This is a genomic window from Desulfomicrobium aestuarii (assembly GCF_055385525.1).
Genome location: NZ_AP042427.1, coordinates 2,999,581 through 3,224,005 on the forward strand (window position 1 = coordinate 2,999,581; position 224,425 = coordinate 3,224,005).

Here is a 224,425-nt window from a genome sequence, read left to right on the forward strand (position 1 = left end):
ATTCCTGCAGCAAGTACCCCAAATGCGACTACGCCGTGTGGGACTACCCCGTGGCCAAACCGTGCCCCCTCTGCGCGTCCAAGATTCTGGTGCGCAAGGAGTCCAAGGCCAAGGGCCCCCACCTGGCCTGCCCGAAGAAGGATTGCGGCTACTGGGAGAAGATTGAGCAGCCGGCCTAGCCGCGCAGGCAGACCGAGTACTTCTGCAAAAAGCCCGACGGGTTGTAGCTCATCTTGGCCTTGCGCAGGCCCTCGTCTCCCAGGTCCTGCTCCCTGTTGACGACCTGAAACCCCTGACAGCACCGCTCCAGAAACATCTGGTTGATGGCCTGGTACACTCCCTTGAAATTGGGACACCCCTTTTCGAAATGGATGACGACGCTCGTCTCGTCCAGGGCCTCGGCGATGGTGTAGGCGATCATCTTGTCATCGACCATCAGACCGGCGCCGATGAGGCCGTGCAGGCGCGACCAGTCGTGCATGACCTTGACGATGGCCAGGTTTTCGGCTTCCAGGGTCCGGTCGTTCTCCGTGTTGCGCCACAGAAACCAGTCCGTCTGCAGGGCCAGGGCGCACTCCACGGTCTTCTCGTCCAGCAGCACGAAGCGCGCGTCGTAGTCGCGCAGGAACTGGTTCAGCAGGTTCTTCTTCTTGTGGAACTTGCGTCCCTTGAGCTCGACGAGTTCGGTCACGTCGTAGAGATAGTCCCAATGGTCGCGGCATTCCTCGACCCGGATGCCGGGGATCGTCGTCTCCCAGATGATCTTGAGCTGTTCGGGGATGCGGATGAAGCACGCGTCTCCCGGAAGGGCGTCGCGCAATTTCTCCCAGTCCGCGTTCTTCCAGTCGCCCACCGGAGCCCAGTACAGGGTCTGGGGGAAGGTCTGTCTGATGAGCACATACCCGTCGAGGAAAGCCCACTCCAGGCCGTATTCCCGGCCCCAACCCCACAGGTTGACGAAACTGTAGTCCGACGGCTTCTGGCCGCACAGCGCCAGATGCCGGTTGTATTCTGTCTGCCCCTCCAGGGAGATGGGGCTGAATGTGATGTCCATGAAACCTCGCTGACCAAGATAGGCAACAATTACGGCCGGTTTGACCGGATCAAAAATTCAAGAAATCAAAGCTCTTGCAGTCGAGCCAAAAACAATTATACTTCTGACCCTTGACTGTCAAAGCGTCATCCACCGTTTTTCCGGATAGGCCCATGTCGGATAGCCAGCCCACCTGGAGGCTCAAGACCCCACCGCCCGAGGCGGCCCTCACCCGGGCCGAGCAGGAGCGGCTTGCCCGGCGCCTCGAGGTCAGCCCGTTGCTGATCCACCTGCTCTCGCTGCGCGGCCTGACATCCGAAGGGGAAATGGACAAATTCCTGAGCCCCGGCCTGCGCTACCTGCACCCCCTGGACCGGTGGCCCGGCATCGAGGCGGGAGCGGAGCTCTTGCGCCAAGCCGTCGAATCGGGGCGGAGGATCGCCGTCTGGGGCGACTACGACGTGGACGGCATCACGGCCACGGCTCTGGTCAAGGACTTCATGGCCGCCCGGGGCATCGACATACTGCACTTCATCCCCGACAGGCTCGATTTCGGCTACGGCCTGCACCTGGAAGGCATTCGGGATCTGGCCGAAAAGGGCGTCGGGCTGCTGCTGACCGTGGACTGCGGCATCGCCAACACCGAAGAGATCCGCGCGGCCCGGGAACTGGGCATGCAGGTCATCGTCACCGACCATCACCTGCCCGGACAGGAACTTCCCGACGCCGACATCATCATCAATCCCAAGCTCGAAGGCTGGCCCTCGCCCAACCTCTCGGGAGTAGGCGTGAGCTTTCTGCTCATGGGCGCCCTGAACCGCATCCTGCCGGGTCCTCCGGCCGACATCCGGGATTTCCTGGATCTTGTCGCTCTCGGCACCGTGGCCGACGTGGTCCCGCTGGACGACCAGAACAGGATCCTGGTCAAGAACGGCCTGCTCCTCATCAAGGAAGGCCGCCGCTTCGGCATCCAGGCCCTCAAGGAAATAAGCGGCATGACGCCGGAGGAGAGCGTCGGCACAGGGGCCATCGGCTTCGCCCTGGCCCCGCGCATCAATGCCGCCGGCCGCATCGGCGACCCGGACCTGGCCGTGCGCCTGCTTCTGGAGAAAAACCGCGACGAGGCCCGCATCATGGCCGAGCAACTCGACCGGCTCAACACCAAGCGCAAGGTCGAGGAGCAGCGCATCCTTGAAGAGGCCATCGCCCAGGCCGAATCCCAGCTCCACCTCCCGGGGCTGGTCCTGCACTCCGAGCACTGGCACTCGGGCATCATCGGCATCGTCGCCTCGCGCATCGTGGAACGCTTCCACCGCCCCTGCCTCATCCTGACCAAGGAAAACGGCATCTTCAAGGGCTCCGGGCGCTCCACCCCCACCTTCGACCTCTATCAGGCCCTGCTGTCCTGCAAACAGTGCCTCTACAAGTTCGGGGGGCATCGTCAGGCCGCGGGACTCAAGCTCGAACCGTTCCAACTGTCCAACCTCAAGGACCTCTTTGCCTGGGCCGTAGAGGAACAGCTCGGGGCGAATCCGGCGCCGCCCGTCCTGGAACTGGACGCCGAACTGCCCTTCTCCGTCATCGACCACACACTGCTCAAGGAGCTGGAACTGCTGCAGCCCTACGGGCAGGGCAACCCGAGACCCATCTTTCTCTCGCCGCCCCTGAACATCCTGCGGCACCGCTTTTTCAGCCAGAAGAAGCACCTGGAGCTCCACCTCTCCGACACCACCGACGGAACGAGCCTCCGCGCCGTCGCCTGGCGCCAGGGCGAACGCTGGCAGGACACGCCGCTTGAGGGCAGGCAGGCCAAGATCGCCTACACCCCCCGCCTGTCAAAGTTCAACGGCCTGATGCAGATCGAACTGGCCGTCCAGGAGATCCTGGCCGTCGAGTGAACTCCCTTTTCTTCGATCCGGAAAAAACGTAGGACATGGAAAAACGGAGGAACGACCTATGAGAGCCATACGGAACCTGGCCATACTCCTCGTGCTGCTCTGCACGGGATGCGCGGCCGTCGTGGTCGGCGGCGCGGCTGCGGTGGGAACATACACCTATGTCGCAGGCCAGTTGAAAAAGACCTACAATGTGAATCTCGACGGCGCATACCAGGCGAGCATCGCCGGCTGCGAATCCCTCGGGCTGCCCGTACTCGAACGCGAAAAACAGCTGAGCCAGGCCACAATCAAGACCCGCGACGCAGACCGCGAGGCATGGATCATCCTCAAGGCTCAGAGCTCGACAACCACGGAGATATCCATCCGGGTGGGGTACCTGGGCGACGAGCAGGCCTCGCGGCGCATTCACGACGCCATCGGCGCCAAGCTGTAACCTGACGGTCCACAGCCTCCCGCTACGCCCATGCGAAACGCATGGCCTTCATGAACGCGGGGCCGAAATCATCCCTCTCCACCAGCGATTCCACCCTGACCAACGGGGGCAACCCGGCGAGCCAACGCCGGGTCCCCTCATCACGCAGGGCCAGCAACGTGCCCGCCAGTGACGTGTTGCCGGCCATGCGGACCCGATCCGCCCAGACCTCGGGCAGGAAGCCCAGGGCAACGAGGTCCTCGGTCTGCGAATGCTCCCCGAGAGCGCCGGCCAGGTAGACCGTCTCCACGTCCCCTTCGGCCAGACCGGCCAGCCCGACCAATGTCCTGAGGCCCACGTTGACGCCGGCCTTGGCCTTGAGAAACTCCTCGATATCCCGCTCCGCCAGGAAAACGTCTCCCTCCAGTCCGAAAACTCTACCCAACGGGTGTTCGCGCACTCGCGTCCCGACCTTGCGCGCAAGGGGCATCGTCCCCTCCCGGAAATGGCCGTCCGTACCGACAAGCCCCAATCGGAGCAGCAGCGCCAGGACGGACATGTAGCCCGTCCCGGAGATGGCCGTCATGTTCGGCGTGTCCCATCGCAACCCGCCGGGAGTGAGTTCCGCCCTGCTCAGGACGCCATCTCCGGCGGGGGCCCCGCAGCACAGCCCCACACCCTCGATGGCCGGCCCCATGGGCACGCTGCAGGCGTAATACCGGTGTTCATCCAGTGCGAGGACGAACTCCCCGTTGGTCCCGAGATCGGCGAGGATATAGGGGTAGCGAGGGCGTTGCGCGGCAATGCAGGCCAGACCGGCGCTTATGTCGGCCCCGATGAACGGCCCCAGCAGCGGCGGGACGTAGGCCGGAGGCAAGCCGGGGTCGAGGCGGACAACTTCCCCTCCCGGCCACGGCAGGCTGTACGGAGCGTAGGCCAGGCCGGCCAGGGGAACGTCAAGCAGGATGGAGACCATGGCGCTGTTCGCGGAAAGGGCCATGGCCGTGGCGCCGCTTGCGCCGACCACGTCCCGCAGCACCCGCAGCACGGATTCCCGGAGGTGGCTACGCCCTTCCGGAGACGACAGGGCGTAGCGCAACCGGGACATGATTTCACTGCCAACTGCCATCTGCGGGTTGAACACGGCGTATTCGGCGCCACGTTCCCCGCCCCGCTGCAGGGCCCATTTGATGCGCGTTGTCCCGACATCCACCGCAAGTCCGTCGGCGCGCTCGGACTTCGGCATGGCCGGCGGCGGGCCCGGGTCCTCTATCCGGCACGGAGATGCCACCGCATGCCGACAGGCCAGGCGCCACCCGGCCGCCACGTCTTCCGCGCCGAGGCGCTGGAAATCTTCCGCGCACGGCATGGGCGGCGAGGCCAGGAAGCGAATCCTGCATTTCCCGCACAACCCGCTACCGCCGCACACAAGTCGACCGCGGCCGACGCCGGCCTCGAACAGCGCGCTCAGAAAGGAGCGGCCCGTCTCGACGTGGACCGATTCGAACTCGCCGGAATTCCGGCTGATTTCAATCGTCAGCACAGGACAAGGCGCCTGCCGTCGCCGCGCAGCCGCTCAACGTCGCCAACGATCGCGGCCAGGTCGCCGTGAGCCTCAAGCCACGCCCGGACCTCCTCGACCAGTTTTGGCGGAACGGCCAGCACCATCCCCCCCGAAGTCTGCGCGTCGAACATGAGATCCACCTTGACCGGGTCAAGGCCCCGGAGCTGCAAAACGGTCCTGTCGCAGTAATGCCTGTTGGCATGGCTGCCGGCCGGCAAAAGCCCGACTGCCCCCAGTTCCGCCGCGCGACCCATGATTGGCACGGCAGCCGTATGGAGACGGACGGTGCAGTCCGAGGCCGTGGCCATCTCCAGCAGGTGCCCTCCCAGCCCGAACCCCGTGACGTCAGTGGCCGCGCGCAGGCCGAAAGAGGCTATGGCTGCGCCCGCGTTCTTGTTCAACCGCGACGCCCACCTGAAGAGCTCGTCCTCGTCGGCTTCGGCGCCGTCCCAACCGGCCTTTACAGCCGTCGCCAGGACTCCGGAACCGATGGGCTTGGTCAGAATCAGGTTGTCGCCGGGCCGAAGCCCGGCATTGGTCGCATAGCGGTCAGGATCGATGATGCCGGACACCGAGAGTCCGTACTTGAGTTCCTTGTCCTGGACGCTGTGACCTCCAACGAGCATTGCGCCGGCCTCCCGTATCTTCGTCAGGCCGCCGCGGAGTATCTCGCGCAACACCGAGATATCCATCGTCGAGGACGGGAAGCAGACGATATTCATGACAGCGTATGCTTCGCCGCCCATGGCATAGACATCCGACAGGGAATTGGCGGCGGCGATCTGTCCGAATCGGAAGGGGTCGTTGACGATGGGCGTGAAGAAATCGAGGGTCTGCACCAAAGCCTTCCCGGGAGGGAATCGGACGACGGCGGCGTCCTCGCTGTTGCCCATCCCCGTCAGAATGCGGTCGTCAAGGCCGACATCCAGCCCACAAAGCGCCTTCTCCAGGTCCCCTGGAGAGAGCTTGGAGGCTCAACCGGCGGCGGAGACCGTCTGTACCAGAGGCGTCTTGTTCACGATTGTGTCCTCACCTGGTTTTCTGCGTTGTTTTTGAGATATTCGATCAATTTCAGGGCAGCCGGAAAGAGCGATCGCCTCGTATTGAACACGACGTAAAACGAGCGATTCATCTGCAGGCCCGGCAAGTCAACGGAGACCAACTGCCCCGATCGAAGTTCAGGAGCGACGGTAATCGCAGAAGTTATGGCTGCGCCCATGCCCGCCGAAAGGCAGCGTGCCATGGCGCCTGCATTGCGGACCATCATGACGGTGCGCAGCGAATTCACGTCGATGGAGAAGCCGGCCAGGCTCGCCGCCATGGCCATTCTCGTGCCGGAACCCTCCTCGCGCATGACCCACGGCAGGCTGCGGAGCAACTCCTCGGCCCCGAGATGCGCATACCGCTCTTTGAGGGCCGGCGTCATGACAAGCATGAGAGAGTCCGTCGCGATGGGCTCGAAATGCAGATCCGGGGCCTCGAAATGCCCGCCGACAACCCCGAGCATGAGCGCGTTGTCTCGCACCCGGCTGACGATGTCCTCGGTGTCGCCGATGTGCAGATCCATGATGACTTCGGGATAGGTCTGCCAGAATCTGGCCAGAAGAGGCGGCAGGATGTAATTGGCCGGAATGGTACTCCCGCCGAGGTTGAGTTTGCCGGTGATGCGGTCCTGAAGCTTCCGGATTTCTGAAATCGCCAGCTCCGAGGCCTCGAAGATGCGCTTGGCGTGCTGATAGAGCACGTCCCCCGCCTTGGTCGGAACGACAGTCCTGCCGATGCGGTCGAACAGCTGGACCTCGAGTTCCTGCTCCAGCGCGGCGACATGCGCGCTGATGGTCGGCTGGGAAAGATAGAGTTCCTTTCCGGCCCGTGAGAAACTGCGGTTTTCATAGACCTTTGAAAACGCTTCGATCTTCCGAATGTCCATAAAGAGCAATCCTTGGCATAGATAAAAGCAATAGATGCAGGCAAAAAATAAGGCAGCGGTGCTGCCTTATTTTTTATCAACTATTCTTCGCTCTTGCCGGCTTCTTCAGCGGTCGCCGATTCGGCCAGACGCGTGAATTCGATCATGGCCATGGGCGCGCTGTCTCCGACACGCGGGATGCCGAACTTGACCACGCGGGTGTAGCCGCCGGGGACATCCTTGAAGCGAGGGCCGATCTCATTGAAGAGCTTCTGCACGCTGTGGTGGCTGCCCAATATCGAGTAAGCCTGACGACGGGCGTGCAGGCTGTCCACGAGGGCCATGGTGACCAACTTGTCGGCCAGGATGCGCAGTTCCTTGGCCTTGGCTTCCGTGGTCCGGATGCGCTCGTGCTCGACCAGGGAACGGGCCATATTCTTCATCAGGGCCTTGCGGTGCTCCCACGTGCGCCCCAGTTTTCGACCAGAGTTTCTATGCCTCATCTTCTTCGTTCCTCTTTAACCAATCCTGGTACAATTCATCGAAATTATCGACTCTGATGCCAAAATCCAGTCCCATGCTCTCCAGCACCCGGCGGATGTCCTCAAGGGACTTCCGGCCGAAGTTCTTGGTCTTGAGCAGGTCAGCCTCGGTCTTCTGAACCAGTTCGCCGACAATGTGGATACCGGCGCTCTTGAGGCAGTTGCTGGCCCGTACGGGCAGCTCCAGGTCCTCGATGTTCTTGAAGAGATTCTCGTTGATCTTGTCCTGAGGCTTGGTCTTGGCCTTCTCGATGTCGGCCGACCCTTCGTCGAAATTGATGAAGACGGTCAGCTGTTCCTTCAGAATCTTGGCGCTGTAGGCGAGTGCGTCGTCAGGCGTGATGGAGCCGTCCGTCCACACTTCCATGATCAGCTTGTCGTAGTTGGTCATCTGACCGACACGCGCCTGCTCCACTGCATACGCAACCTTGCGGATGGGGGAGAAGCTCGAGTCAAGAGTGATCACGCCGATTTCGTTGTCCAGATCCTCGTGCATTTCGGCGGGCACGTAGCCCTTGCCCATGCGAATCTCCAGGTCCATGACGAGGTCGATATCCTCGGACAGGGTGGCGATGTGCAGTTCCGGGTTGAGGATTCTGATATGCTGGTTCTCTACAATGGCCGAAGCCTTGACCTCGCCCTTGGCGTTGGCGATGAGCTGAACCCGCTGAGGTTCAGGCGTGTTCATGGCCACGCGCAGCTGCTTGAGGTTGAGGACGATGTCCGTGACATCTTCGTTGACGCCCGGGATGGTCGTGAATTCATGCTGAATGCCCTGAATCTTGACCGACACGGGCGCAGCGCCCTGCAACGAGGACAGCAGGACCCGACGCAACGCATTACCGATGGTGGTCCCGAACCCCCGTTCAAGGGGTTCGCAGACGAACCGCCCATACATGGCGTCGCTCTTCGAATCCTTTTCCAGCTGTTCGGGCCTGACAAGCTCTGCCCAATTCCGGACGTAAACCTTTTTGTCTCCGCTATACGTAGAACTCATGTTTACCGCCTGCTATTTGGAGTAGAGTTCAACAATCAACTGCTCCGTCATCGGGAAGGTGATATCTTCTCTGGTCGGGAAAGCCTTGACGGAACCCTTCAGGGCAGGAGCATCGATCTCGAGCCAAGCAGGCACGCCACGACGGGCGACGACTTCCAAAGCTTCGTTGATGACGAGATTCTTCTTGGTGCGGTCACGCACTTCAAGAACGTCGCCCGGCTTCATCTGAATCGAGGGCACGCTGACGCGACGGCCGTTCAGGAGGAAAATCCCGTGGCGGACCATCTGGCGTGCCTGGCTGCGCGAATTGGCGAAGCCGAGCTTGTACGCAACGTTGTCGATACGCGTCTCAAGCAGGGCCAGCAGGTTCGTGCCGGTGACGCCCTTGCGGCGCTCGGCCTCCTCGAAGTAGCGGCGGAACTGCCCTTCGAGAATGCCGTACATCTTTCTCACCTTCTGCTTTTCGCGCAACTGGAGAGCGTAATCACTGGGTTTCTTGCGTGCCTTGCCGTGATCGCCGGGCGCATAGGCGCGACGCTCGAAAGCACACTTATCCGTATAACATCTGTCGCCTTTCAGAAAAAGCTTTCCGCCTTCTCTGCGGCAAATCCTGCATTTTGGGCCTGTATATCTAGCCAAGGTAAATTCCCCCTATACTCTACGACGTTTGGGCGGACGACAGCCATTGTGCGGAATCGGCGTGACGTCGCGGATGAAGGCGACACGCAGGCCGACGGCGTTGATGGCGCGCATGGCGGACTCGCGTCCGGAACCGGGTCCCTTCACCAGGATGCCGACGGTGCGCATGCCGCAGTCCATGGCCTTACGGGCAGCGGTCTCCGCAGCCTTCTGAGCCGCGAAGGGAGTGTTCTTGCGGGAACCCTTGAACCCGGAGGCGCCGGAGCTCGCCCAGCTGATCACGTTCCCGGTAGGATCGGTGAACGTGATGATCGTATTATTGAACGTACTGTTCACATGAGCGATACCCGTGGGGATATTTCTCTTTTCCTTTTTCTTGATGACTCTCTGAGGTCTTGCCATTTGTCTGTCTCCACCCAGTTACTTTTTCTTCTTACCAACGATGGCTCTGCGTGGACCCTTGCGTGTGCGCGCGTTGGTGTGCGTGCGCTGTCCGCGACAAGGCAAGCCGCGACGATGTCTCAGGCCTCTGTAGCAACCGATGTCCATGAGGCGCTTGATATTGGCAACGACTTCACGACGCAGATCACCCTCGACCTTGTAATTGGCTTCGAGCTCTTTGCGCAGGTTGTTGACGTCGTCGGCAGTGAGGTCATCACTGTTCTTAGTCCAATCAATGCCCGTAGAATCAAGGATTTTGAGAGCTGTAGCCCGGCCGATCCCGTAAATATATGTCAATGCAATATCGAGCCTTTTATTTCTCGGCAAATCTACACCAACTAATCTTGCCACAATATCCCCCTATCCTTAACCCTGTCTCTGTTTATGCCGCGTATTGTCGCAGATCACACGAAGCACGCCTTTGCGCTTGATGATCTTGCATTTTGGACAAATCTTGCGAACTGAAGGTCTAACTTTCATTGAATCCCCCGAAGCTTTTCAATTGGATCCCAGCCGGTTCACAACTGGCTGAGAATGATCGGTCCGTCCTTGGTAATCGCCACAGAATGTTCAAAATGAGCTGACAGGCTTCTATCTTTGGTTACAGCAGTCCATCCGTCGGAGAGGATTTCGACCTGATCGGACCCCATGGCAACCATTGGCTCAATGGCGAGAACCATACCCGGCTTCAAAGGCAGTCTCGAGCTGTCCCGCGGCACGAAATTGGGGATTTCCGGCTTCTCATGAAGCATCCGGCCAATTCCATGCCCGACGAACCGCTTGACAACGGAGTACCCTTGAGCTTCGACACATTCCTGTACAGCCCGTGAAATATCGTAAAGGTCGTTTCCTGGCTTGGCCTGGTCGATCCCCCTATTCAGGGACTCCCGGGTGACTTCCAGCAAACGGGCCGCGCCCTCACTGATATTTCCTACAGGAAAGGTCCTTGCGGTATCACCGTAAAAACCCTGATACTTAACACCAAAATCTATGGACAGAATGTCTCCGTCCCGTAAAGGCGTCTTGGTGGGAAACCCGTGCACGACCACTTCGTTGAGCGAGCAGCAAAGCGCGTACGGAAAACCAAGATACCCCTTGAACGCCGGAACAACCCCGTACTGAGCGCAGAGGTCGTTCGCCTTTTCCTCAAGGTCCCAGGATGAAACTCCGGGGGCCACCATCTTCCCGAGTTCGTCGAGAATCAGAGCGCCTATGCGGTTGGCCTCCCGGAGTAGAGCAATCTCCTGATCGTTTTTCAGGAAGATGCCTCTGTGCTTTTTCAACCCTGTCTGCCCTTGATCTTTGCCTTGGCCAGAAGGCCGTCATACCGCCCCGAAATGAGGTGGGACTGGACCTGGGCCATGGTGTCCATGGCGACGCCGACGACGATGAGCAGGGATGTGCCGCCGTAGTAGAAGGGCACATTGAACTGCTTCATGAGCACCATGGGCAAAACGCAGACGGTGGAGATATACAAAGCGCCCCACAAAGTCAAACGCGTCAGAACCTTGTCAATATACTCGTTCGTCTTGAAACCGGGCCGGATACCGGGAACGAAAGCCCCTTGTTTCTTGAGGTTTTCGGAGATTTCCTTGGGGTCGAAGACGATGGCGGTATAGAAGAAGCAAAAAAAGACTATGAAGCCGACAAAACAAACGTTGTAGAGCAGCGAATCGGGCCTGAAATAATCAGACATGCGGTTCAGGAACTCGACGTTGGAAAAGTTGGCGATCGTCGCAGGGAACATCAGAATCGAAGAGGCGAAGATCGGCGGAATGACACCGGCCGTGTTGATGCGCAAAGGAAGATGACTCGTCTGGCCGCCGTACATTTTACGCCCGACCATCCGCTTGGCGTAATGGATGGGGATTCTGCGCTGCGCACGTTCCATGAACGTGATGCCGACGAGCACCCCAGCCATGACGATCAGAACGAGCAGTACGGTGAACAGCGACACGTCGCCCGCCGTGAAAAGACGGAACGACTTGCCAATGCCGCTGGGAAGGCCAGCGATGATGCCAGCGCAGATGATCAGGCTGATGCCGTTGCCGATCCCCTTCTCCGTGATCTTCTCTCCAAGCCACATGATGAATATCGTCCCGGCCGTGAGGGTCAGAACCGTGATGAGACGGAATCCCCAGCCCGGCATGTACACAATGGCCGCCCCGGTGGGGCTGGTCATGCTTTCCACGCCGATGGCGATTCCGAGCCCTTGAATGACGGAAATGAGAACAGTGCCGTATCTGGTGTACTGGGTGATCTTCTTCCGTCCGGCAGCTCCTTCCTCCTTGCTCAGTCTCTTCAGGTCGGGACTGACGACGGTCAGGAGCTGCAGGATGATGGAAGCGGAGATGTACGGCATGATGCCCAAGGCGAAAATCGACAGATTCATAAGGCCGCCGCCCGAGAACATGTCAAAGAGGCCGAAGAGCGTGTTCTGGGCGTTGGCAAAGAAATCCGCCAGGGCATTACCGTCAACACCGGGTATCGGCAGATGCACACCAACACGGTAAACGGCCAGAAGAAGAAAAGTCCAGATGAACTTGCTTTTCAACTCCGACGTGCCAGTGTTTGCGCCTTTGGATATACTCACAATAGTTATCCTTCGATGGAGATTGCTTCACCACCAGCGGCAGTGATCTTCTCGACGGCCTGCTTGCTGAACTTGTGTGCAGTGATCTTCAGCGCCTTGCCGGCCTCACCGTCGCCGAGAATCTTGACGGGCATGTTGCGGTCGACCAGACCGGCAGCATACAAATCCTCAATGGTCACCTCGCTCTTGTCGGCGAAGGCGGCATAGACGGTGGACAGGTTCAGGCCCTGGTACACGACACGGAAGGGGTTCTTGAACCCGCGCTTGGGCAGGCGACGGTAAAGACGCATCTGGCCGCCTTCAAACCACGGAGCCACGCCGCCTCCAGCGCGGGCGTTCTGACCCTTGTGGCCCTTGCCGGAGGTGCCGCCCTGACCGGACGCAGTGCCGCGGCCAATTCTCTTCACCTTGGCGCGTTCCTCGGGAAACGGATAGAGTTCGTGCAGGTTCATTATTGAATAACCTCGACAAGATGCTTGACTTTATTGATCATCCCGCGAACGCACTCGTTGTCGGGAAGCGTACGGACCTGGTTGAGCTTGGTGAAACCGAGAGCCTTCACGGTCCGCTTCTGGGCGGGATTCTGCGTGATCAGACTCTTTGTCAGTTTAATCGTGATCATAACTCCACCTATTTTCTCTTGATGGAGAGGGACTTGCCCCTCATCCGTCCGACGTGTTCGGCGCTGCGAAGGGAGCGCAATCCGGCGAAAGTGGCGCGAAGAACATTGTGCGGATTGTTCGTGCCAATGGCCTTGGTCAGGATGTCATGGACGCCGACGGCCTCCATGACGGCACGGACCGGTCCGCCGGCGATGATGCCGGTACCGGCGGAAGCGGGCTTGAGCAGAACCTGTCCTGCGCCGAAATTCCCGACGATCTCGTAAGGAATGGTGCCATCGAGGAGTTCGACCTTCTGCATGCTCTTGCGGGCCCGGTCGGTAGCTTTCTTGATGGCGTCCGGCACCTGGTTGGCCTTGCCCAGGCCGAACCCAACGGTACCCTTGCCATCGCCGACGACGACCAGAGCGCTGAAGCTGAATCGGCGGCCACCCTTCACAACTTTGGCGACGCGATTGAGATAGACTATTTTCTCAATGAGTTCAAATTCGTTCTGTTGCATGGATGTCCTCTATTAAAAATTTAAGCCGCCTTCTCTGGCTCCATCGGCAACGGCCTTGATCCGGCCATGGTACACGAAGCCGTTGCGATCAAAGACCACGGAAGTGATGCTCTTCTTGATCGCCTCCTCGGCAACTTTCTTTCCCACCAACTTCGCGTTCTCGACAGTCAGGCGAGTGTTGTCGCCTTCCAGGCTCAGCGTGGAAGCCGAAGCCAGGGTCGCGCCGGCAAGATCGTCGATGATCTGGGCGTAAATGTGCTTGTTTGACCGGTAAACAACCAGACGCGGACGTTCGGGAGATCCATTGACCTTTTTGCGAATCCGAGTCTTGCGGTTCTTACGGGCTTCTTCACGTGATAATTTCATGGCGTATCCTATTTCTTGCCGCCGGATTTGCCGGCCTTGCGACGGATAGTCTCATCAGAGTACTTAATGCCCTTGCCCTTGTACGGTTCCGGCGGACGCACGCGGCGGATCTGGGCCGCCACTTCGCCGACGACCTGCTTGTCGCATCCGGAAATGGTGATCTTGGTGTTCTCCACCTTGGCCTGTACGCCGGCGGGAAGCACGAAGTTGACCGGATGCGAGTAGCCGACATTAAGAACGACCGTGTTGCCCTGCACGTTGACCTTGTAGCCGACGCCAATGACTTCAAGAGTCTTCTCGAAGCCTTTGGTCACGCCGGTGACGGCGTTGGCAAGCAGGGTTCTGCGCAGCCCGTGCTGTTGACGGGCGATGCGGGTGTCTTCCGCAGGGGTCACGAAAATCGTGTTGTCTTCGACCTTAACTTCAATGGCGGGGTGCGTGGCCAGTGAAAGAGCGCCCTTGGGCCCCTTCACTTCAATCACGCCCTCCGCGATTTTGAAATCAACACCGCTGGGGATGCTGATGGGCTGTTTACCTACACGAGACATAGCGATCTCCTACCAAATCTCACAAAGAAGTTCGCCGCCAACGCCGATTTCGGCAGCCTTTTTGCCTTCAAGGATGCCCTTGGAGGTCGACAAGATGCAGATGCCGAGGCCGTTCTGTACAGAAGGAATCGACTTCGCACCGACATAAATTCGGCGGCCGGGCTTGCTGATTCTCTTCAGACCAGCGACGACGGGCTTGTTCTCGTGGTATTTCAGATCGACCAGGAGAGCTTCGTTCTCCTTGGCATACCCGTTGATATAGCCTTCTTCGTTCAATATTTTAAGCAGCGCCTCGCGAGTGCGACTGGGCGGAACGGAGACACTGGAATGCATCGCCTTGTATGCATTACGAATTCGAGTCAACAAATCTGCAATAGGATCTATGACAGACATGAGCGTACCTCATTTACCAACTAGATTTTCTTACGCCTGGCAATTCACCGGCAAGGGCCATATTCCTGAAGCAGATTCTGCAAATGCCAAACTTGCGCATAAAGGCCCTGGGACGGCCGCAAATAGGACACCTGTTGTACTGGCGTGTGGAAAATTTGGGCTTCCGCTGCGCCTTGACCATGAGTGATGTGCGAGTCAAGTTACACTCCTCCTTACTTCTTGAAGGGCATTCCAAGAAGCTTCAACAGCGTCTTGCCTTCTTTGTCAGTCTGGGCAGTAGTTACGACAGTAATATTCATACCCACAGGCTTCTCGATCTTGTCCATTTCGATTTCAGGGAAGATCGTATGTTCCTTGATGCCAAGGGTATAATTTCCACGTCCATCAAAGCCTCTGTCCGGAACACCACGGAAGTCGCGGACTCTGGGAAGGGCGATGACAATGAGCTTTTCCAGGAAAGCCCACATTGCGTCTCCGCGAAGCGATACACGGCAGCCTACAGGCATTCCTTCGCGCAGCTTGAAGGCGGCGATGGATTTCTTTGCCCGCGTTACAACAGCCCGCTGACCAGCAATCAGAGACAAATCGCGTACAGAATCCTGAATGATTTTGTTATTCTGGCTACCCTCGCCCAGTCCCATGTTCAATGAGACACACTTGATCGAAGGAATCTGCATCACAGACTTGTAATTGAATTCCTTCGCGAGTTCGGGAGCGACTTTATCTTTGTAGATCTTTTCGAAACTACTCATTGCTGCACCTTAGCTGATCGTTTCATTGCATTTTTTGCAATAACGAACTTTCTTGTTATCGTCGGTAATCTTATAGCCGAGACGAGTCGGCTTGGAGCAGGCGTTGCAAATCACCTGAACATTGGAAATATCCAGGGGCATTTCCTTCTCGACAATCCCACCGGGCTGGTTGTTGTAGGGATTGGGCTTGGTGTGTTTCTTCACCATGTTAGCCTTCTCGACAATAACCTGCTTCTTGCTGCGCAGAATTTTGACAACCTTGCCGATCTTGCCCTTGTCTTTGCCGGCAAGGATCATGACGTTGTCGTCTTTGTGAATTTTCCAGACCTTGGTAGACATAACTTACAACACCTCGGGGGCTAAAGATACGATCTTCATAAAGTTCTTTGCCCGCAATTCACGCGCAACAGGTCCAAAAATACGAGTGCCCATGGGCTCAAGGTTCTTATTCAGCAGTACTGCCGAATTGTTGTCGAAGCGGATGAAGGTTCCATCGGGACGGCCGATCTCCTTTGTTGTTCTGACAACTACTGCCTGGAGAACATCGCCCTTCTTGACCTTGCCATGAGGGATGGCTTCTTTGACGGAGACCATGATAATGTCGCCGACACGAGCGTACCGCCTCTTGCTACCGCCTAGCACCTTGATGCAGGCAACCTTTTTGGCTCCGGAATTGTCTGCGACATCCAAAGTCGTCTGCATTTGAATCATTTTACAATCCCCTACAAAGCTCTTTCAATGATTTTGACCAGATGCCAATTCTTCCGCGCGCTCAGGGGGCGGTGCTCGACGATCTGAACCTTATCCCCAATGTGACATTCATTGTTGGGGTCATGAGCCATGAATTTCTTTCTGCGGCGGATATATTTTTTAAGAACAGGATGTTTGACCAGAGTCTCGACACGGACGACTATAGTCTTGTCGTTCTTATCGCTCACTACGAAGCCAACAAGAGTTCTCTTGTTTGATGTCTTTCCGCTGTTACTCATCACCTGTCTCCATGTCCTTCGCTTTCATAATCGTCAAAATCCGAGCAATGGATTTCTTAACAAGCGGTATTCTCTGACTATTTTCAAGCTGCGCCGTTGCGTGCTGAAAACGAAGATTCATCAATTCCTTGCGAAATTCACCAAGCTTTTCCTGGAGTTTCACAGAATCCAATTCACGTAACTGTTGAGCATTCATCCTGTCTTACTCCTTTTCGACTATGAGAGTCTTGATAGGCAGCTTGTAGGCAGCTCTCTGCAATGCTTCTTTAGCCAGCTCAACATCCACGCCTTTGATTTCGTATATAATGCGACCTCTCTGGACAGGAGCGCACCAGCCAACGGGAGAACCCTTACCTTTACCCTGACGTACTTCCAGGGGCTTGGCAGTGATCGTCTTGTCGGGGAAGATTCGAATGAAGACCTTTCCGCCTCTTTTGATATGTCGCATCATCGCGATACGGGCGGCTTCGATCTGCTGGCTCGTGATCTTTCCACACTCCATGGCCTTCAAACCGATATCACCAAAAGCAACCGTGGTCGCACGCTGCGCCAAGCCGCGTATACGACCCTTCTGCTGCTTCCTAAATTTTACTTTCTTGGGACTCAGCATCAGTTATCCACCTCGCTCAGGATCTCTCCCTTGAACACCCACACCTTGATGCCAATGACGCCGTACGTGGTCTTGGCCAGCGCAACGCCGTAATCGATGTCGGCACGAAGGGTATGCAAAGGCACCCTGCCTTCTCTCGCCCACTCGGTGCGGGCAATTTCCGCACCACCCAGACGACCGCCGCACTGCACCTTGATGCCCTGGGCGCCGAACTTCTGGGCCATGCCCAGAGTCTTCTTGATGGCGCGGCGGAAAGCCACGCGACGCTCAAGCTGCTGGGCAATGGACTCGGCGACGAGTTGGGCGTCGGTTTCGGGGCGGCGGATTTCATTGACTTCGATCACGAACTCGCGACCGAACTTGCCCTTTAGCTCAGCCCGCAGCTTTTCAATTTCAACGCCTTTCCGTCCGATAACAATACCGGGGCGCGCAGTGAAAAGAATCAAACGAACCTTATCGGCAGCTCTCTCGATTTCGATCTTCGAAATGCCGGCGTGAAAAAGTTTTTCCTTCACATATTTCCGAAGCTTGCTGTCCTCGAAAACATACTCGGCATACTTCTTGTCGCTGAACCAACGGGACTTCCAGTTTTTGTTGTACCCTAAACGGAATCCGTAAGGATGAACTTTATGACCCAAAGCACTGCCCTCCTAGAGTTCATCGACAACCACAGTGATGTGGCTGGTGCGCTTGATAATTCTGTAAGCCCGGCCCATCGCTCTCGACTGAATGCGTTTCCAGCTCGGGCCGCCGTCGATGCGAACTTCCTTGACATAGAGGTTGTCGACGTTCAGCTTGTAGTTGTGCTCGGCATCGGCAATCGCAGTCGTCAGGACCTTCTCGATCAGACGGGCAGCTTTCTTCGGGGTGAATTTCAGGACATTCAACGCATCCTCGACAGGCTTGCCGGTCACGTTACGTGCGACCAACCTGGCTTTCTGCGGAGAAACGCGTATAAACTTGGCAACCGATCTTGCTTCCATGTGAAACTTCCTGCCTATTTCTTCTTCTTATCAGCAGCGTGGCCAAAATATGTCCGGGTGGGTGCGAATTCACCAAGTTTGTGGCCGACCATGTTTTCGGACACAAACACCGGGATAAACTTCTTACCGTTATGCACAGCAAAGGTAAGACCGACCATCTCGGGAATAATCGTGGACCGGCGGGACCAGGTCTTGATCACCTGACGGCTTCTTTCAGCGTTGGACTTCTCCACCTTTGCGAGCAGGTGGCCGTCCACAAAGGGGCCTTTTTTCAGAGACCTTGGCATATCAACTCCTACTTAGTTCCGCGGCGTTTGACGATAAGCTTGGAAGAACTCTTCTTGGGCGAACGGGTCTTGTAACCCTTCGTGGGCTTGCCCCAAGGAGTCACGGGGTGACGTCCGCCGGAGCTTCTGCCTTCGCCGCCGCCAAGCGGATGGTCGACGGGGTTCATGGCCACGCCACGAACCTTCGGCCGCTTGCCAAGCCATCTGTTGCGGCCGGCCTTGCCGATGGACACGTTCTCGTGCTCGATATTGCCGACCTGACCGACAGTCGCCGTATTCACGGCCAGGACCTTGCGGACTTCACCGGAAGGCAGTCTCAACAAGACATACTTGTCTTCCTTGGCGATGACCTGCGCGTAGGAACCGGCGGAACGGACGAGCTGACCGCCGCGGCCCGGGTAAAGCTCCACGTTGTGCACGAGGGTGCCCAGGGGGATTCTGGCCAAAGGCAGGGCGTTGCCGGGCTTGATATCGGCCTTTTCACCGGCCAGGACCTGGTCGCCGACATTGATGCCAACGGGACAGATGATGTAGCGCTTGTCGCCATCGGCGTAATGCAGCAGGGCGATGCGGGCGCTTCTGTTCGGATCGTATTCGATGGTGGCAACCTTGGCGGGAATGTCCAGCTTGTTCCGCTTGAAATCGATCAGACGGTACAGGGACTTGTTTCCACCGCCGCGACGACGCATGGTCACGCGGCCAAAATGGTTGCGACCGCTCTTCTTGGTCAAACCCTTGGTCAGGGACTTCTCGGGGGTCGAACGGGTGATCTCATCATAGGTGAGCACCGTCATCGACCGGCGTCCGGCAGATGTGGGTTTAAGCTTGCGAATTGCCATGGTTATACCCCTTCAAAGAAATCGATCTTTTCGCCGGCAGCGAGAGAGACGTAAGCTTTCTTGTAACCGCTCATTTTGCCGACCGCGCGACCGAACTTCTTCCTGGTCCGCGGACGGTAATTGACGATGTTCACCGCAGTGACCTTCACGTTGAAGACATCTTCAACGGCCCGCTGAACGTCGATCTTGTTCGCGGCAGTATGCACATAAAAAGCAACCTGATTGCCAAGCTCCTTGAGGCCAGTCGATTTCTCGGAAATCAGCGGCCTGAGTAATACTTGCGTGCTTTCCATTATTTCAACCTCTCCTGCAACACGGCGACTGCGCCCTGGTCCAGGACCATCTGAGGATACTTGAGGATTTCGTAGACGTTGACCGATTGCGGATCCAACACGAGAAAACCAGGAACGTTCCTGGCCGAAAGAGCAAGGTTGGTATCTTTTTCAGCAACAACAATCAAGGCTTTTTTCAGACCCAAGGTGTTCTTGCAGGCCACGAAGTTCTTGGTCTTGATTTCGTCGAACCTGAGCTGGTCCACAACAAGCAGGTTGTCCGTCGTGAACCTGGAGGACAGAGCCATCTTCAGGGCCAGCTTGCGGACCTGCTTGTTGATCTTGAAGCCGTAGCTCCGGGCCTGCGGTCCATGCACGACGGCACCGCTGCGCCACAGAGGCGAACGGCTGGAGCCGGCGCGGGCGCGGCCGGTGCCCTTCTGGCGCCAGGGCTTCTTGCCGCCGCCGCTGACCAGGCCGCGGGTCTTCACGCCGACGGTGCCGGCGCGGAGCTTGGCCAGGTGGGAGCGCACGGCGAGGTGCAGCAATTCAGGCTTGACCTCGACCTGGAAGACATCGTCAGCCAGGGAAATCTCGCCGACTTCCTTCCTGTTCTGATCATATACTTTCGCGTTTGCCATTATCTTCACCCCTATTTCATCTTGCTGAGGACGACGATCCCCTGCTTGGGTCCCGGGACCTGGCCGCGAACCAACACGACATTGTCCTCCGGGCGGACGTCGACGATCTCGATGTTGAGCATGGTCGCCGTCTTGTTTCCGAGCTGGCCCGGAAGCTTCTTGCCCTTGAAAACCTTGCTCGGCCAGGCGCACTGGCCGATGGAACCGGGCTTTCTGTGAACCTGTTCATGTCCGTGCGTGGCCGGAGCGCCGCCGAAGTTCCAGCGACGAATGACGCCCGCGAATCCACGGCCCTTGGAGGTGCCGGTCACGCGAACCTTTTCGCCGGGGGTGAACATTTCGACAGTCAGTTTCTGTCCAATTTCATATTCATCGACGTTACCGAGACGGATTTCCTTCAGCATTTTGTAAAAGCCACAATTTGCCTTCTGCTGATGGCCCTGCTCAGGTTTGTTCAGACGATGCGCTGCAACTTCTTCGAAACCAACCTGCAATGCAGTATAGCCGTCTTTCTCACTGACCTTTTTGTCAATAACAGGACAAGGACCGGCTTGGATAACCGTGACAGGAATGACGTTGCCGTCAGATCCGTAAATTCTGGTCATGCCGATCTTGCGCCCAACAAGTCCCATAGTCTGTTTCATGATAGCCTCTCGTTATCCCTACAGCTTGATTTCTACATCAACGCCAGCGGGAAGATTCAGCTTGCCCAGCGCATCAACTGTCTGTTGGGTGGGTTCAAGAATGTCTAAAAGGCGCTTGTGTACACGCATTTCAAACTGTTCACGAGATTTCTTGTCCACGTGCACAGACTTCTGAATGGTCTGCTTGTGGATGCGAGTCGGCAACGGAATCGGGCCGGCAATGGATGCGCCGGTGTTACGTGCGGAGTCAACGATCTCGGCTACAGCCTTGTCCAAAATGCGGTAGTCGTACGCTCTCAATTTAATGCGAATTTTATCACTGTTCATGATGGCTTAGCCCCATTACTCCTGAATTTCGGAAACAACGCCGGCGCCGACGGTACGGCCGCCTTCACGGATGGCGAAGCGCAGGCCCTTTTCCATGGCGATCGGGTTGATCAGATGCACATGGAACGTCGTGTTGTCGCCGGGCATGATCATTTCGATACCTTCGTTCAGCGTCACGACGCCCGTGATGTCCGTCGTGCGGAAGTAGAACTGCGGACGGTAGCCAGAGAAGAACGGGGTGTGACGACCGCCTTCTTCCTTGCTCAGGACGTACACTTCGGCGGAGAACTTCGTGTGCGGGGTGATGCTGCCCGGCTTGGCCAGAACCTGGCCGCGCTCGACTTCGTCACGCTTCACGCCGCGCAGCAGAGCGCCGATGTTGTCGCCGGCCTGGCCTTCGTCCAACAGCTTGCGGAACATTTCAACGCCCGTGCAGGTCGTCTTGCGGGTGTCGTTGATGCCGACGATTTCCACTTCCTCGCCGACGCGCACGATGCCGCGCTCGACACGACCGGTCACGACGGTGCCGCGGCCGGAGATGGAGAACACGTCTTCGATGGGCATCAGGAAGGGCTTGTCCGTCTCGCGCACCGGCTCGGGGATGTAGGCGTCACAGGCGTCCAGCAGCTCGAGGATGCACTTGGCGTCTTCGGCGTCGGCGCTGTCGCTCTCCAGAGCCTTCAGGGCGGAGCCGCGGATGACCGGAACGTCGTCGCCCGGGAATTCGTACTTGGACAGCAACTCGCGCACTTCCATCTCGACCAGCTCGATCAGCTCCTCGTCGTCGACCAAGTCGACCTTGTTCAGGAACACGACCAGGTAGGGCACGCCGACCTGACGGGCGAGCAGGATGTGCTCACGGGTCTGGGGCATGGGGCCGTCGGTGGCCGCGACAACGATGATCGCGCCGTCCATCTGGGCCGCGCCGGTGATCATGTTCTTGATGTAGTCGGCGTGACCGGGGCAGTCCACGTGGGCGTAGTGACGCTTGGCGGTTTCGTATTCGACGTGCGCGGTGGCGATGGTGATGCCGCGCTCCTTTTCTTCAGGAGCCTTGTCGATCTCGTCGAAGGCGACGAAGGAACCGCCGCCCTTGAGGCTCGCGATCTTGGTGATCGCCGCGGTCAGGGTCGTCTTGCCGTGGTCAATGTGACCAATGGTGCCAATATTGACGTGCGGCTTCTTTCTTTCAAATTTCTGCTTGGCCATGATTCATCTCCATTCTCATTTCTTGGTCAATTCTTCGGCAAGACTCGCGGGCACGCGGTCATAGTGGTCGAACAACATGGTGTACGTCGCCCGCCCCTGGGTCTTGGAACGCAGATCCGTCGCATAGCCGAACATGCTGCTCAGCGGCACGTTTGCGCGGATGATCTGCATCCCGTGCCGCATTTCGAGGCTCACGATCCGGCCGCGACGGCCGTTCAGATCACCCATGACGTCGCCCATGTAATCGTCGGGAGTCAGCACCTCGACGAACATGATGGGCTCCAGAAGAACAGGGGCCGCCTTGTGGCAGGCTTCCTTAACGGCCATGGATCCGGCGATGTAGAACGCCTGCTCCGAAGAATCGACTTCGTGGTAGGAGCCGTGGACCAGCTCGACCTTGATGTCGACCATGGGGAAACCGGCCATGACGCCGTTCAGCAGGGCATCCTTGATGCCCTTGTCGATGGCGGGGATGTATTCCTTGGGAATGACGCCGCCGACGATACCGTTCACAAATTCATAACCTGCGCCGGGTTCCTGCGGGTAGACCTTGATGACCACGTGGCCGTACTGGCCGCGACCGCCGGACTGCTTGGCGTACTTGAGATCCTTCTCGCTGGGCTTGGAGATGGTCTCACGGTAGGCTACCTGAGGCTGACCGACGTTGGCGTCGACCTTGAACTCGCGGGTCAGACGGTCGACGATGATCTCGAGATGCAGTTCGCCCATGCCGGCGATCAGGGTCTGGCCGGTCTCCTCGTTGGTCTTGACCCTGAAGGACGGGTCTTCCTTGACCAGCTTCCCGAGGGCCTGACCAAGGGCATCACGGTCAGTCTTGGTCTTGGGCTCGATGGCGACTTCGATGACCGGCTCCGGAAAGTCCATGGACTCCAGGAGCACCGGGCGCTTCAGGTCGCACAGGGTCTCGCCCGTGGCGGTCTGCTTCAGGCCGACGGCGGCGACGATGTCACCGGCGTGGGCTTCCTTGATGTCCTCACGCTTGTTGGCGTGCATCTTCAGCAGGCGGCCGACGCGCTCCTTCTTGCCGGATGCGGCGTTCAGGACCGTGACGCCGGTTTCCAGCACGCCGGAATAGATGCGCAGGAAGGTCAGGTGCCCGATGAACGGATCGGCCATCAGCTTGAAGGCCAGTGCGCTCAAGGGCAGGTCGTCGGAGCATTCGCAGACGATCTCGTTTCCGTTGTCGGGATCGGTGCCCGTCATGGGCGGAATGTCCACCGGAGAAGGCAGATAGTCCACAACGCAGTCGAGCAGAGCCTGAACGCCCTTGTTCTTGAAGGCGGACCCGCAGATGACCGGGCAGATCTTCATGCCGATGGTCGCGGAACGGATTCCGGCCATGATTTCTTCCGGCTGGAGTTCCTCGCCGCCGAGGTACTTCTCGAGCAGGCTCTCGTCCTCTTCGGCAATGGCCTCGACGAGGTTCATGCGCCACTCGTCGACAAGATCGATCATGTCTTCGGGAATGTCGCGCACATCGATGGACTCGCCCTTGGAGGCCTCGTCATAGAAAAGGGCCACCTTGCGCACGAGGTCGATCTGTCCCTGGAAGTTCTCCTCGGAACCGATCGGCAGGTGCAGCGGCACGGGCTTGGCCTTGAGACGATCCTTGATCATGTCGACGACTCGGTAGAAATCAGCGCCCGAGCGGTCCATCTTGTTGACAAAGGCGATGCGGGGGACACGATATCTGTCCGCCTGGCGCCACACGGTCTCGGACTGGGGCTCGACACCGCCGACGGCGCAGAAAACGGCGACGGCTCCGTCGAGGACGCGCAGCGAGCGCTCCACTTCAACGGTGAAGTCGACGTGGCCGGGAGTATCGATGATGTTGACCCGGCAATCGCGCCAGAAACAGGTCGTCGCAGCGGAAGTGATCGTGATGCCACGCTCCTGCTCCTGCTCCATCCAGTCCATGGTCGCCTGACCGTCATGCACCTCGCCAAGCTTGTGGGAGACACCGGTATAATAAAGAATACGCTCGGTAGTCGTGGTCTTGCCCGCATCGATGTGGGCCATGATACCGATATTGCGCTGATTTTCTATTGGGACTCGTTTAGACACGAAAAGAACCTCTTTTACCAGCGGTAATGCGCGAAAGCCTTGTTGGCTTCGGCCATTCTGTGGGTGTCCTCACGCTTCTTGATGGCACCACCGCGATCGTTGAAAGCGTCAAGGAATTCAGCAGCCAGGCGCAGGACCATGCCCTTTTCACCGCGAGTGCGGGAGTAGTTGACCAGCCAGCGGATGGCCAGGGCTTCCTGGCGGGCCGGACGAACTTCCATGGGAACCTGGTACGTGGCGCCGCCGACACGACGGGATTTGACTTCCATCTGCGGCTTAACCTTCTCGATAACCTGCTCGAAGGCCTTCAGAGGCTCGCTGTCCGTGCGCTTCCCCAGCTCTTCAATGGCATCATAGAATATCTTCTCGGCAACGCTTTTCTTGCCGTCATACATCATCTGGTTCACAAACTTTGTGACCACCCGGCTTCCGTACTTCGGATCCGGCAGCACTTCACGCTTCGGCGTGGCTCCCTTGCGAGGCATACGTCAATCTCCTTGTACCTATTTAGGACGTTTGGCTCCGTACTTGGAGCGGCTCTTCCGGCGATCCTGAACACCGGCCGCGTCCAGCGTACCTCTGATAATCTTGTAGCGGACACCGGGCAAATCCTTGACACGGCCGCCGAGGATCATGACCACGGAGTGCTCCTGCAGGTTGTGCCCTTCGCCGGGGATGTACGAAGTCACTTCGATTCCGTTGGTCAGTCGCACTCTCGCGACCTTACGAAGAGCTGAGTTCGGCTTCTTGGGCGTCGTGGTGTACACGCGCACACAAACTCCCCGACGCTGCGGGCATCCCTGCAGCGCGGCTCTTTTTGTGCCTTTCACCTGGAGGACCCGCGCCTTGCGGACCAACTGATTGATAGTGGGCATTTCAAACTCCATGAATAAACTTTTTGAGAAGGGGGTTCATAATTGAACTCCCCTGCCCTTGTCAACTCGCCACTCTGGCCAGATCAAACTTACTGTTCCATGAAAAACGGATCTTTCTCCAGGTCCTCCAGGAACTTGTCGGGACTTTCCGGCTGGTCCGGAACAATGATGTCATTTTCGATGTAGGCCCTGAAGCCCGTGCCGGCATTGACCAGCCTGCCGACAATGACGTTTTCCTTGAGACCGTAGAGGTAATCCTTCTTGCCGATCAGGGCGGACTCGGTCAGGACCTTGGTCGTCTCCTGGAACGATGCCGCGGAGATGAAGGATTCCGTGGACAACGACGCCTGGGTGATGCCCAGAACCAGGGGTTCGGCCACTGCGGGCTGCAGGCCCGTGGCCAAGCACTTGGCGTTGGTGTTCGTGAACCGCATCTTGTCCACCTGCTCGCCCATGAGGAAACCGGTGTCGCCGGGATCCAAAATAGAGAGCTTCTTGAGCATCTGGCGGACGATGATCTCGATGTGCTTGTCGTTGATGTACACGCCCTGGAACCTGTACACGTCCTGCACCCCGTCGACCAAGTAGAAGGCCAGGTACTTCTCGCCCTTGATCTTCAGCAGGTCGTGCAAGTCCGGCGTACCTTCGGTCAGCAGTTCGCCGCTCTCGACGAAGTCGCCCTCGCCGACGCTGATGTGCTTGCCCTTAGGAATCAGGTACACGCGCGCCTCGCCGACTTCGGGTTCGACGATGAGCTTGCGCTTGCCCTTGGAATCCGGGCCGAAGCTCACGATGCCGTCGATCTCGGACAGGATGGCCTGATCCTTGGGCTTGCGGACTTCGAAGAGTTCGGCAACGCGCGGCAGACCGCCGACGATGTCCTTGGTCTTCATGGTTTCGCGCGGCTTACGGGCGATGATGTCGCCGGGCTGGACCGAGTCTCCGTCATTGACCATGACGATGGCGCCGACAGGCAGGGTGTAGGATGCCTGGGTCCCGGTGTCCGGCTTGGTCTTGCACACGCCGTTCTCGTCGCAGATGGAGATGCCGGGACGGAAGCTCGACGAACGGAACTCGATGACCGTCAGCGTCGACTTGCCCGTGGCCTCGTCGATGCGTTCCTGCACAGTGCGGCCTTCGATGATGTCCGTAAAGTGGACGACACCCTCGACGTCCGTGACGAACGGCTCGTTGAAGGGGTCCCACTCGGCCAGGCGGTCGCCCTTCTTCACCTCGGCCCCGTTCTCGAAGTACAGCTTGGCGCCCGAGGGCAGCGCGTACTTCTCGCGCTCGACACCCTGATCGTCCACGATGCGCAGCTGGCCGCTCTTGCCGAGGACCATGCGCTCGCCGCGGTTGTTGGTGACGGTACGCACGCGGGACAGCACGATGCGGCCCTTGTTCATGGCCTCGTAACGGCTCTGCTCAATCTCCTTGGAGGCCGTGCCGCCGATGTGGAACGTTCTCATGGTCAGCTGGGTGCCCGGCTCGCCGATGGACTGGGCGGCGATGATGCCGACGGCCTCGCCCACGTTCACCAGGTGTCCGCGGGCCAGATCGCGGCCGTAACACAGCGCGCACACCCCGTGCTTGGCCTTGCAGGTCAGGGCCGAGCGGATGGTGATGGTGGCGATGCCGCGACGCTCGATTTCCTGCACCAACTCCTCATTGATCATGGTGTTGGACGGGATGAAGACCTCGCCCGTATCGGGGTCGAGGACGTCGTACATGGCCACGCGGCCGAGCACGCGTTCGCTCAGGCGCACAGTGATCTCGCCGCTCTTGGTGACATGGGACAGCTCGATGCCGTCCACGGTCTTGCAGTCGTGCTCGCTGACGATGACATCCTGCACGACGTCGACCAGACGACGGGTCAGATAACCCGAGTTGGCCGTCTTCAGCGCGGTGTCGGCCAGACCCTTGCGTGCGCCGTGCGTGGAGGTGAAGTACTGCAGAATGGTCAGGCCTTCGCGGAAGGACGACGTGATGGGCGTCTCGATGATCTCGCCCGAAGGCTTGGCCATCAGGCCGCGCATGCCGGCCAGCTGGCGCATCTGGTCCTGGTTGCCTCGTGCGCCGGAGTTGGCCATCATGAAGACCGAGTTGAAGCTGTTGCAGCGCTCCTCCGGTGCCGAAGACACATGCCAGCGAAGCGCATGCTTCCGCTCGACCGCCGCGTCCTGATTCGGATTCGGCACGGTATCGTACTTCAGTTCGCGCATCATGGCGTCGGCCACTTCGTTGGTCGCCTTGGTCCAGACGTCGACCACCTTGTTGTATTTTTCCGTGCGGGTGATGATCCCCTCGCGGTACTGCTGCTCGATGTCGGCCACCTCTGTGTGCGAACGGTCGAGAATGCCCGACTTGGCGGGCGGGATGGTCAGGTCCTTCACGCCGACGGTGATGCCGGCCTGGGTCGAATATTCGAAACCGAGATCCTTCAGCTTGTCGCAGAGGATGACCGTGGCCTTGGTCCCGGCCAGGCGGTAGGCCTCGCCCACCAGACGGCCGATGACCTTCTTGCTCATCTCACGGTTGTAGACGTCGAAGGGGACCTCGACAGGCACGATCTCGCGGATGATGATGCGGCCGGGCGTTGTGTTGACGAGTTGGCCGTCGATACGGACCTTGACGCGGGCGTGCAGTTCCACGTGTCCGGAGTCATAGGCGCAGATGACCTCCTCCGGGTCGGCGAAGATCATGCCCTCGCCGCGCTCGAAGGGACGCTCCACGGTCAGGAAGTACAGGCCGAGGACGATGTCCTGGGACGGCACGATGATCGGGGAGCCGTTGGCCGGCGACAGGATGTTGTTCGTGGACATCATGAGCACGCGGCACTCGATCTGAGCCTCCACCGACAGGGGCACGTGCACGGCCATCTGGTCACCGTCGAAGTCGGCGTTGAACGCAGTACAGACCAGCGGGTGCAGGCGGATGGCCTTGCCTTCCACCAGGATGGGCTCGAAGGCCTGGATGCCGAGACGGTGCAGCGTGGGCGCGCGGTTCAGCAGAATGGGGTACTCGCGCACGACCTCTTCGAGGATATCCCAGACCGCCACTTCCTCGCGCTCGACCATCTTCTTGGCGCTCTTGATGGTGCTGGCGTAGCCGCGTTCCTCGAGCTTGGAGTAGATGAACGGCTTGAACAGCTCCAGGGCCATCTTCTTGGGCAGACCGCACTGGTGCAGCTTGAGATACGGGCCGACCACGATGACGGAACGGCCTGAGTAGTCGACGCGCTTGCCCAGCAGGTTCTGGCGGAAGCGGCCCTGCTTGCCCTTGATCATATCCGACAGGGACTTCAGGGGCCGGCCGTTGGTTCCGGTGATGGCCCGGCCGCGGCGGCCGTTGTCGAACAGCGCGTCCACGGACTCCTGCAGCATGCGCTTTTCGTTGCGGATGATGATGTCCGGGGCGCCCAGTTCGAGGAGACGCTTCAGGCGGTTGTTGCGGTTGATGACGCGGCGGTACAGATCGTTGAGATCCGACGTGGCGAAACGGCCGCCGTCCAGGGGAACCAGCGGGCGCAGCTCGGGCGGGATGATCGGGATCACGTCCATGATCATCCACTCGGGCTTGTTGCCGGACTCCAGGAACGCCTCGACGATCTTCAGCCGCTTGGCGAGCTTCTTCTTCTTGGTCTGGGACCGGGTGGACTGGGATTCCTCGCGCAGTTCCACGCGCAGGCTGGCCAGGTCGATCTCCTGCAGCAGGATCTTGATGGACTCGGCGCCCATGCCCACGGTGATGGCGTTGTCGTTGTAGTGGTCGAGGATCTGGAAGTACTGCTCCTCGGAGATGACCTGCTTCTTCTGCAGGGTCGTCTCACCCGGATCGAGGATGATGTAGGAATCGAAGTACAGCACCTTCTCCAGATCGGCCATGGTCATGTCCAGCAAGGTGCCGATCTTGGAAGGCAGGGACTTCAGGAACCAGATGTGCGCCACGGGCGCGGCGAGCTCGATGTGGCCCATGCGCTCGCGGCGGACCTTGGAGGCAATGACCTCGACGCCGCACTTTTCGCAGACGATGCCGCGGTGCTTCATGCGCTTGTATTTGCCGCAGTTGCACTCGTAGTCCTTCACGGGACCGAATATCTTGGCGCAGAACAGGCCGTCCCGCTCCGGCTTGAATGTGCGGTAGTTGATCGTTTCGGGCTTCTTGACCTCGCCGAAGGACCATTCGCGGATCTTTTCCGGAGAAGCGACGCTGATGCCGATCGCCTTCAGGTTCTGGCTGTTGAAAGAGCTGGTCGCACTGCCCCTTTGTGTAAAAAGATCATCAAGACTCATCGTATATTCCTCATTCTGTGGTCGAAGTGAAAATCCGTTGCCGCAGGCAGGGTCTATCTCTTGCGCGGACGCTTGCGGTCATCCTCGACGAGGGTGACCTCCAGACCCAGGGCCATCATTTCCTTGACCAAGACGTTGAATGATTCGGGCATGCCGCTTTCGAGGAAATTGGATCCCTTCACAATCTTTTCGTACATCTTCACGCGCCCGTTCACGTCGTCGGACTTCACCGTCAGGAATTCCTGCAGCAGATAGGCCGCGCCGTAGGCCTCCAGGGCCCAGACTTCCATTTCACCCAGACGCTGTCCGCCGAACTGGGCCTTGCCGCCCAGGGGCTGCTGCGTGACCAGGGAGTAGGGACCCGTCGAGCGGGCGTGGATCTTTTCGTCGACCAGGTGATGGAGCTTAAGGTAGTACATGTAGCCCACGGTGACGCGGTTATGGAACGGGACGCCGGTGCGGCCGTCGAAGAGACGGGCCTTGCCGTCCTCAGGCAGGCCGGCCCGCTTGAGCAGCCCCCAGATCTCGCTCTCCTCGGCGCCGTCGAAGACCGGGGTCTTCATGACGATGCCCTTGTTCAGGGCCCGGGCCGCCTCGATGACTTCGTCGTCGCTCATGGAGTCGATCAGGGCCGATGTCTCGGAAGAATCGAAGATATCCTTGATTTCCCTGCGCACGATGGCGGCGCCCTCGGCGACCATGGCAGCGATCTGCTGCCCCAAGGTCTTGGCGGCCCAACCAAGGTGCGTTTCCATGATCTGGCCGATGTTCATGCGCGAAGGCACGCCCAGGGGGTTCAGGACGACGTCCATGGGTGTGCCGTCGGCGAAGAACGGCATGTCCTCTTCGGGCAGGATGTTGGACACGACGCCCTTGTTGCCGTGACGGCCAGCCATCTTGTCGCCGACGTTGAGCTTGCGCTTCACGGCCACGTACACCTTGGCCATCTTGATCACGCCGGGGGGCAGATCGTCACCCTCGGTGACCTTGCCGCGCTTGTTCTCGTAGACGTCCTTGATGAACTTGAGCTGCAGGTCGAAGTAATCGAGCTGGTTCTTGACCGCCTCGTTGACCTCCTTGGCGGCGAAGGCGCCGGCGAGCTTCTTCAGCGGGATCTCGGCGAACACGTCTTCCCTGATGGGCTGGTTCGCTTCGAGAAGAACCTCGCCCTTGCGCTTGCCCATGATGGTCTTGGCCACGCTCTTGCCCTTGCAGGCCTCCCAGATCTTGCGACGGGTGGCTTCGGTCAGGGCCGCGGCATGCTGACGCTCACGGACGTCGATGCCCTCGAGCTCGTAATTCTCGATCTGACGGGTGCGCTCGTCCTTGTCGCCGGAGCGGCGGTTGAAGACTTTCACGTCGATGACCGTGCCCTCGATTCCCGGCGGGACCTTGAGGGAGGTGTTCTTCACGTCGCGCGCCTTGTCGCCGAAAATGGCCCGCAGCAGGCGCTCCTCGGGAGTGAGCTGCGTCTCGCCCTTGGGTGTGATCTTGCCGACGAGGATGTCGTCGGGTTTGACCTTGGCGCCGATGCGGATGATGCCGCTCTCGTCGAGGTTGCGGAGCATCTCCTCGCCGACGTTGGGGATGTCGCGGGTCACTTCCTCGGGCCCGAGCTTGGTGTCGCGGGCGAAGACGTCGAACTCCTCTATGTGGATGGAGGTATAGATGTCCTCCTTCACCACGCGCTCGGAGATGAGAATGGAGTCTTCGTAGTTGTAGCCGCACCAGGGCATGAAGGCCACCAGCAGATTCTTGCCCAGGGCCAGCTCGCCGTCACTGATGGCGGGGCCGTCGGCCAGGACCACGCCCTTACGGACCTTGTCGCCGACCTGAACGCGCGGCTTCTGGCCGAAGCAACTGTTCTGGTTCGACTTGTGATATTTCTGCAGCTCGTAGAAACGCACGCCGCCTGCCTCTGGATAGAGGTCGCCCGTGTAGGCGACGATGACCCGGTCGGCGTCGACGTACATGATCTCTCCGTCTCCTTCGGCCATGAGACAGCTGCCGGAATCCTGGGCCACCTTGCCCTCGATGCCGGTGCCGACCAGCGGCTCCTCGGTCACGAGCAGGGGCACGGACTGGCGCTGCATGTTCGAGCCCATGAGGGCGCGGTTGGCGTCGTCGTGCTCCAGGAACGGGATGAGCGCCGAGGAGATGGACACGATCTGTCCCGGGGAGATGTCCATGAGGGTCACTTCCTCGCGAGGCACGATGGCGAATTCACCTTCCACGCGGGCCTCGACGAGGGGGTTCACGAACCGCCTGTCGTCGCCGAAGATGGCGTTGGCCTGGGCGATGATGTGCCCGGACTCGGTGGAGGCCTCCATGTACTGGATGTCGTCGGTGACGTACCCGTCCTTGACCACGCGGTACGGGGTCTCGATGAAACCGTAGTCGTTCACCAGGCCATGGGTGGTCAGGGACACGATGAGGCCGATGTTCGGACCTTCGGGGGTCTCGATGGGGCAGATGCGGCCGTAATGGCTCAGGTGGACGTCGCGGACCTCGAACCCGGCCCGTTCGCGCGTCAGACCGCCGGGCCCGAGGGCGGACAGACGGCGCTTGTGCGTGACCTCGGACAGGGGGTTGGTCTGATCCATGAACTGGGACAGCTGCGATGTGCCGAAGAACTCCTTGAGCACGGCCGTAACAGGTTTGGGGTTGACCAGGTCGTGGGGCATGAGCGTGGCGACTTCCTGCAGGCTCATGCGCTCCTTGATGGCGCGCTCCATGCGCACGAGGCCGATGCGGTACTGGTTCTCAACCAGTTCGCCGACCGGACGGACGCGACGGTTCCCGAGGTGATCGATGTCGTCGGCCGGACCGTGGGAGTCCTTGAGCTGGACGAGCTTCTTGACCGACCGGAAGATGTCTTCGTTGGACAGGGTCCGGTGGTCGATGGGCAGATTCAGGCCAAGCCGCGAATTGAGCTTGTACCGCCCCACCGGGGACAGGTCGTAGTAGTCGGGGTTGCGGAACAGGTTGTCGAAAAAGCTGGCCGAAATCTCGGCGGTCGGCGGGGAACTGGGGCGCAGGCGCTTGTAGATGTCGATCTGGGCGCTTTCCAGGTCCTCGCACTTGTCCATGGCCAGGGTGTCGCGCATGCACGAGGACACCTCTGCGCCGGAGGAGAAAATGGAACTCAGCTCGGTAATCCCGCCTGCCTGACACTTCTCGACGGCAGTTGCGGTCAGGGGATCGCCGGCGCGCAGGATGACCTCGCCGGTCTGCGGGTCAACGATGTCCACGGCAGCGAATTCCGTCTCCAGGGACTCCGGACGGACCTCGTAGAATTCGACCCCTGCCTTGATCATGCGCCGCCACATGGCCTTGGTCATGGCCTTGCCGGCGGCCACGACCACCGTGCCGTCGGGGGCGACGATATCTGCGTGGGCCACTTCCTTGCGGAAATTGTATTCTTCAACCTTGCGCAGAACCCTGGTCCCGTCCAGGCGGAAGGTGTCCTTGTCGTAGTAGTAGGCCAGGATGTCCTCGCTGGTCATGCCCATGGCCTTGAGCAGAATCGTGGCGGGCATCTTCCGTCGACGGTCGATGCGGACGTAGAGGATATCCTTGTGGTCGAAGTCGAAATCGAGCCAGGAGCCGCGCATGGGGATGATGCGGCAGCTGTAGAGGATCTTGCGGCTGGAATGGGTCTTGCCCGAGTCGTGTTCGAAAATGATGCCGGGAGAGCGCTGGAGCTGATTGACGATGACCCGTTCCGTGCCGTTGATCAGGAACGTCCCCTTCTGGGTGATGAGGGGAATGGTTCCGAAATATATGTCCTGTTCCTTGATGTCGTGGATGGTGCGGCTGCCGGACGCTTCGTCCACATCGTAGACGGCGAGGCGGACCTTGATGCGCAGGGGGGCTTCAAAGGTCAGGCCCTTGGAGATGCATTCGTCCACGTCGTACTTGGGCTTGCCGATCTCGTAGCTGACGTATTCCAGGGTGGCAGTCTTGTTGAAATCATGAATGGGAAAGACAGAACGAAACACGCCTTCAAGCCCGATGTCCGTGCGCATGCTGGGGGGGACGTCGGTCTGGAGAAATTTGTTGTAGGAATCAAGCTGAAGGCTTAAAAGATGAGGGATCTCAATGGAATCTTTGATTCGTCCGAATTTCTTGATCAGTTTGTTCATCGTTTCCCCTCAGGAAATGGGAGGTTGCTGGGCAGGCAAAGCGTTTCAGCCAGGATAGGCTGCTATATATGAAAGCCTCATGCGGGGGCAGGAGCGACCCGTGAAGCGAGGTATTACATAAAAAGGCGTAAAGAGTGTAAGAGGTTTTCTCCCCTTACACTCTTTACGGAAAGTCAGGCAAGAAGCAAAAAACTACTTGATTTCAACCTTCGCGCCGGCTTCTTCAAGCTGCTTTTTGGCGTCGTTGGCGGCGTCCTTGGCAGCGGCTTCGAGGATCACGGAAGGAGTCTCGTCGACCTTGGCCTTGGCTTCCTTCAGCCCGAGGCTGGTCAGAGCGCGGACGACCTTGATAACGCCGATCTTGTTGGCGCCGGCTTCCTTCAGGATGACGTCGAATTCGGTCTTTTCCTCTTCGGCGGCTTCAGCGGCGGCCACAGGGGCGGCGGCGAAAGCGGCGACAGGGGCGGCGGCGGAAACGCCAAACTTCTCTTCCAGTTCCTTGATGAAACCAGCCAGCTCCAGCACGGTCATGTTGGAGATGAATTCGACAACCTGTTCTTTGGTGATATCAGCCATTTTGTCCTCCTAAATATGTAGCAATTGGCTCATTCTTCTTTTTTGTCTTTGAGGGCGTTCAACACGTTGAGCATCCCCCGAATCACATTGGCAAAGAGAGACACGAAATTCTGCGGCACGGCGTTCATGGTGCCCAGAACAGTCGCGAGCAACTGTTCGCGGCCGGGCAGTTCGGAAAGGGCCTTGATGGACGCCTCTTCCAGGAACTTGCCTTCCAGGCTTGCGTAACGCACAGAAAACTTGTCGTTCTTCTTTGCAAACTCAACCAGGACCTTCGCAGCGACGACAGGGTCGTCATAGCCAAAAGCCACGGCGCAGTTGTACTTCAAGTGGTCGTTGAGTACGACGTGCGGTCCTTCCTCGAAGGCTTTGCGTGCCAGAGTGTTCTTCACGACCTGATAGTCGCACCCCGCCTCGTGCAGCTTTGCACGCAGGGGAGTCAGCTCTGCCACCTTGAGCCCATGGAAGTCCGTGACAATGGCGATGCTCGCCTTGTCAGCCTTCTCCTTCAGGCCATCGATGATTTTTGCTTTTTCTGCCCTATTCACCACGTACCTCTCTATAGCTAGGCAGAATGAGCCAAAGCCGTCTGTGCAGGATATTAAGGAATGTCCACCTGCATTCTCTGACTCATCTACTTGTTATGAAACTTATTCTCCCGTTTTACGCAGGGAAGCGGCGTCGACCTTGACGCCAGGGCCCATGGTGGAAGACAGAGAGACGGCCTTCACATAGGTGCCCTTGGCGGTGGAGGGTTTGAGCTTGATCAGCGCATCGACCACGGTCCGCAGGTTGCCGAGCAGCTTCTCGGAACCGAAGGAGACCTTGCCGATGGGGGCGTGGATCACGCCGGCCTTGTCAACGCGGAACTCGACCTTGCCGGCCAGCAGTTCGCGGATGGCGTTCTCCAGGTCGGGGGTGACGGTGCCGGTCTTGGCGTTGGGCATCAGGCCGCGGGGGCCCAGGATCTTGCCGATCTTGCCCACATGACCCATCATGTCGGGCGTGGCGACGGCCTTGTCGAAGTCGAGCCAGCCGCCCTTGATCTTCTCGACCAGTTCGTCGCCGCCGGCATCGATGGCGCCGGCATTGCGGGCCTTCTCCTCGTTCTCGCCCTTACAGAAGGCGACAACGCGAACCGTCTTGCCCAGGCCGTGAGGCAGGGACACGGCGCCGCGGACCATCTGGTCGGAGTACTTGGGGTTGACACCCAAGTTCACCGCCACATCGACGGTCTCGTCAAATTTGGCGAAGGAGCTCTTGAGAACCAACTCGACAGCTTCAGCCACATCGTACATCTTGAGGCCGTCAATGGCCTCGCATGCTTTCGTGAATTTCTTTCCGTGCTTGGGCATGGCTAGTTCTCTCCCCTTATTCCACTTCAATTCCCATACTGCGAGCGGTACCCATGATGGTCTTGCACGCAGTCGGCAGATCATAGGCAGACAGATCAGGCATCTTGATTTTCGCGATTTCCTCGACCTGAGCCATGGTCACCTTGCCCACCTTCTTCTTGTTCGGCTCTCCGGATCCCTTCTGCAGCTTGGCAGCTTTGACCAGGAGGACGGCGGCCGGAGGAGTCTTGGTGACGAAGGTGAAGGAGCGGTCCTGGAAGACCGTGATCTCGACAGGAATGATCATCCCCTTGTCGTTCATGGTCTTGGCATTGTACGCCTTGCAGAACTCCATGATGTTCACGCCGTGCTGACCCAGGGCGGGACCGACCGGCGGAGAGGGATTCGCAGCTCCTGCGGGAAGTTGCAGCTTGATTATTGCAGTTACTTTTTTGGCCATAACACTACCTCATCTCTAAAAATTATCAGCCTTTCGTCACCTGAACAAAGTCCAGTTCAACCGGCGTTTGTCTTCCGAAGATAGATACCGAGACGCGCAATTTTCCTTTATCGTAGTTCACATCTTCAACCGTGGCATTGAAGTTTGCGAACGGGCCGTCGATCACGCGTACATCATCGCCACGTTCAAAATGAAATTTTGGTCTGGGCTGTTCCTTTCTGCTCTCGATGGTCGCCAGGATGCGCTGAGCTTCCTTGTCGGTCAGGGGCACCGGACGGCTCTTGCCGCCGATGAAGCCGGTGACCTTTGGAATGGACTGAATCATGTGCCATGAGTCGTCCGTAAAGATCATCTTGACCATTGCGTACCCGGGGTAAAACTTGCGGGTGGACGTACGCTTCTGTCCCTTGATGAGCTCGACGACCTTTTCCGTGGGGACGATGACATCCTCGACCAGGCCCTTGGCCTGACCGGTGCGGATCATTTCTTTGATCGTCTGCTCTACGCGCTGCTCAAACCCCGAATACGTGTGAATGATATACCAGCGAGCCTTTGGATCGTCGTTCATGAGGCCCCCAAACCTAGGACAGAATGGCAGCAATGATTTTGGTCAGGACCAAATCGACGATGCCGAGAAAAAATGCCATGACGACGACCAACAACAAAACAGCCGAACTGGTACTGATGGTTTCCTGCTTGTCAGGCCAGACGACCTTTTTCAGTTCCACTTTTGCCTGCTCAAAGAAAACGCGAAGTTCCTGAAACTTCTGCGCTACTCCCTGTTTGGGCATTTCGGTTTCGGCATTTTTTTTCATTTTTTCCATCGCTAGGAGATAAAGTGGCAGGCCAGGAGGGATTCGAACCCCCAGCCCTCGGATTTGGAGTCCGATGCTCTACCGTTAGAGCTACTGGCCTGCGTGTCGGAAATTTTCACTACGGATGCCGCTTGCGCGGCACCCGCGTGAGACTATTTGGATTCGCGATGCTTGGTGTGCTTTCCGCAAAAAGGGCAGAACTTGCTGAGCTCGAGCTTGGCAGTCGTGTTCTTTTTGTTCTTCTGGCTCGCGTAGTTTCTACGCTTGCACTCGCCACACGCAAGAAGGATATTGATGCGCATTGATTACTCCTGAATTTCGGAAACAACGCCGGCGCCGACGGTACGGCCGCCTTCACGGATGGCGAAGCGCAGGCCCTTTTCCATGGCGATCGGGTTGATCAGATGCACATGGAACGTCGTGTTGTCGCCGGGCATGATCATCTCGATACCTTCGTTCAGCGTCACGACGCCCGTGATGTCCGTCGTGCGGAAGTAGAACTGCGGACGGTAGCCAGAGAAGAACGGGGTGTGACGACCGCCTTCTTCCTTGCTCAGGACGTACACTTCGGCGGAGAACTTCGTGTGCGGGGTGATGCTGCCCGGCTTGGCCAGAACCTGGCCGCGCTCGACTTCGTCACGCTTCACGCCGCGCAGCAGAGCGCCGATGTTGTCGCCGGCCTGACCTTCGTCCAGCAGCTTGCGGAACATTTCAACGCCCGTGCAGGTCGTCTTGCGGGTGTCGTTGATGCCGACGATTTCCACTTCCTCGCCGACGCGCACGATGCCGCGCTCGACACGACCGGTCACGACGGTGCCGCGGCCGGAGATGGAGAACACGTCTTCGATGGGCATCAGGAAGGGCTTGTCCGTCTCGCGCACCGGCTCGGGGATGTAGGCGTCACAGGCGTCCAGCAGCTCGAGGATGCACTTGGCGTCTTCGGCGTCGGCGCTGTCGCTCTCCAGAGCCTTCAGGGCGGAGCCGCGGATGACCGGAACGTCGTCGCCCGGGAATTCGTACTTGGACAGCAACTCGCGCACTTCCATCTCGACCAGCTCGATCAGCTCCTCGTCGTCGACCAAGTCGACCTTGTTCAGGAACACGACCAGGTAGGGCACGCCGACCTGACGGGCGAGCAGGATGTGCTCACGGGTCTGGGGCATGGGGCCGTCGGTGGCCGCGACAACGATGATCGCGCCGTCCATCTGGGCCGCGCCGGTGATCATGTTCTTGATGTAGTCGGCGTGACCGGGGCAGTCCACGTGGGCGTAGTGACGCTTGGCGGTTTCGTATTCGACGTGCGCGGTGGCGATGGTGATACCACGCTCCTTCTCTTCGGGAGCCTTGTCGATCTCGTCGAAGGCGACGAAGGAACCGCCGCCCTTGAGGCTCGCGATCTTGGTGATCGCCGCGGTCAGGGTCGTCTTGCCGTGGTCAATATGACCAATTGTACCGATATTGACGTGCGGCTTCTTTCTTTCAAATTTCTGCTTGGCCATAATTACCCCCTAATGAAATTACGTGTACTATATATAGTTATGATCGATTGCGGATATATGCAGGCGGGACAAATCGAAGGCGCTGGGACTTATGAGACGAGGTAATGGAGCGGGAAACGGGACTCGAACCCGCAACCCTCAGCTTGGAAGGCTGATGCTCTAGCCATTGAGCTACTCCCGCATTTCATCTCAGTAGTCGAGCGACAGTCTTAACTGCCTCCTACTGCTTCTCACGGTTCTATATGGTGGAGGGGGGAGGATTCGAACCTCCGAAGTCGTTCGACGACAGATTTACAGTCTGTTCCCTTTGGCCACTCGGGAACCCCTCCGCTCACCCTGGAGCTGGCGATGGGACTTGAACCCGCAACCTGCTGATTACAAGTCAGCTGCTCTACCATTGAGCTACGCCAGCCCGTGAGAACGCATCCAATATGAGCATTCATTTCCGATGGCAAGCATTTTTTTGCCCAACGGCAAAAAAAAAGCGCCTTGCGGCGCTTTCAGCGGCTAAGCCCAGGCGGGCACACCCACAGGAACAATTTCGGGGTCATGCTTGCGCGCAGCGCCCAAAGCCCCTTCCAAATTGGCGAATTCAAGATATTCCGAACTGTTGTCGAAAAGATAGCGCATAAACCGGTTGTTGAAGTCGTGACCGGAACACGAAACCTCGAAATGACCCCACAAGCGGCGCTTGCCGACGGCGATGTCGCCCATGAAGTCGAGAATCTTGTGCCGGACCATTTCATCCTCGAAACGCAGCCCCTCCGGGTTGACCACGCCGTAGTCGTCGAAAACCACGGCGTTCTCGAGGGTGCCCCCAAGGGCCAGACCGTTCTTCTGCAGCCACTCCACATCCTTCATGAATCCGAAAGTCCGGGCCCGCGCGATGCGATAGGAGAAAGAGAGCGGCGAAGACTCGAAACTATATGTCTGATTGCCGATCATCGGATGGGCGAAGGAAATGGCGTAGTCGATGCGCAGGCCGTTATAGGGCTTGACGCTGACGCGCTTGCCGTCCTGCTCGAACACCAGGGGGCGCACGACCTTCGCGATCCTGCGGGGACGGTCGAGCAACCGGATACCGGCGGAATTGATGAGATAGACGTAGACCGAGGCGCTGCCGTCCAGGATCGGGATTTCCTCTCCATCCACCTCGACGATGACGTTGTCTATCTCGAGGCCGACAAGGGCCGCCAAAAGATGCTCCACCGTGGAGACCTTGGCCTGCTCGGTGCCAAGCGTCGTGGCCAGCCCCGTCCCGACGACGCGGCCGGGCTCGGGAACGACCATGTGCCGGCCCGACTTGTTACGGAGGGAGAACACAACACACGTATCGGCCGGGGCAGGCTTGAGCACCATCTCAACCTTCTGACCGCTGTGCAGCCCGACTCCGGAGCACCGAATTTCTTTTTTGAGGGTCGTCTGTTTCATGTCCAAGCTTAATCAAATTCCATGCCAATCATATCAGCAATGCAACATGCCGAAATAGCACGACAAAGCTGACAAATCCATGCTCCAGGCAACCAATCGTTTCTTTTGCGCAACACGATTGGTGCTAAAAAACAACAACCACGAGACGATTCAGGCCTGCAAGGTCCTTCTTCACGCTGACATCCCTGGCCAACGGGGCAAACAACTCCATCATCGCTGCCCCTTGGGAGTGGTCGATCTCGCAGAGCAACATCGAACCCTCGCGCACTCGCCCCCGAAGTCCGAAAGCAAGGCGGCGGTAGACGTCCAAGCCGTCATTCCCGGCGAAAAGGGCCAACCAGGGTTCGTGGTGAAGAACTTCACGGCTCATCGCCTGGCGTGAGTCTTCCGGCACGTACGGGAGATTGGCCAAGATGATGTCGATTTCCCCGACATCAATGCCCTGAACGAGGTCCGCGCGAACAAAGGCGACGCGATCAGAGACGCCATGCTTTCGCGCGTTGCGTCGCGCCGTGGCCAGAGCCTTTTCCGAGATGTCGGCGGCCGTCACCCTGCAGTGCGGAAACATGCCCGCACAGGTAACGGCCAGAGCGCCGCTCCCGGTTCCAAGATCCAGGACCCTGAAGGCAGCGCCCCGTTCGACCGTGTCGAGGAGGTGGTCCACCATGAGTTCCGTCTCGGGCCGGGGAATGAGCACGTCGGGGTTCACCTCGAAATCGAGCCCGTAGAACTCCTTGCGCCCGATCAGGTAAGCGACCGGCTCGCCTTGAAGCCTCCGCAACGCAAGAGATTCGAAAGGGGCAATGGCGCCCTCAGGCACGAGGGAGCTCGACTCCAGGAGCATGTTCAGACGTGAAAGATTCAGGACGTGGGCAAGAAGAACCTGGGCGGAGAGGCGCGGCGAATCGACCCCGGCCGCTTCGAATCGGGTTTCCCAGAAAGCGATGATTTCGCGGCGGGAGTTCATGGAGCACGAAAAAAGCCGAGTTTCCTCAGCTTTGTTTCATGGCTTCGGCCTGGTAATGTTGAACGAGGCCATCTATGATTTCATCGATGTGCCCGTCCATGGCCTGGTCGAGATTGTAGAGCGTCAGGTTGATGCGGTGGTCCGTGATCCGCCCCTGGGGGTAATTGTAGGTCCGGATCCGTTCAGAGCGGTCGCCAGTGCCGACCTGGGCCTTGCGGTTGTCGTCGTAGGCCTTCTTCGTTTCATCTTGGGCGGCCTGCAACAACCGGGAACGCAGCACCTTGAGGGCCTTGGCCTTGTTCTTGTGTTGAGATTTTTCATCCTGGCACGTGACGACGAGACCCGTTGCCAAGTGCGTGATGCGTATGGCCGAATCCGTGGTGTTGACCGACTGCCCGCCCGGACCGGATGACCGGAAAACGTCGACCCGGATGTCGCTCGGGTCGATCTTCACGTCGACTTCCTCGGCTTCGGGCAGGATCGCCACGGTGATGGCGGACGTATGGATGCGCCCCTGGCTTTCCGTGGCCGGAACCCGCTGCACGCGGTGAGCCCCGGACTCATACTTGAGCTTGCTGTAGACGCTGTTGCCCGAAACCGAAGCGACGATTTCCTTGAAACCGCCGGTACCGGTATCGCTGCTGCTCATCACCTCGACGCGCCAACCGTGCAATTCCGCATAACGAGAATACATCCTGAAAACGTCGGCGACGAAGAGCGCCGCTTCCTCGCCTCCAGTGCCCGCCCGTATCTCCAGGATGATGTTCTTCTCGTCTAGCGGGTCCTTGGGCGTAAGCAGCTGCTTGAGCAGACGCTCCTGTTCCTCGATCCTGCTTTTGAGCCCCGGGATTTCGGCCTGGGCCAGTTCGCACAGCTCCGGGTCAGGGTCCTTCGCCAGCTCCTGATTCTCGGCAAGTTCGCTCAGAAGCGTCTTGTAGCGCTCGAACGCCTTTACGACCTCGTCAAGCTCGGCGTGCTTCTTGGCGATCTTGATATAGCGATCCTGATCCTGAAAAATTTCAGGAGTGCTCAGTTCGCGCTCAAGTTCGCGATATTTTGCCGCCAGGCTTTCCAGCTTCGTGATCATGAAGGGTTACGCTACCTGCTGAAAACTTACTTGTTCAGCCCGGCGTACTTCTTGCGGAAACGGTCGATACGGCCAGCCGAGTCGATGAAGCGCTGCTCGCCGGTGAAAAACGGATGGCAGTGGGAACAAATTTCAATCCCGAGCTCAGGGCCGATGGCCGTACGGGTGACAAACTCATAACCGCAGGCGCAACGGACCTGGGTTTCGTAAACTTTGGGATGCAGATCTTTTTTCATGAGAACCTCCAGTTTCAAAAGAGAGAGGACAACTATACCACTCGAAGACGATTGGCAAGTCGAATTTGCGGGATTTCACATCCCGACAGCCCAGGGCTCTATGAGATCCCTTTGGCCTGATTGAGGGAAATATTGAAGGCCACGGAGAAGATGTGGTGCATGAAGTCCACATATTCCACGGCCACGTTTTCCGGCGCCGTGATGCGGGCGGGAGCGAAGTTGACGATGCCGCGTACACCGGCCTCGATCAGATAGTTCGCCGCGCGCTGGGCACGCTCGGGGGGAGTCGTGATGATGCCGATTTCAATGTTGAGCTCGTGGACTTTTTCCTTGAGCCGCCTGGAGCAGACGACCTCGAGGCCGGCCACTTCCTCGCCGATCTTGAAGGGATCGCAATCGAACGCGCCGACGAGGATGAAACCGCGGCGCCTGAAAATCCCGTGCCGCAGCAGCGCCCGGCCCAGGTTGCCGACGCCAACGAGGGCGACGTTCCAGGTTCGGTCTATGCCCAACGACTGTTTGATGGCCGTGAGGAGGTCCTGCACATAATACCCCACCCCACGCACGCCGAACTCTCCGAAGTAAGCCAAATCCTTGCGGATTTGAGAGGGATTCACACCACAAGCGCGAGCCAGGCCGTCCGAGGAGATGACGGAGTCCCCCTCCTGCAAAAGCGTCTCAAGGACCTGGACGTAGACGGCCAGTCTTTGGATGGTGGCGCGTGGGATGTGAGCGCTTTTCAAAATAACTCCGATAACTCTCTTCGCGTTCTGCTTGATGATGCTAAAAAAAGGGGAGGCGATACCTCCCCTTTATCACGCAAGCAGTTAGCCGACGAAGGGGTTGGCGAACAGCAGGATCAGGTTGACGACCAGGGCGTAAATGGCCAGAGATTCGATCATGGCCAGACCGATCAGCATGGTCACGGTGATCTTGCCGGAAGCTTCGGGGTTGCGGGCGGTGCCTTCGCAAGCAGCCTTCAGGCCCAGGCCCTGAGCGATACCGCAACCGGCGGCGGCGATGGCCATGCCGAGGGCGGCGGCCCAGGAGATGGTGGAGATGACTTCAGGAGCGGCTTCGGCAGCGAAAGCGCAGGAAGCGACGGCGACCAGAGCGACAGTGGCCAGAACGGAAACGAACTTCTTACCCATGATGAAAAATCCTCCAAATAAAGTATAATGTTTTGGTCGAATGACCATTTCCCCCGAATTAGTGAGCCTCTTCGAATGCGCCCTTCAGATAGAGCATGGACAGCATGAAGAAGACGAAGGCCTGGATGACGTCGGCCAGCATGAACAGGAAGTACATCGGAACCGTGGAGACGATGGGCGCCAACATGAACAGCAGGGCCAGAACGATGTCCTCACCGCGGATGTTTCCGAAAAGACGCAGCGACAGCGACAGCATGCGCGCGAAGTGGCCGATGACCTCGATGGGGAACATCAAGGGAGCCATCCAGATCATGGGGCCGGTAAAATGGTGGATGTAGTGGGTGCCATGGATCTTGAAGCCCCAGTACTGGTAGTAGACGAAGACGAACACGGCCATGGAGGCGGTCGTGTTGATGTTCGCCGTGGGAGCGTCGTTACCGGGGAACAGGCCACCCAGGTTGCAGGTCAGGATGTAGATGAAAAGCGTCGCCAGAACGGGAAACACCTTCCGGCCGTCCTCGCCCATGTTCGCGACCACGAAATCCTCCAGACCGCCGATCACCATCTCGAAAAAGTTCTGCAGCCCTCTCGGGACCAGCGAAATCTTCTTGGTGGCCATGGTCGAAACGAGAATCAGGATGATCATGAATGTCCAGGAGTAGAGGACATTGCCCGGTATCAGGCTGTGGCCGTGCGCATCGACGAGTCCAATGGCCTTGACCGCTTCCTCGACTAGAAAAATAGGATGTAAACCCCCTGCCATCTTTACGCCTCCTTAGAAGTTTTCCCCAAAATTTGTGACATTCCCCAAAGCATAATATTTATGAGAACGGTTGAAAAACCGATCAGCAACCAAACTACCGAGGAACCGTTCATGACGACCAAGGCGTAGATGGCCAGGGCCGTCAAGGCGAGGCGTCCGTAGAAACTGAACATCTGGACCGCGACGGCGCCCTTCTGCACGTACACCAGTTCCTGGATCAATCGGGCCAGGGCCAGAAAGTTGACCGTCCCGAGCACCACCCCGGCGGCGAAGTCCACCCCGCGGGAACCGAGCGCCAAGGCCGGCACCGCGGCGAAAAGGAAGTATACCTGCTGGGCCGCCATCCTGCGCACCTCGGGCACATGATACCCTCGTGCGTACAGAGCGCGTTCAATCCTTTTCGTCAGCGCTCGGAGCATCGGCTTCCGCTTCCTTTCTCTGGATCCGCCCCATTTCCCGGAACATGTTCCTGTAGCCGGCGATAATGCCGAAAATCAGGAAAAGGAGCGTCAGCCAAGGCTTTGTGTCAAAAAACTTGTCCAGATAGTAGCCCATCGCCATGCCCACGATCACACCGGACACGAGATGTATCCCCATCATGGAAGCTAGACCCAATGACTGGAAATGCTTATTTTTTTTCTTACCGAAAAACATTGGGTCATCTCAAAGGGCAACCAGGGCCCAATCATTCGTGCAATAAATCACAAACCGAAAAAGGGGCTAACACAGCCCCCAACTTCGCGTCAATCAAAGTTTTCAGCAAAAACGAATTCTCCGCCCTGTTGTCCGCGGCCCCATGCTCCCCGACGCCCCGCGGGGCGCGCGACTCACCCGGGCCGGCTTGCAAGCCGCCTTCATTCGCACTATGCCCACACAAAATCAATAACCGGGGCCTCCCCCGCACCGAGCACCGATGAAAAACACTTCCGAACTCAAAGCCCGCCAGCTCACCATAGAGCCCAACCCCAGAAGAATCCTGCGCGGCGCGGACATCCGCAACGACGTCAACCCCGTCTGCCTCTTCCAGAACAGGGCCCGCAAGGCCCTTGAGATGTCCCTGTCCATCCCGGGCCTGGAATACAACATATATGTCGCCGGCGAACCCGGGCTTGGCCGGACCTACCTCGTCGAGAACTTTCTCCTGCCCCAGGCCCGCACCGCCCCCACCCCGCCGGACCTGGTCTATCTGAACAATTTCGAGAATCCGGACAAACCGGTTCTGGTCAGTCTGCCCGCCGGGCAGGGCAAGGTGTTCAGGGAAAACATGCAGCGCATGGTCAAACGCCTGCGCCGCGATCTCCCCCGCCACTTCGAGCAGGCCACCTATCTGCGCCTGCAGAACAAGCTGTTCACCAAGCTCGCCGTCGTCCGCGACGACCTGATGGACAAGATGGAGGAGGCGGCCCAACGGAAAGGGTTCAGCCTGAACATCGACGAGGCGGGCGCCGTCTCCCTGACCCCGCTCATGGACGGCAAGGTCCTCAGCTCCGAAGACTTCGAACGCCTTGACTCCTCGCGCAAGAAAGTCATCAAGGACCAGAGCAGCTCCGTACTGAACACCATTGCCGATCTCTCGCGCCAGGTGAACCGCAGCGAGCAGGAATTCCGGGCCAAGGAACTGCAGCTGGCCCAGGAACATGCGGCGGGCCTGGTGGATCGTCTGCTCGGCCCCATCCGCAAGAAATTCGCAGACAGCAAGGCTCTGAAAGCCTACTTCGACGCGTTCAAGGAAGATGTGCTTGAGAACCTGTCGCACTATCAGGGACGCCAGGAACGCGAACAGCGCTCGCCGTCGGACCAGCAGGGCGAAAACATTTCAGAGTCCTATTTCCAGCGCTACGACGTCAACCTCTTCGTGGACAACTCCGCCCTGACCGGCGCGCCCGTGGTCAAGGAGATCAACCCGGGCTTCTTCAACCTTCTCGGCTGCATCGAACGCGAGACCGAATGGGGCACGTACTACACGGACTTCTCCCTCATCCGGGCCGGCGCCGTGCACCGCGCCAACGGGGGGTTTCTCATCCTGCGCGTGGAGGACCTCCTGGCCCATCCCGTCGCCTGGGAGGGACTGCTCCGCTGCCTGCGCAACCGGCATTCGAACCTGGACGACCCCACGGACCATTACGACATCCTGCGGACCAGGACCATCAGCCCGGACCCCATCCCGCTCTCCCTCAAGGTCATCCTCATCGGCGACGACGAGACCTACGAACTGCTGTACATGCACGACGAGCGGTTCCGAAAGATATTCAAGATCAAGGCCCATATCCAGGACACCGTGGAGCGCACGGCCGAGTCCATCACGGGCTACGCCCAGACCCTGGACCGAGCCGCCCGCGAAAGCGGCCTGCGCGGCTTCACCAAGGACGCCTACGCGGAACTGGTCGACTACTCCACGCGCATGGCCGAAGACCGTGAACGCCTCTCGCTGCACTTCTCGCACCTGCGGGAGATCATGATCGAGGCCAACGCCATCGCCGCGGGTCAGGACAGGAAGACCATCGACGCCCACATCGTCAAACAGGCCCTGGACGAACGCGAGTACCGCACCAACCTGTATCAGGAGGAATTTCTGCGCGAGTACGACCGCAAGTCCATCAAGGTCCGGACCCAAGGCGAAGGAATCGGCGTGGCCAACGGCCTTTCCGTAACCCAGGTCGGCGACTACGTCATGGGCCTGCCACACCAGATTTCCTGCACCGTGGGCGTCGGCCACGGCGGCATCATGGACCTCGAACGCGAGGCCGAGCTCGGGGGCCCCATCCACACCAAGGGCATGATGATCCTCAAGAGCTACTTCGTGAACCTCTTCGCCCGCAACAAGCCCATCGTGCTCACGGGGAGCCTGTGCTTCGAGCAGAGCTACGCCCACGTGGACGGAGACTCGGCCTCGGGCGCCGAGCTGGCCGCACTGCTCTCGGCCCTCTCGAACGTGCCCATCCGCCTGGACCTCGCCTTCACCGGGGCCGTGTCCCAGTCCGGGGCCATCATGGCCGTGGGCGGGGTGACCCACAAGGTGGAAGGGTTTTTCGAGGTCTGCCGTCGGCGCGGGCTGACGGGAAGGCAGGGCGTCCTGCTGCCCCGGGACAACATCGTGCATCTGGTCCTGCGGGAAAACGTCCTGCAGGCCGTCAGGGACGGACAGTTCCATATCCACCCGGTGAGCACCATCGAGGAGGCCATGGAGATCCTGACGGGCATGCGCGCCGGTTCGCGCCTCGCGGACGGCCGTTTCTCTCCGAAGTCCCTGTACGCCGCCGTGGACGACAGACTTTCCGAGTTGGCTGTCCTGGCCGACAAGAAGTGCTCCATGCCCCGGCGCAAGGGCGCAAAAAAGCCCGGGGCCTGATGGCGCCCGGGCTCTGACGTTTCGCCGCAGCGTATGGCCCGCTAGCGGGGCAGCAGTTCGGGATTCTTCTCGCCCATGGCGCCGTAGAGACCGGCCACCGCCCGCTCGTAGGCGGACAAGGCCCCGTTCAGGCTCGCTTCCGCCTGGGTCTGGGCCGCCTGGGCGTCGAGCACGTCCGTGTTGGTGCCGACCTGGGCCTCGTACCGGGCCACGGCCATGCGATAGCTCTCCTTGGCGGCGACGAGGCCTTCCTTGGCGGCGGCGATGCGCTTCTCCGTCTCCTCTATCTGCAGGAAGCTCTCCTTGACCGCGAACGTCGCCTCGTTCTCCAGGTTCTGATATTCCTGCATGACCCGGGACACGTTCTTCTGCGCGCTCTTTTCCGCGTAGTAGGTCTTGCCCCACTCGAAAAACGTCCACTTCATGCCGACCTGAGCGTTCCATTCGCTGGGGGTGTGATAGTCCCCGCCGTTGACCGCCGGGTCATCGCCGGCCCGGGCATAGTTGAAATCGGCCCCGACCTGCGGGTAATACGGCACCGCGGCCAGTTTGGCGTCCTTCTCGGCCACCATGACGGTCTGACGGGCGATGATCAGATCCGGCCTGTTCTTCAGCGCCCTCTCCAGACAGTCCTCAAGGCTCAGATTCACGGGAAAATACTCCAGCGCGCCGACATACTCCACGTCCGCGTTGGCGTTCCGGCCGATCAGGGTGTTGAGCTGCGCCGAGAGTGTATCGACGCTGTTCTGGGCAGCCAGCAGAAGCTGTTCGGCCGTGGCCACGTCCACCTGGGCCTGCAGCATGTCGAGCTTCGGGCGCAATCCCACCTCGTAGAAGGCGGTATTGACCTTCAACTGCGAACGCAGCCTCACCAGGGCGTCCTCGGCGGAACGCACGTTCTCGCGCGCCTGGAGGAGCCTCAAAAACGCATCCTGGATGGCGACGGTCAGCTGCAGTTCGGCGTTGTCGATCTGCGAGGCCGCCTGCTCCTTTTGCAGCAGGGACTTCTCGTAGGTCGTCAGCAGGTTGAAGCCGGTGAAGAGGGGCTGGTGCACGTTGAAGGCCAGCTCCCAGTTGTCCAGGGAGCCCACGGTCCGACCGAAGGACATCGGTCGTTCGTCAAGGCGCGTGTACCCGTACTGCGTGCTGAGCGCAGGCCCGAAGGCCGCCTTGGAGGACTTCACGGCGTAATCGGCCGCCATGAGCGCCTCGCGCGCGGCGAGGATGGACGGGTTGCCCTTGAGGCCGGCCTCAACCGCGTCCTTCATGGTCATGGTTTCTGCCGCAGCACCCTGAACGGTCAGGACGAACGCGAGGACGGCGAAAACGCAGATCTGCGTCATTCTCATAGTGATTACTCCAACATCGGTTGACTGCGAAAACGGACGGCGCATGGCTGAACCTCTACCTCTCTCGCGGGAAAAAGGCCACCGCAACGGGCACGCCAAGACTTGTGAAGAAAAGAACTTGAAGTCAAGCAAGTTTTGCCATATATTTTCGGATCAGATCAATATCAAGAGGAGGCATCCCATGTTTTCAGGACTCATTCTCGGCCTGGGTCTCGGCATCGTCGGACTGATCGTCTACTTCCTGCACAAGGAACACGGCCCCACGAAGCATCACTAAAATCACGCCAACCGCGATTTCCGCCCCGGTTCACAAGCCTGAAGGATTTCCGAATCCACCAGACGCTCGTTCACGTCCCGCAAGGCATCTTTCGGCGTCTGCACGAGACACGGGACAGGGTTTGAAGGCTTTTTGGCCGGAAATGCCGGTGGAACGAAAATTCTTGCTTGCCTTCGCCCTAAGCTTTGCATAAAAGCGCTTCTCACCCAACGCGCCGGGGTAGCTCAGTCGGTAGAGCAGGGGACTGAAAATCCCCGTGTCGGCAGTTCAACTCTGTCCCCCGGCACCACGAGATCAAGGCCGCTCAACGAGCGGCCTTTTTCCTTTGCGGGAAGCGACGGCACGGCTCCGCTTGCCCCGGACCCGCATCCTGGTGAGTGGATGCGCAAGTCAAGAAAAGTGCTTTTTTCGACTTGCCAAAGGCCGACGTTTTCCATAGTAACGGACTTCCGTTGCGCCGGGGTAGCTCAGTCGGTAGAGCAGGGGACTGAAAATCCCCGTGTCGGCAGTTCAACTCTGTCCCCCGGCACCATGTACGCAAGGCCGCTTTACGCGGCCTTTTTTCATTTTCGGGCCTTGATCAAGCCACGCCGCCGCGCGCCACGGTCTTGACGAACCCGCCGCATCGACCTACCGCCTCTCCATGCGCAGCTTGCGATTCAGGAGACTTTGGCCATGAACATCACTCAACGCAGCTACTCCACCACCATCACCTTCGACTTCGAACAGGACGCCCTGACCTACACCAGGGCCGACGCCTACGGTTCCCATTCCTTTCAGCTGCCTTACGGCTCCATCGGCATGGACCCGCGCATGACGTCGGAACGAAACGGCACGCTCTTCAGCGGCGCGATCCTGCTTTCGGCATGGGGCCTGGCCCAGGCCGCCTACACCATGATCCGCGGCGATCTCCTCGGCGCCATCTTCATGTTGCCGGGAGGACTGTGCTTTCTGCTGCACGCCGCACTCAAGACGAACATCACCTCCCTGAGCTCCGATGAAGGCGAAATCGCCATCATGCATGACGGAAACTTCGAACGCATCATTTCGGAAATCCGAGAGCGCAGGAAAAAGCAGCTGCTGGACTGGTACGGCAACATCGACTTCGCCAACGATCCCGAAGAGGAAATCCAGAAATTCGAATGGCTGCATTCCCAGCGGCTCATCACCTCGGACCAGTTGCAGCGCATCGTGAACACCATCCGCAACGCCGACACCGGCGACCAGGACCGGTTCGAGGATCCCGCGCCGCCGCACCAGTAAGCCCGCGCGCATCCCTCGACAACCGCAAGGCCGGACACCTAGCGGGACGCTTGGACGGCTCGCCGCCGCGGGCTTGTCCACCAGCGGCCCCTCGTCCGTCGGAAACAGCATGACCAGAACCGCCATCCCCATCGCCCGGGAAATCCGCATTCCGGACCCGGCACGCGTCGCCAGGGCATTACGCGCCCCGGACCTGGGCCCCCGCATCCTCTTCTTCACCGGCGGCACGGCGCTGACGGAAACGAGCCGCGCGTTGGCCGGGTACACCCACAATTCCATCCACCTTGTCACGCCGTTCGACTCCGGCGGCAGTTCGGCGGTGCTGCGCCGACACTTCGACATGCCGGCCGTGGGCGATCTTCGCAACCGGCTCATGGCCCTGGCCGACCGCACCCGGCACGGGTTCCCGGAAATCTACGACCTCTTCGCCCACCGGCTGCCCAAGAGCGCACCCCCGGCACAGCTCAGGAACGAACTGGTAACCCTGGCGCACGGCAGCCATCCGCTCATCGCCAAGGTTTCGGTCCCGTTGCGAGATACCGTGCGGCACCACCTGCAGATCTTCCAGCAGGCGGCCGGCCCGCAATTCGACCTTCGCGGCGCCTGCATCGGCAACCTTTTCCTTACTGCCGGCTACCTGGAGAGCGGGCGGAATCTCGATCCCATCGTCGGCATCTTCTCCAATCTCGTGCAGGCGCGTGGCCAGGCAAGGCTGCTGCTCGACTCGAACCTGCAGCTGCGAGCACTGCTGGAAGACGGCAGGGACGTCATCGGACAGCACCTCATCACCGGCAAGGAAACAACGCCGTTGAGCAGCGCCATCGCCGAACTGAGCCTCGTGGACCAGGCCTTGGGCAACGCACCCGTTCGCCCGCCGATCCGCGAGGAAATCCGGGACTGCATCGGCGGCGCGGACCTCATCTGCTACCCCATCGGCAGCTTCTACAGCTCCCTCGTCGCCAACCTGCTCCCTGCCGGAGTGGGCACGGCCATAAGCCGGACGCCCTGCCCCAAGGTCTTCGTCCCCAACACCCTGCCCGACCCGGAAGCGACCGGCCTGACCCTGGCGGACCAGGTACGCACGCTGCTTCGCCATCTGCGTGCAGACGCCCCGAACGCCATCGCCATCGAAGACGTGCTTGACGTCGTTCTGCTCGACCCGTGCGCCGCCTATCCCGACTCCGAGAACCCGGAACGCGAGCTCGCATCCCTGGGCCTGCGGATCATCAAGACGCCCCTGACGGTCCCCGAAACCGGCTCCATCGACCCCCTGCTGCTCAGCCAGGCCCTTATCTCCCTGGCGTAAGAAAGAAGGCCGACACGCTCCGGGAACGCATCGGCCTTGCAGCACACGGAAAGGCGGCGCAACACCCGCCACCCGTCAAATCATCATGTCCGAGCGCAACGCACGCCACCCGCCGCCTGCGCGCAGATAGTCGAGGAAGCCGGCCACGCCGTCGGCTTCGCAGCGGCCGATGGTCCAGTCCGCGCCGAGCCTTGCGCCTTCGGTCGCCCCGCCCACGGCAGCGCAGGCGCCGCACATGGCGAACATGGGCTCGTCGTTTTCCGTGTCGCCGATGGCGATGGAGTGCAGGACCGGCCAGCCCCGCCCCTCCATGACCGTACGCACGGCCAGGCCCTTGTTCCCGGATTTGGGGAGAAACTCGAGGAAATGCCTGTCGCTGCGGCAGCAGTCCACACCCAGTTCGGCCGCCAGCCGCCGCAGCTCCGCCTCCCGCCGAAGGTCGTCGCCGTCCGTGATGCACAGAATCTTGAAGACCCGGCCGGACAAGGGCGTACGCACGGGCCTGATTTCCGCGTAGCGGTCGAAGACCTCGTCCAGGGCGCTGTCCCACATGCGGCCGGGTTCGATGCCGTCCTCGCGGTAGATGGCGATGATCAGGCCCATGCCTTCGAGGGCGGCGCGCAGTCCTTCGGCCGCCTCCCCGAGATGGGCCAGGACCGTCACCCCGTCAGCGCCCAGCAGGCAAGCCCCGTTGGCCGCGACCTGCACGGATGAAAGCCCGAGTTCCCGGACCAGCGGCCGGATGCTCAGGGGGTGCTTGCCCGTGGCCAGGGAGAACTCCCCTCCGGCCTGCCGGTACGCGCCGACAGAGGCCTTGGCTGCATCCGACAGACGGTCGCCCGGCCGGATGAGCGTGTTGTCCACGTCGCAGAAGACCCAGGGCAACGGGCGCTCCAGCCCCATTTCCCCGGCCTGCTCCAGGAACCAGTCGCGCACTTCCCCGACCATGATCCCGGCCCGGCGGACCTTGTCCGTGTTGTGCGGGTTGCGCACGGCGATGTCCTGGAACCGCCTGGCAAAGGACACCCTGCCGCCGACCCCGGCCGCGCGCCAGTCGGCCACGGTCACGGCCCGCACCAGCCAGTCGGCCTCCGAAAGCGGGGGCCGGAGGACGTATTCCTCGGTCACGCCGGGAAACCTCTCGGTTTTTCTGTCCGCCTGGGAGTGGCGCAGCACGCCCTCCACGACCCAGGGGTGTTCTCCCTGGCCGTCCAGAAAGAGGGCTCCGTCCAGGGGGTGGTAGCCGAAACGGCGCAAGGCCGGCGCGTAGCCGATATCGTGCAGCAAGGCGGAGCGTTCGAGCAGGGCGCCGCGCCCGGCCTCAAGGCCGAAGACGGGCCGCAGGTCGCGGGCAAAGGCCGCCGCGTCCCGCATGTGCGCCAGCCGAGGCTCGTGGCCTTCGAAAAGGCTGTCCAGGGCGCATATGTCAAAACCCGGAGTCGTCCGGGTGAATGTCTGTGGCATGTGATTTCTTGGTGATGAAGGTTGGTGGTGTTCCCGGAGTGTCGCAGGACGCGGCAGGGAAAGGCATTTTGCGTTTACTTTCAGATGGATTCGACGTATTGTTATTAGGTTGTGCAAAGGGTTCGCGTCATGAGCCACTGTTCAAAATTCCGCGCCGGACGTGAGCCGCATCAGCGCGCGGGGCATTCGCACCCTGCGGACGCTAGGCCTTTCCTTCCAACACGAGGATCACCATGGCTTCAACACCGAGTCTTTTCATACGCGTCCTCCAGGCCATCATCCACCGGGTCTGGGCCGTCCTTTTCTTCCTGACCGCCTTTTCCCTGGCCACCCTGGCCAACCACTGGTGGGACGCCATCGCGAACGCCAGCCGTCTGGCCATGTCCGCCATCGAACTGCTCCGCCAATAGCGGGGTCAGCCCTCTTCGTCCACCAACCGTTCCGCAGAGTGGATTTCGTTCCACGCGGCAGAGCCGGGGGTCGTCTCCCTCATGCGGGGGCGGACCCGGCCGACGGGCCTGGACTCGGTCGCCTCTTCCTCGATCCGGCGTCTGGCCTCGAAGTTCCCAAGGATTCCCTCGGCTTCAACGATCTTCCCGCTCATGTCAGATATCCAGGGCTTCGGGGACGCGCTCGGCGTGGGTGATGGACAAGGCGTCGGGGCCGGTGTGCGGTGCCGCGGCGGGGACTACTCGCGGCTGTTCGGCAAAGGGGTGCGGCTCATCTGCCGTGAGCGGCGCGGAAGGCGCCCTCGGCGCAGCGCAGATATCCCCGAGACCGGGGAGGGGCCGTACCTGCTGCGAAATTAAGGGCTGCTGACAGACGGCAAACGCTTCGGCATTCCGATACGGATGCGCCGGGCATGCGGGCTGGCCGCCCATGGGCCTGTCGGCGCTGCATTCATTCACCGCTTCGTCGTCCCCCGCGCAAACCAGACAGAAATTCCGGATGCATTCCTGCAACTCCGCGTCGTTCCCGCACTCCTCCAGACGACAGGCATGCAGGGGACAGGAAACCTGGGCGCATTCCCTGACACGCATCCAGCTCTTCCCCTGACACCACAGACAAATCCTTCGGACGACTCCGGACATTCCTTTCCTGGCGGCCATGCGCACCACTCCTTGGTCCTGGCGGAACGAACCGCTACGACATTACGCATGAAAGCCACGCGCAGCAACGCCTAAATGCATGCGGATTCCGTCCGGGGCGCAGGCGCACGAAGATCGGCAAAAGAAAAATGACCGGCGGTCATAAAAAGCCCTTGACAGCACGTCGCCAACCTGAGTAGTCACGCAATCGTTATGACAAACTTCTCCCTCAATCACAGCCTGTACTTTTTTTGGTACTTTTATTTTAGCAGAGCCTGTGGTCTGAGGGGACTGCTTTAGCCATATTGACGAAAGCACGACAACCAAAGGGCCGCAGGCGACAAGCCGGCGGCCCTTTTTGATTACGGACCGCCGAAAGCCCGGCCGCAACCGGAGGACATCATGAACATCGGCAAAAGCGTACGACTGGAACGCATCTTCAACCGCAACACCGGGCGCAGCATCATCGTGCCCCTGGACCACGGGACCACCGTCGGCCCCATCGCCGGTCTGGTGGACCTGCGCGAAACGGTCAACAAGGTCGCCGAGGGCGGCGCCAACGCGGTCCTGATGCACAAGGGCTTGCCCCGCTGCGCCCACCGCGGCCACGGCCGCGACGTGGGCCTCATCATCCACCTCTCGGCCAGCACGACCCTCTCCCCCTTCCCCAACGCCAAGATCCTGGTCAGCTCCGTGGAGGACGGCATCAAGCTCGGTGCCGACGCCGTGTCCGTGCACCTGAACCTGGGCGACGAGTCCGAACGGGACATGCTGCGCGACATGGGCGAGGTGGCCTCCAAATGCAACGAGTGGGGCATGCCGCTTCTGGCCATGATCTACGCCCGCGGCCCCAAGGTGAAGTCCGAATGGGACCCGGCCACGGTGGCCCACTGCGCCCGCCTCGGCGAGGAACTCGGCGCCGACGTGATCAAGGTCGTGTACACCGGCGACGTGGATTCCTTCTCCAGGGTGACCGAAGGCTGCTGCGTGCCCGTGGTCATCGCCGGCGGCCCGCGCATGGACTCCCCGCGCGACATCCTGCAGATGGCCCACGACTCCATCGTCGCCGGCGGCGCGGGACTGTCCATGGGCCGCAACATCTTCCAGGCCGACGACCCGACCCGGCTGGTGCAGGCCCTGCACGCCGTGGTGCACATGGACTACAGCGTCGACCAGGCCCTGGCCCTGCTCGAAGAACCCAAAATCTAAGGCCGGGACATGAAAAACGTACTCTTCTGCGCCGTGCCCTTCGACAAGGGCGAGGTCACCCTGGCCCTGGAGTCCGGAGTCGACGCCGTCATCACGGAGCGCGAGCACGTCGCCGCCGTGCAGGCCCTGAGCAAGACCCCGGTCCTGGCCGTCGAGGACCAGCCCTACGTCCTGCTCGACGGCAAGGCCGACGAGGAGGAGGCCGTGCGCCTTCTCGCCCAGGGCAGGGACGTCATCCTGCGCGAAGGATGGGAGATCATCCCCGTTGAGAACATCCTGGCCCAGTCCGACCGCCTGGCCGTCGAGGCATCGAGCCTGGAGCGGGCGCGCCTGGCCGCTGGCATCCTCGAGCGCGGCGTCAAAACCGTGGTCGTCCTGCCCTCGGCCGCGGCCGATCTGAAGGCCATCGTGCGCGAACTCAAACTGAGCCAGGGAACCATGGAACTGGAAACCGCCACCGTCACCGCCGTGACCTCCGCCGGCCTCGGCCACCGCGTCTGCGTCGACACCATGAGCCTTTTGAAATCCGGCCAGGGCATGCTGGTCGGCAACTCCAGCGCCTTCACCTTCCTGGTCAACGCCGAGACCGAGTCCAACCCCTACGTGGCCCCGCGCCCCTTCCGCATCAACGCCGGCGCCGTGCACGCCTACGCCGTCATGCCCGGGGACCGCACCACCTATCTCGACGAGCTGAAAACCGGCTCCGAAGTCCTCGTCGTCGGCGCCGACGGCTCCACCACCCTGGCCACCGTGGGTCGCTGCAAGGTCGAAATCCGGCCGATGCTGCTCATCGAGGCCGAGTGCGGCGGCAAAAAGGGCACCGTCTTCCTGCAGAACGCCGAAACCATCCGCATGGTCCGCGCCGACGGCCGCCCGGTGAGCGTGGTCGACCTCCAGGTCGGCGACAAGGTGCTCTGCCGCACGGACCAGGCCGGGCGGCACTTCGGCATGCGCATCACCGAGGAGATCAGCGAATGACCTCCGCCACGCAGCGCCTGACCGAGATCCGCGAGCAGATCGACGCCCTGGACGAGAAGCTTCTCGACCTGCTGAACAAGCGCGCGGCCCTGAGCCGCGAGGTGGGCCAGATCAAGTCCGACTCCCTGGACATCGTGTTCAAGCCCTTCCGGGAGAAGGAAGTGCTGAACCGCCTTCTGGCCATGAGCCCCGGCGTCCTGCCCGAAGACCACCTGCGCGCCATCTACCGCGAGATCCTGTCCTCGTCGCGCCGCCTGCAGCAGCCCCAGACCGTGGCCTACCTCGGGCCCGAGGGCACCTTCACGCACCTGGCGGGCCTGGAGTACCTGGGACGCTCCATGGACTTCACCCCCTGCCCGACCCTGCACGACGTGTTCCTGACCGTGGCCTCGCGCAAGGCCGACCTGGGCGTCATCCCGCTGGAGAACTCCCTGCAGGGCAGCGTCGGCCAGAGCCTGGACCTCTTCCTGCAGTACAACGTCTACATCCACGCCGAGCTCTTCAGCCGCATCAGCCACGCCCTGCTGGCCACGCGCACGGACCTGGCCGCCATCCGCACGGTCTACTCCCACCCCCAGGCCCTGGCCCAGTGCTCGGGGTGGCTCAGGACCAACGTGCCCCAGGCCGCCGTGGTCCCGGTGGAGAGCACCGCCGCCGCGGCCGCCCGCGCCGAGCGCGAGGGCGAAGGCGCGGCCGCCATCGGCCACCCGCGCCTGGTGGAGCGCTACGGCCTCAAGGCCGTGGCCCTGGACATCCAGGACCTGCCCGACAACTGGACGCGCTTCCTGGTCATCGGCCCCACGCCTACGGTCGGCAGCAGCCGCGACAAGACGTCGCTGCTCTTCACCACGCCCGACCGTCCCGGCGCCCTGGCCGCGATTTTGAACCTGCTGGCCGACCAGGGGCTCAACCTGACCAAGCTGGAGTCACGGCCGCTCAAGGGCGAAAAGTGGAAGTACGTCTTCTTCATGGACGTGGAATGCGACCTGTCCCAGGAACAGTACGAAAACACCATGAAGCACCTGACCAGCCTCTGTCACACCATGCGCGTGCTGGGCAGCTACCCCACGGGCCCGCACCTTTACGGCGCAGGCATGCCCCAGGAACAGTCATGAACGCCGTCATCGACATCACCGCGCCGTCGTCCAAGTCCCTGTCGCACCGGGCGCTCATCTGCGCGTCCCTGGCCGAGGGCGAGTCCCTGCTCGAAGGCGTCCTCGACAGCCAGGACCTGACCCGCACGGCCCAGTGCCTGCGGCAGCTCGGCGCGCTCATCGAACCGCGCGAGGACTTGCTTTTCGTGCGCGGGACCGGCGGCAGGGCCTTGCCTGACGCTTCGGGCATCATCTCCATGAACGTGGGCGAATCGGGCACGACCTGCCGCCTCATGGCCGGCGTGGTCACGGCCATTCCCGGCGCCTACCGCGTCCACGGCGAGGGACGCATGCACGACCGGCCCGTCCGGCACCTGACGGACGCGCTCATCCAGCAGGGCGTGGACGTGGCCTTCGAGGAGAAGGACGGGTTCCCGCCCGTGGTCCTGACCAGCCGGGGCCTTGCGGGCGGCGAGGTGACCATCAACCTGGAGCAGAGCAGCCAGTACCTCTCGGGCCTGCTTCTGGCCGCCCCCCTGGCCGGGGGGCCGACCGTCATCCGGCTCATGGGCCGGACCATCGCCTCCTGGCCCTACGTGGCCCTGACGCTCGATTCCATGGCCCGCTTCGGCGTGCCCGTGGGCCTTGAGCGCCGCACCACAGGCGGCTGGACGCCCTGCGCCCACGCCGACGCTGCAAACCTTCCGCCCGTGGACATCCGGCTCGTCGTCCACCCGGCGCCGTACCGGTCCGGCGCCATGCGCGTCGAGGGCGACTGGTCCAACGCCTCCTATTTCCTGGCCGCCGGGGCCGCGGGCAAAAAGCCTGTGCGCATCGCCGGCCTGAACCCCGATTCGGCCCAGGGCGACCGGTTCATGCTCGACATCCTGGCCCGCATGGGCGCCCGCGTGGAGTGGGACGGCGACGCCGTGACGGTCTTCCCGTCCCCCCTGCGCGGCGCGAGGATCGACATGAACGCCTGCCCGGACATCGTGCCCACGGTGGCGGCCATGGCCGCCTTCGCGACCGGCGAGACGGTCATTTCCGGCGCGGCGCACCTGGCACTCAAGGAATGCGACCGCATTGCGGGACCCGTCGCGGAACTGTCCAAGGCCGGAGCGGACATCGAAGCCAGGCCCGACGGCATGGTCATCCGCGGCACCGGAACTCTCCCGCAGCGTAGCGTCGACCTGTGCACCTACGGCGACCACCGCATGGCCATGAGCCTGTCCCTGCTGGAACTGGCCGGTATCGCCGTGCGCCTGGACAACCCCGGCTGCGTGGCCAAGTCCTTCCCCGGATTCTGGGATGTGTGGGCCAAGGTCCGCCTCGGCAACGGCATCGGAGCGCATCATGCTGCGTGACGCATCCTCCCCCGTGGTCGTCATCGGCGCCAAGGGTCAGATGGGCGCGCGTTTCGTGCGCGCCTTCCGCGACGCCGGGCACCCGGTCACGGAATTCGACCACCCGCTGGACCAAGGCGCCTTGCCGCAGGCCGTGCGCCAAGCCGGGCTGGTGCTCCTGTGCGTGCCCATCACGGCCATGCGCGAGGTGGTCAAGGTCGTTGCCCCGCACCTGACGGAAGAGACGATCCTGGCCGACATCTGCTCCGTGAAGGTCCAGCCCCTGCACGAGATGCTCGACGCCACCACTACGCCCGTGGTCGGCACGCACCCGCTTTTCGGCCCCCAGACACTTGACGCGGAGCTGCGAATTGCCGTAACTCCAGGGCGTGGCCGGGAAGCGACCGATAATCTATCGAACTGCTTCCGCAACCTGGGGTTCGCCCCCTTCACCACGACGGCCGATGAGCATGACCGTGCCATGGCCTACATTCAAGGACTCAACTTCGTGACAACCGTCGCCTACCTTTGCGCCTCCCCCCTGGAAACCGGAATCGAGCGGTTCTTCACGCCCTCGTTCGGTCGGCGCGTCGAGGCGGCCACGAAGATGATCACCGAGGACGCATCCCTCTTCTCCACCATGTTCGAAGCGAACCCCCACAGCCTCGAGGCCGTACGCATGTTCCGTTCGTACCTGAACGTCGCCGCCGGCGGCGATCTGGAACTGCTGAGCCAGAAGGCGCTTTGGTGGTGGCGCAAGCAGCATGACGCAGGGGGACCCGCTTCCTGACGGCATGCAGTGCCGTCGGTAAAGGTACAAAAGGCTTGAAAGGCCGGATCCTCCTGCAGGATCCGGCCTTTTTTTTATCCGAAAAATGCAACGATCGACGATGGAGACACCATGATCACCCTACCGCAACAGGGAACCTGGCTCCCGGCGGACACCCAGACGCCCATCTCCCTGTACCTCACGCTGGTGCGGGACAAGCAGGGCTTCCTGCTGGAGAGCACCGAGGTCGACGGCCGCCTGGGCCGCTACAGCCTCATCGGCTGGGACTACCGGATGATCCTGTCCTGCGTGGACGGCAGGCTCGACGTGCAGAGCTACGACCCGCGCCTGCATCCATTGAAGGAATTCAGCGGCCGGGAATACGTGCAGGGCCTGCGCGACTGCCTGAACGCCCTGACCGTCACGGGCCCCGAGAACCTGGGCAAGCTCCCGGCCGTGACCAGGAGCGTGTGCGGCTACATGGCCTACAACATGGCCGGCATCTTCGAGCCGGCCCTGGCCGACCGGCTGCGTCCCGAGGAAGGTCGGTCCATCATGGTCCTGCCGGGCAAGGTCATCCTCTTCGACCACCTGCACCACCGCTGCTGCTACCTGACGCTCGATTCGACCACCAACCTGAACGGCTGCCAGCGCCCGAGCACCCCGGCTCCTCCGATGGTCGGCGCCATCTCGACCACGCCGGGACATGACGAATTCCTGTGCCGCGTGCGCAGGGCCAAGGAGCTCATCACCGAGGGCGAGGCCATCCAGATCGTGCTCTCGACGCGCTTCTCGGCCCCCTTCACGGGCTCGCCCTTCGAGCTGTACCGCAGGCTGCGCCAGATCAACCCCTCGCCCTACACCTTCTTCATGTCCTTCGGGGACCTGACGATCATGGGCTCCTCGCCGGAACTTCTCATCCGCTGCGAGGACGGTCTTCTCCAGCTGCGCCCGATAGCGGGAACCCGCGTGCGCGGCGCCACCGAGGCCGAGGACCAGGAGCTGGCCGAGGACCTGCTGGCCGACGAGAAGGAGCGGGCCGAGCACGTCATGCTCGTGGACTTGGGCCGAAACGATCTCGGCCGCATCGCCTCCCCCGGCACGGTACACGTCGACAGGTACATGCAGGTCGAACGCTTCTCCCACGTCATGCACCTGACCTCCTACCTCTCGGCCCGTCTGGCCGAAGGGCTCGACGCCATCGACGTGCTGAAGGCCGGCTTCCCGGCCGGCACGGTCTCGGGCGCGCCCAAGATCAGGGCCATGCAGATCATCGCCGACGAGGAGAAGCTCGACCGCGGCCCCTACGCCGGCGGCATCGGCTGGATCGGCCTGGACCAGGGGCAGGTCAACCTCGACACGGGCATCACCATCCGTTCCCTGTGGGTCGAGAACGGCCAGATCCACTGGCAGGCGGGCGCGGGGCTGGTCTTCGACTCGGACCCCGAAAAGGAATGGCAGGAGTGCCACAACAAGGCCAGGGCAATTTTAAAGGCCATCACCAGCACCGGAGGCGGCGATGATTTTACTGATAGACAACTTTGACTCGTTTACTTTCAACCTGGTTCAGGTTTTCCAGTCTTTGGGCGCAAACCCCTTGGTGCTGCGTAACAACGAGCCGGAAATCCTTGACCTGGCTTTGAACCCGGACCTGCGGGGCGCGATCATCTCCCCCGGCCCGAGCCACCCCCGCAACACCGGGCTGTGCCTGCGGTTTCTGGACCTAGTGCCCCGAACCACGCCAATACTTGGCGTGTGCCTCGGCCACCAGACCCTCTCGCACCACAGCGGCGTGACCGTGGGGCAGGCCCGGCGCATCATGCACGGCAAGACCTCGGACATCCGCCACGACGGGACCGGCCTCTTCGAAGGCCTGCCGAACCCCATGCAGGTCGGCCGCTACCATTCCCTGGCCGTGCACGAGGACGGCCGAACGGACCTCCCCTTCGACATCACCGCCCGCACGGAAAACGGCGAAGTCATGGCCCTGGCCTTCCGGGACCGGCCATGGGTCGGCGTGCAGTTCCACCCCGAATCCGTGCTCACGCCGGACGGCCCGAAGCTTCTCAAAAACTTCCTGAACATGTGCGACGCCAAGGAGTAAGCCATGAACACCATAAGCCACATCCTCGAACACCTGACCACGGGCGCCGATCTCTCGACCCCCCAGGCCAGGGAGGCCTTCGACCTCCTGCTGACCGGCGAAGTCTCCCCGGTTCAGGCCGGCGCCTTCCTCATGGGCCTGCGCGCCAAGGGCGAGACGGCCGCCGAGCTCTCGGCCGCCGTGGACGCGGCCCTCGGTCAGGCCAAGCTCATCCCCGGCCTGACCGGCAAGCGCATCGACACCTGCGGCACGGGCGGCGACGGCCAGCACAGCTTCAATTGCTCCACGGCCGTGTCCTTCTTCCTGGCCGACATGGGCTACCAGGTCGTCAAGCACGGCAACCGCGCCGTGTCGAGCAAATGCGGCAGCGCCGACGTGGTCGAGGACCTGGGCTACCCCCTGGTCACGGACCCCGAGGCCGCACGGGCCGAGCTTGCCAAGCGCAACTTCGTCTTCCTATTCGCCCCGCACTTCCACCCGGCCTTCCGCCACGTGGGTCCGGTGCGGCAGCAGCTCGGCGTGCGGACCATCTTCAACCTCATGGGGCCGCTCCTGAACCCGGCCATGCCCACGCACCAAATTCTGGGCGTCCCGGACTTCCGCTTCGCGCCCATGATCGCCCAGGTCCTGGCCGGCAGGAAAGGGCTCGAACGCGCCGCCATCGTCCACGGCGCGGGCGGCTTCGACGAGCTGACCCCCTGCGGTCCGGGACAGGTCATCTTTGTCGAGCGCGGCACGATCCGCGAGGCGGTCATCGACCCGGCCGACTTCGGTCTGGCGACCTGCGTGCCCAGGGACCTGGCCTGCGCGGGCAAGGAAGAGGCCCTGAAGCTCCAGCGGCAGGTCCTGGCCGGCCAGGGGCCTCGGTCACTCCAGGACATGGTCACCCTCAACCTCGGCGTGGCCCTGCACATCCTGGAGGACGACCTGCCTCTGGACCTGGCCATGGACATGGCGCAGGCGAAAGTCGAACAGGGACTGTCCAGCGGAGCGCTCCATGCTTGAGAAATTCAGACAGGCGAAACAGGCCGAGATCGAGCACTTGAAGCGCCTGCGTGACGCAGGGCATGTGCACGCGGCCTATGCAGGACACAGAGCCGGCTTCGGGGCGGCTCTGACCCGTCCCGGCTCCTCGGGCATCATCGCCGAGTACAAGCGCGCCTCCCCGTCCAAGGGCGACATCAACCTCGGCGTCCCGCCCCGCGAGACGTGCGAAGGCTACGCCCGGGCCGGGGCCTGCGCCCTCTCCATCCTGACCGAGAGCCGCTACTTCAAGGGCGACCTGTCATTCCTGGCCGAAGTGGCGCCCATCGGTCTGCCGCTCCTGCGCAAGGACTTCATCATCGACCCGCTGCAGGTCGAAGCCACGGCCGCCACGCCGGCCTCGGCCATCCTGCTCATCGTGCGCATGTTCGAGGACCAGGACGATCTGGCCTATCTGCACGGGCAGTGCATCTCCCTGCGGCTCGAACCAGTCGTGGAGGTCTTCGACGAGCTGGACCTGGACCGGGCCAAGGAACTCGGGGCGCGCATCATCCAGGTCAACAACCGCGACCTGGACACCCTGGCCACGGACCTGAGCCGCTGTCTGGACATGGTGCGGCGCAAGGAGGAAGGTGAAATCTGGATCGGGGCCAGCGGCATATCGACCCCCGAACAGGTCCGCGAGCTTCGGGCCGCCGGGCTGGACGCCCTGCTCATCGGCACGGCCCTCATGCAGCACGGCGACCCGGGCCGCGGGTTGGCACAACTGGCGGGAGGACAGCCATGATCGTCAAGGTCTGCGGCATGACGCGTCCCGAGGATGTGGAATTCTGCGACAATTTGGGCATCGATCTGCTGGGCTTCATCTTCCACGGCCCGAGCCCGCGGAACGTGGAACCCGGCTGGGTCGCGACGCAGAAACCGCGGCGCGCCCTCAAGACCGGCGTCTTCGTGCGGCAGGGAGTGGACGAGATCGGCGGCATCGTCCGCGAGGCGGAGCTCGACCTGCTACAGCTCCATGGCGGGCACACCCCGGAGCAGTGCCGGGCCCTGGGGCCCGAGCGGGTCATCAAGGCCCTGTGGCCCAAGCGCTACGCCACGATCGAACTGCTGCTCGCGGACATGGAGCTTTTCGCCCCGGTCTGCCGGGCCATTCTCCTGGACAGCGGCACCAGCGGCGGCGGCCACGGCACGAGCCTCGACCCCGCGGAACTGCGGCGACTGAAGTGCCCCCACCCCTGGTATCTGGCCGGGGGGCTTGGGCCGCACAACCTGGAAACCATGAAAACCACCGGCGCGGCCGGCTTCGACCTCAATTCCGGCGTGGAAAGCGCGCCCGGAATCAAGGACCACGAAAAGGTCCGCCGCTCCGTCAACATATTGCGAGGAAAACCATGAGCAGAATTTCCGACATGCTCCCGCGCCACTTCGGCCCCTACGGCGGCCGCTATGTGCCCGAGATGCTCATCCCGGCCCTGGAGGAACTGGAACAGGGCTACCTGCGGTACAAGGACGACCCCGAGTTCACGGCCGAACTGGCCGACCTCTACCAGAGCTACTGCGGCCGCCCCACGCCCCTGTACTTTGCCGAGAACCTGACGCGCGAACTGGGCGGCTGCAAGATCTACCTCAAGCTCGAAGGCCTGGCCCACACCGGCGCGCACAAGATCAACAACGCCCTGGGCCAGGCCCTGCTGGCCAAGCGCCTGGGCAAGACCAAGGTCATCGCCGAGACAGGCGCGGGCCAGCACGGCCTGGCCTCGGCCACGGTGGCCGCGCGCTTCGGCCTTGAGTGCAAGGTCTTCATGGGCGAGGTCGACGTCCGCCGCCAGTACCCCAACGTGTACGCCATGAAGCTTCTCGGCGCACAGGTCGTGCCCGTCACCGACGGCACGAAGACCCTCAAAGACGCGGTCAACGCGACACTGAAATACTGGATTCAGAACCTGAAGGACACGCACTACATCCTGGGATCGGCCCTGGGCCCCTTCCCCTATCCGGTCATGGTCCGCGACTTCCAGTCAGTCATCGGCCGCGAGGTGCGCGCCCAGATCATGGAACGCGAAGGCAGGCTGCCCGACCATCTGGTGGCCTGCGTGGGCGGAGGGTCCAACTCCATCGGCCTCTTCCACCCCTTTCTGGAGGAAAAGGGCATCCGCTTCCACGGCGCAGAAGCCGGCGGGCGCGGGCCGGCCGTGGGCGACAACGCGGCCCGCTTCGGATCCGCGCCCAAGGTCGGCATCGTGCAGGGCTACAAGAGCTATTTCCTGCAGAACGAGAGCGGCCAGCTGCAGGACACCCACTCGGTCTCGGCCGGCCTCGACTACGCCGGCGTGGGCCCGGAGCTGGCCTGGCTCTACGACCGCAAGGTCATCGAGTTCGCGCCCATCACGGACGTCAAGGCCCTGGACGCGTTCAAACGGCTGACCCGGCTGGAGGGCATCATCCCGGCTCTGGAATCGTCCCACGCCGTGGCCCGGGCCATGGAACTGGCCCCGACTCTGCCCAGGGAAGAGATCATGGTCGTCAACATCTCGGGGCGCGGCGACAAGGACATCTTCATCACGGCAATGGAACTCGACCGCGACAACTGGATCGCCTTTCTGGAGAACGAGGTGCGTCATGGAAAATAGAATCGACAAGGCGCTCGAAGGCGCGCACGGAATCCAGCTCATGACCCACGTGGTGGCGGGCTACCCGAGTCTGGAGGCCAACGAGGAACTGATCCGGCTCATGGCGCGGCGCGGCGTGCGACTCATCGAGATCCAGATCCCCTTCACGGACCCCCTGGCCGACGGCCCGACCATCATGCGCGCCAACCAGGCGGCCCTCGATGCCGGGATCACGCCCGAGCACTGTTTCGCGCTCTGCGAAAAGCTGTCCAGGGAACTTGACGTGGCCTTCATGTTCATGACCTACGCCAACATCCCCTTCGCCATGGGCCTGGAGCGCTTCCTGGACAGAGCGGCGGCCAGCGGGGCCAGCGGGGTCATTCTGCCGGACCTGCCCTGGGACGAGGCTGACGGGGATTATGCGGAGATGGCGCGGGCGCGCGGCCTGCACCCGGTCATGGTCATTTCGCCGGACACCGAAGGCCCGCGACTGGACGCCGTCCTCAAACGCGCCTCGGGCCTGGTCTACACGACGCTGAAGGTCGGCATCACCGGCGCCGGCGCGGCCATGGACCAGGCAGGGGTTGATTATGTGAGGGGCCTGAAAACAAAGGCCGGTCTTCCCATCGCCGCGGGCTTCGGCATCTCCAGGCCCGAACACGTGCGCATGCTGGACGGCCTGGCCGACGCGGCCGTCATCGGCAGCCACATCATCAACCTGATGGACGCCGGTGGGTTGGCGGCCGTGGATGAATTCCTGGCGGCGTGCGGGGGGTGATCACGTCGTGGTGGTGTGCGGGTTCCGTTCGTGGTGGTGTAGGGGCGAAAAATTTTTCGCCCCTACGCGCATCGCCCGGCAACCACACCACGCCCATGGCCCGGCAACGGTTGGTCGTCATAATCGTGCATCGCCAATTTCCCACGCATCAACCGTATCCGTAGGGGCGAAAAATTTTTCGCCCCCCACGACCATTTTCCAATTTTGCAAATCAGCCCCAAAAACAAGACAAGCCCTCCGCTCTTTGCTAGGTTCCGCCCAGCAAATCACCATGCCCGGAGGAGAACATGCCCGAATATCCCATCTTCAACTGCAAGAATTCCGACGACGTCATCAAGGCCGTGCGCGAGCACCGGGTCGAGCTGGTCCAGTTCTGGTTCGTGGACGTGCTCGGGACGCTGAAGAGTTTCCAGGTTCTGCCTGGAGAGCTGGAGGCCGCCTTCGAGGAGGGCATGGGTTTCGACGGCTCGTCCCTGGAGGGTTTTTGCAGAATTGAAGAAAGCGACATGATCGCCATTCCGGACCCGGCCACGTTCCAGCTGGTCACCTGGCGACAGACCTCCGCGCCCATCGCGCGCATGTTCTGCGACATCCTGGAGCCAAGCGGACAACCCTTTGCCGGGGACAGCCGCCACTGCCTGAAGCGCAACCTGCAGGCGGCCGCGAGCAAGGGCTACTCATTCTATGTCGGGCCGGAGCTGGAGTTCTTTCTCTTCGAGAGCGCCACATCGCCCAAGCCCCTGGACGCGGGCGGCTATTTCGACGCCCCGCCCCTGGACCTGGCCGGGGACATCCGCCGCGAAACCATCTCCTGCCTGCGCTCCATGGGCATCGGCGTCGAGTACGGCCACCACGAGGTCGCGCCCAGCCAGCACGAACTGGCCCTGCGCTACGCCGACGCCCTGAAGATGGCCGACACGGCCATCACCTACCGCGTGGTCGTCAAGGAGATCGCCCGCCAGAACGGCTGCTACGCGACCTTCATGCCCAAGCCCCTGTACGGCGAGAACGGCAGCGGCATGCACGTCCACCAGTCCCTGTTCAAGAACGGCCGCAACCTCTTCTACGACGCCGACGGCGACCACCACCTGAGCCGCGAGGCCCGGGCCTACATCGCCGGCCTCCTGCGCCACTGCAGGGAGTTCACGGCCATCACCAACCAGTGGGTCAATTCCTACAAGCGCCTCGTGCCCGGCTTCGAGGCCCCGACGAATATCGCCTGGGCCCGCCGCAACCGCTCGACCCTGGTCCGCGTGCCCATGTACAAGCCCGGGAAGGAGGCCGCCACCCGCGTGGAACTGCGTTCCCCGGACCCGGCCTGCAACCCCTACCTGGCCTTCGCCTGCATGCTGGCCGCGGGCCTGAAGGGCATCGAGGAGAACTACGCCCTGCCCGCCCCGGTGGAAGAGGACATCTACGTCATGTCCGCCGCCCAGCGCCGGGACCGCGGCATCGAAAGCCTGCCCGGGAGCCTGGAAACCGCCCTGGAAGCCATGGCCGGCAGCGCCCTCATCCGCGAGGCCCTGGGCGAGCACATCTTCACCAAATTCGTGGAAAACAAGCGCGTCGAGTGGGACCAGTATCGTTCGCAGGTCACCAACTACGAACTGGAGCGCTACCTGCCCAGACTGTAGGGAAAAGCCGGGTCAGGACCCGCCGCCCGGCGCAAGGAGCCGAGGCCCGGCACCATTCGAGGCAGGCTCCCCGCCCATCTGCCTGAGCATGTCTGCAACGAGCCGCCCCTCGGCGTTCGTCGCCTGCGGGTTGATCAGCACCAGCTCCTGCCAGGCCTTGATGGCGCCGGCCTTGTCGCCCATGTCGTGGAAGAGGACCACCCCGGTGTTCATCCGCGCCGTCTCATGGCCGGGATCGATGGCGATGGCCTTGGCGAAGCAATCCAGGGCCACCTGATACTCGCCCAGGGAACGGTGCATGACGCCCTTGTCCGTCAGAACATTGGGGTTGTTTGGATTGATTTCCAGAGCCCGGCCGTAGGCTTCGATGGATTTCTCGTGCTGATGCGTATCGAAGTAGAGGTTGCCGAGGGTGACCCAGGCCTTTTCGTCGCCGGGGTTCCGGGCCACCCGGTCGGCATGGACCGCTATCTGATCCTCCAGGCTGTTACCCCGCTGCGCCTGGACGGGCGCTTTCTCCGCGGTGGTGTGCACCGCCGTCGTCAGCACGCCTCCAATCAGGGCGCCGGCAAGCAGAAACACCACGCCGTAGACCAATGGGTTGCCCTTTGGCGCGGGCTGTGACGCATTCTTTTTTCGGCTTTTCGCCATATCTCCTCCTTCCTGGGTTGGATCGCGGCGCTGGCGCTTCGGCGCATCCGGCCGCGGCCTCGCGCACAGCACGATTCACGCCAACGGGAGAATCAAGGCTCCACACGCCCCGGATAAGGGTCGTACGCGCGGGAACGCGCAAGGGCCTGCACAAAACCGGCTCGTCCTGCCGAAAAATGCACATCGGGAATCAGCGCATGAGCAGCAGGCTCAGCGCCATGACCACCATGCCGCCGAGCAGCCCGAAGAGGCTGTCGTGCCCCTGGCCGTAGGCCCGGCTGGTGGGGAGGAGTTCGTCGAGACTGATGTAGACCATGATCCCTGCCACCCCGCCGAAGAGGATGCCCGTCAGCTGCGGCGGCAGCACGCCGCCGGGCCCGCCGGCGAAGAAGAGGATGGCCAGGTAGGCGATGCCTGCCCCGACGGGCTCGGCCAGGCCGCTCAGGAAGGAATAGAGGAAGGCCTTCCGGCGCTTTCCGGTGGCGTAGTAGATGGGCACCGAGACGCTCACGCCCTCGGGGATGTTGTGCAGGGCGATGGCCACGGCGATGGCCACGCCCAACTGCGGGTCCTCAAGGGCGGCCAGGAACGTGGCCAGGCCTTCGGGGAGGTTGTGGATGCCAATGGCCAGGGCCGTGAACAGGCCCATGCGCATGAGTTTCTTCTCGTAGCCGGGCTGGGGCTGGACAGGTGCCTTGGACGGGCAGCGGGTGTTCTTGGCGATATCCCACAGGGACGAGCTTTTGCCGTGCAGCTTGTCGGCCTCGGCCTCAGGGGGGATTTCGTGTGGGTTGGCCTCCTCGGGAATGAAATTGTCGATGAGGCCGATCACGAGCATCCCGCCGAAAAACGACGCCGCATTGACCCAGTGCCCGACCGGGTCGCCATAGTGGTCGACCAGCGCGGCCTGCCCCTTGAAGAAGATCTCCACGAAGGACACGTAAAGCATCACACCGGCCGAAAAGCCTGTGGCCACGGAAAGGAAGCGGTAGCTGGAAAGTTTTGCCGTGAAGGCGATGATGCTGCCGATCCCCGTGGCCAGACCGGCGAAAGCCGTCAGGCCCAGGGCGAACCAGACTTCGGACATGTGTCGCTCCTTGGTGCGTCGAGCCGCGTAGGGATCGAGTTCCGGATCATGATTCCGGTCGGAATCCTATGCCTGCGAGGGTACGGGAACAAGATGCCGCACCGGCTGAAACGATGTTGACGCACGAGAGGCTCATGCATCGTCCGGAACCGTAGCTCCGGCAGCCTGCTCGGGGTCCCTGGGCAAGGTCAGCAGGAAGACCGCGCCCTGTCCCGGGCTCGTCTCCAGCAGGATGGTGCCTTTCAGCGTCTGGGTGACGAGGTTGTAGACGATGTTCATGCCCAGGCCCGTTCCCCCCGAGCCGCGTTTCGTGGTGTAGAACGGGTCGTAGATTCGGTCCCTCTGCTCCTTGTCCATCCCCACGCCCGTGTCCCGGTAGGACAGCGCCACGGCTTCGCCCACCGGCTCGACCTTGATGAATATTTCCCCCGGCAGGCCGTCGGCGAAGCCGTGGATCAGGGAGTTCATGATCAGGTTCGTGACGATCTGCATGATGGCCCCGGGGTAGGAGTCCAGGGTCAGGCCCTCGGGGCAGTCCATGTGCACAGTGTGCGGAGTGCGCTTGAACTGCGGGCGCAGGCTGACCAGAATCTGCTCCAGGTAGCTCTTGAGTTCGAAGGACCGCTTTTCCTCCGAACTCTGGTCCGCGGCGACCTTCTTGAAGCTCTGCACCAGCTCGGCCGCCCTTTCCAGGTTGGTCAGCACCGAGGCCGACGACTCCTCGGCCAGCGTGAGGTATTTTTCCAGGTCGGAGCGCTTCATCTCCCCCTTCTCGTACAGATCCCGCAGTTGACGGGTCCGCTCGGCGAGGAACGACGAAGCCGTGACGCAGACCCCGATGGGGGTGTTGACCTCATGGGCGACACCGGCCACCAAGTCGCCCAGGGCCGCCATCTTGGCCGAATGGATCATCTCCTTCTGCGTGCGGTGCAGCTTGTCGAGGGATTCCTCCAGGCTCTGCTGGTATTCGCGGTTCTGGCGCAGCAGCCGCGCCCTGTCCAGGCAGGACTGCACCGAATGCAGCAGAATGTTCATGTCCTGGATGGGCTTGATCAGGTAGTCCCACGCCCCGCGGCGCAGGGCCTCGACCACGTCGCGGATGTCGCCCGCTCCGGACACGACCATGATGGGCGTCTCCGGGGCGATCTCCCTGACCCGGGCCAGGACCTGCAGACCGTCCATGCGCGGCATGCGCAGATCCACCAGGACCATGTCCGGACGGTTCGCGGCAAAGACCTCAAGGCCCTCCTCGCCATCCCTCGCCTGCAACACGACGAAACCGAAATCCTCGAGAAAATTGGCCAGGCTCTCGCGCACGAACTGGTCGTCGTCGATGCTCAGCACAACTGGTTGCGCTTTGGTCATCATGAACCAGCCTCCGCCAGTTTCCTCCGGATGGCCCGTTCGAATACGGACATGTCCAGGACCGGCTTGAAAATCACCTCGCGCTCCGTCAGACCGATGGCGCGCAGTTCCGGGTCCAGCTGAAAATCCGTGGAGCCCGTGTGGATCAGGAAGCGGACGCCGGGTCGGAGCGCATGGAACGCCTTGATGAACGCGAGCCCGTCCATGCCCCCGAGCCGGATGTCGACCACCGCCACGACAACGGCGTCCAGGCCGTCCATTGCAAGGGCCTCTTCGCCGCTCTCGGCCTGCAGGGTCGAAATGCCGCAATCCTCCAGGTACTCGCCCAGGCTTTCCCGAATGGTCGGCTCATCGTCCAGGAGCAGCACCCTGCGTTCTTCCCGCTCGCCCGCCGTCATCGAAGGGCTCCCTCGACAATCTTCACGCCGGGAGTCAGCGGCAGGATGACGGTGAACGTCGTGCCCTGCCCCGGGACGGACTCCACCTCCATCTGTCCGCCGTGATTCTCAACGACGATGAAATACGACACCGACAGCCCCAACCCCGTGCCCTCGCCCACTTTCTTGGTGGTGAAGAACGGCTCGAATATCCGCTTGCGCAACTCTTCGGGCATGCCCGGGCCGTTATCCGAGATATCGATACGCACGGCGTCGCCCCATGACCTGGCGCGCAGGACGAAACAGGCCTCGCCCTGCCTCGCGGCCATGGCCTGGGCCCCGTTGCGGATGAGGTTGAAAAATACCTGCTGGATCTTGCTCTCCTCGCACGGCACGAAAGGCAGACCGGCCTCGTACTCCCGGACGATCCGTATCCTGCGGAAATCATACTGCCTTTTCAGGTCGTAGTCGTTGGCCGCCAGCTCGACGGTCCGGTCCAGCAGTGCGCAGATGTCCACCTTGGCCATCTCGACGTTGCTCTTGCGGCTGAAGGACAGCATGTTCTCGACGATACGCGCTGCGCGCTGCCCGGACTCCATGATGGAGTCCATCATGCGCAGGCAGCCGCGACGGTCGAGGTAGGCGTGCAGGCTCTCCAGGTCGATCCCGACCTCGTCGGCCGCCGACCTGTTGGCCGGCAATTCCGGCGAGATGCGGTTGCGTATGACCTGGGCGTTCTGGAGGATGCCGGCCAGGGGGTTGTTGATCTCGTGGGCCATGCCCGCGGCCAGGCCGCCGATGGAAACCATCTTTTCGGACTGGATCATCATCTCCTCGAGGCGCACCCGCTCAGACACGTCGTCGATGCGCACCACGGCGCCCCGCACGCTGCCGCTCTCCAAGGGATAGACCGTGACGTCCACGTACCCGACCACGTCGCCGTCCTTGCGGGGCACCTTGGCCTCCTTGACAGGGACGCCGCCCTTCATGGCGGCCATGATCTGCTCCGTGGTCAGCGGAGCCTCGGGATACACGTCGGCGAACCGCCTCCCCAGCGCATCCTCGACCGGCACGCCCGTCATGCGCGCGGCCGGCTGGTTCCACTGCGTGACCCGTCCCGCCTCGTCCACGGCGATGAGGAGGGACGGCATGGAGTCGAGGATGTTGCGGATGTACCCTTCCGCCGCCTTGAGCTTCGCTTCCGCCTCCTCCTTCTGCCGGATGTCCCGTAGCAGGTTCTCGCGCATGGCGTTGAAGGCGTTGACCACGATGTCTATCTCGTCGGGCGTCCCGGAAGCCTTGTCGAGCACCAGGGGCTCCTGCAGCCTGTCGATGTTCAGCTCCGAGGTGTAGAGGGCCATCCTGCGCAGATGCCGGGTGACGAGCATGTGGACGATGGCCACGATGAGCACCGCCACGAGCATGAACTGCACGCCCTGGGTGACGACGATGACCAGAATCTTGTCCTTGATCCTGCCCAGGACAGCGCTCCTGTCTCCGGCCACTGTCAGGATTCCGATCTCCTCGGTGCGCTCGAAGGCCTGGTAGAGCAGGGGAAATTGCCGGATGACGAGGGTCTTCTCCTCGGCCTGCTCGCCGCGGAAGAACTCCAGCCCGTCAGGGGTGACCACGCGCGCGAACTTGACGTCGCGCAGGTCGAGAATGCCTTCGAGCTGGGATATGACCTGAGCCTCGTCGAGATGCCAGAGGGAACTTGTCAGGCTGGGCACGCGCGAGGAGCGGACCTGTTCGAGCTGCCCCTCCAGGACGTGGAGGTCCTTGCGGTAGTCGATGGTCAGCTGGACCATGGTCCCCAGGGCGGTGAAGAAGACGATACCCAGCAATATCCTGATCAGAAGCCTGCGGCCCAGCCGCCCGGCCCCCTGCGATCTCAGAAAGTGGGACAATAAAGTCATCCGCGCACCTGCCGTCCTCTCCGCAAAGATCGGCCGGGACATCCCGGCCATTTTCTTACAAAATCTAAACACAACGCGCGGGATTTGAAAAGCAAAACTCTATTCGTCCGCAAACAGCCGCATCAGCCCGAAAAGGCCGAGAGGAGCACGATGACCACAAGCGACGGCAGAAGACTCGAAAGCCGGATGACGGTCAGGCCCAGCAGGTTGATGCCGATGCCCAGGATCAGGGTGCCGCCCGTGGCCGTGAGCTGGGCGATGAGATAGTCCGAGAAGAGGCCCTGGAACGAGCCGGCGAAGATGGTCAAGAGCCCCTGATAGACGAGGACCGGCAGAGCGGAGAAGAGCACGCCGGACCCGTAGGTCGAGGCCAGGGCGATGGAGGCGAAGCCGTCCAGCAGGGCCTTGGTGAAGAGGATCGAATGGTCGCCGCGGATGCCCTCGTCGAAGGAACCCAGAATGGCCATGGCCCCGATACAGTAAATCAGCGAGGCGTTGACCATGCCGTCCACGAACCGGGTGTTGGAGGAGCGCACCAGCCCTTTGAGCTTGTCGGCCAGCCCGGCGAAGCGGTCCTCAAGGCTCAGGGCCTCGCCCACGACGCCTCCGATGAGGACGCTCAGCACCACGAGCAGCCCGTTCTTGCCCTGCAGGGCCATCTGCACGCCGATGACCAGCACGCAAAGGCCCAAACCCTGAAAAACGACCTGACGCATCCTTTCCGGAAGACGGCCGTGCAGCAGCATCCCGAGCGCGCCCCCGACCAGGATGGCCAGGGCGTTGATGACGGAACCGAGAGGGAAAACCATGACATGAACTCCATTATGCTCGCGATGAAAAAAGAACCGCCCCGTTCCGCAGGCAGGGAACGGAGCGGGAAAAGACACGCCGGACGACTTCAGGATTTGCCCGACCCGCTGAGGGCGAAGCGCTCCAATTTATTCTTGTAGGCCACCACTCCGGAGGCCAGGCCCTTGGCCATTGACGCAAGATAGGCATCGGAACCCAGCTTGGCCGCCTCTTCGGGATTGGTCAGATAGCCCATTTCCACGAGAATGGACGGCATCCGCGCCCCGGTCAGCACGTAAAAGAAAGCTCCCTTGGCGCCGTGGCTCGCCAGCGCGTATTTGGGGCGCACGGCGCGCAACGTCTCCCGCTCGACCAGGGAGGCCATCTGGCGGGACTCGTTGATCTTGGAATTGAGCATGAGATCCGACAGAATGAACTGCATGTCGCTGATCTTTTTGGCCGAGACCCCGTTCTCCCGCGCCGCCACGCGCACTGCCTGGGCGTCGGTCGCCAGGTTCAGGTAGTAGACCTCGAGGCCTTTGACCGAGGCTTCCTTGATGGCATTGCAGTGCAGGGAAATGAAGAGGTCGGCGTTCTTGGCGTTGGCCATGGCCGTGCGCTCCTCCAGGGGGATGAACTTGTCGCCGGTGCGCGTGTAATGCACTTCGAAGCCCTGCTGCTGCAGTTCACGGCCCAGGATCCTGGCCATGCGCAGGTTGATGTCCTTCTCCTCCAGCCCGTTGGCCACGGCGCCTGGATCCTTGCCGCCGTGCCCGGCGTCGAGCATGATCGTGCGGACCTTGAGGCCGAGCTGCTCGACCAGGGAGCCGGCGTATTTCTTCTGCTTTGGCGTGACATCGATCTGCGGGGCCTCTTCCTTTGCCGCCGCGCCCTGCGCCGGCGAACCGGACTGCTTTCCGCTTTTGGCCTGCTTCGGCGCCTTGGCCGGCTCGGGAACCGACTTCGCGGCCGGGACATCCTTCTTCGCCGCGCTTTTGGCCTCCAGTTCGGCCAGGGCCCGTTGCACGTGGTCGACCTCGGGCTCCTGTTTCCCGAGAGGCTCCTCCACCTGAGTCGCCGCGGAATCCTTTGTGCGCACCCCGTTTCCGCCGGTGGCATAGATGTCGAGCACAACCCGGTAGGGTTCCGGCAGGGTGAAAACCCGGTAATGATCCATCTGCATGAGGTCGAACGTGATCAACGCGCCGCCGCCCGTATCCGGGCCGACCAGAATCTGCGACAGGATGCCGTCGCCGATGGTCCGCGCGGGCATGACATCCGCGGCGATATCGGTCCGCTGCAGGGTGATCTGCAATTGCTTGTTGCCGTTCTTGGCCTTTTCGACCAGGGCGCGCTCGTACTTCACGTCGCCCGTCACGTCCATGACCACGCGCGTGTAGTCGCTGCTCGACCAGTGCCGGATCCCCAGAAGAGTCGACTCCCCCTTTGCTGGGGCGGCCTTGGCCGCCGGCTCGGGGGCGGACTTTGACGAGGGTGCGGGTGCGGAGGCGGGAGATCCGGCCCGTGACGCAGCCGGAGATTCGGTCTGTTTCGACCCGGCCTGAGCCTGCGCGGCGCCGGCCATCTGCGCAAGCATCTCGCGCGACTTGGGCACCATGTCGCCTTTGGGGTAGGCTGCCACGACGCCCTTGAAAAACCCTTCGGCCTGGACCGGATCCTTGGCAAGTTCCAGCCAGACCATGCCCTTGCGGAACATCGCGTCGTCGGCCCAGCCGTGCTTCGGGAAGACTTTGAGCAGGCGGTCGTAGGCCTCCAGGGCGCCCACGCGGTCGGCCTTGGCAAAAGAGCGTCGGGCCAGTTCCTCGAAGGAGCGCCCCAGGAAAAACATGCACTTCGGCGCATACTCCCCTTTGGGCTCCGCCGCCAAAGACCGCTCGAAATGCTTCATGACAGCCTGCCACTCCGCCCGCAGCCCCGCCCGCTTCTCGTTTCCCAGAAGCGAGTTGAAGGCGCTCACCCCGCGGGCGTAGTCATCCTTTGCCGCGGCCGATGCAGCCACGGCAAACCCGAGGACCAGTACGGCCATCAAAACTGCTTTCAACGCAAAACGCACGAAAATCACTACTCCACTGTCACGCTTTTGGCCAGGTTCCGGGGCTGATCCACATCCTTGCCCAGGTACACGGCCATTTCATAGGCGAAAAGCTGCACTGCCGGCAGCACCAGGAAACTCTTGAGCGGCCCCCAGACCTCGGGCAACACCCAGGGGTCTTCGACGGCCGGGGCAGCGCCCGGGTTGACCAGGGCGATGATGCGCCCGCCCCGGGCTTGCACTTCCTGCAGGTTCGAGGCCACCTTCTGCAGCAGCTCGTCGCCCAGGGCCATGGCGAAGGTTGGGAAGTGCGGGTCGATGAGGGCGATGGGCCCGTGCTTCATCTCGCCGGCGGCGTAGCCTTCGGCGTGGATGTAGGAGATTTCCTTGAGCTTGAGGGCACCCTCCAGGGCCATGGGAAAATTCTGGCCGCGGCCGAGGAAGAAGAAGCTCCTCGCGTCGGAATATTCCTGGCTCAGGCTCCTGGCCTTTTCGCGGATGGCCGGCAGTTCCATGCCGAGCCGCTCCGGCAGCTGCGGCAGGTCTGTCAGGCAGCGCTCCAGGACGCCCTCGGGGAGAGAGCCTTTCCGCACGCCCCAGGACAGGGTCATGAGCAGCAGCAGGACCATCTGGCTGCACATGGCCTTGGTCGAGGCCACGCTGATCTCGGGCCCGGCCTGGGTGTAGACCACCTGGTCGGACTCGCGGGCGATGGACGACCCGACTACGTTGCACAGGCCCAGGATCGGCACCCCCGCCTCGCGGGCGATGCGGATGGCGGCCAGGGTGTCGGCCGTCTCGCCCGACTGGCTGATGGTCAGAACCAGGTCGCCGGGCAGGAAGACGCTGTCGCGGTAGCGGAACTCCGAAGCGATCTCCACCTGCACGGGGATGCGCGCCCAGGATTCGAGGAGGTACTTGGCCCACAGGCCCGCATGGTAGGACGTGCCGCAGGCCACTATGGTCAGGCGGCCCGGGACCTCCAGGGCGTCGAGCTCCGGCAGGACCACCCGGCCCTTCTGGATGCGGCCGGCCAAGCAGTCACGGATGACCTTGGGCTGCTCGAAGATCTCCTTGAGCATGAAATGCTTGTACCCGTCCTTCTGGGCGGCCTGCACGTCCCAGGAGATGTGCTTGACCTCCTTGGCCTTGGGCGCAAGCGTCACGGCGTCGAAGACCTGCCACGAGCCGGCGTCGATCTCGACCAGCTCGCCGTTGTCCAGAAAGACCACCTCGCGGGTGTAAGGCAGGAAGGCCGGGATGTCCGAGGCCAGGAAATTCTCGCCCGTGCCGATGCCCATGAGCAGGGGGCTGGCCTTGCGGCTGGCCCAGATCTTTCCAGGGTGCTCGCGCGACAGCAGGGCGAAGGCGTAGGCCCCGTCGACCTGCGAAAGCGCCCAGGAAATGCCTTGGCGCACGTCTCCGGTCAGCCGCACGCCCTTGGCGATGACGTGGACCAGCACCTCGGTGTCCGTCTCGGAATGAAAGACGTGGCCTTCGGCCATGAGTTCGGCCTTGAGCTCGGCGTAATTCTCGATGATGCCGTTGTGGACCAGGGCGAAGCGCCTGTCGCCGTCCATGTGCGGATGGGCGTTGCGCTCCACGGGCAGGCCGTGGGTGGCCCAACGGGTGTGGCCGATGCCGCAGACCGAGGAGGCCGTGTCCAGGCCCGCGATCTTGCTGTCCAGGGCGCCGAGCTTGCCCTCGGCGCGGATGACGTGCAGGCCCTGCGGTTCCTCGTAGGCCACGCCGGCCGAGTCGTACCCGCGGTATTCAAGACGGCGAAGGCCCTCGACGATGGCCGGGATGGCCGGACGATGCCCCGTGTACCCGATGATTCCGCACATGCTATTTCTTCTCCATCTCGGCTTGCGCCCGTTTCCAGAATTCCGGCCAGCCCCCGAGCAGGTCTCGCAGGGCCAGTCCTCTGTGGCTGCGGGCGTTCTTGACCGGCGCGTCCATCTGCGCGGCCGTCAGGCCCAGTTCCTCGTCGAAAAACACCGGGTCGTAGCCGAACCCCTTGTCGCCGGCCGGGGCATGCGTCACCCGTCCCTGCCATTCCCCTCGGCCGACCAGCTCCTGCCCTTCGGGCGTCGCGGCCAGCATGACGCAGGCGAAGTGGCAGCCGCGCCACGGGTCCGGCACATCCTTCAGGGCAACCAGCAGTTTGGCCACGTTCTTTTCATCCGTGGCGTCCTCGCCGCTGTACCGCGCCGAGTAGACGCCGGGGGCCCCGTTCAGGGCATCCACGGCCAGGCCCGAGTCGTCGGCCACGGCCACCAGCCCCGTGGCCCGGGCCACGGCCAGGGCCTTGATGCGGGCGTTGTCCTCGAAGGTCTCGCCCGTCTCGGGGATGTCCCCGATGTCCGGAAAATCTTTGAGGCCCAGCACCGTCATGTCCGGCTGCAGTTCCTTCAGCATGGCCGACAGCTCGCGGATCTTGCCCGCGTTGCCCGTGGCCAGAACGATCGTGTTCATTGCATTGTCCCGTAACTTATTCAAGATCATACATTTCAAAAGAGAAGGAGGTGAGATCCGCGTGCAGCATGCGCCCGGCCAGGGCCAGTTCGCCGTGCAGCAGATAGCGCGACGCCTCGGCGGCCATGAGCGCCGCCGCCAGGGACACGGCCGGGGCCAGGCTGCCCAGGGCGTGCTCGGCGTCGGCGGCCGCCGCATCGCCCCACATGAGCGAGATGCCGCGCTTTTCGGCCGTTTCGCTGCCCACCACCGCGGTCCAGCCGGCCACGGCCCCGGCCACCACCGGGATGCCGCGCTCCAGAGCCGCGTCGTGCAGTGCCATGCGCGGGGCGATGCCGCCCAGGGCATCCACCACCACGTCCACACCCTGCAGGACCTGAGGCAGGTTGGTCCGATCCAGAAAAAATTCCAATGGGCGCACCTCGACCAGCGGCGCGATGCGCGCGGCCCGCTCGGCGCCCACGCGCGCCTTGTTGCGGCCCAGATCGTCCACGGACGAGAGCAGTTGCCGGTTGAGATTCGATTCCTCGAACACGTCGCCGTCGGCCACGTCGATGCGCCCCACGCCGAAACGAGCCAGGAGTTCGAGCACGTAGCCGCCGAGCCCGCCGGCGCCAACGAGCAGAACCGAGGCACCCAGAAGGCGCGCCTGCCCCTGCGGCTCCACGCCGTGCAGGCATTTGAGCAGGGGCAGGGGCTCGACTCCGTGCGCAACGCAGCGCAAAGCTCCCTCGCGCAGGGACAGTCCTTCCCTGGCGCACAGAGATTCCAGCTCGGACAAGGAAACCGTGCGCACCTTGCGCTGCTCGTCGCGCCCGCTCAACCGTTCCAAGTCCAGCTCAAAGGAAGAACTCATCCCCCGCCCACCGCCGGGAAGATGCCCAACTGATCGCCGTCGGCCAGGGGCGCGTCCATTTCGGCATGCTTGCTGTTCACGAAGACCAGCTTCACATCGGCCGGGGCAAGCCCGATGCCCGTCAGCGCGTTCTCCACGGTGCCGCCGGCGGGCAGGGTAAGGACCCCGCCTTCGGGGGTGTGGTCACTCAAGGTGGCGAAACATTTGATGCGTACCTGCATGGTCATCCCTGATGCCGGCATCGCCCCGGGGCTGCCGGCCGTTTTCCGGGTTGCGTTTCCGGAGGGCCACAAGCCTGGCGCGTCCTCCGGGAATATCGGAGCATCTTTGCGGACCGCGGGTTCCGAGTCAATAGGCCAGAACATGGCAAAGCGCCTTCCGGGAGCCACGCCGGAACGTTTCCCCGAACCCAATCGGACGCGTCTACTCCAGGACGATCTCCACTCGCTGTCCCGGCACGTTCCCCTTGAGCTCCGTCAGCAGCCCGCGGATGGTGTTCGTCACGAGCCGGTCCACGAAGGGATTGAGGGCCAGACGCTGCCCCCCTACCCGCACCACGAGCTTGGCGTTCATGGCCTCGCAGGCCATGGGCGCGGCCGTGCCGGCCACGATCTCGCGGGCCAGTTCGAGGCAGGAGTCGCGGCCGCAGGCCCCGCAGTCGAGGCCGGGCAGGGTGAAGGCGCGGCTTTCGGCCAGGGTGGCCAGTTCGGCGACGGACGAGGCACGCGGCACGCCGGGCAGGGAGCCGGAGCCCCAAGTGGCCAGGGCCAGGCCCTGTCCCAGGCCGGACTCGTCCTCGTCCGCGCCCAGGGTCACGAACCGGGGCAGCCAGGTCAGGGACTTGCCGCCCTCGACCAGCACGATATCGGCTCCCAGCAGCGGAAAGATGTCCTGCAGCTGCCGGGCGCTGTTCCAGAGCAGCGTCGTTGTTTTCGGCCCGATGCCCGCTACGCTGACGCATTCCTGCGCGAACCTGGCCGTATCGGTCCCGTCCAGATCCAATCCGTGATGCGTGAACTTCACGGCGGCGACCCTGCGCCCCCGCGCGGTCAACTCCCGGGCGAGTTCGAGGACAAGACTTGTTTTGCCCGTTTTCTTGAACCCCACCACAGATACGGCCTTGAACATCGCTCCTCCGTCTTTGACAATCGATCGTTCATAAACTAACCAGTGCTGTTTCGCAGCGTCGCGCCCGCCTTGTTCATTGCCGGCCGTTTCCGGGAAAGCGGCGCGCTCCTCCATCCCAAATTCGCCAAGGACACATATATTTCTATGTCTAAAATTCAGAAAATTAAAGGCTTTTCTGACCTCTTCAGCCCGGAGAGCGCCGTCCACACGCACATGGAGAACCTGGCCCGCGAGGTCTTCGCCACCTACGGCTGCCAGGAAGTTCGCGTGCCCATCCTGGAGAAGACCGAGCTTTTCGCCCGCTCCATCGGCGAGGAGACCGACGTGGTGCAGAAGGAGATGTACACCTTCGCCGACCGCAAGGGCCGCTCCCTGACCATGCGCCCCGAAGCCACGGCCGGGGTGCTGCGCGCCTTCATCGAATCCGGCATGTACGCGTCCGAAGGGTCCACCAAGCTCTTCGCCTGCGGCCCCATGTTCCGCTACGAGCGCCCCCAGAAGGGCCGGCTGCGCCAGTTCCACCAGCTCGACGTCGAGGTGCTCGGCACCGACGCGCCCCAGGCCGACGCCGAGGTCGTCCTCATGCTCTGGACCTTCCTGACCAAGCTGGGCCTGAAGAACCTGGCCCTGGAGCTCAACTCCCTGGGCTGCCCCGAGTGCCGCCCGGTCTTCCACCAGCGCCTGCGCGACTTCCTGGCCGGCGTGGACCAGTCGGCCCTGTGCGAGGACTGCCGCCGCCGCTCCGAAACCAACCCCCTGCGCGTGCTGGACTGCAAGGTCCCGGCCTGCAAGGAACTGGTCGCCGGCGCGCCGAGCATCGCCGACTCCCTCTGCCCGGGCTGCGCCGAGCATTTCGCCCAGGTCCGCGAGATCCTGGACAGCGCGAAGCTCCCCTACCGCCTGAACGACCGGCTGGTGCGCGGCCTGGACTACTACCAGCGCACGACCTTCGAGGTCGTCTCGGGCGAGATCGGCTCCCAGAGCGCCGTGGCCGGCGGCGGCCGCTACGACGGCCTCATCAAGCAGCTCGGCGGCCCGGACCTGCCGGGCATCGGCTTCGCCTGCGGCATGGAGCGCCTGGCCCTGCTCTACGGAGAGGCCCAGACCCCGGCCCCGGACTTCTACCTGGCCGTGCTGGATTCCCGCGCCCTGAACACCGCCCTGCTCCTGGCCCAGCGCCTGCGCGAGCGGGGCTTCGCCGGCGAGGTGTCCTTCGAGGCCAGGAGCATCAAGGCCCAGATGCGCCAGGCCAACAAGCTCGGCGTCAAGACCTGCCTGATCCTGGGCCAGGACGAGATGGACAAGGGACAGATCGTGGTCAAGGACATGGCCACGGGCGTGCAGAAGACCATCGGACAGGACGACCTTGAACAGGCCCTTGGGCTGCGCAAGCCCTAGGCTGACTGCTTAAAACTCGAAATGCGCAGGCCGTTCAAAAATGGTGAGATGCAAGGAAGCAAAAAAAGCCAGGGCGCGCAGTGTATTGCGCATACATAAGCGGTCTGGCTTTTTTTGCTGACGCAGCAGATCGCCGTTTTTCAACGGCCTGCTAGCCCTTTACACCCCGAATTTGCAGCTTATGGTACCCAAGCGAGGAACATATAATGGATGAACGGAACACGGAACGCGGCATGGACAGCCTGAACGGCTGGCGCAGATCCCACAACTGCGCGGCCCTGGGAACGGAAGCCCTCGGCCGGGAAGTCTGCCTCATGGGCTGGGTGCAGTACCGCCGCGACCACGGCGGCCTCATCTTCATCGACCTGCGCGACCGCCACGGCCTGACCCAGGTCGTGTTCTCGCCCGAGGTCGCCCCCGAGGCCCACGAGCGGGCCCACGTGCTGCGCACGGAGTTCGTGCTGGCCATCAAGGGCGTGGTCCGCGCCCGGCCGGCGGACATGGTCAACACCAAGCTGGCCACGGGCGCCATCGAGGTCTACGTGACGGAGTTCAAGCTCCTGAACACGGCCAAGACCCCGCCCTTCCCCATCGAGGACCGGGTGGACGTGTCCGAGAACCTGCGCCTCAAGTACCGCTTCCTGGACCTGCGCCGTAAGGCCATGGCCGACAACCTGATCCTCCGCAGCCGCGTGTCCCAGAGCGTGCGCCGCTACCTGGACGAACTGGGCTTCCTGGAGATCGAGACGCCCGTACTGACCAAGTCCACGCCCGAGGGCGCCCGCGACTTCCTGGTCCCCAGCCGCGTCAACCAGGGCCAGTTCTACGCCCTGCCGCAGTCGCCCCAGCTCTTCAAGCAGCTGCTGATGTGCGGCGGCCTGGACCGCTACTACCAGATCGTCAAGTGCTTCCGCGACGAGGACCTGCGCGCCGACCGCCAGCCCGAGTTCACCCAGATCGACATCGAGATGTCGTTTGTCGACGAGGAGCAGGTCATGGAGATGGCCGAGGGCATGATGGCCCGCGTCATGCGCGAGGCCCTGGGCCGCGAGATCGCCCTGCCCCTGCCGCGCATGACCTATGCCCGGGCCATGGCCGAGTACGGCGTGGACAAGCCCGACGTGCGCTTCGACCTCAAGCTTTCCGACGTGACCGACATCGTGCGCGGCTCCGACTTCAAGCTCTTCGCCGCGGCCGCCCTGGTCAAGGCCCTGCCCGTGCCCGGCGGCGCGGAACTGTCGCGCAAGGAGATCGACGACTACACCGAATTCGTCAAAATATACGGCGCCCAGGGCCTGGCCTGGATCAAGATCAAGGAAGACGGCTGGCAGTCCCCCATCGCCAAGTTCCTGAGCGACGCCGAACGCGCCGGTCTGACTGAGGCCCTGAACCTCAAGGTTGGCGACATCGTCTTCTTCCAGGCCGGCGCGCCCGAGATGGTCAACAGCGCGCTGGGCAACCTGCGCCTGAGGCTCGGCGAACGCTTCGGCCTCATCCCCGAAGGCGAGTTCGCCCCCCTGTGGGTCACGGACTTCCCGCTCCTGGAGTGGGACCCCGAGGCCAAGCGCTGGGTGGCCATGCACCACCCCTTCACCGCGCCCAAGGACATGGACGCCCTGGCCTCCGACCCGGCCGCGGCCGTGGCCCGGGCCTATGACCTGGTGCTGAACGGCACCGAGGTCGGCGGCGGCTCCATCCGCATCCACAACCCCGAGACCCAGCAGCACATGTTCAGCGCCCTTGGGATCGGCGAGGAAGAGGCGCGGGCCAAGTTCGGCTTCCTGCTGGACGCCCTGGTCTTCGGCGCCCCGCCCCACGGCGGCATCGCCTTCGGCCTGGACCGATTGATCATGCTCCTGACCGGAGCCAAGTCCATCCGCGACGTCATCGCCTTCCCCAAGACCCAGAAGGCCACCTGCCTCATGACCGAGGCCCCGTCGGCGGTGGAGAACGTGCAACTGCGCGATTTGGGCCTGCGCCTGCGGGAAAAGCCCAAAGAGTAGACATATGCTGAGAAAAGTACGTACATATCCTGATCCGGTGCTGGCCGCAAAGGCTGCGCCGGTGACGGAGATCACCGACGAAATCCGCACCCTGGCCGCCGACATGATCGAGACCATGTACGCGGACAAGGGCATCGGGCTGGCCGCTCCACAGGTGGGCGAGAGCATCCGCCTCATCACCGTGGACCTGAGCGGCCCGGACAAGCGGGAGGACCCGCACGTCTTCGTCAACCCGGTCCTGTCGAACCTCGAGGGAGAGGTGGAATCCGAGGAGGGCTGCCTGTCCGTGGTCGGCTACCGCACCACCGTGACCCGCGCCGAACGGCTGCACCTCTCGGCCACGGACCTGGACGGCAACCCCGTGGAGATGGACGCCGACGACCTCATGGCCATCTGCCTGCAGCATGAGGTGGACCATCTGAACGGCGTCCTGTTCATCGACAAGATCAGCAAACTCAAACGCACCCTGTACGAGAGAAAGCTCAAAAAATGGCTGAAAGAAAAGAAAGAGAAAGACTGAGAGTCGTCTTCATGGGCACGCCGGACTTCGCGGCGGCGTCCCTGAGGCACCTTCTCGACTGGGGCGGGTGCGATGTCGTCGGCGTGTACTCCCAGCCCGACCGCCCCTGCGGCCGAGGCCAGGTCTGCACGCCCCCGCCCGTCAAGCTCCTGGCCATGGAGCACCGCCTGCCCGTCTTCCAGCCCCTGAACTTCAAGAGCCAAGCCGACGTGGACCAGCTGGCGGCCCTGGCGCCGGACCTCCTCCTCGTGGCCGCCTACGGCCTCATCCTGCCCCAGTCGGTGCTCGACATCCCGCGTCTGGGGGCCATCAACGTCCACGCGTCGCTCCTGCCCGAATACCGCGGAGCGGCCCCCATCCACAGGGCCATCATCGACGGCCGCCACGTCACCGGAATCACCATCATGCAGATGGAGGCCGGCCTGGACACGGGCGACATCCTGCTCCAGCGAAGCCGGGCAATCGGCATCGACGACACGGCCCAGAGCCTGCACGACGAACTGGCCGACATGGGCGGCCGGCTCTTGGTGGAGGCCCTGGAGAAGATGCACCAGGGCCGTCTGGTGCGCATCCCCCAGGATCACGCCCGGGCCACGTACGCCTCCAAGCTCTCCAAGGAGGAGGGACGCATCGACTGGAACCAGCCGGCCCTGACCGTGCACAACCGCATCCGCGGCCTCTTCCCCTGGCCCGGATCCTGGTTCGATTGGAACGGCATGCCAGACAGGACCCTGCGCCTGACCGTGTACCCCGGCGTCATCGGCGAGCCTCTGCCCGATGGGGTCACCCCCGGCGAGGTTCACGGCGTGGCCGGCGACAACGTGCTCATCGCCTGCGCAGACCGGCTCTACGCGGTGCCGACCATCAAGCCGGCCGGAAGCAAGCCTCTGGGCGGACGCGAATTCTACTGCGGATACCTGAGCCGCTGCTCCGGCGAACACCTGCTCAAACCCGACCTGGCCTGCCCGGGCGACTAGGAGCCATGCCCAAACCAAGGAGCGGAAAACCCCTCAGAAGCCCCCTGGAACGGGAGATCCGCGACTCCTTCCAGACCCGCAAGCGCGTCTTCATCGGGCTCATCACCGGCTCGTCCGTCTTTCTCTGCGTTTTCATCGCCCTGCTGTGGGTCATCCCCTTCGTCGGTCTGACCACCATCCACCCGCTGGCCCCGTGGATTCTGGGCTTCATCACCGCCGCCCTCATCCTGGCCATCGGCTGGGCCGCACTGGCCCTGGTGCTGAACATCCTCCTGGGCCGGCCGGTGCTTTTCGCCAAGCGGCTGCGCGGCGTCACGGTCAAGCTCTTCCTGCCTCTCATGACCCTGCTGGGCCGGCTGGTGGGCATCCCTAAGCAGACGGTGCGGGCCTCGTTCATCAAGGTCAACAACGAACTGGTCCGGGGCGAAGGCCACCGCTACCCCGCCGACAGAATCCTGCTGCTCATGCCGCACTGCATCCAGAACAGCCGCTGCAAGTTCCGGCTGACCTACGACATCGACAACTGCAAACGCTGCGGCGAGTGCGCCCTGGCCGGCCTTTTGGATTTGCGGGACAAATACGGCGTCAAGCTGGCCGTGGCCACGGGCGGGACCATCGCACGGCGCATCGTGGTCCAGCACCGCCCCAAGATCATCATCGCCGTGGCCTGCGAACGCGACCTGGCCAGCGGCATCCAGGACACCCACCCCGTGCCGGTATACGGCATCCTGAACTCCCGGCCTTTCGGCCCGTGCCTCGACACGGACGTGGCCCTGGAACAGGTCGAATGGGCCATCAAGGAGTTCTCGGCATGAGCACGCCCCTGGCCCGACGACTGGCCATGGACATCCTGCGCCGCACCATGGACCACCACCAGGACCTGCAGGCCGCCGTGGACGACGTGCTGGCCGACGTGGCGCCGGGACCCGACAAGGGGCTGGCCACGGAGCTGGCCTACGGCTACCTGCGGCTGCGCGGCCGCATCGATTTCATTCTTTCCCAACTTCTGAAGAACCCGCACCAGACCTCGCCCGTCCTGAAGCGCATCCTCGGCGTGGCCGCCTACGAGCTCTTGTATCTGAGCCGCATTCCCGAATACGCCACCCTGGACTGGGCCGTGAGCCTCGTGCGCGAGCGACTGGGGGAACCTCTGAGCAAGGTGGCCAACGGCGTACTGCGCAATCTGGTCCGCCTGGGCCGCGCCGTGCATCTGCCGGACTATTACGAGGGCAAGACGGCCGGTCAGGCCAAATTCCTGTCGGCCTGGTGCTCCTGCCCGCTCTGGCTGGCCGAGATGTGGCTCAAGGCCTACGGCAAGGACAAGGCCCGGGCGTATCTCGAAGCGTCCCTGCAGGCCCCGCCCTTGGGGGTGCGGGTCAACAGGCTGCACCCGCAGGGCGAAAGGCTGCGGCAGGACCTCGCGCCCCTGGCCGAGTCCCGGACGGAGTGGGGCTTCGCCCTGAAGCAGTGGCCCGACTTCCTGGACGAGGCCGTGGCCGCAGGCGCCGCCACCAGGCAGAGCCTGGCCGCCCAGAAGATCATGGACGCCCTGGGAGCGGAGCATTGGCCGAGCCCCGTGCTGGACGCCTGCTGCGGACGGGGCGGCAAGACATTTCTCATGGCGGAACTGGGCAAGACGGTCTGGGCCTCGGACGTCAACGTCTTCCGGCTGCGCCAGCTCAAAGGGGAATCAAGACGGCTGGGGATGTCCGTGCCCGCGTTCAGGGCATCTGCGCAGGGTCCGCACCCCTTGCGGCAAGGCCCGCGCACCGTGTTTCTCGACGCGCCCTGCTCGGGCCTGGGCGTTATCTCGCGGCGGCCCGACATCAAGTGGAAGCGCACCCCGGCGGACTGCGCCGGGCTGGCCGGCCTGCAGGGCGACATGCTTCGGGCGGCGGCGGACCTGCTGCCTCCGGGCGGGTGCCTGGCCTACGTGACCTGCACCCTCAATCCAGAAGAAAACGAGGGACGAATCGACGGGTTTGTCCGCGACCACCCGGGCCTGCGTCTGCTGCGACAGGCCCAGAGCGACACGGCCGAAGGGCTGGGGGAATTCTTCTACGGCGCGGTGCTGAAGAAAGCCTGAACGCCGCTAGGTGTTCTGGGCCCGGCGGTGAAACTCCTTGACCAGGATCTTCTCCAGGCATTCGCGGCAGATGTCGGTGTTGTTGCAGTTCTGCAGCTTCATCTCGATGACCGGGTTCATCTTGCCCAGCTGCCCGCCGAGCCGCGTCAGATTGGACGGGTCCTCGATGACCAGGGTGTAGCGCTCCTCGTAGATCCCGTCCTTGAGACCCATGATCTCCTTCCCGCAGATGTCGCAGAATCTCTTGATCATCCTACCTCCGTGTGCTGCGATGGAATTTCCGAAAGGCATGGATTCCCGCCTTCGCGGGAATGACTTCCTGCACGCACGCAAGCTGTTGCTGAGTTCGACTGATGGAAGACCGCCGATCAGACGTACAGCGTCCGTGTCATCCCCGCGAAGGCGGGGATCCATGCCCTTCCCCGCCCCCATGTCCGCACCTCTGACTAAACCTTGAGCGTCCCGCGGTACTCGTCCCAGGACCCGATCCCCAGGGACTCGGCCAGGGTCTGCACCTCGTCCACCAGACGGAAGGCGTTGTCCGGGCGCATGAAGTTGTAGGTCCCGACCTGCACCGCGTGGGCGCCGACCAGGATGAACTCCAGCACGTCCTCGGCGCTGACGATGCCGCCCATGCCGATGACCGGCACGTTCACGGCCTGCACGACCTGATGCACCATGCGCAGGGCCACGGGCTTGATGGCCGGGCCCGACAGGCCGCCGACCACGTTGGCCAGGCGGCTCTTGCGCGTGCGGATATCCACGGCCATGCCCGAGATGGTGTTGATCAGCGACAGCATGTCCGCGCCCGCGTCCACGGCCGCCCGGGCGATGACGCGCACGTCGGTCACGTTGGGGCTCAGTTTCACGATGACGGGCTTGGCGCCCGCGCGCTTCTTCACGGCTGAAACGACCCCTGCGGCCATGTGCGGGTCCTGGCCGAACTGCACCCCGCCCTCGCGCACGTTGGGGCAGGAGATGTTGACCTCCAGGGCCGCGATCTTGTCCTCATGCGCAAAGATGGCCGCCAGTTCGCCGAAATCCTCCGGGGTCTGGGCGTACAGGTTGGCGATGAGGGTCGCGTCGGCCGGGATGTAGGGCAGCTTCTCGGTCAGGAACTTCTCCACGCCCACGTTCTGCAGGCCGATGGCGTTGAGCATGCCGCAGGGCGTCTCGGCGATGCGCGGCATGGGGTTGCCGGTCCGCGGGGCCAGGGAGATGCCCTTGAGGCACAGCCCCCCGAGCTTCGAAAGGTCGCCGTAACGCATGAACTCCAGGCCGTAGCCGAAAGTGCCCGAAGCGGTGATGATCGGATTAGCGAGGGTCAGGGACCCGAGTTTGACGGTCTGGTCCATGCTATGCCCCCAGCTCGATGTCGCGCACGTCGAAAACCGGTCCGTGCACGCAGCTTTGTACGTAATCGCCCTGGGTCGTCTTGGCCACGCAGCCCAGACACGCCCCCACCCCGCAGGCCATGCGGTTCTCCAGGGACACCTGGCCGTCGGTGCCGTGCTCCAGGCAGTACTTGCGCACGACCTTGAGCATGGGCTCCGGCCCGCAGGCCAGGACCTGGCCCTTGCCGGCCAGCGCCTTGATGCGGTCCGAGAGCACGGTCTCGAAGGTCGCGATGTCCGCGGGCGTCTTCTGCTGCATGGCCTCGCTCTGGATGGCTGCGGCGATCTCGTCGTACGGGTAGTGCTGCAGGTCCAGCCGATGGCCGAAGAGCATGGACAGGTTGTCCCTCCGCTCGCGGCGGGCGAGCATGACGAAGGGGGCGATGCCCACGCCTCCGGCCAGGATCAGGTTGGGCCGCGACTCGTCGATGCGGAACCATCTCCCCAGCGGCCCCCAGACCGTGACCTTCTGGCCCGGCGTGAGCTCGGCCAGCCGGCGCGTGCCGCGGCCCACGGTCTGGAACAGGATGCGCAGGCCGTCTTCGGACACGTCGCAGACCGAAAACGGCCGCGGCCAGATGAGTTCGGCGCCCCACTGCGCGGGGCGGAGCATGACGAACTGACCCGGCCGGCACGTCCAGCCCGGCGCGGAGAGAATGAGGTTGACCAGGCTCGGGTCGCTGCCGGGCCGGCAGGAGAGGACCTCCAAATCCCGGCATGGCGTCTGGCTGTCGATCATATGGTGTTCCCGGACGTATGTCCTATGCGTTGTCGGTTTTCGTGGTTTCCCCGGCCATGCGGGCGAGTTCCGCCTGGCGCTCGGCCGGGGTGAGGCTCGTGCAGAGCGTGTAGGTCGCGCCGTCGTGCACTTCCTTGCGGATGGCAAAATGTTCGTCGGCCAGACGGGCCAGCTGGGGCCAATGGGTGATGAGGATGACCTGCTGGCGCGAGGCCAGAAGGCGGATGCGCTCGGCGACCTTGATGAGCGTCCGGCCGCCGATGCCCGAGTCGACCTCGTCGAAGAGCAGGGCCGGCAAGCCTTCCCGGGAGCGCAGGCTGACCACGGCCAGCAGGAAGCGCGAAAGCTCGCCGCCCGAGGCGATGCGGTCCAGGGGCTGTGGGTCCAGGCCGGGGTTGGGCACCCACAGGAAGCGGGGCCGCAGCTCGTCGATGCCGGGGTGAACCGTCTGGGCGCGGAACTCCACCAGGACACGCAGGTGCTCGGAAAAACCCAGATTCTTCAGCTCGCTTTCGAGATCCCTGGTCAGATCCCCGGCCGCGGCTTCGCGGGCGGCATTGAGCGCTGCCGTGGCTTCGCGCAGGTCCGAGGCGGTCTGGGCCTCTTCCTTGTCCAGACGCTTCAGTTCGAGCCCGCTCTCGTCCAGAAAGGACAGATTCTCCTCGATTTCGGCGCCCAGGGCCACGATGGAATCGAGGGAGCGCTTCAGTTTGCGCTGCAACTGCTGCAGCTCCCACAGGCGTTTCTCGACCTGCTCGGCGTCGTAATCCTCGCCACGTGACGAACCCGAGGCGCGCAGGTCGCGCAGCATGTCGGCCAGTCCGTCACGAAAGCGCCCCACTTCCCGCGCGTGCTCGCGCAGCCCCTCGTCGTCCTCCCCCAGGCCGGCCAGGGCCCGCTCCAGGGACGAAAGCATGTCCTGCAGCCCGTTCTCGCCCAGAAGGAGCCCCTGGGCCTCGCCGGCCAGGGTGCGGGTCCGCTCGGCGCGCCGCGCGTCGTCGCGGCGCTGCAACAGCTCTTCCTCTTCGCCGGGCTGCGGGTCCACCTTGCGGATCTCGGCCAGCTGGAATTCCAGAAACTCGCGCCGCTCCATGAGCCCGGCCATGCGCCGCTCCACCTCGGTCCTGCGGGCCAGGACAGCCTGCAGCGCTTCACGGGCGGCCCGCTGCGAGGCCAGGACCTGCGGGTCTGCCAGGAATGCGTCGAGAACCTCCACGTGATGCTCGGACGAAAGCAGCCGTTGCTGGCCGTGCTGGCTGGTGTGCATGAGAAGGCGCGGCCTGAGCTCGGCCAGACGGTCCTGGGAGCCCAGGTCGTCGTTGATGAACAGGCGGCTGCGGCCCGTGCGGGCCAACTCGCGGCGCAGGAAGAGCTCCTCGCCGTCCAGGCGGAACACGGCCTCCACCAGGGCCTTTTCCCGGCCGGGCCGAACCAGGTCGGCCGAGATGCGCTCGCCGAGGATGAAGTCCAGGGCGCGCAGGATGAAGGACTTGCCTGCGCCGGATTCGCCCGTGAGCACGTTCAGGCCTGGGCAGAACTCCAGTTCCACGTCGTCGATGAGGGCCAGGTTGCGAATGCGCAGTGTCTCGAGCATATCCGCCTTGTCATGAAGGTGGGTTCATTGCCGAAAAATCGTCCGCCAGCAGGGCCCGGATCCGTCCGGATTCGTCGCGGGCCACAAGAAAGCGCTCGAACCGCCCGGCCTGCCCTTGGCGCAGGGCCTCGTCGCGGGCCGCCAGGATTTCCTCCAGGCCCTGCCGGACACGGAAGGCCCGACAGTCGGCCAGGCCCAACTCCAGGCCCAGCCGCCAATCCCTGCGGTCGTGCAGAGAGAGATGCGAAAGGGCCTTGATGCGCAGCCCGTCCCAGCCACTCTCGCAGGCCAGAATCCGGGCGATCTCCCTGTACACGCGCAGGTCGTCGGCGGCGAACGAACTGGCCAGCACCAGACACTCCAGTGCCGATTGGGGCAGATGCGCGCCGGGGTCGAACACGAAGCCCGGCCGGAATGACCGCCCGATGCGTTGTAGCTCCCTGGCCCAGGCAAGGCAAATGGAAAGCGGCGCGTGCCCCGGGTCCGGAGCCGCGGGCGCGGCGTGGCGGCGATGCCGCAGGAAGAAAAGGCGCGCCAGGGCCGGGTCGCCGGCCTTGAGCGCGCCCATGCTCCCCGCCAGATTTACCTCCGGGAAGGCCGCGTACTGCCCGGTCTCGGCCACGGGCACAGCCAGGCGCATGAACTCGTCCCGACAGGCCGCGGAGCGCAGCCGCAGCATGGCGGCCAGGACCTCGTCCGTCACGGGCAGGGCCCCCAGCCGCGCCGCCATGGCGTCCGCGCCCATCGCCAGGCGCCCGGCCTCCCGAAGCTGGGACAAGGTCAGCCACCAGGCCACGTCGGCCGACGGTCCGGTGGCGGCGCGCCGCGAAAGCCTGGCCGCAGCGCCCAGCAGCGCGGCGGCCCGGTGTTCCGGGAGGTGTTCTCGCTGCACCCGCTCCCAGGCGCGAAGCCCCATGCTCTTGGCCAACAGGTCGTCGCCCTGCAGGCGCCCCGCCCAGTCCGCGAGCTCGGCGCCGTCGCGGTACGCGGCCACTTCCTCGCCGGGTTCGAACAGATCCTCCAGACGCGGGATGGCCGGGTTGAGGACCGCGCACCCGCATGACGCCGCCTCGAACAATCGAAAATTCACTTCGCCGAAAATGGACTCGTTGGGGACCAGGCGGGTTTCGTCGTACATGTCGAGCATGGCCGCGAAGCCCAGCTCCTGACGCACGCGCACCTCGCCCAGCTCCTGGAGCAACTCCACGAACCACGTACGCACCGGCCGTTCGGCCGTAAGCCGTCCCACGAAGGCCATGCCGGGCCGCCGTCCTTCCCACGGCGCGCGCCGGCGCCTCTCGCCGTGCCAGGGCAGCCAGAGGGTGCCGGTCACGCCGCGCCGCGCGAACCAGGGCAGCCAGTGCTTCTGGGTCGAGCAGAAAAGGTCGAAGAGCCGGGCGTAATACTGGTGCCAAAAACTATTCAGATGGGTGTCGATGGACCAGTAGATCTTGGGGCAGCCGAGGGAGGACAGGTCAGCGATGAGGGTGCGGGGACCGAGGGTCTCCTGCTGGATGAACAGGTCGGGGACGAAATCCCCCATCAGCGGGGCGATATGGACCACCCCTGCGGGCGGGCGCAGTTCCAGCACCGTATGCCCCAGATCGGACAGGGACCAGCTGAGCCCCACATGGACACAGGCGATGTTCATGCCCGGCCTCGGCCCTCCCCGCTCTGCCCGAAAAGCGCGGCAAAGGCGTCGGTCGCGCGGAGCTTCGGCCACTCCATGGCCGCGGCGCAGCGCCCCTGATCGAGAATAAGACCGTGGGTCAGGAGATCGTCCATGAATTCCGGGGAATGGGTGGCCAGGATGAGAGTCCTGCCGCGGGAGGCCCAGTCGGACAGCAGTTCGACCATGCGGGCCTGCCAGGAAGCGTCGAGGCCCGAAAAGGGCTCGTCGAGGACCAGCAGCTCGGGCGCGTGGACCACGGCCCGGGCCAGCATGACCTGCCGGGCCTGCCCGAAGGACAGGGACGAAAGGGGACGGTCCAGCCAGTCTTCCATGCCCCAGGCGCCGGCCAAATCCTCGGCCATGGCGATCTGGGCCGGACCGAGACCGCGGTGCACGCCCAGGCCGTCGCACAGCCCCGAGAGGAGCACGTCCCGGCAGGTGGCGCCGGGCTCCATCCGTTCGCCCAGCCACGGAGCGAGGATACCGATGCGTGCGCGGATTTCGGACATGCGGATGAGGCCGGTTCGGCCGAACCACGAGGACTCGCCCCCGGGCCAGGCCCGGCGGTAGCCCGTGACGAGCTGCAGCAGCGTGGACTTGCCGCTGCCGTTGTGGCCGAGCACGCCCCAGCACTGGCCCGAACGCACGGTCCAGGTCAGGTTGTCGATCGCGGGCCGACCGTCCATGACAACGGAACACCCGCGCAGTTCGACGACGGTCTCCGGACGCGCACCGGTGCCCTGCCGCTCAGGCAGGTCCAGCACGCCCGGCCGCACCCGCGAGGGCCTGTCCACCAGGCGGCCGTGCTCGATGAAAATCCGCCCGCGCACGGCCTCGGGCACCGGCAGCAGACCGTGCCCGCTGACCAGCAAGCGAGTGCGCCCCGTGTCCGCAATGCGGTTCAGGGCGTCCAGCAGGCGTAGCTGGCCCTGGCGGTCCAGGCCCTGGGTCAACTCGTCCACGGCCAGAAGAAGCGGTTCGGCGATGAGGGCCCGCGCCAGCAGGGCGCGCTTGGCCTGTCCGGTGGACACGGCCCGCATGGGCCTGTCGAGGACAGGCCCCAGGCCCATCTCGAAGCCCAGGGTCCTGGCCTGCGCCTGCTCGGCCTCCGAAGCCTCATGGTAGAGAAAGGGGGTGTTGCGCAACCCGGCGCAGACGACTTCCCAGATGTGCACGCGCAGGTCGTGGCGCTGGTACCAGTCGGCCATGTCCGGCGTGACCAGGCGGACATGCGGGCGGACGGCGATGGGCGACTCCGAGCCCTCGCCGCAGAACCGGTAGACGCGCCGGCCGCCGCTGCGCTGCGACGGCCAGAGTTCGCCCGTCAGCAGGCGCAGGAGCGTGGTCTTGCCGGCCCCGTTGTCGCCGACCACGGCGAAGTGCTCCCGGCCGGCGATATGCAGGGTCAGGTCGTGCAGGATGCGGGCTGTGCCCAGGTCCACGTCGACCCGGTCGAGATGTATCTCAAGACTGTCCATGCGCCCTCGGAGTGCGGAAAACGCGGCCGGGATGAACCGCCCGGCCGGACAAGCCTAGCGTTGCAGCAACTCCATGTCGATAGTCAGGTCGATGGTCTCGCCCATGATGCCCATCTGAGTCCACTTGGCCTCTCCCACATGGAAATCGAGCCGGTTGATGGAAAACTCCGCATGCAGCCCCAGCACCTTGGTGTCCGGCATCTTGTCCTTGAAAGGATGTTCGGCGATGCCCAGGATCCTGACGGGCACCTGGATTTCCGCCGTGACGTCCTTGATGGTCAAGTCGCCGGTCACGTGCAGGATGTTTCCTTCCCCCCTGGTCACGCTCTTGCTGGCGAAAATGATGCGCGGGGCCTTCTCCACGCCCAGGAAGTCGGGACTGCGCAGATGTTCGTCGCGGGCCGGGACGCCGGTATGGACGCTGGCGCTGTCGACCAGGATGTAGAACTGCGCACGCGTCGGCGCGGCCGGGTCGTAATCCACCTCGCCGGAAAACCTGGCGAAGACGCCGGGCACATGGCCGACGATATGCCGGATGCGAAAACCCACGGTCGAATGCTCGCCGTCGATCTCCCACGCGCCGGACCGCGGTTCGGCGGCCAACGAGGGGCATGCGCCCAGGATGCCGACCATGAAAAGAAAGCCTATGCTCAAAATTGATCGCATTGATTCCTCCGCTGTTTTCTCGCGCCGCACCCGATGAACGAGCGCCAAGGGCCGCCCCGCAAGGGTTTTTGGCCACATGCCTCCCGGCAGGCTCGCCGGGAGGAGCGCGTCAGACAAGCCCCCCTTATCAGGGACCCGGCTGTTTCGCCATACTTGCGCGTATGACGATTTTTCCTGTTGACAGCCTGGGTGGTTTATATCAAAAGGCGGCTTCGCGTTGTGGGGCTGTAGCTCAGCTGGGAGAGCGCTTGAATGGCATTCAAGAGGTCGTCAGTTCGATCCTGATCAGCTCCACCACTTATAAACGCACATCAAATTCCACTTGAATGCCGCTTGAAAGCCGTCCGAAAGGGCGGCTTTCTTGTTTTCCGACCTCATCCGTCTCAATCCGAGGCCCATTCTCCCGCAGCCGCTTGCGCGTCTCAAAGAATCGCGACATGTGAAGAAACCGCGGGGGGTTCGGCCTCCCGCGATTCCCGCATTGCCCGCCAGAGGAAACAAGGAGCCGCTGATGAGCGCACAAGGCCGCGCACGAATCCTGATCGTCGACGACACCCCCTTCAACATCGAATTGCTGGCAGGTTTCCTCGCTCCGGCCTACGACGTGGACACGGCCACAAGCGGCGAAAAAGCCCTGGAAATAGTCGGCGCATCCACTCCCGACCTCGTCCTGCTGGACATCGTCATGCCCGGCATGGACGGCTTCGAAGTCTGCCGCAGAATCAAGGCCGATGAAAGAACCGCCGACATCCCGGTCATCTTCATCACCGCCCTCGACGACGTCGCGGCCGAGACCAGAGGCCTTGAACTCGGCGCCATCGACTTCATCGCCAAGCCCTTCAACCCCGCCGTGGTCCGGGCGCGGGTCGCCAACCACATTGCCCTGCGCGAGGCCGCCCGCCTTCGGGAGGACGTGGAACGCATCATGCGCCACGACCTCAAGTCGCCCCTGACCACTGTTCTGAGCCTGCCGCAGCTCATGCTCATGGACGCCAACCTGACCCAGCCCCAGCGGGACATGCTGCAGCGCATCGAAGACGCCGGCTACACGCTCCTGGCCATGACCAACCTGTCCACCACCCTCTTCCGGATGGAACGGGGTGTCTATGAGCTGCGGCCCGAAAAGATGGATCTGGCCGTCGTGGCGCGCAAGGTCATGACAGGCTTCGCGGAAACGGCCGAGATGCGTGGCATCGGGCTGCGGCTCCTCGTCGACGGCCGGGATGACTGCCCGTTCTTCCCCTGGATGGGCGAGGAACTGCTCTGCCACTCCATGCTCGCCAACCTCGTGGGCAACGCCCTGGACGCGTCCCCCCGGCGGGAGGACGTTCTGGTGTCCATCGGGGCTCGGCCGGAGGGCGGGGTGCGCATCGATATCATCAACAATGGCGACGTCGCGCCGGAACTGAAAGGGCGGTTCTTCGAGAAGTACGCCACCGCCGGCAAGACCCGCGGGACGGGTCTGGGCACCTACTCTGCCCGGCTCATAGCCCGGGCGCATGGCGGGGATATCGAGATGAAGTGCGGGGCCGGCACGGTCGAGGTCAGCGTTTTCCTGCCGGCATGAGGGAAGGCCTCAGGAACGCGCCTTGCTGCGGCGGGCGAAGACCTCGCGCAGCTTGCGTTCGAGGACCTCGGGGGTGAAGGGCTTGACGATGTAGTTGTCCACGCCGTTCTTGACAGCCTCGACGACGCACTCCTGCTCCGCCTCGCCGGTGGTGGCCAGCACTGCGACGTCGGTGAACCTGCCGCCGGGGCAGCGGATGAGATTGAGCAGTTCGAGCCCCGTCATCCGGGGCATGCTCCAGTCGAGGAGCAGGAGTTCGTAGCTGTTTTCCTGCATCATCTCCCAGGCCATCTGCCCGTCCTCGGCATAGGCGAGGTTGGTGAATCCGAACCTGCGCATGACGTCGCCGATGGTCCTGCGCATGGTGGAATAGTCGTCAACGATGAGAACCGGGATGTCGGTGTTCATGCTCTGCACTCCGCGGGTTGCGCCACGTCGGATTCCGGATGCCCGAGCCGCTGAAGGGGCGGGGACATGCTCATGCAATGGGCGCCATTCGTCATCATTTCCATGAGTTCTCGCAAAATGCAACGCCCGGTCACCCATGTATTCCCCGCCGCCGCCTCCTGCCGACACGCCCCTCACTCCGAACACAAACCCCGCAACAGCGCGATCTCGCGTGCATACCCCGGCAGTTCGTTGGGAGTCTCCAGATAGAACGGCAGCCCGCGCAGCCGTGGATGGTTGATGATGCGCCTGAAGGCATCCAGCCCGATGTGTCCCTCGCCGATGCAGGCGTGGCGGTCCTTGCGGGCGCCCCGGGGATTGAGGCTGTCGTTCAGGTGCACGGCCCGCAGCCGGTCGAGACCGACGATCTCGTCGAACTCCCTCAGCACGCCGTCCAGGTCGTGCACGATGTCATAGCCGGCGTCGTGGACATGGCAGGTGTCGAGGCAGACCCCGATCCTGTCCGACAGCGTCACCCGGTCGATGATCTCCCGCAGTTCCCCGAAGGCGCTCCCCACTTCGCTGCCCTTGCCGGCCATGGTTTCGAGCAGCACGGTCGTCTTCATGTCCGGCCGCATGACGGCGTCGATCTGGGCCGCGATGAGGCCGATGCCCGCCTCCATCCCCTGCCCCACGTGGCTCCCCGGATGAAAATTGTACATGTTGCCCGGAAGCAGCTCCATGCGGGCCAAGTCGTCGCGCATGGACTCCAGGGCGAAGTTCCTGGTCTTGGCGTCGGCGGAACAGGGGTTCAGGGTATAGGCGGCGTGGGCCAGAAACGGGCCGAGGCCGTTCTCCCCGGCCAGGGCGAGAAAAGCCGCCACGTCCTGCGGGTCCACGCCCTTGGCCGCCCCGCCACGCGGGTTGCGGGTGAAGAACTGGAACGTGCTCGCCCCGATCGAAAGGGCGGTCCTGCCCATGGCCAGAAAGCCCTTGGAGGAGGACAGGTGACAACCGATATTGAGCATTGCATCTCCACGTGCGCGCGACTGCGCATGGTTACGGCCGGCAGGCGGCCCCGGAACAATCAATGAGCACGATCGCCCCATCACTTCGCAACACGGGAACGCGACGTCATGATCCGCGCATTCCAGACCATCGGCAGAATCATCCACGGCAACGGGGCCTCACGTGACTTCGGCAACGAGGTCCGCGCCATCGGCGCCTCGCGCGTCCTCATCGTGACGAGCGAGGGCATCGCACGCGCGGAGATACGCGGCATCGCCGAACGGGCGGCCGCAGCCAAACGGCTCATGGACAACAACCCGCGACAGGGAACGACCGAAGACCTCCAGGCGCTGCTGGAAGAACACTTCTAGCGGCCTCCCCGGCCACGGCGCGTCATTTCTTCTGGATCTTGCGGAAGATGGTGCTGCGGTCGACCTGGAAGAGCTCCGAAACCTTCTGTACCGAACCGTGCAGGGCGATGGCCTGTTCCAGGAAGTCCCGCTCCATCTCGGCCATGATCTGCTTCAGCGGACGGCCGCCGGTCAGGAGGGCGTCACAGCAGGTGCGGTCCTGGGGGCCGTCCTCGCGGATGTGGGCCGGCAGGTCGCGGGGGGAGATGTGCGAACCCTTGTGGGTGATGACCAGGCCGTGGACCATGTTCTGCAGCTCGCGCACGTTGCCCGGCCACTGGTAGCGGGACAGGACGGTCAGGGCGATCTCCATGATCGCCATGCGCTTGCCGTACTTGGCCGAGTAGTGCTGCAGGAAGTGCTCCACCAGGGGCCGCACGTCCTCGGGCCGCTCGCGCAGCGGCGGGATGGTCACCGTGGCCACGTTCAGCCTGTAGTAGAGGTCGCGCCGGAAGGTGCCCTGCTCCACGCATTCGGCCAGGTTCTTGTTGGTGGCGGCGATGACCCGCACGTCGACCTTGCTGGAGCGCGTCCCGCCGACGCGCATGATCTCGCCGTCCTGAAGCACGCGCAGGAGCCGCGTCTGCATGGACAGGGGCAGTTCGCCGATCTCGTCGAGAAAGACGGTGCCGCCGTCGGCCAGCTCGAAGTACCCCGCCTTGCCCTTGCTCGACGCACCCGTGAAGGCGCCGGGCATGTAGCCGAACATCTCGGACTCGGTCAGGGTCTCGGAAATGCCGCCGCAGTCCACCTTGAGGAAAATCTTGTCGTGCCGGGCGCTTCGGGCGTGGGTCAGGCGGGCGAAGACGTCCTTGCCCACGCCCGTCTCGCCCAGGATGAGGACCGAGGCGTCCGTGGGGGCCACGGTCAGCAGCATGTTGACCACTTCCTGCATGGCAGGGCTGGCGTACACGGGCGTCAGGCCCTTGCTCTGCTCGTTGGAGATGAAGGCCATCTGCTTGTGGAAGTGGTCGATGAGCTGGCGCTGCTCCTCCATCTGCTCGTTGAGGCGCGTGATCATGGTGATGTCGCGGACAAAGGTCACCACGAGCCGCAGGGTCCCGCCCTCGTCGAAGACCGGGAAGCCCGAGAGGACGAGCTTCTTGCCGTTCTGCAGCTGCTGCACGTGGGTCGCCGGCTTGCCCGTGCGCACTATCTCGGGATTCAGGATCTTGTCGAAAATGCCGCTCTCCACCAGGGAGCGCACCTGCCTGCCCTGGATGTCCTCCTGCTTCAGACCCGTCAGCTGCTCGTACATGCGGTTGACGCGCAGGGTGATGCCCGAGACGTCGGAAATGAAAACCCCGTCGGGGAGGGCATCGAGGATGTATTCGAAATGCTTGGCGACAAAATCGGCGTGGCGGCTCGTCATACGAAAAAACTCTCACGGGCTGTAAAAAAAGGCAACCCGAGGGCTGCCCTTCCACGATTCGTCACGGTTGGCGCGGCGCGGCCCGTGCGGGCCGGTTCGGCCGTGAACCTCGTCATTTCGGGAAGTCGACCCTGTCCCCGAGAATCCGCACCGCTATCTCGATGAGCCTCGGCATGACCGACTTGTCCAGCGTCACGCCGTCCATGGGCGGCACCCTGTCCAGGAAGTGGTACTTCTGCGTGCCCAGCCGGTGGTAGGGCAGCATCTCGTAGCGCACGTTCGGATAGGGCCTCAGGAACTCGGCGATGGCCGCCACGGCTTCCTCGGAATCGTTGAACCCGGGGATGACGGGCGTGCGGGCCAGGATGGGCTTGTCCGGGTGCAGTTCCGCAAGCTTCCGGAAATTCTCCAGGATGACCTCGTTGGACCGCCCGGTCTGGGCTTCGTGGACGGCGCCGTCCATGTGCTTGATGTCGTAGAGCACGTAGTTGAGGTGCTCGGCCGCAGCCTCCATGGTCTTCCAGGGCACCATGCCGCAGGTTTCGACGGCCGTCCTGATCCTGCGCCGGCGGGCTTCCCTGAGCAGGGCCAGGGCGAAGTCGGCCTGCATGAGCGGTTCGCCGCCCGAAAGGGTCACCCCCCCCTTGGAGCGGGTGTAGAAGGCCGCGTCCTGCTCCACCACCCGCAGCACGTCGTCCACGCTGCGCTCCTCGCCGTAGACGATGAGCCCCTGGGAAGGGCAGGCCTGGGCGCAGTTCTTGGGGCACCCGTCGCACAGGGCGCGATCGATGCGCAGGCTGTCGTCGGCCTCGCGGATGATGGCGCCCCGCAGGCAGGCCTGCAGGCAGCGCGTGCACTTGGAGAAGGTCAGGCAGCGACCCGGGTTGAAGGCCAGCTCCGGCTCGCGGCGCTGGGATTCGGGGTTGCTGCACCAGTAGCAGGACAGGGGGCACCCCTTGAGGAAGACGATGGTCCTGATGCCCGGCCCGTCATGAACGGAATATTTCTGGATGTTGAATACGAGGCCTTTTTTCTTTCTGTCTTCAAGAGCGCTCATGGGACTCCCCCGCTGATGTCATGAAAAACCGCGGGCAGGCCGTGGCCTGCCCGCGTATGTCCGTCGAGGCCGAAGGATGGCCGGGGTGCACCTAGAAGGCGCCGTGTTCCGTGCGGGCGATGAGGTCGTCCTGAAGGTCGGGGGACAGGTCCACGAAGTAGGCGCTGTAGCCCGCGATGCGGACGATGAGGTTGCGGTACTTCTGCGGGTCCTTCTTGGCCGCGAGGAGGGTGTCGCGGTTGATGACGTTGAACTGCACGTGCCAGATCTTCAGGTCGCACATGGTGCGGATGAAGGACACGAGCTTCTCGGTGCCCTGCTCGCCCTCGATGCACTTGGGCGTGAACTTGATGTTGAGCATGCGGGCCGCGCGGTCGCGCATGCCGTAGTTCTTGGTGTTGTAGTTGGACAGCAGGATGGCCGTGGGGCCGTTCACGTCCGCGCCATGGGAGGCCGAGGAGCCGTCGGACAGGGGCGTGAACTCCTTGCGTCCGTTGGGCAGGGCCGAGACGACCTTGCCGAAGGGCACATGCGAGGTGAAGGGCACGTAACGCACGTCGTTGTGCATCCCCAGGTCCTTGCTGTACTTGCCGCCGAATTCCACGGAGATCTTGTCGATCTCGCGTCCGATGGCGTCGGCGTAAGGGTCGTTGTTGCCGTAGCAGGGGGCGCTGCGCAGCAGGGCGGCGACATCCTCGTGGCCTTCGAAGTTGGCGTCCACGGCGTCGATGACCTGCTGCATGGTCAGCTTCCTGTCCTCGAAGACCAGCTTCTTGATGGCCGAGAGGGAGTCGACCACGGTGCCCAGGCCCATGTATTCGAAGTAGCCGAGGTTGATGCCCTCGGGGATCTGCTCCTGGTGCAGGTCGATGCAGTGCTTCATGCACAGGTCGTGCATGGCCGAGCCCATGGGCTGGGCGAAGCAGGTGGCCCGGATCTTGTTGATCAGGTACTGCTGGTGGAAGGCTGCCTTCAGGAACAGCAGGTGCTGCTGCACGTAGGCGTTCCAGAACTCGTCCCAGGTCTGGAAGGCGGTCGGGTCGCCCGTTTCCACGCCCAGGGGCTGATCGCCGTACTTCTTCATCCGGCCGTTGCGCAGGACCATCTCCACCGCGGCGGCGAAGTTGATGTACGCGCCGCCAGAGGTGTAGGTGTCGCGGTTTGGCATGCGCGCCTCGGTGCAGCCGGACACGGCGTAGTCATAGGCCTCGGCGAAGGTCGCGCCCTTGGAGACGTACAGGGGCACGATCTCCTCGTCGTTGATCAGCTTGGGGAAGCCCGAGCCGTCCTTGATGGTCTCGGCCACGTCCCACAGGTAGCTCTCGGGGGAGCGGCTGTGGATGCGGGCCGCTAGGTCCGGATAGTGGAGCGGGAACTCGCGCTTGGACTTCAAAATCAGGTGCGTCAGGTCGTTGGTGGCGTCGCGTCCGTCCGGGGTCTGGCCGCCGACGGTGACCGCCTCCCAGTGCGCGTAGCCTTCGTTGAAGGCGCCGCCCGTGGGGGAGATGTACATGTCGATGAACTCGGCCATGCCGACCCACATGCACTCCAGAAGCTCCATGGCTTTTTCTTCCGTCAGGACACCGGCTTCCATGTCCTTGTCATAATAGGGGAAGAAGTACTGGTCCATGCGGCCGTTGGAGATGGTCGTTCCGGTCTTCTGCTCGATGCGCGAGAACATCTGGGTGAACCACTGGCTCTGGCAGGCCTCCCAGAAGTCGCGGGCCGGTTCGCCGGGCACGCGCTCGGCGTTCTCGGCCATGCGGATGAGCTCGGCCTTGCGGACCGGGTCGGTTTCCTTCACCGCCACTTCGCGGGCCAGCACGGCGTGTCGCTTGGCCCAGTGCACGATGGCCTCGCAGACGATGACCACGGCTTCGAGGAAGGGCTTCTTCTCGCAGTTGTCCTTGGGGCTCAGCGGATCGAGGGCGTCCAGCTTCTCCTGGGCTTCGCGCCTTATGTCGTTGAAGCCGCGCTTCAGAATCTTCTCGTAGTCGTGGACCCACTGGATGGAGGAGCGGAAGGACGCCGTCTCGTTGACGATGAAGCGGGACATGAGGCCCTGGGGGTCGTCGTAGGTCAGCTTGTGCACTTCCGCGGGCAGGGCGGCGTTGAGCTTTTCGTGGAAGGTCTTGCCCTTCCAGAAGGGGGCGATCTGCTCGACGACGATCGCGGCGTCTTCGGGGGTGATGGTCGCGGGCGAGGTCGGCCGGTTGGGCAGCTCCTTCACAGCGATGTCGAGGAAGTCGCCGTCCAGTTCGGGGTAGAGGATGCCGTAGCGGCCGTCGCAGCCGGCGCGGCCGAGCAGGAGCTGGTCGTCCTGGACATAGACGGTCATGTTCTCGGCGATGTGCTTCATGGCCTTGGCCCAGCGCAGAACCAGGGGCTGCCCTTCGGTCTCCTGCATGGACTGGGTGAAATAGAGGGCACGTTCTATGTCAATACGCGGCTTCTGCCCGTCGAATCTCTCCAACATCTTGAAAACACGACTGTGTGTCTCGCGAAATCTGTCTTCCTTACCCTCAATTTTGTCGTAAAGCCTCTGTTCCTGAGGGGACATGCACTCACATGTAAACCTTGTCATGACTCTGCTCCTCGTATCTAATTTAATTCGGATCACATGGTGAAATCAACACACTCATCGAAACCATGCATCAACATTATGTTACACCAGAAGTTACTTTTCGGAAGCACTTCTCACTTCCGTACCCGAGGGAGCATGAGCATTCTCTGTGCCAAAAGCCATAACCGAATGAAAAGACGGTATTTGCCTCCTATTTACGATTCTGCGGCCATGAGAGAGGAAAAACGAGAACCATGGCAGTCGCATTTTTGCATCACTTTGCTCGAATTTAGTATTTTCTCCCCAAAGACCGCCGCATTTTTGCGACAAACTTGACTGGACACATCAGAAATCACACCCTTGATATGTGAAAATCGGAACATAAACCCTTTGGCCACGGGACGCTTTGTGATTTTATTCCCATGTCTCCGGCGCTGATAAGAACGATTCCCGGCAGTTGCATTTTCGCGACAGGCAAGTCGAAAAACAGCCGACCCTCTGTGGAATAAAACCGCAACATTCCGAAATTAAAGAATTTATAATTTCAACAGCCTTGGCAAAGTTCATTTTTGTCTGGCATACATCCTGCTCATGCTCCGACAACACCCCGTGACCAGAGGGCGACAGTCAAGAACATTGCCTAGCAGTGCTGGTCGAAAACACATATTTTGGAGGAACAATGAAAAAGAGTCTCGTTTTTGCCGCGTTGAACGTCCTCGCCGTCGTCGGCCTGCTCGTAGGTTCCGGAACCGCCGAGGCCGGCAAACCCCTGACCCTGCGCATCGGCCACCCCATGGCGCCGGGCAACAACGTCACCGTCGGCTACTAAAAATTCAAGGAACTCGTGGAAGCCAAGAGCGACAAGCAGATCAAGATCCAGATCTTCGGCAGCGCCCAGCTCGGCAGCGACCGCGTGACCACCGAAGCGGCCCAGGCCGGCACGCTGGACATGTCCTCGTGCTCGTCCCCGAACATGGCCAGCTTCAGCAAGGCCTTCATGGCCATCGACCTGCCCTACATCACCGACCCCAAGTTCCAGGACAATTTCTACAAGGCCCTCGATGAAGGCGAACTCGGCAAGGAAGTGGAAAAGGCCGCCAACGAAATCGGCCTGCAGCCGATCATGCTCAGCCAGTACGGCTACCGCAACTTCGTCAGCACCAAGAAGCCCCTGAAGACCGTGGCCGACCTGGCTGGCCTCAAGGTCCGCACCACCGACTCCCCCGTCGAGGTCGCCGTGGCCAAGGCCCTGGGGATGAACCCCGCGCCCGTGGCCTGGGGCGAGACCTACACCGCCCTGCAGCAGGGCACCGTCGACGCCGAAGGCAACACCTTCTCCCTGCTGAACGACGCCAAGCACACGGAAGTGCTGAAGTACGCCATGGACTCCAACCACAACTACAGCATGCACCTCTTGCTCATGAACAAAAAGAAGTGGGACAGCCTGACCCCCGAGCAGCAGACGATCATCAGCGAGGCCGCCCGCGAGGCCCTGGCCTGGCAGCGCGCCGAGAGCGTGAAGCTTGAGCAGAAGGCCTGGGACGCGTTCAAGGAAAAGGGCATCGAAGTGACCATCCTGCCCGACTCCGAACGCGCCAAGCTGAAGGAAATGACCGCCTCGGTCCGCGAGGAATTCGCCAAGCAGGTTCCCGGCAGAATGGTGGAACTCTTGAACGAAACCCAGAAGTAATCGCCAACCCCGATCGTCGCCGGGCCAGCCCGGCGACGATCGACTGGGCTCTTCAGACGCCCGGGGAACAGCATGCGAATGAACCGCCTCGTCGACGATCATCCACAGGACAGCCCGAGCGACAAGGCAGAGGGAGAACATATGGAACAGACTAGCAACTGCGGCGTGCTGCCTCTTGAAGCCATGGACAGCCCATCCGCAATCAAAAATATATGGAACTGGCTGGACGAGAATTTCGAGAAGGTCTTTCTTGTCTCCGGATTGCTGGCGATCATTTTCCTGATCACATTTCAGACGCTGTACAGATACATCATCGTGCACTTCGTCAGTTCGGCCGGCGCCGCGGTCTGGACCGAGGAGCTGGCGCGGTACATCTTCATCTGGATCAGCTATCTCGCGCTCTCCGTGGCCATCAAGAAACGTAGCTCGATCCGAATCGACATCGTTTACGACAGGCTGCCCCTGCGCTTGCAGAACGCGAGCTGGGTCGTGGTCGACATCTTTTTCCTCATCCTCACGCTGACCATCTGCTGGTACGGCTGGACCCAGATCGAACGCCTGATGGAATTCCCGCAGCACACCACGGCCCTGCGGATCCCGTACATGATCCCGTACATGGTCCTGCCCCTGGGCTTCGGGCTCATGGCCCTGCGCCTGCTGCAGAACCTCAAGGCCCAGGTGCAGCTCTGCGGACCCCTTGATACCGTCATTGCGGCCGCCGTAGCCGGCGCCATCATCGCCCCGGCCGTGCTCGCGGAATACATCGAACCGCTGCCGGCCCTGTTCGGGTACTTCGGCGTCCTGTGCGTGATCGGCGTGCCCATCGCCATCTCCCTCGGGCTCTCCACTCTGGCCACGGTCATCTGCGCCGAGACCCTGCCCATCGAGTACCTGGCCCAGACGGCCTTCACCTCCATCGACTCCTTCCCGATCATGGCCATCCCGTTCTTCATCGCCGCCGGCACGTTCATGGGCGCCGGGGGCCTGTCCCAGCGCCTCCTGGCCCTGGCCGACGAGATGCTCGGGGCCTCTACGGCGGCATGGCCCTGGTCACCGTGGCAACCTGCATGTTCTTCGGCGCCATCAGCGGCTCCGGCCCGGCCACTGTGGCGGCCATCGGCGCCCTGACCATCCCGGCCATGGTCGAACGCGGCTACGACAAGTACTTCGCGGCAGCCATCGTCGCCTCGGCCGGCGCCATCGGCGTGCTCATCCCGCCGAGCAACCCCTTCGTGGTCTACGGCATCTCCGCCCAGGTCTCCATCGGCGACCTCTTCATCGCTGGCATCGTGCCGGGCATTCTGGTCGGCCTCGTGCTCATGGCCTACTCCTACTTTTATGCCAAGTCGCGCAATTGGCGCGGCGTGGCGCGCAAGAGAACCGTCGCCTCCCTCGCGGCCGCGGTCTGGGAGGCCAAGTGGGCTCTCATGGTCCCGGTCATCGTTCTGGGCGGCATCTACGGCGGCATCATGACCCCGACCGAGGCAGCCGCCGTGGCCGCCTTCTACGGCCTCATCGTCGGCGTGTTCGTGTACAGGGAGATCGACGCCCGCAAGTTCGCCGCGTGCTGCGTGGAGTCCTGCGAGACGTCGGCGACCATCATCGTGCTCATGGCCATGGCCACGCTCTTCGGCAACATCATGACTCTGGAGGACGTGCCCGGCACCATCGCCAGGGCCATCCTGGGCTTCACCAGCAGCAAGTTCATGGTCCTCATGATCATCAACGTCCTGCTGCTCATCGTCGGCACGTTCATGGAAGCCCTGGCCGCCATCGTCATCCTCACGCCGATCCTGCTCCCGGTCGTCACGGGCGTGGGCGTCTCGCCCCTGCACTTCGGCGTCATCATCGTCGTCAACCTGGCCATCGGCTTCATCACCCCGCCCGTGGGCGTGAACCTCTTCGTGGCCAGCAGCGTCTCCAAAGCCAAGATCGAGTATATCGCCCGCACCGCGCTGCCCATGCTCGGTCTCATGATCCTGGTGCTCCTGATCGTGACCTACATCCCCGAAGTGCCGCTCTGCCTCGTCGGCAACAAGTAAACCACCCGTACACCACGCCGCCGGACGACCCGTCCGGCGGCTTCTCAAACCCGACCGGCCGCTTGGCCGTCTGGAACAGGAGACTTTTGTCATGAAAATCATAGACTTCCGTTTCCGGCCCAACACCCCGGAAATCATAAACGGCATCAAGAACAGCGCCATGTTCAAGGCCGCCTGCAAGGCCATCGGCTTCGACGCCCGCAAGCCGCAGCCCCTGGACGAGATCGTCGCCGATCTGGACAGACGCGGCGTCGAGCTCGCCGTCATCACCGGCCGAGACTGCGAGACCACCTACGGCTCGCCGGCCAACAACGGCAGCGTCCTCGACTTCTGCCGGGCGTACCCCAAGAAGTTCGTCGGGTTCTGGGGCGTCGACCCCCACAAGAAGATGGCCGCCGTGTACGACATCGTACGCGCCGTGGAGGAACACGGCATGAAGGGCGTGGCCATCGACCCCTACCTGGCGCACATCCCGGCCTGCGAGGCCCGCTACTATCCAGTCTACGCCAAGTGCGCCGAGCTGAACCTGCCCGTGTTCGTGACCATGGCGCCCCCGCCGCAGGTCGCCGGCGCCATCATGGACTACGCCGACCCGCGGCACATCGATCAGGTCGCCCGCGACTTCCCGGAACTGACCATCATCATGAGCCACGGGGGCTACCCCTACGTCAACGAGGCCGTCTACGCCTGCCTGCGCAACGCCAACGTCTACATGGACTTCTCGGAGTACGAGCGCGCGCCCATGGCCGACGTCTTCGTGCAGGCCATGAGCACCATCATTCAGGACAAGGTCGTCTTCGCCAGCGCCCACCCGTTCATCGAACTGGCCGACGCACTGCAGGCGTATGAAGAGTTCCCCTTGAGCGATGACGTGCGCCGCAAAGTCATGTACGGGAACGCATGCCGCATCCTGAACATCGCCATCTGATCATTCCTCCGTGGGGCTCCGCCCCGGCACCCCACGGAGGGCAACCGTCCACGAAGAAACCGAGCCTCCCCGCAGCAGCCAGGAACGCCGCATGGACATGACCCACGCCATTCTCACCACCCTCGCCGGCTGGCTGCTGGGCGGATTCATCAACGGCATCGTCGGCTTCGGCGCGGCCCTGGTGGCCATGCCCGTCGTGGCCCTGGGCCTCGACATGCGCACCGCCGTGCCCACATGCGGGCTCGTGGTGCTCGCCCTCAACATCCAGATGGCCTGGAGCTACCGCGCCCATCTGGACACTTCCGGCATCCGAGCGCTCCTCCTGGGGGCCTTGCCCGGAGCGGCGACGGGCGTACTGCTCCTGCGGCACTTCCCGGAATCCTGGCTCAAGACGGGCCTGGGGCTCCTGCTCGCGGCCTACGCCCTGTGGGGGCTCTGCAGCGCACAGCCCCATGCCAGACGGCTGGCGGCCGGCTGGGGCGCACTGGCGGGGTTCCTCTCCACGAGCCTGGGCACGGCCTTCGGCTTCAATGGCCCGCCCCTGGCCGTGTACCTGAGCCTGCGCGGCGGGTCGCAGCGCGAGATCAAGGCCGCCCTGGGCGCGTTCTTCATCGTCAGCGGCCTGTTCATCGTCGCGGCCCACGGGCTCTCGGGGCTCTACTCCGCCCGCGCCCTGACCCTCTTCGCCGTGGCCCTCCCCGCCGTCATCCTCGGTGGCTGGGCGGGAATACGCGTCTCCGGGCGGTTCGGCGAAGGCCATTTCAGGCGCATCCTCTTCTCCATGATCCTGGTCATGGGCCTGAGCATGATCCGGGGCGCGCTGACCGCCGCGAACTGAGCCGTCCCCGCCGGCTGTCGACGATCCGCCGCGCCAGACCTGCCCGTGCGGCCGTTGCCCGGTTGCGAGGCGGCCGTGGACGATGTTGATGTCCTCGCGTCGCGGGCCTATAGCGCAAACCATACGCCGACTTCCCCGGGACGCGCGCTTTCCGCCGACACCGGGCAGGCAACCGCGGGCGCTCCCCCATGACACGACAAACCTTCACCGAACGCCTCATCGAACTCATCCGGCGCATCCCCGCGGGCAAGGTCGCCACCTACGGCCAGATCGCGGCCATGGCCGGCAACCCCAGGGCGGCCCGGCAGGTCGCTCGCGCCCTCCACGCATGCTCGCAGAAGGAGGGTCTGCCCTGGCACCGCGTCGTCAACCGTGAAGGGCGCATCGCCCTGGAAACATACGCGGGCGGTGCAGAGCAGAAGCGCCTGCTGGAAAACGAAGGGGTTGAATTCGACCCGGTGGGGGTGATCGATCTGGACGTTTTCCTGTGGCGCCCCGAACCGGAGCGATGACGCGGCAGGACGCTTCCGTAGCGATCCAGGCAAGACGACCGACGGGATGGAACGGCTCAGACCCTGCCGAAAAACGACACCCCGGTGACGATGACCCCGTAGTAGAGGTAAAACCGGGGGAGCCTGAACAGGCTGGCCGCCAGCACCGGCCGGAAGCCAAGGCCCAGGACGCCCGCGCCCCAGCAGGTCACGGAGAAGGGGAACGGCGTCAGGGCGCCGGCCAGGACTGCCCAGAAGCCGTATTTGCGGATGCGGTTTTCGTGCTCGGCCGTGAATTCGCCGAGCACGGCGCGCATGAAGGAGTTCCTGCCAAGCCACCTGCCCAGGGTCCAACCCAGGGTTCCCGCCAGCGCCGAGGCCGCTCCGAGCACGCCTACGTGCAGCGGCCACCCCGCCTTGAGGTCGCTCTTGGCGATGACCAGCAGCAGGACGTCGTTGGGAAAAGGAGGGATGAAGGTGTCCGTGACCAGTATGATGGCGGCAAGCCCGCCAACCCCGAGGCGTTCGGCCACCCAGCGGGCGAAGGCTTCCAGTTCGGGCTCGAAGACGTAGCCGATGACTCCCAGGAGAACCAAGGCTGCGCAGAGGCTCGCGACGGTCTTGATCAGTGCGTCGCGGATCATCGGCGCCCGACAGCGTTAATGGTCACAATGTCCGCCCTGTGCAGGATGTTGATCGGAACCACCCGTACCGTTCCGTGCGGGCGCAGTGTGTGGTCGGTTCGGGGTGTAGACGAGGCGCACCGATGACGCAACATCTCCGGCAGGCCGTAACAGGGTGGTCAAATACCCCTCGCCATCCCGGGCGGACGGCGTGTACGCTGCGCACATGTCCGAAACTTCGACCGTCACCCTCGGCTTCACCGTTTTCCGCCCCGAGACGGCGCCCTTCGCCGCCCGGGCCATGGAAGGCCATGACCTGATCGTCCTCGAGGAACCGCGCACGCCCGGCTTCGAGGAGATGCTCGCCGGCGAACTCCCCATCGACGAGTACCTGATGCTCACGGACTTCGAGTTCCCGGAGTACGCCACGGCCCTGTGTCGCGCCCTGCAGGTCCTGCACGCCAGCGGGGCGGCCGTCCGCCAAGTGCACCCTTGGATGGACGAACTCGCGGGCATCCATGAGTTCTTCGCCGCGGGCAACGGACCCGGCGACATCCCCACGGGCGGCAGGCCGTGGGCCGTGTATGCCCGGGAACGGGAGTGGAGCGCGAAGCTCCTGGCCTTCTACGCGGCGGCCGGGAAGAAGGATTTCGATGGGATACTGGCAGCCGTGAACGACTTCGCCATGGCCGACGCCGCGAAGATCTCCGACATGGACAGGGACCGCGCGGCAACCCTTGCGGAACTTCTGCCCGCCCGCGGCCGGGCCTACGTCGAGTGCGGCGCCATCCATCACGACATGGTCGGGCTCATGATCCGGGCCCTGGGGCATGGCCGGGTCCGGACGATCCACCTCATGGAGGAGGCCTGCCTCGCCCGCCACGGCCGGCGCCGCCTCATCCCGCCCGGGGACCTGCTGACCTTCCGCCACCTGCTCGGGGCGCCGCGCGACCGCGCCGTGGAGAGCCTGCTGGCCGCCCGGGCGGTGGTCTACAACCGGCTCATGGAAAAGGACGAGAGCTTCGAGTCCGCCTCGCCCTTTCCGCACATGGACGCCGAGGCGATGGTCCTGCAGATCGTCGGCGGCCTGGGCATCGAGCAGTGCCGCGACCTCTTCGGCCGCATCCGACACCTTTCCGTGCGCGAGAGCCTTGCCCTTGTCCTGCAAAACAGCCATTGACGGAGCATGAACATCCGCCCCCTCCTCGTCACCGGCCCCGGCGCCGCGGAACTCCCGCCCATGAGCGGAGCCAAGGCCGCAAACCTGAGGCGCCTGCCCTGCACGGCTTCACCGTGCCCCCGACCCTGTTCCTCCCCCCGGCGGCCTACGGCGCCTTCGTGCGCCACTCGGGTCTCGCGACGCGCATCGACGCGCTGACCGGGAGCCTGCGCGACGGCATGCGCTGGGAGGAAATCTGGGACGTGTCCCTGAAGCTGCGCAACTTCTTCCTGCGTCAGCCCGTCCCCCCCGAACTGGCCGAGGCCGGCCTCGTGGACGGATTCCGGGGCGAGGTGCTGCTGGATCCGCAGGAGTGAGACGGAGTCAGGAAATCAGATAGAGGATCGCCAGGCCGATCATGGGCGTCAGGGAAAAGGCCACCTGGGCGGACACGAAGAGGAGCATGCCGCGCTCGCCCGGACGGGCGGCCGTCAGGCGCATGCTCGCCAGCAGAAGCGCCAGGCACGGCAGGGCCGGCAGGAGTCTGGTCAGGAGCGTCGTCCCGGGCAACGGCACGAACACGAGCCAGGCCAGGGCCAGGGCGTTGAGCCGCAGGATGGACCGGACACTGCCCGCAAGGCCGAACCGCACGGCATGAGTGCGCTTGCCGTCGGCCCGGTCGGAGGGTTCATCGGGCAGGGCCGTGGCCATGGCGCAGGACAGGGACAGGGCGAGCATGAGAGGCATGAGCGTCCAGGGCAGCCCGGCGAGTGTCCCGGAGTGGGCGCTGAAACCGATCATGGGCAAAACGAGCCCGACCCCGATCATCTGCAGGTACTCGCCTCCGCCCCGATAGGACAGGCGCATGGGCGGATAGCTGTAGGCCCACAGCAGGACCAACCCGAAAAGGATCAGCGGCAGGGGCAGCCAGTTGTGGTGCCGAAGCCCCAGCCACACCCCGGCCAGAACCGAGAGGATTGCGCAAAGGACTGCCGCCCGGGCCAGCTGTCGCCTCGACAGAAGGCCTTCCACAAGCACCCGGGAGCCTCCAGAGAACAGCGTGAAGGTGAAATTTCTGCGGTCCGTGTCCATGTCGGCCAGGTCGTTGGCGAAGACAATGTAGAGTTGGCAGGCCAGGCCGTAGACATGGCAGACAAGGACGATCTCCCAGGAGAATCCATGGCCCATGGCCAGGGCCTGCCCCAGAAGCAGGGGCCAGAAGATGTACATCTGCGACGGCAGCCGCGCGGCCCGCACCCAAGCACGCCACCCAGAGGACGGATCCTCAATCTCCCCCGGCACGGCCGATCACTCCCCCGCCAGGCGCGCGAGAACCGCCAGCGTCCCGTCCCTCAACCCTTCAACCTCTCCCTCCTCGTACCCGCACCCCGGCGTGACCCGCCCCCAGACCACTCCGGGCCAGTAGGGGTCGCTCCTCCGGCGGCCGATGACGTGAAAATGGAACTGCGGCACCAGGTTGCCTATGGCGGCGATGTTGACCTTGTCGCAGGCCAGTTCCGCCTTGAGCATGGACGAGATGGCCGAGGACGCCTCCGAGAGGCGCCCGCGCAGGTCCGGCGGCAGTTCGTGCCACTCCGTGGCCTCGGTTTCGGGGACCAGGATGAACCAGCGCACATGGGCGTCCCGATGCAGCAGGATGCGAATATCCCGCCAACTCCCAAGGAGGTGGCAGTCCGCGGCCAGGGTGGGGTGAAGGGCGAAAGCGTTCATGCGGACACGCTACGGCAGGCTGCGCCGGGCCGCAAGCGCGCCGCGGCATCCTGCAAGACGTCCTGTTCGTATCAGGATGGCATCGTACAATTTCGCATGTACACAACAATTCCCAATAAGCATAAAAAGACGGACACTTTACAGTGCTTATCGTCCGGTGTTACTCGCATTCCGTGGCCTCGTCTTTCCACCCACTCATGTATGGAGGTATCGGAGCATGCGCATCTGGACACTTTGCCTTCTGCTGCTGATCACAGCCTTGGCCCCCGCAGCCATGGCCGCGGACAAGGACACGCTCGTCGTGGGCGTATCCTCGGACATCCACACCCTGGACCCCGGCGTGTCGAGCGACAACTACGACTGGCGGCAGATCTACCCCTGCTACGACCGCCTGGTGAAGTACAAGGTCAAGGACGGGGTCGGCCTGACCGAGGTTGAGCCCATGGCCGCCGAGTCCTGGACCGTGTCCGCCGACGGGCTGAAGTGGACCTTCAAGATCCGCAAGGGTATCACCTTCGACGACGGCTCCCCGCTGAACGCCGAAGCCGTGCGCTACTCCTTCGACCGCACCATCGCCATCGGCAAGGGCCCGGCCGACAACCTGACGGCCATCGCCTCCATGGCCGTGGTCGACGACTACACCCTCGAAATCACGCTGAAGAACCCCTACGGCCCCTTCCTGCAGACCCTGGCCACCGACGGCGCGTCCATCATCAACCCCAAGGTCGCGCAAAAGGCCGTGAACGACGACAAGGCCCAGGCCTTCCTGGCCGAGAACGTCGACGGCAGCGGCCCCTTCAAGATCGTGGAATGGACGCGCGGCCAGCGCTGCGTGCTCGAAGCCAAGCCGAACTACTGGGGCGGCGCGCCCAAGCTGAAGAAGGTCATCATCCGCTTCATGGCCGAGTCCGCCGACCGCCGCATGGCCCTGGAGCAGGGCGACGTGGACATCGCCGAGAACATTCTCATCGACCAGATCCCGGCCCTGGAAAAGAACAAGGACGTCGTCGTCAACCGCTTTCCCTCGCAGATGGTCGAGTACGTCTACGTCAACTGCCAGAACGAGAAGCTGAAGAACCCGGCCGTGCGCCAGGCCCTGTCCTACGCGGTGGACTATCAGGGCATCATCGACCATGTCCTGCAGGGCAACGGCGTGCAGATGCGCGGCCCCATCCCCGACGGCATGTGGGGGCACCGCAAGGATGTCTTCCAGTACAAGCGCGACACGGCCAAGGCCAAGGAACTGCTCAAGGCCGCCGGCGCCGAGAACCTGGAACTGACGCTCATCTACTCCGAACGCCGCGCCACCTGGGAGCAGATCGCCCTGGTCATGCAGGCCAACCTGGCCGAGATCGGCGTGAAGCTGAACCTGGAACTCATGGCCAACCCGACCCTGCGCGACAAGATCGACAAGGGAGACTTCGAGCTGTGCCTGGGCGCCTGGAGCCCGGACTTCGCCGACCCCTACATGTTCATGAACTTCTGGTTCGATTCGGCCAAAGCCGGCCTGCCCGGCAACCGCAGCTTCTACAAGAACGACAAGGTTGACGAACTGGTCCGCAAGGCCGAAGTGTCTTCCGTGGTCGAGGAACGCAAGAAGCTCTACGGCGAGGCCCAGGACATCATCATGCAGGACGCTCCCTACATCTTCCTTTACCAGATCCAGACCATCGTGCCCCTGCGGGCCAATGTGCAGGGCTACGTGTTCAACCCCATGCTCGAATCCATGTACAACTTCGAGGCCATCTCGAAGAAATAACTCCCTGTCCCGGCCGGGCGCGATGCACGGCCGGGATTCCCTGGAACGAATGCGGATACTCGCCTACATCATCAAGCGCGTCCTGGCAGCCATCCCGGTGCTCATCGGGGTGAGCATCCTGACGTTCCTGATCTCCCACGCCATCCCCGGCGACCCGGCCCGCATCATCGTCGGGCCCAAGGCAAGCAAGGAGGCCGTCGAGGCCATCCGCAGGGAGCACGGCCTGGATAGGCCCCTGCCCGTGCAGTACGTGCGCTACATGACGGGCCTCATGCAGGGCGACCTGGGCCAGTCCATCCGCAACCACAGGCCCGTGACCAAGGACCTGGCCGACTTCTTCCCGGCCACCCTGGAACTGACCCTGGCCAGCCTCGTCCTCTGCCTGGCCGTGGGCATTCCGCTGGGAATTCTGGCAGCAGTGCAACGCAACCGCCTGGCCGACCATGTCGCGCGGGTCTTCTCGGTCATCGGCGTATCCACCCCGGTCTTCTGGCTGGGGCTCATGCTGCTGCTGCTCTTCTACCGCAACCTGGGCTGGCTGCCGGGTTCGGGCCGCCTGGACATCACCAGCTCGCCGCCGGCAGCCGTGACCGGGCTCTACGTCATCGACGCCGTCCTGGCGCGGGACTGGGCCCTGCTGAAGGAGGTGCTGAGCCACCTGATCCTGCCGGCCTTCTGCCTGTCCTACGTGTATCTGGCGGTCATCACGCGCATCGTGCGTTCTTCGATGATCGCGGTCCTGGGCCAGGACTACATCACCACCGCGAAGGCCAATGGCCTGTCCACGGCCCGGGTCGTCTTCAAGCACGCCTTCAAGAATTCGCTCATCCCCACGGTGACCATCGCCGGCCTGTCCCTGGGCGAACTCCTCGGCGGGGCCATCCTGACGGAGACCATCTTCGCCTGGCCCGGCATGGGCAAATACGTGGTGGACTCCATCAACTCCCTCGATTTCCCGGCCATCATGGGCTTCACCCTGCTGGCCAGCACGGCCTACGTGGTCATCAACCTCGGGGTGGACGTGCTCTACGCATTCCTCAACCCGCGCATCCGCTACTAGGGGACGACCGTGGCCGCACACCCGTTTTTGCGCGAACTGCAGCTCACTCTGAAGATCCTGTCGCGCAACCCCTCGGCCGTCATGGGCGGCGTCGTCATCGCGGCCATGGTGCTGCTGGCCGTGGGCGCTCCGCTCCTGGCACCGCACGACCCGGTCAGGCTATCCCTGGGCGAGCGCCTCATGGCACCCGGCGCGGCCCACCTTTTCGGCACCGACGAGCTCGGCCGCGACATCTTCTCGCGCGTGCTCTTCGGAGCGCGCATCTCCCTGTCCATCGGCCTTCTGGTCATCACCGTGGCCGGGGTCACGGGGGCGCTCATCGGCGCGACGTCGGGCTATTTCGGGGGAAAGATCGACAACGTCATCATGCGGCTCATGGACGTCATCCTGTCCTTCCCGTCGCTGATCCTGGCCCTGGCCCTGGCCGCGGCCATGGGGCCGAGCCTGGTCAACGCCATCCTGGCCACGGCCTTCGTCATGATCCCCAAGTTCGCGCGCCTGGTCCGCGGCGAGGCCCTGGTCGTGCGCGAGCTGCCGTTCGTGGCCGCCAGCCGCGTGGCCGGGGCCGGGCACGGCTTCATCATCCGCCGCCACATCCTGCCCAACTGCCTGAATTCCGCCATCGTCCTGGCCACCCTGACGCTGGGCGACGCCATCCTCATCGCCGCGTCCCTGTCGTTCATCGGCCTGGGCGCCCAGCCGCCGACCCCGGAATGGGGGGCCATGATCGCCTCAGGCCGCAAGTTTCTCATGGACCAGTGGTGGTACGCGACCTTCCCGGGCCTGTTCATCCTCGTGACCGTCATCGGCTTCAACATCTTCGGCGACGCCCTGCGCGACGTCCTGGACCCGAGGATCAGGCGATGAGCGCCCCGCTCCTCGACATCCGCGACCTCTCGGTCAGCTTCGACACCTACCAGGGCCGGGCGCGCGTCCTGGACAGGGCGTCCCTGACCGTGAACCAGGGCGAGATCATGGGTCTGGTGGGCGAATCCGGCTGCGGCAAGTCCGTGCTCTCGCGCTCGGTCCTGCGCATCATTCCCACCCCTCCCGGAAGCGTCGACGGCGGCCAAATCCTCTTCGAGGGCCGCGACCTGCTGCGGCTGCCGCAGAGCGAGATGCGCAGGCTGCGCGGCGAACGCATCTCCATGATCTTTCAGGAGCCCATGAACAGCCTCAATCCCGTCTTCACCGTGGGCAACCAGATGCGCGAGGTGGTCCGCGCCCACCGCAAGGCCGGCCGGGCCGAAGCCACGGACGCCTGCCTGGAGATGCTCGACGCCGTGCGACTGCCCGAACCCCGGTCCGTGCTGCGGGCCTTCCCCCACGAACTCTCGGGCGGCATGCGCCAACGCGTCATGATCGCCATGGCGCTGATCTGCAACCCCGCCCTGCTCCTGGCCGACGAGCCGACCACGGCCCTGGACGTGACGGTGCAGGGCCAGATCCTGGCCATCCTGGCCGAACTGGCGGGGCGCCAGGGCCTCTCGATCCTCTTCGTCACCCACGACATGGGCGTAGTCGCCCAGCTCTGTCACCGCGTGGCCGTCATGTACGCCGGGCAGGTGGTCGAGATCGCCGATGTGGGCAGCATCTTCGCCCGTCCGGCCCACCCGTACACCCAGGGCCTCATCGCCTCCATCCCGGGCAGGTCCTCGGGCGGCGAACTCTACGCCATCCCAGGCAGCGTACCCAGCCCCATCGGCCCGCCGCCGGGCTGCCGCTTCCGCCCGCGCTGCCCGCACGCCAAGAGCGGCGGGTGCAGCGACGTGGCCCCGGAGATGGTCCGCGTGGCCCCGGACCACAGCGTGGCCTGCCATCTTTTCACGTCGGGGGGGCTGCCATGAGCGACGAACTGCTCCGCGTGCAGGACCTGTGCAAGGCCTTCCCCATGGGCGGCGGGTTCCTGGAAGGCAGGAAGCGCTGGCTCAAGGCCGTGGACAGGGTGTCCCTCCATCTGGACCGGGGCGAGACCCTCGGGCTGGTGGGCGAGTCTGGCAGCGGCAAGAGCACCGTGGGCAACCTCATCCTGCGCCTGCTGGACCCTGACAGCGGCTCCATCCATTTCGAGGGCGTCGACGTAACGCGTCTCACGGGCGCGGAACTGACCCGGGCCAGGGCGCGCATGCAGGTCGTCTTCCAGGACCCGCAGAGCTCCCTGGACCCGCGCATGACCGTGGGGACCATCGTCTCCCTGCCGCTCAAAATCCTCGGGCTGGCCAGGGGCGGCGAACTGCGCGAGCGCGCCGCGGCCAGCCTGGCCGAGGTCGGCATGGGGCCCGAATGCCTGGACCGCTACCCCCACGAGTTCTCGGGCGGCCAGCGCCAGCGCATCGGCCTGGCCCGCGCCCTGGTGGCCGACCCGGCCTTCGTGGTCATGGACGAGCCCACCAGCGCCCTGGACGTCTCGGTCCAGGCCCAGATCCTGAATCTCATGGGCGACCTGCAGGCCAGGCGCGGCCACGCCTACCTGTTCATCTCCCACGACCTGACCGTGGTCCGGCACGTCAGCCGGCGCATCGCGGTCATGTACCTGGGCGCCATCGTCGAGACCGCGCCCACGGAAGCGCTTTTCGAGACCCCGGCCCATCCCTACACGCGGGCCCTGCTGGCCTCGGTCCCCGTGCCCGACCCGGCGCAGCGCCGCGACCTGGCCCGCCTGACGGGCGACGTGCCGAGCCCCGTGGACCTGCCGCCGGGCTGCCGCTTCCACCCCCGCTGCCCCGAGGCCATGCCGCACTGCGCGAGCATGGAGCCGCCGCGGGTCGTCCTCGGTCCAGGGCACGAGGTCGTCTGTCATCTTCACAACCGAACATAGGAACGAACCATGAAAATCTACATCAGCGCAGATATTGAAGGCGTCGGCGGCGTGGCCCGCCCCGAACACTCCCGCGTGGACGGCCGGGAATACCCCCTGGCCCGGCGCCTGATGACAAGCGAGGTCAACGCGGCCATCCGCGGGGTCTTCGCGGCCGGGGCCACGGAGGTCACCGTGTCCGACTCCCACAACGTGGGCCTCAATCTCCTGCCCGAGGAACTCGACGAGCGCGCCCGCCTGGTCATGGGCTCGCCGCGGCCCCTGTCCATGATGCACGGCATCGACGAGACCTTCGCCGCGGCCATGTTCGTGGGCTACCACGCCATGGGCGGGACCATGAACGCGAGCATCGTGCACACCTTCACGGGTCGCCTGCAGGAGGTGCGCCTGAACGGGGTCAAGATCGGGGAGATCGGGCTGAACGCCGCTCTGGCCGGACACTTCGGCGTGCCCGTGACCTTCGTGGCCGGCGACCTGGCCGCCTGCCGCGAGGCCGAAGCGCTGCTGCCCGGCGTGCGCACCCTGGCCGTCAAGGAAGCCATCGGCGCCTACGCCGCGGTCTGCGAACACCCGGCCCGGACCTGCCGAGCCATCGAGGCCGCGGCCAGGGAGGCCCTGGAGAGCCCGCCCAAGGTCGAGCCGTTCGTTCTGAAGGGGGACGTGGAGCTGACCGTGCGCTGCACCACGGCCTCGGGCGCCGACCGCGCCGGCATGATCCCGCGCACCAGGCGCCTGGACGACCTCACGGTCAGCTACGTCGGCAGCGACGTGGTCGAAGCCTTCCAGGCCTTCAACACCATGAGCTGCCTGGTGGAGCTGGTGCCGTTCATCTGAAAACCGCGGCCCGATAATCACGCTTGACGTTAATCATGCGACACGTCATTGTCGGGTCGTGATCATATCCTTCAAATGCGACCTCACCGAAAGGCTGTCACACGGCCTCAACTGCCGTCGATTCTCGAATATCGCTGCGGTCGCACGGCGCAAGATTCGCCAGCTTGAAATCGCGGGCCGCCTGGAGGATCTGCGGATACCGCCCGGCAATCGCTGGAGGCCCTCAAAGGCGACCGAGCAGGACAGCACAGCATCCGCATCAACGGCCAGTGGCGGATCTGCTTCCGTTGGACCGATGCGGGAGCGGAAGACGTGGAAATAGTGGATTACCACTAATGGAGCGAAAAATGACCCAGTTAGCACCCATCACTCCCGGCGAAATCCTCCTGGAAGAATTCCTGAAGCCCATGGGCGTGAGCCAGTACCGTCTGGCAAAAGAGATCAACGTGCCCGCGCAACGCATCAGCGAGATCGTGGCTGGTCGGCGCGCCATCACGGCGGACACCGACCTGCGCATGTGCCGTTTCTTCGGCCTTTCCAAGGGCTATTGGCTCCGCGCCCAGGCCGCGCATGACACCGAAGTCGCGGAACGCGCCCTCAAGGCCGAACTGCAGAAAATCAAGCCCTGGTCAGGCGCGGCGGCCTGATTCCAGGGCGCTGCATCAGTTTTTCCCCACAGCGCCCTCAATCGCCGATTCCGGCAGTCCGAACGGCAGATACCCCTCCGCCATTCTGTCCTTGAGCCCCACGCCGCTAAGCCCCAGCCTGAAAGCCTCTTCCACAAGATAGCAGAGCTTGCGCACGCCCTCCGCGATGCTCAGTCCGCCCTCGCGCACGTTGGAGATGCAGTTGCGCGCCTCGTCCGTGACGCCCACGCGCGGGTTCATGGTCAGATAGACGCCCATGGAGTTGGGCGAAGACAAGCCCGGCCGTTCACCGATGAGGATGACCGCCAGCCGGGCCCGCAGGATCTCCCCGATCTCGTCGGCCACGGCCACCCGCGCGTTCTCCACCAAGCAGACCGGCGAGACCTTCAGTCCGGCCCGCCCGAACATGGACGCGCAGGCCAGGACAAAGGCTTCGGCGTTCTCGTGGATGGCCCGGGCCGAAAGGCCGTCGCCCACGACCAGGCAGATGTCGAAACCTCCCGCCATGTCCTTCAGCACGGCGAGGGACCGTTCGCTCAGGCGTCGCCCCTTGTCCGGGCGGGTCAGGTATTCCTCCCGGCCGGCCACGGAGGATTCCATCTCGACGCAGGTGAGGCCACCCGCGCGCAGGCGGCCGGCCAGCTCGGCCCGGCGGAACGGCGCGTGCACGGCATCCCGCGCCCGGGCGTGATCCAGCCTGAAGGCCAGGCTTTCCGCCAGGGGCAGGCTCGACCCGCTGCGGCCGACGGCGATGCGGGCCGCGGTGAAGCGCCGCAGTTCGCCCCAGGGGTCCCGGCTGACCGTGACGGGCGCATCGTTCCCTTTCTTCATGATTCCCCCCTGACGCCATCCGGCAGGCCCAGCAACCTGTTGCCTTTTTCGATGGGCTTGAGCCGCCCGCTCCCGTCCATCACGCCCGACGACTCCAGCCAGACCGCGAACTCCGGGGCGGGTCTTCGCCCCAGGAGCCTGCGCAGGTAGGCCGCGTCGTGAAAGGACGTGGACTGGTAGTTGAGCATGATGTCGTCGGCACCGGGCACGCCCATGACGAAGGTGCAGCCTGCCGCGCCCAGGAGCGTCAACAGCGCGTCCATGTCGTCCTGGTCGGCCTCGGCGTGGTTGGTGTGGCAGACGTCGACGCCCATGGGCAGGCCCAGGAGCTTGCCGCAGAAATGGTCCTCCAGCCCGGCGCGGGTGATCTGCTTGCCGTTCAGCAGATACTCGGGCCCGATGAACCCGACCACCGTGTTGACCAGCAGCGGCTCGAACCTGCGGGCCACGGCGTAGGCCCTGGCCTCCAGGGTCTGCTGGTCCACGCCGTGGTGCGCCCCGGCCGAGAGGGCGCTGCCCTGGCCGGTCTCGAAATACATGGCGTTGTCGCCCACCGTGCCGCGCGACAGGGACCGGGTCGCTTCGAGAGCCTCCTGCAGCAGGGACAGGGACACGCCGAAGCTCGCGTTGGCGGCCTGCGTGCCGGCGATGGACTGGAAGCACAGGTCCACGGGCGCGCCGGCCTCAACGGCCTCCATGGTCGTGGTCACGTGGGTCAGCACGCAGCTCTGGGTCGGGATGGCGTACCTGGAGATGATCCCGTCCAGCATGTCCAGGATGCGGCGGATGTTGTCCAGGCTGTCCGTGGCCGGGTTGACGCCGATGACCGCGTCGCCGCAGCCGTAGCACAGCCCGTCCAGGGTCGAGGCGGCGATGCCCCGCAGGTCGTCGGTCGGGTGGTTGGGCTGCAGGCGGACCGAGAAGGTGCCGGGCAGCCCGATGGTGTTGCGGAAGCAGGTCGTGACCCGGCACTTGGAGGCCACCAGCACGAGGTCCTGCAGGCGCATGAGCTTGGACACGGCCGCGGCCATCTCCGGGGTCACGCCAGGGGCCAGGCGGGCCAGGGCGTCTCCGTCGGCGGCGTCGGTCAGCAGCCAGTCGCGGAACTCGCCCACGGTCAGGCCGCGGACCGGGGCGAAGGCGTCCCTGTCATGCGTATCGATGATGAGCCGGGTGACCTCGTCGTCCTCGTAGGGGACGACGTGCTCCTCCAGGAAGCGCGCCAGCGGCACGCCGGCCAGCTCCATCTGCGCCAGCACGCGCTCCTCCTCAGTGGCGGCCGCCACCCCGGCCAGGACATCGCCCGAACGCAGGGGCGACGCCTTGGCCAGCAGTTCCTTCAGGGTCCGATGCGCGCGGCTCATGACCGGTCTCCCGCGGCTTCACGCATCGCCCCCGACGGCGCCGCAAGCAGCGCCTTGGCCTTGCGGATCCTGTCGAAGGAGGCCTCGATGCGCTGGCGCGACAGGCGCCCGCTGTCCACGCCTCGGACCAGAATGTCGACGGCCTTGGGCACGATGTCCGGGTCGTAGTCCAGGTTGTTGCCGAAAACCAGGATGTCCACCCCGGCCTCCACGGCCCGCAGCACGGCCTCCTCCAGCCCGTAGTGCGCCGTGATGGCCCGCATCTGCATGTCGTCGGAGACGATGACGCCCGTGAAGCCCAGCCGCTCGCGCAGGAGCCCCGTCAGCACGGCGGGCGACAGCGTGGCCGGGTGGTCCGCATCGAAGCGCTCCAGGAAGAGATGGCCGCACATGATGAGGGGGCTGACCCCAAGCGGGATCAGTCGCTCGTAGGGGATCAGTTCCGCGGGGCTCCAGGTCCGCGAAATGTCCGTCAGTCCGAGGTGGGAGTCCGCCATGGCGCTGCCGTGCCCCGGGAAATGCTTGAGGCAGGGCAGGACGCCCCGGGACAGCAGGCCCCGGCTGAACGCCCCGGCATGGGCCGCGACGGTTTCCGGGTCCGCGGAAAAGCTGCGCTCCAGGGCCCCGATGGCCGGGCTGGCCGGGTTCACGTCCACGTCGGCCACGGGCGCGAAATCTAGGTTGATGCCCAGACCCGCCAGCAGCCGCCCGGTGCGCTCGCCCTCCTGCCACGTCGCATCCGGCGAACTCTGCCCCATAGCCCTAGCCGACGGGCTGAACGGGAAGCCCGCGTCCTCGCGCAGACGGCGCGCCCTGCCGCCTTCCTGATCCACGGCGATGAAGAGCGGGGTCCGTGCCGCGGCCTGCAGCCGTGCGGACAGGGCGCGGACCTGTGCGGGGCTCTGGATGTTACGCCCGACCGTCCTCAGCTGCACGTCGCGGTCGAAGAGGATGACCCCGCCCAGGTCATGCTCACGGATGTCCCGCAGGATGGAGGCGTCGTCGGACAACTCCGCGCCCCGGAAACCGACCAGCAGCATCTGGCCGAGCATGGCACGGAGCTCGGGACGCCCCCCGCCGGCTGCGAAGGCGGAGACCTGCAGAACAAAGACGACGACTGCGCAAAGGACAATCCTGATCATGAGTCTCCCCGGGTTGGGCTGTTCGGAAGGGGCGAGAAAGCCCCCGCCGTTTCCCTCCGTTACGTGCCCGAACCCTTACCATGCAAGGGGTGGCTCCGGAGTCATCGGGGACGGCCGGATTTTCCATTTAGGTCATCTCCCGGCACAGCATTTTCACAAATTGAGTCAAGCATCAGGCCATCTTAGCCCTGCCCCGCTTCGTCAAGCGCTCCTGCTTCACCGCCGGGGAGCTCCGGCCGCCAATGAACGCAATGCCAATATCCTTTTTTTATGGACAAAATTGGTCCGATTGGGCATCAGCCTTATGACGCAAAGCCCGGTCCGTCATCCGGAAGGGCCGCGAACTCCGCCCGCCGCGACTGCCGGCATCTCCTGGCACGCTTGCTGCTGTTTCAGGCCCGGCCCATTGTATCAACCATGAAACGAGAGGACTCCATGAAACGCACCCTGCTTCTGGTCATGCTCGGCGTGACCCTTCTCCTCGGCTCCACGGCCATGGCCGCCAAGATCAAGGTCGCCGGCATCTACACCCAGCCCATCCAGCAGAAATGGGACGCCACCCTGCACAAGGCGCTCCTGAAGGCCCAGGAAACCGGCGAGATCGAGTACGTCTGGAGCGAAAAGGTGTCCAACACCGACTACATCCGCGTCCTGCGCGAATACTCCGAGGCCGGCGTGCAGCTCGTCGTCGGCGAGGCCTTCGGCATCTCCCGCGACGTGCGCAAGGTGGCCAAGGACTACCCGAACGTGGCCTACCTCATGGGCGACACCTTCGGCCCCGACGGCAAGAACCTGGCCGTGTTCGACAACTACATCCACGAGCCCTGCTACCTCATGGGCATGATCGCCGGGGCCATGACCAAATCGAACAAGATCGGCATGGTCGGCGGCTACCCCATCGGCGAGGTCAACCGCCTCTTCAACGCTTTCATGGCCGGCGCCAAGGCGACCAACCCGGCCGTGGAGTTCAAGGTCTCCTTCATCGGCTCCTGGTACGATCCGCCCAAGGCCAAGGAATTCGCCTACGCCCAGGTCGAGGCCGGCGTGGACGTGCTCTACGCCGAGCGCTCCGGAGTGGTCGACGCGGCCCGCGAGAAGGGCATCATCGCCTTCGGCAACGTCAACGACATGAACAAGCAGGAAAATGGCCAGGACGTGGTCGTGACATCGGCCCTGTGGCACATGGAAGCGGCCCTGAACCACGCCATCGAGCGGGTCAAGGCCGGCACCTTCGCCGCCGAGGACTACCGCGAGTGGACCATGATGGCCAAGGGCGGCGCGTCCCTGGCCCCGTACTACGAGTTCGACGACAAGATCCCGGCCGACGTCAAGGCCAAGGTCGCCGAGGCCGAAGCCGCCATCAAGGCCGGCAAGTTGGTCGTCGAGATCAACGACAACGAACCCAAATCCACCTTCTGATCCCAAGGGGCCGGCACATCCCGGCCCCTTTTTTCACCATGTCCAACACACCCGTGCTGCGGCTTCGCGGCATCACCAAACATTTCGGCCCCCTTGCGGCCAACGACGACATCTCCCTGACCCTGAACGCCGGCGAGATGCTGGCCCTGCTGGGCGAAAACGGGGCGGGCAAGACCACGCTCATGTCCATCCTCTTCGGCCACTACGTCGCAGACCGCGGAACCGTGGAAGTGCAGGGCCGCCCCCTGCCGCCTGGTTCGCCCAGGGCCGCCCTCGCGGCCGGAGTGGGCATGGTCCACCAGCATTTCACCCTGGCCGGGAACATGACCGTGCTCGAGAACATCATGCTCGGCACCGAGCCCCTGTGGGGCTTCCGCCGCAACTCCGCCCGCGCCCTGGCCAAGCTGGGCTCGCTCATGGAACGCTTCCGGCTGCACGTGAACCCGCACGCGATGGTGCGCGGCCTGTCCGTAGGCGAACGGCAGCGTGTCGAAATCCTGAAGGTCCTGTACCGCGACGCCCGCATCCTCATCCTCGACGAGCCCACGGCCGTGCTCACCCCCCAGGAGAGCGACCACCTCTTCGCCACCCTGCGCGAACTGGTCAGCCAGGGCCTGTCCGTCATCTTCATCACCCACAAGCTGCGCGAGGTCATGGCCGCCAGCGACCGCTGCGTGGTCCTGCGCCACGGGCGCGTGGTGCTGGAGACATCGACCAAAACCACCTCTGCTGAGGACCTGGCCAGGGCCATGGTCGGCGCCAACATCCCCCAGGCCACGCGCACTCCGCACGAGCCCGGCGAGGAAGTCCTCTTTCTGGACCATGTCCGCGCCAGCGCTCCGGACCGTGGGCCGGACCTCGACGAATCGACCCTCTCGGTACGTTCCCACGAAATCCTCGGCATCGCCGGCGTGTCCGGCAACGGCCAGGCCCTGCTGGCGGACCTCCTGTCCGGCATCGTCGCCCCGAGCGGAGGCAGCGTCATCCTGCGCGGACAGACCGTGAGCCGCCCCACCCCTGCGGCCATGATCAGCGCAGGCGTCGGCCGCGTGCCCGACGACCGCACCGGAACGGGGCTCGTGGCGGACATGACGGTCATGGAGAACCTGTCAACGGAGATCTACCGCCTGCCGGGATTTTCCAAACGCGGCATGCTCAACTTCAAGGCCCTGGCCTCCCGCGCCGCGCAGCTCATGGATGTCTTCGACATCCGCTGTGCGGGCCTGGGCGCGCCGGTGCGCAAACTCTCGGGCGGCAACATGCAGAAGCTCATCCTGGCCCGCGTCCTGTCCCAGGGCCCGCACCTCATCCTGGCCAACCAGCCCACCTGGGGCCTCGACGTCGGGGCCACGGCCGCCGTGCACCAGCACCTCCTCGACGCGGCCCGGCGCGGGGCCGGCGTGATCCTCATCTCCGAGGATCTGGACGAGCTCTTCCAGCTTTCGGACCGCATCCAGGTCATGTACCAGGGCCGCCTGTCCGCGCCCGAGGACACGGCCACCGTGGACCGCGCCCGGCTTGGGCTCATGATGAGCGGCCAGACCTTCGACCACCGGGGGGCAGCATGAGGCTCGAACCCCGCGAATCCGTGGCCTTCGGCTGGCAGATCGGCGCGCCGCTCCTGGCCGTCGTCGCCGCCATGGCCATCTGCTCCGGGCTCATCCTCTGGGCCGGCGCCTCGCCCCTGGCGGCCTGGGGCCTGCTCCTCAAGGGCGCCCTGGGCTCGACCTTCGCCCTGACCGAAACCCTGACCCGAGCCACCCCCCTCATCTTCACCGGCCTTGCCGCGGCCGTGGCCTTCCGGGCAAAGCTCTGGAACATCGGCGGCGAAGGCCAGTTCTACGTCGGGGCCTGCATGGCCACGTGGCTCGGCACCGGCATGATCGACCTGCAAGCGTGGCTCATGATCCCCTTCCTCTTCCTGTCCGGCGCCCTGGCCGGCGGGCTCTTCCTGCTGATCCCGACCTGGCTCAAGACCCGGCTCAAGGCCGACGAGGTGGTCACCACCCTGCTCCTCAACTTCGTGGTCCTGCTGGTCGTCAATTGGCTGGTCTTCGGCCCCTGGAAAGACCCCATGGCCATGGGCTGGCCCCAGGCCGCGCCCGTGGTCGACAGCGCCATGCTACCCGTGCTCGTGCCCAAGTCGAGCCTGCACCTGGGCTTCGTCCTGGCCCTGGCCTGCTCGCTTCTTGTCTGGTGGATGATGCGCTTCACGGTCTGGGGCTTCGAAATCCGCGCAGTCGGCGCAAGCCTGAAAGCCAGCACCTTCGCCGGGATGCCCGTAGGGGCCACCATCATCCGCACCGCGCTCCTGAGCGGCGGCCTCGCTGCCATGGCCGGGGTCAGCGAACTGTGCGGCGTCAAAGGCTACCTGACCCTCGATCTGTCGCCCGGCTTCGGCTATTCCGGCATCGTCGTGGCCATGCTCGCCGCCCTGCACCCCCTGGGCGTGGTCCTCTCGGCCGTGTTCATCGCGATCATCTACATCGGGGCCGACTCCATGAGCCGCGCCATCACCATCTCCAACTACATCGCCGACGTGACCACGGCCGTGAGCCTGCTCACGGTCCTTTTGGCCATGTTCCTGACCCGCTACCGCATCCGCTGGAAATAACATGGACATCCTCTCCCTCGTCTTCGAAACCGGATTCTGGCTGGCCACCGTGCGCATGGCCACCCCGCTCATCTTCGGCACCATGGGCGAGCTGATCTGCGAACGGGCCGGCGTCCTGAACCTTGGCATCGAGGGCATCATGGCCGCGGGCTGCATGTCCGGCTGGACCTGGGTCTACCTCGGCGGCACCCTCTGGGGCGGCGTGCTCTTCGCGGCCTGCGTCGGCGCGGCCCTCGGGCTCCTGCACGCCGTCTTCACCGTGCATCTGGGCCTGTCCCAGCACGTCACGGGCCTGGGCATCACCATGCTCGGCGCGAGCCTCAGCTCCTTCGCCTTCCGCATGATCCTGCCCCAGGTCACCACCCCACCCAAGATCGTCCCCTTCGCGCCGCTGGACATCCCCGTGCTCTCCACCCTGCCCTTCATCGGCCCGGTCCTCTTCAGCCAGACAGCCCTCACGCTCACGGCCTTCATCCTCGTCGCCGTCACCGCCTACGTCCTGCTGCGCACGCCCCTGGGCCTGGCCCTGCGCATGGTCGGCGAAAACCCGCTGGCCGCCGAAGCCCAGGGCCTCTCCGTCCTGGGCCTGCGCACCGGCGCGGTCATGGCCGGCTCCGCCCTCATGGCCGTGGGCGGCGCATTCCTGACGCTGGCCGCCTTCGACGCCTTCTACATCGGCATGGTCAACGGACGCGGCTGGATCTGCATCGCGCTTGTCGTCTTCTCGTCCTGGAAACCGGGCAAGGCGCTCATCGGCACGCTCCTCTTCGCCGCCTTCGACGCCATCCAGATGCGCGTCCAACAACAATCCGTCTCCGCCATCCCCTACCAATTCTACCTCATGCTCCCCTATATCTGCTCCATCCTCGCCCTCATCACCATGTCCCGCAAAGCCGCCTACCCCAAGGCCTTGCTGGTTCCCTTCCGCAAAGGGGAGCGGTAGTGGAGGAAGAGACGCGGGGCGCTGCCCCGCACCCCGCAAGGGGCGCGCCCCTTGACCCAATTATTGGGGTGCAGGGGATCATCCCCTGCCCGCCGGAGGCTTCTTTTCTTGAAATATCGCGCCGGTTGAATGCGGGGCTCCGCCCCGCGCCCCGCAAGGGGCTCGCCCCTTGACCCTATCAGGGGTGCAGGGGGATTATCCCCCTGCCCGCCGGAGGCACTCTTAAAACGAGGTGATTATCATGCTGGATCTGCTTGTCATCAACGCGGCCCTGCCTGGGCAGGAGGCGCTGACTGAGATCGGGTGCAAGGATGGGCGCATTGTGATGGTTGAGCCGGATATTGAGGTCGAGGCTGCGCAGGTCATTGACGCCGAAGGGTTTCTTGTCACGCCGCCGTTCGTGGACAGTCATTTTCATATGGATGCTACGCTGTCGGCGGGGATGCCGAGGCGCAACGAGAGCGGCACGCTGCTGGAGGGCATCAGGATCTGGGGCGAGCTGAAGCCGGATCTGACGCCGCAGGGGCTCAAGGAACGGGCGCTAAAGCTGCTGCGCTGGAGCGTGGCCAAGGGCAACCTGGCCATCCGCACGCATGTGGACACCACGGACCCGAGCCTCATGGCCGTGGACGTGCTGCTGGAAGTGCGCGAGGAGATGAAGGATTTCGTGGACATCCAACTCGTGGCCTTTCCCCAGGACGGGGTGCTGCGGGCGCCGAAGGGGGTGGAGTTGCTTGAGCGCGCCCTGGACAAGGGCGTGGACGTGGTCGGGGGGATTCCGCACTTCGAGCGGACCATGGACCAGGGGCGGGAGTCGGTGCGGGTGCTGTGCGAGATCGCGGCCAGGCGCGGGCTCATGGTCGACATGCACTGCGACGAGTCCGACGATCCGCATTCACGGCACGTGGAGAGCCTGGCCTTCGAGACGCAGCGGCTGGGGCTGCAGGGCCGGGTCACGGGCTCGCACCTGACGAGCATGCACTCCATGGACAATTACTACGTGTCGAAGCTCCTGCCGCTCATGGCCGAGGCGGGGATGCACTGCGTGTGCAACCCGCTGGTGAACATGAACCTGCAGGGGCGGCACGACACGTACCCGAAGAGGCGGGGGCTCATGCGCGTGCCGGAGCTGATGGGTATGGGCATCAACGTGGCCTTCGGGCACGACGACGTCATGGACCCCTGGTACCCCATGGGCTCGCACGACATGCTCGAAGTGGCGCACATGGGGGCACACGCCCTGCACATGACCGGCATGGACGGGCTGCGGAAGATGTTCAGGGCCGTGACGGAGAACGGGGCGCGGGTGCTGGGGCTCGAGGGTTACGGCCTTGCGCCCGGCTGCAACGCTGACTTCGTGATCCTGCAGGCCTCGGACGAGATCGAGGCCCTGCGCCTGCGGCCGGCAAGGCTGTGGGTCGTGCGCCGGGGCAGGGTCGTCAGCCGCACGCCGAAGGTCGAAGCGCGGGTGGATATGGGGAACGGAGAGGAACTGGTCGATTTCACGTAAGGCGTGGCGGGATTCGCCACCCTTCGCAGGGCGGTCTCAATCGTCCTGCAACCGGTCCGGAACGTCGCGCCGTGCGTGCAGGATGCGCCAGACGTCGATATGGGCCTCACGGACGACGTAGAAGACCAGATATGGGAAGCGCTTGAGGGGCCAGAAACGCAGGCCCGGCAGGTCAAGCTCTTGCGCGAGGCGGATCGAACCGCTTTGCGGGTGCCTGCCGATCTGCGTGAAGGCCCGTTCGAGCGCGTCGATGAAGCCAAGGGCGGCTTCATCCGCCCCTTCTCCCACATAGTGCGCGACGGCCTCCTCGATGTCCCGGTGGGCGCGTTCGCGGGGGACAACGGGGAGCGCCTTCACGCGCGGGTTCAACGCCGGACCCGGTCCCGCAGCGCTTCGAAATACGCGGCATCCGCCGGTTCACGCTCGGGGGAAGACGCCCCGGCAAGAAGCAGCGCGCGCATACGCTGGCGGTCCTGATCCTTACGGATCAATTCCCGCACATACTCGCTGCTGGTCCCGTAGCCCCGGGTCGAAACCTGCTCGTCGACGAAATTCTTCAGCGTGTCGGGTAGGGAAATGTTCATGGTGCTCATGGGCTGCGAGTACCATCTTTGGCAAAATTTGGCAAGAAACCCCGCGAGACGACAGTCGAACACAAAAGCGAACGCCCCGGTTCCGAGGAGCCGGGGCGTTCGCTTTTGGAGGTTGAGCGCTTAGCCGAGGATGGCCTTCAAGTCCGCATCGGGGGTGGTGATGGGCTTGATGTCGAAGTTTTCGACCAGCACGTTCAGCACGTTGGGGGTGATGAAGGCCGGCAGGCTGGGGCCGAGACGGATACCCTTGATGCCCAGGTGCAGGAGCGTCAGCAGGATGGCCACGGCCTTCTGCTCGTACCAGGACAGGACCATGGACAGGGGCAGGTCGTTCACGCCGCAGCCGAAGGCGTTCGCCAGGGCCGATGCGATCTGGATGGCCGAGTAGGCGTCGTTGCACTGGCCGATGTCCAGCAGGCGCGGGATGCCGCCGATGTCGCCGAGCTTCTTGTCGAAGAAGCGGAACTTGCCGCAGGCCAGGGTCAGGACCACGCAATCGCTGGGCACTTTCTCGACGAACTCGGTGTAGTAGTTGCGGCCGGGCTTGGCGCCGTCGCAGCCGGCCACCAGGAAGAAGTGGCGGATGTCGCCGCCCTTGACCGCCGCGATGACCTTGTCGGCCACGCCCAGGACCGCGTTGCGAGCGAACCCGGTCAGGACGCTGCCCTTGTCCTCGTCGGCCGCGAAGCCGGGCATGGCCAGGGCCTTCTCGATGACCTTGCTGAAGTCCTTGTCGACGTGGGTCACGCCGGGCCAGCCGACCAGGCCGGTGGTGAAGATGTTGCCCTTGTAGGACTCGACCGGCTTCTGGATGCAGTTGGTGGTCATGAGGATGGCGCCGGGGAACTCGGCGAATTCCTTCTGCTGGTTCTGCCAGGCCGTGCCGTAGTGGCCGTGGAAATGAGCGTGTTTCTTGAGTTCCGGGTAGCCGTGGCAGGGCAGCATCTCGCCGTGGGTGTAGATGTTGATGCCCTTGCCGGCGGTCTGCTCCAGGAGCAGGCCCAAGTCCTTCAGGTCATGGCCGGAGACGAGGATGGCCTTGCCCTTCTTTGCGCCCAGGGGGACTTCCGTCGGGACCGGATGGCCGTAGGAGCCGGTGTTGGCGGCGTCCAGAAGCTCCATGGCCTTCAGGTTGGCCTTGCCGCAGCCCAGGCACAGCCCGATGAGTTCGTTGAGCCCCAGGCTCTGGTCCAGGGTGGCGGCCATGGCTTCGTGGATGAAGGCGTAGACCTCGTCGGACTCCTTGCCCAGAATGGCCGCGTGGTCGGCGTAGGCGGCCACGCCGCGCAGGCCGTAGGTCAGGATCTGGCGCAGGGATTCGAGGTCCGCGTTGGCGTCGGGCTTCGGCGCGAAGCCGACCTTCTCGCCCATGGGCACCAGCTGGTTCCGGTTCGCGGCGGTGAAGGAAATTTCGGGGTGTTTGGTGAAATCGGGCTGTTCGCCGCCCAGGAACATGCGGGCCACCTTGGTCAGGAAGCCGGGCTCGGGTTCGCTTCCGAAGGAGACCTGTCCGCCGGCGGCCTTGACCTTCTCCTTGAGACGGGTCTTGAGGGCGTCACAGCGCTCGATCATGGCCACGAAGCGGGCCGGATCGAAATCGACGTTGGTCAGGGTGGAAAAGATGGCTTCGCAGGTGAAGCGGTTCACTTCGCTGTCGACCACGCCCACCTTGCGGCCGGCATGGGCGTAAAGGGACAGGCCCTTGACGGAATGGGTCAGCAGGTCCTGCAGGGCGGCCACTTCGGGAGTCTTCCCGCACACGCCCATCTTGTCGCATCCCTGGCCCTTGGCAGTCTGTTCACACTGATTGCAAAACATGGTTCATCCTCCATGAGAATTTCGTTGTCGTTGAGAACTCTCTAGGCAGGTTGCGGAAAGGCATCTTTGACCTGAATCAAAAATGCCGTTTTCCCGATGAGTTCCGCTCAGGCCATGGCACCGGCAGAATGCCGGCGCACGCCTCCCGCTCACTCCCCGTACTTGGCCAGCTTGGCGTGCATGGTCTTCCTGGTGATGCCGAGCCGGCGTGCGGCCTCGCTCTTGTTGCCGCCGGCCGCCTCCAGGGCGTCGAGGATGGCCGCGCGCTCGAGTTCCTCCAGAGTCAGGTTGGCGAAGCCGCCGGGCCGGGGCTCGTCCGATCCGCCGGACAGGGCGGGCGGAAGCTCGCGCTCGCCGATGTATTCGCCCAGGGCCAGGACCACGGCCCGCTCCACGGCGTTCTCCAACTCCCGCACGTTGCCGGGCCAGGCATGCTTGAGCATCCTGTCCATGGCCTCGGGGGTGAAGCCCTTGATGTGCTTGCCGTTCTTTTCGGCGAACTTTCTCAGGAAATGCGCGGCCAAGAGCGGAACGTCCTCCTCGCGTTCCCGCAGAGGCGGCAGGGCCAGAGCGACCACGTTCAGGCGGTAGTAGAGATCCTGGCGGAAGCGCCCCGCCTCCACCTCGGCCAGCAGGTTCCGGTTGGTGGCGGCCACGATGCGCACATCGACCTTGAGGGTCTGGTCCCCGCCCACGCGCTGGATCTCGCGCTCCTGGATGGCCCGCAGCAGCTTGACCTGCATGGACAGAGGCATCTCGCCGATCTCGTCAAGGAAGATCGTTCCCTTGTCCGCGGCCAGGAAGCGTCCCTCCCTGCGCTTTTCGGCCCCGGTGAAGGCGCCCTTCTCATGACCGAACAGTTCGGACTCGAGCAGGGTCTCGGTCAGGGCGGCGCAGTTCACGGCGACGTACGGCCCCTTGCGGCGCGGGCTGTTGGCGTGGATGGCCCGTGCTATGAGCTCCTTGCCCGTGCCCGACTCGCCCGTGACCATGACCGTGGCCTCGGACGGCGCGATGGTGGCCAGCATCTCCATGAGCCGGCGCATGGGCGGACTCTGGCCGATGATCCCTCCCGAGTCGAAGGAAGCGGCCAGGGTCTGCCGCAGGGCCTTGTTTTCGTCGCGCAGGGCGGCGTGGTCGAGGGCGCGCTCCATGGTCAGACGCAGGTCGTCAAAATCCAGGGGCTTGGTCAGATAGTCGTAGGCACCGGCCTTGATGGCCTCCACCGCCGTCTCCACGTCGGAATAGGCCGTCATGATCAGGATGGGGATGGCCGGGTTGTAGGCCTTGATCTCCTTCAGGGCCTCGATGCCGGAGATGCCGGTCATGCGCACATCCATGAGGATGAGGTCGAAGGCCTGCTCCCGGCAGCGCGCCACGGCCGTCTCGCCGTCGGCGGCCGCCTCCACGCGGAAGCCCCAGTCCGCCAGCAGCGTCGTCAGCATGCCCCTGTGACCGGGATCGTCGTCGACCGTGAGAATGGTGATGCGGGAAGGCTTCATGCCGACCTCCTCGTCATGGGCAATTCGATGGTGAAGACCGTTCCCCGGCCCACGGCGCTCTCGACCTTGATGGCCGCGCCGTGCCCCTCGATGATGCGGTGCACGATGGCCAGGCCCAGACCCGTTCCCGAGGGCTTGGTGGTGAAATACGGGTTGAAGATGTCTCCCAGGACTTCGGGCGGCATGCCGTGCCCCGTATCCTCGATGCGCAGCGAGACGATGCCCGCCGCCTGGTTCGGGGTTGCCGAGATGTGCAGCGCTCCGCCCTGGTCCATGGCCTGGACGGCGTTGAGGAAAAGATTGAGCAGGGCCTGGGTCATGCGCTCCGGGTCAAGGGGGATGGGCGGCAGCATCCCGCCCGGCGTGAACTCGACCGCGACGCCTTTGGCCACAACGTCGGCCCTGACCAGGCGCAGGGCCCGCTCCACGACACCGTCCAAGTCCTCGTCACGCAGCTTCAGTTCGCCCGGCCGGGCGAATTCGAGCAGCTCGGAAACCACCCTGTTGAGGCGATCCGTCTCCTGAACCATGGCCCGGGCGGCCTCTCGGTCCTGCCCCTGCACCTTGCCGGCGAGGTATGTGGCGAATCCCTTGATGGAACTCAGCGGGTTCCTGATCTCGTGGGCCACGCCCGCCGCCAGGTTGCCCAGGGCCGAGAGGCGTTCGCTGCGTCGCAGCTGCTCCTGCAGCCGCCGCAGCTCCCCGAGGTCGCGCAGCAGGAAAAGATGGCCGAGGAAGCGGCCGTCGCTGTTGACGATGCGCGACGCGGCGATGTCCACGGGCAGACCGCGGGCGCCGGGGGCTTCCAGGACGGTTTCGCGCTCCAGAATTTTGTCCCGGCCTCGGAGTTCGGCCGAGAGTCCTGCCCAGTCCAGTCCCCCGAGGCTGGCCAGGAGTTTCCCCTCGATCTCCTCCTCCGGCTTCCCGATGAGCGCGGCAGCGGCCGCGTTTGCCAGAACGACCCGCCCTTCGGGATCGGTGGTCAGAAGTCCCAGCGGCAGGCCGGTCACCACCTCCGTGGCGAAGGCCTGCGTGTCCTGCAACTGGCGGCGCGAGCGCCGGTAGTGTTCGGCCCAGAACAGCGCCGCAAAACCGCCCGCGCCGAAGAGCACGGTCAACACGGCGATGATGACGCTGGTGCGGAGTTCGTCGGCCATGGCTTCCCGAAGAGGGTGCGCGTCCTGCCCGAGAAAGATGAGCGCGGGCTCATCCTTCCTCTCGCCGTGTTCGCCGCCGTCATGCCCGGACCCGGCCATGGGCCCGCACCACAGAGAGCGGTGCACGCCTGGAAGGGGGGAAAATTTCTTGTAGACCTCGAACACCTCAAGCCCGTCGCCCCCGGTCAGGAAACGCCCCGTGCGCCCGTCTTCGGAAGCGTTCAAAGCACCGAGCCCCTGCGGATGCAGGTCCGCACCGATGTGCGCCGGGTTGTTGTGGGCCAGAACCCTGCCCCGCACGTCAGTCACTGCCAGATAGACGATGCCGTGCTGCTTGGCCGTTTCCTCCACCAGAGACTGGAAATACCCGGGCCCGCCGTGCATGCCCATGCCGATGCGCGTCCCCGCCTCCAGCGCCCAGAACAGGGCGTCGGCATGATCCAGATAGTTCGCGATCATGTGCGCCCTGGTGCGCTGGAGGTTGCGGGCCGCGAACACCGCGACCGCGAGTCCCAGTATCGCCACGAACCCGGCCATCAGCCATGGCGCTGTGCGCTTTCGCTTCGAAAAGCCAGAAAACATGTTCATCGCTTACCTCGCTCCAACACCTGTAACCGTTTTACCCATATTGTCCAGCCAGGTGTCACATGTTTACCCGCAAGTTCTGACCTCGAAAACTGCGTCGCCCATCCAGAATCATAAATTCATCTTTTATATCGGGAGATTATTTTCGTCAAAGCATCCTGGCACGCCCCTTGCCTTACCCATATCGAAACGTGACGCGAATGATGCGGAGGATAGCATGATGTGGAATTGCGGAACACTGCCCTGGTCCGGCGGCTGGATGATCGGACACTCCCTGTGGGGGCTGCTCCTCGTCGTGGGCGTCGGGGCGCTGCTCTGGACCGCCTTCAAGCCACGCCGCCCCTCGGTCTCTTTAGCGGACAGGGCCGACTCCCTGGAAATACTGAAGCTCCGGCTGGCCCGGGGCGAGATCAGCATCGAGGAATACAACACGTTGAAGTCGATGCTCTGAAGCCCTGCGGGGCGGAGCGACGAACCAGAGGCAAAACCATGCCCTTTGCGGGCGAAAACTTCATACCAAACCATCAAGGAGAATAATCATGAAAACGAACCGTAACGTCATCGCCACCTTCCTGACCCTGGCCTTCATCACCGCCTTTGCCGGCCTCGCATCCGCGCAGGGCCACGGCATGATGGGCGGGATGGGCAACATGACCCCGGAGAAGCAGGCGACGATGCAGAAGCTCCACTCCGATTTCAACACGGCGACGGCCGACCTGCACAAGCAGCTCTTTGCCAAGGAGTCCGAACTCGATGCCGCGCTGTACGCGGACAAGCCCGACGAGAAGAAGATCGACGCCCTGACCAAGGAAATCAGCGATCTGAACGCCAAAATCTACGCTGAAAAGGTCAAGATGCACAAGGCCATGGCCAAGGAAGGCATCGTGCCCGGCAAGGGCCACGGCATGATGGGCGGCAAGGGCGGTTGCCAGATGATGGGCGGCGGAATGCAGCACGGCGCCATGGGCGGGCAGCATAACATGTCCGGCAACGGCACCGCCGGCCAGGCTCCCGCCGGCCACGCCGGACACGGCGCCCCGGCCCAGCAGTAACGCGACCGCGCCGGTAGCGGCGAACCAGCCTCTCGACAATTCCCCCGAGTTCGAACAGACTCGGGGGAATTCGTCGTTCTCGGCCCGTCCGCGCAATCTTTTTTCCCCTTTCCCCATGACCGACACCACACGCCTCCGCGGCGCCCTCTTCGCCCTGGGCGCGACCGTCATCTGGTCCGGCAACTTCATCGTCGCCCGCCTCCTGAACCAGAGCATCGAACCGGCCACCCTGTCCCTGCTGCGCTGGGGCGTGGCCTTCCTGGGCCTGCTGCCCTTCGCCTGGCGGTCAGCCTGGGCCGACAGGGCAGCCATCCGCCGGAGCCTGCCGACCATGATCCCCATGGCGCTCCTGGGCGTCACGGTCTTCAACGCCCTCCTGTACACGGGAGCCCGCACCACCTCGGCCCTGAACCTCTCGCTCATCGCCACGTCCACGCCGGTCTTCATCATCCTGCTGGCCCGCGTTTTCCTGCGCGAAAAGCTCACGACGCGGAAAGTCCTGGGCCTGGCCGCAGCCCTGGGCGGCGTGCTGCTCCTGATCACCGGCGGCGAGCCCGCTCGCCTGCTTGGGCTGCAGTTCTCGGCCGGCGACCTGTGGATGACCCTGGCCGCCGTCCTCTTCGCCGCGTACAGCATCATGGTGCGCAGATTCTCCGGGAAGCTCAGTCCGGCGGTTTTCCTGCTGACCCTCATCGGAACGGGTCTCGTCTTTCTCCTGCCCTGGGCCGGCTGGGAATACGCAGAGGCCGGAGCCCCGCAGCTCACCGCCGGCGCGGTCTGCGCCATCCTCTACGTCGGCCTCGGCGCGTCCCTGGCCGCCTACGCCATGTGGAACAGCGCCGTGGCGTCCATCGGCCCGTCCCTGGCGGGGCTCATCTACTACTGCCTGCCGTTCTTCAGCGGCGTGGCCGCGTTCCTTTTCCTGGGGGAACCTATGGGTATGGTGCATCTGGCCAGCGCGGGGTGCATCCTGGGAGGCATCGTGCTGGCCACGCGGGGATAATGCGGGTATGCAGGTTCTGCCCCTTGCCTTTGGCGGGCGGCAGGCCTAAGGACGGCTCGTCCCGGCATCCGGCCGGGACGAACACGCATAACCGCGCCCCCTGGCGCAGACGGATACAGCCATGATCACTCTTTTCGTCAGCCTGAGCATGAAGCTCTTCTTCCTGCTCACGCCCTTCTTCGTGCTGAGCGTCTTCCTGTCCATGACCGAGCACATGACCAAGACCGAGCAGCGCATGGTGGCCATCCGCACGACCATGGCCGTCATGGTCATCAGCCTCGTCCTCTATTTCGCCGGCAACCCGATCTTCTCGACCCTGGGCATCACCCTGGACGGGTTCCGCATCGGCGCGGGAAGCCTGCTCTTCCTCTCGGCCGTGTCCCTGGTCTCGGGCAAGCGTTCCAGCCAGGAGGCGGCCCCGGACGTGGACTTCGCCGTAGTGCCCCTGGCCATCCCCATCACCGTGGGCCCGGCCACCATCGGCACGCTCCTCATCCTCGGCGCGGAACTGGGCGGTGCCACGGAGCGGGCCGTGGGCGCGGGGGCGCTAATCTGCTCCTGCCTGTCCGTAGGCGTCCTGCTGCGCTCGGCCAGACCCCTGAAAAAGCTCCTCGGTTCCGTGGGCCTGTCCGTCATGACCAAGATCACGGGTCTGGTCCTCTCGGCCATGGCCGCCCAAATCGTCTTCACCGGTATCAGGAATTTCCTGCACTGAGCCGTGACGCACGCCGCACCGACAAAAGACCTGCACGAGCTGGCCCGCCGGATTTCCGAAGGCTGTACCGAATGCCGCTCCTGCCAGTTCCGCTGCGCGTTCCTGAACGAGCACGGCACGCCCAAGGCGCTGGCTGACCGTTTCCTGACCACGGGCACGGGACGGGTCGTGGCCTTCGAGTGCAGCCTCTGCGGCCTGTGCGCCGCGGTCTGCCCCATGGGGCTGCCCCTGACGTCCTTCTTCCTGGCCATGCGCAGGGCGGCCATGGACGCCGGCCGCGTCAGCCTGATCCCCTTCAGGCCGAGGCTGAACTACGAACGCTTCGGGGCGTCACGCGTCATGGAACTGTTTCAAATACCACCCGGCGCGGACACGGTCTTCTTTCCCGGCTGCACCTTCCCCGGAAACCACCCCGAGACGGCCAGGGCGCTCCTCGACCACCTGCGGGGGCATGTCCCGGGCCTCGGGCTGGTCCTGAGCTGCTGCTTCAAGACGTCCCACGATCTTGGACGGCGCGAGTTCTTCGAACGGCGCTTCGGCAGGCTGAACGCGAAGCTGAAGGCCATGGGCGTGAAGACGGTGCTGACCGCCTGCCCCAACTGTTTCGGGGTCTTCGCGGAATACGGCGACGGCCTGGCCGTCAGAACCGTCTACGACGTGCTGGCCGAAAATCCACCAAGCGTCGATGCGGCCCTGCGCGGAACGGCCATCGTGCACACCCCCTGCCCGTTCCGTGGGCACGGGCAGATTCAGGAGCGCATCCGGCTGATGGTCGCGGGCACCGGACTCGAACCGCAGAAAACGCGCCAGGACGGAGCCTTGAGCCCCTGTTGCGGGGAAGGCGGCGCCGCCGGCATGCTGCGGCCGGAACTCGCGGCGGCCTGGGGGGATAAGACGGCCAAAAAAGCTGCGGGGAACGTCGTGGTCACGTCCTGCGCGGGTTGCGTCAATTTCCTCTCGCAACACGTCCGCACCGTCCATCTGCTGGACCTCATCTTCCATCCGGCCCGGACCATGACCGGGTCGCTCCCACGGCCCAGGGGTCTGGCCACCTATCTGCACCGCCTGCTCTTCAAGTGGCGGACCGTGTTCAACCTCCGCTGACGGACTTTTCACCGCAACGACGCCACGTATCGCACAGGTTTCCCATGCTCGAAAAAATGACGCCACCCGTTCTCCAGCGGGTCATCCAGTCCACGTTCCTCGTCCTCTGCCTGCATACGGGCTGGCAATTCCACCGCTTCGTGCTCTGGGCCACGGGCGCAAGCGAGGTCTTCGTCCCCCGGCCGGCCTCGGTGGAGGCCTTCCTGCCCATCGCGGCCCTGATGGGGCTGCGCCGCCTGCTCCAGACCGGGGTATGGGACATGGTCCACCCGGCCGCCCTGGCCATCCTCCTGGCCGCCATGGTCACTGCCCTGGTCCTGCGCAAGGGCTTCTGCGGCTACGTCTGCCCGGTGGGCCTCATCTCGGGCCTGCTCAACACCCTTGGCCGCCGGCTGTCCCTGTCCCGGGTCCCCGGCCCATGGGCCGCCAGGCAGCTGAGCGTTCCCAAATACCTGGCCCTGGGTTTCTTCGTCTACACGGTGTTCATCGGCATGGACCTGGCCGCCATCGAAGAGTTCGCGGCCGGGCCCTACAACTACGTGGCCGATGCCCGCATGCTGCGCTTCTTCCAGAGCCCGTCCCGCACGACCCTGGTCGCCCTGGCCGCGCTTCTGGTCCTCGGCACGGTCCTGCGCAGCTTCTGGTGCCGCTATCTCTGCCCCTACGGCGCCCTGCTGGGTCTGCTGAGTTGGGCGAGCCCGACGAGCGTCCATCGCGACCCCGCAACCTGCGTGCAGTGCGGCCGCTGCACAAGGGCCTGCCCCGGCTGCATCCGCGTGCAGGACATGGAGCGGGTGCTCTCGCCGGAGTGCCTGGGCTGCATGCGCTGTCAGGAAGCCTGCCCTGTGGAGGGATGCATCACCATGCGCGCCGCCGGCCGGACCATCCCGGCCTGGGCGGCCGGCGCGGGCAGCGTGGGCATCATGCTCGGCGCATGGCTGCTGGCGCTCCAGGCCGGCCTCTGGGACCAGCGGGTACCCCCGGCCATGCTGCAGCGCTTCTACCGGATGTTTCTGGAATAGGAGAGTTCCCGGAGCAGGACGCCCAGGATTCTGGCCACGCGGGCCGGGGAAAAGCGCTCCGACACGGCCCGGGCCCGGGCGCACATGGCCGGATTCGGCCCCCGACGGACCAGGCGAAGCATCTCGCGCTCGAGGTGGCTCTCGTCCACCCGGGCCCAGAGCATGTCGGGCGTGAAGTGCGGCAGCAGACTTGCCATGCGGTTCCCGACCGGTTCCAGGGTGTAGTGCAGCGGAATCGAATTGCCCTCGTCCATGAAATCCATGTTCCCGGACCACCCCGTGGCCAGGACCGGGACGCCGTGGCTCATGGCCTCGCTCAGCCCCAGTCCCCAGGCCTCGCCGCAATGCGGGGCGACGTAGGCCAAAGCCCCGCGGTGCAGCGCCGCCAAACGGCCTTCGGACAGATCCCCCGACAGGCTGACGACTCCGGGCAGCCCCCCTAGAGACGCGTTCCCCCGGTACTGCTTGACCACCAGCCGGACCTCCCTGGCCACCCCGTGCACGCGTGCGAAGCCCCGTAGCAGGGCTTCCAGGTTCTTGCGCGGGTTGACGGCGTCCATGATGGAAAAGAAATAGCGCCCCTCGCCCACCACCCCCGCCGCCCAGCGGAGATCATCCGCCTCCGGCGTCGCGGCCTCCACCACGTGCGGCAGGACCCGCACCCGCGGGTGCCCCTGTTCCAGGGCGCGGGCCGAAAAGGACGAAGCCGTCCACACCTCGTCCACCAGGGCCAGGCCGGGCCGATAGACTTCGGGAAGTCGCTCCCCTTCCCACACCGCGTAACCGGCCACCGGCATCCGCCCGAGGGCGGGCCGGGCCGCAAAGATCTTCGGCCAGAAGACGGGGTCCTCGTGCACCACCGCCAGATCCGCCTCCTCGAGGCTTTCGGCCATGCAGGACCCGGCCAGGGGCAGGCATCGCCCGTAGGCCTCCCCGGCCCGCCGGTGGCTGATATAGCCCGAAAGATGCCACCAGACCTTCACCGCGCCCCCTTCGCCCGCCAGGGCACCGGAAAAAGCATGGGTGTGCCGCGCTGGTAGGCTCGGTACGCATCCCCGTGGACATGGACGAGCTTGCGCTCCTCCAGCCGCACCCCGATCAGTACATAGAGGGAAAGAACCAGGCTTGTGACCAGTTCCGCCGAGTCAAAGGCCCCCGTGCGGGTCCAGAGCAGCAGGAGTGCCCCGCCGTACCAGGGGTGCCGGACCCTCGCCAGGATTCCGGAGGTGCGCAGCTCCTCGGCATAGGGGCTGCCCGCGAAGGAACAGCCCGAGCGCAGCTGCGCCAGGCCGCCGACGACCTTCAGGTCGTACTCCCGCGCCCCGGCCCAGAACAGCCACACGGCCGCCCCGAGCAGGGCGAATCGGAACGCGGCCAGGGGGCCGCTCCAGGAGAGAAGCGACTCCCCGGCCAGGGAATTCTTGAAGAGGAGAAGGGGCAGGAGGGTCAGCACGGCCAGGCCGTTGTAGGCCAGCCGGTACCAGGGGCACAGCCGGGGGAGGCGGGCAGACACGAGGCGCATCCAGCCCGGACTGATGAGCAGGCTGTGCAGCGCCCCCCAGCACGCCCAGCCCACGGCCAGCAACGCGAGCTTCACCCCACGAGGGATTCACCGCCCTGCACGTCGCGGCCTATCTGGTCCTTCTCACGGTCATGGGAGTGGTCGCGGGCCACGAGCATGTAGATGGACGGGACCACGAAGAGCGTGAAGAGCGTGCCCACGGCCATGCCGCCCACCAGCACCAGACCGATGGAGTTGCGCGCCTCGGCCCCGGCGCCCGTGACCAGAGTCAGGGGGAAGTGGCCGGCGATGGTCGCCCCTGATGTCATGAGGATGGGCCGCAGGCGCGTCAGGGACGCCTCGCGCACGGCTTCGAGCTTGGAGCGCCCGGCCTTCTGCAGCTGGTTGGCGAACTCGACGATGAGGATGCCGTTCTTGGAGACCAGGCCCACCAGGGTCACCAGGCCCACCTGGGAATAGATGTTCAGGGTCGTGGTCCAGCCTTCGGTCCAGAAGGCCACGCTCGGGTCGGGCATCTTCAGGAAGGTGAAGATGAGCGCCCCGAACACGGCCAGGGGCACGGACCCGGCCAGGATGACGATGGGATCGCGAAAACTGTTGAACTGCGCGGCCAGGACCAGGAAAATGAGGATAACCGCCAGCCCGAAGGCCGTCAGGAACTTGTTGCCCTCTGTCCTGAGCTGCCGGGAGTCGCCGGTGTAGTCGATGACGTAGCCCTTGGGCAGGATCTGCGCCGCCTCGTCCTCCAGGAACCTGAGGGCCTCGTCCAGGGGGCGTACGGCCACGCCGCTGATCTTCACGGCGTTGAGCTGCTGGAAGCGGTTCAGGGAGCGGGCCACGGTCGTCTCCCTGAGGGTCGCCACCGTGGACAGGGGCACGAGCCGGCCGTCCGGGCCCGTGACGTGGATGTCCTTCAGTTGGTCCGGGGTCAGGCGGTCCACGCGCTGCACCTGGGGGATGACCTTGTAGCTGCGGCCGTCGATGTTGAAGCGGTTGACGTAGTTGCCGCCCATGACCGCGCCGACGTCGCCGCCCACGGAGGCCAGGCTCAGGCCCATGGCCGCGACCTTGTCGCGGTCGATGACCAGTTCGGTCTGGGGCTGGTCAATCTTCACGTCGATGAGCGGCGGAAAGGCGAACATGCCGCTCATCATGGCCTTCAGCTGCAGCTGCCGGGCGAAGTCGAGGATCTCCTCCTGGGGCGCGGTGGAGGCCAGGATGAACTCCACGGGGAAGTCGCCGCCGCCCGGCAAAGCCGGGGGCGTGACCGGGAACATCTGGATGCCGGGGATGGCCGCCAGGCCCGCCTGCACCTCGGGCAGGATCTCGCCCACTGTCCGCTCGCGCTGGTCCCAGGGCGCGACCACGAGGCCGGAGAACCCGCTGGAGGGAAAGGTGACCTGAAAGGTGAAGCGGGACTCGGGTACGTCGAGAAAGACCCGGTTGGCCGCGGCCGCGTAAACGCTGGTCTGGTCCAGGGTGGAGTCGGCCGAGGCGTCGAGGATGCCGAAGATGACGCCCTGGTCTTCCATGGGCGCCAGTTCCTTGGCGGACATGGTGAACATGGGCACGGCCAGGGCGCTGATGACGACCCAGACCAGGTAGACGGCCGGGCGGGCCCGCAGGGTGCCGTCCAAAAGCCGCCCGTAGAAGCGGCGCAGCTTGCCGAAGTCGCGGGCGATCCGGCCGGCCAGGCCGTGCTCTTCCATGCCGGGCTTGAGGAGCTTGGCCGACATGACCGGCGAGAGGGTCAGGGCCACGATGCCCGAGATGGTCACGGCACCGGCCAGGGTGAAGGCGAACTCGCGGAACAGGGCGCCCGTCAGACCGCCCTGCAGACCGATGGGCGCGTAGACCGCGGCCAGGGTCACGGTCATGGCGACGAGCGGTCCGACGAGCTCGCGCGCGCCGAGGATGGCCGCGTTCAGGGGCGATTCGCCCTGCGACAGGTGCCGCTCCACGTTCTCGACCACGACGATGGCGTCGTCGACCACGAGCCCCACGGACAGGACCACGGCCAGAAGGGTCAGCAGGTTCACGGTGAAGCCGAAGACCTGCATGAGAAAGACCGCGCCGATGAGGGACAGGGGGATGGCGATGACCGGGATGGCCACGGCCCGGAAGGACCCTATGAAAAGGAAGATGATGACGACGACGATGAGCAGCGTGTCGCCCAGGGTCTTCAGCACCTCGTGGATGGCGCTGTCGATGTACTCCGTGGCGTCGTAGGCCACCCTCCCCTCCATGCCCGTGGGCAGGGTCTGCTGGATGGCCTCCATTTCCTCGCGCACGAGCTTGATGACGTCGATGGAGTTGGCGTTGGGCAGGGGCCAGACGCCGATGAACACGGCCGTCTTGCCCGTGAAGCGCACCTCCGCCCCGTAGTCCTCGGCGCCCAGGGCCACGTCGGCGATGTCACCGAGTCGGATGACGGCGCCGTTTTCGGCGCGGATGGCCAGACGCTTGAATTCCTCGGGGGAGCGCAGGTCCGTGTCGGCGGTGAGGTTGATCTGGACCAGTTCGCCCTTGGTCTGCCCCAACGCCGAGAGATAATTGTTCGCGGCCAAGGCCTGGTGCACGGCGGCGGGGCTGACGTTCAGGGCTGCCATGCGGTCGGGCTTGAGCCAGACGCGCATGGAGAATGTCCGGGCGCCGAGAATGTCGGCGCGCTGCACGCCCGACAGGGCCGAGAGCCGCGGCTGCACCACGCGCATGAGGTAGTCCGTGATCTGGTTCTGCTCCAGGTCCGGCGTGGTGAAGCTCAGGTAGGCCGAGGCGAACTGGCTGTCGGCCGATTCGACGTTGATGATGGGAACTTCGGCCTCGGGCGGCAGGTCGCCGCGCACCTGGTCGACCTTGGAACTGATCTCGGACAGAGCCTTGATGGGGTCGTAGTTGAGCTTGAGGCGGACGCTGATGGTCGAGAGGTTCTGCGTGCTCTGGGACTGGATGTAGTCGATGCCGTCGGCGCCGGCGATGGCACGCTCCAGGGGCGTGGTGATGAACCCGCGGACCAGATCGGCGCTGGCGCCGACATAGGTCGTGGTCACGGTGACCATGGCGTTGTCGCTGCGCGGGTACTGGCGCACCGACAGGCTGAACACGGCCTGCAGCCCGGCGATGATGATCAGCAGATTGACGACCAGGGCCAGGATCGGGCGGCGGATGAAGATATCGGTGAATTTCATGGGGTGGGCCCGTGAAAGCGTTGATCGTTCTGGGTATGCGGCATCAGGAGTTTTCCGGCGTCGGCGCGAGCTTGAATTCCGGGGCCAGGGTGTTGTCCACGACCACTGACTGTCCGTTGCGGTACTTGAAGACGCCCGTGCTGACGACGGTCTGCCCCGGCTCGATCCCCTTGGTCACGGCCACGAAATCGCCGCGCCGCTCGCCAAGGGACACGAACTGCTGACGCAGCTTCAGGTCGCCCGTGCCGTTGCCTTCGGCCGGTTCGATCAGGAAGACCGAGTCGCTGTAGGCGGCGTAAAGCACCGCCGTGGCGGGCAAGAGCGTCACGTCCCGCCGTTCGGGCAGCGCCACCCCGACGTTCACGAACATGCCCGGACGCAGCGCCTGGCCGGGGTTGTCCAGCAGCGCCTGCATGCGCACCGTGCGCGTCGCGCTGTCGGCCAGAGGCTCGATGGCCGTGAGACGACCTTCCAGGGTTTTGCCGGGCACCGCGTCGGAGGTCACGCGGACCGTGACGCCCGGGCTGACCTGCGCCACCTGCTGCTGGGGCAGCACGAACTCGACGTGCACCGTGTCGAGATGCTGCAGGCTGGCGATGACGTCGCTGTCGCCCAGGTTCTGGCCGAGATTGACCTGGCGGATGCCCAAGGTCCCGGCGAAGGGCGCGCGGATGGTCTTCTTGGCGATGACGGCCCGCAGGGCGTCCATCTCGGCCAGGATCTGCCGGTGCGTGGCCAGGGCGGTGTCGTACTCGGCCTTGGCCGTGGTGCGCTGGGCCAGGAGGGTCTCCATGCGCTTCAGGTTGACGCGGGCCAGGTTCTCGCCGGCTTCCAGGGCGCGCAGCTGCGCGGTTTCCTGGGACACGTCGAGTTGCACGAGCACGTCCCCGGCGGCCACGCGGTCGCCCGAGTCGAAGGCGATGCGCACGACCTTGCCCGGCGTCTCCGCCGTCAGGGTCACGCCCTGCACGGCCGTGACGGAACCCACGGCCGTCAGCACCGTCTCCCACGAGGCCGACGTGGCGTTCACTGCCGAGACCACTGCGGGAGGCATGACCATGGACTTGCCCTGGTCGATCATTTTCTTGATCTGCAGGGCCTTGATGCCGGCGAGTCCGCCGGCCACGACTGCGACAAGGAGAAGGGCGAGAATGATTTTCTTGATCATGACGGTCCAAAGCTCGGGTTTCTGCAATCCGCCGAATGCGGCCAGTGCAAGCACGTACATGCAAACGTGTTCGCTCGTAAAGAACCCAGTGCGTGCCGCACCACAAAAGATGCACAACATGCATGAGGCTCTCGCCGGAGCAATGCGTGCCTTCGCTGCGGCCCAAGCGAAATCCGCATTGACTTTCCCGGCGCCAGCGGGGAACGTTCAGCCAGCATCGCCGAACCCGGCCCCCGCCGTGAACCAAACGCTCTCTTGGGGACAACGATGAAACATCTCCTCGCTCTTCTCGCCCTGCTGCTTGGCGGCTGTGTATCCCTGCCCGACAACGTGCGCCCTGTCGGCGATTTCAAGCTCGAACGCTACCTGGGAACCTGGTACGAGATCGCCAGGCTGGACCACTCCTTCGAGCGGGGGCTTAGCCGTGTCACGGCGGAGTACAGCCTGCGCGAAGACGGCGGGGTGCGGGTCGTCAACCGCGGGTATTCGGCCCGGGACGGAAAATGGAAACAGGCCGAAGGCAGGGCCTATTTCGTACGCGACCCGCAGACGGGTTTCCTCAAGGTCTCCTTTTTCGGCCCGTTTTACGGCTCCTACGTGATCTTCGAACTCGACCACGAAAACTACGGCCATGCCGTGGTCAGCGGGCCGGACACCTCCTACCTGTGGATCCTGGCCAGAAAGCCCGTCATGGACGAGAGTCTTAAGCGAGACCTCGTGGCCAGGGCCGCCGCGCGCGGATTCAAGACGGAAGGTCTCATCTTCGTGGACCACGATTGATTCTCGTGCGGTGCGCCGCAGCGCGCTCCCGATTGTGAAGCAACTTCCGGGCAAGCCTCCTGTCCGGACACTGCGGCACGGAAGCCCGCCGAGCACCTTTCCGTAAGCCGCGCCGGCGTCGTTGCATCGGACTAATTTCGTTGCCCGGTTTCCGCTCGCCCATCTCCGGCTGGCGGACTCGCAGCGCGGGTTCCAGCGCCGTTACGGCCCCCAAAATCCAGCGCGCAGCAAAAATCTCTGGCCCTCCGAGGGTCAAAACGCATATCGTTGCCCCAAGGGCAGCCCGCCCCGCACAACCGGCCCGCCGGGAATCAGGAGCGCGGAACATGAACGGATCTTGCTTCGAAGACGCCAATCTGCTGAACATCTGCCGGGAAAGCATCGACTATCAAGGCATCGTCAGGCACATCAACGACGGCGTGCTCATCCTGCGCGAAGGCAACATCGTCTTCACCAACGGCGCCTTCTGCGAAATCGTGGGCACAGACCTCTCTGGCCTCATGGGAAAACCCCTCGCCGACCTCGTCATCCCCGAGGACCGGGAGCGGGTGGTCCGCCATTGCGTGGACAAGCTCTACACCCCGGAACTCTCGGACCGCATCGAGTTCTCCATTTCCAGGTCCGCAGAAGACGCCATCGTGGAGATGAAGCTGACAGTCATCGACTGCGGCGGCGCACCGGCCATCCTGGCCGCCATCACGGACATCACCGAACGCCGCAAGACCCGCATCGAACTGCAGCGCGTCAAGGACCGCCTGGAAAGCATCCTGCACGCCATGAACGACGTGGTGGTCTCCCTCTCGCCCACGGACCATTCCATCCTGGCCATCAACCCCGCGGCCGAAGCCCTCTACGGCATCCCGCGCCGCGCCTTCAACGCCGGAGCCACGCAGCTCATGCACTTCGTGCACCCCGAGGACAGGGAGCAGGTCCGCAACTTCTACAACTCCATGGAAGACGACGAGTTCGGCGAGATGCAATACCGCATCATCAGCTCCAACGGCCGCATCAAGTGGGTCCACGACGAGGCCCACCTGGTCTATTGCACGGCCCGATCCGTGCGGCGCATCGACCACGTCATCCGGGACATCACCGACCAGAAGGAAGCCCTCGACGCCCTCAAGCGCAGCGAGGAGAAATACCGGGACTTCTTCCAGAGCACCAAGGACATGGCCTATTCCGTGACGCCGGACGGCAGTTTTCTCGACATCAACGAGGCGGGCATCCAGATGCTCGGCTTCGCCACCCGCGAGGAGGCGCTGGCCGCGAACCTCAAGGACTTCTACGAGGACATGTCCGAGCGGGCCGGTCTCCTGGCCCAGATCAACGAACAGGGCTTCGTCGCGGACCGGCATGTCCGCTTCCGCCTGCGCGACGGTCGCGCCATCGAAGTGGCCATCACGGCCCGGGCCAAGACGGACGACTCCGGCTATCTGGTGTCCTACGAGGGGATCGTGCACAACATCACCCAGGCCATGGAGGACCAGCGCAACCGGGTGCTGCGCAACGCCGCCGGGGGCATGTGCCATTACCTGAACACCCACCTCATGCATATCGTCAACGCCAAGGAAGGCATCATGGAGGAAGTCGAATCCCTGGAAGCCATCGCGCGCGACACCCTGCCCGAAAGCGCCGCGCAGACGTGGGAAGCCGCCTGTTCGGCCCTGCGCTCCTATGGTCAGGGACTGGAGCAGGCTTACACCAAGATCACGGCCGTGACCAAGGCCTTCAACTCCGCCTTTCTGACCTATCGGGAAGAGGCGTACCTGGACAGGGCCATCCTCGACATCTTCAACTCCTGCCTGGGGGACCCGTCGGAATGCACCGCGCCGCCGGAGACCAAAAAAGGCACGGGAGCCGACTCCTGACGCCGGCAAACGGTCTCTGAACCCGATGAAGGCGGAAACCACATGGATGTGCTGAACTGGATCGGGATCGGGCTGCTGGCCGTCCTCGCCCTGGGCGCCGCCGGGCACGCCCTGCTGAACAAGAGCGACTCCCGTTCGGCCCTGGGCTGGGTCGGCGTCTGCCTGACCTTTCCCCTGGCCGGCCCCATCCTCTACATCCTGTTCGGGGTGAACCGCGTCCGCCGCAGCGCCTCGCGCATGCGCCGCGAGATCGACGCCATCTCGGGCGAAAAGCACCCCCCTGCGGCCCCGCTAAGCTTCGCCGTCATCAACCCGACCGTCCTGTTCCGGTCGTTTCAGCGCCTGGAACGCGTAGGCCGCAACATCCTGGAAACGGAACTGACCGGCGGCAACTGCGTGGAGCCCCTCGTCAACGGCGACGAGGCTTACCCGCTCATGCTGCAGGCCATCGAGACATCCCAAAAAAGCATCTACCTGACGACCTATATTTTCGACACGGACGCCACGGGGCGCGCGTTCATCGAAGCACTGGCGCGGGCCGAGGCGCGCGGCGTCGAGGTGCGCGTCCTCATCGACGGGGTGGGCGAAAAATACTCCTGGCCCCTGGCTTCGCGGCTGCTGCGACAGAAGGGCGTCTCCACGGCCCTGTTCATCCCCCCGGCCCTCTTCCCGCCGAATCTGCACATGAACATGCGCAACCACCGCAAAATCCTGGTGGTCGACGGCATTCTGGCCTTCACCGGCGGCATGAACATCAGCCAGAAGCACGTGCTGGACGCCAAGCCCCTCTGGCCGGTCACGGACATGCATTTCATCGTGCGCGGCCCCGTCGTCTCGCAACTGCAGGACACCTTCGTCGACGACTGGCTTTTCACCACCCGCGAACGCATCCACCCGCCCGTGACGGCGGCGGAACCCGCGGGCGACTGCCTCTGCCGGACGGTGATCGACGGGCCGAACCTGCACGAGGACAACCTGAAGACCCTCATCACGGGCATCGTTTCGGCGGCGCAGTCCTCGATCAAGATCATGACCCCCTACTTCCTCCCGCCGGGCACGTTCCTCAGCGCCCTGCAATCTGCCAGGCTCAGGGGCGTGAACGTCGAGGTCATCCTGCCGGCCCGCAACAACCTGCCCTTCGTGCACTGGGCCACGAACCACATCCTGGAGGAGATGCTGCGCTCCGGTATAACGGTGGCCTTCCAGCCGGCACCCTTCTGCCACACGAAGCTCATGCTCGTGGACGGCTGTTACGTGCACCTCGGTTCGGCCAACATGGACAACCGCAGCCTGCGCCTCAATTTCGAGCTGACCCTCGAAGTCCTGGACCGGCACCTGGCCGACCGCCTGACCCGGCACTTCGATACCGTCATGGCCGGAAGCCGCCCCGTGACGCGGCATGAACTGAAATGCCGTTCGCTGCCCGCACGCCTGCGCGACGCGTTCTTCTGGCTCTTCTCGCCCTATCTCTGACCGGGACGGGCGACCTCGCGCCCTCAATAGATTTGACTTTGACGGGCCAGCACCGAAACCGTATGCACAAAGACACCCCACATCAGACCATGATCACAAGGAGGACCGCCGTGAGCAAGGAATTCACCGTTTCCGCGACCTGCCCCAGCTGCGGGCACCGCACCGAAGCGATCCACACCGAGGACGCCATGCGCGAGGCCTTCGGCAACGACGCGACCATCCGCGTGCTCTGCGCCCGCTGCCAGGCGAGCTTCGAAATGCCCATGGGGCTGGCCTGCGCCGAATGGGACGACTACTGCAGCGAAATCCCCCTGCCCGCCGACGTCTAGAACCCGAACCAGAGCTGAACCCGCATGATCTTCGTCGCCACACAATGCTCCCAATGCCCCTTCCTGACCTTCGTCGACGGAAGGCGCTCCTGCAACGTCGCATCGCCCAGACAGAGGCCCATCCCCGACGGGGACGACCGCCCGGCCTGGTGCGAGCTGCGCTCCGGCCAGAAAAACGTCCGGGACTTCGCCGGCGCCCAAACCTTCATGGTCGTGACGGCCTGCAACGAGTGCCCCTTCCTGAGCCTGGTGGAGGGGCGGCGCGTCTGCAATGTCGGCCCGCCGAGCCAGCGGCCCATCCCAGACGAGGATGACCGCCCGTCCTGGTGCAGGATGCGCAAGGAGCAGATCATTGTCAGGGATTTCAAATAGGAAGCATCCGGGCGGACCCGCGTCTTTCCTGTTGAAGTGTCGCCCCCTATCTGCTAGACAGAAAAACATTGTCGACTTGCAGGGTGAAGACGGTATGTCCAATTGACAAACCCACCCCTTCACCATAGGGAGAGCCTTTGCAAACTCTTTTTCCGGAAGGAAAAATTTTGAGGAACAACATCTAAGGAGGATTTGAGCATGGCAACAATTGAATTCCAGGGTAAATCTTTCGAAATCGACGAAGACGGTTTCCTGCTGAAGTTCGAAGACTGGTCCCCCGAGTGGGTCGAGTACGTCAAGGACAGCGAAGGCATCGCCGAGATCACCGAAGCTCATCAGCAGATCCTGGACTTCCTGCAGGACTACTACAAGAAGAACGGCATCGCCCCGATGGTCCGCATTCTTTCCAAGTCCACCGGCTACAAGCTGAAGCAGATCTACGAACTGTTCCCCTCCGGCCCCGGCAAAGGCGCCTGCAAGATGGCCGGCCTGCCCAAGCCCACCGGCTGCGTGTAGTTCGATCTTTTTCCGAAAAAAAACCCTGCTCATGGCAGGGTTTTTTTTTGCCTTCGGCACGCCCCCTTCAGTCGGGAGTCCGGCCGTAGATGCCGGCCAGCTCGCGCATCCGTCCGGCCAGGGATGCCGTCATCACCCCGTCCCGAGCCCTCCAGCCCCAGTTCCCTCCGGCCACCCCCGGCATGTTCATGCGCCCCTCCTCACCCAGGCCGAGATAGTCCTGCATGGGAATGACGCACAGCCTGGCCACGCTGCCCAGCGCCATGCGTATAAGGACGTCCGCCGCCTGATCCTCGCGCACCTCGCGCCCGGCATAGGCCGACAGACGCGCGCGCCCCGCGTCGTCCAGCTCCCGCGTGAACCAGCCGCGCGTGGTGTTGTTGTCGTGGGTGCCGGTGTAGACCGCGCAATTCGCCACGACGTTGTGGGGGATGTAGGCGTTCCTGCCCATGTCCGGGGAAAAGGCGAACTGCAGGATCTTCATGCCCGGGAAACCGAACTCCTCCATGACCGCCGTCACGTCCGCGGTGATGACGCCGAGGTCCTCGGCCAGCAGTGACAGGCCGGGAATGCTGCCTGCAAGCTCGTTGAAAAGCCGCCGGCCCGGCCCCGGGATCCACAGACCGTTCTCGGCCGTGGGTTCGCAGGCCGGGACCTGCCAGAAGCCGCAGAACCCCCGGAAATGGTCAAGCCGGACCATGTCGAACCTGCGGCTCTCATGCGCGAGCCTGCGGCGCCACCACCCGAACCCGTCCCTCTCGTGCCGCTCCCAGGCATAGATGGGATTGCCCCACATCTGGCCAGTCTCTGAGAAATAGTCCGGCGGGGCGCCCGCGCAGTAGATGGGCAGGCCCTGGTCGTCGAGCTCGAACAGTTCCCGGTTCGACCATACGTCGCAGCTGTCGAGGCTGACGTAGATGGGCGTGTCGCCGATGAGGGACACGCCCCGGGCCGCCGCGTACTCGTGCAGGTTCTCCCAGTGCAGGGCAAAGAGGAACTGCAGATACCTCTCCCGCAGAATGTCGTAGCCGAGCCGTTCACGGGCCTTCGCCAGTTCGACCGGACGGCGCAAACGCAAGCCCTCTGCCCAGCGATACCACGGCGCCCCGCCGTGCTCGCGCTTGAGGGCCGTGAACAGGCAGTAGTCGTCCAGCCAGAAGGACTCCGCCTGGCAGAAGCGCTCGAAGGCCGCGTCGGTCCGCAAACGGGGGAAGGAGTTGTCGAAGACGTGTTCGAGGAGCCTGCCCCGCCAGGACGCCGCCACCGCGTAGTCCACCCGGTCCTGGGGGAACGAGGGCGCCCGGTCCAGTTCCGCCTGGCGCAGCAGACCCTGCCGCACGAGCATGTCCGGACTGATGAAAAGCGTGTTGCCGGCGAAGGCCGAATAGCTGCTGTAAGGCGAATTGCCGGCGCCGGCGTTGATGGGCGTCAGGGGCAGCATCTGCCACAGGCTCTGGCCCGCGTCGGCCAGGAAGTCGATGAAGGCGTGGGCCTGGGGACCGAAATCCCCCAGGCCGTGGCGGCACGGCAGGGACGTCACGTGCATCAGCACGCCGCAACGGCGCTGCGTGTTCATGCCCCGCCTCCCTCGGGCAGGAGATAGAGAACACCCAGGGGCGGCAGCACCAGGTTGAGGGAGTACGGCAGGCCGTGCACCGGGATGGGCTCGGCGCGCACCCGGCCCATGTTGCCCATGCCGCTGCCCCCGTAGAGCTCGCTGTCCGAGTTCAGGGCCTCCCGCCACGGCCCGTCGACGCCCACTCCCACGGCGTAGTTTTCGCGCGGCACGGGCGTGAAGTTGCAGACCACAAGCACCGATCTGCCGGAACTGTCGCGGCGGAAGAAGCTGAGCACGCTCTGGTCGGAATCGTGGCAGTTTTCCCAGGCGAAACCGGCCGGGTCGAAATCCAGCTCGTGCAGGGCCGCGCATTCCCGGTAAAGCCGGTTCAGGTCCCGCACCCAGGCCCGGATGCCGTCATGGGCCGGGAAGCGCAGCAGATCCCAATCCAGGGCCTGGTCGTGATTCCACTCGCCCCACTGCCCGAACTCCGCGCCCATGAAGAGCAGCTTCTTGCCCGGCAGACCGTACATGTACCCGAAAAGCGTGCGCAACCCGGCCATCTGCTGCCAGTAGTCCCCAGGCATCTTGGAGATGAGGGACTTCTTCCCGTAGACCACCTCGTCATGGGAAAGGGGCAGGACGAAATTCTCGGCATAGGCGTACCACAGGGCAAACGTCAGCAGGTTGTGGTGGAATTTACGGTAGATGGGGTCGAGTTCCATGTAGGCCAGGGAATCGTTCATCCAGCCCATGTTCCACTTGAGGCCGAAGCCCAGCCCACCCAGATAGACGGGCTTGGAGACCATGGGCCAGGAGGTGGATTCCTCGGCGATGGTCTGCACGTCCGGGAACTCCTCGTAGACCGCCTTGTTCAGTTCGCGCAGGAGCTCAATGGCACCCAGGTTCTCCCGGCCGCCGTGACGGTTGGGGATCCACTCGCCGTGCTCGCGCGAATAGTCGAGGTAGAGCATGGAGGCCACGCCATCCACGCGCAGCCCGTCGAGGTGAAACTCGCGCACCCAGTACATGGCGTTGCAGATCAGGAAACCGGCCACCTCGTAGCGGTCGTAGTTGAAGATGGCGCTCTTCCACTCGGGATGGAAGCCCTGGCGCGGATCGGCGTGCTCGAACAGGGCCGTGCCGTCGAAATTGGCCAGGCCGTGGGCGTCCATGGGGAAATGCCCCGGCACCCAGTCGAGGATAACGCCGATGCCCTGGCGGTGCAGATGGTCCACGAGATAGCGGAAATCCTGGGGACAGCCGTAGCGGCTGGTCGGCGCGAAATACCCCGTGCTCTGGTAGCCCCAGGAGCCGTAGAAGGGGTGTTCGGCCACGGGCATGATCTCGACATGGGTGAAACCGGCGTCCCTGACGTAGTCCGCCAGCTCGTGGGCCATGCGGCGGTAGTTCATGAAGTTGCCGTGCTCGTCGCGACGCCAGGACCCCAGATGCACCTCGTACACGGACCAGGGGCTGTCCAGGGAGTTCTGCCGCCAGCGCGTGGCCATCCACTCCCCGTCCCCCCACTCGTACTGCAGGTCCCAGATGACGGAAGCCGTGGCCGGGGGCTCCTCGCTGAACAGGGCGAAGGGGTCGGCCCGCTCGGCCTCCCCGCCCGGCCAGGACAGGTAGTATTTGTAGCGCTGGCCGTGCGTTGCACCGGACACGAAACACTCCCACACGCCCGAACTGTCGGCGCGCAGGCTCATGGGCGCAGCGGTCCGGTCCCAGCCGTTGAAATCCCCTACCACCGAAACGAATGCGGCATTGGGCGCCCAGACCACGAACCGCGTGCCGGCCGAGTCCGGCCCCAGGGATTCCGGGTGGGCCCCGAAGTGCTCGTAGAGCCGGGTGTGCCGGCCCTGCTTGAAGAGATATATGTCCAGATCGCCGAGACTGCGCCGTGCATCCATAGAACACCTCCGGATATTCGAAGTTCACGATAGGGAAGAGACAGGCGCATTGGCAAGGAAAGAAGCTTTTCGACGCCGAAAAGGCGAAAAAAAAAGCGCGGTCGACGCCGCGCTTTCAGTCACCGACCGTAAGGATCGATCCTAGTGGTGGTGTTCGTTCATGCCTTCCTTGATGCGGTACAGCGCGGCGATGACGATGGCCGCGAGGTACGTGAAAATTCCGATGACTCCGATGAAGCCCTGCACCGTGCTGTGCATCATGTTCCCGAAAAGCTCTCCCAGCATGACATCCTCCTCGTAACGTGTCCCGGCAAGTCGTATGTGGAACTTTTCACAACCATATCTTGACCGAAAAAGTCAAGGAAAAAGGGCGGTGCGGCCTTCCCGGACCCGGCCGGAAAGGTCGCGTCATCCTCACGCCGACGCCACTTCCTCGAAAAAGGTGTCACGCTCGACCGGGGTGAAACCCGTGGCCGCGATGGTCTCCACCAGCTCGGACACCGTCAGCCCCTTGGGCGTGTCCGCGCCGGCGGCGTGGCCGATCTTCTCCTCCACGATGGTCCCGTCGAAATCGTCGGCCCCGGCCCACAGGGCCATCTGGGCGGCCTTGATGCCGGCGAAGGCCCAGTAGGCCTTGATGTGCGGGATGTTGTCCAGGAACAAGCGCGCCACGGAGATGGTCCGCAGGTACTCCTCGCCCGTTGGCCCCGGCACGCCCAGGGCGTTGTTGCGCGATTGGTAGGCCAGGGGGATGAAGACGATGAAACCAGGCTTCTCGTCCTCCAGGGCGCGCAGGCGCTCCATGTGGTAGATGCGATCCTCCCAGGACTCGATGTGCCCGAAGAGCATGGTCGAGTTGGTCTTCATGCCCATGTCGTGGGCCAGGCCGTGGATATGCAGCCAGCGGTCCGCCGTGACCTTCTCCGGGCAGAGCCTCTCGCGCATGGCCGGCGAGAAGACCTCGGCGCCGCCGCCGGGCAGGGCATCCAGGCCGACCGCCCGCATCTCCCGCAGCACCGTGGCCTCGTCCGTGCCCAGCGCGTCCGCGAAATGGGCGACCTCAACGGCGGTGAAGGCCTTGACCACGGCGTTCGGCCGCACTTCCTTACACAGGGCCAGCAGGTCCAGATAATATTGATAGGGGAGATCCGGGTTGAGGCCGCCGGTGATGTGGATCTCGCGGATGGGCTCGTCGATGCGGTCCATGAGGCGTTTGCGGGCCTCTTCCAGGGAATAGGTGTACCCGCCCTCCTCCCCGGCCTTCTTGAAGAAGGCGCAGAAGCGGCACTGGTTGCGGCACACGTTGGTGTAGTTCAGGTGCTGGTTGTAGACGTAGTAGGCCCGGTCGCCGTGCCTGGCCCTGCGCTGGCGCAGGGCCGCCTCGCCCAGCTCGTGGACCGAGGCCTTGCGCGCGATCTCCAGGGCGAACTGCGCGTCGATGCGCTCGCCGGGTTTCAACGTGGCCAGCCGCTTTCTCGCGGCGCTGTCGAGTCCGCTTTCCATCATACTTACCCCCCCAAAAAGAAATGAGGCCGCACCCGTTCGGATGCAGCCTCGTGTCATGTCCGTACCGGCGCGAAGCTGCCGTTACGCTTATTCTTCTTCGCTCTCGGCGTCGGCGTTCTCTTCCATCTTCTGACGGATCATGTCGCCCAGGTTGCTGCCGGTCATGGTGCCGCTCTGGGTGGTGCGGAACTCGCCGCCACCGGGACGCTTGCGCTCGTCCTGCTGCTTCAGGGACAGGCCCAGACGGCGCTCGTCGGCGCTGACGTGGATGACCTTGGCCTCGATGGCGTCGCCCTCGTTGAAGGCTTCCTTGGGGCTCTTGATCTTCTTCTTGCTCATCTCGCTGACGTGGACCAGGCCTTCGATGCCTTCCTCGACCTCAACGAACAGACCGAAGTCCGTGATGTTCGTGATGGTGCCGGTCAGCAGGGTGCCCACGGGGTAGCGGTTGGGCACGTCCAGCCACGGGTCGTCGGCCAGCTGCTTGATGCCCAGGGTGAACTTCTCGTTCTCCTTGTCCACGGTCAGAACCTTGGCGCGGACAACGTCGCCCACCTTGTAGAGCTCGTTGGGGTGGCGGATCTTCTTGGTCCAGGACAGGTCGGACACGTGGATCAGGCCGTCGATGCCGTCCTCGATGCCGATGAACAGGCCGAACTCGGTGATGTTCTTGACGCTGGCCTCAAGGATGGTGCCCTCGGGGTACTTCTCGGCCACCAGGTCCCACGGGTTCGGGGCGACCTGCTTCATGCCCAGGGAGATGCGCTTGCGGTCCACGTCCACGCCCAGGATGATGACATCCACCTCGTCGCCGGGGCGGACCATCTGGGAAGGATGGCGCAGCTTGCGGGTCCAGGACATCTCGGAGATGTGCACCAGGCCCTCGACGCCGGGCTCCAGCTCCACGAACGCGCCGTAGTCCACCAGGTTGGTGACCTTGCCGGCAAGCTTGTGGCCCTCGGGGTACTTCTCGGAGATGTTGGACCAGGGGTCCTGCACCAGCTGCTTCAGGCCCAGGGAGACCTTCTTGTCGTTCTTGTCGAAGGACAGGACCTTCAGGGTCAGTTCGTCGCCCAGCTGGACCATTTCCTTGGGGTGCTTGATGCGCTTCCAGGACATGTCGGTGATGTGCAGCAGGCCGTCGAGGCCGCCGAGGTCGATGAACACGCCGTATTCGGTGATGTTCTTGACCACGCCCTTGACGGTCTGGCCCTCTTCGAGGGTGGTCAGCAGCTCGCCGCGCTTGCGGTCGCGGTCTTCCTCGAGAAGCACGCGGCGGGAAACGATGACGTTGCTGCGGCGGCGGTTGATCTTCAGCACGCGGAATTCGAAGTCCTGGTTGACCAGGGCGTCCATGTCCGGAACGGGACGCAGATCGACATGGGAACCGGGCAGGAAGGCCTCGATGCCCTTGATTTCAACGACATACCCGCCCTTGATGCGGCGGACGATGCGGCCGACCACGACATCGCCGGTCTCGAGGAGCTTCTCCAGCTCGTCCAGGACCTGCATGCGCTTGGCCTTTTCACGGGAAAGAACGATGGAGCCTTCGCGCTCGTTCTTGCGGACGACATATACGTCTACGGTGTCGCCGACTTTGACCGCCACCTGGCCGTTTTCCATGAATTCCTCGATCGGAATCTGGCCTTCGGACTTGAAGTTGACGTCCACGAGAATGTAGGTTTCGTCGATCTTTACGACTTCGCCGGAAACGATCACGCCTTCTTCGATGTCGCCGAAGTCGGAGTTGAGATAGTTCTCGAGTTGGGACTCGAAATCCATCTCCATATCGAAATCGTTCATGGACTCGGTCGTGGTTTGAGTGTTGTTCATGTGTTTACCCCCTAACGAAAATAAATTTGGGCAGTCCTAGCAGAGTGACCCTACCTTGACAACCAGAATAATCTGCGGGAAAAAATAAGGTCTGGCCCTTTACCCTTTTGCATGCACGAACCTTTTCCTCATTTGATTCCGAAATATTACAGACGAAACACTCAGGCCAGGGCGACGAGGTCGTAGGTCTTGGTCTCCTCGATCACGGCCCGGACCATGCGGCCCGGCCGTACATTCTCCCCGCTGACGTAGGTAATTCCGTCCACCTCCGGGGCCTGGAACCAGGTTCTGCCTTCGTAGAGGCCGGGCCACTCCTCATGGGGCCTGTCCACCAACACCTCGAGTTCCGCTCCTTCGAATTCCGACAGCAGTTCCTCGCTGATTTCGGCCTGCAGGGTCATGATGCGGTCGCGCCGCTCCTCCTTGACCTCGTCGGGCAACTGGTCCGGCAGGACCGCGGCCTCGGAGCCGTCCTCGGGGTAATAGGGGAAGACGCCCAGGTGCATGAAGCGGGCTTCGCGCACGAAGGCCTCCAGGGCCGCGAACCGCTCCTCGGTCTCGCCGGGGTAGCCGACGATGAAGGTCGTGCGCAGGGCGGCATCGGGAAAGAACTCCCGCACCTGCGCGACCACGTCCCGCGGATCGCGCCGGAAGGGCCGGCCCATGGAGGCCAGGATGTCGGGATGGGCGTGCTGCAGGGGGATGTCGAAATAGGGGATGAAGGGCCGCCCCAGGTCACGCAGGAAGGACAGCAGGTCCCGGTCAAGGCCGGCCGGGTAGAGGTACATGAGCCGCATCCAGGCCAGACCCGGCAGGGGCGCGAGCTTCTCCAGCAGGCCGCGCAGGGCCCTTTCGCCCCTGTCCCGTCCGTAGGCAGTGACGTCCTGGGCGATGAGGACCAGCTCCTTGCGGCCCTGATCCAGGCAGCGCTTGGCGTCGTCGAGAATCGCGCTTTCCGGGCGGCTGACCAGGGGACCGCGGATGGAGGGGATGGTGCAGAACCGGCAGCGGTTGTCGCACCCCTCGGCGATCTTCAGGTAGGCGAAGCCGGGCGCCGTGGTCAGCAGGCGCGCCGGCTGAAAGTCCTGCAGGGGCGAACGCCCGTCCCTGGCGGCGAGGAGTTCCCTTACCCGCTGCTGCAGTTCGCCCTGGCGGCGGATTTCCAGGAAAAGGTCCACCTCCGGCAATTCGGCGCGCAGGTCCTGGCCGTAGCGCGAGACCAGGCAGCCTGTGACCACCAGGGGCGGTCTGGGGTCGAGGCCCGCCAGGGCCTGGGCCGTGTCGAGGATGACCTGCAGGGATTCGCTGACCGCGGGCTCGATGAAGCCGCAGGTGTTGACGAGGACCACGTCGGCGTCCTCGGGTCCGGCCGCGTTGACGAAGGCGGAGCCGAACCCGCCGAGCATCCACTCCGTGTCGACCTGGTTCTTGGGACACCCCAGGCTGATGGTATGCACTCGCACTTTTTCCATTATTCCTCCAATTCCGCCTCGAATTCCGGCTCAGGCCAAAATGTCACGCGGTCCTTGACGATGCCGAGTCCGGCCAGGGCCGGCGCGTTGGCGCGACCGTGCCCCCAGAACTCCCCGCTGAGCCGGGCCGGTACGGAAATGCGCACCAGCCGCCCGCCCGCGGAAAGCAGCCTCTGCTCCAAAAAAAGCCGCAGGGCAAGGCTGCGGGCCATGTTCCCGAAGGCCGGGTGCCAGGGACCGGCCACGAGCCGGGCGAGCATGTCCGGCTCCCCTGCCAGCCCAAGGCGGATGACGTGCACGCCCCGTTCCCAGAATCGCAACAATGCATGGCCGCATTCCGCCACAGCCTCATCCAAGCTCCAGGGGGCGTATGCGCCTACGGCGTGCATGTCCGCCAGACCCGTGCCGGCCATGACCACACAGGGGTAGATGCGCACCGCGTCCGGCCGCAGGGACAGGGCGCGCTCCACGTCCTCCCGCCACAGCGCGGCGTCATGGCCCGGCAGCCCCGGAAGGAGCTGGATGCCGAGTTCCAGCCCCGCCTCCCGGACCATTGCGCAGGCCCGCATGGCGACCTCACCCCCGTAGCCCCGCCCGCTGCGCTCCAGCACCCCGGAATCAAAGGTCTGGACCCCGAGCTCGACCATGTCCACGCCGTGCCCGCGGAGCCTGTTGAGCGTCTCCATGTCGACCCGGTCGGGCCTGGTGGAAACGCGCAGGTGCACGAGATCGCCCGCACGCCTGAATCGGGCGGCGGTTTCCAGGAAACGGTCCTGCCAGGGAACAGGCAAGCCGGTGAACGTTCCCCCGAAAAAGCCCAGCCCGAAGGGCCCCCCCGCGCCCGAGAGCCTGCTTTCGAGTTCCGGCAGCGCTGCGTCGGGGGCCGCCGCGGCCTGCCCCGTCTGAGCCCGCTGGTCGCAGAAAACGCACCTGCCGGGACAGCCCGCGAAGGGCAGAAAGAACGGCACGAGCCGCATCTTTTCAGCCCTCGGTTCGGGGTGCGGAAAACGCAGGGTCCGGGTTCTTGCCATATGCGTCAAAAAGAAAAAAAAACAACCTGTTATGCTTGAAAAAAAAACATACGTCGGATATTGCTCATCCAAGAATAGTCATCGAACGCGCCGACTTACGGCCTTTTCGCAAAAATCTTCTTTTATTGCGGAAAGATAGCATATCGTTGCCGGACAAATGTCCGGCAGGAGGACCCATGAGCAACAATACCCTCACCAAGGCTGAAATCGTCGACAACATCTATGAAAAGTCGGAGCGCAACAGGGCCGAGGTCAAGACGCAGGTCGAGACCATGCTCGACATCATGAAGGACGCCATCAAGAAGGACCACTCCCTCCTGATCAGCGGTTTCGGCAAGTTCGAAGCCTACGAAAAGGACGCGCGCAAGGGGCGCAACCCGCAGACCAGCGAATCCATCATCCTCTCGGAGCGCAAGGTCGTCGTGTTCCGCATTTCCCGCAAGCTGCGCGCCGAACTCAATCCGCAATAACGAAGCAGTCCGGGCTTTCCTTGGCCAGCCGCTGGCGGACCGATTCCGCATTGGTCAGGCTGGGGAAGGCCCCGACCTGCACTCGCCAGTACGTCGTTCCGTTCAGATCCCCCCTGGTCACCCTGGTGCCGGGAAATCCCCTGGCCACCAGCTTGTTCCTGAGGTTGCGGGCGTTGGCCTCGACCACGAAGGCCCCGTATTGCACGAAGAAGGGACCGACATACTGGATGCGCTCGCCCGGAATGGTTTCGAGATGGACCCTGGCCGTGCCCGGACCCACCACGCCCAAGGTGGTGGCAGCCGCGTAGGAGAGGTCGATGACCCGGTTGTTCACGAAGGGACCGCGGTCGTTGATACGCACTTCGGCCACCCGCCCGTTGTCCAGATTCCTGACCATGACCTTGGTGTGCATGGGCAGGATGCGGTGTGCAGCCGTCATCTGATGCATGTCGTACCATTCCCCGTTGGCCGTCTTCTTGCCGTGGAAATCCGGCCCGTACCAGGAGGCCACGCCAGTCTCCGCGTAACCTTCGGCCGAGCCAAGGGGATAGTACGTCTGCCCCATGACGGTGTAGGGCCGGTACGTGCCGCCCTTGCCCGCAGGAGCCTTCTTGCCCGGGGCGGGCGGCGCGCTTGCCCCGGGCACATATTTGGAGCCGCAGCCGGCCAGGCTCATCACAGCCAGGCACAGGAAGACCATCAGCACGCCTGCGCGGAAACCGCGCCCCGAGCCAAACGCCATCACACGTCCACCTCGGTCATCTTCAGCTCGAGCTCGCCCTCCGCGCCGGCCAGAAGTTCGCGAAGCCGGACGGAATCCACGGTCGCGCCGTTCCAGGAGCATTGACAGCCGTCCAGGGCGATGTCCGCGTCGTCCAGATACTCCAGCAGGGATTTGGCCGGCACGATGACGCCATTGCGCAGCACGGCCGGAAAGCAGTCCTGGGCCACGAAATTGAACATCTTGACCCTGGCCACGCCGCCCTTGCGCTCGTCCTTGTCGTGATGGCTGACAAGATCGGGGCGGAAGGCCCTGATGGGGCTCGAACGCCTCAGGGCGATGCCGCACAGGCCCGGCATGGTCCCGCTCATGCCGACCTCGTCACCGTCGCCGACGCGCTCCTCGCGCCAGTCGTCGACCGGGGCGCTGTTCAGGAAAAGCCCTGGCACGCTGTTGGTCGCGTAATGCGGATCCATCCCCAACACGTCCGTCATGAAGTCGCGAACGCTGACCGCCTTGTCCAAAAACACGCCCACGCCGCGGCGCAGCAGGCCGTGCCACGCCGATACGGAAATTTTCGGTACCGCCAGAAACAGCTGATTTGTAATCCGTCCGTTTATGCCCTGCATGACATAACCCCCTTTTCTTCTTGACTTTATGTGAAGAGTGTCTGCTATCATTCTGTAAAAAGCAAGACAACGCGCGATTTCGCGCTCAAACCCAAGGAGTCTACGATGAAGATTCTGCGCATCAATACCCGGACAAAGTCCTTCAAGTTCGAGGAACTCGGCGACTACGCCGGTCTCGGCGGTCGCGCCCTGACTTCACGCATTGTCAATAGGGAAGTGCCGGCGGACTGTCACGCCCTTTCCGCCGACAACAAGCTCATTTTCGCCGGCGGCGTCCTGGCCCCGACCAACGCCGCCAACTCCGGCCGCATCTCCGTGGGCGCCAAGTCCCCCCTGACCGGCGGCATCAAGGAAAGCAACTCCGGCGGCCAGTTCGCCCACACCCTGCCCAAACTGGGCCTGCAGGCCATCATCCTCGAGGACAAGCCCGAGGCCGGAAGCCCCATGCAGGAGATCTTCGTCTCCGCCGACAAGGTCGTCTTCAAGGATTCCACCGCGGCCGGCATGCGGACCTACGCCGCCCAGGAAAAGCTCCTGGCCGCCTACGGCGACAAGGCCGTGACCGCCCTGGTCGGCCCCGCCGGCGAGCAGTGCCTGGCCGCCGCCACCATCCAGTTCTCCGACCCCGAGGGCCTGCCCTCCCGTTCCGCCGGCCGCGGCGGCATGGGCGCGGTCATGGGCTCCAAGGGCGTCAAGGCCATCGTCCTCGACGGCGCCGCCAACGTGAAGACCGAATACGGCAACGAAGAACTGTTCAAGGAAGCCCGCAAGGAGTGGGTCGACATCCTGCGCGGCCACCCCGTCACCAGCCAGGGCCTGCCCGGCTTCGGCACGGCCGTCCTGGTCAACGTCATCAACGAGGCCGGCGCTTTGCCGACCAAGAACTTCCGCATGGGCAAGTTCGACGGCGCCGAGAAGATCTCCGGCGAGACCCTGGCCGCCAACATCGAGAAACGCGGCGGCAAGACCAAGCACGGCTGCCACACGGGCTGCATCATCCAGTGCTCGCAGGTCTACCATGACAAGGACGGCAAGTACCTGACCACGGGCTTCGAGTACGAGACCATCTGGGGCTTCGGCGCGGACCTGCTGGTCGACAACCTGGACGACATCGCGAACATGGACCGCACCTGCGACGAAGCGGGCATGGACACCATCGAGATGGCCAACACCATGGCAATGGCCATGGAAGCCGGGATCATCGCCTGGGGCGACGGCAAGGGCGTGCTGGCCGAACTGGCCAAGGTCGGGACCAAGGACCCGCTGGGCCGCATCTACGGCAACGGCACGGCGTACACGGCCCAGGCCTTCGGCGTGGACCGCGTGCCCGTGGTCAAGAACCAGGCCCTGCCCGCCTATGACCCGCGCGCCGTCAAGGGCGTCGGCGTGACCTACGCCACGACCCCCATGGGCGCCGACCACACCGCCGGCTACGGCGTGTGCCAGAACGTGCTCAAATGCGGCGGCGACGTGGACGGCCACAAGAAGGAAGGCAACATCGAGATCTCCAAGAACCTGCAGGTCGCCACGGCGGCCGTGGACTCCCTGGGCCTTTGCCTGTTCGTGGCCTTCGCGGTGCTTGACGACGCGCGCGGCGTGCCGTGCATGGCCAAGCTGGTTTCGGGCCTCATCGGCAAGGACTACAGCGTGGACGAACTGGTGGGCATGGGCGTGAACTGCCTGAAGGACGAGCTGGACTTCAACAAGCGCGCCGGCTTCACCGACGCCGACGACCAGCTGCCCCGCTTCTTCCAGACCGAACTCCTGCCGCCCCACAACGTCGGCTGGGACTACACCGCCGAGGAACTGCAGGCCGCCAAGGTCTAGACGTCACTCGATTCCTGATTCTGCAACGACGAATCCCCGTCCGGAATGTCCGGGCGGGGATTCGTTTTTTCGGCCACAGGCCCATGCGGGGGAGGCAGACGCCCCGGACAGTCCGTCAGGCCTGCGCCTTCATCGCCTTGAGCGTCCTGGCGTAGGCCGTGAAGACGTCCTCCCTGGCCAGCATCCCCAGGACCCTGGTCGGGTCCTCGCTGTCCACGACGGGCAACTGCGCCAGGTCGGATTCCACGAATTTGAGCAGCGCCGTGTACAGGTCCTCGTCGGGGCGCAACAGCACGGCCTTGCGCGCGACGTCACCGGCCACCAGAAGCTCGCACAGGCTCTCCTCGTACAGCACTTTGCGCAGGTCCTGCACCGCCAGGATGCCCGTTATCCTGTCGTCCGCCCCGCGCACCGGGAAGCAGAGTTCGCTCGCGTTGACGATGATGTCCGTCAGGGCCCCGAAGTGCGTGCCCTCCTCCACGATGCTGACCCGGCCGGGCTTGTAGTGGTCCCGGACCTGCTCCCGCTCCAGGATGTTGATGGTCGCGTCGCTGACGTGGGCCGGCGACTCGAACTTGTTGTCCACCTGATTCTCGTAGAGCGACACGTTGCGCCCCAGGACCAGGGTCACGGCCGAGGCCAGCATGAGGGGCGCCAGCAGCCCGTAGCCCTGAGTCAGCTCGCAGACCATGACCAGGGGCCCGATGGGCGCGTTGGCCACGCCGGAGAAGAAGGCGGCCATGCCCACCAGCACGTACCCGCCCGGTTCCGTGACCACGCCCGGAAAGAAGCGCTGCCCGAGGGCTCCGACCACGCCGCCGCTCATGCCGCCGACGAAGAGGGCCGGGGCGAACATGCCTCCACTCATGCCCGAGCCGATGACCACCGAGGTGGCCAGGGTCTTGCCGACGACCATCCCGATCATCATGGTCACGGAAAGCTTGCCGAGCATGGCCATCTCCAGCCAGCCGGAGCCCCCGCCCAGCAGCTCCGGGAAGGCGACGCCCAGGGCGGCCATGCCGAGCCCCCCCAGGGTCAGGGCCGGCATGAAGCCGAAGCGGTCCGTCAGGGGCCAGAACACCCTGTATTTGATGGCCCGGAAGGTGCTCACGTAGAACCAGCCCGATACAGCGCAAACAAGACCCAGCAAGGCGTAGACGGGCAGTTCGCGGATGTCGGAGAACTCGAATTTGGGGATCCCGAAGATGGGTTCGGATCCGAAGATCAGGGTGAAGATGGAATAGGAGACCACCGAGGACAGGATGGAAGGCAGCAGGGCTTCGGCCTCGAAGTCCTCGCGGTAGATGACCTCCACGGCCGTGAGCGCCCCGCCGAGGGGCGCGCGGAAGATGGCTCCTAGCCCGCCGGCGGCGCCGGCCAGGAGCAGGATGCGGCGCTCCTTGACCGAAAGCTTCAGTTTCCCGGCCAGCCAGGAGCCGCACCCGGCCCCGAGCAGGGAAATGGGCCCCTCGCGACCGGCGCTGCCGCCGGCGGCGATGGTCAGCACGGACGTGCCCACGCGGATGAGGGGAACCGCCGGTGCAAGATGCCCTTCCTGACGATGGAAGCACTTGATCATGGAGTCCGTGCCGTCGGTGCCGCCATGGCGGGTCTGGGGCACGAAACGGTGGACCAGCCACCCGGTCAGAAGCCCCACGCCGCCCAGAAAGAGGAAGAGCAGCCATGGCCTGTAGGGCCCGGGATCGCCGGACAGGAGCTGTTCGCCGGCGGGAACGGGCAGGGAGAAGCCCGCCAGGTGACGCAGCAGCAGATGCCCCAGGGCTTCCACGCCGACATAGAACGCCACGGCGCCCAGGCCCGTCATGGCCCCGACGACCACGCCCAGGGCCAGCCATTTGAAGCTCACGATGGAATGGTAGCTGCGGACCAGTTCCGTGTAGGGCCGGAAAAGAATGCGGAGAAAAGCGCGCATGAAAACCCTCAGACCAGGCGGGCTTCGGGCAGGGCCAGGATGGTCCTCCCCAGCGCGACGTCCTTGCCTATCTGGGATTTGAGTTCGTCGAGGCTGGAAAACTTGCGCTCCCCGCGCAGCCGCTGCACGAAATGGACCTTGAGGGTCTTGCCGTAGAGATCCCGGTCCAGGTCGAGGATGTGCACTTCGACCGAGAGCACGTCGTTGCCGAAGGTCGGGTTGTACCCGATATTGGCCACGGCCTGGTGGACCTGGCCTTCAAGCTCGGCCCAGCAGCAGTAGACGCCCGTCTTGGGGAAAAGCTCGTCCACGAGATGGACGTTGGCCGTGGAAAAGCCCAGCAGCCTGCCGCCACGGTTCTGGCCGTGCACGACGTCGCCCGAGACGCGGTAGAACCGGCCCAGCAGCGACTTGGCAGCCCAGACGTCGCCGGCCTCGACCAGATCGCGGATACGCGTCGAGCTGACGATGGCCTGGTCGACCATGACCGGCTCCAGCTGTTCCACGCCGAAACCCCACTGCTTCCCGAGCACCGTCAGCAGCCCGTAGTTGCCGGCGCGGCCCTTGCCGAAGGCGTAGTCGTAGCCGATGACCAGTTCCCTGACCTTGAGCCCATCCACCAGGATGCGGCGCACGAACTCCTCGGGGCTCATGCTCGCCAGTTCCTGGTTGAACTCCAGGCAGAGGAGGTGGTCGATGCCCAGAGCCTTGATCAGCTCGGCCCGCTGTTCATAGAGAGTAATGAACGGGGGCGTCTTCTTGCCCGTGAAGAAACGCAGGGGATGAGGCTCGAAGGTGATGACCACGGACGGAACCCCAAGGCCGGCGGCCAGGTCCCGCACGCGGGCAATGAGTCGCTGGTGTCCGATATGGACCCCGTCGAAATTGCCGATGGTGACGCAGGACCCCTTTTCCAGGCCGCCGATCTGGTCCGGCCATGTGACGCAATGCATGTAATGTCTCCCTCCCGAAAACAGGCTGCCTCGCCTCTATACCAAAAGACCCCGGGCTTCAACAAAGGCCGCCCCAACGGGAAATCTCGATGTCCATACGATAATAATCTGAAATAATTTATAAAATAATTTTATCAGAAAAATTTGAACAAAACGCTTGCCAAACCCAACCCTCTCACATAAACACGCTTCTCACGTCACGCCGAAGTGGTGGAATTGGTAGACACGCTAGGTTCAGGGTCTAGTCGGGGTTCCCCGGTGGAGGTTCGAGTCCTCTCTTCGGCACCAAAAGAATGCAACCGCTTGGATTTATTCTAAGCGGTTGTTTTTTTATGCGCTTCTGCTTCAAAGTGTTACACAAAGCTGGTACACAAGGGGCATGAACGCGATGTCATTGTGCAACCACCTCCAGCGGCGAGGAGCGGTCTACTACTTCCGGGTCCGCATCCCTGCCGATCTCCTCGAAGTCTACGCCCCCAAGCGGGAAATCGTCCACAGCCTGAAGACCAAGGACCCGAAAGAGGCCAAGGCCAAATGCCGAGTGCTGGCCGTCAAGGTCGATCAGGAATTCACGGCCCATCGAAGACGGCTTGAGGCCGAAAAGAAGCTGGCCACTCCCCAGGTGGCTCCGACCCAGCGCAACCTCACGGACCTCGACTCCGTTCAGGACTACGAACTTACCCGCCTCGCCCTGCTCTACCTGCATGAGGTCCTGTCCCATGACGAGATGGAGCGGACGGTAGCCAAGCCCAGCGAGAAGGAGCTCCGTGAATGGGAGGAGACGCAAGAGCATCTCCGCCAGCTCCACGAGCAGCGGGGCCTTGAGTTCACCCCGGAGCCATTCCCCCGCGTCGGCCTTTCGCCGGATACCGTCCGCCGCAAGCGTGAGCATGCCCGGCTGTTCATCCAGGGAGGAGGACTCTGCCTCGCCACCGGGGATACCTCGCTCATTCAGGACGAGGCTCTTGCTTTCCTCGATGCCCACGACTTCAAGGTGGCCGACCTGATGTCATCCAATTTCCAGAAGCTCTGCCTCTCCCTGATCCAGAAGAAGATCGAGGCCCAGGAGGCGATCCTCAAGCGCCTGGACGGAGAGTGGGTTCCTACCCCGTCCCCTGCCGCGCCCCAGGCCCAGATTATCGTGATCAACGGCGCACAGGCCAACCCAGTTTTGTCGTCCATCCCCGGCATCATCCAGCAGACCGTCAACGGCCAGGATCAGGACCAAAAGCTCGTCCCGTCCGCAGACAACCCCCTGCTGTCCGCCATCTGGGAAAGCTACCTGCGGGAGCGCAAGCCAGCGCCCATGACGGAGCGAGACTTCGAGGCCTCCGTGAACCGCTTCATTGAACTGGTCGGCAACCTCCCGGTCCAGGCTATCACCAAGTCCCACTTTCGGCAGTTCAAGGAAGCCCTGCTCAAGCTCCCCGCTCACCTCCCCAAGGAGATCCGCAGGCTCCCGCTCCCGAAGCTCCTGGCCAAGGTCGAACAGGATCAGAAGAACGGGACCGAGTACAAGCTACTGAACCCCACGACCGTGAACAACAAGTACCTGGGAGCGCTCAAGGCCGTCCTCAGCCATGCCGTTGACGGCGGGTTCATCGACACCAACCCGGCTGAACAGATCAGGGTTACCTTCCACGCGGACACGCAAGGCGAGGCGGAACCATCCGTCCTGCCCTACACGGACGAGGAACTCAGCATCATCTTCTCGTCCTCCTTCTTCGTCGCTGGCCAGCCGGACAAGTTCAAAGAGAAGATGACCAGAGACCAGATCCTCGACTACCAGTGGATCTCCATTCTTGGCCTGTTCACGGGAGCGAGGCTGGAAGAGATCGGCCAGCTAGATGTTGCGGACCTCATGGAGGAGGACGGCGTGAACTACCTGTACGTACACGGCGATCCGAACTCGACCCGAAGAATCAAGAACAGGTCCTCCCGACGCAAGATCCCCGTTCACCCCCGCCTCATCGAACTGGGCTTCCTCGACTTCGTGGCACTCCGGGCAAGCCAGGGCGAGAAGAAAATCTTCTCAACCCTTGCAGAGTTGGACGGCAGGAAGGGCAAAAGAACCAGCGCGTTTTCCAAATGGTGGGCACGATTCACAAAGGGGATTGGTGTGAAGAGTAGCGGACAGAAGGTCTTCCATTCCTTCCGCCACACATTCAAACGGGCCATGCGGAACGCACAGGTTGACGACAACTTGACAGACGCCATCCAAGGACACAGCAACAGAAGCGTCTCCGCCCACTACGGCAGGGACAAAGACGGCATGGGTTATGCGCTTCCCGTCCTGTTTGAGGCGATCAGCAAGGTAGGCGTAGATCAGGTGTTGATCCCCAAGCCAGAGGGGAAATAGCGAGACAACACTGGATCCAATTATAGCAGTCAGATGCAATCAGGACTCAGCCTCAAACCAAGAATCTTCAGCGCAAGCTGAGGCTTGAATAGTAATATCCTCTTTAACGCCACAACAGAAATTGTATTACACTTATTAATTATTTTTTTTAAACATTTATTGCGTCATACAATTTTTTATTTTATTTTTAGTTTCTATAACTTTTTATAGGAGGCTACTGTGAAATTTCGCATTTTAATTTTTTTTGGATTTTTTTTACTTTGCTCTGCTTGTTTTTCTAATGCCGGATGGTTCGGACCGAGTAATTTTGATGAGTGTCTTCTAGAGAAAATGAAAGGTCAAGATCAATCGATGTTAAAAATTTCTGCCCGAATGTGTGAAAAAGAATTTCCATACGAGCGAGAACTTGGATTCGGATATTTTAATCATATAAAATACAGATGGATGACAGATATTAATCAAATATCTGTTGAAATAGAGCAAAATAATGGAGACTATATTATTACAAAAATCAGAGCAAGTTTCTCGAAAAAACCATACGAAGAACAGCCAAAATACGGATTTGACAGTGATATAACAAAAGAAATTTCTATTATTGGAGACAAAATTGGAAGCTTTCAAGTTGATGATGGACTGTCTTACAAATCAATGCAAATTAATGCAATATATGGCAAATATCGGAAATAGTATTTTCTTATCACGGACCGAGCAAGCCCCAAAAAAATCACAGAGAAAATAGCACCCCTTCACCACCCGCAGTCATTACAGGCAACCACATCAGAATGGGCCTAGCGCTTGCGTCATACAGGCGAAATCTGTAGTGCTCCGTAAGCGCTCATTAGAGCCCATCTTCCAATAATTTCAAGCCATGAGATAAAGGACCTTCAATCCAAGGAGGTCCTCATGAAATCTCGCATCCGCCAGAACCGTGCTGCCCGATGGCTCGCTCATGTTGAACAGTGGCGGCAAAGCGGCATGGGCAAGACTGCGTATTGCACGGCGCACGGCCTGAATTTCAGCTCATTCCGGTACTGGCTGCGCAAATCGCGTTCGGCATCAGTGGATGTGCCTGCCTTGCCGCCCGCAATCGTCCCTCTCCCGTTCACCCTGGCCCTGAAGGCTCCGTCCATCGGACTGCTTGTCGGCAACTGTTACGCCCTGGATATTCCTGCCGACTTCGACGAAGCTATGCTGACCAGACTTCTGTCCGTCCTGGAACCCCGATGCTGAGGATGCCTGCGGCCAAGGTCTATCTTGCTCCCGGCACCACGGACATGCGGGCCGGTATCGACAGGCTGAGCATGACGGTCCAGGGCATCCTTGATCTGGACCCTTTCTCTGGGCACCTCTTCGTCTTCTGCAACCGCAGGCGCGACGCCATCAAGGTGCTGCACTGGGATCGCAACGGCTTCTGCCTCTGGCACAAGCGTCTGGAGAAGCATCGATTCTGTTGGCCCGAGCGAGTGTCTGAGGTCATGAACATCACCCCTCAACAGCTCGGCTGGCTCCTTGATGGACTCACCCTCACGCCGCAAGGAGCGCATCAAAGGCTGCATTACAAATCGGTTCTGTAGCAATAAAATCCTTGCTATTTCAATATATTATTGCTAAGTGCGCTTACATGGGAGACATCGAAAATCTTCCCGATGACGTCGGGCAACTCAAGCATTTGGTCTGGGATTACTACCAGCAAAACCGCCATCTTCAGGACCGCGTGGCCCTGTTGCAGGCCGCGCTGTATGCTCCCAAGTCCGAAAAATCCAAGGACCTCTTCCAGGGCATCCTGCCTCTGCCTTTGGCCAGGATCGCCGAGGTGAAGCCCAAGCCCGCGGAAGTGCCCGTCGTCGAAGTCCCGGCCCACACCAGGGCCAAGCGGGGACGTAAGCCCCTGCCGGACAGTCTGCCGCGCATCGAGATCACTCACGATTTGCCCGAGGACCAGAAAGTCTGCGCCTGCGGGGCCTGCCTGAAGCGCATCGGCGAAGAGGTCTCCGAGAAGCTCGACTACGTCCCGGCCGTCATGCAGGTGGAGCGCCATATCAGGCCCAAGTATGCCTGCCCGGCCTGTGACGGCGAGGAGGGCATGCCGGTGGTGCGTATCGCGCCCATGCCGCCGCAGATTATCCCCAAGGGCATCGCTACGCCGAACCTCCTGGCGCAGGTCATTACCGCCAAGTTCGTCGATGCCATGCCGTTCTACCGCCAGACCAAGCAGTTTGCCCGCCTGGGCGTGGACATCCCGCGCCATTCCATGTCCGGATGGGCCATGGCCGTGGCCAAGGCGCTGGAGCCATTCGGAGCACTGTTCCGGGCGGAGATCCGCTCCGGGCCGGTCATCAACATGGACGAAACCACCCTGCAAGTCCTCAAGGAACCGGGACGATCCGATACGTCCACGTCATACCTGTGGCTCTTCCGTGGCGGAAACCCCAAGCGGCCGACCGTGGTCTATCGCTACGACCCGACCAGGTCGGGCTCCGTCCCCAAGGAATATCTGGGCGATTACAAGGGCTACATCCAGACCGACGGCTACTCCGGATACCAGGCTCTCGGCGAGTCGGACGACATCATCCACGTCGGCTGCATGGCCCACATCCGTCGTAAGTTCGTCGACGTCCAGAAGGCGACCTCGAAGAAGATCATGCACGGGACAGCCAAGGAAATCCTGGATCTCATCGGCCTGCTCTACAAGGTCGAGCACAATATCAAAGAGCTGGAGCCGGAGGAAAAGGTCGCCAACCGCAGGGAGCAGGCCGTTCCCATCCTCGACGCGATACGGGCCATCCTTGATGAGCGTATCGACCACGTCCCGCCCAAGAGCCTGCTCGGGCAGGCCATGACCTACGCCCGCAACCAGTGGAGCCGGGCCGTGCGCTACGTGGACTGCGGATTGCTCACGCCCGACAACAACGCGGCCGAGAACGCCATCCGCCCCGTGGCCCTGGGCCGGAAGAACTGGCTCTTTGCCGGCGTCCCCAAGGGTGCAGACGCCAGCGCCATGCTCTTTTCCCTGGTGGAAACCGCCAAGGCCAACGAGATCGAGCCCCAAGCTTACCTGAAATTCCTCTTCGAACGCTTTCCCGCAGCGCAGTCCACGGCAGTCATAAAGGCGCTCATGCCGCAGCACGTGGACAGATCCCTTCTCCCAAGCCTCCCCAAGCCCAAGCCGCGCAAGAAATAGAACTCCTCCCTGTCCCTATCGCATATCAGATACACCCGTGAAAGATGCGGATGTCTGAGCGCTTACCAGGCGAAATCTGTAGTGCTCCGAGAAGTTTTGTCGAAAGGGACTAATCAGTTACACCACCCTTTCGGCCTTCTCGGAGCAACCAACTACCATCAGGATTCCGCCTCTCATGAACCAGCAATCCCTGTCCGCCTTCATCTGGTCCGTCGCCGACCTCCTGCGGGGCGACTACAAGCAGTCCGAATATGGCCGCGTCATCCTTCCCTTCACCGTTCTGCGACGTCTCGACTGCGTCCTGGCTCCCACGAAGCAAGCCGTCCTGGCAGAACTGGAGAACCGGCAGAAGCTGGGAATCAACCCGGAGCCGTTCCTGTTGAGGGCTTCAGGCCAGACCTTCTTCAACACCTCATCCCTCGACATGAAAAAGCTCATGGGGGATCAGGATCACATCCGCGAGAACCTCTTCAACTACGTCAGTTCGTTCTCGTCCTCTGTGAGGGATGTCTTCGAGCGCTTCGAGTTCCACGGGCAGGTTGACCGGCTCGCCAAATGCGGCCTGCTCTATCAGGTCACCGAGCGATTTACCCAGATCGACCTCCACCCGGATCAGGTCACCAACCACCAGATGGGCCTCGTCTTCGAGGAACTGATCAGGAAGTTCGCGGAGCTTTCCAACGAGACCGCCGGTGAGCACTTCACCCCGCGTGAGGTCATCCGGCTCATGGTCAACCTCATCTTCATCGAGGACGACGATGTCTTGTCCAAACCGGGCGTGGTCCGCACCATCTACGATCCGACGGCGGGGACCGGGGGCATGCTGTCCATTGCCGGTGAATACCTCGAAGAGCACAACCCCAAGGCTCGGCTCACGGTCTACGGCCAAGAGCTGAACCCGGAGTCCTTCGCCATCTGCAAGGCGGACATGCTCATCAAGGGCCAGGACGTTTCCAACATCGTCTTTGGCAACACGCTCTCGGATGACGGGCACGGCGGGAAGCATTTCGACTACATGCTATCCAATCCGCCCTTCGGCGTGGAGTGGAAAAAAGTGGAGAAGGAGGTCCGCAAGGAGCACGAAAGCCAGGGATTCAACGGTCGCTTCGGGCCGGGGCTGCCCAGGATCTCCGACGGGTCCATGCTGTTCCTGCTCCATCTCATCAGCAAGATGCGTCCAGTGGCTGACGGCGGGAGCCGCTTTGGCATCGTCCTCAACGGTTCACCCTTGTTCACTGGCGGAGCCGGGAGCGGGGAAAGCGAGATCCGCCGCTACGTGCTGGAGAACGATCTGCTTGAGGCCATCGTCGGTCTGCCTACGGACATGTTCTACAACACGGGCATCAGCACTTACGTGTGGATCGTGAGCAACAAGAAGCCGGAGCACCGCAAGGGCTTGGTCCAACTCATCGACGCTTCAGCCATGTGGCAGAAGATGAGGAAGAGCCTGGGGAGCAAGCGCAAGGAACTCTCCGACGAGCACATTGCCGAGATCACCCGTCTGTTCGGCCAGTTCGTGGAGGCCGAGGCCGACGGCAAGCCCATCAGCCGGATCTTCAAGAACACGGACTTCGGCTACCGGAGCATCACCGTGGAACGCCCGGAGCGGGACGAGAAAGGCAAAATCGTCCTGGGCCAGCGGGGCAAGATGAAGGGCAAGCCCATGGCGGACTCGAAGCTCCGGGACACCGAGAACGTGCCCCTGAACGAGGACGTGGAAGAGTACTTCAAGCGGGAGGTCCTGCCCCATGCCCCGGATGCCTGGATCGATCATGACAAAACCAAGGTGGGCTATGAGATCCCGTTCAACCGCCACTTCTACGTCTTCACCCCGCCACGTCCGTTGGCGGAGATTGATGCGGATCTGAAGCTAACCACGGATCGGATCAAGGCGATGATAGAGGGGCTGACGGCATGAGCTTTCCGAAGTATCCGGAGTACAGGGAAAGTGGGGTGGAATGGTTGGGAGAAGTGCCCAAGCACTGGGCATGTACTTCTTTGAAAAAGGGGTATGTCGTCACGCTTGGCAAGATGCTACAACCAGAACGCAAGGCCAATTCTGACGTATTGAAACCATACATTCGGGCTGCAAATATTCAGTGGGTAGGCATCGATGTTTCAGATGTTAAGGAGATGTGGTTTAGCCCTGCCGAAATTGAAAGCCTATCTCTGGAGCCGGGCGATCTCCTCGTGAGCGAAGGAGGCGATGTTGGCAGATCTGCATTATGGAGACGTGACATAGTAGATTGTTATTTTCAAAATTCTGTCAACAGGATAAGACCTTTTGGTGGAAACTCTACTGAGTATCTTTATTACTGGATGTCTGCATTAAAAGACAAGGGCTTCATTGACGTTGTTTGTAACAAGTCAACAATTGCCCATTTTACAGCCGAAAAGGTACAAGCAGTGCCGGTCTTGTTCCCTTCTCCACAAGAGCAATCCGCCATCGCCGCCTTCCTCAACCGCGAGACCGCCAAGATTGATGCTTTGGTTGCCGAGCAGGAAAAATTGATTGAGCTCCTGAAGGAGACAATTGTAACTCTGGCTTTATCAGCCTTTACCGACCCAACATCTCAAGAGACTCGCCTCGGAAATATCGTAGATGTGATCAGTCGCCCTGTAACACAAGCAGCGGGTGAGCATTATGAACCTCTAGGGATTTATAATCGAGGCAGAGGTTTATTTCATAAAGATCCACGTGAGATGGAAGAAATGGGAGATTCCATTTTTTTTTGGGTCAAAGAAGGAGATCTTATTATCAGTGGCCAGTTTGCTTGGGAAGGGGCTGTCGCATTAGCACAAGCAACCGAAGAGGGATGCGTTGTATCTCATAGATACCCAGTTCTTAGAGGCAGAAAAAGTGTTGCGCTTACTGAATATATTTATGCACTACTATTAACAAAACATGGAGATTTTCTTCTAAACGAAAATTCCAGGGGAGCAGCTGGAAGAAATAGGCCGCTAAATATCAACTTACTTCTCAAAGAAAAGGTACTTGTGCCTAATCTTAATGTCCAAAGGAAAATTTCAGAGGTAGTCCATTCAGAAATTTCAATCTCAAAAGAAGTCCAGAAGGCTATCATCCTCCTCAAAGAACGCCGAGCCGCCCTCATCTCCGCCGCCGTCACCGGCAAGATCGACGTGCGAGGACTGGCGGACGCCATGCAGTAACACCCCGGAGAAGCCATGAGCCTGCACAAGGAAATCGAGTTCGAGAACGACATCTGCTCCCATCTGGCCGCTCATGGCTGGCTGTACGATCCGACCGACTGCCAAACCTACGACCGGCAACGGGCGCTGTTCCCGGCTGATGTCCTTGCGTGGGTGAAGCAGACCCAGCCCAAGGCCTGGGACGGGCTGACCAAGAGTCATGGCGCGGCGGCGGAAGCCGTCCTTCTCGACCGCATCCGCAAGCAGTTGGACGACCGGGGAACCCTCGATGTCATCCGCTTCGGCGTTGAACTCCTGGGCCTGCGTCAGCCCTTGAGCCTCGCCCAGTTCAAGCCAGCCCTGGCCATGAACCCGGACCTTCAGGCCAAGTATGAAGCCAACCGGCTCCGGGTGGTGCGGCAGGTGCGCTACTCCGTCCACAACGAGAACTGCCTGGACCTCGTGCTGTTCCTGAACGGCATCCCCGTGGCCACTGTGGAACTGAAGACGGACTTCACCCAGTCGGTCTTCGATGCCGTGGACCAGTACCGCTTCGACCGCAACCCAAGGCCCAAGGGCCAAGGGACGCCGGAACCGCTTCTCGATTTCCCACGCGGCGCTCTGGTTCACTTCGCCGTGAGCAACTCCCTGGTCCGCATGACCACCAAACTCCAGGGCGCGGTCACGACCTTCCTGCCCTTCGACCGGGGGAACAACAAGGCAGCAGGGAACCCGGTCAACCCAGAAGGCCACTCCACGTCCTACCTGTGGGAAGAGGTCTGGGAGCGGGAAAGCTGGCTGGAGATCCTGGGTCGCTACATCGTGGCCATGCGTGACCCCAAGAAGCGGATCGAGAAGATCATCTTCCCCCGCTACCACCAACTCGGCGCCACGCGGAAACTGGTCCGCACCGTGCTGGAGGAAGGACCGGGACAGAAGTACCTGATCCAGCACTCGGCAGGATCGGGGAAGACCAACTCCATCGCATGGTCCGCCCACTTCCTGGCCGACCTCCACGACGCCAACCACAAGAAGATCTTCGACTCGGTCCTCGTTGTCAGTGACAGGACGGTCCTCGATGCCCAGCTTCAGGAGGCCATCTTCGCCTTCGAGCGAACCACGGGCGTAGTGGCCACCATCACTGGCGAACACCAGAGCAAGAGCGGCGAACTGGCCAATGCGCTGTCAGGCGGCAAGAAGATCGTGGTCTGCACCATCCAGACCTTCCCGTTCGCCATCAAGGCTGTGCAGGAACTGGCCGCGACCCAAGGCAAGACCTTTGCCGTCATCGCCGACGAGGCCCACAGCTCCCAGACAGGGGAAGCGGCGGCCAAGCTCAAGCAGGTGCTGTCTGCCGAGGAACTGAAGGAGCTTGCCGACGGCGGGGAGTTCAGCACCGAGGATCTGCTGGCCGCACAGATGGCCGCACGGGCACGGGAGGACGGCATCACCTACGTGGCATTCACGGCAACGCCCAAGGCCAAGACCCTGGAACTTTTCGGACGCCTTCCTGACCCTACCCGGCCAGCTTCGGACGACAACGCCCCGGAACCCTTCCACGTCTACAGCATGCGCCAAGCCATCGAGGAAGGCTTCATACTCGACGTGCTCAAGAACTACACCTCGTACAAGCTCGCCTTCCGCCTCTCCCACAACGGGAAGGACATGGACGAGAAGGAGGTGGACCGCAGCGAGGCCATGAAGGACATCATGCACTGGGTCCGGCTCCATCCCTACAACATCAGCCAGAAGGTCAAGATCGTCGTCGAGCACTTCCGAAAGAACGTCGCCCCACTGCTCGAAGGCAAGGCCAAGGCCATGGTTGTCACGGCCAGCCGTGCCGAGGTTGTGCGCTGGCAACTCGCCACCAACAAGTACATCAAGGAGCAGGGATACAAGATCGGGGCGCTGGTGGCCTTCTCCGGTGAGGTCAAGGACGACGAACTGGGACCGGATGGGTTCACCGAGACGAGCAAGACCTTGAATCCCACCCTGAACGGACGGGACATCAGGGAAGCCTTCGGGACCGAGGAGTACCAGCTTCTGCTCGTGGCCAACAAGTTTCAGACCGGCTTCGACCAGCCCCTCCTCTGCGGCATGTACGTGGATAAGCGCCTTGCCGGTATCCAGGCCGTGCAGACCCTATCGCGCCTCAACCGCCGCCACCGGGGCAAGGACACCACCTACATCCTCGACTTCGTGAACGAGCCGGAAGAGATCCTGGCCGCGTTCAAGACCTACTACGAGACGGCGGAGTTGGAGGGCGTGACCGACCCGAACCTCGTCTTCGACCTCCGGGCCAAGCTCGACGCTCAGGGCTTCTACGATGACAACGAGGTGAACCGGGTGGTCAACGTCGAGATGGACCCAAGGTCCACCCAGAAGGATCTCGCCGCCGCCATAGCCCCCGTGGCTGACCGTCTGCTCCGCCGCTACAAGGAGCTTCAGAAGGCCATGAAGGCGGCGCAAGCCATCAAGGACCACAAGGCTGAAAAGGACGCCCAGGACGAGAAGAACGCCCTGGAGCTTTTCAAGCGGAACATGGGAGCCTTCAAGCGGGTCTATTCCTTCCTGTCCCAGATCTTCAACTACGAGAACACGGACATCGAGAAGCGCTCCATCTTCTACCGGCGGCTCCTGCCCCTGCTGGAGTTCGGACGGGAGCGAGACGAGATTGATCTGTCAGGGGTCGCGCTCACCCACCACCAGCTCAAGAACAAGGGTACTCGGAATCCGAACTTGGATGGTGGTGAAGGTACGTCTGTCGGGCGAGCATTCGAGGAAACAGGCAGTGCCGAGGTTCGAGACAAGCAGAAGGCGCTCCTGGCCGAGATCATTTCCAAGGTGAACGACCTGTTCGAGGGCGAGCTGACGGACGACGACAAGCTGATCTACGTGAACAACGTCATCAAGGGGAAGCTCATGGAGTCGGAGATCCTTGCCGAGCAGGCGGCGAACAACACGAAGGAACAGTTCGCCAACTCACCGGATCTGGCCAACGAGATCCTCAATGCCATCATGAACGCCTTGGAGGCTCACACGACCATGAGCAAGCAGGCTCTGGAGTCGGAGAAGGTCCGCCATGGGTTGAGAGATATTTTGCTGGATCATGCGGGGTTGTATGAGGACTTGAGGAGCAAGGCAGGGGCTGTAATGTAATACTTGCAACATCTGACCAAGCAAACCATCAACTGTTTAAGGATCGACTATGTTTGGAGAATTTGGAGAGTTTGAAGGACTGTCAAGTCATGCTGCATTTATGCTCGCGTTTCTTTTTGTTACTCCACAGCTTTTGATCAAATTTTTCAAGATTGATCAGAAGTATACATACAAAGTATTCTGCCTATTTGTATTCTTTATTCTTACTTACGGCTGTTATCAGTTTTTTGTGGCAATATTCAGTTCAGAAACACCGATTGTAATGGCTATCGGCGCAGTTATTCTCTTCATGATGACAGGTTCAGTTGTAAAAAAATCGATACTTTCCAACACGGATTGAAAAAAAATAAAGAGAGTCATACTGACCTGATACGTTCAAGGAGATTCTTCACGCTGGACGCATGCCACTTCCCGCCCCTGGCAGTGGTGATGCTCCTCCGATTCAACTCCTCGGCAATCTCCCGCAAACTGGTCGCCCCGGCGTCCTGAATCTCCTTGACCACTCCAGCCAGCTTCGAGGCCCGTTCATCGGCTCCCCGCTTGATGGCCTCCACTCCCATCTCGTTCCCGTACTGACGGAGATGCGCAGCTCCACTCGGGCAGCCGAGCTTCACGCCCCGTTCCTTGGCGGCGGCAAGAGCGGCCTTGGTCCTGGCCGAGATGGCCTTCCGCTCTTCCTGGGCAACTAGCGCCATGATGCCCACGGTCAGTTCGTTGGCGGTCGGCATGTCCACGGCCACAAACTTCACACCAGCCTCCTGAAGGCCGAGCAGGAAGTGGGCATTGCGTGACAGGCGGTCCAGTTTGGCGATGACCAAGGTAGCGCCTGTGAGCTTGCAATGCTCCAAGGCCTTGGCCAGCTTGGGCCTGTCGTTCTTCTTGCCGCTCTCGGTCTCCATGTACTCGGCCAGGAGTTCCCAGTTCCCACCATTCAGGAACTCAAGGACTGCCCTTCTCTGGGCCTCGATTCCCAGCCCGGACTCCCCTTGCTTGGTCGTGGATACTCGCAGGTATGAGACGAACTTCCCGTTATGCTGAACCATGATCTTCCTCCTTCTTGGCGCTGTTCATATTCCGCTTACGACCGTTAGCAAATTTTGTACAAAAAAATTATCCGCTGTCAAGAGTGTTGATCGTCTGTCCTATCAGGCCGGATGGGGAAAAGATGAAGCCTCTTGCATCGCCCAGCTAGGCGCTGGCCGAGAAATACCCCACCCATACGAGATAGACGTGGCTTCCCAACACGGCCCATGCCACGGGGGGGCACTCACTCACTGTCTACGATATATGGGCTTTCAGATTTTTAGAGCAAAACATTCCGGACTCTCCTATCCTTCCTGATGCAATCCCCCACAGCTCCCCAGATCTGCAAACTCGACCAAACTTCTCCGAACTGCGTGAATTATCCGATGTTTTTTGAACTCCAAAATTTTTTCCGACCTACAGGCCTCGCTAACAGACAAGTGTTCAAAATCCCGCACCACCACGCCAGGAAGAACGCATGTGGTTGTTTTGTGGACTATGCGAGTCGGATTTCAAAAAAAAGGCCGCTACAAGGACGTCACCATGTGCAACGAGACGGAGCACGTGGGAGTCATAAACTTGTAGCGGCCTTGGAGGATTAGGGACTACGGCAAACGCTAAGCTGCCGTTCTCGTCGATCTGGGTTTAGTACTTGGTCGACGGCCCATCCTGAATGGGTACAGCGCACAATGAGTCAGAGGGCATTTTCTGATCTCGCCGTCGCTGCCGCCAGAGCAGTCAAGACACTTGGCCCGGATGGCAAGCAGGGCAGAGTTCTTTCGGACGGCTTCAGCGGCTTTCACCTTTGCTTTTTCGCATGAGTTATCCGGTGTTTTTTCAACGCCAGAGTTTTTTCCGACCTGTGGATCATGACGGTTTGCGCTCATGATTATTCCTCCTCTATCATGTACGTTTCCATCAGGATCTCCAGTCCGCGCTTAGTGATGCGCCCGTAGCAGTTCGGCATGCCGTCTATTGACCCATCTATCGGCACGGCAATCATCCATCCCCGCTTCATTGCATGCTGTGTCGGGATAACGCCCTTCTTCCGCTTGAACAGCCAGCCATACTGACGCAATTCCTTACCAAGGGCCTTGGCTGACATACCCAGTATTTTCCCGGCCTCGGTCAGGGTCAGTGTTCCCTCAGTGTTCATGTAGGTATCGAAGAGAGCGACCTTGGGAGCCATGAGGGCATTCTGCTTCTTAAGCCTCATGTTCTCCTTGACCTGTTGGGCAGCGAATTCCAACGCTTCAGACAGCGACTGCGGAATCTCGAACTGCTCCTGAACCACGGGATTGGACCGAAGATCCTGACGGAACCATGCGTCGAGAGCGAGGAAAGCCTCAGCACGATAGAGGTTCAGCTTGGCCTGGAGTTCAGGGCGGACCCTCTTGATCGTGAAGAGCCACCCGGAAAGGAACTCGATGGGGAGCATGAGGGTCTTCTGATTACCACCAGTGGAAGGTGTCACGATAATCGTGACGGCTGTGGAAAGTACCTGATCAGCCATGATCTTCACATGCTGTCCCTGCCAAGTGATACCCAAGGCATCACAAACATGACGGGGCGAGAAGTAGCACTTGTTGTCGGCGGTGACGGTGGCGAGGATGTTGGAGCCACAGACGTTGACTTCTTCATGACGGACGATGGACGGGGACACGACACTGTTCTCTTCGGTGCGGATGGAAATGATGTTGTTCATAACGATATGCTCCTGTTGGGCTGGGTTTGTTTGCTCCTTGGGGTTGAACGAAAAGAACCCCTCCCATCGTTCCCCACGTTGTCCGGCAATCCGCGAAAGCCGAGACGAATGACGAAACGAAGGAAGGGGTTCAACCAGCACGAGTAGGGAGCAGCTACATCGTTATGGCATGGCATCTATCCGAAAAGCACACGCCACAGGCTGCCGTGAATTGTTCATGGCAATATCCCGTGTGGATTGATGCTTTTTTGTGTATCTTGGAGGAGTACAGGCAGAGAGAGAAAATCTGCCTCCGCCTTGGATGGCGTGAGGGGAGACTATATGACGGACATGAGGTCCAGGTTTCTGTACATCGCAATAAAAAAGTCACGACCTCATGGGTATGATATGGGCCGACCTCATGTTTGCATTATGGCTTGGTGATAAGCATCGTTGATCATAGACCATCATGGAGGAGGTCGGCCCTATAGGTGAAACAAGAGGCTTCACCAAAGGAGCACATGAATATGAAGCAAGAAATGGTGGGCTTGAAGCCTGTAGTGTTCATTTGCTTCTTTGGCAAGACACTCTTGGGATAGTGAGTAGATTCTTCCATGTTCAGGTGTTCATCAATCATGGATCATCATTGAGGAGGTCGTCTCTATGTGTTCAACTACAGGAGTAGATAAAGGCTCTCCATATGATTCAACCCGAAGATGACTTACAGGGAGACATATGGTTTGTCTTTAGTTCGACCTGTAGGTTTACCTAGAGTTTTTATAACTTATTAAGAAAGACTATTAAACAAGATCACTTATAGTCAAAGCATTATGAGAACCTATGGCCATCTATTAGTAATAGCTATTGGTTTGACTTTGGCCCCCCCTACCCCCCAAAGCTGTCAAAGGGCCTCTGCGGCGTTTTATGACAGCACGTCAGGCGATCCATACAGCCCCCCCTATTCTGTATGGTCGTTGCTCCTGACGGGGCGTCCTAGGGCTTGGCCATTGTTCCGACGGCAGGAGGAACCTGCCTTGCAAGTGGCCATGCGGTGTGATCTTCAGGGATGGTAGGCTCCCTGAACCCAGGACGTAGGCAAGACCACCGGATGGCCTGCCTTGGTTTGTGTGTGGTCGTGGTTGTTGTTGATCGAGGCCACGCCCTCGCTGTTGTTGTCTTGGTTGTCGTCGTCGCTTCCTAAAGCCATGGTTAATTGAAAATCCTTGTTAGCCTTGAGTTTCCGGGCGGCGGGTCACCATGCCTCTTATCCGATAGTGAGGGGTAATTCCCTTTGCCTCTTTTCCGATAGTGGGTGGTAATTCTCCGGCACGTACCTCTAAAAGTGCAGGGTAATCCCCGGTGGCCCCGGCTCTAAAAGTGGCATGTTCTGGGAATCCTTGTCAGCCGTGGGTTTCCGAGCGCTTGTCCGTTGTTGGTCACAGTCGTCGTATTCATCAGTTTTCTCATTCGCATTCATGAGGTGCATAGAATAAAGAAAGGCTGGTGAGGGTCAATGTCCTCTACCAGCCTTTGGGGTCCTATCGCCTACGTGGTGATGAAATCGAATGTGTTATTGATTCTTTGAAATGATCACAAGATCAGTCATCTTTCGAACTTTCAATCGCAATCTTGCGGGATTCTGTCTCAATGGCCTTGTTACGCGGCATGGTTATTCTCAGTACTCCCTTGTTCAACTTGGCGTTTATGCGTTCTTTGTCTGCATCTTCAGGAACATTGAGTACCCGGCGGAATGAACCGTAAGATCGTTCGACGCGGTAGTAGCCTTTTTCTTCTGTTTTCTCTTCATGCCTCTTTTCGGCAGAGAGAATCAACACATCATCTTTCAGCTCAACAGACAAGTCTTTCTCTTCGATGCCGGGAAGTTCCGCTTCAACAACGTACTCTTTATCAGTGCCATAAATATCGACTTTCGGCTTGATGGCAGACTTGCCAAGCATCGGGCTTGCTGTGTCGAACCAGCGGCGGGGCGAAGGCATTCCAAAGCCAGAGAACATTGAATCAACCATGCGGTCAAATTCTGCGTGAAAATGGTCAATTGGAGAAGCGTATCCCCTTTCTTCCCGTTCCGCCTGCTTAACTGGAAGGGTCTTTTCCTGTTCGCTTTCCTTCTTAAACCAGTTCCATGGATTAAGCTTAGAGACCATCATAGCGTCCTCCTTGAAATGTTTGGTATTTATGGTTAGCATTGTTCGAATAAATCTGAAGAACGCCTTGTCAAGATAGGGTTGTGCATCGGACACGGTGGATCGAATATCCACTCCGTCCACCGCCCCATCGTTCCTGCGCTTCCTGCCATGCTTCATGGACGAACCCGTAGCGCGGCCAGGGATCGTTCTACCCCGCCGAACGCAAAACAGGTTCCCGACTTTCCAACGGGTGACGACAAGCACGGTTTCGAGATGGAGATCCTTGACAACTGACTGGGGAAAACACGATGGAAAAGGCAGGAGAGAGGGCCGGAAAAACACCACCAAAACTGTTACACAGCACGGGTCTCACAGAGAAGCAGAAGCGTTTAAAATCAAGCGGTTAAGGTGCAAAATTGTGACTCCTCTCTTCGGCACCAGAAAGTCAAAGGGTTGCAGCAGAAATGCCGCAACCCTTTTTCTTTTTCTTCGGCGCACGGCTGTGTTCGAGCCGTATGCAACCAAATGGGAATGAGCATACATGAACTCAAGCCCTCCTTCCTGAAATGGTTGCGAAAGGTGCCGAGAGTTTCGTACATGTTCACGACGAAACCGTCAGAGGCTGCCGGTGGCGGACAAAACCGATGATTCAAGGAGTCGAGAATGCGCGCAGGCCTTTGGAAAAACATCCTCCGGTTTCTCTCGGCCATGCTTCTGCTGCCATCCGTCTCCCCGGCGCAACCGCTGGAAGTCCTCTACTTTGAATACCCTCCGTATTACCATGCCCTGCCGGACGGGCGGGCGGCGGGACTGATTGTCGATCTGGCCGGCAAGGTGTTCGCCAAGGCGGGTGTCGAGGCCGAATTCCGCTTCGTCCCGGTCAAGCGAATCCTGCAGGACATACAGACCGGTCAGCCCGTCGCTTCCTTGGGCTGGTTCAAAACTCCGGAGCGCGAGGAATTTGCCCGATTTTCCCTGCCCGTTTACATAAACCGCCCGGTCGGAGTTTTCTTTTTGCGCGAAAAGGAGGAACTGTTCCGCCCCTACGAGACCCTCGAAGCGTTGATGGCGAGCGGAAAGTTACGCATGGGAAGGGTCGCGGGCCTTTCCGACGGGCCGCAGATCGACGCCATGCTGGCCAGATACCCCGACAGGATCGTCCAGGTCACAGCCGATTCGGTACGTCTGGTCAAGATGCTCAAAACCGACCGGTTTGACTTCTTTCTGCTGCCGCCGGAAGAGATCGATGTCCTTCTGCAGGAATCCCAGGTTCCGCCGGAAGACTTCGCGCTCAAAGCCATGAGCGACATCCCCCAGGGCAACAGCAGGCACATCATTTACTCCAAGACCGTCGACGAGGCCCTGATCCGCAGGGTTGACGACGCCATCCTCTCCGAGATCGGGGACCTCACGACGAAACAGTAACGCCGGGACAGTTGCGGCCGCCCCCCAATCCGGGCAGCGTGCCTGTGCAGCCCTCGCGGGTCCTGCCCGACATTGGTCCGCCCTTGCCGATTCTTCAAAACAGTGCTTTTATCCCCGCACGTCGCAGGATCGAACCATGCAGCCCTCGGCCCTGCTGCATCAGCATGGGGGAAACAATGCACAAGCTGCTTCTCATCGCCCTGGCCGGAGCCGCCGGCACCCTGTGCCGCTACTGGCTTTCGGGCGCGGTCTACGACGCCCTGGGACGCGACTTCCCTTGGGGCACGTGGGCCGTGAACATCCTCGGGTCCTTTCTCTTCGGCCTTGTCTGGGTGCTGTCCGAGGAACGCGGCCTCCTTTCCCCACAGGCCAGGATTCTCATCCTGACCGGCTTCATGGGCGCATTCACGACCTTCTCGACCTTCATCTTCGAAAGCGGCGAACTGCTGCGCGACGCGCAGTGGCTGCGGCTGGCCCTCAACATAGGCGGGCAGAACGCCGTGGGCTTCGCGGGCCTCGTCCTGGGCTCGAGCCTGGGCAGAATCCTGTAGGGAGACGACATGCGCAAAGCGATCGACGTGAAAATTCTCAGGGTGTTCGTGGGGGAAGCCGCGCGGCACAAGGGCAGGCCGCTGTATGAGACCATCGTCGAGGAAGCCCGCCAGCGCGGCATGGCCGGGGCTTCGGTCTGCCGGGGCTTCATGGGCTTCGGGGCGGGCAGTCTGCTGCACACGGCAAAGATTCTGCGTCTGGCCGAGGACCTGCCGGTCATCGTCGAGATCGTGGACACGCCGCCCCGCATCGAGGCCTTCCTGCCCGTGGTCGACGCCATGGTCGAGGAAGGCAGCATCGTGGTGCAGGACGGACAGGCCATCTTCCACCTGCCCCTGCGCATCCGCGACGTGATGACGGAGAATGTGGCCACCGTGGACGTCAGAACCCCTCTGACCGCGGTGGTGGACCTGCTGCTGCGCAGGGAGGTCAAGGCCGTGCCGGTCATGGAAGGCAGGCGCATCGCGGGGATCATCACCGGCGGAGACCTGCTCTCCCGCGCCCGGATGCCCCTGCGTCTGGACATGCAGGGCCAGCTGCCCTGCGAGCAGCGCTGCGAGCAGGACGCGGCCGCCGGATTCGCGGGCCTCGTCGCCCAAGACATCATGACATCCCCGGCCCGGACCCTGAACATCAAGACCGACGTGGTCGACGCCCTGAAGATCATGGCCGGCAAGAACATCAAGCGCCTGCCCGTCACGGCCGACGACGGCACGCTCCTGGGCATCGTCAGCCGCACCGACGTGCTGGCGGCCATCGCCAGGGCCTCGTCAGTGGCCGGGCATCTCGAAATCCTGCCCCCGGGGCTGAACTCCACGGCCCGGGACGCCCTGTTCACCGACGTACCCACGGCCCGGCCGGACACCCCGCTGAACGAAATCCTGGAGCAGCTCGTCCGCTCGCCCCTGCGGCGGGTGGTCATCGTGGACGCGGACCGCAAGATCATCGGCCTGGTCCACGACTGGGACCTGCTGCGCAGCTTCGTGCAAAAGGAGTCGCCGGGCCTTGTGGCCCGGCTGGTGCGCGCCCTGACCAGTCAGGAACAGGGGCTCCCCGCCCTGGAGGGCACGGCCCGGGACGTCATGACCACGAGCGTTATCACCGCTCGGCCCGACACCCCCCTGGCCGAAGTCATCGGGGTGCTGGTGGAGAAGAAGATCAAGCGCATCGTCGTGGCCGACGACGGCCGACTGCTCGGCATCGTGGACCGCGACGCCGTGCTCAAGGCCCTGGCCCGGCAGTAACGGGCCCTTACAGCGCCACCCCGATCTCCTCGGGAGTCGGCATAACCGGCATGTCCTCCACCCGGTCCTCTATCTGGAAGCGCTCCTTGATGCGCGCCAAAGACACGAGCTGGCCCTGCCGGGCGGCGGGAGTGAGGAAGGACTTCAGCTTCACTTCGAGCACCCTGGGGTTCAGCTCGCTCTGGATGGCGCGCACGCCCTCGACGATGATCTTCTGCAGCAGAAGCTCGTGGTCCGTGACCTCACGGATGCGCGCCGCCATGGGCAGGAAAACGAAGTTGGCCAGAAGCACGCCGTAGAGGGTCGAGGTCAGGGCGATGGGGATGGTCGAGAGGACGACGCTCGTGTCGTTCACGCCCGAGAGCATGCCGATGAGGCCGACCACGCTCCCGGCCAGGCCGATGGCCGGGCAGACCTCGGCCAGCACCCGCAGCACGCGTTCGGACTCGTCGCGGCGCTGCTTGAAGAAGAACATCTCCGTGTTCAGGATGTCCGCCGTCTGCTCCCGGGAGTAGTTGTCCACGACGAAACCCAGGGCGCGGCGCAGGAACATGACGGACGTCTCCCGCTCGTCCTCGGCCAGGGTGTGCAGGCCCCGGATGCGACTCTTGACCGAAAGGTCCACGAGAATCTCGACGATCTCCGCCGGCTCTTTCATCCGCGCACGGTACGAGTTGCGCAGCACCCTGGCGACATACAGCAGACGCTGCATGCGGAAGCTGGCGATGGCCACGCCGAGGGTTCCCCCGGCCACCACGAAGATGGCGGCCAGGTTGAAATACTGGGCCACGTTGCCGCTGATGGCGAAACCTGCGGCGAAAACCACGCCGCAGAGCACAAGACCAAAAAAGGATTTCCGATCCATCACTGCCCTCCTCCCGTCGACGCCACCCAACGCCTGAAACCGCCTTCATCACCGTCCTCCGCGGAGGGCAGCGAGTCCGTCGGGTTCTCGGTGCTGAGCACCAGCTCGACCCGCCGGCTACGCTGCGCAATGTCGCCCGCCTGTGCGGGACGCCGATCGCCGTAGGCGGTCACCCTCAGCCGTTCCGGAGGAAAGCCTGCCTCCGTGGCCAGAAACATCGCCACCTCCATGGCCCTGGCGGAAGAGAGACGCCACGGCGCGGCAAAGTCGCCGACGGCCTCCCCGGGCGCAGCATGGCCGACCACAGCCATGGCGTGCGGCGCACTGCGCAGGATGGCGGCGAGTTCGAGCAGCCCGCTTTTGACTTCAGGCCGCAGCGCCGCGCCTGCGGGGCCGAAGAGGAAATCCCCGGCCAGGGTCACGTGCAGGGACTTTTCGGGCACGAGCCGTACGGCAATGGCGTCATTCAGGCGGGAACGCTCGATCATGTCGCGAATGCGGTCATGGATGCGGCCCAGCATGGACTCGACCGGCGGCGCCGGCAGGGGCAGATCCCCGCTCCCTTCCACGCGGACGGCCAGGTCCGTCACCGATTTGAACTGAATCTTCGGCGTCTGGAAGGCGTAGAGCGCGGCGAACATGATGAACATGGTCATCATCAGGTCCGACCAGCAGACGACCCATGCGGCCGCCTTGGGCCGGGGCTCGCGGGCGAAGATGTCAAACTGTTGACCGGCAGGACCCCCGTCGCTCAGGCGCGGCTCCCAGCCTCCTGCGGGCTGCGGCCCCGTCTCCGGGCGCGCCAGCCGTGCCGAGACGTCTCGAATGCTTTCTGGTGTTGGTTCTCGCATGGATTCCTCCGCTAGGCGCTGAGCCAAATCCATGCCAAACACTTGTGCCGAGGAAGGCCGGCGAAATACGTTCCGGCTTGCGGGGACGGCTCAAAGCCTGTATGCGACAAAGTAAACGTCAACCCCAACCTGGAGGAAACATGGCTATTGTTCTCGATCACGATGAATGCATCGGCTGCGAAACCTGTGTCGAGCTTTGCCCGGAAGTCTTCGCCATGATTGACGGCGAGGAAAAGGCCATGGTCAAAGCCCCGGATTCCAACGCCGACTGCGTGCAGGACGCCATCGACGGTTGCCCTGTTTCGGCCATCAGCAAGGAATAACCCGAATCTTTCCTTCTCCACGCAAAGGGGAGCGCGGCTCCCCTTTTTCGTGCCCGCAACAAATGCTTGCGCTTTGGACGGGTTCTCCACAAAGTACGGGTCGTCCGGAATTCCGGCGAAATCGCCGACACGCACCGTCATGGAAACCCGCACCGAAAAAAAATACATCCTCGACGCGGCCCTCGCCAATCTGGCCCTGGCCGTCATCTCCGCGCACTGTTTGCCCGACCCCGACTTCGCGCGGGCCACGGTGCACAGCATCTATTTCGACACCCTGGACCTGCAGTTCCTTACGGAGAAGATCGACAGCACCTACCTCAAGGCCAAGGTGCGCCTACGCTGGTACGGAGACTGGGATTTCCGGCCGGACGACGGGCCGGCCTTTCTGGAAGCCAAGATCAAGGAAGGGGGACTGCAGCGCAAGGTCCGCATCCCCGTGCCAAGGTCCGGGAGCGAACTGGCCCTCATGTCCCTGAGCGATGCCGAACTTGCGGCCCTGCCTGCCCTGCTCCATACCCGCGGCGTGGGATTCTCCGCATCACCCAGGCCCGTCTTTGTGGTCAGCTATCGCAGAAGCCGTTTCGTGGACCCGCGGACCGGGGCGCGCATCGCCCTCGACCAGGACATCCACGCCCCGCGCCACGCCCTGTCCTGCCCCGGCGCCACCTGTTCCCGAACCCTGCCCTGGGCCGTCATCGAGACCAAGGGCAGCCTCGCGGTTCTGCCGCCCTTCCTGGCGCCTCTTGTGCCCATGGGACTGCGGCCCGACGCCTTCTCCAAATACCTGCACTGCTACCTGAGCCTGATGCAGCAACCTCTTTAAGGAGCCAACGTGAACGAGATCCTGCCCGTCGGCATCGACTTTCTGGCCAACATCTACGAAGCCCTGATCAAGGCCGGTACCTCAGGCCACGAGAAGATGGAGAACATCGGCCTGACGACGTTCTTCATCCTGCTGCTGGTCTCCTTCTTCGCATCCCTCTACATCTCGCGCCTCTACGTCCGCTTCTACCGCCCCCGCGGCACTGGAAGCCTCGCCTACCGCTCCTTCCCGCTGCTGGGAATCTCGGTCACGGCCATCTTCATCTGCGTCCAGTTCTCCCTTCCCCTCTCCCTGGGCCTCCTGGGCGCCCTGTCCATCGTCCGTTTCCGCACGCCCATCAAGGAACCGGAAGAGGTCGGCTTCATCATGCTGACCATCGCCACGGCCATCTCGTGCGCCACGTTCAACCTGCTCTTCCTCGTCATCCTGCTGGCCGTCTCCACCCTGGGCCTCTTTCTCATCAACTGGCAGGGCCTGCCCCTGGCGGCCAGCGAACAGGGTTCCATCCTCGTCAACCTGCCGGGCGGCGACGCCGGGACCACTGCCGCGGGCTTTCTGCCCCGCATCGGCGAAATCAAGGACATGCGCGTCATCTCCGTGGTCGAAACGGCCCAGGGCACGGCCGTAACCCTGCGTTTCTCCCGGGGCGGAACCGAACTTCTGACCCGCGTGCGCGACCTGGCCCTGGCCTGCGCGCCCGGCGCCACGGTCAGCATGTTCAACGATCAGGTCAGCATCTGATGCGCGGGGCCCTGCGCAGTCCTCTCACTCTTTTCCTGATCCTCTGCGGCCTCTGTCTGGCTTTTTTCGGACTGCGCCTGCACGAGTGGGGACAGGACCGCGCCGAGAGGGTCGCTGCGCTGCGCGACGACCTCGGCAGTCCCCGCAAGTCGTCCCTGCTCAAGAAGCTGGGTTTAGCCGAATCGGCCGAAACCCGAGTTCCCACGACCCTGATCGATGCGGCCAGGGAGGATCTGCGCCCGCTTCCTCCCATGCCCATGCGCGCCGTGGCCATCCGCATCGACGAGAAGGACCTCTACGACCCCGAAACGGGACTGCAGTCCAACAGCCAGCAACGGGGACGCGGGTGGGAGCGCCCCGCGGGAGTGGCCGTCCGGCAGGACGGACGGGAAATCCTCGCTGCGCCGTGCGGAGCTCGCCTGCAGGGCAATCGCGACACGCGCGACTTGCTGCACAGCTTCCGGCTCTATTTCCGCAACAGCTACGGCCGCCGGGACGTACCGGGCGCCGCGTTCCTCGACGGCTCGGACATGGACATCCGCAAGGTTCTGACGCGCACCGAGAAGAACCTCGTGCCCGGGTTCGTGAACATGCTGGCCTTTGACGCGGCGCGGCGCATCGGCGCAACCACCCCGGACTACGCACCCATTCGGCTGTTCCGCAACGGCGAGGACCTTGGACTCGGCCTGACCAGCGAGCACGTCAACCGCACGCACTGGGAGCGCAAGCTCGGACACAAGGATTTCGACTTCTACATGCTGGAATCCGAGAACTCGGTGCTCGACACGGCCCGGTACAAGGCCCTGCGGCTGCGACTGGAACCCTTCTTCAAGCCCTGGGACTACGACTACGTGGGGGGAATCCTCGACCTCGACGACTTCATGAAGGCCATGACGGCCTTCGCCTTCCTGCAATGGCAGGACTGGAACCAGGGAGCGTTCATCCTCGACCGCACCGAGGCGGCCCCGCGCTGGCGCAGCATCCTTTGGGACGCGGACCTGGCCTTCGCCGGGCTTCGCCCAGGCGGCATCCCGGCCAATCGCGCCGGCTGGAAGAACTTCCGCGACGCCCACGGAATGCGGGCCAACGTGTTCGAGGGGATGTGGGACGCGAGCCCGCGCTTCCGGGACGAAATGCTCCGGCGCCTGTCGTGGAGCGTCAACCACAGGCTGACGCGGCAGTGGATCGCCGAACGCGTCGGGCATTATGCGCGGCTGGAAAGGGAATCCGGGCTCGACTGTTTCGACGAAGACACGGCTCTGACCTATCTGCTGGACCGCCGTCTGGCCCTGCTGGCCGAAACCGTGGCCGAGCTCGGCGCCCCGCAGCTCGTCGCGTGCCGGGTGCAGAGCCCCGAACTCGTCCTCATCGACGGGGAACCCTGGAGCGGGCAATACGAGGGCATGTATTTCCGGGGCCAGAAAATCACCGCAACCCCCCGGGAGGGCAAGGCCTTCTCGCACTGGGAAGTCGACGGCCGAAACGTCGCCGGACCACGCCTTGAACTCGTCCTCGAAAGCGACACGCGCATCAGCGCGGTCTTCCTGCCTCAAGCCGGCTAGTGCACGCCTTCGGGCATGTGCCCGCCGTGGTCGGGACGCCGCAGGATCCACATGAAGACGGCCAGGCCGAAGAAGAGCATGGCCTGGACATGGAAGACGTCGACGTAGGCCATGTAGCCGGCCTGCTGCTGCATGGCACGGTAGATGAGGCCCGCGGCCTCGATGGGGTCGAGTCCCATGTAGTGCCGCAATGCGTCGCGGGCCTGGGTGAAGGAGGGGTCGTAGGGCGTGAGGTGCTCCACGAGGTGGTGCTGGTGGATCTGGGCCCGCCTGGCCAGGAGCGTGGTCACGAAGGCCGTGCCGAAGGAGCCGCCTAGGTTGCGCAGCAGGCTGAAGAGGGCCGAGGCGTTGTTCATGCTGGCCCGCGAAAGCGAGGACATGGTCAGGAAGGACAGGGGCACGAAGAAGAAGGCGATGCCCACGGCCTGGATGTTGCGCCCCAAAATGGCCGTGCCGATGTCGATCTGCAGTGTGAAGCGCGACATGAAGACCAGCGACAGCCCCGAGACCGTCAGGCCGAAGCACAACAAGAGCCGCGCATCCACCCTCTCCGTCAGCTTGCCCACCACCGGCAGGATGAGCAGCATGATGGCCCCGCTGGGGCCCAGCACCAGCCCCGCCAGATACGACGTGTAGCCCATGAGGTTCTGCAGGTACATGGGCAGCAGCACGATGGACCCGAAGAAGGCGAAGAACCCGAAGAACATGACCACGTTGCCGGCGGCGAAGTTTCGCTGGCGGAAGATACGCAGGTCGACGATGGGGTTCGGGTGCCGCAGTTCCCACCACACCAGGGTAACCAGGCAGACCGCGGCCACGACGCTCATGAGGACGATGTGGCCCGAGGCGAACCAGTCGTCGCCCTGCCCCTTGTCCAGCACCACCTGCAGGCAGCCCAGGCCCACGGACAGCAGGGCCAAACCCATGAAATCGACCTTTTCCCCCGACTCCCGGCGCTGCAGGTACGGCGGGTCGAAGATGAAGGCCCAGCACATCATCAGCGCGACGATGCCCAGGGGCACGTTGATGTAGAATATCCAGATCCAGGAATAGTTGTCGGTGATGTACCCGCCCAGAAGCGGCCCGAGGATGGGCCCCAGGACAGCGCCCATGGCGAAGATGGCCATGGCCAGGCCGCGCTGGTTGGGCGGGAAGGTTTCAAGCAGGATGGCCTGGGACATGGGCTGCAGCCCTCCGCCGCCCAGGCCCTGGACGATGCGGAAGAAGACCAGGGCCTCAAGGCTCCTGGCCAGGCCGCAGAGCATGGACGCCACGGTGAAGACCGTGACCGAGGCCATGAGGTAGTTCTTGCGCCCCATGACCCTGGACAGCCAGCCGCTCATGGGGATGACCACGGCGTTGGCCACGAGGTACGAGGTCAGAACCCACGTCACCTCGTCCTGCCCGGCGGACAGGGAGCCCTGGATGTGCCCCAGGGCCACGTTGGCGATGGACGTGTCGAGAATCTCCAGGAGCGTCGGGATCATGACGCTCAGGGTCACCAGCCACTTGCCCGTCGGGCGCCCGTCAGCCATGGTCTAGTCGAGGTGGATGGTCGGGACGACGCTCATGCCCAGTCGCAGCTGCTGCGTCCCGTTGACCGGGTCCAGGGCGATCTTGACCGGGATGCGCTGCACGACCTTGACGTAGTTGCCCATGGCGTTCTCGGGCGGGAACAGGGAGAAGACGGCGCCCGTGCCGGCCATGACCGACTCGACCCGGCCCGAGAACTCCCGCCCGGGGAAGGTGTCGACCTCCAGGTCGACCTTCTGTCCCGGACGCACCCTGGCCAGCTGTGTTTCCTTGAAGTTCGCCGTGACCCAGAGTTCGCCCGGGTCCAGGGGGACAAGGGCCATGAGGGGCTGACCGGCGTCCACCAGCTGGCCGGCCTGGATCTTCTTCTTGGTGACGTGCCCCTTGGCCGGGGCCAGGATGCGGGTGTAGCCCAGATCGAGCTCCGCCTTGCGAACCCTCTCCCGGGCCAGTTCCACGCGGGCCTCCTGGGCCGCCACTTCCAGATCCTTGATGTCGGCCACGTCGTGGCCCGTCCTGGCCAGGCCGATATTGGCCTGCATTCGGGCCACGTTCTCGCGCAGGGAGGCCAGGTTGCGTCCAGCGGCCTGGGCCCTGTCGCGGGCGGCCCCGGCCTGGGCGCGGGCTGCGTCGAGAGCCGTCTGCGCCTCGTCCAGGGCCGATTGGGCGATGATTCCGCCTGCCCGCAATTCGGAGAGGCGGGTAAAATTGAGTTCCGCGTTGCGCAGTTCGGCCTCGGCCTGCAGCACCAGCTGCCCGGCCGCGGCCTCCTCCAGCCTTGCCTGGTCCAGGCTCTTCATCAGGCTTTCCAGCTGGGCCGTTGCCCCGGCGACCTGAAAATCCGTCTGGTTCTTCTGCAGAGGCACGCTCTTGCGCAGGGAGGCGAGCTGCGCCTCGGCCGCGGCCAGGTCGGCCCGGGCCTGGGCCACGGCCACCTCGTAGCCGACGGGGTCGAGCATCAGGAGCGGCTGCCCATCCTCCACCAACTGGTTGTCCTCCACCAGGTCCTGCACGATGTAGCCGGCGACCCGCGGGGTGATCTGGTAGATGCGGCCGTCCACAAAGGCGTCGTCCGTGGACACCTTGCCCATGCCGCGCACGTACTGCACGAGCATGAACCCGGCCACGAGAGCCAGGACGGTCAGAAGGATCATTCTCTTGCGGCCCGGCCTGCCGTTGGCCCGGCCCGCGTCATTGGCGGTGGTCATGGATTATCCTCCCGAAATTTGGGGCACATGGGCGGTAAACCGTCCCGGCAGCCTTTGGCAAGCCCCCGCATCAACGGCCGGCAAGTCCGCCCCAGTCCACAGGCACGCGCACGATCTTCTCTGCCTTGTTGCGGAACAGCAGATGCCCATGGCGCAGCCCGTAGAGGAACAGGTCGCGCGTCACGGCCACGTCCTGGCGGCAGTAGGTGACGATGTCGCCGATACGCCCCTCCTTCCACCAGGTCAGGGCCTGGGTGCCGCTGGCGCTCTTGGCCGCGCCGAGGGTCTCGCGGGCGAGGTGGTCCAGGGACAGGCGGTAGCCGAGGGTGGCGTGGATGTCCCCCAGGATGTCCAGGGTGGGCAGGGAGGCGAAGTCGAAACGGCTCAAGCCCCGCAGGACCGCGTAGTCGAAGCGCATGATGTTGAAGCCGACCACGAGGTCGAACTCCACCAGATCGCCCACCAGCCGCGGCACGTCCTCCTGCAAATAATCCCGGAATGTCTCCGTACCGGAATCGTAGACGACCACGCAGCTCACGCCCATGAGGTCCGCCCGGTGCCACCCCCCGACCTCCTGCGCCGAACGCCGGGTCTCCAGATCCAGCACCGCGAACCGAAACCCCTCCGGCAGAATTTGAGCGCCCACGATCCGCCCATCCTCCCCACCAGCTCGCCCCACCCCCATTGGGGGGGTCCGGGGGGCATCATGCCCCCCGGCCGCCGGAGGCATCCCCCCCGCACCACCCTCAGGCGCCACCCCGGCCATCACCCCCTCCAGCACCCGCAAGGCCGCGCCCTTGGCGATGGGCCTGTTCCCGGAGCCGCATTTGGGGGAGTGGACGCAGGACGGGCAGCCGTTTTCGCACCCGCAGTCGCGGATGACCTGCATGGTCCTGTGCAGCAGGGTCTCGAAGGCGGCGTAGGCCTGGTCGGCCAGGCCGCACCCGCCGGGCAGCCCGTCGTAGATGAAAACGGCCGCGCTGCCGACCTGGGGGTGAAAGGGGATGGAGATTCCGCCGAGGTCGCTGCGGTCGGTCATGACCAGAAGCGGCATCATGCCGATGGCGGCGTGCTCAAGGGCGTGGATGCCGCCCATGAAGTGGGCCATCTCCGCCTCGACCTGCCGCCGAACTGTTTCAGGGATGGCGATCCATACGCCTCGCGTGACGAAGACGAGGGGGTCCATGTCCAAGGGCACGGTGCCGAGGTTGCGGCCGCCGCGCACGCTGATGCGGTCGTAGCCCGTGACCTGGTCCGTGACCCGGAGTTCGCCCAAGTGGACCATGGCCCCGAACACGGGGCGCGAGGCGTCGATGCGGATGATCTCCGTCGATTTCTCGTGCCGCACGCGGGTGTAGTAGGAAACCTTGGCCCGGCGGGCCCGGGCCATGCCGGTCTGCAGGTCCAGATCGGCGACGACGTAGGTCGCGCCGCGGTGCAGGTAGACGGCGCCGGGGTGGGTCTCGAACACGGCCCGGAAGCGATCCACCAGGCCGATGCGCTCGCCGCTGTCCATGTCCAGGATGGCCAGGGTCGAGCCCGTGCCGCGCAGGGCCACGCCGCGGTGGGGCTGTCTGGCCGCGGAGAAGTATTCCTGCCCGTCGCGGCTCTGCAGCAGTTCGCCGCTGCGGACGAGACCGGCGACCAGGGCCGGGTTCTCCAGAACCAGGGGATCGCCCTGGTGCAGGGACGCCTCGGCCGCGGCGCATTGGAGATGGCGGGCGGCGACGACGGGATTGCCGGGGTTGATGACGGCCCGTTCGGGCGTCATGGCGAAGAACTCGTCGGGGTGATGCATGAAATACTGGTCCAGGGCGTCCTCGTGGCCGATGAGGAAGGTCGCGGCCTCGCGCCCGCCGCGCCCCACCCGTCCCGAACGCTGCAGGGTGGCCATGACGGAGCCCGGGTAGCCGACCAGGATGCAGACGTCGAGGCCGCCGATGTCGATGCCGAGCTCCAGGGCGCTGGTCGAGACCACGGCCAGCAGGTCGCCCGAGGACAGGCGCGCCTCGATCTCGCGGCGTTCCTCGGGCAGGAACCCGGCACGGTAGGCGGAGATGCGCTCCTGCTCGGCGGCATCGCGCTGGGAGGCCCACAGGGCGATGAGTTCGGTCATGCGCCGCGACTTGCAGTAGACGATGGTCCGCAACCCCAGGCGCATGGCCTCCTGCAGAAGGCCGATGGCCTTGCGGGCGGCGCCGTCCACGCCGTTGATCAGGAGCATGTGCCTGGGCGGGGCGGCGGCCGTACCCTCCAGGACGGCGGTCATGGGCAGGCCCGTCAGGCTTGAAGCCAGCTCCTCGGGGTTGGCGATTGTGGCGGACGAACAGACGAAGGTCGGGGATGCGCCGTACAGACGGCAGATGCGCACCAGGCGGCGGAAGACCCAGGCCATGTGCGAACCCATTACGCCGCGGTAGGTATGCACCTCGTCCACGACCACGAAGCGGAGGTTCGCGAAGAACCCGGCCCAGCGCTCGTGGCTCGGCAGGATGCCCAGATGGAGCATGTCCGGGTTGGTGAAGAGGATGTTCGGCGGGTTCTGCCTGATGCGCGTGCGATGGGAGGACTGGGTGTCGCCGTCGTAGATGGCCGAGGTCGGCGTGGGGAAGAGGCTCGCGGCCAGGGCGTCCAGGGCCCGGCGCTGGTCCTGGGCCAGGGCCTTGAGGGGGAAGAGGTACAGGGCCCGCGCCGAGCGGTCGCCGTGGCAGGCCTCGAGCACGGGCAGGTTGTAGATCAGGGACTTGCCGCTGGCCGTGGGCGTGGCCACCACGGCGTGGCGGTCCGAGCGCACCAGGTCCGTGGCCCGGATCTGGTGCTCGTAGAGTTCGCCCACTCCCATGAGGTCGAGCCCCCGGCGCAGCGGGGCTGGCCAGGGACGCGCGGGCGTCCCGAAGCGCGGCTCCCGGCCCGGAAAGAAGCGCCGCCCGGCGATGTCAACGGACAGCCAGGGCGTCTGCTCCACCAGGGCCAGGAGATCCGCGACGGTGGCCTCGGTCACGTCAGTTCTTGGCCGCGATCTTGTACTTCTTGAGCTTGTACTGCAGCAGGCTCTTGGACACGTCGAGCATCTCCGCCGTCTTGACCTGCACGAATCCCGAATGGACCATGGCCCGGCGGATGAGGGCCGCCTCGATCTTCTCCAGGGTCTCGGACAGGTTGATCTTGAGCGGCAGGAGGTCCACGGCGCTCTTGAACTGCATCTCCTCGTCGCGCAGTTCCGGCGGCAGGTCCTCGACATTAATGACGTCGTGACTGGAGAGGACCACGCAGCGTTCGATGACGTTCTCCAGCTGGCGCACGTTGCCGGGCCATTCGTAGGCGGAAAGGTAGTCGATGGCCCCGGGCGTGAAGCCGTGCACCTCGCGGTTGTTCTCCAGGGAGAACTTGCGCAGGAAGTGGCTGGCCAGGATGGGGATGTCCTCGCGCCGCTCGCGCAAGGGGGGCAGGTGGATGTTGACCACGTTCAGACGGTAGAAGAGGTCCTCGCGGAAGCGGCCGGCCGCGATCTCGTCCTGCAGGCTCTTGTTGGTGGCGGCCACCAGCCGGAAATCCACGGCGATGGTTTCGGTGCCGCCGACGCGTTCGATGACGCGTTCCTGCAGCACGCGCAGCAGCTTGACCTGCATTTCAAGGGACAGCTCGCCGATTTCGTCCAGAAAGAGCGTGCCGCCCTGGGCCAGCTCGAAGCGGCCGCGCTTCAGGGCCATGGCCCCGGTGAAGGAGCCCTTCTCGTGGCCGAAGAGCTCGCTCTCGAGCACCCCGGGGTTCAGGGACATGCAGTTGACGGACACGAAAGGCATGTCCTTGCGGTCCGAGGCGATGTGGATGGCCCGGGCCACCAGCTCCTTGCCCGTGCCCGACTCGCCGGTGATGAGCACGGTGCTGCGCGTCGGCGCGACCTTTCCCGCCAGGGCCAGGACGTCCTGGATGCCCTTGGAGTTGCCGATGATGGTCTCCTTGCCGAACTTCTCTGCCAGGCTCTCGCGCAGCAGGCGGTTCTGCCGCTCGGCATGGGACAGCTTCAGGGCCTTGCGCACCGAAAGCAGGATCTCGTCGTTGGCGAAAGGCTTGGTGATGTAATCGAAGGCCCCGCTCTTCATGGCCTCCACGGCGCGGTCGATGGTGCCGAAGGCCGTCATGATCATGACCGGGATGTGCGGGTGGCGCCTGCGCACGGACTCCAGGACTTCCTGGCCTGTCATGCCCGGCATCTTCATGTCCGTGATGACCACGTCCACTTCGGACTCGTCGAGGTAGGTCATGGCCATGACCGGGTCGGCCAGGGCCGTGACGGTGTAGCCCTCCTCCTGCAGGATGGCCTCCAGGATGAGCAGGTAGTTCTTTTCGTCGTCGATGATGAGGATGTGATTGCCCATGGGGATGTTTCCTAGCACGGCTCGGAAAAGACCACGAGGGCCTCGGCTCCGCCGTTCTCGCCGTTTCGCAGGGTCAGTTCCGCGCCGTGAATCTGGAATATGGAGTTGGTAATGGCCAGGCCCAGACCCGTCCCCTTCTCCTTGGTCGTGAAGAAGGGTTCGACGTAGCGTTCGAGCTGCTTGGCGTCAAAGCCCGGTCCCGTGTCCCGGACCAATACGGCGGTTTGGCCGTCGCTGCAGACGGGGACGATGCTGACCTGCCCCCCGCCGTCGCAGGCCTGGATGGCGTTGCTGATGAGGTTGTAGAAGCCCCGGTACAGGAGGTCCCGGTCTCCCTGGACCATGTAGCCCGGCGGCAGCGTGCTCTCCACCTTCACGCCGTGCTCCTGCCCTTCCTGGGTCAGGAAGCCCACGGCGTGGCGGACGACCTTCTCCAGGTCCACGTCTTCCAGGGACGGCTGCCTGGGACGCGCGTAGTCGAGGAAGTCGTTGACCGTCTGGCTCAGGCGCTTGGACTCGTGGAAGATGGCCTCCAGGATGCCCGCGTTGCCGCCGCCCTGGGCCTTTTCGCGCTTGAGGAGCAGCTCCGCGCTGCTGCGGATGATGCCTAAGGGGTTGCGGATCTCGTGGGCGATGCTTGCGACCATGCGGCCCATGGAGGCGAGCTTTTCGTTCTGCTGCAGCTCCTTCTCCAGGCGCTCCTTGTCGCGCAGGCGCTCGTCGAGCACGCGGTCGGCCTTGCGGATGAGGAAGAAGATCAGCGCGTAGAGGGCCGCCGAACCGAGGAAGGTGGTCAGGATGATGAGACGCTGCAGGTGCAGGACGGTCTCGTAGTCGCTGGTGATGTCCTGGGTGAATTCGAGCACGCCCAGGAGCGGCCCGGGCTGGTCGCGGAAACGCAGGTCCCGTTCGGCGCGCAGGGGGTGGACCGTGCGCAGGACCACGTCCCCGGGCTGCAGGTCGAAGGCGAAAACGACATCCCACACGTTCAGGTTGTTCTGCAGCACGAAGCTGCGCTCGCCCTTCTCGATGGCCTCGCGCACCTCCGTGCCGCCCATGTCGGTATTGCCGATCTGGTTCACGTTGGTGCTGTAGGCCACCTCGCTCTGCTCGTCGAAGATGCGCAGTTCGCGGACGTGGAAGGAATGGATGGTCGACTCGATGACCTGCTCCAGCCGTTCGTACTGGTCCTTGCGCTTGAGTTCCACCCGGCCGAAGCCGAGCACCACCGGGAGGGTGAAACGGCGGTAGATCTGGTGGTTCAGGTTTTCGGCCAGGAGCTGGGCAAAGGCCGTGTTCTTCTTCAGAAGCGCCCTCTTGGCGTAGTTGGTCATGAAGACCGACATGAGGCTGCTCGAAGCCAGGATCAGCACCAGGGTGCTGATGGACAGGAACTTGACCAGCTGGAAGGGATGGGCCGGGTCGACGCGAAAGGGGTTGAGCTTCATGCTGTGGCCGGGTGCAAAATGTGGACGGGCGCGCTGCCCCGCACGGGGAGCGGGGCCGAAGCCCCGCGTGTTTCAGCGACGATAGGGCCTAGGCCCTGCGCCGGTCAAGGCAGTAGCGGATGAGGCCGCCGGTGGACGAATCGTGCGCTGCCGCGCCCTTGCCCTGCAGTTCCGGCAGGATGACCCCTGCCAGCTGCTTGCCGAGCTCGACGCCCATCTGGTCGTAGGAGTTGATGCCCCAGACGGCGCCCTGCACGAAGATCTTGTGCTCATACATGGCGATGAGACTGCCCAGGGCGCGCGGGGTCAGGCGGTCGTAGAGAATGGAGTTGGTCGGGCGGTTGCCGGGGAAGGTCTTGTGCGGGGCCAGGGCCGCCCGCTTGTCCGGCGGCAGGGAGGAAAGCTCCCTTTCGGCCTCCTCAAGGGTCCGCCCGCGCATGAGGGCCTCGGTCTGCGCCAGGAAGTTGGCCAGCAGGATGGTGTGGTGCTCGCCGATATCGTGCAGCGGGTTGACCGCGGCCAGGAAGTCGCAGGGAACCACGGTCGTGCCTTGGTGCAGGAGCTGGTAGAAGGCGTGCTGGCCGTTGGTGCCGGGCTCGCCCCAGAGGATGGGGCCCGTGGCGTGGGTCACGGGACGGCCGTCCAGGGCCACGCCCTTGCCGTTGCTCTCCATGTCGGCCTGCTGCAGGTAGGCGGGCAGCCTCGACAGGTACTGGTCGTAGGGCAGCACGGCGTGGGACTCGAAGCCCAGGAAGTTGCGGTGCCACACGCCGATGAGGGCCAGCAGGACCGGGATGTTTTTTTCAAAGGGCGCCGTGCGGAAGTGCTCGTCCATATCCCGGGCCCCGGCCAGCAGCTCGCGGAAATTGTCCATGCCCACGGCCAGGGCGATGGACAGGCCGATGCAGGACCACAGGGAGTAGCGCCCGCCGACCCAGTCCCAGAAAGCGAACATGTTGGCCGGGTCGATGCCGAAGGCCGTGACGGCCTTCTCGTTGGTCGACAGGGCCACGAAATGCCTGGCCACGTCGCCCTCCCCCGCCCCCTTGCCCAGGAACCAGGCGCGGGCCGTGTGGGCGTTGGTCAGGGTTTCCTGGGTGGTGAAGGTTTTGGAGGCGATGATGAAGAGGGTCGATTCCGGCCGCACCGACTCGAGCACGCGGGCGATGTGCGTGCCGTCGATGTTGGACACGAAATGGAAGCGCATGTCCCTCTGGCGGTAGAAGCCCAGGGCCTCGGTGACCATGCAGGGACCGAGGTCCGACCCGCCGATGCCGATGTTGACCACGTCGGTGATGCGCTCGCCCGTGTACCCCTTCCACTCCCCGGACCGCACGCGCCGCGTGAAGGCGTCCATCTGCCCGAGCACCGCGTGCACCTCGCCGACCACGTCGACGCCGTCCAGGATGAGGGGTTCGTCGGCCCGCCTGCGCAGGGCCGTGTGCAGCACGGCCCGGTCCTCGGTCGAGTTGATGCGCTCCCCGGCGAACATGGCCCGCATCCGCCCGTCCACGCCGGCCTCGCGGGCCAGGTCCAGCAGGAGCGAGAGGGTCTTCTCCGTGATGCGGTTCTTGGAATAGTCCAGGAAGATCCCGGCGCCCGAGACGGAAAACCGCTCGAAGCGCCCCGGGTCCCGATCAAAGAGCTCCCGCAGGCTCGGTACTTCGGACACATGGTCGGCAAGCGCTTTCCAGGGGGCGGTCTGATCGATCACGGGGCACCTCCGGTTATTTCTTCAGGTCGTGGAGCACCTGGCCGACCTTGTCCAGGCAGTCGGACAGGGTCTCGTCATCCAGGGCGTAGGAAATGCGGATGCAGCGGTCGTCGCCGAAGGCCGCGCCGGGGACCAGGGCCACGCCGGCCTTTTCCAGCAGCAGGCCGCACAGCGCGGTCGAATCCGGCACTTCGGGCGTGTAGTAGGCATCCACCTGCGGGAAGAGGTAGAAAGCGCCGGCCGGCTTGGGGCAGATCACTTCGCCCCAGGCCAGGACCTTGGCAAGGCCCAGGTCGCGGCGCCGCACGAAGGCCGCGAGCATGGGCTCGAGGCACTCCCAGCCGCCCGTCAGCGCGGCCAGGGCCGCCTTCTGGGCGATGGAGCAGATGTTGGAGGTGGATTGGCCCTGGATCTTGGTCATGGCCTTGATCAGGTCGGCGTGGGCCAGGGTGTAGCCCACGCGCCAGCCGGTCATGGCGAAGCTCTTGGCCAGGCCGTTGACCACGGCGAAATTCTCGGGGTGACGCCGCCACCACGGCGCCAGGGAGGCGGGCTTGGCGGGGGCGTAGACCAGCCGGTCGTAGATTTCATCGGCGATGACGAAGATGCCCTTGTCCACGGCCCAGGCCGCGATGGCGTCGAGCTGTTCCTGCGTGTAGTGGCAGCCCGTGGGGTTGGACGGCGTGTTCATGACCAAGCAGCGCGTGCGCGGCGTGCGGGCCGCCTCCAGCTGGTCCACGCTGACGAGGAAGTCGTTCTGCGGCTCCGTGGCGACGAAGACCGGCACGCCGTCGGCCAGCTGCACCAGAGCCGGGTAGCTGACCCAGTAGGGGGCGGGGACGATGACCTCGTCGCCCGGGTCAAGGAGGACCTGGAACAGGTTGTAGAGGCTCTGCTTGCCGCCGTTGGTCACGACCACGTTGTCCATGGCCGAGTCCACGCCGTAGAAGTCCCGGAAGTAGCCGCACACGGCCGTGCGCAGCTCGGGGATGCCCGGCACCGGGGTATAGCGGGTGAAGCCCTGCTCCATGGCCTGGCGCGCCGCTTCACAGACGTGCTCGGGAGTGCGGAAATCGGGCTCGCCGACGGCCAGGCTGACGATCTGCCGACCGGCGGCGCGCAACTCCTGGGCCTTGGTGTTGATGGTCAGGGTCGCGGAAGGCTTGATGCTGGTGATGCGTTGCGCCAGTTTCATGGTCGTCGGGTCTCCTCTTTGAGACGGATGAAGATTGGTTGTTAGATTTCCGCCTTGGCGACGTGGTCTTCCACGGCGATCTCAAGTTCGGCCAAAGTAATGTCGGTCAGGCCCAGCAGGCCGGCTTCGTTGCAGGTCACCAGGATCAGGTCGCGGTCCTGCCGCAGGCCGATGCCGAGCTTCATGCAGACGAGGTTGGCCAGCCGGACCAGGACGAGCAGGGTATTCGAAGTGTCGTAGTCCTTGCGGTGATGGTCGCGGCAGACCATGCAATACGGTTCCGGGAGATTCCATTTCTCGAGGAGCAGGCAACCGCATTCAGGGTGCATGGCGTCGACGAACTCGTCTGCCGCCGTCCTGGTGATGCGGGGGGCGCCCCGGTCCTTCTCCCCGACGGAGACCAGGGCCTTGAGCACCAGGAGCTTCCCCACGTCGTGAATGAGCCCGGCGATGAACGCTTCGGGCGCGAGGTCATCGTGCCCGCATCGCCTGGCCAGCCATTGGGCGCCGAAGGCGCAGGCCACGGAGTGCTTCCAGAGGGTGCTGGTGTACTGCTGCACGAAGGGGTTGCGCGAAGCGTAGTTCTTGCGCTGCGTGGCCATCATGACGCAGTTGACCACCTCCCGCAGGCCGATGCGGACCACCGCGTCCTGGATGCGGCTTATCTTCTTGATGCCGCGGAAGAACGAGGAATTGGCAACCTTCAGCACCTCGGCCACCAGCACCTGATCCTGGATGATGAGACTGACGACCTTGTCCGTGTCCGGATCAGGGCGCGCCGCCTCCTGGTGAACCAGCAGGGCCGTGCGGTCGAAAACCGGCAGGTCGCTCCCCGGCTCTTCCAGGAATTCCCGGACGCGGTCGTGGATGGAGGCTATTTCGAACATCTACGCTCCGAGTATGCGGCGCAGCTCGACCAGGGGACGAGGCTTGTGCACGCGCGGCAAGGTCCGCAGAATTTCATCCACGGTGGTGATTCCGAGGGCGGCCTTGGTGATCCCGTCTTCGAGCAGCGAGACCAGGCCGGCCTTCTCCAGACTGATCTCCCGGAGTTCGTGGGTCGTTTTGCGCTGCAGGACCGCATCGCGGATGAAAACTTCGGGGATGAGCATTTCGTAGACGGCGAGCCGGCCCTTGTAGCCGCTGTGCCGACATGCGGCGCACCCCCGGCCCTTGCGGAACTCCGCCCCGGCCAGGTCGCCATAGGTGCAGCCCATCCGTCTCAACTGGCTCAAATCGGGCTGGTAGGGCACGGCGCAGTGCGGACAGATCTTGCGCACAAGGCGCTGCGACAGGATGCAGGACAAGGTGGAGGATACCAGAAACGGCTCGATGTCCATATCGAGCAGACGCACCAGGGCCCCGATGCTGTCCTCGGTATGGAAGGTCGTCAGCACCTTGTGGCCTGTCAAGGCGGTCTGGATGCACATGACGGCCGAGAAATGGTCGCGAACCTCGCCGATGACCACGATATCCGGGTCCTGACGGACGATGTGCTTGAGGGTTTCCTCGAAGGTCAGGCCGATGGAGGGCATGATGGAGCACTGGCCGATGCCGCGCACCTTGTACTCCACCGGGTCCTCGGCCGTGATGATGCTCACGTCGGGGCGATTCAGGTAGTTGATGCAGCTGTAGACCGTCGTCGACTTGCCCGAACCCGTGGGGCCGGTGACCATGATCACGCCCGACGGCGCGTCGAGGGCCTCCTCCATGAAGCGGTTCAGCATGCCCGGCAGCATGCCCAGCTCGTGCATGGGCAGCAGCTCCTCCTGGCTCTTGAGCAGGCGCATGACGATCTGCTCGCCGTAGACCGTGACATAGAAGGACATGCGCAGGTCGATCTGCACGCCCATGTGGTTGAAGATGAGCCGGCCGTCCTGGTGCCGCCGCTTTTCGGCGATGTCGGCGCCGCACATGATCTTGAAGCGGCTGACCAGGGATGCGGCCACGCCGATGGGGTAATCACGGAAAAGGACCATGACCCCGTCGACGCGGAAGCGCACGCGCACGCGGTCCGACATGGGCTCGACGTGGATGTCGCTGGCTCCGCGCTTGAAGGCCGCCAGCACGATGGCGTTGGCGACTTCGACGACGTTGATGCGCCCCTGGTCCGAGGCCGCGCCCAGACGCAATTCCTCCTTGCGCTTGGCCAGTGTTTCGTCGAGTTGGCTGGCACGGGTGATGCAGACGACGATATTCTTGCCGAAATAGTCGCGCGCCGCGTCCAGGCTGCGCGGGTCCAGAGGGTCCACAAAGGCGATACGGACGGATCCGTCCGTCTGCATGTCGTAGGGTACGAAGCGGTACTGCTCGTAATACTCCACCGGCCCGCGCCCTATCAGACCGTGATCGGGCTCCTTGGCCGTCAGTTCCAGAACCGGCAGCCCGAGCTGCAGGGACAGGATTTCCGTCAGCTTGTCGTCGGCCAGGAATTTGTGCTGGATGAGAATGTCGCCGAGCTTCTGCTGCCGCCCCTCCTGGGCCTGCAGGGCCAAGGCGCGGTCCAGCTCTTCGTCGGTGAGATAGCCGAGCCCGCCCAGCAGATCGCCGATGCGCAGCTCGCCCTGGTTGCGGCGGATGGTCTGGCGCATCTGCTCGTCCGTCACGTAGCCGAGCTCGAGCACCACTTCGGACAAAGGCTTGGCCATGTGAAGCCTGGAGGCCACGCGTCTCGCGTAGTCCGCCTGCTGCTCGCTCAGGTACCCTTCGCGGACAAGAAGCGAGACGATGGGGTTGAAAGCCTGTCCGTTGCCGTTATCCAGATTCATGTCCGTGGTCCGTCACATTGCCGGCGTTTCAGCGTAAAAGGTAGAAGCCAAGTTCCTTGTCGTATTCGCTTTTGGAGAACCGCACTCCGACGGCGTTCTCCCGGATGTTGCGCACCTCCCCCCGCCTCTGGATCAGATCATGGGGAGGACGGTCCAGACGGAACTGCAGTGTCAGGATATCCCCGACTTCGAGCACAGGAGGCTCGGCGCCGGTGCCCGATTCAATGGCAAAGGAAAGACCGCTCATGGACAGGTCGTTGACCCGGATCTCAAGAAGATCCTCGGTCCTGTGCACATGACACCAGCCGGCCAGGGAAACCGGCCGCCGGTAATATTCACGGAATTCGATGAGAACGGGAACGCTTACGCCGCAGCGGCACTTGATCTTGATGCGGCTGTCCTTCTCCCGGTAGCCGGATGCGTCGAAAGCCGTTTTGAAACCGCATTCCGGACACTGGAACACAGCCTTCCCCTGCTTGTCGGCATATACTTTGTCCATGGCCTCCCCTTGTTTCCGTCTTTTCAGTCAACCCGGCCGCCCGGTCTAAATGCGGCATACGGACATGCTACGGTCTGAACAGCAGCGTGTAAAGCGCCGGAAGCAATGCGCACCATCGAAAAAAACCCCGACCTTTTTCAGGTCAGGGTTTGCGGGTGAGCAGGTGCCGGATATCCTCCAGCTCGCGCCGGATGGCCTCCAACGGGACATGAACCGCCTCCGCGCCCTCCAGCTTCTGCCGGGCGCCCTTGATGGTCAGCTTCTCGACGTAGAGCAGATGGCGGATCTTCTCCAGCAGGCGGACATGCTCCTCGGTGTAGTACCGTTGGCCCTTGGTCGTGCGGGCGGCCTGGAGCTGGGGGAACTCCTCCTCCCAGAAGCGCAGCACATAGGGCTCGACGCCAAGCTGTCTGGCGACCTGGCCGATGCGCAGGCGTTTTTCCGCGGCGGGCGTTACGGGTCTGAGCACGTTCCCTCCTGGCCGCAGGGCCTGTCAGGAAAAGCGGACAGGCAGCTTTGCGACCAGATGCTGGCCGATGCGTTGGTTGATCTTCTCCACTTCCTTGTCCTTCAGCGTCCGCTCCGGGTGGCGAAAGACGAAACGATAGGACAGGTTGCGCTCCTCGGTCCCCTCGGGAGTGAAGATGTCCACGAGGTAGACGTCCTCGAGGAGAGGCTCGTTCATTGCCTTGACCGTATCAACTACAGCGCCGATTGCAAGGCCCGGCGCCGCGACGAGGGTCATGTCCCGACGCACGACCGGGAAGCGCGGGATGGCCTGGAACTTGGCGCCGTGGCGCAGGCCCATGAGCAGGTCGAGGTCCAGGTCCGCGTACCAGACCTCGCCTCTGGCCTGGTAGGCGTCGGCCAGGTCCTCGCGTATGCGGCCGACCCGACCGACGGTCGTCTCACCCGCCCAAACCAGAACCTCCGGCGCCAGATAGGGGTGCTCGCCACCGCGCTCGAATGCGGCCGCGCCCACGCCAAGACTCATGAGCAGGTGCTCCACCAGCCCCTTCACGTCCTCATAACCCTGGCTTCCATCGGGATACGGGTAACGGGCCGGGAAGCGCCCTCCGTGCAGAAGGATGGCCAGGCGGTTGTTCTCGCGGGTCAGGGTGTCGCTGGTCGGGTCCTGGACGAACGTGTGGGCCACCTCGAAGATGCGGATGCGCGTGTTGTCCTGGCTCATGTTCTGGCGCAGGGAGCCCAGCAGCCCCGGGGCCAGTTCCGTGCGCAGGACGTTCATCTCCTCGCTCAGAGGGTTGAAGATGTGCACGCGCCCTTCGGCCGGCAGGCCGCAGCGGTCCAGGTCGGCGGTGCCGACGAAGCTGTAGTTGACGACCTCGGCCAGACCGATGCCGCGCCCCCACTCCTTGACCTGGTTCAGGAAGGCAAACGTCGGGTCGACCTTGTCCAGGTCCTGGAGGCTCTTCTTGACCGTGGGCAGCACGGCCTCGATGCGGTCCATGCCGTAGACGCGGGCCACCTCCTCGATGAGGTCCACCTCGCGCTCAAGGTCCAGGCGGAAGGACGGGGCCGTGACCTGCCACGGTTCGCCGTCGGCGATGACGCAGCCAAGGCTCGCCAGTGTTTCGCGGCAGAAGCCGGGGGCCATGTCCACGCCCAGGAGCTTCGTGGCCTTGGCCGGGGAGAAATTGATGACCCGCGCCGCATAGGGCCTGGGCTCGGCCTTGGCCACGCCCGGGGCCACGACGCCGCCCGAGACCGCGGCCATGAGCGCCGCCGCGCAGTTCATGGCGTGGGTGTTGCCGACCTGGTCCACGCCGCGCTCGAAACGGTAGGAGGCGTCGCTGGACAGGCCCAGCCTGCGGGCCGTCTTGCGGATGGAGGCCGGGTCGAAGACCGCGCTCTCCAGCAGGACCGTGGAACTGCCGTCGCCGATCTCGGAGTTGGCGCCGCCCATGACGCCGGCCAGGGCCACCGGGCGCTCGTCGTCCCAGATGAGCAGGTCGCGGCCCGTGAGCAGGCGCTCCTGCCCGTCGAGGGTGGTCAGGCGCATGCCGTCCTCGGCCAGGCCGACACGGATGCGGTCGCCGCGCAGCAGGTCGCGGTCGAAGGCGTGCAGGGGCTGCCCGCACTCCATCATGACGTAGTTGGTCACGTCGACGATGTTGTTGATGGGCCGCAGGCCCACGGCGATGAGCCGGTAGCGCAGCCAGGCCGGGCTCGGCCCGATCTTCGCGCCGCGGATGAGCCGGGCCTGGTACAGGGGGCAAAGGGCCGGGTCGGGCTCGATGCGGAAATTCTCGAAGGCTTCGCCGCCCTCGGTCAGTTCGGTCCGGGGCACGGTCAGGGGCAGGCCGAAGGCGGCCGCCACTTCGCGGGCCAGGCCCAGAACCGAGAGACAGTCGGCGCGGTTGGGCGTGATGCTCACGTCGAGGACGGTCCGGTCCAGGCCCAGGGCCTCGCAGATGGGCGTACCCACGGCCAGTCCCGCGTCCAGGACCATGATGCCGTCATGGTTGTCGCCCAGGCCCATCTCGCGCTCGGAGCAGATCATGCCGCACGACGTCTGGCCGCGCAGCTTGGCCTTCTTGATCTCCAGGCCGCCGGGCATGACCGTGCCCACGGGCGCAACGGGCACCTTCTGGCCGGCGGCAACGTTGGGCGCGCCGCAGACGATGTCGAGCAGTTCGCCCGTGCCGATGTCGACCCTGCAGACCGAGAGGTGGTCAGAGGAAGGATGCGCCGCGCACTCGGCTACGAAGCCGACCACTATCTTCTCCAGGGCGGCGAAGGGGCGGCCGATCTCCTCGACCTCGAGGCCGAGCATGGTCAGCCTGTCGGCCAGGGTCTGGGCATCGCCCGTGTAGGGCACGAATTCCCGCAACCAGTTGAGACTCAAAAGCATGGTGAAACCCTATGTCGCTCAGGCGAATTGCCGGAGGAAGCGCAGATCGTTCTCGAAAAACATGCGCAGGTCGCCGATGCCGTACTTGAGCATGGCGATGCGCTCCACACCCAGGCCGAAGGCGAAGCCGGTGTAGACTTCCGGGTCGTACCCGACCTTCTCGAACACGGCCGGATCGACCATGCCGCAGCCCAGGATCTCCACCCAGCCCGTCTCCTTGCACACGCGGCAGGGCTCGCCGTTCACGCGGCCCTTGCCGCCGCAGATGACGCAGCTGATGTCCACCTCGGCGCTGGGCTCCGTGAAGGGGAAGAAGCTCGGCCGGAAGCGGACCTTGGTCTCATGGCTGAACACGGTCTGCACAAAGGCCGTGAGAATGCCGCGCAGGTCGGCCATGGTCACGTTCGTGTCCACCAGAAGCCCCTCGACCTGATGGAACATGGGCGTGTGCGTGATGTCCGAGTCGCGGCGGTAGACCTTGCCCGGGGCGACCACGCCCAGGGGGGGCTTGCGGGCCAGCATGGTCCGCACCTGCAGGGGCGAGGTGTGCGTGCGCAGCAGGATGGAGTCGGAAATGTAGAGGGTGTCCTGCATGTCCCGGGCGGGGTGCTCGGGCGGGAGGTTCAGGGCCTCGAAGTTGTTGAAGTCGTTCTCGACCTCGGGGCCGGACACGACCTCGAAACCCAGGCTGGTGAAGACCGCGCAGATCTCGCGGGTCACGCGCGTCACGGGGTGCAGGGAACCCAGGTCCGGCTGCCAGGACGGGAACGAGGAGTCGAAGGCGCCCAGGGCCTTCTCCTGTTCGCGCGCCTTGAGAGCGGCCTGCCGGTCCTCCCACAGGGAGGTCATGGCGGTCTTGACCTGGTTGGCGGCCTTGCCTGCGGCCGGGCGTTCCTCGGGCGAAAGCGCCGTCAGCCCGGACATGAGGTCGGCCAGGAGGCCCTTGCGCCCCAGGTAGCGGACGCGCAGTTCCTCCAACTCTTCCAATGAAGAAGCCTGGCCCAGGGCTTCAGTCAGCTCCGGGACCAGGCTTTCCAGCTTTCGAATGATATCGTGAGCCACTAGTTCGCCTTGGATTTTACCATTTCACACAGCTTGGCGAAGGCGTCCTTTTCATAGACAGCCATGTCGGCCAGGGCCTTACGGTTGAGATTGATCTCGGCGAGCTTCAGGCCGTGCATGAAGCGGTTGTAGGTCAGGCCGTACTGGCGCACGCCGGCGTTGATGCGCACGATCCACAGCTTGCGGAAGGCTCTCTTCTTCTGCTTCCGGTCGCGGTAGGCGAAACACAAGGCGCGCTCGACGGTTTCGCGGGCGGTGCGGTACAGGACGCTGCGGCCTGCGCGGTAGCCCTTGGCAAGGTTCAGAAACTTCTTGTGCCTTCTGTGGGCTGTTTTTCCTCTTTTGACTCTCATGGTGTTCTCCTTTCGATGTCAGGCATAGTGGGAAACGACTATACGCTGAGCTGAGGCTCCGGCCCGATGCCGGAAACTAGAAAATGTACGGTACCAGGCGGCGAATGGCGGCGACACAGGACTGGGCAGCCGTGGTGGACTGACGCAGCTGTCTTTTGCGCTTCGCGGATTTCTTGGTCAGGATGTGGCGCATGTTGGCATGGCTTCTCTTCACCTTGCCGGTGCCCGTGACCTGAAAACGCTTGGCTGCACTTCTGTTGGTCTTGACCTTTGACATAGTTCCTCCTCGGACGACTCGTATGGCCGCGTGAGCGGCCGGCAATACTGCTCCCTCCCGCCAAAACGGCGGGAAATTTTTCTTTGGGGACGGGAAGGGAGCCTATTTCTTGGGAAGCCCTGCCAGCAGCAGGAACATGGTCCGGCCTTCGACGCGGGAAGTCTGCTCGACCTTGGCCACATCGGCGAGCATTTCCACCACCCGGTCCAGGATGACCTGTCCGCGATCCTTGTGCGCCATCTCGCGTCCACGGAAAAAGACCGTGACCTTGCAGCGGTCCCCGTCCTCGATGAAGCGACGGATGTGCTTGACCTTGGTCAAGAGGTCGTGGTCGTCGGTGTGCGGCCGGAATTTGATTTCCTTGACCTGGATCTGGGTCTGGCGCTTCTTGGCTTCCTGGGACTTCTTTTTTTCCTCGTAGAGATACTTGCCGTAGTCCATGATCTTGCAGACCGGCGGCTTGGCGTTGGGCGCCACCTCGACCAGGTCAAGACCCAATTGTTCGGCACGTTCCAGGGCCTCGGGCACGCTCATGATGCCCAACTGGTTCCCGTCATCTCCTACAACCCGGATTTCCTTGGCCCTGATTTGCTTGTTCCGGCGGGCCTTAGCAGCTGAAAGAATATCTCATTCCTCCATTTTTAAAGGGTTTCTCGCACTCTTCCCGCAGCAGGGCGGCGAAGGCATCGATGGACATGGCGCCCAGATTGGTGCCGCCGAGCATGCGCACGTTGACGCTGGCCTGCTCGACTTCCTGATCACCGATGACAAGCGCGTACGGAATCTTCTCCAGCTGGGCCTCGCGCACCTTGTACCCGAGCTTCTCGTTGCGCAGATCCAGTTCCACGCGCACCCCTTCGCGCCGCAACGCTTCCTGGCACGAACGGGCAAATTCGTTGTGGTTGTCGGTCACGGTCAGGATGCGGGCCTGCACTGGCGCGAGCCATGCCGGGAAGGCCCCGGCGAAATGTTCCGTGAGGATGCCGATGAACCGCTCGACCGAGCCCATGATGGCGCGGTGCACCATGACCGGCCGGTGCCGCTCGCCATCCTCGCCGACGTATACCAAGTCGAAACGGTCCGGCAAGGTGAAATCGACCTGGATGGTCGAACACTGCCACAGGCGGCCCAAACAGTCGCGCAGCTTGACGTCGATCTTGGGTCCGTAGAAGGCGCCGTCGCCCTCGTTGATGGCGTAGGGCAGGCCCATTTCGTTCATGGCGTCCATGAGGGCGCTGGTCGCCCGCTCCCAGTCCTCGTCGGATCCGATGGACTTCTCGGGACGGGTGCTGATCTCCATGGTGTATTCGAAGCCGAACACGCCCATGAGATCCTGGATCCAGGCCATGACACCCTTGATCTCGTCCTGGAGCTGATCCGGGCGGCAGATGATGTGGGCGTCGTCCTGGGTAAACTGGCGCACGCGCATGAGGCCGTGCAGCACGCCCGAGAGCTCGTGGCGATGCACCACGCCGAACTCGAAGAGGCGCACGGGCAGGTCGCGGTAGCTGCGCTGGCTCGTGTTGTAGATGAGCATGTGCGCCACGCAGTTCATGGGCTTCACGCCGTAGGGGACCTCGTCGATTTCCGTGAAATACATGTTCTCACGGTAGTTGGCGTAGTGCCCGGAGGTCTCCCACAGGTCGCGCTTCAAAATCTGGGGGGTGCGTACGATGCCGTAGCCGCGGCGGATCATTTCCTTGTTCACGAAATCTTCGAGGATGGTCCGCAGCAGGCCGCCCTTGGGGTGCCAGTAGGCCATGCCGGCGCCGCCGCGTTCGTGGAAGCTGAAAAGGTCGAGCTGGGGGCCGAGCTTGCGGTGGTCGCGCTTCTTGGCCTCCTCGATCATGGCCAGATGGGCCTTCAGGTCCTTGGGGGTGGCGAAGGCCGTGCCGTAGATGCGCTGCAGCATGGGGCGGGTGGAATCGCCGCGCCAGTAGGCGCCGGCCACGGAGGTCAGCTTCACGGCCTGCAGGAAGCCCGTGGAGGGCAGGTGCGGGCCGCGGCAGAGGTCGACGAAGTCGCCGTGGCGGTAAACGGACACCCGGTCCGCGCCCAGGTCGTCGATGATTTCGAGCTTGTAGGTCTCGCCCATGGAGGCGAAGAGGGCCTTGGCTTCGCCTGCGCTCATCTCCTCGCGGGAGAAGGGGCGGTTGGCGGCCACGGACGCGCGCATGCGCTCCTCGATCTGCTCCAGGTCCTCGGGGGTGAAGGGGCGCTCGTAATCGAAATCGTAGTAGAAGCCGTTTTCGATGTCCGGGCCGATGGTGACCTTGGCGGAAGGGAAAAGTTCCTTCACGGCCTCGGCCATGACGTGGGCGGCGCTGTGGCGCAGGACGGCCAGGCCCTTGGGGGTTTCGAGGAACACGGGCTCCAGGGTCGCGGTCCCGGCCGGCACGGTCTGCGCCAGATCGATGAGGCTGCCGTCGCATTCGCACGCGACAACGGATTTCATCTTCTTGCCGGAGAGCACGCCGCGCAGGGCGTCGGCGCAGGTCTGCCCCGCCTGAATCTCGATGTCCTGTCCCTGAATCTGAGCCATATGCCTTGCCTCACAAACACGATAGGGAGGCTTGAGCCTCCCTATGAGTTCTTTTTTGGTAGGCGCGAGGAGGGTCGAACTCCTGACCCCTTGCACGTCAAGCAAGTGCTCTCCCACTGAGCTACGCGCCTAAATGGAGAGCCGCATATATCCCCGCATTTGCGAGCATGTCAACACTCTTTTTTCGCATCTTGCGATTTTTTTTCGGAACTGCCATCGCAGGCCCACCGGTCAACATCCATGGAGCCGCAATGAACCCATATCTCGTCATCGTCCTCTCCTCCGTCATCCTGGGCGCGGGCTGGAGCCTCTTCCTCGAATGGCTCAACCTCAAGTCCCTCGCCCCGGCCGCCCCGCCGCTGCTCGCCGACGTCCACGACCCGCAGGCCTACCGCCGCTCCCAGGACTACGCCCGCGCCCGCGGGGCGTGGGACATGGCCGCGCAGACCGTCGGCACGGCGGCCACCCTGGCCTTCATCCTGGCGGGGGGCTTTCCACTGGCCGACCGTCTGGCCCGCATCGCCGACAACGACATTTTCACCGGGCTGGTCTTTTTCTCCCTGCTCTTCATCGGCTCGGAGCTGCTGGGGCTTCCGTTCTCAATATATAGAACATTTGTGCTCGAAGCCCGCTTCGGCTTCAACACCACCACGCCCGGCACCTTCGTCCTGGACAGGCTAAAGGGCTACCTCCTGGCCGCCGTCCTGGGCCTGCCCCTGCTGGCCGCAGTGCTCCTGCTCTTCACATCCTTCGGCCCATGGGCCTGGGCGCTGTGCTGGGCGGTCACGACGCTCTTCTCCGTGACCCTGACCTTCCTCGCCCCGTCCCTGATCATGCCCCTCTTCAACACCTTCACGCCCCTCGAAGACCGCAATCTGCTGGACAGGCTGCGGGACCTGGCCCGGCGCACCGGTTTCGGCCTCGGCGGCGTCTTCGTCATGGACGGATCAAAGCGGTCCACCAAGGCCAACGCCTTCTTCACGGGCCTGGGCCGCACCAAGCGCATCGCCCTCTACGACACGCTGCTGGCAGCCCACGAGACCGACGAGATCGAGGCCATCCTGGCCCACGAAATCGGGCACTACCGCCTGGGGCACATCACCAGGGGCCTCGTCCTGTCCATACTGCAGACGGGGCTGCTCCTCGCCCTGATGGGACAGGCGATCACCCTGCCGGGACTGTACGAGGCCTTCGGCATGACCTCCATGCCCGTGCACGCGGGCCTGGTCTTCTTCCTGCTTCTGTATTCCCCGGTGTCCCTGATGCTGACGCCCTTCTTCGCCGGGCTCTCGCGGCGCCGCGAATTCGAGGCCGACAGGTTCGCCGCCGCGCACCTCCCCTCGCCCGAGCCCCTGATCCGCGCCCTGAAGAAGATTTCCGGGCAGAGCCTGGCCAATCTCACCCCCCACCCCTGGTACGTCTTCTTTCATTACAGCCATCCCCCGCTGGGCGCGAGGATCGCGGCCCTGGCCGGCCTCGGCAAATCCGTTCGCAAATGACGGCCGTCTTTGCAATTCCGGCGATTTCAGCTATCCACGCTGCCATGCACTCCACCCCAAGCCAGGCGCGCACCGTGAACGACACGACACCCTGCATCCTGATCGTCGACGACGAACCGCTGAACATCAAGCTGCTCGACATCGTGCTCACCAAAGGCGGCTACCGCACCATTTCCGCGACCAGCGGACCGGCCGCGCGCGCCGCGGCCCTGGATCAGTCACCGGACCTCATCCTCCTCGACGTCCTCATGCCCGGCGAGGACGGCTACACCACCTGCGAACTGCTCAAGCACGACCCCCGGACCTCGGACATCCCCGTCATCTTCATCTCGGCCCTGACGGACACCTCCAGCAAGGTCCGCGGCCTGGAGGTCGGCGGCGTGGACTTCGTGTCCAAGCCCTTCGAAAAGGCCGAGGTCCTGGCGCGGGTCAAGGTGCACCTGAAGCTGCGGCTGACCTACAAGGCCCTGATCGAGGCCCAGGCCCAGCGCCTGGCCCAGGTCCAGGACGCCCAGCAGGCCCTCCTGGTACAGCCCGGCGACCTGCCCGAGGCGGGATTCGCCGTGCACTTCGAGCCCGTCCTGGAGGCGGGCGGTGATTTCTACGACGTCCTTCGCGTGGGCGGCTCGGCCTTCGACTACATCGTGGCCGACGTCAGCGGGCACGACCTGGGCACGTCCTACGTGACGTCCGCCCTCAAGGCCCTCTTCAGCCAGAACTGCAACGTGGTCACATCCCCGACGGAGAGTCTGACCATGATCAACAGCGTCCTCTGCCGCATTCTGACCGGCGGCACCCACATCACGGCGGGGTTCGCCCGCCTGAACCGCGAACAGCGCACCCTGCACTACGTCAACGCCGCCCACCCCGCCCCGGTCCTGCTGCGCGCCGGCGGCGGCGTGGAGATCCTCCAGGCCACAGGAGACCTGCTCGGCGTGTTCGACTCGGTCCTGTTCGAGCCCTTGTCCATTCCCGTGAACCCGGGCGACCGGCTCTTCATGTACACCGACGGCCTCATCGAGGGCTTCGGCGACGAAAAGATGACCCGGGAGGAAGGCTTGGAGCGCCTGACCGCGACCTGCGCCGCCCATCGCGGCCTGCCCATGGCGCAGGCCGTGGAGGCCATCCACGCCGCCCTCGTCCCTCCCGGCGCGCCGCGCGGGGACGACACCATCCTGCTGGCCCTGGAGGTCTGAACATGCTCGACTTCACGCCCCTGCACCACGGCTTCGCCCTGGAAATGGACACGGACCTGAGCAACGTTGACCTCTGCGTGGAGCGCATCCGGCTCTTCCTGGAGGAACGCGGGGAGCAGGGCCACCTCTTCGCCATTTCCCTCCTGGCGAGGGAGGCCCTGAACAACGCCATGATCCACGGCAACGGGCAGGACCCGGCCAAGCGGGTGTCCTTCAGGTTCACCGCCAGGGACGGCGGGTACGATCTGGAAGTGGAGGACCAGGGACCGGGTTTCGACTGGCGGGGACACATGCAGGCCAGCAGCGACGTCGAGGACGTCCGGGGGCGGGGGCACGAAATCTACCGCAACTATGCCCGCACCGTCAGCTACAACGATCGGGGCAACGCCTTGAGACTGGAATACCGGGGGGAATGATGCAAAGCTTTCAGGTGGAGACCGACGCCAGGGAGGCGATGATCGACATCACCGGCCGCCTGGAGGAACTGCTGCGGGAGGCCGGCGCGCAGTCCGGAATCATGACGGTCTACACCCCGCACACGACAACGGGTCTGACCATCAACGAGGGCGCCGACCCCGACGTCCGCCGGGACATCCTGGCCCATCTGCGGGTCATGGTGCCGAAGCACGCGGGCTTCCGCCACGCCGAAGGGAACTCCGACGCGCACATCAAGGCCACGCTCCTGGGCTCGTCGGTGCAGATCATCGTCGAGCGGGGACGGCTCGTGCTCGGGACCTGGCAGCGCGTCTTCCTCGGCGAGTTCGACGGCCCGCGCAGGCGCACCCTCCACGTCACGATCCTGTCCTGACCCTCACTCCTCGCGCAAAGGGCGCGTCATCAGCTCGCGCACGGCTTCGGCCGGGTTCTTGCCTTCGAAGAGCACCGCATGCACCTGGCCGGTGATGGGCAGCTCGATGCCGAGCTTGCGGCCCAGGGCGAACACGGCTTCCGTCGTCTTGACCCCTTCGGCCACGTTGTGCATGCCCCCCAGAATCTCGTCGAGGGTCTGCCCGCGGCCGATGGCCAGGCCGACGCGGCGGTTGCGGCTCAGGTCGCCCGTGCAGGTCAGGACCAGGTCGCCCATGCCCGAGAGGCCCATGAAGGTGGCGGGGTTGGCGCCCAGGGCCGCGCCCAGGCGCGACATCTCGGACAGGCCGCGGGTGATGAGGGCCGCGCGCGCGTTCTGCCCGAAGCCCAGACCGTCGGAGATGCCCGAGGCGATGGCCATGATGTTCTTGACCGCCCCGCCCAGCTCCACGCCCGTGACGTCGGCGTTGACGTAGACGCGGAAGGTCTCGGTGGAAAAGAGGGTCTGCACCCGGTCGGCCAGGTCCGCATCCGCGCAGCCCAGGGTCACGGCCGTGGGCAGGCCCGCCACCACCTCCGTGGCGAAGGACGGCCCCGAAAGCACCGCGTACCGGGGCTCACGGCCGGCAAGCTCGGCCGCGACCACCTGGCCCATGGTGCGAAACGTCCCCAGTTCCACGCCCTTGCTGGCGCAGACGAATCCCGCGCCGACGGGGAACAGCGCCCGGTTTTCGCGCAGGAAGGGGCCCAGGTTCTGGCACGGAACGGCCAGCACGACGCACCGGGCGTCCTTCAGCACGGCAGCCAGGTCCGCGCTGGCCCGCAGGTCCCGGCACAGGGCCTGCCCAGGGAGATAGCGGGAGTTGGTGCCGGACTCGACGATTTCCCGCGCCGCGTCTTCCCTGCGCGTCCACAGGCACGCGTCCTCCCCTTTCCGGGCCAGCACGTTGGCCAGGGCCGTGCCCCAGCTCCCCCCTCCAAGCACCGCGACGTTCACGCAACCCTCCAGGTTTCCTCGATGTCGGCAAGCCGTCACTATCGGGGATGCGCCCGTTTCTGTAAAGGGTCCTCTTGTCAGCATATGACGAAACGGGTAAGGAGCGACCTCGAACCACGACCGGGAGCCACCGGCGCAACACGAGGAATAGCCGTGCATTTCACCCAGACCGAACACGAAATCCTGCGCATCGTCCAGGACACCCTGCCCGACAGCGCCACCCCCTACGCGGACATCGCCCGCCAGGCCGGCAGCACCGAGGCGGAAGTCCTCGAACTGCTCAAGAAACTGAAGAAAGGCGGACAGATCCGCCGCTTCGGCGCCACCCTGCGCCATCAGCAGGCCGGGTACGGCTTCAACGCCATGGTCGCATGGTACATCGAGGAGGGCTTCGACCCCGACGAGGTGGGCCGCATCATGGCCCGGCGCCCCGAGATTTCCCACTGCTACCTGCGCCCCAACTGCATGGACTGGCCCTACGACATGTACACCATGATCCACGGCAAAAGCCGCGACGACTGCATGCAGGTCGTGCGCGAGCTCGTGGAGCAGACCGGCGTGACGCAGTACGAAATGCTCTTCAGCATCAAGGAGCTGAAGAAGACGTCCATGGAATATTTTTAGCCCCGCATTTGGAGAAAGCCCCATGACCAGATCCCAGGAACTCTTCGAGAAAGCCCAGACCCTCATCCCCGGCGGCGTGAACAGCCCCGTGCGCGCCTGCCGCAGCGTCAGCTGCGACCCGCTCTTTATCGCCAGGTCCATGGGCAGCAAACTCGTGACCGAGGACGGGCAGGAGCTGATCGACTACGTCATGTCCTGGGGCCCCATGCTCCTGGGTCACAACCATCCCGAGGTGGCCGCGGCCATCGCCGCCACGGCGGCCAACGGCACGAGCTTCGGCGCTCCGTGCCGCCTGGAGGTCGAGCTGGCCCAGGCCGTGATCGACGCGGTGCCGGGCATCGAAATGGTCCGCATGGTCAGCTCGGGCACCGAGGCGACCATGAGCGCCCTGCGCCTGGCCCGGGGCTATACCGGACGCAACGGCGTGATAAAATTTCACGGCGGCTACCACGGCCACGCCGACGCCTTCCTGGCCAGCGCCGGGTCGGGCGTGGCCACGCAGTCCATCCCCGGCACCCCCGGCGTGCCCGCCGACGTGGTCAAACACACCCTTCTGGCCCACTACAACGACCTGGACGCTGTCAAAACCCTGTTCGCGAACCACGGCCACGACATCGCGGCGGTCATCGTCGAGCCCGTGGCCGGCAACATGGGGCTGGTCCTGCCCAAGCCCGGATTCCTGGAGGGGCTGCGCGAACTGACCCGGGCCTACGGCGCGCTGCTGATCTTCGACGAGGTTATCACGGGCTTCCGAGTGGCCTTCGGCGGAGCCCAGCAGGCCTTCGGCATCGACCCCGACCTGACATGCCTGGGCAAGATCATCGGTGGCGGCCTGCCCGTGGGCGCCTACGGCGGCAAACGCTCGATCATGAGCCACATCGCTCCCAGCGGCAATGTCTACCAGGCCGGCACCCTCTCGGGGAACCCCCTGGCCATGGCCGCGGGCCTGGCCACCCTGAAGGCCCTGGCTGCCAGCGACTATGCGGCCCTGACCGCGCGGACCGAGGCCTTCTCCCGGGAACTCGAGAACATTTTGCACAGCAAGGGCGTCCCGGTCACGCGCAACCACATCGCCTCCATCTTCACCCTGTTCTTCACCGACAGGCCCGTGACGGACTTCCCCTCGGCCCAGACCGCCGACAGCGGGCTTTTCGTCTCCTACTACCAGCAGATGCGCGCGCAGGGCATCTATCTTGCACCGTCAGGTTACGAATGCGCCTTCACGTCCTTCGCCCACAGCGACGAAGACCTGGAGCGCACACTGGACGCAGCGAAAAGGGTTCGATTCTAAAATGAGGCCCAATTTCTCGGCATCCTTGACTGAAGACCAAGACCGTCGATATAAACGTCCCAGCTTGTGCTTTTTGTAACGTTTCTTTCTGGAGGTAGAAAGAGGATGAAAAAATCACTGTTGTTGAGCCTGATCTGTGCGGCTTTCCTGTCCCTGATCGCCGCCCCGGTCCTGTTCGCCGCCGACGCTCCTGGCGATGACTACGTCATCAAGGCCCCCGAAGGCATGAAGGTCAAGGAAAAGGACGGCAAGCCCGGCGCTCTGCAGAAAGCCGTTCCCTTCCCGCACACCAAGCACGCCACCGTGGAGTGCAAGGAATGTCACCACACCATGGAAGCCGACGGCGGCAAGATCAAGAAATGCACCGACGCCGGCTGCCACGATTCCCTGGAAGCCCGTGGCAAGGAAAACGCCAAGGACATCAAGCTGGTTGAGAACGCCTTCCACGCTCAGTGCATCGAGTGCCACAAGGCCCTGAAGAAGGAACAGAAGCCCACCGGCCCCACCGCCTGTGGCAAGTGTCACACCAAGTAGGGTAAGACCCGAAATTTCGATCAGCACAAGCAAAGGCCGGCCTTTGGTTCGCCCCTGCCGCAGACCCTGCGGCAGGGGCTTTTTTTTCGGCGGGAAATCGGGTAGCCCGCACCGTGCATTGCCCTTGCCGACGCTTCCTGCTAGGAAATGTCGATGCCTCAACGCCAAGAAAGGATCACGCCATGAACACACCGCACGACCCGACGGACGACATCCTGGAGCTCACGGACATCGTGGAGGAAGGAACGCCCGAGGCCCCGGACCTCGACTTCGCCATGGACAGGGCGGTGGACGCCAGAAGCCTTGACGAAGAGCTCGACAACCTCCTGCGCGACACGGACTCCACGCTGAAGGGTGTCCACACGGACGAGACGGGCACGGGCTTCGACACGCTCCTTGCCGGGAACCGCCAGGCTCCTCCGCGCCCGGCCGCTCAACCCGCGGCCCCGCAGGCGGACCTCTCCGACCTGGATGATCTTTTCGGCGCGGTCCAACTCGACGACGCCAACGATACGCAGGATTCCCTGGACATGCTCCTGGACGAGAAGTCGCAGGGACAGGCCGCCGCGGCCGACATCCCCGCGACTGAAGAGATCATCGATCTCGACCTCGAGGTCCCCGGACTCGACGCCGACGACTCGGCCCCGGACCTCCTGGAACTGACGGACGAACTGCTGGCCGACATCCCCGAGACCGTGCTGGTCCCGCCTGCGGAAAGCCTGGCTCCCAAGGCCGATGAGGCGCCCTTCTTTCCCTCTCCGGAAGGCCTTGAACTCGACATCGAGGCAGCCGCCCCGCTTTTCGTGAAGACCCCCGAACTCGAGCCCGAGCCCGAACAACCGCTTATGGTCGCGCCCGACCAGCCGGAGCCGTCCATTTCCCAGGCCGAACTCGAAATCCTGAGCGCTCGCCTGGACGCCCTTGAGGCCAGGCCCGCGCCGGATATCAAACCGGAACAGGTGCTCAGCGCACTGCCCGCTTTCCCCGACGACCTTCCTCTGACCCGCACCCTGCGTGACGACATCCTGCAGACCGTGGAGGAGCGTCTGATCGCGGCCGCCCCGGCCTCGGAACTCGTGCAGTTGCGGCAGCTCGCCTCGGAGCTTTCCACACGCATCGCGGCCGTCGAGGACAGACCCGAACCGCAGGCCGCCGTTCGTCCGGAACAGGTGCTGGCGGCGCTGCCCGACTCCCCCGATGATCTGCCCCTGGCTCGGAACCTGCGCGAAGACATCCTGCAGTCCGTCGAAGCCAGGCTCGCCGCAGCGGCTCCGATCTCGGAACTCGCGGGACTGCGGCAGACCGCCGAGGAACTCTCCGCACGCGTCGCGACCCTGGAGGCCCAGCCGACGCCGACCGTGGAAATCAGCCCGGAACAGGTGCTGGGCGCCCTGCCCGAAACCCCTGAGGCCCTGCCCCTGGCCCGGGCCCTGCGCGAAGAGATTCTCGCCACGGTGGAGGCGAAGTCCGCCCTCATGGTGCAGCCCGAAGATACGGCAAAGCTGCAGCAGGACATCCTCGCCATGCAGAACCAGATCGACGCCATGCCGGAAATCCTGGCCAAGCTGGCTTCGACGACCGCACCGGCGCTGCAGGAACTGGAAAGCGGGCTCGGCGCCCTGCGCATCATGGCGAAGGGCCTGGAACAGGGCCTTGCCGACGTGCAGGCGGCCATGACCCGGAAAGACGCCGACCTGGCCGAGCTGCGCGAAGGCGAGGAGCGGTTGCGGGAGGAAGTCGAGGCCCTGGCCGCCAGGCTGGACGCGATGCCCGCTCCCGAGGCTCTCAAGGCGGACCTTGAGGCGCACGTCCGGCAGCAGGTTCCCGCCGCCGTGGGGCGCATCATCCGCGAGGAGATCCAGGCCCTGCTCAAGGAGCTGGGAGGCTGACGCCGGGCCGGACGGGGCGACCCTTCGGCTCTCGACTCACGGCATGCGGCGTGCTAGGCATTTTGAAAACAATGAAGGGAGGGCTCCAGGGTTTTTCCTTCTTTTTTTGAACCGCCCGGTTTCCCCAAAGCAGGTCGACACCATTCCCCCCGGGCGGTTTTTTTTGTTCTCATGTTCAACCAGCGAGAAAGCCATGGACCAGATCCAGAAGCAGGCCCTGCAGGTCGCCAAGGAAATCGTCGTCAAGTTCATCGAGGTGGGACGCATCTCCCCCTCCAATTTTTCCGAATACTTCGAACCCATTTATGACGACGTGTACCGCACCGTGACCAAGACGGGCCCAGCACCGAGCACAGACAAGGACGCCTCCGTTGAATCCGAATGACCACGGGAAGCGGGTTTCCGGCCTCTTCGACAACATCGCGGCCTGGTACGATTTTCTCAACCACTTCCTGAGCGTCGGGCAGGACATCTACTGGCGCCGCCGTCTGGTCCGCTGCGTCCGCCCCGGGGCCACGCGCACGGTGCTGGACCTGGCCGCCGGAACCCTCGACGTGAGCCGGGAGGTCCGGCGGCAGTTCCCGGAGCTGCGGGTGCTGAGCCTGGACTTCTCGCGGGCCATGCTCTGCAAGGGCAAAGGCAAGATCGTCGGCGAACCGGCCATCCTGCCCGTCCAGGCCGACGGCCGCGCGCTGCCCCTGCCCGACGGGTGCGTGGACACCGTGACCATCGCCTTCGGCATCCGCAACATCCTGCCCAGGACCAACGCCTACCGGGAAATCCTGCGTGTGCTGGCCCCCGGCGGCCGCCTATGCATCCTGGAGTTCGGCACGGGCAAGGCCAGAATCTGGCAGGGCCTGTACAATTTTTACCTGGGCACGGCGCTCCCGCGAATCGGCCGTTTTTTCTCCAAGAACCCCGAAGCCTACCAATACCTGGCCGACACCATCCTGGCATTTCCCGACGCCCGGGCGCTGGCCGGCGAACTGGTTCATGCCGGCTTCGACCAGGTCGGCTACGAGGCGCTGAGCTCCGGGATCGTTTACATCCATGTGGCCCGAAAGCCGGAGTGAGCGCATCCGGCAGGCCTGTCCACCAACTTTGAAGACCCGCTGCACGCAGAAACGATCATGATCACCTTTGACGACATCGCATCCGGCGCAACCCCCGTTGCCGTTGTGGGGCTCGGCTATGTGGGCCTGCCCCTGGCCGTGGCCCTGGGCGACCATTTTCGGGTCATCGGCTTCGACATCTCCGGACGGCGCATCGCGGAGCTGCGCCAAGGCCAGGATTCCACCCGCGAGGTGGAACACTCCCGGCTGGCCGCAGCGCGGGTCGAGTACACCGACGACCCCGCGCGCCTGCGCGAGGCGGGCATCGTCGTCGTGGCCGTGCCCACGCCCATCGACGGCAACCGCAAGCCGGACCTGCGCCCCGTTGTCGGCGCCAGCTCCACGGTGGGCGAGAACCTGCGGCCCGGCAGCATCGTGGTCTACGAGTCCACGGTCTACCCCGGCCTGACCGAGGAGATCTGCGTTCCTCTGCTGGAACAGAAATCCGGCCTGAAATGCGGCCGGGACTTCACCGTGGGCTATTCCCCGGAACGCATCAATCCCGGCGACCGCGTGCACACCCTGGAAAGCATCGTCAAGGTCGTGGCCGGCCAGGA

The 224,425-nt window shown here is 63.5% G+C and carries 218 protein-coding genes, 9 tRNA genes and 3 pseudogenes (2 of these 230 running past the window's edge); 92 read left to right on the forward strand and 138 right to left on the reverse strand.

Annotated features, from left to right (window positions below):
* Window positions 1–179 carry the final stretch of a type I DNA topoisomerase gene (gene topA, locus ACZ5AC_RS13760; protein WP_464248168.1) on the forward strand. The gene continues 2,071 nt to the left of window position 1, outside the view, so only the last 179 of its 2,250 coding nucleotides appear in the window; its start codon lies beyond the left edge, outside the window; the stop codon is at window positions 177–179.
* On the opposite strand, the gene ACZ5AC_RS13765 is transcribed toward topA, so the two are convergent.
* On the reverse strand, window positions 176–1,054 hold the full coding sequence (locus ACZ5AC_RS13765) for a DUF2156 domain-containing protein (protein WP_464248169.1): 879 nt from the start codon (window positions 1,052–1,054) through the stop codon (window positions 176–178). The two genes, topA and ACZ5AC_RS13765, sit on opposite strands and share 4 nt — an antisense overlap.
* Window positions 1,055–1,206: 152 nt before the next feature.
* On the opposite strand from ACZ5AC_RS13765, the gene recJ reads away from it, so the two are divergent.
* The gene (gene recJ / locus ACZ5AC_RS13770; RefSeq protein WP_464248170.1) at window positions 1,207–2,931 is read left to right on the forward strand and encodes a single-stranded-DNA-specific exonuclease RecJ; all 1,725 of its coding nucleotides are present in this window, start codon (window positions 1,207–1,209) and stop codon (window positions 2,929–2,931) included.
* Between the two features lie 58 nt (window positions 2,932–2,989).
* On the forward strand, window positions 2,990–3,364 hold the full coding sequence (locus ACZ5AC_RS13775; RefSeq protein ID WP_464248171.1) for a DUF3568 family protein: 375 nt from the start codon (window positions 2,990–2,992) through the stop codon (window positions 3,362–3,364).
* A 22-nt stretch (window positions 3,365–3,386) separates the two neighbouring features.
* Here the strand turns inward: ACZ5AC_RS13775 and ACZ5AC_RS13780 are convergent, their stop codons facing one another.
* The 59 genes from ACZ5AC_RS13780 to ACZ5AC_RS14070 all read right to left on the reverse strand — a co-directional run bounded on the left by ACZ5AC_RS13780 (window position 3,387) and on the right by ACZ5AC_RS14070 (window position 44,380).
* Window positions 3,387–4,886: an ASKHA domain-containing protein gene (locus ACZ5AC_RS13780; protein WP_464248172.1), complete on the reverse strand. Its 1,500-nt coding sequence runs from the start codon at window positions 4,884–4,886 to the stop codon at window positions 3,387–3,389.
* The gene (selD, locus tag ACZ5AC_RS13785) at window positions 4,880–5,926 is read right to left on the reverse strand and encodes a selenide, water dikinase SelD (RefSeq protein WP_464248173.1); all 1,047 of its coding nucleotides are present in this window, start codon (window positions 5,924–5,926) and stop codon (window positions 4,880–4,882) included. The genes ACZ5AC_RS13780 and selD overlap by 7 nt, the downstream gene beginning before the upstream one ends.
* A complete protein-coding gene (locus tag ACZ5AC_RS13790) occupies window positions 5,923–6,837 on the reverse strand; it encodes a selenium metabolism-associated LysR family transcriptional regulator (protein ID WP_464248174.1) in 915 nt (304 codons plus the stop codon). The genes selD and ACZ5AC_RS13790 overlap by 4 nt, the downstream gene beginning before the upstream one ends.
* Window positions 6,838–6,917: 80 nt before the next feature.
* Window positions 6,918–7,319 carry a 50S ribosomal protein L17 gene (gene rplQ, locus ACZ5AC_RS13795; protein ID WP_464248175.1) on the reverse strand — a complete coding sequence of 134 codons (402 nt, stop codon included), beginning with the start codon at window positions 7,317–7,319 and terminating at the stop codon, window positions 6,918–6,920.
* Window positions 7,309–8,355 (reverse strand): DNA-directed RNA polymerase subunit alpha, encoded by a 1,047-nt coding sequence (locus ACZ5AC_RS13800; protein WP_464248176.1) that lies wholly within the window; start codon window positions 8,353–8,355, stop codon window positions 7,309–7,311. The genes rplQ and ACZ5AC_RS13800 overlap by 11 nt, the downstream gene beginning before the upstream one ends.
* 12 nt (window positions 8,356–8,367) lie before the next feature.
* A complete protein-coding gene (rpsD, locus tag ACZ5AC_RS13805; RefSeq protein WP_464248177.1) occupies window positions 8,368–8,994 on the reverse strand; it encodes a 30S ribosomal protein S4 in 627 nt (208 codons plus the stop codon).
* A 12-nt stretch (window positions 8,995–9,006) separates the two neighbouring features.
* Window positions 9,007–9,396 (reverse strand): 30S ribosomal protein S11, encoded by a 390-nt coding sequence (gene rpsK / locus ACZ5AC_RS13810; RefSeq protein WP_028576612.1) that lies wholly within the window; start codon window positions 9,394–9,396, stop codon window positions 9,007–9,009.
* 18 nt (window positions 9,397–9,414) lie between these two features.
* Entirely contained in the window at window positions 9,415–9,786 is a 372-nt protein-coding gene (rpsM, locus tag ACZ5AC_RS13815; protein ID WP_464248178.1) for a 30S ribosomal protein S13, read from the reverse strand.
* A gap of 15 nt (window positions 9,787–9,801) precedes the next feature.
* Entirely contained in the window at window positions 9,802–9,915 is a 114-nt protein-coding gene (gene rpmJ / locus ACZ5AC_RS13820; protein ID WP_084435309.1) for a 50S ribosomal protein L36, read from the reverse strand.
* Window positions 9,916–9,953: 38 nt separating this feature from the next.
* Window positions 9,954–10,718: a type I methionyl aminopeptidase gene (map, locus tag ACZ5AC_RS13825; RefSeq protein ID WP_464248179.1), complete on the reverse strand. Its 765-nt coding sequence runs from the start codon at window positions 10,716–10,718 to the stop codon at window positions 9,954–9,956.
* Entirely contained in the window at window positions 10,715–12,028 is a 1,314-nt protein-coding gene (gene secY / locus ACZ5AC_RS13830; RefSeq protein ID WP_464248180.1) for a preprotein translocase subunit SecY, read from the reverse strand. Before secY ends, map begins: the two co-directional genes overlap by 4 nt.
* Before the next feature lie 5 nt (window positions 12,029–12,033).
* Complete coding sequence (gene rplO, locus ACZ5AC_RS13835) at window positions 12,034–12,480, reverse strand: 50S ribosomal protein L15 (RefSeq protein ID WP_459828126.1); 447 nt, start codon at window positions 12,478–12,480, stop codon at window positions 12,034–12,036.
* Window positions 12,480–12,650 (reverse strand): 50S ribosomal protein L30, encoded by a 171-nt coding sequence (gene rpmD / locus ACZ5AC_RS13840; protein ID WP_028576617.1) that lies wholly within the window; start codon window positions 12,648–12,650, stop codon window positions 12,480–12,482. The genes rplO and rpmD overlap by 1 nt, the downstream gene beginning before the upstream one ends.
* An 8-nt stretch (window positions 12,651–12,658) precedes the next feature.
* Window positions 12,659–13,150 (reverse strand): 30S ribosomal protein S5, encoded by a 492-nt coding sequence (gene rpsE, locus ACZ5AC_RS13845; protein WP_464248181.1) that lies wholly within the window; start codon window positions 13,148–13,150, stop codon window positions 12,659–12,661.
* A gap of 12 nt (window positions 13,151–13,162) precedes the next feature.
* A complete protein-coding gene (rplR, locus tag ACZ5AC_RS13850) occupies window positions 13,163–13,516 on the reverse strand; it encodes a 50S ribosomal protein L18 (RefSeq protein ID WP_464248182.1) in 354 nt (117 codons plus the stop codon).
* An 8-nt stretch (window positions 13,517–13,524) separates the two neighbouring features.
* Window positions 13,525–14,064: a 50S ribosomal protein L6 gene (rplF, locus tag ACZ5AC_RS13855; protein ID WP_464248183.1), complete on the reverse strand. Its 540-nt coding sequence runs from the start codon at window positions 14,062–14,064 to the stop codon at window positions 13,525–13,527.
* A gap of 9 nt (window positions 14,065–14,073) precedes the next feature.
* Window positions 14,074–14,457 (reverse strand): 30S ribosomal protein S8, encoded by a 384-nt coding sequence (gene rpsH, locus ACZ5AC_RS13860; protein WP_028576621.1) that lies wholly within the window; start codon window positions 14,455–14,457, stop codon window positions 14,074–14,076.
* 13 nt (window positions 14,458–14,470) lie between these two features.
* The gene (locus ACZ5AC_RS13865; protein WP_015774926.1) at window positions 14,471–14,656 is read right to left on the reverse strand and encodes a type Z 30S ribosomal protein S14; all 186 of its coding nucleotides are present in this window, start codon (window positions 14,654–14,656) and stop codon (window positions 14,471–14,473) included.
* A 13-nt stretch (window positions 14,657–14,669) separates the two neighbouring features.
* Window positions 14,670–15,209, reverse strand: a complete 540-nt coding sequence (gene rplE, locus ACZ5AC_RS13870) for a 50S ribosomal protein L5 (protein ID WP_464248184.1) — start codon at window positions 15,207–15,209, stop codon at window positions 14,670–14,672.
* 9 nt (window positions 15,210–15,218) lie between these two features.
* On the reverse strand, window positions 15,219–15,548 hold the full coding sequence (gene rplX, locus ACZ5AC_RS13875; RefSeq protein ID WP_464248185.1) for a 50S ribosomal protein L24: 330 nt from the start codon (window positions 15,546–15,548) through the stop codon (window positions 15,219–15,221).
* 3 nt (window positions 15,549–15,551) lie between these two features.
* Window positions 15,552–15,920: a 50S ribosomal protein L14 gene (rplN, locus tag ACZ5AC_RS13880; protein WP_028576624.1), complete on the reverse strand. Its 369-nt coding sequence runs from the start codon at window positions 15,918–15,920 to the stop codon at window positions 15,552–15,554.
* An 11-nt stretch (window positions 15,921–15,931) separates the two neighbouring features.
* On the reverse strand, window positions 15,932–16,198 hold the full coding sequence (gene rpsQ, locus ACZ5AC_RS13885) for a 30S ribosomal protein S17 (RefSeq protein ID WP_028576625.1): 267 nt from the start codon (window positions 16,196–16,198) through the stop codon (window positions 15,932–15,934).
* A complete protein-coding gene (gene rpmC, locus ACZ5AC_RS13890) occupies window positions 16,191–16,394 on the reverse strand; it encodes a 50S ribosomal protein L29 (RefSeq protein WP_028576626.1) in 204 nt (67 codons plus the stop codon). Before rpmC ends, rpsQ begins: the two co-directional genes overlap by 8 nt.
* Window positions 16,395–16,400: 6 nt before the next feature.
* Window positions 16,401–16,808 carry a 50S ribosomal protein L16 gene (gene rplP / locus ACZ5AC_RS13895; protein WP_028576627.1) on the reverse strand — a complete coding sequence of 136 codons (408 nt, stop codon included), beginning with the start codon at window positions 16,806–16,808 and terminating at the stop codon, window positions 16,401–16,403.
* Window positions 16,808–17,446: a 30S ribosomal protein S3 gene (gene rpsC, locus ACZ5AC_RS13900; protein WP_464248186.1), complete on the reverse strand. Its 639-nt coding sequence runs from the start codon at window positions 17,444–17,446 to the stop codon at window positions 16,808–16,810. Before rpsC ends, rplP begins: the two co-directional genes overlap by 1 nt.
* A 12-nt stretch (window positions 17,447–17,458) precedes the next feature.
* A complete protein-coding gene (gene rplV / locus ACZ5AC_RS13905; protein ID WP_028576629.1) occupies window positions 17,459–17,791 on the reverse strand; it encodes a 50S ribosomal protein L22 in 333 nt (110 codons plus the stop codon).
* Between the two features lie 14 nt (window positions 17,792–17,805).
* Entirely contained in the window at window positions 17,806–18,078 is a 273-nt protein-coding gene (gene rpsS, locus ACZ5AC_RS13910; RefSeq protein WP_464248187.1) for a 30S ribosomal protein S19, read from the reverse strand.
* Between the two features lie 8 nt (window positions 18,079–18,086).
* Entirely contained in the window at window positions 18,087–18,917 is an 831-nt protein-coding gene (gene rplB / locus ACZ5AC_RS13915) for a 50S ribosomal protein L2 (protein WP_464248188.1), read from the reverse strand.
* 2 nt (window positions 18,918–18,919) lie between these two features.
* Window positions 18,920–19,210 carry a 50S ribosomal protein L23 gene (gene rplW / locus ACZ5AC_RS13920; protein ID WP_464248189.1) on the reverse strand — a complete coding sequence of 97 codons (291 nt, stop codon included), beginning with the start codon at window positions 19,208–19,210 and terminating at the stop codon, window positions 18,920–18,922.
* Window positions 19,210–19,830 carry a 50S ribosomal protein L4 gene (gene rplD / locus ACZ5AC_RS13925; RefSeq protein ID WP_464248190.1) on the reverse strand — a complete coding sequence of 207 codons (621 nt, stop codon included), beginning with the start codon at window positions 19,828–19,830 and terminating at the stop codon, window positions 19,210–19,212. The genes rplW and rplD overlap by 1 nt, the downstream gene beginning before the upstream one ends.
* 11 nt (window positions 19,831–19,841) lie before the next feature.
* The gene (gene rplC, locus ACZ5AC_RS13930) at window positions 19,842–20,474 is read right to left on the reverse strand and encodes a 50S ribosomal protein L3 (protein ID WP_464248191.1); all 633 of its coding nucleotides are present in this window, start codon (window positions 20,472–20,474) and stop codon (window positions 19,842–19,844) included.
* A gap of 18 nt (window positions 20,475–20,492) precedes the next feature.
* Entirely contained in the window at window positions 20,493–20,801 is a 309-nt protein-coding gene (rpsJ, locus tag ACZ5AC_RS13935; RefSeq protein ID WP_028576635.1) for a 30S ribosomal protein S10, read from the reverse strand.
* 15 nt (window positions 20,802–20,816) lie between these two features.
* On the reverse strand, window positions 20,817–22,010 hold the full coding sequence (tuf, locus tag ACZ5AC_RS13940) for an elongation factor Tu (RefSeq protein WP_464248192.1): 1,194 nt from the start codon (window positions 22,008–22,010) through the stop codon (window positions 20,817–20,819).
* A 15-nt stretch (window positions 22,011–22,025) separates the two neighbouring features.
* Window positions 22,026–24,095, reverse strand: a complete 2,070-nt coding sequence (gene fusA / locus ACZ5AC_RS13945; protein ID WP_464248193.1) for an elongation factor G — start codon at window positions 24,093–24,095, stop codon at window positions 22,026–22,028.
* Window positions 24,096–24,109: 14 nt separating this feature from the next.
* Entirely contained in the window at window positions 24,110–24,580 is a 471-nt protein-coding gene (rpsG, locus tag ACZ5AC_RS13950) for a 30S ribosomal protein S7 (RefSeq protein WP_028578496.1), read from the reverse strand.
* Window positions 24,581–24,598: 18 nt separating this feature from the next.
* A complete protein-coding gene (gene rpsL, locus ACZ5AC_RS13955; protein WP_028578495.1) occupies window positions 24,599–24,970 on the reverse strand; it encodes a 30S ribosomal protein S12 in 372 nt (123 codons plus the stop codon).
* An 89-nt stretch (window positions 24,971–25,059) separates the two neighbouring features.
* Window positions 25,060–29,262, reverse strand: coding sequence for a DNA-directed RNA polymerase subunit beta' (gene rpoC / locus ACZ5AC_RS13960; protein WP_464248194.1), 4,203 nt, complete (start codon window positions 29,260–29,262; stop codon window positions 25,060–25,062).
* Between the two features lie 53 nt (window positions 29,263–29,315).
* Window positions 29,316–33,407: a DNA-directed RNA polymerase subunit beta gene (rpoB, locus tag ACZ5AC_RS13965; protein ID WP_464248195.1), complete on the reverse strand. Its 4,092-nt coding sequence runs from the start codon at window positions 33,405–33,407 to the stop codon at window positions 29,316–29,318.
* Between the two features lie 192 nt (window positions 33,408–33,599).
* The gene (gene rplL, locus ACZ5AC_RS13970; protein ID WP_028578492.1) at window positions 33,600–33,983 is read right to left on the reverse strand and encodes a 50S ribosomal protein L7/L12; all 384 of its coding nucleotides are present in this window, start codon (window positions 33,981–33,983) and stop codon (window positions 33,600–33,602) included.
* A gap of 29 nt (window positions 33,984–34,012) precedes the next feature.
* Window positions 34,013–34,531 (reverse strand): 50S ribosomal protein L10, encoded by a 519-nt coding sequence (gene rplJ / locus ACZ5AC_RS13975; protein WP_028578491.1) that lies wholly within the window; start codon window positions 34,529–34,531, stop codon window positions 34,013–34,015.
* Between the two features lie 102 nt (window positions 34,532–34,633).
* Window positions 34,634–35,338, reverse strand: a complete 705-nt coding sequence (gene rplA, locus ACZ5AC_RS13980; RefSeq protein WP_464248196.1) for a 50S ribosomal protein L1 — start codon at window positions 35,336–35,338, stop codon at window positions 34,634–34,636.
* A gap of 16 nt (window positions 35,339–35,354) precedes the next feature.
* Entirely contained in the window at window positions 35,355–35,777 is a 423-nt protein-coding gene (gene rplK / locus ACZ5AC_RS13985; protein WP_464248197.1) for a 50S ribosomal protein L11, read from the reverse strand.
* Window positions 35,778–35,802: 25 nt separating this feature from the next.
* Window positions 35,803–36,345: a transcription termination/antitermination protein NusG gene (gene nusG, locus ACZ5AC_RS13990; RefSeq protein ID WP_464248198.1), complete on the reverse strand. Its 543-nt coding sequence runs from the start codon at window positions 36,343–36,345 to the stop codon at window positions 35,803–35,805.
* 13 nt (window positions 36,346–36,358) lie between these two features.
* Window positions 36,359–36,592 carry a preprotein translocase subunit SecE gene (secE, locus tag ACZ5AC_RS13995; RefSeq protein WP_464248199.1) on the reverse strand — a complete coding sequence of 78 codons (234 nt, stop codon included), beginning with the start codon at window positions 36,590–36,592 and terminating at the stop codon, window positions 36,359–36,361.
* A 24-nt stretch (window positions 36,593–36,616) separates the two neighbouring features.
* Window positions 36,617–36,692: transfer RNA gene (locus ACZ5AC_RS14000), tRNA-Trp, on the reverse strand.
* Between the two features lie 52 nt (window positions 36,693–36,744).
* Entirely contained in the window at window positions 36,745–36,894 is a 150-nt protein-coding gene (rpmG, locus tag ACZ5AC_RS14005) for a 50S ribosomal protein L33 (protein WP_028578486.1), read from the reverse strand.
* A gap of 3 nt (window positions 36,895–36,897) precedes the next feature.
* Window positions 36,898–38,091: an elongation factor Tu gene (gene tuf, locus ACZ5AC_RS14010; protein ID WP_464248192.1), complete on the reverse strand. Its 1,194-nt coding sequence runs from the start codon at window positions 38,089–38,091 to the stop codon at window positions 36,898–36,900.
* A gap of 105 nt (window positions 38,092–38,196) precedes the next feature.
* Window positions 38,197–38,272: transfer RNA gene (locus ACZ5AC_RS14015), tRNA-Gly, on the reverse strand.
* Between the two features lie 62 nt (window positions 38,273–38,334).
* A tRNA-Tyr gene (locus tag ACZ5AC_RS14020) sits at window positions 38,335–38,420 on the reverse strand.
* 8 nt (window positions 38,421–38,428) lie between these two features.
* Window positions 38,429–38,503, reverse strand: a tRNA-Thr gene (locus ACZ5AC_RS14025).
* 95 nt (window positions 38,504–38,598) lie between these two features.
* Window positions 38,599–39,522 (reverse strand): UDP-3-O-acyl-N-acetylglucosamine deacetylase, encoded by a 924-nt coding sequence (gene lpxC / locus ACZ5AC_RS14030; RefSeq protein WP_464248200.1) that lies wholly within the window; start codon window positions 39,520–39,522, stop codon window positions 38,599–38,601.
* 124 nt (window positions 39,523–39,646) lie between these two features.
* Complete coding sequence (gene prmC / locus ACZ5AC_RS14035; protein ID WP_464248201.1) at window positions 39,647–40,489, reverse strand: peptide chain release factor N(5)-glutamine methyltransferase; 843 nt, start codon at window positions 40,487–40,489, stop codon at window positions 39,647–39,649.
* Window positions 40,490–40,514: 25 nt separating this feature from the next.
* Window positions 40,515–41,576, reverse strand: a complete 1,062-nt coding sequence (prfA, locus tag ACZ5AC_RS14040) for a peptide chain release factor 1 (RefSeq protein WP_464248202.1) — start codon at window positions 41,574–41,576, stop codon at window positions 40,515–40,517.
* A 26-nt stretch (window positions 41,577–41,602) separates the two neighbouring features.
* Complete coding sequence (gene rpmE, locus ACZ5AC_RS14045) at window positions 41,603–41,812, reverse strand: 50S ribosomal protein L31 (RefSeq protein WP_464248203.1); 210 nt, start codon at window positions 41,810–41,812, stop codon at window positions 41,603–41,605.
* A 98-nt stretch (window positions 41,813–41,910) separates the two neighbouring features.
* On the reverse strand, window positions 41,911–42,555 hold the full coding sequence (locus ACZ5AC_RS14050) for a redox-sensing transcriptional repressor Rex (protein WP_028577813.1): 645 nt from the start codon (window positions 42,553–42,555) through the stop codon (window positions 41,911–41,913).
* A gap of 84 nt (window positions 42,556–42,639) precedes the next feature.
* Window positions 42,640–42,963, reverse strand: coding sequence for an ATP synthase F0 subunit C (atpE, locus tag ACZ5AC_RS14055; protein ID WP_028577814.1), 324 nt, complete (start codon window positions 42,961–42,963; stop codon window positions 42,640–42,642).
* A 58-nt stretch (window positions 42,964–43,021) separates the two neighbouring features.
* Window positions 43,022–43,726 carry a F0F1 ATP synthase subunit A gene (gene atpB, locus ACZ5AC_RS14060; RefSeq protein WP_464248204.1) on the reverse strand — a complete coding sequence of 235 codons (705 nt, stop codon included), beginning with the start codon at window positions 43,724–43,726 and terminating at the stop codon, window positions 43,022–43,024.
* A 2-nt stretch (window positions 43,727–43,728) separates the two neighbouring features.
* On the reverse strand, window positions 43,729–44,070 hold the full coding sequence (locus ACZ5AC_RS14065) for an ATP synthase subunit I (protein WP_464248205.1): 342 nt from the start codon (window positions 44,068–44,070) through the stop codon (window positions 43,729–43,731).
* A gap of 46 nt (window positions 44,071–44,116) precedes the next feature.
* Window positions 44,117–44,380, reverse strand: a complete 264-nt coding sequence (locus ACZ5AC_RS14070; RefSeq protein ID WP_464248206.1) for an AtpZ/AtpI family protein — start codon at window positions 44,378–44,380, stop codon at window positions 44,117–44,119.
* A 259-nt stretch (window positions 44,381–44,639) separates the two neighbouring features.
* On the opposite strand from ACZ5AC_RS14070, the gene ACZ5AC_RS14075 reads away from it, so the two are divergent.
* A complete protein-coding gene (locus ACZ5AC_RS14075) occupies window positions 44,640–47,075 on the forward strand; it encodes a Lon protease family protein (protein WP_464248207.1) in 2,436 nt (811 codons plus the stop codon).
* 41 nt (window positions 47,076–47,116) lie between these two features.
* On the opposite strand, the gene ACZ5AC_RS14080 is transcribed toward ACZ5AC_RS14075, so the two are convergent.
* Window positions 47,117–48,424: a TolC family protein gene (locus ACZ5AC_RS14080; protein WP_464248208.1), complete on the reverse strand. Its 1,308-nt coding sequence runs from the start codon at window positions 48,422–48,424 to the stop codon at window positions 47,117–47,119.
* A gap of 490 nt (window positions 48,425–48,914) precedes the next feature.
* On the opposite strand from ACZ5AC_RS14080, the gene ACZ5AC_RS14085 reads away from it, so the two are divergent.
* The 4 genes from ACZ5AC_RS14085 (at window position 48,915) to ACZ5AC_RS14100 (ending at window position 51,270) form a co-directional block, all read left to right on the forward strand.
* Window positions 48,915–48,990, forward strand: a tRNA-Phe gene (locus tag ACZ5AC_RS14085).
* A gap of 167 nt (window positions 48,991–49,157) precedes the next feature.
* Window positions 49,158–49,233 (forward strand) — tRNA-Phe (locus ACZ5AC_RS14090).
* A gap of 143 nt (window positions 49,234–49,376) precedes the next feature.
* Entirely contained in the window at window positions 49,377–49,964 is a 588-nt protein-coding gene (locus ACZ5AC_RS14095) for a hypothetical protein (protein ID WP_464248209.1), read from the forward strand.
* Window positions 49,965–50,073: 109 nt separating this feature from the next.
* Window positions 50,074–51,270, forward strand: coding sequence for a GAK system CofD-like protein (locus tag ACZ5AC_RS14100; RefSeq protein ID WP_464248210.1), 1,197 nt, complete (start codon window positions 50,074–50,076; stop codon window positions 51,268–51,270).
* Window positions 51,271–51,345: 75 nt separating this feature from the next.
* Here the strand turns inward: ACZ5AC_RS14100 and ACZ5AC_RS14105 are convergent, their stop codons facing one another.
* Window positions 51,346–52,734 carry an HAD-IIB family hydrolase gene (locus ACZ5AC_RS14105; RefSeq protein WP_464248211.1) on the reverse strand — a complete coding sequence of 463 codons (1,389 nt, stop codon included), beginning with the start codon at window positions 52,732–52,734 and terminating at the stop codon, window positions 51,346–51,348.
* A gap of 233 nt (window positions 52,735–52,967) precedes the next feature.
* Between ACZ5AC_RS14105 and ACZ5AC_RS14110 the strand changes: the two genes are divergently transcribed.
* Window positions 52,968–53,144, forward strand: coding sequence for a hypothetical protein (locus ACZ5AC_RS14110; protein ID WP_464248212.1), 177 nt, complete (start codon window positions 52,968–52,970; stop codon window positions 53,142–53,144).
* Window positions 53,145–53,149: 5 nt separating this feature from the next.
* Here the strand turns inward: ACZ5AC_RS14110 and ACZ5AC_RS14115 are convergent, their stop codons facing one another.
* Complete coding sequence (locus tag ACZ5AC_RS14115; RefSeq protein ID WP_464248213.1) at window positions 53,150–53,338, reverse strand: hypothetical protein; 189 nt, start codon at window positions 53,336–53,338, stop codon at window positions 53,150–53,152.
* Between the two features lies 1 nt (window position 53,339).
* The gene (locus tag ACZ5AC_RS14120; RefSeq protein ID WP_464248214.1) at window positions 53,340–53,774 is read right to left on the reverse strand and encodes a hypothetical protein; all 435 of its coding nucleotides are present in this window, start codon (window positions 53,772–53,774) and stop codon (window positions 53,340–53,342) included.
* 450 nt (window positions 53,775–54,224) lie between these two features.
* On the opposite strand from ACZ5AC_RS14120, the gene ACZ5AC_RS14125 reads away from it, so the two are divergent.
* From ACZ5AC_RS14125 to ACZ5AC_RS14185, 13 genes are all read left to right on the forward strand, one after another.
* The gene (locus tag ACZ5AC_RS14125) at window positions 54,225–55,031 is read left to right on the forward strand and encodes a 2-amino-3,7-dideoxy-D-threo-hept-6-ulosonate synthase (protein ID WP_464248215.1); all 807 of its coding nucleotides are present in this window, start codon (window positions 54,225–54,227) and stop codon (window positions 55,029–55,031) included.
* A 9-nt stretch (window positions 55,032–55,040) separates the two neighbouring features.
* Window positions 55,041–56,009 carry a 3-dehydroquinate synthase II family protein gene (locus ACZ5AC_RS14130; protein WP_464248216.1) on the forward strand — a complete coding sequence of 323 codons (969 nt, stop codon included), beginning with the start codon at window positions 55,041–55,043 and terminating at the stop codon, window positions 56,007–56,009.
* Window positions 56,006–57,124, forward strand: a complete 1,119-nt coding sequence (gene pheA / locus ACZ5AC_RS14135) for a prephenate dehydratase (RefSeq protein ID WP_464248217.1) — start codon at window positions 56,006–56,008, stop codon at window positions 57,122–57,124. The genes ACZ5AC_RS14130 and pheA overlap by 4 nt, the downstream gene beginning before the upstream one ends.
* Window positions 57,121–58,467: a 3-phosphoshikimate 1-carboxyvinyltransferase gene (gene aroA, locus ACZ5AC_RS14140; RefSeq protein ID WP_464248218.1), complete on the forward strand. Its 1,347-nt coding sequence runs from the start codon at window positions 57,121–57,123 to the stop codon at window positions 58,465–58,467. Before pheA ends, aroA begins: the two co-directional genes overlap by 4 nt.
* Window positions 58,457–59,236 (forward strand): prephenate dehydrogenase/arogenate dehydrogenase family protein, encoded by a 780-nt coding sequence (locus tag ACZ5AC_RS14145; protein WP_464248219.1) that lies wholly within the window; start codon window positions 58,457–58,459, stop codon window positions 59,234–59,236. The genes aroA and ACZ5AC_RS14145 overlap by 11 nt, the downstream gene beginning before the upstream one ends.
* Window positions 59,237–59,347: 111 nt before the next feature.
* Window positions 59,348–60,760, forward strand: a complete 1,413-nt coding sequence (locus ACZ5AC_RS14150) for an anthranilate synthase component I family protein (RefSeq protein WP_464248220.1) — start codon at window positions 59,348–59,350, stop codon at window positions 60,758–60,760.
* Window positions 60,735–61,319: an anthranilate synthase component II gene (locus ACZ5AC_RS14155; RefSeq protein WP_464248221.1), complete on the forward strand. Its 585-nt coding sequence runs from the start codon at window positions 60,735–60,737 to the stop codon at window positions 61,317–61,319. The genes ACZ5AC_RS14150 and ACZ5AC_RS14155 overlap by 26 nt, the downstream gene beginning before the upstream one ends.
* Before the next feature lie 3 nt (window positions 61,320–61,322).
* Window positions 61,323–62,324 (forward strand): anthranilate phosphoribosyltransferase, encoded by a 1,002-nt coding sequence (trpD, locus tag ACZ5AC_RS14160; protein WP_464248222.1) that lies wholly within the window; start codon window positions 61,323–61,325, stop codon window positions 62,322–62,324.
* Window positions 62,317–63,090, forward strand: coding sequence for an indole-3-glycerol phosphate synthase TrpC (locus ACZ5AC_RS14165; protein ID WP_464248223.1), 774 nt, complete (start codon window positions 62,317–62,319; stop codon window positions 63,088–63,090). Before trpD ends, ACZ5AC_RS14165 begins: the two co-directional genes overlap by 8 nt.
* Window positions 63,087–63,701 carry a phosphoribosylanthranilate isomerase gene (locus ACZ5AC_RS14170; RefSeq protein ID WP_464248224.1) on the forward strand — a complete coding sequence of 205 codons (615 nt, stop codon included), beginning with the start codon at window positions 63,087–63,089 and terminating at the stop codon, window positions 63,699–63,701. Before ACZ5AC_RS14165 ends, ACZ5AC_RS14170 begins: the two co-directional genes overlap by 4 nt.
* A complete protein-coding gene (trpB, locus tag ACZ5AC_RS14175) occupies window positions 63,698–64,936 on the forward strand; it encodes a tryptophan synthase subunit beta (RefSeq protein WP_464248225.1) in 1,239 nt (412 codons plus the stop codon). The genes ACZ5AC_RS14170 and trpB overlap by 4 nt, the downstream gene beginning before the upstream one ends.
* Window positions 64,926–65,693 (forward strand): tryptophan synthase subunit alpha, encoded by a 768-nt coding sequence (gene trpA / locus ACZ5AC_RS14180; protein WP_464248226.1) that lies wholly within the window; start codon window positions 64,926–64,928, stop codon window positions 65,691–65,693. The genes trpB and trpA overlap by 11 nt, the downstream gene beginning before the upstream one ends.
* A 287-nt stretch (window positions 65,694–65,980) precedes the next feature.
* Window positions 65,981–67,327, forward strand: a complete 1,347-nt coding sequence (locus ACZ5AC_RS14185; protein WP_464248227.1) for a glutamine synthetase family protein — start codon at window positions 65,981–65,983, stop codon at window positions 67,325–67,327.
* A 12-nt stretch (window positions 67,328–67,339) separates the two neighbouring features.
* On the opposite strand, the gene ACZ5AC_RS14190 is transcribed toward ACZ5AC_RS14185, so the two are convergent.
* The 12 genes from ACZ5AC_RS14190 to ACZ5AC_RS14245 form a co-directional block, all read right to left on the reverse strand.
* The gene (locus ACZ5AC_RS14190; RefSeq protein WP_464248228.1) at window positions 67,340–67,978 is read right to left on the reverse strand and encodes a tetratricopeptide repeat protein; all 639 of its coding nucleotides are present in this window, start codon (window positions 67,976–67,978) and stop codon (window positions 67,340–67,342) included.
* 190 nt (window positions 67,979–68,168) lie between these two features.
* Window positions 68,169–69,065, reverse strand: a complete 897-nt coding sequence (zupT, locus tag ACZ5AC_RS14195) for a zinc transporter ZupT (RefSeq protein WP_464248229.1) — start codon at window positions 69,063–69,065, stop codon at window positions 68,169–68,171.
* A 132-nt stretch (window positions 69,066–69,197) separates the two neighbouring features.
* Window positions 69,198–70,433: a sensor histidine kinase gene (locus ACZ5AC_RS14200; protein WP_464248230.1), complete on the reverse strand. Its 1,236-nt coding sequence runs from the start codon at window positions 70,431–70,433 to the stop codon at window positions 69,198–69,200.
* Entirely contained in the window at window positions 70,430–70,828 is a 399-nt protein-coding gene (locus tag ACZ5AC_RS14205; RefSeq protein ID WP_464248231.1) for a response regulator, read from the reverse strand. Before ACZ5AC_RS14205 ends, ACZ5AC_RS14200 begins: the two co-directional genes overlap by 4 nt.
* Window positions 70,825–72,714 (reverse strand): ATP-binding protein, encoded by a 1,890-nt coding sequence (locus ACZ5AC_RS14210; RefSeq protein ID WP_464248232.1) that lies wholly within the window; start codon window positions 72,712–72,714, stop codon window positions 70,825–70,827. Before ACZ5AC_RS14210 ends, ACZ5AC_RS14205 begins: the two co-directional genes overlap by 4 nt.
* Window positions 72,715–72,845: 131 nt before the next feature.
* Entirely contained in the window at window positions 72,846–73,532 is a 687-nt protein-coding gene (locus tag ACZ5AC_RS14215; RefSeq protein WP_464248233.1) for a DUF554 domain-containing protein, read from the reverse strand.
* An 89-nt stretch (window positions 73,533–73,621) separates the two neighbouring features.
* Window positions 73,622–75,559: an N-acetylmuramoyl-L-alanine amidase gene (locus tag ACZ5AC_RS14220; protein ID WP_464248234.1), complete on the reverse strand. Its 1,938-nt coding sequence runs from the start codon at window positions 75,557–75,559 to the stop codon at window positions 73,622–73,624.
* A gap of 35 nt (window positions 75,560–75,594) precedes the next feature.
* Entirely contained in the window at window positions 75,595–77,412 is a 1,818-nt protein-coding gene (gene glmS, locus ACZ5AC_RS14225; protein ID WP_464248235.1) for a glutamine--fructose-6-phosphate transaminase (isomerizing), read from the reverse strand.
* A gap of 1 nt (window position 77,413) precedes the next feature.
* Window positions 77,414–78,043 (reverse strand): RdgB/HAM1 family non-canonical purine NTP pyrophosphatase, encoded by a 630-nt coding sequence (gene rdgB / locus ACZ5AC_RS14230; protein WP_464248236.1) that lies wholly within the window; start codon window positions 78,041–78,043, stop codon window positions 77,414–77,416.
* 16 nt (window positions 78,044–78,059) lie between these two features.
* Complete coding sequence (locus tag ACZ5AC_RS14235) at window positions 78,060–78,899, reverse strand: HesA/MoeB/ThiF family protein (protein WP_464248237.1); 840 nt, start codon at window positions 78,897–78,899, stop codon at window positions 78,060–78,062.
* Window positions 78,896–79,120, reverse strand: a complete 225-nt coding sequence (locus ACZ5AC_RS14240; protein WP_464248238.1) for a MoaD/ThiS family protein — start codon at window positions 79,118–79,120, stop codon at window positions 78,896–78,898. The genes ACZ5AC_RS14235 and ACZ5AC_RS14240 overlap by 4 nt, the downstream gene beginning before the upstream one ends.
* A gap of 202 nt (window positions 79,121–79,322) precedes the next feature.
* Complete coding sequence (locus tag ACZ5AC_RS14245) at window positions 79,323–80,027, reverse strand: molybdopterin-guanine dinucleotide biosynthesis protein MobB (RefSeq protein ID WP_464248239.1); 705 nt, start codon at window positions 80,025–80,027, stop codon at window positions 79,323–79,325.
* Between the two features lie 144 nt (window positions 80,028–80,171).
* Between ACZ5AC_RS14245 and hisS the strand changes: the two genes are divergently transcribed.
* The 6 genes from hisS to ACZ5AC_RS14275 all read left to right on the forward strand — a co-directional run bounded on the left by hisS (window position 80,172) and on the right by ACZ5AC_RS14275 (window position 87,011).
* Entirely contained in the window at window positions 80,172–81,425 is a 1,254-nt protein-coding gene (gene hisS, locus ACZ5AC_RS14250; protein ID WP_464248240.1) for a histidine--tRNA ligase, read from the forward strand.
* A 206-nt stretch (window positions 81,426–81,631) separates the two neighbouring features.
* A complete protein-coding gene (gene aspS / locus ACZ5AC_RS14255) occupies window positions 81,632–83,428 on the forward strand; it encodes an aspartate--tRNA ligase (RefSeq protein WP_464248241.1) in 1,797 nt (598 codons plus the stop codon).
* A 4-nt stretch (window positions 83,429–83,432) separates the two neighbouring features.
* Complete coding sequence (gene def, locus ACZ5AC_RS14260) at window positions 83,433–83,948, forward strand: peptide deformylase (RefSeq protein ID WP_464248242.1); 516 nt, start codon at window positions 83,433–83,435, stop codon at window positions 83,946–83,948.
* Window positions 83,918–84,925, forward strand: a complete 1,008-nt coding sequence (gene fmt, locus ACZ5AC_RS14265) for a methionyl-tRNA formyltransferase (RefSeq protein WP_464248243.1) — start codon at window positions 83,918–83,920, stop codon at window positions 84,923–84,925. The genes def and fmt overlap by 31 nt, the downstream gene beginning before the upstream one ends.
* A gap of 5 nt (window positions 84,926–84,930) precedes the next feature.
* Window positions 84,931–85,740 carry a DUF116 domain-containing protein gene (locus ACZ5AC_RS14270; RefSeq protein WP_464248244.1) on the forward strand — a complete coding sequence of 270 codons (810 nt, stop codon included), beginning with the start codon at window positions 84,931–84,933 and terminating at the stop codon, window positions 85,738–85,740.
* Complete coding sequence (locus ACZ5AC_RS14275) at window positions 85,737–87,011, forward strand: RsmB/NOP family class I SAM-dependent RNA methyltransferase (protein WP_464248245.1); 1,275 nt, start codon at window positions 85,737–85,739, stop codon at window positions 87,009–87,011. Before ACZ5AC_RS14270 ends, ACZ5AC_RS14275 begins: the two co-directional genes overlap by 4 nt.
* Before the next feature lie 6 nt (window positions 87,012–87,017).
* Here ACZ5AC_RS14275 and ACZ5AC_RS14280 read toward each other — a convergent pair whose 3' ends face one another.
* The 7 genes from ACZ5AC_RS14280 to ACZ5AC_RS14310 form a co-directional block, all read right to left on the reverse strand.
* Window positions 87,018–87,263, reverse strand: a complete 246-nt coding sequence (locus ACZ5AC_RS14280; RefSeq protein ID WP_464248246.1) for a hypothetical protein — start codon at window positions 87,261–87,263, stop codon at window positions 87,018–87,020.
* A 194-nt stretch (window positions 87,264–87,457) separates the two neighbouring features.
* A complete protein-coding gene (locus ACZ5AC_RS14285) occupies window positions 87,458–88,366 on the reverse strand; it encodes a dihydroorotate dehydrogenase (protein WP_464248247.1) in 909 nt (302 codons plus the stop codon).
* A gap of 1 nt (window position 88,367) precedes the next feature.
* The gene (locus tag ACZ5AC_RS14290) at window positions 88,368–89,144 is read right to left on the reverse strand and encodes a dihydroorotate dehydrogenase electron transfer subunit (RefSeq protein WP_464248248.1); all 777 of its coding nucleotides are present in this window, start codon (window positions 89,142–89,144) and stop codon (window positions 88,368–88,370) included.
* A 22-nt stretch (window positions 89,145–89,166) separates the two neighbouring features.
* Entirely contained in the window at window positions 89,167–90,738 is a 1,572-nt protein-coding gene (locus ACZ5AC_RS14295) for a DNA repair protein RecN (RefSeq protein WP_464248249.1), read from the reverse strand.
* A gap of 10 nt (window positions 90,739–90,748) precedes the next feature.
* A complete protein-coding gene (locus ACZ5AC_RS14300; protein ID WP_464248250.1) occupies window positions 90,749–92,389 on the reverse strand; it encodes a glycosyltransferase family protein in 1,641 nt (546 codons plus the stop codon).
* The gene (locus tag ACZ5AC_RS14305; RefSeq protein ID WP_464248251.1) at window positions 92,386–93,888 is read right to left on the reverse strand and encodes an ATP-binding cassette domain-containing protein; all 1,503 of its coding nucleotides are present in this window, start codon (window positions 93,886–93,888) and stop codon (window positions 92,386–92,388) included. The genes ACZ5AC_RS14300 and ACZ5AC_RS14305 overlap by 4 nt, the downstream gene beginning before the upstream one ends.
* 54 nt (window positions 93,889–93,942) lie before the next feature.
* Entirely contained in the window at window positions 93,943–94,554 is a 612-nt protein-coding gene (locus tag ACZ5AC_RS14310; RefSeq protein ID WP_464248252.1) for a YceI family protein, read from the reverse strand.
* 221 nt (window positions 94,555–94,775) lie between these two features.
* On the opposite strand from ACZ5AC_RS14310, the gene ACZ5AC_RS14315 reads away from it, so the two are divergent.
* Both ACZ5AC_RS14315 and ACZ5AC_RS14320 read left to right on the forward strand, forming a co-directional pair.
* Window positions 94,776–94,851: transfer RNA gene (locus ACZ5AC_RS14315), tRNA-Ala, on the forward strand.
* Window positions 94,852–95,065: 214 nt separating this feature from the next.
* Window positions 95,066–96,121 (forward strand): ATP-binding response regulator, encoded by a 1,056-nt coding sequence (locus ACZ5AC_RS14320; protein WP_464248253.1) that lies wholly within the window; start codon window positions 95,066–95,068, stop codon window positions 96,119–96,121.
* 9 nt (window positions 96,122–96,130) lie between these two features.
* Here ACZ5AC_RS14320 and ACZ5AC_RS14325 read toward each other — a convergent pair whose 3' ends face one another.
* Window positions 96,131–96,529: a response regulator gene (locus tag ACZ5AC_RS14325; protein WP_464248254.1), complete on the reverse strand. Its 399-nt coding sequence runs from the start codon at window positions 96,527–96,529 to the stop codon at window positions 96,131–96,133.
* Window positions 96,530–96,702: 173 nt separating this feature from the next.
* The gene (locus ACZ5AC_RS14330) at window positions 96,703–97,536 is read right to left on the reverse strand and encodes a deoxyribonuclease IV (protein WP_464248255.1); all 834 of its coding nucleotides are present in this window, start codon (window positions 97,534–97,536) and stop codon (window positions 96,703–96,705) included.
* 108 nt (window positions 97,537–97,644) lie between these two features.
* Between ACZ5AC_RS14330 and ACZ5AC_RS14335 the strand changes: the two genes are divergently transcribed.
* Window positions 97,645–97,887 (forward strand): hypothetical protein, encoded by a 243-nt coding sequence (locus tag ACZ5AC_RS14335; protein ID WP_464248256.1) that lies wholly within the window; start codon window positions 97,645–97,647, stop codon window positions 97,885–97,887.
* A 22-nt stretch (window positions 97,888–97,909) separates the two neighbouring features.
* On the opposite strand, the gene ACZ5AC_RS14340 is transcribed toward ACZ5AC_RS14335, so the two are convergent.
* The 3 genes from ACZ5AC_RS14340 to hpsG all read right to left on the reverse strand — a co-directional run bounded on the left by ACZ5AC_RS14340 (window position 97,910) and on the right by hpsG (window position 102,939).
* The gene (locus ACZ5AC_RS14340; protein WP_464248257.1) at window positions 97,910–99,298 is read right to left on the reverse strand and encodes a sigma-54 interaction domain-containing protein; all 1,389 of its coding nucleotides are present in this window, start codon (window positions 99,296–99,298) and stop codon (window positions 97,910–97,912) included.
* A gap of 112 nt (window positions 99,299–99,410) precedes the next feature.
* Window positions 99,411–100,355 carry a (2S)-3-sulfopropanediol dehydratase activating enzyme gene (gene hpsH / locus ACZ5AC_RS14345; RefSeq protein WP_464248258.1) on the reverse strand — a complete coding sequence of 315 codons (945 nt, stop codon included), beginning with the start codon at window positions 100,353–100,355 and terminating at the stop codon, window positions 99,411–99,413.
* A gap of 91 nt (window positions 100,356–100,446) precedes the next feature.
* Window positions 100,447–102,939, reverse strand: coding sequence for a (2S)-3-sulfopropanediol dehydratase (gene hpsG / locus ACZ5AC_RS14350; protein WP_464248259.1), 2,493 nt, complete (start codon window positions 102,937–102,939; stop codon window positions 100,447–100,449).
* A gap of 658 nt (window positions 102,940–103,597) precedes the next feature.
* Between hpsG and ACZ5AC_RS14355 the strand changes: the two are divergent.
* From ACZ5AC_RS14355 to ACZ5AC_RS14375, 5 genes and pseudogenes are all read left to right on the forward strand, one after another.
* Window positions 103,598–104,608 (forward strand): annotated as a pseudogene (locus ACZ5AC_RS14355) (TRAP transporter substrate-binding protein).
* Window positions 104,609–104,791: 183 nt separating this feature from the next.
* A pseudogene (locus ACZ5AC_RS14360) lies at window positions 104,792–106,650 on the forward strand (TRAP transporter large permease).
* Window positions 106,651–106,741: 91 nt separating this feature from the next.
* Window positions 106,742–107,578, forward strand: coding sequence for an amidohydrolase family protein (locus ACZ5AC_RS14365; protein WP_464248260.1), 837 nt, complete (start codon window positions 106,742–106,744; stop codon window positions 107,576–107,578).
* A gap of 91 nt (window positions 107,579–107,669) precedes the next feature.
* A complete protein-coding gene (locus ACZ5AC_RS14370; protein WP_464248261.1) occupies window positions 107,670–108,416 on the forward strand; it encodes a sulfite exporter TauE/SafE family protein in 747 nt (248 codons plus the stop codon).
* A gap of 188 nt (window positions 108,417–108,604) precedes the next feature.
* Window positions 108,605–108,928 carry an MGMT family protein gene (locus tag ACZ5AC_RS14375; protein WP_464248262.1) on the forward strand — a complete coding sequence of 108 codons (324 nt, stop codon included), beginning with the start codon at window positions 108,605–108,607 and terminating at the stop codon, window positions 108,926–108,928.
* Between the two features lie 56 nt (window positions 108,929–108,984).
* Here the strand turns inward: ACZ5AC_RS14375 and ACZ5AC_RS14380 are convergent, their stop codons facing one another.
* On the reverse strand, window positions 108,985–109,551 hold the full coding sequence (locus ACZ5AC_RS14380; protein ID WP_464248263.1) for a YqaA family protein: 567 nt from the start codon (window positions 109,549–109,551) through the stop codon (window positions 108,985–108,987).
* 205 nt (window positions 109,552–109,756) lie between these two features.
* On the opposite strand from ACZ5AC_RS14380, the gene ACZ5AC_RS14385 reads away from it, so the two are divergent.
* Both ACZ5AC_RS14385 and ACZ5AC_RS14390 read left to right on the forward strand, forming a co-directional pair.
* Complete coding sequence (locus ACZ5AC_RS14385) at window positions 109,757–110,710, forward strand: hypothetical protein (RefSeq protein ID WP_464248264.1); 954 nt, start codon at window positions 109,757–109,759, stop codon at window positions 110,708–110,710.
* Between the two features lie 113 nt (window positions 110,711–110,823).
* The gene (locus ACZ5AC_RS14390; RefSeq protein WP_464248265.1) at window positions 110,824–111,066 is read left to right on the forward strand and encodes a hypothetical protein; all 243 of its coding nucleotides are present in this window, start codon (window positions 110,824–110,826) and stop codon (window positions 111,064–111,066) included.
* A gap of 7 nt (window positions 111,067–111,073) precedes the next feature.
* Here ACZ5AC_RS14390 and ACZ5AC_RS14395 read toward each other — a convergent pair whose 3' ends face one another.
* Both ACZ5AC_RS14395 and ACZ5AC_RS14400 read right to left on the reverse strand, forming a co-directional pair.
* Entirely contained in the window at window positions 111,074–111,991 is a 918-nt protein-coding gene (locus ACZ5AC_RS14395; RefSeq protein ID WP_464248266.1) for a UbiA family prenyltransferase, read from the reverse strand.
* 6 nt (window positions 111,992–111,997) lie between these two features.
* The gene (locus ACZ5AC_RS14400; protein WP_464248267.1) at window positions 111,998–112,420 is read right to left on the reverse strand and encodes an HIT family protein; all 423 of its coding nucleotides are present in this window, start codon (window positions 112,418–112,420) and stop codon (window positions 111,998–112,000) included.
* A gap of 217 nt (window positions 112,421–112,637) precedes the next feature.
* Here ACZ5AC_RS14400 and ACZ5AC_RS14405 point away from each other — a divergent pair, with 217 nt between their 5' ends.
* The 8 genes and pseudogenes from ACZ5AC_RS14405 to ACZ5AC_RS14440 all read left to right on the forward strand — a co-directional run bounded on the left by ACZ5AC_RS14405 (window position 112,638) and on the right by ACZ5AC_RS14440 (window position 119,538).
* Window positions 112,638–114,179, forward strand: a complete 1,542-nt coding sequence (locus ACZ5AC_RS14405; protein ID WP_464248268.1) for an ABC transporter substrate-binding protein — start codon at window positions 112,638–112,640, stop codon at window positions 114,177–114,179.
* 49 nt (window positions 114,180–114,228) lie between these two features.
* Window positions 114,229–115,239 (forward strand): ABC transporter permease, encoded by a 1,011-nt coding sequence (locus tag ACZ5AC_RS14410; RefSeq protein WP_464248269.1) that lies wholly within the window; start codon window positions 114,229–114,231, stop codon window positions 115,237–115,239.
* A gap of 9 nt (window positions 115,240–115,248) precedes the next feature.
* Window positions 115,249–116,106, forward strand: a complete 858-nt coding sequence (locus tag ACZ5AC_RS14415) for an ABC transporter permease (protein WP_464248270.1) — start codon at window positions 115,249–115,251, stop codon at window positions 116,104–116,106.
* Window positions 116,103–117,086 (forward strand): ABC transporter ATP-binding protein, encoded by a 984-nt coding sequence (locus ACZ5AC_RS14420; protein WP_464248271.1) that lies wholly within the window; start codon window positions 116,103–116,105, stop codon window positions 117,084–117,086. The genes ACZ5AC_RS14415 and ACZ5AC_RS14420 overlap by 4 nt, the downstream gene beginning before the upstream one ends.
* A complete protein-coding gene (locus tag ACZ5AC_RS14425; protein ID WP_464248272.1) occupies window positions 117,083–118,057 on the forward strand; it encodes an ABC transporter ATP-binding protein in 975 nt (324 codons plus the stop codon). The genes ACZ5AC_RS14420 and ACZ5AC_RS14425 overlap by 4 nt, the downstream gene beginning before the upstream one ends.
* 9 nt (window positions 118,058–118,066) lie before the next feature.
* Window positions 118,067–118,891: a M55 family metallopeptidase gene (locus tag ACZ5AC_RS14430; RefSeq protein ID WP_464248273.1), complete on the forward strand. Its 825-nt coding sequence runs from the start codon at window positions 118,067–118,069 to the stop codon at window positions 118,889–118,891.
* Between the two features lie 58 nt (window positions 118,892–118,949).
* Window positions 118,950–119,227: pseudogene (locus ACZ5AC_RS14435) on the forward strand (type II toxin-antitoxin system RelE/ParE family toxin).
* An 11-nt stretch (window positions 119,228–119,238) separates the two neighbouring features.
* Entirely contained in the window at window positions 119,239–119,538 is a 300-nt protein-coding gene (locus ACZ5AC_RS14440; RefSeq protein ID WP_028577874.1) for a HigA family addiction module antitoxin, read from the forward strand.
* A gap of 15 nt (window positions 119,539–119,553) precedes the next feature.
* Here ACZ5AC_RS14440 and eutC read toward each other — a convergent pair whose 3' ends face one another.
* Genes eutC through ACZ5AC_RS14455 form a run of 3 tightly spaced genes read right to left on the reverse strand, consistent with a single transcriptional unit; the run spans window position 119,554 to window position 122,875 of the window.
* A complete protein-coding gene (gene eutC / locus ACZ5AC_RS14445) occupies window positions 119,554–120,369 on the reverse strand; it encodes an ethanolamine ammonia-lyase subunit EutC (RefSeq protein WP_464248274.1) in 816 nt (271 codons plus the stop codon).
* A complete protein-coding gene (locus ACZ5AC_RS14450) occupies window positions 120,366–121,733 on the reverse strand; it encodes an ethanolamine ammonia-lyase subunit EutB (protein ID WP_464248275.1) in 1,368 nt (455 codons plus the stop codon). Before ACZ5AC_RS14450 ends, eutC begins: the two co-directional genes overlap by 4 nt.
* On the reverse strand, window positions 121,730–122,875 hold the full coding sequence (locus ACZ5AC_RS14455) for a glycoside hydrolase family 3 protein (RefSeq protein ID WP_464248276.1): 1,146 nt from the start codon (window positions 122,873–122,875) through the stop codon (window positions 121,730–121,732). Before ACZ5AC_RS14455 ends, ACZ5AC_RS14450 begins: the two co-directional genes overlap by 4 nt.
* A 435-nt stretch (window positions 122,876–123,310) precedes the next feature.
* Here ACZ5AC_RS14455 and ACZ5AC_RS14460 point away from each other — a divergent pair, with 435 nt between their 5' ends.
* The 5 genes from ACZ5AC_RS14460 (at window position 123,311) to ACZ5AC_RS14480 (ending at window position 129,361) form a co-directional block, all read left to right on the forward strand.
* The gene (locus ACZ5AC_RS14460) at window positions 123,311–124,294 is read left to right on the forward strand and encodes a BMP family protein (RefSeq protein ID WP_464248277.1); all 984 of its coding nucleotides are present in this window, start codon (window positions 123,311–123,313) and stop codon (window positions 124,292–124,294) included.
* A 38-nt stretch (window positions 124,295–124,332) separates the two neighbouring features.
* A complete protein-coding gene (locus ACZ5AC_RS14465; RefSeq protein WP_464248278.1) occupies window positions 124,333–125,862 on the forward strand; it encodes an ABC transporter ATP-binding protein in 1,530 nt (509 codons plus the stop codon).
* Complete coding sequence (locus tag ACZ5AC_RS14470) at window positions 125,859–126,908, forward strand: ABC transporter permease (protein WP_464248279.1); 1,050 nt, start codon at window positions 125,859–125,861, stop codon at window positions 126,906–126,908. The genes ACZ5AC_RS14465 and ACZ5AC_RS14470 overlap by 4 nt, the downstream gene beginning before the upstream one ends.
* A 1-nt stretch (window position 126,909) precedes the next feature.
* Window positions 126,910–127,851: an ABC transporter permease gene (locus ACZ5AC_RS14475; protein WP_464248280.1), complete on the forward strand. Its 942-nt coding sequence runs from the start codon at window positions 126,910–126,912 to the stop codon at window positions 127,849–127,851.
* Window positions 127,852–128,092: 241 nt separating this feature from the next.
* On the forward strand, window positions 128,093–129,361 hold the full coding sequence (locus ACZ5AC_RS14480; RefSeq protein ID WP_464248281.1) for an amidohydrolase family protein: 1,269 nt from the start codon (window positions 128,093–128,095) through the stop codon (window positions 129,359–129,361).
* Between the two features lie 36 nt (window positions 129,362–129,397).
* On the opposite strand, the gene ACZ5AC_RS14485 is transcribed toward ACZ5AC_RS14480, so the two are convergent.
* The 5 genes from ACZ5AC_RS14485 to ACZ5AC_RS14505 form a co-directional block, all read right to left on the reverse strand.
* Window positions 129,398–129,730: a type II toxin-antitoxin system RelE/ParE family toxin gene (locus tag ACZ5AC_RS14485; protein ID WP_464248282.1), complete on the reverse strand. Its 333-nt coding sequence runs from the start codon at window positions 129,728–129,730 to the stop codon at window positions 129,398–129,400.
* Window positions 129,727–129,954, reverse strand: coding sequence for a type II toxin-antitoxin system ParD family antitoxin (locus ACZ5AC_RS14490; RefSeq protein ID WP_464248283.1), 228 nt, complete (start codon window positions 129,952–129,954; stop codon window positions 129,727–129,729). The genes ACZ5AC_RS14485 and ACZ5AC_RS14490 overlap by 4 nt, the downstream gene beginning before the upstream one ends.
* A gap of 120 nt (window positions 129,955–130,074) precedes the next feature.
* On the reverse strand, window positions 130,075–131,772 hold the full coding sequence (gene hcp, locus ACZ5AC_RS14495; protein ID WP_464248284.1) for a hydroxylamine reductase: 1,698 nt from the start codon (window positions 131,770–131,772) through the stop codon (window positions 130,075–130,077).
* A 149-nt stretch (window positions 131,773–131,921) separates the two neighbouring features.
* Window positions 131,922–133,274 (reverse strand): sigma-54-dependent transcriptional regulator, encoded by a 1,353-nt coding sequence (locus ACZ5AC_RS14500; RefSeq protein ID WP_464248285.1) that lies wholly within the window; start codon window positions 133,272–133,274, stop codon window positions 131,922–131,924.
* Window positions 133,271–135,019, reverse strand: a complete 1,749-nt coding sequence (locus ACZ5AC_RS14505; protein WP_464248286.1) for an ATP-binding protein — start codon at window positions 135,017–135,019, stop codon at window positions 133,271–133,273. Before ACZ5AC_RS14505 ends, ACZ5AC_RS14500 begins: the two co-directional genes overlap by 4 nt.
* Before the next feature lie 214 nt (window positions 135,020–135,233).
* Between ACZ5AC_RS14505 and ACZ5AC_RS14510 the strand changes: the two genes are divergently transcribed.
* The 6 genes from ACZ5AC_RS14510 to ACZ5AC_RS14535 all read left to right on the forward strand — a co-directional run bounded on the left by ACZ5AC_RS14510 (window position 135,234) and on the right by ACZ5AC_RS14535 (window position 139,912).
* A complete protein-coding gene (locus ACZ5AC_RS14510; RefSeq protein WP_464248287.1) occupies window positions 135,234–135,467 on the forward strand; it encodes an SHOCT domain-containing protein in 234 nt (77 codons plus the stop codon).
* A gap of 88 nt (window positions 135,468–135,555) precedes the next feature.
* Window positions 135,556–136,068, forward strand: a complete 513-nt coding sequence (locus ACZ5AC_RS14515; RefSeq protein WP_464248288.1) for a periplasmic heavy metal sensor — start codon at window positions 135,556–135,558, stop codon at window positions 136,066–136,068.
* A gap of 115 nt (window positions 136,069–136,183) precedes the next feature.
* Window positions 136,184–137,071: a DMT family transporter gene (locus ACZ5AC_RS14520; protein WP_464248289.1), complete on the forward strand. Its 888-nt coding sequence runs from the start codon at window positions 136,184–136,186 to the stop codon at window positions 137,069–137,071.
* Window positions 137,072–137,192: 121 nt separating this feature from the next.
* A complete protein-coding gene (locus ACZ5AC_RS14525) occupies window positions 137,193–137,786 on the forward strand; it encodes a MarC family protein (protein ID WP_464248290.1) in 594 nt (197 codons plus the stop codon).
* Between the two features lie 3 nt (window positions 137,787–137,789).
* A complete protein-coding gene (locus tag ACZ5AC_RS14530) occupies window positions 137,790–138,890 on the forward strand; it encodes a (Fe-S)-binding protein (protein ID WP_464248291.1) in 1,101 nt (366 codons plus the stop codon).
* Between the two features lie 44 nt (window positions 138,891–138,934).
* Window positions 138,935–139,912 carry a 4Fe-4S binding protein gene (locus ACZ5AC_RS14535; RefSeq protein WP_464248292.1) on the forward strand — a complete coding sequence of 326 codons (978 nt, stop codon included), beginning with the start codon at window positions 138,935–138,937 and terminating at the stop codon, window positions 139,910–139,912.
* Here ACZ5AC_RS14535 and ACZ5AC_RS14540 read toward each other — a convergent pair.
* Genes ACZ5AC_RS14540 through ACZ5AC_RS14555 form a run of 4 tightly spaced genes read right to left on the reverse strand, consistent with a single transcriptional unit; the run spans window position 139,891 to window position 145,850 of the window.
* The gene (locus ACZ5AC_RS14540) at window positions 139,891–140,895 is read right to left on the reverse strand and encodes a glycosyltransferase (RefSeq protein ID WP_464248293.1); all 1,005 of its coding nucleotides are present in this window, start codon (window positions 140,893–140,895) and stop codon (window positions 139,891–139,893) included. The two genes, ACZ5AC_RS14535 and ACZ5AC_RS14540, sit on opposite strands and share 22 nt — an antisense overlap.
* Window positions 140,892–141,509, reverse strand: a complete 618-nt coding sequence (locus ACZ5AC_RS14545; protein ID WP_464248294.1) for a methyltransferase family protein — start codon at window positions 141,507–141,509, stop codon at window positions 140,892–140,894. Before ACZ5AC_RS14545 ends, ACZ5AC_RS14540 begins: the two co-directional genes overlap by 4 nt.
* Window positions 141,506–144,622, reverse strand: a complete 3,117-nt coding sequence (locus tag ACZ5AC_RS14550; protein WP_464248295.1) for an efflux RND transporter permease subunit — start codon at window positions 144,620–144,622, stop codon at window positions 141,506–141,508. Before ACZ5AC_RS14550 ends, ACZ5AC_RS14545 begins: the two co-directional genes overlap by 4 nt.
* Before the next feature lie 43 nt (window positions 144,623–144,665).
* Window positions 144,666–145,850, reverse strand: a complete 1,185-nt coding sequence (locus ACZ5AC_RS14555; RefSeq protein ID WP_464248296.1) for an efflux RND transporter periplasmic adaptor subunit — start codon at window positions 145,848–145,850, stop codon at window positions 144,666–144,668.
* Between the two features lie 207 nt (window positions 145,851–146,057).
* Between ACZ5AC_RS14555 and ACZ5AC_RS14560 the strand changes: the two genes are divergently transcribed.
* From ACZ5AC_RS14560 to ACZ5AC_RS14585, 6 genes are all read left to right on the forward strand, one after another.
* Window positions 146,058–146,570, forward strand: a complete 513-nt coding sequence (locus tag ACZ5AC_RS14560) for a lipocalin family protein (RefSeq protein ID WP_464248297.1) — start codon at window positions 146,058–146,060, stop codon at window positions 146,568–146,570.
* A gap of 326 nt (window positions 146,571–146,896) precedes the next feature.
* Window positions 146,897–148,438, forward strand: coding sequence for a PAS domain-containing protein (locus ACZ5AC_RS14565; RefSeq protein ID WP_464248298.1), 1,542 nt, complete (start codon window positions 146,897–146,899; stop codon window positions 148,436–148,438).
* Between the two features lie 42 nt (window positions 148,439–148,480).
* Window positions 148,481–149,911, forward strand: a complete 1,431-nt coding sequence (locus ACZ5AC_RS14570; protein ID WP_464248299.1) for a phospholipase D-like domain-containing protein — start codon at window positions 148,481–148,483, stop codon at window positions 149,909–149,911.
* Between the two features lie 110 nt (window positions 149,912–150,021).
* Complete coding sequence (locus ACZ5AC_RS14575) at window positions 150,022–150,240, forward strand: hypothetical protein (RefSeq protein ID WP_464248300.1); 219 nt, start codon at window positions 150,022–150,024, stop codon at window positions 150,238–150,240.
* Window positions 150,241–150,264: 24 nt separating this feature from the next.
* A complete protein-coding gene (locus ACZ5AC_RS14580; protein ID WP_464248301.1) occupies window positions 150,265–150,612 on the forward strand; it encodes a hypothetical protein in 348 nt (115 codons plus the stop codon).
* Between the two features lie 198 nt (window positions 150,613–150,810).
* Window positions 150,811–151,128, forward strand: a complete 318-nt coding sequence (locus ACZ5AC_RS14585; RefSeq protein ID WP_028577897.1) for a TusE/DsrC/DsvC family sulfur relay protein — start codon at window positions 150,811–150,813, stop codon at window positions 151,126–151,128.
* A gap of 67 nt (window positions 151,129–151,195) precedes the next feature.
* Here the strand turns inward: ACZ5AC_RS14585 and malQ are convergent, their stop codons facing one another.
* The 7 genes from malQ to ACZ5AC_RS14620 form a co-directional block, all read right to left on the reverse strand.
* Window positions 151,196–152,704, reverse strand: a complete 1,509-nt coding sequence (malQ, locus tag ACZ5AC_RS14590; RefSeq protein WP_464248302.1) for a 4-alpha-glucanotransferase — start codon at window positions 152,702–152,704, stop codon at window positions 151,196–151,198.
* Window positions 152,701–154,602: a 1,4-alpha-glucan branching protein GlgB gene (glgB, locus tag ACZ5AC_RS14595; protein ID WP_464248303.1), complete on the reverse strand. Its 1,902-nt coding sequence runs from the start codon at window positions 154,600–154,602 to the stop codon at window positions 152,701–152,703. Before glgB ends, malQ begins: the two co-directional genes overlap by 4 nt.
* Before the next feature lie 141 nt (window positions 154,603–154,743).
* A complete protein-coding gene (locus ACZ5AC_RS14600; RefSeq protein ID WP_169725561.1) occupies window positions 154,744–154,887 on the reverse strand; it encodes a hypothetical protein in 144 nt (47 codons plus the stop codon).
* A 129-nt stretch (window positions 154,888–155,016) separates the two neighbouring features.
* Complete coding sequence (gene mqnE, locus ACZ5AC_RS14605; RefSeq protein WP_464248304.1) at window positions 155,017–156,108, reverse strand: aminofutalosine synthase MqnE; 1,092 nt, start codon at window positions 156,106–156,108, stop codon at window positions 155,017–155,019.
* An 87-nt stretch (window positions 156,109–156,195) separates the two neighbouring features.
* On the reverse strand, window positions 156,196–157,941 hold the full coding sequence (locus tag ACZ5AC_RS14610; RefSeq protein ID WP_464248305.1) for a 30S ribosomal protein S1: 1,746 nt from the start codon (window positions 157,939–157,941) through the stop codon (window positions 156,196–156,198).
* Window positions 157,942–158,102: 161 nt separating this feature from the next.
* Window positions 158,103–159,413 (reverse strand): 30S ribosomal protein S12 methylthiotransferase RimO, encoded by a 1,311-nt coding sequence (rimO, locus tag ACZ5AC_RS14615; protein WP_464248306.1) that lies wholly within the window; start codon window positions 159,411–159,413, stop codon window positions 158,103–158,105.
* Window positions 159,413–160,381 carry a radical SAM protein gene (locus tag ACZ5AC_RS14620; RefSeq protein ID WP_464248307.1) on the reverse strand — a complete coding sequence of 323 codons (969 nt, stop codon included), beginning with the start codon at window positions 160,379–160,381 and terminating at the stop codon, window positions 159,413–159,415. The genes rimO and ACZ5AC_RS14620 overlap by 1 nt, the downstream gene beginning before the upstream one ends.
* A gap of 239 nt (window positions 160,382–160,620) precedes the next feature.
* On the opposite strand from ACZ5AC_RS14620, the gene ACZ5AC_RS14625 reads away from it, so the two are divergent.
* Window positions 160,621–160,914 carry an integration host factor subunit alpha gene (locus ACZ5AC_RS14625; protein WP_464248308.1) on the forward strand — a complete coding sequence of 98 codons (294 nt, stop codon included), beginning with the start codon at window positions 160,621–160,623 and terminating at the stop codon, window positions 160,912–160,914.
* Here ACZ5AC_RS14625 and ACZ5AC_RS14630 read toward each other — a convergent pair.
* Window positions 160,901–161,656 (reverse strand): septal ring lytic transglycosylase RlpA family protein, encoded by a 756-nt coding sequence (locus tag ACZ5AC_RS14630; RefSeq protein ID WP_464248309.1) that lies wholly within the window; start codon window positions 161,654–161,656, stop codon window positions 160,901–160,903. The two genes, ACZ5AC_RS14625 and ACZ5AC_RS14630, sit on opposite strands and share 14 nt — an antisense overlap.
* A complete protein-coding gene (locus tag ACZ5AC_RS14635) occupies window positions 161,656–162,264 on the reverse strand; it encodes a hypothetical protein (protein WP_464248310.1) in 609 nt (202 codons plus the stop codon). The genes ACZ5AC_RS14630 and ACZ5AC_RS14635 overlap by 1 nt, the downstream gene beginning before the upstream one ends.
* A gap of 105 nt (window positions 162,265–162,369) precedes the next feature.
* Between ACZ5AC_RS14635 and ACZ5AC_RS14640 the strand changes: the two genes are divergently transcribed.
* A complete protein-coding gene (locus tag ACZ5AC_RS14640) occupies window positions 162,370–164,091 on the forward strand; it encodes an aldehyde ferredoxin oxidoreductase family protein (RefSeq protein ID WP_464248311.1) in 1,722 nt (573 codons plus the stop codon).
* A gap of 115 nt (window positions 164,092–164,206) precedes the next feature.
* Here ACZ5AC_RS14640 and ACZ5AC_RS14645 read toward each other — a convergent pair whose 3' ends face one another.
* Window positions 164,207–166,024 carry a chloride channel protein gene (locus ACZ5AC_RS14645; RefSeq protein ID WP_464248312.1) on the reverse strand — a complete coding sequence of 606 codons (1,818 nt, stop codon included), beginning with the start codon at window positions 166,022–166,024 and terminating at the stop codon, window positions 164,207–164,209.
* Window positions 166,025–166,032: 8 nt separating this feature from the next.
* Entirely contained in the window at window positions 166,033–166,977 is a 945-nt protein-coding gene (locus ACZ5AC_RS14650) for a bifunctional riboflavin kinase/FAD synthetase (protein ID WP_464248313.1), read from the reverse strand.
* A 201-nt stretch (window positions 166,978–167,178) separates the two neighbouring features.
* On the opposite strand from ACZ5AC_RS14650, the gene ACZ5AC_RS14655 reads away from it, so the two are divergent.
* From ACZ5AC_RS14655 to ACZ5AC_RS14695, 9 genes are all read left to right on the forward strand, one after another.
* A tRNA-Leu gene (locus ACZ5AC_RS14655) sits at window positions 167,179–167,265 on the forward strand.
* Between the two features lie 91 nt (window positions 167,266–167,356).
* Window positions 167,357–169,336 (forward strand): DUF6538 domain-containing protein, encoded by a 1,980-nt coding sequence (locus ACZ5AC_RS14660; protein WP_464248314.1) that lies wholly within the window; start codon window positions 167,357–167,359, stop codon window positions 169,334–169,336.
* 219 nt (window positions 169,337–169,555) lie between these two features.
* On the forward strand, window positions 169,556–170,023 hold the full coding sequence (locus ACZ5AC_RS14665; RefSeq protein WP_464248315.1) for a hypothetical protein: 468 nt from the start codon (window positions 169,556–169,558) through the stop codon (window positions 170,021–170,023).
* A gap of 216 nt (window positions 170,024–170,239) precedes the next feature.
* Window positions 170,240–170,566, forward strand: a complete 327-nt coding sequence (gene tnpA / locus ACZ5AC_RS14670; protein WP_464247386.1) for an IS66 family insertion sequence element accessory protein TnpA — start codon at window positions 170,240–170,242, stop codon at window positions 170,564–170,566.
* Window positions 170,560–170,910: an IS66 family insertion sequence element accessory protein TnpB gene (gene tnpB, locus ACZ5AC_RS14675; protein WP_464247385.1), complete on the forward strand. Its 351-nt coding sequence runs from the start codon at window positions 170,560–170,562 to the stop codon at window positions 170,908–170,910. The genes tnpA and tnpB overlap by 7 nt, the downstream gene beginning before the upstream one ends.
* A gap of 47 nt (window positions 170,911–170,957) precedes the next feature.
* On the forward strand, window positions 170,958–172,517 hold the full coding sequence (gene tnpC / locus ACZ5AC_RS14680; protein WP_464247384.1) for an IS66 family transposase: 1,560 nt from the start codon (window positions 170,958–170,960) through the stop codon (window positions 172,515–172,517).
* A 175-nt stretch (window positions 172,518–172,692) separates the two neighbouring features.
* Window positions 172,693–174,435 (forward strand): type I restriction-modification system subunit M, encoded by a 1,743-nt coding sequence (locus ACZ5AC_RS14685; protein WP_464248316.1) that lies wholly within the window; start codon window positions 172,693–172,695, stop codon window positions 174,433–174,435.
* Window positions 174,432–175,688 (forward strand): restriction endonuclease subunit S, encoded by a 1,257-nt coding sequence (locus ACZ5AC_RS14690; protein WP_464248317.1) that lies wholly within the window; start codon window positions 174,432–174,434, stop codon window positions 175,686–175,688. Before ACZ5AC_RS14685 ends, ACZ5AC_RS14690 begins: the two co-directional genes overlap by 4 nt.
* A gap of 15 nt (window positions 175,689–175,703) precedes the next feature.
* A complete protein-coding gene (locus tag ACZ5AC_RS14695; RefSeq protein WP_464248318.1) occupies window positions 175,704–178,826 on the forward strand; it encodes a type I restriction endonuclease subunit R in 3,123 nt (1,040 codons plus the stop codon).
* A gap of 356 nt (window positions 178,827–179,182) precedes the next feature.
* Here ACZ5AC_RS14695 and ACZ5AC_RS14700 read toward each other — a convergent pair whose 3' ends face one another.
* The 3 genes from ACZ5AC_RS14700 to ACZ5AC_RS14710 all read right to left on the reverse strand — a co-directional run bounded on the left by ACZ5AC_RS14700 (window position 179,183) and on the right by ACZ5AC_RS14710 (window position 183,701).
* Window positions 179,183–179,869 (reverse strand): recombinase family protein, encoded by a 687-nt coding sequence (locus ACZ5AC_RS14700; RefSeq protein WP_464248319.1) that lies wholly within the window; start codon window positions 179,867–179,869, stop codon window positions 179,183–179,185.
* Window positions 179,870–180,738: 869 nt separating this feature from the next.
* Window positions 180,739–181,554, reverse strand: a complete 816-nt coding sequence (locus ACZ5AC_RS14705; protein WP_464248320.1) for a phage antirepressor N-terminal domain-containing protein — start codon at window positions 181,552–181,554, stop codon at window positions 180,739–180,741.
* A 1,577-nt stretch (window positions 181,555–183,131) separates the two neighbouring features.
* A complete protein-coding gene (locus ACZ5AC_RS14710; RefSeq protein ID WP_464248321.1) occupies window positions 183,132–183,701 on the reverse strand; it encodes an Hsp20/alpha crystallin family protein in 570 nt (189 codons plus the stop codon).
* Between the two features lie 642 nt (window positions 183,702–184,343).
* Here ACZ5AC_RS14710 and ACZ5AC_RS14715 point away from each other — a divergent pair.
* From ACZ5AC_RS14715 to ACZ5AC_RS14725, 3 genes are all read left to right on the forward strand, one after another.
* Window positions 184,344–185,105 (forward strand): substrate-binding periplasmic protein, encoded by a 762-nt coding sequence (locus tag ACZ5AC_RS14715; RefSeq protein WP_464248322.1) that lies wholly within the window; start codon window positions 184,344–184,346, stop codon window positions 185,103–185,105.
* A 176-nt stretch (window positions 185,106–185,281) separates the two neighbouring features.
* Window positions 185,282–185,656, forward strand: coding sequence for a fluoride efflux transporter CrcB (gene crcB, locus ACZ5AC_RS14720; RefSeq protein ID WP_464248323.1), 375 nt, complete (start codon window positions 185,282–185,284; stop codon window positions 185,654–185,656).
* Between the two features lie 9 nt (window positions 185,657–185,665).
* Window positions 185,666–186,901, forward strand: coding sequence for a DUF190 domain-containing protein (locus ACZ5AC_RS14725; protein ID WP_464248324.1), 1,236 nt, complete (start codon window positions 185,666–185,668; stop codon window positions 186,899–186,901).
* A 7-nt stretch (window positions 186,902–186,908) separates the two neighbouring features.
* Here ACZ5AC_RS14725 and ACZ5AC_RS14730 read toward each other — a convergent pair whose 3' ends face one another.
* A complete protein-coding gene (locus tag ACZ5AC_RS14730) occupies window positions 186,909–187,766 on the reverse strand; it encodes a motility protein A (RefSeq protein WP_464248325.1) in 858 nt (285 codons plus the stop codon).
* The gene (locus ACZ5AC_RS14735; protein WP_464248326.1) at window positions 187,766–188,617 is read right to left on the reverse strand and encodes an OmpA/MotB family protein; all 852 of its coding nucleotides are present in this window, start codon (window positions 188,615–188,617) and stop codon (window positions 187,766–187,768) included. The genes ACZ5AC_RS14730 and ACZ5AC_RS14735 overlap by 1 nt, the downstream gene beginning before the upstream one ends.
* A 140-nt stretch (window positions 188,618–188,757) precedes the next feature.
* On the opposite strand from ACZ5AC_RS14735, the gene ACZ5AC_RS14740 reads away from it, so the two are divergent.
* From ACZ5AC_RS14740 to ACZ5AC_RS14755, 4 genes are all read left to right on the forward strand, one after another.
* The gene (locus ACZ5AC_RS14740) at window positions 188,758–188,940 is read left to right on the forward strand and encodes a ferredoxin (RefSeq protein ID WP_464248327.1); all 183 of its coding nucleotides are present in this window, start codon (window positions 188,758–188,760) and stop codon (window positions 188,938–188,940) included.
* 139 nt (window positions 188,941–189,079) lie between these two features.
* On the forward strand, window positions 189,080–189,763 hold the full coding sequence (locus ACZ5AC_RS14745) for a VTC domain-containing protein (protein ID WP_464248328.1): 684 nt from the start codon (window positions 189,080–189,082) through the stop codon (window positions 189,761–189,763).
* 9 nt (window positions 189,764–189,772) lie between these two features.
* Window positions 189,773–190,504, forward strand: a complete 732-nt coding sequence (locus ACZ5AC_RS14750) for a DUF4956 domain-containing protein (RefSeq protein WP_464248329.1) — start codon at window positions 189,773–189,775, stop codon at window positions 190,502–190,504.
* A complete protein-coding gene (locus tag ACZ5AC_RS14755; protein WP_464248330.1) occupies window positions 190,504–192,066 on the forward strand; it encodes a CotH family protein in 1,563 nt (520 codons plus the stop codon). The genes ACZ5AC_RS14750 and ACZ5AC_RS14755 overlap by 1 nt, the downstream gene beginning before the upstream one ends.
* Here ACZ5AC_RS14755 and ACZ5AC_RS14760 read toward each other — a convergent pair.
* The 18 genes from ACZ5AC_RS14760 to ACZ5AC_RS14845 form a co-directional block, all read right to left on the reverse strand.
* Window positions 192,063–193,601 (reverse strand): DHA2 family efflux MFS transporter permease subunit, encoded by a 1,539-nt coding sequence (locus ACZ5AC_RS14760; RefSeq protein ID WP_464248331.1) that lies wholly within the window; start codon window positions 193,599–193,601, stop codon window positions 192,063–192,065. The two genes, ACZ5AC_RS14755 and ACZ5AC_RS14760, sit on opposite strands and share 4 nt — an antisense overlap.
* Window positions 193,602–193,604: 3 nt before the next feature.
* A complete protein-coding gene (locus ACZ5AC_RS14765) occupies window positions 193,605–194,807 on the reverse strand; it encodes an HlyD family secretion protein (protein ID WP_464248332.1) in 1,203 nt (400 codons plus the stop codon).
* A gap of 70 nt (window positions 194,808–194,877) precedes the next feature.
* Window positions 194,878–197,808, reverse strand: a complete 2,931-nt coding sequence (locus ACZ5AC_RS14770) for a DEAD/DEAH box helicase (protein ID WP_464248333.1) — start codon at window positions 197,806–197,808, stop codon at window positions 194,878–194,880.
* Between the two features lies 1 nt (window position 197,809).
* Entirely contained in the window at window positions 197,810–199,186 is a 1,377-nt protein-coding gene (locus tag ACZ5AC_RS14775; RefSeq protein ID WP_464248334.1) for a sigma-54-dependent transcriptional regulator, read from the reverse strand.
* 11 nt (window positions 199,187–199,197) lie between these two features.
* Entirely contained in the window at window positions 199,198–200,634 is a 1,437-nt protein-coding gene (locus ACZ5AC_RS14780) for an ATP-binding protein (RefSeq protein WP_464248335.1), read from the reverse strand.
* 88 nt (window positions 200,635–200,722) lie between these two features.
* A complete protein-coding gene (gene pgi / locus ACZ5AC_RS14785; protein WP_464248336.1) occupies window positions 200,723–202,348 on the reverse strand; it encodes a glucose-6-phosphate isomerase in 1,626 nt (541 codons plus the stop codon).
* 13 nt (window positions 202,349–202,361) lie between these two features.
* Window positions 202,362–203,543: a pyridoxal phosphate-dependent aminotransferase gene (locus ACZ5AC_RS14790; RefSeq protein ID WP_464248337.1), complete on the reverse strand. Its 1,182-nt coding sequence runs from the start codon at window positions 203,541–203,543 to the stop codon at window positions 202,362–202,364.
* Window positions 203,544–203,584: 41 nt separating this feature from the next.
* Window positions 203,585–204,430 carry an HDOD domain-containing protein gene (locus ACZ5AC_RS14795; protein WP_464248338.1) on the reverse strand — a complete coding sequence of 282 codons (846 nt, stop codon included), beginning with the start codon at window positions 204,428–204,430 and terminating at the stop codon, window positions 203,585–203,587.
* The gene (locus ACZ5AC_RS14800; RefSeq protein ID WP_464248339.1) at window positions 204,431–206,311 is read right to left on the reverse strand and encodes a GspE/PulE family protein; all 1,881 of its coding nucleotides are present in this window, start codon (window positions 206,309–206,311) and stop codon (window positions 204,431–204,433) included.
* Window positions 206,312–206,339: 28 nt separating this feature from the next.
* Window positions 206,340–206,810: a PilZ domain-containing protein gene (locus tag ACZ5AC_RS14805; protein WP_464248340.1), complete on the reverse strand. Its 471-nt coding sequence runs from the start codon at window positions 206,808–206,810 to the stop codon at window positions 206,340–206,342.
* A 142-nt stretch (window positions 206,811–206,952) separates the two neighbouring features.
* Complete coding sequence (locus ACZ5AC_RS14810) at window positions 206,953–207,279, reverse strand: MerR family transcriptional regulator (RefSeq protein ID WP_464248341.1); 327 nt, start codon at window positions 207,277–207,279, stop codon at window positions 206,953–206,955.
* Between the two features lie 24 nt (window positions 207,280–207,303).
* Window positions 207,304–209,685 (reverse strand): phenylalanine--tRNA ligase subunit beta, encoded by a 2,382-nt coding sequence (gene pheT / locus ACZ5AC_RS14815; RefSeq protein ID WP_464248342.1) that lies wholly within the window; start codon window positions 209,683–209,685, stop codon window positions 207,304–207,306.
* 18 nt (window positions 209,686–209,703) lie between these two features.
* A complete protein-coding gene (gene pheS, locus ACZ5AC_RS14820) occupies window positions 209,704–210,747 on the reverse strand; it encodes a phenylalanine--tRNA ligase subunit alpha (protein ID WP_464248343.1) in 1,044 nt (347 codons plus the stop codon).
* The gene (gene rplT, locus ACZ5AC_RS14825; RefSeq protein ID WP_464248344.1) at window positions 210,747–211,100 is read right to left on the reverse strand and encodes a 50S ribosomal protein L20; all 354 of its coding nucleotides are present in this window, start codon (window positions 211,098–211,100) and stop codon (window positions 210,747–210,749) included. Before rplT ends, pheS begins: the two co-directional genes overlap by 1 nt.
* Window positions 211,101–211,176: 76 nt before the next feature.
* Window positions 211,177–211,377, reverse strand: coding sequence for a 50S ribosomal protein L35 (gene rpmI, locus ACZ5AC_RS14830; RefSeq protein ID WP_464248345.1), 201 nt, complete (start codon window positions 211,375–211,377; stop codon window positions 211,177–211,179).
* A gap of 102 nt (window positions 211,378–211,479) precedes the next feature.
* Complete coding sequence (gene infC / locus ACZ5AC_RS14835) at window positions 211,480–212,001, reverse strand: translation initiation factor IF-3 (RefSeq protein ID WP_464250617.1); 522 nt, start codon at window positions 211,999–212,001, stop codon at window positions 211,480–211,482.
* On the reverse strand, window positions 211,985–213,919 hold the full coding sequence (gene thrS / locus ACZ5AC_RS14840; RefSeq protein ID WP_464248346.1) for a threonine--tRNA ligase: 1,935 nt from the start codon (window positions 213,917–213,919) through the stop codon (window positions 211,985–211,987). Before thrS ends, infC begins: the two co-directional genes overlap by 17 nt.
* Before the next feature lie 56 nt (window positions 213,920–213,975).
* Window positions 213,976–214,050, reverse strand: a tRNA-Val gene (locus tag ACZ5AC_RS14845).
* A 120-nt stretch (window positions 214,051–214,170) separates the two neighbouring features.
* On the opposite strand from ACZ5AC_RS14845, the gene ACZ5AC_RS14850 reads away from it, so the two are divergent.
* The 4 genes from ACZ5AC_RS14850 (at window position 214,171) to ACZ5AC_RS14865 (ending at window position 217,422) form a co-directional block, all read left to right on the forward strand.
* The gene (locus tag ACZ5AC_RS14850) at window positions 214,171–215,418 is read left to right on the forward strand and encodes a M48 family metallopeptidase (protein ID WP_464248347.1); all 1,248 of its coding nucleotides are present in this window, start codon (window positions 214,171–214,173) and stop codon (window positions 215,416–215,418) included.
* A 74-nt stretch (window positions 215,419–215,492) separates the two neighbouring features.
* Entirely contained in the window at window positions 215,493–216,614 is a 1,122-nt protein-coding gene (locus ACZ5AC_RS14855; protein WP_464248348.1) for a PP2C family protein-serine/threonine phosphatase, read from the forward strand.
* A 2-nt stretch (window positions 216,615–216,616) separates the two neighbouring features.
* Entirely contained in the window at window positions 216,617–217,030 is a 414-nt protein-coding gene (locus tag ACZ5AC_RS14860; RefSeq protein WP_464248349.1) for an ATP-binding protein, read from the forward strand.
* The gene (locus tag ACZ5AC_RS14865) at window positions 217,030–217,422 is read left to right on the forward strand and encodes a secondary thiamine-phosphate synthase enzyme YjbQ (protein ID WP_464248350.1); all 393 of its coding nucleotides are present in this window, start codon (window positions 217,030–217,032) and stop codon (window positions 217,420–217,422) included. Before ACZ5AC_RS14860 ends, ACZ5AC_RS14865 begins: the two co-directional genes overlap by 1 nt.
* Before the next feature lie 3 nt (window positions 217,423–217,425).
* Here ACZ5AC_RS14865 and ACZ5AC_RS14870 read toward each other — a convergent pair whose 3' ends face one another.
* Complete coding sequence (locus ACZ5AC_RS14870; protein ID WP_464248351.1) at window positions 217,426–218,418, reverse strand: NAD(P)H-dependent glycerol-3-phosphate dehydrogenase; 993 nt, start codon at window positions 218,416–218,418, stop codon at window positions 217,426–217,428.
* Window positions 218,419–218,571: 153 nt separating this feature from the next.
* Between ACZ5AC_RS14870 and ahbB the strand changes: the two genes are divergently transcribed.
* The 7 genes from ahbB to ACZ5AC_RS14905 form a co-directional block, all read left to right on the forward strand.
* Window positions 218,572–219,042 (forward strand): siroheme decarboxylase subunit beta, encoded by a 471-nt coding sequence (gene ahbB / locus ACZ5AC_RS14875; protein WP_464248352.1) that lies wholly within the window; start codon window positions 218,572–218,574, stop codon window positions 219,040–219,042.
* 22 nt (window positions 219,043–219,064) lie between these two features.
* The gene (gene hemL / locus ACZ5AC_RS14880; RefSeq protein WP_464248353.1) at window positions 219,065–220,333 is read left to right on the forward strand and encodes a glutamate-1-semialdehyde 2,1-aminomutase; all 1,269 of its coding nucleotides are present in this window, start codon (window positions 219,065–219,067) and stop codon (window positions 220,331–220,333) included.
* Between the two features lie 105 nt (window positions 220,334–220,438).
* Window positions 220,439–220,867, forward strand: coding sequence for a cytochrome c3 family protein (locus tag ACZ5AC_RS14885; RefSeq protein WP_464248354.1), 429 nt, complete (start codon window positions 220,439–220,441; stop codon window positions 220,865–220,867).
* A 182-nt stretch (window positions 220,868–221,049) separates the two neighbouring features.
* Window positions 221,050–222,756 (forward strand): hypothetical protein, encoded by a 1,707-nt coding sequence (locus ACZ5AC_RS14890; protein WP_464248355.1) that lies wholly within the window; start codon window positions 221,050–221,052, stop codon window positions 222,754–222,756.
* 193 nt (window positions 222,757–222,949) lie between these two features.
* Window positions 222,950–223,141 (forward strand): hypothetical protein, encoded by a 192-nt coding sequence (locus tag ACZ5AC_RS14895; protein ID WP_464248356.1) that lies wholly within the window; start codon window positions 222,950–222,952, stop codon window positions 223,139–223,141.
* A complete protein-coding gene (locus tag ACZ5AC_RS14900) occupies window positions 223,128–223,829 on the forward strand; it encodes a ubiquinone/menaquinone biosynthesis methyltransferase (RefSeq protein ID WP_464248357.1) in 702 nt (233 codons plus the stop codon). Before ACZ5AC_RS14895 ends, ACZ5AC_RS14900 begins: the two co-directional genes overlap by 14 nt.
* 57 nt (window positions 223,830–223,886) lie before the next feature.
* On the forward strand, window positions 223,887–224,425 hold the start of the coding sequence (locus ACZ5AC_RS14905) for a nucleotide sugar dehydrogenase (protein WP_464248358.1). The gene runs 772 nt beyond the window's last position; the window shows 539 of its 1,311 coding nt (coding positions 1–539); its start codon is at window positions 223,887–223,889; the stop codon falls past the right edge of the window.

Coding starts and splice junctions, on each gene's coding strand:
- ACZ5AC_RS14310 (WP_464248252.1), bottom strand. CDS start 94,554: ATGCGATCAATTTTGAGCATAGGCTTTCTTTTCATGGTCGGCATCCTG.
- rplV (WP_028576629.1), bottom strand. CDS start 17,791: ATGGAAGCAAGATCGGTTGCCAAGTTTATACGCGTTTCTCCGCAGAAA.
- ACZ5AC_RS14370 (WP_464248261.1), top strand. CDS start 107,670: ATGGACATGACCCACGCCATTCTCACCACCCTCGCCGGCTGGCTGCTG.
- ACZ5AC_RS14285 (WP_464248247.1), bottom strand. CDS start 88,366: ATGGACCAGACCGTCAAACTCGGGTCCCTGACCCTCGCTAATCCGATC.
- tnpA (WP_464247386.1), top strand. CDS start 170,240: ATGAAATCTCGCATCCGCCAGAACCGTGCTGCCCGATGGCTCGCTCAT.
- ACZ5AC_RS14555 (WP_464248296.1), bottom strand. CDS start 145,850: ATGTACGTGCTTGCACTGGCCGCATTCGGCGGATTGCAGAAACCCGAG.
- rpmC (WP_028576626.1), bottom strand. CDS start 16,394: ATGAATGCTCAACAGTTACGTGAATTGGATTCTGTGAAACTCCAGGAA.
- ACZ5AC_RS14510 (WP_464248287.1), top strand. CDS start 135,234: ATGATGTGGAATTGCGGAACACTGCCCTGGTCCGGCGGCTGGATGATC.
- ACZ5AC_RS14795 (WP_464248338.1), bottom strand. CDS start 204,430: ATGTTCGAAATAGCCTCCATCCACGACCGCGTCCGGGAATTCCTGGAA.
- rpsS (WP_464248187.1), bottom strand. CDS start 18,078: ATGCCAAGGTCTCTGAAAAAAGGCCCCTTTGTGGACGGCCACCTGCTC.
- ACZ5AC_RS14625 (WP_464248308.1), top strand. CDS start 160,621: ATGAGCAACAATACCCTCACCAAGGCTGAAATCGTCGACAACATCTAT.
- ACZ5AC_RS14420 (WP_464248271.1), top strand. CDS start 116,103: ATGAGCGCCCCGCTCCTCGACATCCGCGACCTCTCGGTCAGCTTCGAC.
- ACZ5AC_RS14560 (WP_464248297.1), top strand. CDS start 146,058: ATGAAACATCTCCTCGCTCTTCTCGCCCTGCTGCTTGGCGGCTGTGTA.
- tnpB (WP_464247385.1), top strand. CDS start 170,560: ATGCTGAGGATGCCTGCGGCCAAGGTCTATCTTGCTCCCGGCACCACG.
- trpD (WP_464248222.1), top strand. CDS start 61,323: ATGAACACCATAAGCCACATCCTCGAACACCTGACCACGGGCGCCGAT.
- prfA (WP_464248202.1), bottom strand. CDS start 41,576: ATGATCACGAAGCTGGAAAGCCTGGCGGCAAAATATCGCGAACTTGAG.
- ACZ5AC_RS14535 (WP_464248292.1), top strand. CDS start 138,935: ATGCTCGAAAAAATGACGCCACCCGTTCTCCAGCGGGTCATCCAGTCC.
- glgB (WP_464248303.1), bottom strand. CDS start 154,602: ATGGATGCACGGCGCAGTCTCGGCGATCTGGACATATATCTCTTCAAG.
- ACZ5AC_RS14695 (WP_464248318.1), top strand. CDS start 175,704: ATGAGCCTGCACAAGGAAATCGAGTTCGAGAACGACATCTGCTCCCAT.
- ACZ5AC_RS14340 (WP_464248257.1), bottom strand. CDS start 99,298: ATGACGAGCCGCCACGCCGATTTTGTCGCCAAGCATTTCGAATACATC.
- fmt (WP_464248243.1), top strand. CDS start 83,918: ATGGCTGAAAGAAAAGAAAGAGAAAGACTGAGAGTCGTCTTCATGGGC.
- rplA (WP_464248196.1), bottom strand. CDS start 35,338: ATGCCCAAGCACGGAAAGAAATTCACGAAAGCATGCGAGGCCATTGAC.
- ACZ5AC_RS14585 (WP_028577897.1), top strand. CDS start 150,811: ATGGCAACAATTGAATTCCAGGGTAAATCTTTCGAAATCGACGAAGAC.
- ACZ5AC_RS14775 (WP_464248334.1), bottom strand. CDS start 199,186: ATGGGCAATCACATCCTCATCATCGACGACGAAAAGAACTACCTGCTC.
- ACZ5AC_RS14580 (WP_464248301.1), top strand. CDS start 150,265: ATGATCTTCGTCGCCACACAATGCTCCCAATGCCCCTTCCTGACCTTC.
- rplT (WP_464248344.1), bottom strand. CDS start 211,100: ATGAGAGTCAAAAGAGGAAAAACAGCCCACAGAAGGCACAAGAAGTTT.
- ACZ5AC_RS14475 (WP_464248280.1), top strand. CDS start 126,910: ATGGACATCCTCTCCCTCGTCTTCGAAACCGGATTCTGGCTGGCCACC.
- aspS (WP_464248241.1), top strand. CDS start 81,632: ATGGATGAACGGAACACGGAACGCGGCATGGACAGCCTGAACGGCTGG.
- rplO (WP_459828126.1), bottom strand. CDS start 12,480: ATGAACCTGCACGAACTCTATCCGTTTCCCGAGGAACGCGCCAAGGTG.
- ACZ5AC_RS14740 (WP_464248327.1), top strand. CDS start 188,758: ATGGCTATTGTTCTCGATCACGATGAATGCATCGGCTGCGAAACCTGT.
- ACZ5AC_RS14385 (WP_464248264.1), top strand. CDS start 109,757: ATGTCCGAAACTTCGACCGTCACCCTCGGCTTCACCGTTTTCCGCCCC.
- rpsG (WP_028578496.1), bottom strand. CDS start 24,580: ATGCCTCGCAAGGGAGCCACGCCGAAGCGTGAAGTGCTGCCGGATCCG.
- trpA (WP_464248226.1), top strand. CDS start 64,926: ATGGAAAATAGAATCGACAAGGCGCTCGAAGGCGCGCACGGAATCCAG.
- ACZ5AC_RS14130 (WP_464248216.1), top strand. CDS start 55,041: ATGAAAAACGTACTCTTCTGCGCCGTGCCCTTCGACAAGGGCGAGGTC.
- ACZ5AC_RS14660 (WP_464248314.1), top strand. CDS start 167,357: ATGAACGCGATGTCATTGTGCAACCACCTCCAGCGGCGAGGAGCGGTC.
- ACZ5AC_RS14490 (WP_464248283.1), bottom strand. CDS start 129,954: ATGAGCACCATGAACATTTCCCTACCCGACACGCTGAAGAATTTCGTC.
- rplF (WP_464248183.1), bottom strand. CDS start 14,064: ATGTCTCGTGTAGGTAAACAGCCCATCAGCATCCCCAGCGGTGTTGAT.
- ACZ5AC_RS14120 (WP_464248214.1), bottom strand. CDS start 53,774: ATGCGTGTCAGGGAATGCGCCCAGGTTTCCTGTCCCCTGCATGCCTGT.
- ACZ5AC_RS14630 (WP_464248309.1), bottom strand. CDS start 161,656: ATGGCGTTTGGCTCGGGGCGCGGTTTCCGCGCAGGCGTGCTGATGGTC.
- ACZ5AC_RS14320 (WP_464248253.1), top strand. CDS start 95,066: ATGAGCGCACAAGGCCGCGCACGAATCCTGATCGTCGACGACACCCCC.
- ACZ5AC_RS14760 (WP_464248331.1), bottom strand. CDS start 193,601: ATGGCTGACGGGCGCCCGACGGGCAAGTGGCTGGTGACCCTGAGCGTC.
- rpmD (WP_028576617.1), bottom strand. CDS start 12,650: ATGATCACGATTAAACTGACAAAGAGTCTGATCACGCAGAATCCCGCC.
- ACZ5AC_RS13765 (WP_464248169.1), bottom strand. CDS start 1,054: ATGGACATCACATTCAGCCCCATCTCCCTGGAGGGGCAGACAGAATAC.
- ACZ5AC_RS14470 (WP_464248279.1), top strand. CDS start 125,859: ATGAGGCTCGAACCCCGCGAATCCGTGGCCTTCGGCTGGCAGATCGGC.
- eutC (WP_464248274.1), bottom strand. CDS start 120,369: ATGAAGAAAGGGAACGATGCGCCCGTCACGGTCAGCCGGGACCCCTGG.
- ACZ5AC_RS14275 (WP_464248245.1), top strand. CDS start 85,737: ATGAGCACGCCCCTGGCCCGACGACTGGCCATGGACATCCTGCGCCGC.
- ACZ5AC_RS14735 (WP_464248326.1), bottom strand. CDS start 188,617: ATGCGAGAACCAACACCAGAAAGCATTCGAGACGTCTCGGCACGGCTG.
- ACZ5AC_RS14185 (WP_464248227.1), top strand. CDS start 65,981: ATGCCCGAATATCCCATCTTCAACTGCAAGAATTCCGACGACGTCATC.
- rpsJ (WP_028576635.1), bottom strand. CDS start 20,801: ATGAACAGTGATAAAATTCGCATTAAATTGAGAGCGTACGACTACCGC.
- ACZ5AC_RS14480 (WP_464248281.1), top strand. CDS start 128,093: ATGCTGGATCTGCTTGTCATCAACGCGGCCCTGCCTGGGCAGGAGGCG.
- ACZ5AC_RS14330 (WP_464248255.1), bottom strand. CDS start 97,536: ATGCTCAATATCGGTTGTCACCTGTCCTCCTCCAAGGGCTTTCTGGCC.
- ACZ5AC_RS14205 (WP_464248231.1), bottom strand. CDS start 70,828: ATGACGGCGGGCGAGCGGGAAGAACGCAGGGTGCTGCTCCTGGACGAT.
- ACZ5AC_RS14110 (WP_464248212.1), top strand. CDS start 52,968: ATGGCTTCAACACCGAGTCTTTTCATACGCGTCCTCCAGGCCATCATC.
- ACZ5AC_RS14730 (WP_464248325.1), bottom strand. CDS start 187,766: ATGGATCGGAAATCCTTTTTTGGTCTTGTGCTCTGCGGCGTGGTTTTC.
- rpmG (WP_028578486.1), bottom strand. CDS start 36,894: ATGCGCATCAATATCCTTCTTGCGTGTGGCGAGTGCAAGCGTAGAAAC.
- mqnE (WP_464248304.1), bottom strand. CDS start 156,108: ATGATGGAAAGCGGACTCGACAGCGCCGCGAGAAAGCGGCTGGCCACG.
- ACZ5AC_RS14890 (WP_464248355.1), top strand. CDS start 221,050: ATGAACACACCGCACGACCCGACGGACGACATCCTGGAGCTCACGGAC.
- ACZ5AC_RS13800 (WP_464248176.1), bottom strand. CDS start 8,355: ATGAGTTCTACGTATAGCGGAGACAAAAAGGTTTACGTCCGGAATTGG.
- hcp (WP_464248284.1), bottom strand. CDS start 131,772: ATGTTTTGCAATCAGTGTGAACAGACTGCCAAGGGCCAGGGATGCGAC.
- rplK (WP_464248197.1), bottom strand. CDS start 35,777: ATGGCCAAAAAAGTAACTGCAATAATCAAGCTGCAACTTCCCGCAGGA.
- ACZ5AC_RS14365 (WP_464248260.1), top strand. CDS start 106,742: ATGAAAATCATAGACTTCCGTTTCCGGCCCAACACCCCGGAAATCATA.
- ACZ5AC_RS14805 (WP_464248340.1), bottom strand. CDS start 206,810: ATGGACAAAGTATATGCCGACAAGCAGGGGAAGGCTGTGTTCCAGTGT.
- rpmI (WP_464248345.1), bottom strand. CDS start 211,377: ATGTCAAAGGTCAAGACCAACAGAAGTGCAGCCAAGCGTTTTCAGGTC.
- rpoB (WP_464248195.1), bottom strand. CDS start 33,407: ATGAACAAACTGATCAAGAAATTCGGACGAATCAAAGATTCCATTGAG.
- ACZ5AC_RS14645 (WP_464248312.1), bottom strand. CDS start 166,024: ATGCGCGCTTTTCTCCGCATTCTTTTCCGGCCCTACACGGAACTGGTC.
- ACZ5AC_RS14405 (WP_464248268.1), top strand. CDS start 112,638: ATGCGCATCTGGACACTTTGCCTTCTGCTGCTGATCACAGCCTTGGCC.
- ACZ5AC_RS14215 (WP_464248233.1), bottom strand. CDS start 73,532: ATGGTTTTCCCTCTCGGTTCCGTCATCAACGCCCTGGCCATCCTGGTC.
- ACZ5AC_RS14865 (WP_464248350.1), top strand. CDS start 217,030: ATGCAAAGCTTTCAGGTGGAGACCGACGCCAGGGAGGCGATGATCGAC.
- pheA (WP_464248217.1), top strand. CDS start 56,006: ATGACCTCCGCCACGCAGCGCCTGACCGAGATCCGCGAGCAGATCGAC.
- ACZ5AC_RS14440 (WP_028577874.1), top strand. CDS start 119,239: ATGACCCAGTTAGCACCCATCACTCCCGGCGAAATCCTCCTGGAAGAA.
- ACZ5AC_RS14505 (WP_464248286.1), bottom strand. CDS start 135,019: ATGAACATGTTTTCTGGCTTTTCGAAGCGAAAGCGCACAGCGCCATGG.
- ACZ5AC_RS14200 (WP_464248230.1), bottom strand. CDS start 70,433: ATGATGACCAAAGCGCAACCAGTTGTGCTGAGCATCGACGACGACCAG.
- rpmE (WP_464248203.1), bottom strand. CDS start 41,812: ATGAAAAAAGATCTGCATCCCAAAGTTTACGAAACCCAGGTCCGTTGC.
- rpsQ (WP_028576625.1), bottom strand. CDS start 16,198: ATGAGTAACAGCGGAAAGACATCAAACAAGAGAACTCTTGTTGGCTTC.
- tuf (WP_464248192.1), bottom strand. CDS start 38,091: ATGGCCAAGCAGAAATTTGAAAGAAAGAAGCCGCACGTCAATATCGGT.
- ACZ5AC_RS14700 (WP_464248319.1), bottom strand. CDS start 179,869: ATGGTTCAGCATAACGGGAAGTTCGTCTCATACCTGCGAGTATCCACG.
- lpxC (WP_464248200.1), bottom strand. CDS start 39,522: ATGAAACAGACGACCCTCAAAAAAGAAATTCGGTGCTCCGGAGTCGGG.
- ACZ5AC_RS14410 (WP_464248269.1), top strand. CDS start 114,229: ATGCGGATACTCGCCTACATCATCAAGCGCGTCCTGGCAGCCATCCCG.
- ACZ5AC_RS14765 (WP_464248332.1), bottom strand. CDS start 194,807: ATGACCACCGCCAATGACGCGGGCCGGGCCAACGGCAGGCCGGGCCGC.
- ACZ5AC_RS14515 (WP_464248288.1), top strand. CDS start 135,556: ATGAAAACGAACCGTAACGTCATCGCCACCTTCCTGACCCTGGCCTTC.
- ACZ5AC_RS14295 (WP_464248249.1), bottom strand. CDS start 90,738: ATGCTCGAGACACTGCGCATTCGCAACCTGGCCCTCATCGACGACGTG.
- ACZ5AC_RS14075 (WP_464248207.1), top strand. CDS start 44,640: ATGAAAAACACTTCCGAACTCAAAGCCCGCCAGCTCACCATAGAGCCC.
- nusG (WP_464248198.1), bottom strand. CDS start 36,345: ATGAACGACGATCCAAAGGCTCGCTGGTATATCATTCACACGTATTCG.
- rdgB (WP_464248236.1), bottom strand. CDS start 78,043: ATGAACACGATCGTTCTGGCCACGGGCAACGCGGGCAAGATCCGCGAG.
- ACZ5AC_RS13775 (WP_464248171.1), top strand. CDS start 2,990: ATGAGAGCCATACGGAACCTGGCCATACTCCTCGTGCTGCTCTGCACG.
- rplP (WP_028576627.1), bottom strand. CDS start 16,808: ATGCTGAGTCCCAAGAAAGTAAAATTTAGGAAGCAGCAGAAGGGTCGT.
- rimO (WP_464248306.1), bottom strand. CDS start 159,413: ATGGAAAAAGTGCGAGTGCATACCATCAGCCTGGGGTGTCCCAAGAAC.
- ACZ5AC_RS14235 (WP_464248237.1), bottom strand. CDS start 78,899: ATGAGTTCTTCCTTTGAGCTGGACTTGGAACGGTTGAGCGGGCGCGAC.
- ACZ5AC_RS14105 (WP_464248211.1), bottom strand. CDS start 52,734: ATGCCACAGACATTCACCCGGACGACTCCGGGTTTTGACATATGCGCC.
- rplW (WP_464248189.1), bottom strand. CDS start 19,210: ATGGAAAGCACGCAAGTATTACTCAGGCCGCTGATTTCCGAGAAATCG.
- ACZ5AC_RS14170 (WP_464248224.1), top strand. CDS start 63,087: ATGATCGTCAAGGTCTGCGGCATGACGCGTCCCGAGGATGTGGAATTC.
- thrS (WP_464248346.1), bottom strand. CDS start 213,919: ATGGCTCAGATTCAGGGACAGGACATCGAGATTCAGGCGGGGCAGACC.
- ACZ5AC_RS14455 (WP_464248276.1), bottom strand. CDS start 122,875: ATGATCAGGATTGTCCTTTGCGCAGTCGTCGTCTTTGTTCTGCAGGTC.
- ACZ5AC_RS14635 (WP_464248310.1), bottom strand. CDS start 162,264: ATGCAGGGCATAAACGGACGGATTACAAATCAGCTGTTTCTGGCGGTA.
- ACZ5AC_RS14790 (WP_464248337.1), bottom strand. CDS start 203,543: ATGAAACTGGCGCAACGCATCACCAGCATCAAGCCTTCCGCGACCCTG.
- rplX (WP_464248185.1), bottom strand. CDS start 15,548: ATGTCTACCAAGGTCTGGAAAATTCACAAAGACGACAACGTCATGATC.
- ACZ5AC_RS14280 (WP_464248246.1), bottom strand. CDS start 87,263: ATGATCAAGAGATTCTGCGACATCTGCGGGAAGGAGATCATGGGTCTC.
- rpmJ (WP_084435309.1), bottom strand. CDS start 9,915: ATGAAAGTTAGACCTTCAGTTCGCAAGATTTGTCCAAAATGCAAGATC.
- ACZ5AC_RS14800 (WP_464248339.1), bottom strand. CDS start 206,311: ATGAATCTGGATAACGGCAACGGACAGGCTTTCAACCCCATCGTCTCG.
- ACZ5AC_RS14755 (WP_464248330.1), top strand. CDS start 190,504: ATGCGCGGGGCCCTGCGCAGTCCTCTCACTCTTTTCCTGATCCTCTGC.
- ACZ5AC_RS14570 (WP_464248299.1), top strand. CDS start 148,481: ATGGATGTGCTGAACTGGATCGGGATCGGGCTGCTGGCCGTCCTCGCC.
- def (WP_464248242.1), top strand. CDS start 83,433: ATGCTGAGAAAAGTACGTACATATCCTGATCCGGTGCTGGCCGCAAAG.
- ACZ5AC_RS14425 (WP_464248272.1), top strand. CDS start 117,083: ATGAGCGACGAACTGCTCCGCGTGCAGGACCTGTGCAAGGCCTTCCCC.
- rpsH (WP_028576621.1), bottom strand. CDS start 14,457: ATGTCTGTCATAGATCCTATTGCAGATTTGTTGACTCGAATTCGTAAT.
- ACZ5AC_RS14450 (WP_464248275.1), bottom strand. CDS start 121,733: ATGAGCCGCGCGCATCGGACCCTGAAGGAACTGCTGGCCAAGGCGTCG.
- ACZ5AC_RS14165 (WP_464248223.1), top strand. CDS start 62,317: ATGCTTGAGAAATTCAGACAGGCGAAACAGGCCGAGATCGAGCACTTG.
- ACZ5AC_RS14525 (WP_464248290.1), top strand. CDS start 137,193: ATGATCACTCTTTTCGTCAGCCTGAGCATGAAGCTCTTCTTCCTGCTC.
- rpoC (WP_464248194.1), bottom strand. CDS start 29,262: ATGAGTCTTGATGATCTTTTTACACAAAGGGGCAGTGCGACCAGCTCT.
- ACZ5AC_RS14850 (WP_464248347.1), top strand. CDS start 214,171: ATGAACCCATATCTCGTCATCGTCCTCTCCTCCGTCATCCTGGGCGCG.
- ACZ5AC_RS14080 (WP_464248208.1), bottom strand. CDS start 48,424: ATGAGAATGACGCAGATCTGCGTTTTCGCCGTCCTCGCGTTCGTCCTG.
- rpsK (WP_028576612.1), bottom strand. CDS start 9,396: ATGGCAAGACCTCAGAGAGTCATCAAGAAAAAGGAAAAGAGAAATATC.
- ACZ5AC_RS14115 (WP_464248213.1), bottom strand. CDS start 53,338: ATGAGCGGGAAGATCGTTGAAGCCGAGGGAATCCTTGGGAACTTCGAG.
- zupT (WP_464248229.1), bottom strand. CDS start 69,065: ATGTCCGAAGTCTGGTTCGCCCTGGGCCTGACGGCTTTCGCCGGTCTG.
- ACZ5AC_RS14430 (WP_464248273.1), top strand. CDS start 118,067: ATGAAAATCTACATCAGCGCAGATATTGAAGGCGTCGGCGGCGTGGCC.
- ACZ5AC_RS14100 (WP_464248210.1), top strand. CDS start 50,074: ATGACCAGAACCGCCATCCCCATCGCCCGGGAAATCCGCATTCCGGAC.
- ACZ5AC_RS14650 (WP_464248313.1), bottom strand. CDS start 166,977: ATGCATTGCGTCACATGGCCGGACCAGATCGGCGGCCTGGAAAAGGGG.
- pheT (WP_464248342.1), bottom strand. CDS start 209,685: ATGCTTTTGAGTCTCAACTGGTTGCGGGAATTCGTGCCCTACACGGGC.
- secE (WP_464248199.1), bottom strand. CDS start 36,592: ATGAAAAAAAATGCCGAAACCGAAATGCCCAAACAGGGAGTAGCGCAG.
- tuf (WP_464248192.1), bottom strand. CDS start 22,010: ATGGCCAAGCAGAAATTTGAAAGAAAGAAGCCGCACGTCAATATTGGC.
- tnpC (WP_464247384.1), top strand. CDS start 170,958: ATGGGAGACATCGAAAATCTTCCCGATGACGTCGGGCAACTCAAGCAT.
- ACZ5AC_RS14065 (WP_464248205.1), bottom strand. CDS start 44,070: ATGGCGGCCCAGCAGGTATACTTCCTTTTCGCCGCGGTGCCGGCCTTG.
- ACZ5AC_RS14520 (WP_464248289.1), top strand. CDS start 136,184: ATGACCGACACCACACGCCTCCGCGGCGCCCTCTTCGCCCTGGGCGCG.
- ACZ5AC_RS14220 (WP_464248234.1), bottom strand. CDS start 75,559: ATGGCCGTACTGGTCCTCGGGTTTGCCGTGGCTGCATCGGCCGCGGCA.
- ACZ5AC_RS14465 (WP_464248278.1), top strand. CDS start 124,333: ATGTCCAACACACCCGTGCTGCGGCTTCGCGGCATCACCAAACATTTC.
- ACZ5AC_RS14640 (WP_464248311.1), top strand. CDS start 162,370: ATGAAGATTCTGCGCATCAATACCCGGACAAAGTCCTTCAAGTTCGAG.
- atpB (WP_464248204.1), bottom strand. CDS start 43,726: ATGGCAGGGGGTTTACATCCTATTTTTCTAGTCGAGGAAGCGGTCAAG.
- ACZ5AC_RS14400 (WP_464248267.1), bottom strand. CDS start 112,420: ATGAACGCTTTCGCCCTTCACCCCACCCTGGCCGCGGACTGCCACCTC.
- rplD (WP_464248190.1), bottom strand. CDS start 19,830: ATGGCAAACGCGAAAGTATATGATCAGAACAGGAAGGAAGTCGGCGAG.
- hpsH (WP_464248258.1), bottom strand. CDS start 100,355: ATGAGCGCTCTTGAAGACAGAAAGAAAAAAGGCCTCGTATTCAACATC.
- glmS (WP_464248235.1), bottom strand. CDS start 77,412: ATGTGCGGAATCATCGGGTACACGGGGCATCGTCCGGCCATCCCGGCC.
- ACZ5AC_RS14125 (WP_464248215.1), top strand. CDS start 54,225: ATGAACATCGGCAAAAGCGTACGACTGGAACGCATCTTCAACCGCAAC.
- ACZ5AC_RS14270 (WP_464248244.1), top strand. CDS start 84,931: ATGCCCAAACCAAGGAGCGGAAAACCCCTCAGAAGCCCCCTGGAACGG.
- aroA (WP_464248218.1), top strand. CDS start 57,121: ATGAACGCCGTCATCGACATCACCGCGCCGTCGTCCAAGTCCCTGTCG.
- ACZ5AC_RS14500 (WP_464248285.1), bottom strand. CDS start 133,274: ATGAAGCCTTCCCGCATCACCATTCTCACGGTCGACGACGATCCCGGT.
- ACZ5AC_RS14190 (WP_464248228.1), bottom strand. CDS start 67,978: ATGGCGAAAAGCCGAAAAAAGAATGCGTCACAGCCCGCGCCAAAGGGC.
- hpsG (WP_464248259.1), bottom strand. CDS start 102,939: ATGACAAGGTTTACATGTGAGTGCATGTCCCCTCAGGAACAGAGGCTT.
- ACZ5AC_RS14600 (WP_169725561.1), bottom strand. CDS start 154,887: ATGCTGGGAGAGCTTTTCGGGAACATGATGCACAGCACGGTGCAGGGC.
- rplR (WP_464248182.1), bottom strand. CDS start 13,516: ATGAAATTATCACGTGAAGAAGCCCGTAAGAACCGCAAGACTCGGATT.
- ACZ5AC_RS14705 (WP_464248320.1), bottom strand. CDS start 181,554: ATGAACAACATCATTTCCATCCGCACCGAAGAGAACAGTGTCGTGTCC.
- ACZ5AC_RS14745 (WP_464248328.1), top strand. CDS start 189,080: ATGGAAACCCGCACCGAAAAAAAATACATCCTCGACGCGGCCCTCGCC.
- ACZ5AC_RS13790 (WP_464248174.1), bottom strand. CDS start 6,837: ATGGACATTCGGAAGATCGAAGCGTTTTCAAAGGTCTATGAAAACCGC.
- ACZ5AC_RS14335 (WP_464248256.1), top strand. CDS start 97,645: ATGATCCGCGCATTCCAGACCATCGGCAGAATCATCCACGGCAACGGG.
- ACZ5AC_RS14690 (WP_464248317.1), top strand. CDS start 174,432: ATGAGCTTTCCGAAGTATCCGGAGTACAGGGAAAGTGGGGTGGAATGG.
- ACZ5AC_RS14380 (WP_464248263.1), bottom strand. CDS start 109,551: ATGATCCGCGACGCACTGATCAAGACCGTCGCGAGCCTCTGCGCAGCC.
- ACZ5AC_RS14305 (WP_464248251.1), bottom strand. CDS start 93,888: ATGGACAGTCTTGAGATACATCTCGACCGGGTCGACGTGGACCTGGGC.
- ACZ5AC_RS14610 (WP_464248305.1), bottom strand. CDS start 157,941: ATGAACAACACTCAAACCACGACCGAGTCCATGAACGATTTCGATATG.
- ACZ5AC_RS14460 (WP_464248277.1), top strand. CDS start 123,311: ATGAAACGCACCCTGCTTCTGGTCATGCTCGGCGTGACCCTTCTCCTC.
- trpB (WP_464248225.1), top strand. CDS start 63,698: ATGAGCAGAATTTCCGACATGCTCCCGCGCCACTTCGGCCCCTACGGC.
- prmC (WP_464248201.1), bottom strand. CDS start 40,489: ATGAACTCCCGCCGCGAAATCATCGCTTTCTGGGAAACCCGATTCGAA.
- ACZ5AC_RS14325 (WP_464248254.1), bottom strand. CDS start 96,529: ATGAACACCGACATCCCGGTTCTCATCGTTGACGACTATTCCACCATG.
- ACZ5AC_RS14565 (WP_464248298.1), top strand. CDS start 146,897: ATGAACGGATCTTGCTTCGAAGACGCCAATCTGCTGAACATCTGCCGG.
- rpsE (WP_464248181.1), bottom strand. CDS start 13,150: ATGCAACAGAACGAATTTGAACTCATTGAGAAAATAGTCTATCTCAAT.
- ACZ5AC_RS14290 (WP_464248248.1), bottom strand. CDS start 89,144: ATGATCGACAGCCAGACGCCATGCCGGGATTTGGAGGTCCTCTCCTGC.
- ACZ5AC_RS14145 (WP_464248219.1), top strand. CDS start 58,457: ATGCTGCGTGACGCATCCTCCCCCGTGGTCGTCATCGGCGCCAAGGGT.
- ACZ5AC_RS14245 (WP_464248239.1), bottom strand. CDS start 80,027: ATGTTCAAGGCCGTATCTGTGGTGGGGTTCAAGAAAACGGGCAAAACA.
- ACZ5AC_RS14895 (WP_464248356.1), top strand. CDS start 222,950: ATGGACCAGATCCAGAAGCAGGCCCTGCAGGTCGCCAAGGAAATCGTC.
- crcB (WP_464248323.1), top strand. CDS start 185,282: ATGCACAAGCTGCTTCTCATCGCCCTGGCCGGAGCCGCCGGCACCCTG.
- ACZ5AC_RS14885 (WP_464248354.1), top strand. CDS start 220,439: ATGAAAAAATCACTGTTGTTGAGCCTGATCTGTGCGGCTTTCCTGTCC.
- ACZ5AC_RS14860 (WP_464248349.1), top strand. CDS start 216,617: ATGCTCGACTTCACGCCCCTGCACCACGGCTTCGCCCTGGAAATGGAC.
- rplL (WP_028578492.1), bottom strand. CDS start 33,983: ATGGCTGATATCACCAAAGAACAGGTTGTCGAATTCATCTCCAACATG.
- ACZ5AC_RS14070 (WP_464248206.1), bottom strand. CDS start 44,380: ATGTTTTTCGGTAAGAAAAAAAATAAGCATTTCCAGTCATTGGGTCTA.
- malQ (WP_464248302.1), bottom strand. CDS start 152,704: ATGAACACGCAGCGCCGTTGCGGCGTGCTGATGCACGTGACGTCCCTG.
- rplE (WP_464248184.1), bottom strand. CDS start 15,209: ATGAGTAGTTTCGAAAAGATCTACAAAGATAAAGTCGCTCCCGAACTC.
- ACZ5AC_RS14300 (WP_464248250.1), bottom strand. CDS start 92,389: ATGAACATCGCCTGTGTCCATGTGGGGCTCAGCTGGTCCCTGTCCGAT.
- atpE (WP_028577814.1), bottom strand. CDS start 42,963: ATGGGTAAGAAGTTCGTTTCCGTTCTGGCCACTGTCGCTCTGGTCGCC.
- rplC (WP_464248191.1), bottom strand. CDS start 20,474: ATGAAACAGACTATGGGACTTGTTGGGCGCAAGATCGGCATGACCAGA.
- rpsL (WP_028578495.1), bottom strand. CDS start 24,970: ATGCCCACTATCAATCAGTTGGTCCGCAAGGCGCGGGTCCTCCAGGTG.
- recJ (WP_464248170.1), top strand. CDS start 1,207: ATGTCGGATAGCCAGCCCACCTGGAGGCTCAAGACCCCACCGCCCGAG.
- hisS (WP_464248240.1), top strand. CDS start 80,172: ATGTCTAAAATTCAGAAAATTAAAGGCTTTTCTGACCTCTTCAGCCCG.
- hemL (WP_464248353.1), top strand. CDS start 219,065: ATGACCAGATCCCAGGAACTCTTCGAGAAAGCCCAGACCCTCATCCCC.
- ACZ5AC_RS14685 (WP_464248316.1), top strand. CDS start 172,693: ATGAACCAGCAATCCCTGTCCGCCTTCATCTGGTCCGTCGCCGACCTC.
- ACZ5AC_RS14550 (WP_464248295.1), bottom strand. CDS start 144,622: ATGAAATTCACCGATATCTTCATCCGCCGCCCGATCCTGGCCCTGGTC.
- ACZ5AC_RS14095 (WP_464248209.1), top strand. CDS start 49,377: ATGAACATCACTCAACGCAGCTACTCCACCACCATCACCTTCGACTTC.
- rplQ (WP_464248175.1), bottom strand. CDS start 7,319: ATGAGGCATAGAAACTCTGGTCGAAAACTGGGGCGCACGTGGGAGCAC.
- rplB (WP_464248188.1), bottom strand. CDS start 18,917: ATGGCAATTCGCAAGCTTAAACCCACATCTGCCGGACGCCGGTCGATG.
- ACZ5AC_RS14155 (WP_464248221.1), top strand. CDS start 60,735: ATGATTTTACTGATAGACAACTTTGACTCGTTTACTTTCAACCTGGTT.
- ACZ5AC_RS14725 (WP_464248324.1), top strand. CDS start 185,666: ATGCGCAAAGCGATCGACGTGAAAATTCTCAGGGTGTTCGTGGGGGAA.
- ACZ5AC_RS14150 (WP_464248220.1), top strand. CDS start 59,348: ATGATCACCCTACCGCAACAGGGAACCTGGCTCCCGGCGGACACCCAG.
- rplN (WP_028576624.1), bottom strand. CDS start 15,920: ATGATTCAAATGCAGACGACTTTGGATGTCGCAGACAATTCCGGAGCC.
- ACZ5AC_RS14715 (WP_464248322.1), top strand. CDS start 184,344: ATGCGCGCAGGCCTTTGGAAAAACATCCTCCGGTTTCTCTCGGCCATG.
- ACZ5AC_RS14375 (WP_464248262.1), top strand. CDS start 108,605: ATGACACGACAAACCTTCACCGAACGCCTCATCGAACTCATCCGGCGC.
- ACZ5AC_RS14780 (WP_464248335.1), bottom strand. CDS start 200,634: ATGAAGCTCAACCCCTTTCGCGTCGACCCGGCCCATCCCTTCCAGCTG.
- ACZ5AC_RS14240 (WP_464248238.1), bottom strand. CDS start 79,120: ATGCAGGTACGCATCAAATGTTTCGCCACCTTGAGTGACCACACCCCC.
- ACZ5AC_RS14710 (WP_464248321.1), bottom strand. CDS start 183,701: ATGATGGTCTCTAAGCTTAATCCATGGAACTGGTTTAAGAAGGAAAGC.